A 229503-nucleotide genomic window follows, 5' to 3' on the forward strand; every position below is an offset into this window, starting at 1 on the left:
ATGCGATTTTCTTTTCCACAGCCAATATGGTGTCTTTTAACGTAAATTCAACCGATGAAACCTGTCGATTCGAACAGTTGCGACAAACATATGACAATCAAGCACATACCGTATCGCATTGCCGTCGATGGCGGCGGAACCGGATGCCGGGCGGTCCTGACGGACGAAGCCGGGACTATTCTCGGCCGCGCCACCGGCGGGCCGGCCAATATCGGCGCCGATACGCCGGGAGCACTTACGCATATAATAGAGGCAGCGGAACAGGCCGCTGTGAATGCGGGACTGGGCGTTGCGATATTAAGTGAGGCGCGCGCGGTGCTTGGGCTGGCCGGGGCCAATTCGCTCGCCAACCGCGAGGCGCATTATAATGCGCTGCCATTCGGGAAGGTCAGGATCGTGTCGGATGCGGTCACTGCGCTGCAAGGCGCGCTCGGCGATGGCGACGGGGCCATGGTCATTGTCGGGACTGGCTCTGCCTTTATCAGGCGAACCGGCGAGACCATTGAGATTGTCGGCGGGCGCGGCTTCATGCTGAGCGATCACGCGGGCGGTGCGCGACTGGGGCGCGAACTGCTGGAAGAAGCACTGCTCGCCGCCGATGGCATGGCTGCGCGTAGCGGACTGATCGATGCCGTATTGACGCAGTTTAACAATGACGCGCGTACGATCACCGCTTTTTCTCGTAAGGCGACTGCCGCTGACTATGCCGCCTTCGCGCCTTTGGTCTTAGAATGGGCCATGGAGGACGATCCTCTCGGCCTTTCAATCACCAAGCGGGCCTGCGATTTCATTCGTCGCGGACTGGATCGGTTGGGCGTAGGGATGCTTGGCCGCTTCAGCATGACGGGCGGACTGGCGAACGCCTATGCGGCGCTACCGTTTCTGCCGCACCGCGCACTTTATAAGCAGCCGGTCGGCGACGCCTTGCAAGGCGCACTGGCGCTGACCATGAGAGACGACTAATAAGATGAGCCGCCGGGGGCAAAAAGACTTGTCGCAACGCGGTTTAATCGCTACGTTTTTTATCTGAAAGTCTCGCAGGGGTGGCATGCTTACCAAGAAAGGCAAATACGGCCTGAAAGCCATGGTTCATCTGGCGGGAATAGCCGATGGACAACTGGCCTCAGCCAGTGAGATCGCCGAAAAGCATCATATTCCGCGGAAGTTCCTCGACAATATCTTTACCGAACTGCGCAATGCCGGTTTCGTCGTCAGCCGTAAGGGCAAGGGCGGCGGATTTTGTCTGGCGCGTCCGGCCAATGAAATTGCCATCGGCAATATCATTCGTGCGCTGGATGGCGCGCTGGCGCCCATCGCCTGCGCAAGCAAGACCGACTATCATCCTTGCGACGATTGCGATGAAGAAGAATGCGAAGTGCGCCTGATGATGCTGGACGTGCGTGAGGCCATTGCCAATGTGCTGGACCACCGCACGCTTGCCGACAGCAAGACGCTCGCCTCGCTGTCGGTTTAGCATCTCAATCAAGCCGCAACCGACCAGTTCGGAAACGGATCGGCCAGAGCCGACCAGCGTTCCGGCGTAAAGGTTTCGTCTTCCACCAGACATGTATCGAGTTCGGCGGTCAGCGCTTCCTCGCGCATCGGATCAACGCCGATAAAGACGATCTCCTGACGGCGATCCCCCCAGACCTTGTGGAAATACGGCGCCATCGCGCTCGTCCAGCCGGGTTCCGTTGGCCAATAGTTCTTCGGCACCGCCGACCACCAGCGCCCGCGCTTGGCCGTGCGCACCGATGCGCCTGCCTGGCTGATCTCGCCGACGAAATCCGGCTGGGTCGCCAGCCAGAAGAAACCCTTGGCGCGAACCACGCCCGGCCAGCTCTTATCTATAAAGGACTGAAACTTTGCCGGATCGAAAGGCCGCCGCGCGCGATAGACGAAAGAGCGAACGCCATATTCCTCGGTTTCCGGCACATGATTGTTGAAGCCGTAAAGCTCCTTATACCACAGCGGATGTTCATGCGCCTTATTGAAGTCGAACAGGCGTGTATCCAGAATGGCATCGAGCGGAACCTGTCCGAAATCAACCTCTTCGATACGCGCATCGGGATTAAGCGAGTGAATGACCTTGCGGGCCAGGTCGCGTTCTTCCGGCGAGGCCGTCGAAACCTTGTTCAGCACCACGACATCGGCAAACTCGATCTGCTCGACCAGCAGATCAACGAGAGTGCGTTCGTCCTCATCGCCCAGCGACTCACCCCGATCGCGCAGAAAATCATTCGACGCATAGTCCTTGAGCAGATTGGCCGCGTCCACCACTGTCACCATCGTATCGAGCCGCGCCACATCGGTGAGGCTCTTGTCGTTCTCGTCGCGAAACTCGAAGGTCGCGGCCACCGGCAGCGGCTCAGCGATACCCGTCGATTCGATCAGGAGATAATCGAAACGCCCCTGCTCGGCCAGTTGCGAGACTTCCTTCAGAAGATCGTCGCGCAACGTGCAGCAGATGCAGCCATTGGTCATTTCCACCAGTTGCTCTTCGGTGCGCGAGAGATTGGCCCCGCCTTCGCGCACCAGTGAAGCGTCGATATTGACCTCGCTCATATCGTTGACGATGACCGCCACGCGACGATTTTCGCGATTGTTGAGCACATGATTGAGAAGTGTCGTCTTTCCGGCACCGAGGAAACCGGAAAGAACCGTAACGGGAAGCCTTTTTCTCATGACACCGTTCCTTGAATTCAGAGGTTGGGTTGGGGTCAGTCGTGCTGATGCTGATCGAGATTGAAGGTCAGCGTGGTGAAATAGCTGAGCTTGTCGGCATCGCTGGAATCCGTCGTCGGGCTGGAGTGAGCGGCCCCGATGACATTGAGACCCGCATTGCGGATTTTGATCGTGGCGATGCCCTCGGCATTGGTTTTCACCGGCGCGGCGTGGCTGTCATTGACATAATCCGCTGTGACGGAAACGCCTTCCACCGGGTTGCCGTCGAAAAGAACCTGCACCGGCAATTCGCTGCCCGCCGTCAGGATTGTCGGGTCCATCAGGGGGACGATTTCGAATGGCAACCCCTGAGCCTGTGGCTTCTTGCGCAAATGATCGAGGATCGCGACCGCAAATTTCTGGCTCTTGCTGGATTGTTTTGCGCCCGGCACTTCGGCTTTCGACTTGTTGACCCATTTGCCATCCGGGCCTTCGGCCCAGAAACCGTTATCGAAGGTGCCACTGACCACCACCGCATTTTTCGGCACATCGAGAAGGGCATGGTCATCCTGCCGCCTGATCTCGACGGCGACTTTCTTGCCATCGACATCCTTTGCCGACACCGCCTTGAGCTTCTGCGGATCGTAAGCCTCGTCGGTTGCGCCGTGACCGTAGACCACGGCCTGCGTGCCGTGGCGCTCGGCGATCCAGATACCATGAGCGTTGGCGGCAACCGGCGCCACCAAGGCCACCGCCAGACCGACCGACCACAGTTTTGCGAAGTGACGCATCTCTTTTTCCTATATGTTATATCATTACATTATGGGTTCAAAAAACAGGCGGCAGCGCCGCCTTCGACGGATCATCCTGCGTCGGGCCATTCGAGGGATGGCCCGACGCCGTTACGGTTGCCGACAGGCTGACGGGCAACCGCAGCTGTCAGGAAGACAGGCAGGCTTTCAGCGAATCCGCCAGATTGCGGATCAGCTGCGGATAAAGATCGGGGCCGTCCTTCAATTCAGCACCAAGCGGGTCCAGAACGCCGGTTTTGGCATCGGTTCCATCGATGACCGTATTGACGAGCTTCGGTTCGAACTGCGGTTCGGAGAACACGCAGGCCACCTTGAGCGATTTGATCTTGTCGTGGATTTGCTGGATGCGAGCGGCACCGGGAGCCTTTTCCGGGCTGACCGTGATGGAACCGGCTGCTTTCACATCGAAGCGATTTTCAAAATATTGATAGGCATCGTGGAACACGACAAACGGCTTGTCCTTCACCGGCTGCAATTCCGTCGCGATATCCTTGGTCAGCGCATCCAGCTTTTCGGCATAGGCCTTGGCGTTCTGCTCATATTGCGCGGCATGGGCCGGATCGCTCTCGCTCAGAACCTTGGCAATATTGGTGACCAGCACCTTGCCATTCTGCGGATCGAGCCAGAAATGCAGATCATATTCGCCATGGCCATGACCATGATGCTCATGCGCCCCTTCGCCCGCTTCAGCAGCGTGATCGTGACCGGCTTCCGCTTCCTTCTTGTCGCCGTCATCGTGGTCATGCCCATGCGCATGGTCGTGACCCTCATGACCTTCGCCCTCATGGCCATGGTCATGCGCCTCGAACGGCCCGCCTTCGCGGAATTTCAGCCGGGTCAACCCTTCCGATTCACCGAGGGCCACAACCTTGGCGCCCTCGCCCAGCGTATCGATCGGCTTGTCCAGAAAGGTTTCCATCGACGGGCCTGCCCAGAAGATGACCTTGGCATGTTCGATAGACTCGGCATCCGAAGGCTTGAGGCTATAGACATGCTCCGAGCCTGCGCCCTGCACGATCAGTTTCGGCTCGCCGACGCCCTGCATGACTGCGGAAACAAGCGAGTGGAGCGGCTTGATCGAAACGACGACACCGTCTCGGTCTGCGGCAAAAGCAGTGCTGCCGAGACCGGCCAGAAATGCGGAAGCGAGCAGCAGGGAACGCAAATGTTTCATATTATCTCTCTTGAATGAGCGGAATGAGCGGCATATCTGGTGATATGTTATTTTATTACATCAGTTGCGTTATGCTATAACGTCTGCCATAAGGTCTAGCAACCCCTTTTTGGAGAAATTCACCCGGCATCTTTTTGGCGATATCGCATTCATCCTGAAATTGCTGTCCTGTGTGACAGCATGGGCAGGTGGATTTCACAAACGGGATATGGCGTTGCGCACCGCCCGAAAAAGACACTGGGAAAAACTCCGAATCGGCAGATGATCCGTTGGAATGCGCACTAAGCGAAATGAAGATGCAGGCAGCGAAAGCCCCGATTGCAATGGCCAGAAAGAATAGAATCCCCGCCGACAGGGCGCGGGAAACGCTGATTGAACTGAAAAACGCCGGTGTTTATCGCGACGGGCGCTGGCTTGTGCGCAATGTCGATCTGAAAGTCGAGCGCGGCGAGATCGTAACGCTGATCGGGCCGAATGGCGCTGGCAAAAGCACCGCGGCCAAGATGGCGCTGCGTATCCTCAAGCCCGACGAAGGCCAGGTGATCCATAAGCCCGGCCTGCGCATCGGCTATGTCCCGCAGAAGATCAACATCGACCGCACCCTGCCGCTTTCGGTGGAGCGTCTGCTGACGCTGACCGGCCCCTTGAGCAAGCAGGACATCATGGCGGCCCTTGAAGCAGTCGGCATCCCGCATCTTTTGAAAGCGGAGACAGCCCATCTTTCCGGCGGCGAATTCCAGCGCGCCTTGATGGCGCGGGCGCTGGCGCGAAAGCCGGATATCATGGTGCTGGACGAACCCGTGCAGGGCGTGGATTTTTCCGGCGAGGCCGCTCTTTATGAACTGATTGCGCGGTTGCGCGACGAAACCGGCTGCGGTGTGCTGCTAATCTCGCACGATCTGCATCTCGTCATGGCGGCAACCGACCGGGTCATCTGTCTCAACGGTCATGTCTGTTGCAGCGGAACCCCGCGCGACGTGACGGCAAGCCCGGAATATATGCGCCTGTTCGGCAGTCGCGCTGTCGGGCCGCTCGCGGTCTATGAGCATCATCATGATCACACGCATCTGCCTGACGGGCGCGTGCTACACAGCGATGGTTCGGTGACGGATCATTGCCATGCCGATGACGGCCATCATCATGAGCATGAGCATGCGCACGAACAGGGGCACGAGCATCACCACCATCATCACGGGAAAGGCGAACACCGTGCTTGACGATTTCTTCACCCGCGCCTTGATTGCCGGCATCGGGCTGGCGCTGACGACCGGCCCTCTCGGCTGCTTCATCGTCTGGCGGCGCATGGCCTATTTCGGCGACACCATGGCCCATTCCGCCTTGCTCGGCGTGGCGCTGGCGCTCATCTTCGACATTAATCTGATGATTGGCGTCTTCGCTGTGTCGGTCGCGATTTCCGCGATCCTGCTGCTCTTGCAGCGCCGCCACACATTGTCGGCGGATTCGCTGCTCGGCATCCTGTCCCATGCCACATTATCGCTCGGTCTCGTGATCGTCGCTTTCATGACGTGGGTGCGTGTCGATCTGCTTTCCTTCCTGTTTGGCGATCTTCTGGCCGTTTCACGGCTGGATATCGTCTATATCTATGCGGGCGGGGCATTCGTGCTTGCCGTGCTGGCCTGGTTGTGGCGACCCATGCTGGCCGCGACCGTCAGCGAGGACATTGCGCGCGCCGAAGACATGAACCCCGCCGTCTCGCGCGTCATCTTCATGCTGCTTCTGGCCATCGTCATCGCCATTGCGATGAAGATTGTCGGCATTTTGCTGATCACGTCGCTGCTGATCATTCCGGCTGCAACCTCCCGCCGTTTCGCGACCACGCCCGAGCAAATGGCGGTACTTTCATCGCTGATCGGCGCTGCTGGCGTGGTCGGCGGGCTCTACGGCTCCATTCATTTCGACACGCCGTCGGGCCCTTCCATCGTTGTCGCTGCGCTTGCTATTTTCATTTTCAGTCTTCTGCCCTTACATAAGAGAGCAGAGGCCCCATCGAAACGGATTGCTGAACAATGAGCTCGCATCACCACCATCACCACCCGCAACAGGATCTGACCCGCAACCAGACCCTCGTTTTCGATGCTCTGTCCAAGGCGGAGGGGCCGCTCAGCGCCTATACAATTCTAGACCAGTTGCGGGATGACGGCTTTCGCGCGCCGCTTCAGGTCTATCGTGCGCTGGAAAAGCTGCTTGATTACGGGCTCATCCATCGCCTCGAAAGCCTGAACGCTTTCGTCGCCTGCGCGCACCCGCAATGCCACCAGCAGGGCCTCGTCGCTTTTGCGATCTGCGAGAAATGCGGTCAGGTGACGGAATTTTCCGACGCGGCGATCGAAAATCTCGTCAGCGCCTGGAGCCTGCAAAGCGGCTTCAAGTCGCGCAAGACGACGCTTGAACTGCGTGGTCTGTGCCAGTCCTGCGGCGATCACTAACCCTTTGGAAGTAAGGTTCTCTGGCGGTCAGACTTTAAAAGTAACGCTTCGGAAATCGAAATCTGCTAAAAATACCTATTCAGGGGATTAGTGGGTAAGATTTTCATATGGCGCGCATGAAGTCGCCGCAGGAGCGGCGCAAGGAAGAAAGACAAAGGACAAGGTTACGTTCGGGAAAACTTATAGACCTGGACGGGCAGTTTATCGTTGAGTGCCAGTTCAGCGACTTGTCTCCCCATGGCGCCAAGCTCAGAACCGTTGAGACGCCTGCCCTGCCCGACCGGTTCTGGCTGTTCGACGATTATTACAAGCGCGCGCTGCTGGCCCGCATCGCCTGGCGCAATGGTCGCGAAATGGGCGTCGAGCTGATCACCGATCCAACGGTCACGCCACTGGATGCCGAACGTCTCGCCCAGCTTGGCGGAAAATATTATTCGCTGTGAGCCGCCTGCCCATCATTGATATTGGCATTGGCTTGCTTTCCGGGCGTCTGGTGGGCTGGCGCTGTCGATGTCGGCTCACCGCGCATGTTCATGGCGCGGATTTCTTCAGCCGAAATATAGTTGAACTGCTCGACCAGCAGGTCCTTGATCACCGGCTCTGGGAACCGCCCGTTCAAGTCTGAGATGATCGAGGCGCGCACGTCCTCGAACTGCACTTTCTCCACCTCTTTCGTATCCGAATAGCTGCCATAGAACTTGCGGAAAATCTCGTCGCTGATGAAAAGCTCCAGCGGCACGCTGAGCTTCTTGCGGATATTCGAATCGACCGTATAGACGAGCTGCGTCACGACATAGCCAGCAACCGCGCCGTTCGAAATGATCGGCACGCTCATCACGTCCGTCTTGACGTAATCCACGCCGCCGAAGCCGCCGACAGCGGCCTGCGCCTCACCGGACGATGACGCGTTCTGACGGGTCGCCAGGAACAACGACCCGAAGGCGACAGCGCAAATCCACAGGCCAATGACGAAAATGCGGATCATCGCGCGTGACCGAGCCTCGCGCTCTGCATGGAATAGGTGCCATCGGCTTCCTGCGTTTCCAATGCGCTGCGGATCACATCGGCGAGTTCGCCGACCGCGCGCAGATGCAGCTGCAACGCTTCGCAGTTCTTCTCAAGCTTTTGCTTCAGGCTGTCGAGCAGTGGCTGCAAGCCTTTCAGCGTCGCAGGCTCGGCCAGAGCGGCAGCCTTCTTGATCGCCTTGTTGAAATCATAGAGACCGCGGCTTTTGCGTGAATTGATTTCTGCGAGATCGGGATTGCCGCCTTCCATCAGAAGGCGCGTTTCAGTCTCGATGACGTCCTCAAGACGCTGGATGGCGCGAACCACCGGCTTCAAAGTCGGGTTTTCTACCGGTTCCATTGCCAGTTCCGGCTTCGCCAGATCATGCACCTGTTCGCTCGCCTTCGCGAGAACCAGCGATTCTTGCGGGGGCAGGCTGGTTTCAGAGCTTGTCTCGGTCATTTCAAGGGTTCCTCAATTTCGGTGGACGTCACGTCGCGCGCTGCGGTATTTATCGTTCAGCCGCGCGCGCTATCCGCGTCGTCATTTTTCTCAAGCTGCTTTTGGATGAGCGTGCGTTCGAACCCGTGTATCAGATCGTTCGAAACCGCATCGTTGCTCATAGTCTCTCCCAGATTGTTGATCACATCTCCTAGTGCTGCAGTGGTCGGCGCATCTGCCCGCCCTTTGCGCGCCGCCTGCTCCTCAAGCAGTCTGGCAATGCCGACACCGCCGCCATCCGCCATCTTGTTCGCCATGGCTTCCGCCATCATCGACTTCCAGTAGTCACCCGCGATGCCCTTGCCGAAAGTCGCTGTCGTGTCACTGGTGAACATCGACTGGACAAAGGATTGCAGCATGAAGGCCTCGAATTTCCGATAGGCCGGATTGATCGTATTCTGCGCGTCGGGCCGCATAGTCACGCCCGCCGAAAGACTGTCGGAAAAGCTTGCGAAATTATCCCGCGTCAGTCCCGTACCCGACGACGCCATTGCCGTTTGCATGGTGCCGGAGACCGACTTCAATCGCTCCGCCGCCATGCGATAGGCCTGCGGATCGGCCGCGCGGGCCACATCCATCACCAGATCCGACGGCGGGTTGATCGCCATGCAAGGTTTCCTTCTTCATCCTATGAGTGCACCATAATGGGTCAAACTTGACTGAAACTTGTGGACGAGTTCAGCGTGGCCCAGAAGGCGCTTTCGTGGTTTTCCGGCTAACGAATTCCTCGATCAGACTGGCCAGTTCGTGCCGGTCCAACTCGCTTTTGGCTTCTTCCAGCCGATCTTCCAGCAGTTCAACCCGCCGTTGTTCCTTCAAAAGCGCGCCGCGCTCTGATTCGAGCCGTGATTCGAGCGCCGCCGATTCAACTGCATTCGCACCAAGACGCTTGATGAGCAGCGACGGATCGATATCGAAGACAGCGCCGTCATATCGACGGTCCTGCATGGCGATGAGGGCCAGACGCTCCTCCTCCAGCGCAAGCTTGCGCGCATTGGAAACGGCCAATGCTGATTCGAGCCGGGCGCTGCCCAGTTTCTGCAAATCGATCAGCTTCTTGAGATTGCGTGTGTTGGTCTGGGCCATGGCCACCTCAAAACAAAGCGCGCATTTGCGTGGCGGTTTCGTTGGTGAAAAAGCGCAGCAATTCCGGCAGGATGAAATAGACCACCAGCAGCCCGCCCCCCAGCACGAAGGGCATCGACACGAAATAGATCGGGATCGACGGCGTCAGCTTGTTAACAAGACCGATCGCGAAATTGACCAGAATCGCAAAGACGATGAACGGCGCTGCTATGCGCAGTGTCGCCATGAAGGCCAATGACAGCGCATCGGTAAAATCGATCATCGCCGCGTCCGGGCGGAATCGCCCATCTACCGGGATTGCCGAATAGGAATTGAGCAGCGCGCGCAGAATTTCCAGATGCATGTCGGTGACGAAAAACAGCAACAGCGCGCTGAAGGTCACGATGGTCGCCAATGTTGCCTGCGGCTCTGATTCGGTGATCGCATCGGCGGGCGAGCCACTAAAGCCAATGGCCATCGCCATGGTGTTGGCCATGAATTGCAGCGCCCAGAAATAGATATGCGCCAGAATGCCAATCACCGCGCCGATGAACATCTCGCTCGCTATCAGGCGAAACAGGGTCCACGGCGCGCCGCTGTCGACAGCCGTGACAATGCGCGGCAAAACCAGCGGCAGCACCGCGAAGGAGCACGCCAGCGCGATGAAGAGCCGGACCTGCAACGGAATGCGCGCGCTCGAAAGCCCCGGCATCAGCATCAGGCATGCGCCGACCCGGCAAAAAGCCAGAATGGCTGCCAGAATGATGTCGTTGAGCGGCAGTTGCGCAATCGGCACTCAGGCCCCTTTCCGCGTTTCAATCATATAACCAGAGCGGTTCGTAGAACCGCTCTATCTATTTGTTTTTACGCATTATCCTACGCAAAACCGCTTCGCACTTTTGCTGGAAATGCTCTATCCCCTCGTCCTTCGATCCTTCGAGACGGTTCCCTTCGCTGCGCTCAGGGCACCTCCTCAGGATGAGGGGAAGTCTGGCGCCCCCGCCCCTCATTCTGAGGAGACCCTCCGAGCATAGCGAAGGAGGGGCGTCTCGAAGGACGAGGGATCGAGAGGTCGAGAGGTCGAGGAAATCAAAGAACCGAACCTACGAAACCGCGCCGAGCGATTTCACCTCCACGCCGCGCGCGATTTCGACATGCGACAGCACCGGCAGGGTTGCGAACAGGCGCTCGATGATCATCCGAATATAGGGCCGCGCTTCCGGCGACGACACGAGGACGAATCGCTCGCCATTGTCGAAATGCTTGCGAATGACGGTAGATGCTTCCGTACCGAACTGTTCCAGCAGGCGCGGGTCGATATCGAACTCGACGATTTCGCCCTTAGCGTCTCGCTTAAGGCTCTGGTGGAACACCAGATCCCAGCGATTGCCGAGACGCAGCACATTCAGCACGCCATTGTCGGAAAGGTCGCCGCAGATTTGCTGCGCCATGCGCATGCGCACATGTTCGACAATCATTTCCGGGCGGCGCACCATCGGCGCAATTTCCGCGATGGCTTCGAGAATGAGGTGCAGGTTGCGGATAGAAACCCGCTCGGCCAGCAGAAGCTTCAACACCGCCTGCAAACCGGAATAGGAAATATGCGCCGGGCTGATATCTTCCACCAGCTTGCGATATTCCGGCCCCAGACGATCCAGCAGAATGCGCATATCCTTGTAGGACAGGAGCTGCGCCAGATTGTTGCGCACGATTTCGCTGAGATGAGTGAGCAGGACGGAGAGATTATCAACCGTCATATAGCCATCACGGCGCAAATCGGAAGCGAAGGTTTCCGGCACCGAATAAGCGCGCATGCCGAAGGCGGGCTCGCGCATTTCCTCGCCGGGGATAGACGGGATCGGACGCTCGCCCAGCACCACCAGAATTTCACCGACGCGCAATTCATGGCTGGCCACCGCCGTGCCGTGTATCTTTATGCGATAGCTTTTCGGCGGCAGGGCAAGGTCGTCCGTCACCTTGATTTCAGGAATCACGAAGCCGTATTCCTGCGCGAATTTACGGCGCATCTTGTTGACGCGATGCGCCAGCTCCTGCTGCGACGCCATCAGGCGCGCGGAAAGCTGCTTGCCGAGGCACAGTTCAATCTGGTTGGTTTCGAGCGATGCCTTGACGGAATTGCGCTCCTGATCCGCGGCCTCGCGCTGCTTCTTGTCCGCCTCAGTGGCTTCTGCCTCGCGCTGGCGCGCCTGACGGCGGGGCACATCGATACCGATGAAGGCCATTGCGCCGCCCAGCATGAAGAACGGAAATGCCGGAAGACCCGGCATGATGCCAAGCACGAACAGCAGCATCGACGCGACCAGAAGCGCCTTTGGATAAGCGCCAAGCTGGCCGAAAATCGCCTGATCGGCTGAGCCCCGGGTTCCGCCCTTCGACACCAAAAGACCGGCGGCGAGCGAAACAATGAGGGCTGGAATCTGCGTGACGAGACCGTCACCAACCGACAGCTTGGTGAAGACGTCAGCCGCGTGGGAAATGTTCATGTCATGGCGGGTGACGCCGATGATGATACCGCCGAAAATATTGACGGCAGTGATGATCAGACCGGCAATGGCATCGCCGCGCACGAATTTCGACGCGCCGTCCATGGAACCGAAGAAGGAGCTTTCTTCTTCCAGTTCGCGGCGGCGGCGCTGCGCTTCCTTTTCATCGATCAGGCCCGACGAAAGGTCGGCATCGATGGCCATCTGCTTGCCGGGAATGGCGTCGAGCGTGAAGCGTGCGCCCACTTCCGCGATACGCGTCGCACCCTTGGTGATGACGAGGAAGTTGACGATGATCAGGATGCAGAAAACGACGAGACCGATGACGAAATCGCCGCCCATCACGAATTGCGAGAAACCGTGGATCACATGACCGGCGGCCAGATAGCCTTCATTGCCGTGGGTGAGAATCACGCGCGTCGTCGCAATATTGAGCGAGAGGCGCATCATGGTCGCGATCAGCAGGACGGTCGGAAAGGCGGAGAAATCCAGCGGCCGCTGAATCCACAGCGCCACCATCAGGATAAGCACCGAAAAGGCGATGGAAAAGGCAAGACCGATATCCAGCACCACGGCTGGCACGGGCAGGAACAGCACCGTCAGGATGATGATCATGCCTGCCGCCAGCCCCATATCGCTGCCGGTCAGAAATCCGCTTTTTATGAAGGGTTTAGCCGTTGCCTGCTGCACGTCCGTCTCCTGTTACGAAGCGGACCTTAACTTGCGAAGCTTGCGCGAAACCTGAAAGGAGGAGAGGTAGAGCATGTCCAGCAAAAGTGCGCAGCGGTTTTGCGTAGGATAATGCGTAAAAACAAATAGATAGAGCGGTTCCCCGATTCCGTTTTAACCGGAACCGCTCTAGAATCCCTTTTCGATGCGCGAATAGACGAGCAGCGTAAAGGAATTGATCTGCGCGCCGACAAAAGGCGCGGTGACAGCCAGCACGACGAAAATCACGACGATCTTCGGAACGAAGGTCAGGGTCATTTCCTGCACCTGCGTCAGCGCCTGAAACAGCGCGATGCCGATACCGATCAGCATCGCGGCCAGAACCGCCGGGCCGCTGGCCATCAGCACGGTCCAGACTGCGGAATTGACGATATCCAGCGCATCGGCTTCGTTCACCGGGATCGTCCTTAGCTGACCTTGACGCCCTGACCGATGGTGACGGTCTTCCCGTCTTCCAGCTCGGCGAGCATGCCAGACTGCTGGATCGTGACCGATTTCACCACGCCGGAAATCGTGCCGTCGGCACTGGTCACCGTGCGGCCAATCCAGCCCTCGGCCTGCGACAGCGATGAGTTGGCGATCAGCGTTTCCAGCTTGGAATTCATCTGCACGGACTGCTCGACACCCGAAAAGGTCGCAAGCTGCGAGACATATTGTGTCGCGTCCATCGGCTGCGTCGGGTCCTGATTCTTCATCTGGGCGACCAGCAGTTTCAAAAACGAGTTGTAATCGACATCCGCCTTCGCCGCCGAGCTGGCGCTCGACGAATTGTTGGCATTGGTCGTGGTGTTGCCGACCGGTGGTGTCGTAGTCATAGGCTTGTCTCCCTGGCCTCAGCGTCATTCCTGACCGGCGGCACGGCGCATTGTTCCGGCATCAATTCCGCCTCGCGCGGATATTGCGCGCGGATGGTTTTCAGCGCTTCGAAAATGCGCCCGTTATGCACCAGCTCGTCAACGATCTTCAGCGCGTTCAGGATTGCCGGATCGGAAAACGCCTTGAACATGCCTTTCAGCATTTGCGCAAAGGTTTGGCGCGCCTGATCGCGCAAGGAAGGCTCGATGAGCATCATCTGCGCGGCAAAATAAAGCTGGCGCAGCGGGGTCGTCGTCTGGTCCGGCTGGAGCACATGGTTTTCCAGAAGGAACGTCGCATCGTTGAGCAGTTCCAGCGATACCTTGCGGTCGGCTTTCAGCACGGCGCCGTTGATATAGATCTTCTCGCCAGCCCGAAGCGACAGGCGGATTGCCGATTTACCGTTGGCCGCCATCTTAAAGACCGTCCCGGATCGACCGCGTGATCTCGATCAGCGTATCGTAATCATTGCTCTCGCCCTGACGAATGCGCTCGATTTCCTTGAGCACGAAAATGCCCACGGAAATGATGGCGGCCTTCAATTCTTTCGGCAGTGCGTTTTCTTCCGATCCCAGATCGTCGATGATCGTGGTCCAGAGCCGCATTGTGAAATAACCGGCATCGATGGCTTCGCGCGAACCGGCGCCATTGGCCTTGGCTGCTGCGAGCATGTCAATCGAACGGTCGAAAAGCATCCGTTCGCGGTCCTTGGCGCTCGCCATATCGTCATTCATGACATCTTCGTAGCGCAACTGATACATGTCGTCTCCGCTAGAGCGCCTTTGAACTGACCAAATCAGATCGGCGCTCTAAATGGTTGGTCTTACGCACATCTTATCCGAAAACCGTTTCACACTTTTCGGGATGTGCTCTTATGGGCATCATCTGCGCGGATCGCCTCATGCCACCGCCGTTATGATGCCGCCCGCTTTATTTTAAATAGTTAAGCAGGCTCATGCTCTGAAGCTGAACCGTCAGCTGATACGAGGTCTCGATCTGCGTCTTCAGATTGTTGACGCGGGTCGCCGCCTCGTAAGGATCGACTTCTTCAAGATTGAGAACCGACTGGTTCAGGATCTTCTGCTGTGCGTTGATGCGCGTGACGGCCTGCGAGGTGCGCGACTGGGCGAGACCAAGCGCGGTCTGTTCGGACGTGGTCTCGGCGATGGCCTGCGTCGTCGTCTGCATCGCATGGGTGGTCAGCGCCTGAAAGGCCGAATTGTTGAGACCAATAGTAGAAAACTCGGCCATCATCGCAAGCGACATCACCGTCTTGCGAAAACCGTCGGCATTGGCGCTGATCGATGTATCGGCTGTTTCAGTCGGCGAAATACGGCTCTTGATGACAGTATCCGATGCATCCGACCAGTTGGTGTCCCAATTGGCATCGTTGAACTGGTCAGCATAATCGCCTTCCAGAAACGCCGTCATCTGGTCGGCGGTAATATTGGCGACCTGCGGATCATCCACGCCAAAGCCGAAATGCGCCGTGAAAGCGTCGCGGATAGCCGTCTGCGCCGCGCCGCCCTCGGTATAGTCTGCGAAGGGCTTCACATCGGTATTGACGCCGGAGAAGATATATTCGCCGTTATAGCTCGTATTGAGCAGACCTGTGACGCTGTTCAGGATCGACCGCGCCGAGGCGGCAATGGTCGAGCCGCTCTCGCTGGTGCTGGTGGCGCCGGTGAGATTGGCCAGAAAATCCTGCGTATTGTCGATGATCGCGCTCGTCGCCGTCTGCGTCGTGGTCATGCGCTGCTGCACGAGATTGTTCATGTCCAGCAGCACGGTCAGGCGGTCATATTCCTTGCGCAGGGAAACGCTCTGCCCCGATTTGGTGCCAAGCGCCAGCCCCACGTCGAAGACGGTTCCCGTCGTTGCTTCCTGCTGGGCCTTGACCAGATCGGCCTTGCTCTTGCTGACAAGCGCCCGAAGGGCGGCAGCTGCACCATAGTTGGAAACTGATTGCGCTTTCATGAGCCTCACACCGCCGCGAGCAAATCGTCGAGCATCGCGCTAACCGTCGTCAATACGCGGCTCGATGCCTGATAGGAATGTTCCAGATCGAGAAGCAGCGCCATTTCGGTATCGATATTGACACCGTTGGCGTTGGACATGGCCTGATCGGCCTGGGTCGCTACCGTCTGGTTGTAGTTATATTCGTTGTTGGCCGTCTGACGCTTGCCTTCAAGCCAGCTGACCGAGGACGAACCATAATCCGTCAGGCTCGCATTGGCCTTGAGCCCGGCTGCGGCGTCGAAGGAAAATGGCGTCGAAAATGCTTCGTTCAGCGCCAGCAGACGGTCGGTGAAACCGGCGGCGTTTTCCGCATTATAAACATAGTCGGCGCCATTGGCGCCACCGTCACGCAGATAGGTCGGGTTGCCGCCCTGCGCGGTGACGAATGCGGAGGAAACCTTGATCGAGCCTGCAATGCCAGAGGTCAGGCCAGCGCCCGGCACTGCTGGCGAACCAGACCAGCCGAACAGGCCGGTTTGATCCGCGCCGCCATTGCCGGACTGGTCCGATTCGGAAAACATGGTGACGAGGCCGCGTGCGATCTCGTCAAGCTGCATCTGGTATTGCGGCGCAATCTGATCGCGCAATTGGAGAAGCCCGCTGAGACGACCCGTGCCATAAGGCTGGTCGAAAGTATCGTGGCTGAGCGGCACGCCATCCACCAGCACGGCATTGCCGGCTGTGCCAGCCGTCAGGCTGCCCGATGGCGCAAAGGTCACGGTGCGTGCCGTGGTCTCAAACAGCGTCACGCCATTATCGGCGAAAATGACCATGTCATTGTCGCCGCGCGTCATGGTGGTGATGCCAAGCTCGCCGGAAATCTGCTTGAGGAGCGAATCGCGCTGATCCAGCGCATCGGACACGTCACGCCCGGCGCGCGTGCCGCTGACCACATCCTTATTGACCTGTTCGAACTTCGACAGAAGATCGTTGATACTGGCAACCGACAGCGCGATTTCGCTATCGGCATCCTCGCGCAGCGTCTGCACCTGCTTGGTGCCGTCATTCAGCGCATTGGCAAGCGCCTGCGCCGTCGACACGACGCTATCGCCGAGCGACGAATTGGACGGCGATGCCGCATAGGTCTGGAGCGCATCGCGCAAATCGCCCATCAGCGCCGATGGCGAACCGGAATAATTGTCGGCGGAATAAATCGACGAAAGGCGGTCAAGACCGCTTGCGAGAGCCGACGAAGAGGCCGCCGTGCTGTTGGACTGGATGTAGCGATTGAACAGCGCTTCATCCGCCGAACGGGTGACATTCACATAAAGCGAGCCATAAGGCCCGGAAACGAGGGAAGCAGTGCGGCGCGAATAGTCGGGATCGTTCACGCCAGCAATATTGCGCGAAACAACCGATGTCTGCTTGGACGTGGCCGCAAGCGAACTCTTGGCCGTCGATAGAGCAGAACTAAGTGACATCCTTTTCCCCTCATCCAAATCGCAAACCGCGACCCGTAATGTAAAATACGGCGTTTGCGGGAAAGTCGCCCTTCCCGCAAACGCTCAAACTATCTCTTCAGATTGACCAGAACGTCCATGAGTTCGGAGCCGGTCTGGAAGACTTTCGAATTGGCCGTATAGCTGCGCTGGGCTTCGATCATGTCGGTCAGCTCCTGCGCGATATCGGCGTTTGATTCCTCAAGCGAGCCCGACATGATCTTGCCCATGCCATCGCCCTGCGGATAGCCGACCCTCACCCCGCCTGATGCGGCGCTTGGCGAAAACACGTTGCCGCTCACCACCGTCATGCGGTCGGGGCTGGCCACGGTTGCCAGCGGCAAACGATAGAGCACCTGCTGCGAGCCGTTTTCATAAATCGCGACGACCGAACCGTCCGCGCCCACATCGACGCTTTGCAGCGACGATGGCGCCTGACCGTTGATGGTGGCCTGCGAGATCGTGTAGTTGCCTGTACGCGCCGTCGACGCGCCGAGATTGAGATCGAGCGTACCGCCATTATAGCCGGTCAGATCGACAGAAATATTGCCGCCGGAAACCACCGCGCCCGTCGCGGGATCGAAGGTCAGCGTGCCCGTGCCGATTTCAACATTATCGGCAGCGTTCTTGACCGAGACCGACCAGGTATCATCCGCGTTCTTGGTGAAATAGACGTCGAGCTTCACCGCCTCACCGGCATTGTTGTAGGAGATGAGCGACGTCTTGTGGTTATAATCGCCTGCCGTCGCAGGAGGCGTGTCGGTCGTCGGCAGGTTGACCGTGAAGGTGCCGTTCGTGCTGCCGATTGCCGTAAGGTCCGGCGCATTGACATTGACGATCGAGAGGCCGTTCAGGTCTGGCGCGACATTGCCGTCAGCCGATCCGAGCAGGTAATAGCCCGCCGTATTGACCAGATTGCCATCCTTGTCCGGCACGAACGAACCCGCGCGCGTCAGATAGGTTGCGCCATCCGCGCCCTGCACGAGAAAATAGCCGTTGCCGTCAATGGCAAGGTCGGTCGTGGACGACGTGGAGCGGATGCCGCCCTGATCCGAAATACCGTAACGCACCGAAGTCAGTACGCTGCCGGAATTGTACTGGCCGCCACTGCTCGGCAGAACAAGCGAGGAAAACTGCGTTTCGGCGCGCTTGTAGCCGATCGTGCTCGCATTCGCGATATTGTCCGCGACAGCCGAGAGACGGTTGGCCTGGGCATTCATGCCCGAAACACCCGTCCGCATCATACCGTAGAGACTCATTGCCAGCTCCTGAGAATTTTAGCCGAGAATTTTAGAACTTGTTACGATTCTAACGTGCCATGCTTGCGTGAAGCTGTAGCTTCGCGAGATTTTTGATTTTTTACCGGGAATGCAGTGCAGCTTTTGAGACGGAAATCCGTTTTAAAACTGCCCGAAGCCTTGAACGCGGAACACAAGCAAACCATTCACACAATGAACGGGGCACTACTCGATGCTGATGCAGTAGCCGAGGAAGCGCTTGGAATCGATGGGATCGAAACCAAGTTGCTCGCGCAACTTCTTGCGCAGCTTGCTGATGTGGCTTTCCACGACGTTTTCTTCGACTTCACTGTCGAAGATGCCGTAGATCGCACCAAAAATCTGCGCCTTGTTGATGCGGCGACCGCGATTGGCGATCAGATATTCCAGTATGCGGCGCTCGCGGCGCGGCAGCGGAAAATCGACGCCATTGATCTGTGGATCGCGCCCATCGGAAAAAACGCGGATCGGGCCAAGCTCGGTGCCGGTTTCCGCAACGCTCTGCGCGCCTGCGGCGCGGCGGCGGATCGCATTGATGCGGGCGAGGATTTCGCGCACGTGGATCGGCTTGCGAACGACATCGTCAACCCCGGATTGAAAAAGCTCCAGCGTATGCTCCAGCGAGGGACGGTCGTTAAGGGCGATGACGGGGGCCTTGCAGCGTTCACGAATTCGGGCAGGAAGACGATGCTGGGTTGCGCATTCGCCAATGAGGAACGCTTCGACGGCCATAATATCCTGCCGCGGAACAGTCTCTACCCATTCATCAAAATCTGCCGGTGTGAAGCCCGTCGTCGTGATGCCTTCACGGCCAAACCAAGAGGCATAGCCTTCAGTGACAATATCTCTGTCATCCACGACGACAATCATCGGCCCGCCTTCCGAATCAATATGTTAGCCCAAGCAAGACAGAGGTAACTGGCGGAGTGACTCGGCGACAATGGCAAGAAATTGCCCGCAATAAATTGGGAGGCATTTTAGCATTATCTAATTTTATGGGAATCGTGCAGATTGCATTGCACCTTGTAATGATAGCCAGGCGAACCTTAACGAGAGGTTAACGGCTCACGATGTTTTACGATTCATTACAAGGGGTTAATTATCGCTAACCTAAATTAGTCCCCAATCCTTATGACAATCACTGATTGCAGGGTTGCAAATGGCGTGTATGCGACACCGCTTTACAACCATTAAAAATTTAATGATTCACTGATGGTCCAGGGAGGCCGCCCGTTACGCTCCGCAAAATATTTTTGCGTCTGGCGTCCAGTTTCCGAAGCCCGTCGCGACCATATTTGCCATCACCCGGCAGACATATCGCTTCTGTGCGGGATTGTTGTTCGGGCCTGCATGATAGCGCGCGACAGCCATCGTCCAGTTGCCTTCACGGGTGTGAAGCTGCTTGAGAAAGCGCGCCGCGTAATCGACATTGAGGCTCGGCATCAGCATGGCTGCGACCGATGGAAATTCCTGCCCGTGATAGTAGTAGTTGATCTGCATGCAACCGAGATCGATGAGCTTGGCTCCCCCGGCGCGCACCTCGGTAAAACGCTTGAGGGCGGCCCCTTGCGACGGCAGAAATTCCGCCCGGCCCTCAATATTCATCGCATAGGGTTGCAGTGAATTCTTGCGCCCGGTTTCCGTCAGGCCGACAGCGTAGAGGATGCCGAGCGGCACGTCATAGCGCGCCGAAGCGCGATGCATTTCACGCTCGCAGACATTCTCCGCCAGAGCGGCACTGGCGTTACACAACCAGACCGCGACTGCGGCCAGCAGTGCCTGCAACAGTGTCGCGCGCCGCAGTTTCGGAACCTGTCTGCTTGCCGGACCGGTCTTGTCCCGTTTGGCTGGAATCACCATTCTGCCTGCCCTCGCCGCTTGCAAACTGAGCCTGTGCCTGAGATTGCGCGCCATTGCGGCCATCGAAGCCGCCTTGCATATTGAAGGCCTGTTGCTGGCCGGATGATTGCTGTTGCGCGCCGGCCTGCTGCTGGCCAGCGCCTTGCCCCGCCGCCGTGTGCTGGACCGCGCTTGCCGCAGTGCGGTCTGTAACCGTTACGGAGATGCGGGCATCGTCCGCGATACCGGCACTTTTCAGCGCCTTCTCGATGATCGAGCGGTCAGCGGAAAGCGCTTCAGCGGCCTGCGCCTTATCCGCGACCAGATGCACTTCTACACCGTCCGGCACAACGCGGATGCGCGCCGTCACCTGCCCCAGATCGACGGGATCAAGCCGTATTTGAAGCGTCTTCACCGAACCAAAGCTGCGCTCGGAAACCACCTGCACATCCGCCACGCGAACCGCCTGCGGCGTGGCAGTCGCCACCTTGCCATCCACCGGAGCAGCGGACTTGCCAGCGGCTTGCAGCGGCTGGAAGACACCGCGATCAGCATTGCTGGAATTAGCCGGCTGATTACCCGCTGGCTTTTCGGCTTTCATCAGATCGGTAAGGTCTGCATCGGCATTTTCAGTTGGCTTATCCGACTGCGCGTCGTTCGTGTCGCCCGACACAGCCTCGCCGGATTTGGAAGACGGCTTTGCACTGACACCAGGCTGGAGATTCTGAGCTGCCTCGGCCTTCCGCCTCATGTCGCTGACGGTATCCGCTCCGACCTCAGCACCCTCGCCTTCAACAGCGTTCGGATTCATGTCGTCCGATTGCGCCAAAGCAGCTTTTCCAGCCTTTTTCGCGAGATTTTCTGTGGCGGAATTGTGGCTTTCGCCGTTCAAATTGGGCATATTGGCGGCCAAAGAAAGGACATTCTGTGTCACGGCCCAGTTTGTCCCTTGCGTGGACGCATCCGCTTTCTGCTCATCGGGCTCATCGCTGAGCGCAGTATCGGCGTCATCGCCCTTCGCGACCGGCTTGCCATGCGGCTTTTCCAGAAGCGCGCCAAACAGCTGCGACGGCTCGGAATTTTCCTGCCCATCCACATTTGCCTTGCCTTGCCCATTGCTTTGCTGGGGCGCCAGACTGCGGGTCGGCGACGCCATCCGTCCGGCCTGACCGAGCAAAATATCCACGCTCATTGAATGGTCTCCCCTAGCAAAGCGTCGATCTCGGCAAGTTTGCGCCGGGCATCGTCCATGGTCTTCTGCAGATCGTCAGTTGGCTGCGCCGGTGTCGGTTTCCAGCCCGCAACCGGCGACGAAGCCGGTATTGCGGCGGGCGCGGTAACGGGTGCGTCCGCCACTGCCATAGCAGGCACCTTGCGGTCCTCCACAGCGGGTTCAGGCGCTGCTTTTGCTGGCGGCAGTGCGCTCGGCGCGCGGGTCACGACCGAGCCCACCGTCTCGGCTGCCTTCAACAGCTTTCGGTCAGGTTCCTGCAGGCGATCAGGCGAAATCTGCGACAGTTCACGCAAGGCGCTGCCCGCCGAATCGGAGGCGACATCGCTTGCCGCCGCATAGAGATTGGCGCGGGTCGGATCGGCTTTGAGTCGGTCGGCGAGCTTGCGCGCCTCCGCAGACATGAAACGCGCCCGCTCCGTCTGGCCGTCCACCAGAGCGCCGCGCGCAATCTGGAGATAGAGCGAATATTGCATCACCGGATCGGCGGCAGCGATCAGCTTCACCAGTTCGGCATTGCCGATGCGGTCATTGAGCTTGAGCGCCGCGCTGACGAATTGTCCCATGAAATCACGCATATAGGGCGAGCGGGGAAAGCGCTGCAGATAGTTGCGCGCCAGCATCCGGATCTTTTCCGCATCGCCAAGCTTGGCTGCAATCGGCATCGAACGGCGGATCGCCGCTTCCTCGAACAGCGTGCCCGGCGCTTCGAGCCGCACCTGATCAAGCCGCAGCAGCGCGGTCGCCGGATCGAAGGCTGTCATCTGGCTTGCGGTCACGAGCACGATGGAGGCTTTCAGCTCCGAAGGCACATCCGGCGACAGCGGAACGGAGAACAGCTTGACCACTTCGATCATCTGCCCGGAGGCATAGGCCAAAGCACCCTTGACCAGTTCCTGCGGCACGACATCCGACTTGAAATCGGCCAGAACCTTGCGCACCGCGTCGGGATTACCGCCATTAAAAAGATAGATGATCGCCGCATAAATGTTTTCGGGATTATCCCATGCTTCCTTCGGCGCGCGCGCCATGTCGGCGCTGATGAAAGCCAGAAGCTTGTTCAGCATGACCACGGCTTCCGGCTTTCCCGCCACCACCTGATCCTGCAACATGCGCAGCGAACGCACGAGCTTGTAAGGCTCAAGCACCGGCAAGGCTGCGCCCGCACTGCCGCCCTGTTGCGCCTGTGCAAAGACATGCACCGGCGCTCCGGCCAGCGGCAGGCTCATGGTCAAGGCAATCATCAGGGAGCGCTGAACAAGCCGCTTCATGGGGCAGACTTGAGGAAAATATCGATGCGGCGGTTTTCAGCCGCATTCGGGTCATTGGCGATTTTCGGCTGGCGGTCGGCATAGCCTTCAACGCGCAACACGCGCTTTTCATCCAGCCCGCCGCGCACCAGCATGTAATAGGCCATCTGCGCGCGCGCCGACGACAGACGCCAGTTGTCATAGCTTGCGCTTTTGAACGGGCGCGAATCGGTGTGACCGCTGATGATGACTTCGCCGGGCTGGCGGGAAATCACCTGCGCTATGCGTTCCAGCATCTGCACCACGCGCGCATCAGGCTTGGCAGAGCCGATTGTGAACATGCCGTAGTCGATCTTGTCGGTCAGCTGGATCATCACGCCGCCCTTGACCGGAACCACCGTTACATCCGGCATCGGCTCAGCCTTGCTGCCCGGCTTGGCCGCAGCGGGCTTTTCGCCTTCCGCAGCCTTTTTCAGTTCCGCAATGAGCTGTTCCTGATCTTTTGCCGGCGTTTCGGCGGGTTTTGCTTCCGGCGTTTCCGGCTTGGGCGGCGTGGAGGGCGCGGCATTCGGCGGCGTCAGCTCGTCCGCGGCCTTGCTCGACCAGTAATCCGGGCTGAAAGGATCGCGATAGGCATCGCCGCCGTCGGCACCGGTGGCGGGACCGGATTGCGACGTACCGCCGTCACCCTTGGCTGACTGATTCTGCAACACACCGGTTTCATGCGCCAGTTCCGACAAAACCGCATAGGGTTCGCGGAAAAGCTGGCGCTCCTCCTGCTCGCTCGGCGGCACGGTCGTGGCGTCGTTGATGACCTTGGTGCTGTTTTCGACCTGCTGGTCGCTTTCATAGCGAACCTTGCCATCCTTCTCATCGACATCCTGCACGCCCTTGGGGCTGGAATGCCGGTCCATCAACTTGACGGGATTAAAATAGCTGGCGACAGCCGCCTTGGTTTCCTCATTGGCGGCATTGATCAGCCACATGACGAGGAAGAACGCCATCATGGCGGTCATAAAGTCGGCATAGGCAATCTTCCACACGCCGCCATGGTGGCCGTCATGGTCGTCATGCCCGCCACGGCGAACAATGATGATTTCGCGCTTGGTTTCGGGATCGATGCTCATTGGACCGCAGCCTTCAATTCATCAAGAAGCGGCGCGATGCGCGTTTCCAGCACCCGTTCGCCAAAGGAAAAGGACAATTCGTCCGACGCGTTTTCGACAAACCGGCAGCCGGAGGGTAGCAAAGCCGCATGGTGGCGTAGCGGGGCCAGCAGTCCTGCCGGACCGGAGATTTCCGGCGCTTCGCCTTCCAGCGCCAGCGCCGCAATGCGGTGGGCAAATTCTGCAACCGCGTCCTGTTCAAGCTTTCCGACGAGAAGCGGCGCTAGAATCTCGGCAATCTGGCCGGAAAAACTCTGTTCCAGCGCAGTCAGTGCTTCGGTCAGGCTGCGCGCCAGCAACAGCGCCTGCTCCCGCGAAAAGGCGGCGCGAAGATTTTCGATTTCCGTCTCATGCTCGCGCAAAAGCCGGGCCTTCTCAGCTTCGTAAAGCGCTTCGGCTTCTTTATGGCCTTCCTCGCGGCCAAGCGTATGGCCTTCGGCATGACCGTTTTCAAAGGCGGAGCGCTTTTCTTCCTCGGCTGCGATGAGGGCCGCCATTTCCGCCTTTTCGGCAGCGGCAAGCTTATCCGCAAGGGCCGCCGCTTTCGGGTCAATCGCTTGGGTGCGACGAACCGGCTCCGGCTTCAACGGTTGCGACGGCGCAGGGGCGGCGATGATCTCCACAGCCTCATCCGCCACGCGATGGGTCGAAAAATCAGGAAGGTAACGGCTGAGGGAGAGCGCGCTCATTATCAGGCAGCCTCAAGCTCCGGTGCATCGGCCCGTTCGGCATGGACAGGCTGCTTCACGGCGTTTCCGTTGATCCACTGCTTGAGAACGGCGGCAACGCGCTCCTCATCCATCTCGATCATCTGTTCCAGACGAAGCTTGGCGGGCATGCGCATGCGCTGGCGCAAATCGCTGAGGCTGGTCTTCATCTGGTCGGCATAGGCTTCGGGCCCGCCGATCACAGCCTGCTGGCCCTCGCTGCCTGCCTGTGTGCCGACGAAATTCGGCGTGGCAACCTCACCCGCTTCGCGGATGGCGACTTCCGTGCCCACTGGTTTCGCGGTCTGGTCACGCAGCAGCGGACGCAGGCCAAACCAGATCAGAAGACCAACTGCGGCGAGGATGGCCAGCGCGTTGACATAGCTTCCGCTTTGGCGCAGCAGCGTATCGGTCCATGGCGCCGAAACCGGCTCCATATCCGCACCAGCCGGATCGAGGAAATTGACGGCGGTTACATTGATGACATCGCCGCGATCCGCATTGAGACCGGCAGCCGTGGCGACGAGATCGCGAATCTTGGTGATCTGCTGATCGACGAAATTGGCAGGCGGCGGCGTGGTGCCAGCCGTTTGCAGCAGGCGGGCCTGATCAATGACGACGGCAATCGACAGGCGCTTGACGGAATAACCGTCGCTCACCGTCGCAATCGTCTTGCTGTTCATTTCGTAATTGGTCAGTTCCTCACGCCGGTCGGTCTTTTCCGATGAGGTCTCGCCATTGCGGTTCTGGATTTCTTCCTGCGGGATGTTCTGTTCCACACCCGTCGCGTTGTTATCGCGGTTGTTGCGGGAATCGCCGCTTTCGCGCACCACGCGGACCGAACGTTCGACACGCGATTCGGGATCGAAGGTCGTCTCGTTGATCTGGCGGCGATCAGTGTCGAGCGTCGCCTGCACGCTGGTCTGGAAATGGCCAAGACCAAGATAGGGTGCCAGCGCCTTGCGGATGCTGTCGTCCACATTACCGGCAACCTGCTGTTCCAGCGAGGCGGTCATGAGAGCCGCGCCATTGGCGGCCTCGCCAGCGGAGGCGAGAAGCCGGCCATTGGTGTCGAGGACGGTGACCGACGATGCATCGAGCGACGGTACGGCGGCGGCAACGAGCTGGCGAATCGACTGCGCCGAATCGGCGGCAAAGCCGCCTTCCGCGCGAATGACCACCGAAGCGGACGGCTTCTGGTCGCCACGGCGGAACGAGCCTTTTTCAGCCAGAACGATATGCACGCGGGCGGCCTTCACGCCGCGAATCGCCTGAATGGTGCGGGCGATTTCGCCTTCAAGCGCGCGAACGCGGGTGATTTCCTGCATGAAGGAGGTGAGGCCCAGCGAGCCCATATTGTCGAACAGCTCGTAACCGGCATTGTTGGAGGTGGGCAGGCCCTTTTCGGCGAGATACATGCGGGCGGTTTCCGCCTTGCCGATCGGCACCAGAATGGAGGAACCATCCGACTTCACGTCGAAGGGAATGCCCGCTTCGCCGAGTGCCAGGCCCATGCGGTTCACGTCATCGCGCGACAGGCCGACATAAAGCGTCTCATAGGATGGACGGCTGAGATAGAAGCTCGTGTAGAGGATCGCTCCCATCAGGGCGGCCCCCACAAGCCCGAGCGCAACAAGCTTGCGCACGCCAAGCTTGCCAAGCGTTCCCTTGAGCTGTTCGATCAATTGCTGGATATTCTGCTGCATCGACACCACCGCCATCATGATGGATGCAAACTAGACCGCGAAGCTTGCGCGAAAGTGGCGGCTGATAAAGCACGTGCTTTCTGAACGCCGAAACGAAGCGGGGCGCGGAATTGATCCCGCGCCCCTTTTCCGCCCAAAGACATCCGGTCCGATCAGGTCGGTCCGGATGCGAACCCCTGATTTGCCTGAGAACTCGCGAGAGCCGGTGACCCGCCTCTCCGTTTTATCTACTCAGTTATCGATTAGCCGCGGAACAGCGACAGGATGTTCTGGTTCGACGAGTTGGCAATCGACAGAGCCTGAACGCCAAGCTGCTGCTGAACCTGGAGAGCCGACAGACGTGCCGATTCCTTGTTCATGTCAGCATCAACGAGCTGGCCAACGCCCTTTTCGATCGAGTCCGAAAGACTCGAAACGAAATCCTTCTGCATGTCGATGCGTGCCTTTGCGGCACCCAATTCGGCAGCAGAGGTTGCCATCGAGCCGAGAGCGGCTTCAACGTCGGTCAGAATCTTGTCAAACGCTGCGCCTTCGTCGGCTGCGTCATAGCCCGTAACGCCAGTCACGTCGCTGACGTCGATGGACAGGATCGACTGTCCCGACGCACCAGTGGTCTTGTCGAGAACGCCGGTGGTGCCACCGGTATCGATCAGACGGGTGCTGGAGTAGTTCACCGAAATCGTGCCGGTGGTCACATTACCCGAAGCGTCGCGGTTGTAAGAGGTGATGACGTTGAGCGCGTTGCTTTCAGCCACTGCCGGAGTTGCAGTAGGATCAGCAGTGTCCTTCGTCGAATCCGAGGTCAGCAGGTTCGAACCGGCGTAGTTGGCGCCAGCGACATTGTCCTTGAGCTGAGCAACATAGGTTGCAATTTCGCTCTGGATCTTGGCGCGATCTTCAGTGCCGGAGGTCTTCGCGAGAAGAACCTTCTGCTTGATCTGATCGACGACTTCAATCGCCTTGTTCATAGCCGTGTAGGCAGTGTCAACCTTGCCAGCGCCGAGGCCGAGGGAATCCTGAACGACGGAGTTGGCCTTGTTGTCCGAACGCATGGTCGTTGCGATGGACCAGTAAGCGGCGTTGTCGGATGCACCGGCGACCTTGAGGCCAGTCGAGATACGGTTCTGCGTTGCTTCCAGCGACTTGTTGGTCGTGGAAAGGGTCTGAAGTGCAGTCAGAGCTGCCGAGTTGGTCAGAATGCTAGCCATTATTTTGCCCCTTGGGAAAAATCATACAGAGGGACAGGCCGGACTTACCGGCATAGTGGAGCGGCATCATGCCTGTCTCCGCTGTCGCAGGGACCCACCATGTGCCGACGTTTAAAACCCAAATATTAAAGTAATGCTAATTTATTTTGCCGAATTTTACCGATCTCTCAGATTTTGACGCCGAATTTTGCCGGACGCTTTGGCAACTGTTCCAAATCGGGTCAGGAGAACGAGCGAATCAGGCTTCCGACCAGAATATTCCAGCCGTCGATCAGCACGAAGAACAGAATCTTGAACGGCAGCGAAATCACTGTCGGCGGCAGCATCATCATGCCCATGGACATGGTGAGCGTCGCCACGACCAGATCGATCACCAGAAACGGCAGCACGATCAGGAAGCCGATTTCAAAGCCGCGACGCAGTTCCGAAATCATGAAGGCCGGGACCAGCACGCGGAAATCGACGATGCCATCCTCCCCGGTGCGGAAGGACGGATCGGCAAGGTCTTCGAACAGGCGCAGATCCTTGTCGCGCACCTGACCCATCATGAATTCGCGAAAGGGCTGCGAAATCTCGGTCAAGGCTGCCTGTTGCGTTATCTCGTTACGCATCAGCGGCTGCAAGCCATTGTTCCAGGCGCGGTCGAAGGCGGGCGCCATGACATAGAAGGTCATGAACAGAGCGAGCGAGATCATCACCATGCTGGCAGGCGCGGTCTGGAGACCAAGACCCGAGCGAAGCAGGGAAAAGGCTATGGCGAAGCGCGTAAAGCTCGTCACCATGATCAAAAGGCCGGGCGCGATGGACAGTACGGTCAAAAGACCGAAGAGCTGGACAATCTGGCCGCTGGCCGCACCGCTGCCTGCGGGTAGCAGATTATCCAGCGTCAAGGCCTGTTGGGCCTGTGCCGAAACGGTGAGTGCGAGCGTCAGGAGAACGCTTGTACCAAGGAGTTTTTTCATTCTACGACCAGTGCCGAAATAAAGACCCGGTCCACCGCGCCTTCCGAGCGCAGGCGGGCGCGTTCTTCGAGATCGGCGCGCAGATAGGCAAGCCCTGCCGCGCCTTGCAATTGCATGAGATTGACACTGCGCAGGAAGCTCAGAAAATCATCGCCGACACTGGCCGCCATGGCCGCCGGTATTTCATGACCGGGCTTGGCGACCAGCGAAGCTTCCAGCCGTACCCAAGTGTTCTGCGGAATGCCGAGATTGGTGATGATCGGCTTTAGCGGCACAACCGCGCCGATGGAGCGCGATTCGAAATCGCCCGGCTTCGGCTTGTCTTCCTTGGCCGTGGTCTTGGCAAGCGCCTGCTGGTCGGCGGAAATCATACCGCCCAGATACCAGCCGCCACCGGCGGCGATAGCGGTAAGAGCAACGACCGCCGCCAAAAGCCCCATCATGGAGCCTTTGGCCTTGCCGTCTTTCTTGTCCAGTGCCGTGTCGCTCATCGATGCTCAGCTTTAAAAAGGAGAAACCTGATCGAGAATTTGCTGGCCGTATGGCGGCTGCTGCACCTCGCTCAACCGTCCACGACCACCATAGGAAATGCGGGCTTCGGCGATCTTGTCGTAGGAAATGGTGTTGGAACCGGAAATATCCCGCGGACGCACGACACCGGCGACATTCAGCACACGCAACTCATTGTTCACGCGCACCTCCTGCGAGCCGCGAATGATCATGTTGCCGTTCGGGAGCGTGTTGGTGACGATGGCCGCAACCTGTAGGCTGATATCCTCGCTGCGCTTGATTGTGCCCTTGCCCTTGGACGAGCTGTCCGAATGGGTGTTGATGGAACCGTCCATGTCGCCGCCAGCACCGGCGCCCGTGCTGCTGCTGGTCGCGAACGAGCCGCCCGCGCCATAAATGCCTTTCGACACCCGCTCGCGATCGGTCTTGTTGTCGAGATTGGCGCGGTCATTGATGGAAATGATGACGGTCAGCACATCACCCGGCTCGGCCGCGCGCGGGTCCTTGAAGAAATTGGTCGAGCGCTGGTTCCAGAGCGAATAATCCGGCTTGGCCGGACGCGACGGATAACCATTATATTGCGGATTGTTGTTCATGCCGAGATTGGCGGCAACCGGCGACAGGTCCGGCGCACGACCGATTTCTTCCGGCTTCATGGCGCAACCGGCCAGAAGCGCCAGAGCGGTGGCGGCGAAAATGGTCTTGTTCATGCGTCCTGTCATTGCACCGTATTCCCGGTTTGCGCCTGAGCGCGCTGGTCCTTCACCGCCGGTGGCGTTGCGCCCGTGCGCTGCGATCCGACGATGATGCGTGCGAGCTTTGCTGCCTTTTCCGGCGGCATTTCATTCAGAATGATGCTCGAAACACGCGGGTTGAGCTTGAGGATCAGGGCTGCCGCCGCCTCATCGCCGATCATGGCCATCTGGGCTGCCGCTGCATCCGGCTTCATCTTGGAAATGATGTCGACCAGCGAATCCTGCGCCTTGCTGACGAACTCGTCGCGGCGCTTCAGCCACATCTCGTATTCCTTGCGCTTTTCTTCCAGCGCCTGCATCCGCTCGTCCACCTCGGCCTTGAGGTCGGTGAGCTGCTTGGCCTGCAACGAATAGCGGGCGTCTGCGGCCTGATTGTCGATATTGCCGCAGAACTTGCGGATTTCATCCAGATTGCCGAGGTTCGCAGGTGGCGCGGAAACAGGAACCGCCGCCGTTGGGGCCACAGTTGGCGCTTGCGGTGCAGGCGATGCCACCTCCTGCGCCAATCCCGGCAAGGCGCTGGCAAAAAGCAGCGCCAAAGCCGAACCGGTGCGGATTGCCAGTTTCACGATCATGTCTGCTGTCATCCCCGGCCTCATCATTGCACCACCAGTTCCGCGTGAAGCGCGCCGGAAGATTTGATCGCCTGCAGGATAGCGATGATGCCGGTCGGCTTCACACCCATCTGGTTGAGGCCCTTGACCAGATTTTCCAGATTGGCGCCGGTCAGAATCCCGATCTTGGCATTGGGCTGGTTGACGGCGATATCGGTGTTCGGCTCCATCGCCGTCACACCGTCGCTGAATGGTTCAGGCTGCACGACCATCGGCGTTTCGGTCACGCGCACCGTCAGGCTACCATGGCTGATTGCCACTTTGGAAATGCGTACTTTCGAACCGATGACCACCGTGCCGGTACGCTCATCCACCACCACGCGCGCCACCTCATCCGTGATGATCGGAAGGCCCTCCAGCTCCGCAAGAAAGCGGGCGGCGGGCACATTTTTCGGACGGGACAGGCGGATGGTCTTGGCATCGCGGGCAATCGCCACACCGCGCCCATAGCGGCGCTTGGCGAAGATATTGATCGTATCGGCGGTGCGCACGGCAGTCGTGAAATCAGGATCGCGCAGCTCCACGATCATCTCGCTGTCCTTGCCGAAGTTTCCGGCAACCTCGCGCTCGACCAGCGCACCGTTTGGAATGCGGCCCGATGTCGGCACGCCCTGCGTCACGGTGGCTGCATCGCCTTCGGCGGTAAAGCCGGACACTATCATATTGCCCTGCGCAACTGCATAAATCTGGTTGTCGGCGCCCATCAGCTGCGTCATGACGAGCGTGCCACCCTGCAAGGAGGTGGCGTCGCCGATGGACGAAACCGTCACATCGATGCGCGAGCCGGAACCGGCAAAGGCGGGCAGATTGGCGGTCACGATGACCGCTGCCGTGTTCTTCGAACGCGTGGAATTGCGCGGCGCATTGATGCCGAGATTATCGAGCATGGCGCGCATGGACTGTTCGGTGAAAGGCGAGTTGCGCAGGCTGTCACCCGTGCCCTTAAGGCCGATCACCAGACCGTAACCAACGAGCTGGTTTTCACGCACGCCCTGAATGGTCGCGATATCCTTGAGGCGTGCCACAGCGCTGCCACGACCAAGTTCAGCATAGGCCATCTTGGACGGATCGCCGCCTGCACCCAGCCAGTCGGCGTCCGCTTCGACGGCGGTGCCGAAATCCTTCACATTCTTGGCCGACTCATCCGCCAGAACCGCAACAGGTTGAAGCGCGAGAGCCAGAACGGTGATCAGCGTTGCCCAGGTTTTTCTCACCGCATCCCCACTTGAACACGGCCATCGGCCAGTATCGTGCCGGGCACGATGACGCCGCTGTCGCTGTTGCGTACCTTTATGAAATCGCCTGCCGCCCCGGACTCGAGCGGTATGCCGACGGCTGTGATCGTCATGACACCGGTGGAGAACACCATCGTCACCGGCTCGCCACGCTTGACCAGCGACGGCTCCGAGAGGGCGGCGACGAGGATCGGCTTACCCGCGATCAGCGTCTTGCGCGCGACCTTGCCGTCAGCCTGATCCACCGACAGCACATATTGCTGCGCGGCGGGCGCACTGATGTAAAACTTCTTCTCGACCAGCGCGACATTGCTGACGACCTGTCCGGGATAAACGGTCGCCGAAGGCACAACGAAAGCGATGCGGTCGGTGGCCGAAGCCCCCGAGATCGCAGCAGCGGCAAAACCGGCCACTGCGGCAGCAGCCAGTGCGGCGCGTCTGAACCGTGAACGGGCTTTGATGTCGTTTCCTTGGGCGCGTTTCATGGCGATCACCGTCAGCGCATGTTCTTCGATACAGTCGCCGCCATTTCGTCGGCGGCCTGAATGACCTTGGAATTCATTTCATAGGCGCGCTGCGCCGTAATCAGATCGGTGATTTCCTTCACCGGATCGACATTCGATGCTTCGAGATAGCCCTGCTTGACCGAACCGAAACCTGGATCGCCCGGATCGCCGACCAGCGGCCCGCCGGAGGCTTCCGTCTCGCGATAGAGATTGTCGCCCAGAGGTTCGAGACCGGCTTCATTGGTGAAATTCGCAAGCTGAAGCTGGCCGAGCGGGGTGATCTGGATGCCGTTCTGTTCCTGAATCTTCGCAAAGACCTGCCCGGTATCGCTGACGGTTACTTCAAGCGCATTTTCAGGAACCACGATGCCCGGCTGGACAATATTTCCGTCGAGCGTCACCAGCTGGCCATCGGCATTCTTGTTGAATGCGCCAGCGCGGGTATAGAGCGTTTCGCCGGTCGGGCTCTGGATCTGGAACCAGCCCTGCCCGGTCAGCGCCAGATCGAATGGATTTCCGGTCTGGTTGAAGCTGCCCTGAATATGCAGGTTGCGCACCGCCGCCGTCTGGACACCAAGGCCGACCAGCGCGCCTTCGGGCACAATGCTCTCATTGGCCTGATTGGGAACGCCTGCCGTGCGCTCGGACTGGTAGAGTAGGTCCGAAAACTCGGCACGCGCGCGCTTGAAGCCCGTTGTATTGATATTGGCAATATTGTTGGCGATCACTTCCAGATTGAGCTGCTGGGCGTTCATGCCGGTTGCGGCAATCGTCAGGGCTTTCATGGCGCGTCCTCAGTGCGAGATTTCCAGCAGAGCTGAAAAAGGCAGAATGGAGTTGGTGTCTGAATCAAAAAGCGGCAGGCCGCGGCGAAAATGGTGATTTCGAGAACCGGAGCGGAGCGTACATTTGGGTACGTGAGCACCGGAAGTGTAGAAATCGCCATTTGCAGACCGGCATGGCGACTTTTGGAATAGACACCTAGATCGACATGCGGCTGATCTCGAGATATGCCTGCACGATCTTGTCGCGGATCGCGATTGCGGTCTGGAGCGACTGTTCAGCTTCCATGACGGAGCTGACCACCTCATTCACCGGCGCATCGCCCTTGATGCCCTGAATGGAGGTGGCTTCCGCCGCCTGCAATTTCTGGCCGACCGAATCCGTCATCTGCGACAGGACTTCACCAAAGGATGCGCCCGGCGTTGCGGGAACAGCCTGCGGAGCCACCGTGGAAGCGGCAGAACCGACGCCATTCCCGGCGACGGTTTCGGAAAGGCGCGACAGCGCATTGCGCGCCGAAATGCTCATGATCGAGTCGTACATTATGTGCTCCTCAGGAGATCGATGGTCATCGAGATCAGCTCACGCGCCTGCCTGACGACCTGCAAATTGGCTTCATAAGAACGGTTGGCTTCACGCATGTCCGCCATTTCGACGACCATGTTTACGTTGGGGTAACGGACATAGCCGCGCTCGTCGGCGGCGGGGTGGCTCGGATCATATTGCTCGACGAAGGGTGAGGTATCCTTGCCCACATCGGCCACGCGCACTTCTGCGGCGCCCGTGCCATGTTCCAGCTCGGTGCGGAAGGAAACGGTCTTGCGGCGATAGGGATCGTCGGTCGCCGTCTGGCCCGTCGACTGGGCATTGGCGATGTTTTCCGAAACGATACGCAGACGTGTCGATTGGGCCGAAAGGCCGGAGGCTGCGATCTTCAGGGAATTCTGCAAGGCGTCGGAAGACATGGATTATCCCTTCGCGACCGACAGCATCATGCGGTGGAACGCTTTGACGATGCTGGTGTTGAGCGAATATTCGCGGGAAATCTCGCCTGCCTTCATCATTTCCTGTTCGACATCGACGGTATTGCCGGAATGGGTTTGCTCGGTGATGTCGTCGGGACGCAGGCGTGCGCCTGCGATGCCGTTTGCCTCGAATTCCAGATGCTGCGGACTCGTCGCAGCCATGGTGAGCTGCGTCTTGTCCAGCACATCGGTGAAGGGTTGAACGTCGCGCGCCTTGAAATCCGGCGTGTTCGCATTGGCGACATTGCCAGCGACGGTGGCCTGTCGGACCGACAGCCACTGCACTTGCCTTGCGGCCAGATCGAAAAGATGAATGGAGCTCATGGAGTTTCCCGCCTTTACCGTTGGGTAACTTACGGGGCGGAACTTGCGTCAAGCTTGCGGAGGTTAAGGGAGTAGGGGAATAGGGGAGTAAGGGAATATGTTTTTGGGGAATGGTATATCGTTGTTTCTAAGAGAGCGCTGATCGCGCAAGGCCAACATACTCCCCTATTCCCTTACTGCCCTACTCCCCTACCTCCGCATTTCAATCACGTCGCCTGACGACGTGGTCAATTGCCAGGTTCCCGCCCCCCGACCGATGGAAACAAGGCGACTGCCATCGGGCAACAGAGATCCTTTTTCCACGAACCAGTAGCCGGACGTATCCTCGATCATTGCCATCCCGCCGACGACCTCGCGCAGCGCGAAGACCGGCTTCGGGAAAGCCTGTCCATCGCCGCCGCCTTCGCCGCCAGTGCCAGCGCCGGTTCCCGGCAGGCCCTTGCCGTTGGACATGACCGAACCGGTCATGGTGTTATCGATATCCGCACTGGGGGAAATGCGATCCGACGGGCGGAAGGACGGAAAGCGGCGCACCGTCTTCTGCTCCGAACGGTCCAGTGGATCGATGATCTTGCGTTCCGCCTTTTCGGCAGGCGCAAGCTCCATGCGCTGGAGATAGGTGATGAAGGGCAGCATCGCGCAGCCAGCCGCCAGCGTGACCGCCGCAATCTTCAGATAGCGGTCAACCTTGCTGTGGGGTTTCTTGCCACCTTCCTGTGCGGCGGCGGCGCTCACTTCCGCTTCCAGATCGGCCAATAGCTTTTCTTCGGCGTTTTTGCGTCGGTTCTTGTTGCCCGTCATCATGGATTGGATGCCTGTTTTTCCCCGCGCAAGGCGGCGGCGAGTTTCTGATAGGGATCGTCTGAACGCGGTGTCTCTGGGGACTGCTGCAAGGCATCATAGATGCGCGGAACGAGATCCACCGCCTGATCCAGAATCCCGTCATGCCCCTTTTGATACGCGCCGATAGCGCGCAGATCGCGCGTTTCCTCGAAGCGGGCCACCATGCTGCGAAGCTGGCTGACAAGCTTGCGCTGTTCGGCCGTCCAGTTGTGCTTGGCGAGGCGTGAAACCGAACCCGGCACATCGACCGCTGGAAAGCGCCCCAGCGCCGCAATCGTCCGGTCGAGCACGATATGCCCGTCCAGCGTGCCACGAATCGTATCGGATACCGGATCATTATGGTCGTCGCCATCGACGAGCACCGAATAGATGCCCGTAATACTGCCGCCTGTATCGGCGCTGCCCGGCCCCGCCCGCTCCAGAAGGCGTGGCAACTGGCTGAACACGCTCGGCGGATAACCGCGCGAAACCGGCGGCTCTTCCGCCGCAATCGCCACCTCGCGCGCCGCATGGGCAAAGCGCGTGACGGAATCGACAATCAGCAGCACATTCTGGCCGAGATCGCGGAAATATTCCGCAATGGCCGTCGCGGTATTGGGCGCAAGACGGCGCATCATCGGGCTTTCATCGCCGGTTGCAACAACCGTGATGGTCTTGTCCAGATGGCCCGCCATGGTTTCTTCCAGCATCTCGCGCACTTCGCGTCCACGCTCGCCGGTCAGCGCCAGCACCACCGTGTCGAAATCGGCGGCGCGCGTCATCATGGCGAGCAGCGTGGATTTGCCGACGCCGGAACCGGCAAAAATGCCGATGCGCTGGCCAAAGCAGAGCGGCGTGAAAATGTCGATCACGTCAACGCCGGTGCGAAGCCCGCGATCCACGCGCCCCCGGCGCAGCGCGGCTGGTGCCAGATTTTCGGATGCCATAGGGCGCGGACCGGGCAAAAGCGCGCCCCTGCCGTCAATCGGCTGCCCCAGCGCATTGATCACCCGCCCGCGCCATTCGAGCGCCGGACGGATGCTGAGCGGTCCTTCCTCGAAGACCGCTGCACCCAATGAGGGAATAATCCGGTCGTCGAAAGGTTTGACGAGAACCTGCCTGTCGGCAACGCGAATGATTTCCGCCAGACTGGTGCCGCCCGCAGCCCTTATCGCCACCGCATCGCCAAGCCGCGCATCGCGTGACAGCCCGCGCACGGCAATCGCCGAGCGCGACACGTCGCTGACCGTGCCGCCGATACCGGACACGGGCTTCGACTCTACGGCCTGTTGACGGGCAAAGGCGGCAAGCCGCGCGAGCGGTAGGTCTGGCGTCATCCGTTTTTGGAGCCCAGCGTCTTGATCGCTTCAGACACGGTCGCTTCCTGCTGGGTCAAAAGATTATTGACCTGCTCAAAGGCGCGGCTGACGCTGATGAGACGCGTCATCTCGGTCATGGCGTCGACATTCGAGCCTTCGATCATGCCCTGCACAACGCCGATGCTGTTATCGTCGAAGATCGGCGCCGCAGCCTTGTTTGGGATCACACCGGAATTGCCTGCATATTTCAGCTCGGCATCGGCGGGAATGGAGTAAAGCCCGAGAGCGCCGATCTGCGCGCCATTCTGATAGACCGCGCCATCGGCGGAAATCTTCGGCGCGCCACCATCCGGATTGAGCATGATCGGCGCGCCGCCGACATCGAGCACCGAATAGCCCATCATTGAAACCAGCTCGCCGGTCGCCAGCATCTTCATACGCCCGTCGCGGGTGAAAATTTGGCCCTGCGGTGTGTTGAGCGACAGCCACGCATCGCCCTTGACCGCAATATCAAGCGGGTTGTCCGTCTTGACCAGCGGGCCGGGTTCGGTGCGGATATAGCTCTTGCCGGCGCTGGCAAAGCTCACATCGTCGCTTGCCTTTTTAGAGACAATCGAATCGAACTTGGTGCCCTCGCCCCGGAAACCGACCGTCGAGACATTGGCGACATTCTGGGCAATCGAATCCATTCGCCGTTCAAGCGTAATGAGCGAGGAAAGCCCGACATAGATCGAATTATTCTGCATGGATCAGCGACCGCCCGGCTTGAAGCTTTGCAAGGTGGTAAGAATATCGGTCGAGATGCCAACCGAAGACGCGCTGCCGAGCAGCAGCGAGGCGATGGATGCCGGGCTGCTTGAGGTCGGGTTGTTCATTTCATACATGGCCGTGAAGCGCGAAATGAGTTTCGAAACATAATCGGGATCGGACATTTTGGAAAAGTCGATCTTGGCCTCAAGCATCTTGGCCTGCTTGTCCACATCGGCATTGGACATGGCCGCAGGCCAGCTGAATATCGTCTGCACCGTGGTCAGCAAGGCCTTGTCGCCGAGGATTTCATAGGCATTGGTGATCTTCGAAGCCTTGCGCTCGAAATAGAGCGCCAGACGCACGCCTTCGTTCTGGCCACCGGCTTCGGTTTCCAGCGTCTGGCGCAAATATTTGTCCACCACACCCTGCTGCGCCTCGGTGCTTTGGGTAGCCTCGGCGCCCTTGCCCGCAAAGTCGAAGACGGTCGCGAATTCCTTGTAGCGCTTGTCGGTCAGCTTGTTGGCCATGGCGTCGTCGCTCGTGACGCCTTCCGTCAGAATCTTGCGCACGAAAGCCTTTGCATAGGCCATGTCTTCCAGACCGAACGCCTTCATCGCATAATTGTAAAGGCGGCTGTCGGACATGAAATCGTCGATCGATTTCACATTGCCGATGTTTTCCTGGAAATAGGCCGTTTCGCGCGACACCAAAGGTTCTTTCGAAACGCGCTGCAAAGACCGCGTCATATCCGACGCGATCAGGCGATAGCTCGTCATCGTATCGACCATAGGCATGACCCCCTGCTGATAGTTGCGCCCTTTATGCGCGATCAAGCTTGTCCGAAGCTGATGGCGCCCAATAGTCCTCGGGCGACCTCGGCAAGCTTCGCGCAAGCCGCGCTGCCTATGTTCGGCTCAAAGAACTATTCTGCGGGAGTCTCGGGCTTTGGGCATTATCATCGGTCTCGCCATCACACTGGGCTGTATGCTGGGCGGTTTCATCGCCATGGGCGGACATGTGAGCGTGCTCATCCAGCCTTGGGAATTCGTCATCATTCTGGGCGCAGCGCTTGGCACGTTCTTCGTCGCCAATCCGTTTTCGCTGGTGAAGGATACCGGTCGCGCCTGCATGGAGGCGTTCAGCAACGCCGTGCCCAAGCAGCGCGATTATCTCGATCTTCTGGGCCTGCTCTACAGCCTGATGCGCGAATTGCGCGCCAAGTCGCGCAATGAAGTCGAAGTCCATATCGACAATCCCAAGGAATCGCCGATCTTTCAGGCCTATCCGAGCGTTCTGAAAAACGAAGACCTCACCCATTTCATCTGCGATTACTGCCGCCTCATCATCGTCGGCAATGTGCGCTCGCACGAAATCGAAGCGCTGATGGACGAGGAAATCCACACCATCGCCCGCGACAAGCTGAAGCCCTATCAGGCCATGGTCACCATTTCGGAAGCCCTGCCTGCGCTCGGGATCGTCGCCGCTGTTCTCGGCGTGATCAAGGCCATGGGCGCGCTGGACCAGTCGCCGGAAGTGCTCGGTCATCTGATCGGTGCAGCCCTTGTCGGCACCTTCGCCGGTATCTTCTTTTCCTATGGCGTCGTCGGTCCCATCGCGACCAAGATCAAATCGACCCGCGAAAAGAAGAACCGTCTCTATGTCGTCGTGAAGCAGACGCTGCTTGCCTATATGAACGGCTCGCTGCCGCAGATCGCCGTGGAATATGGGCGCAAGACCATCTCCGCTTATGACCGCCCGACCATCGATGTGGTGGAGCAGGAAACCATGGCCAGCGCGCCGACGCAGCAGGCCGCATAAGATGACGACGCCCGAAACCACCCCTAAAACGTCGGTTGAAACGACCATGGCGGAACAACACCGCAAAAATGACGTGCTGGCCGACAATCTGCTGCGCGCAGCCGGATTGTCCGGCGACGATCTGAAGTCGCTCGCCCATGTGTTCAAGGATGCGTCCACGCATTTCTGCGAGCGGCTGAAACATGGTTGCGCGGCGGCTTTCGAAGTGGAAGCCGGTGCGGTGGAAAGCACCGATGACGCGGGTTTCGCCGCCATTCTCGACAGCGCCGCCATCATCGCGCCGCTTAAAGTCGAACGCTGGGGCTCGACGCTTTATCTGACCGTCGATGCGCCGCTGGTCTTCTTGATTATCGAGGCCATGTATGGCGCGCAGGGTAATCTGGGCCAAGTCGATGTCGAGCGCCCGTTCGGCATGGTCGAACACAAGATTTCCGCCCTTCTTTCCGGCCATCTCGCCGGTGCGCTGGATCAGGTTTTCAACGCCGGTTCCCTATCGGGCTGGGTGGGGAATGCGCAGTCGATGTTCGTGGCCGGTGAATGCATCGACATCGCCGAATTCGACCGCACCGATTTCGAACGGTCGCGGCTTTTCGCCTGCCGGATCGATGTGACGGCGGCGGGCAAGACCGGACAGGTCCACCTTCTGCTGCCCCGCAGCACGCATAAGCCAATGCAGGATGCCGTCGCCGCTTTTCTGCGCCGCCCCATGAACCAGGCCGATCCGAGCTGGGCCAAGAAGCTGCGTCAGGAAGTCAGCCGCGCCCGTATCGAGCTTGAAGGCTTCATCCAGCAAGGTTCGATGACGCTGGATGCGCTGTCGAAACTGGAGATCGGACAGGTGTTGAGGCTGCCTGCCGACGCTATGGAGCAGGTGCGCCTGCGCGCGGGCAACCAGCAGCTTTTCAAATGCTCGCTCGGCAAGTCGGGCATTCATTTCACCGTCAAGGTCGGCGACCCGGTCAATCAGGAAGAGGATTTTATCGATGAGCTTGTTGCTGGCTAATATTCTGTCCACACTGATGGCCCTTGTTTCGCTGGGCGCGCTGATCGTGGTCGGACGCAAGGCCAACGAAACGATCAAGCTTGGCAAGGTGCTGGCGCTACGCATCGCGGCCGCCTCCAACGGTCTGGAACGCGCCGTGAAGGCGATCCAGAGCGAGCGCACCGATCTCGTCGATGAAAATGTAAAACTCGAAGCCCGCCTTGGCGAAACCCAGCGCGTGCGCCGCGAGATGGAAGAAGCCATCGAGGAACTGAACCGCCTGCGCAAGGCGCTGACCCGCGACATGCGCGAAGCGCGCACCGTTGCCGACAGTGCCGTTCGCACCCGCGAACCGATTGTCGAGCAGAAAGAGAAGAATGCGCTGCCGGTGTTCGTGCATCGCGCGGTCCGCAAGGCAACCGTTGATATTGCGGGGCAGGCATGAGCGCTGACAACAAGGACAAGAACATGCAGCAGGAACTGGACGAAGCCATCGAGGAACTGCGCGAGGAAAAGCCGCGCAGCGCGCAGAAAGGCGCTTCCAAGCCCAATCTCGAACTCATCATGGGCATTCCCGTCGATGTGCAGGTGGTTCTCGGCGGCACGACCATGCCGGTGGCCAATCTGATGAAGCTCGGTCGCGGCGCAGTTATCACCCTCGACAAGCAGATCGGCGATCCGGTCGATATCGTCGTCAACGGTCGCGTGATCGCTCGCGGCGAAGTCATCGTACTCGAAGATGATTCTTCGCGTTTCGGCGTCAGCCTCACCGAAATCATCGGCAAATAACGGATCGGCCCGGATATCTCCATGACCGAAAAAGAGCAGCAGGCCAACACTGAAGAAAGCGCGAGCGGTATCATCGATACGCTGAGCGGCGCACAAAAGGCGGCAGCCATTCTCGTGGCTATTGGCCGTCCGGCTGCGTCACGCCTTCTCAAGCATTTCAGCGCCGAGGACCTGCGCAAGCTTGCCGGTCATTCCCGCACGCTGGACCCGATCTCGCCGCTCGATTTCGAACAGCTGGTGAAGGAATTCGAGGATTCATTTGCCGAGGGCGCGCCCGTTTCGGAAGCCGCCCAGCGCTTCGAAGGTCTGCTGCGCGATACGCTGCCACAGGAAGAAGTGGATGCCGTGTTCGAAGAACGCGTGCAGCCGCAACTGGTACAGGAATCGGTCTGGGTGCAACTCGGTCGCCTGCCGGTTGACAGCCTGCAAGTCTATCTGGCCGACCAGCATCCGCAGATCATCGCCTATATCGTCTCCAAACTGCCGTCGGACCTTGCCGCGCGCCTGTTTGTCGCCCTGCCGCCGCAGCTGCGCAATGCCGTCGTCCAGCGCTCGCTGCATATCGGCAATGTCGCGCCGGCCGCAGCCGAACTGCTGGAAGATGTGCTGCGCCGCGATCTGCTGGGCCGCAGCGATTCCGGCCCGGTCAAAGCCCATCACGGCCAGATTGCCAATATCTTCAACCAGCTCGACAAGAACGAGATGGAAGAACTGATGGCGAGCCTTGAAGATCTCAATCGCGACGACCTCAACCGCATCAAGGCCAAGCTCTTCACCTTCGAAGACATCGAGCGCCTGTCGCAGCGCGCGCGTCTGCTGCTCTTCGATGAAGTGCAGACGGAACAGATCGCAACCGCGCTGCGTGGTGCAGACGCCAGGCTTCAGGAACTCATCCTGTCCTCGCTCTCCACCCGTGGCCGCCGCATGGTGGAAACGGAGCTTGGCGCTGAGCAGGGCAATATCACCGCCCAGAATATCGCAGACGCACGCCGCACGATTTCGCGCATCGCCATCGACCTTTCCGAGCGCGGCATCATCACCCTCGACGCCAACGAAGCCTCTGCGTGAGTGCGCGTGTGACGCATGGCGGACGATACCGATAAGGAAAGCAAAACAGAAGAAGCGACCGAGCAGAAGATCCGCGACGCCTTGGAAAAGGGCAATATGCCTTTCTCCCGCGAAACGCCGATACTCGCTGGCGTCGCCTCGTTTCTGGTCATCGCCGTGTTTGTCGCCGCACCCGCCACGACAAAGCTCGCAGTCTTCCTGCGCGAACTGATCGACCGTCCCGAGGACTGGGTTCTCAACAGCGCCGAGGATGCTAGCCGCCTGTTCAGCGTGCTGGCGCTGGCGGTTGGCGCAGCCCTTGTGCCGGTCTTCATCATCATTCCACTGGCAGGCATTGCCTCGTCCGCCTTTCAGAACGCGCCCCGCATCGTCGGCGAGCGCATTCGCCCGCAGGCTTCGCGCATTTCGCCGCTCAAGGGCTGGCAGCGCATTTTCGGCCGCTCGGGTCAGGTGGAATTCCTGAAATCGGTCGCGAAGTTTCTCGCCGCCAGTCTCATCGTCTTCATCGTGTTCTTTCAGGGCAACAGCCTGTTCACGGATGCGATTGCGACCGAGCCAAGCGCGCTGCCGGAATTTCTGCGCGAGAACATGGTGCGTCTTCTGGTCGCCAATGTGCTGGCGATCACCGCCATCGCGGCTTTCGACCTTGCCTGGTCGCGCATCCACTGGCGTCAGGAACTGCGCATGACGCGGCAGGAAGTCAAAGACGAGCTGAAGCAATCGGAAGGCGATCCGCTGGTCAAATCGCGCCTGCGCTCGCTCGGACGTGACCGCGCCCGCCGCCGCATGATCAGCGCCGTGCCGACCGCCACGCTGATTGTCGCAAATCCGACTCATTTCTCCGTAGCACTGCGTTACAAGCCGAATGAAGACGCCGCTCCGGTCGTCGTTGCGAAGGGACAGGATCTGATCGCGCTCAAGATAAGAGAAGTCGCCGCCCAGCACTCGATACCAGTCTTCGAGGACGTGCCCCTGGCACGTGCGCTTTATAAGCAGGTGAATGTCGACCAGATGATCGCACCGGAATTCTATAAAGCCGTTGCCGAACTCATCCGCATCATCAATACGCGGCATGCGGTACACTAATGGTACAACTATGACTTTGCCCTATTCCCAAATATTATTGGCCCGTTCTTATGGATCGATGGTGACACGATGAAGAGCCTGCAATTTTCGAACGAACGCGAAGCGATCATCGCCGAGAACCTGCATGAAGTGGTGGCGGAGCTGCGTCTCGTCGATCCGGCTGACTATATCGCCTTCATCCGCTGCGAGCTGTTTGCCAATATTGCCGATGTCGTGAGCTCCGCGACCGAGCTTTATTTCTTCCCCGGCACACTGGAGTTGGGCCATGGCGGCGACTATCGCTGCGACTGGCAATCGCCTCCATCGGTCGTGCTGGATATGGAATTCCGCAATCAGGGTGTTTACGCCTATTTCCGCTTGATCCTCAGCGACAAGACGGCGGGTGTGGAGTTGAACCACATCACCTTCGAAGACGCCGATCAGGACCCGGCGAAGAACACGGCGCGTTTGCGAGCCGCTTTCAGCGCCGCGAGAATGCCATTGAAAAAAAGAGCCTGAATACAAAACACCGGACGCGAGCGAACGCATCCGGTGTCATGCAAGCAGTTCAAGCGGCTAGTGTATTTTCCAGCAGGGCTGGAACGCCCTGCGTTCGAAAATGCAATCAATAAACACAATAAATAAAGTAGCCTGCGCTTCCTTTTTACCCGGAAGCGCCATGTCTGGCTCGCCAACGAGCCGCGTTTGCCTGAATTACATGAGATGCTCGGTGCCCGGCATTTCGATGATGCCGAGCGACAGAGCCGTCGCCACCGCCGAAGTGCGGTTGGAGCAATTCAGCTTGATTTTGGCGTTCTGCAGATAGGTCACCACTGTCCAGCGGGCGATGCTGAGAATATCGGCAATCTCGCCATCGGTCTTGCCATTGGCCGCCCAACGCAGGCAATCCACCTCGCGCGGAGTGAGCAGGCTTGCCACTGAGCTGGCGTCCTTATGGCCGCACAGCGCGTTGTGAATGACGCCCGAGACGCTCAACAGACGCGGACGCATCTTCGCCACGAACTGTTCGCGATCCTCGTCCTTGTCGATCTCGAACGAGAACAGCGTGCAGCCGGACGCGCCTTTCGGATTGCGCGCGGAAACGGCAATGAAAATATTGCCGAGCCCGTGCTTTTCAGCGTCCTGCAACAGTTCCGCAACCGCCGGGCAGATGGTGGCATCTTCCTGCAAATCGCGCACGATGCCGCTGCCGTCGTTTGAGAAATAGGGCGCATCCTCCTGGAAGATCGGATCGATGGCGAAGTAGTTCTTCGTCGAATAGCGCGCCGACCAGGCGGTCGGAACGGTCATCACCAACGTCAGATCGGAGGAATTCAGCTTGGCACACTCGTTCATGCGGCCACGATAGGCGTGCATGATGTGCCGGCAGCCGACTTCATCGCGGATGCGGGTCAGAAGTGTGAGCGTGTCGCTCTGAAATGCCGCTCCAAAAAACGTTTTCTTGAAATTAGGAAAATGAATCAGGTCAAGTGTCATGCGAAATATCCTTAAGAATCAAGCCGCTTAAGCTTTCGTTCTGTCGCCTTATGTCCTGCTGGCGACTATGTTTCGAATCGCGCCCGACAAACTGCTTAATTGTTTATAAGTGACAAAAAAAATACGCCTCATGGCAACTCGCAATTATTGTGCCGCAAGTTGTTACACACAAGAACAGAGTGAAAATAAGGCACAGTTTCGAAAAGCATGTTCCCTATTGGAACAAATACGTGATGTCAGCTTCTCTTGCCGTATGCTCTGAAGAAGAAATCGACCGCCGTTTCGACATTCTTGCGGATAGCTTCTTCTGTTGGCTCGTCAGCAATCACGCCGAACAGACGCGGACGATAAAGCCCGGCAAGGAAAAGATCGGAGAGCTGATAGGCAACCCGGTCAACCTCGAACGGCTCCAAAACGCCGTTCTCGATCATCTTTTCCAGATATTCGGCCATGGCGACCAGACTGCGCTTCGGACCCCGATCATAAAACCGCGCCGACAGTTCCGGCTTGCGCTCGCTCACGCCTAAAACGATGCGCTGGGCGCGAATGGCGGTCGATGAGGTTATTAACGTCACCAGCGCAATACCGAACTCCGTTAGTTCTTCACGATTGGAGAAACCATTGTCCAGCTTGCCGATCAGGGCGCTGAACATGGTATGGCGGTAATGCTCGCACAAGGCGACGAACAGGTCTTCCTTGCTGTTGAAATAGACGTAGATCGTGCCCTTCGACACGCCCGCCTCACGGGTGATGTCGTTCATGCTGGCGGCGTCGAAACCCATGCGCAGGAACACGCTTTGCGCGCCTTCCAGTATCTGGCTGCGCTTTGCCGGATCTTGGCCAGCGCCAAGCCTCGTGCGTCCGCATTCGGTTTCAGGCGCGCATGCAAACGAACCGGCTTTCAACTTTTCCGATTTTGGCAGCTTTTCCGATTTTTTGCCCGTTCCGGCGACATTGGCCGCAGCTCCGCCCGCATCATGCCGATCAAGATCAGGCGTGGTAAGCGTGTCGGGGCTTTCTTTGGTATGCCGTTCGGGCTTCATATCACAAAACTCTTACATATTTTTCGAACCGAGCGGTTCGATATCGCTTGATATGCGCATCTTATTGGATTATGTCAACATCGAACCGAGCGGTTCAATCCACTGGATGTGCAGAAAGTTTCACCTATGACTGCCAAGAAGTCTGTAGATCAGGCCGATATTCGCCAGTTTCCCACGGCCCAACTTCCCACGGCCAAGACCTTTGCGCCGGGTGATGCACCCGAGACCAACGAGGCGCCGCAGAATGAGAGAACGCAGCCTCATGCTGTTCCCAATGCGCGCCCGCAGGAAGCGCCGCATAAGGACACCGCAAAAGGTGGCGGGAAAAAGAGTTTCGGCAAGCGCGTGGTGCTGCCGGGCGTTTTGATCGTGGCTGTGGCCGCAGGCCTCTGGTATGGCTATGATTATTGGACCGTCGGCCGCTTCATGGTTTCGACCGACGACGCCTATGTGCAGGGCGACATTGCGTCCATCGCACCGAAGGTGACGGGCTATATCGACAATATTCCGGTTGCCGCAAACCAGCGCGTCAAGGCTGGCGATGTGATCTTCCAGCTTGATCCTGGCGATTACCAGATCGCGCTTGATGAAGCAGAAGCCAAGCTTTCGACGCAAAAGGAAACGCTGGCCCGCATCGTCGCGCAGACGACGGCAGCCCAGGCAACCCAACAGCAGGCGGAAGCCCAGAAGCAGGCGGCAAGCGCCGTTCTGACCAATGCGCAGTCCACCCTGACGCGCGTGCAGAAACTGCACGAAACGCGTTTTGTCGCTCAGGCCGATCTCGACACGGCGCAGTCGTCGCTCGACCAGGCACGCGCCAATGTCGCCAATGCCGATGCGCAGATCGCTTCCGCCAAGGCGAATATCGACGTTCTCAAAGCCCAATATAAAGAAACGGACAGCGGCACGAAATCGCTAGAACTTGCTCGTGATAAAGCTGCCCGTGATTTGGCTTTCACTACATTACGCGCGCCGTTCGATGGCGTGGTTGGCAATCTGTCCGGCAAGAAAGGCGACCTCGTGTCTCCCGGCCAGAAGATCGCGGCGCTGGTCCCGGTTGGTGAGCTTTATATCGATGCCAACTACAAGGAAACGCAGCTCGCCGAGATCAAGACCGGCGAGACGGCGCACATCTATGTCGATGCCATTGATGGCACCAAGTTCGACGGCAAGGTCGTTTCGGTGGCCCCGGCCTCGGGCGCGGTGTTCTCGCTTCTGCCGCCGGAAAACGCCACCGGCAACTTTACCAAGGTGGTGCAGCGCGTGCCTGTTCGTATCGCCATCCCGCAGGATGCGCTGGACTCCGGCAAGATTCGCGCCGGCCTGAGCGTCATCGTGGACATCGATACGCGCACCGCCCCTGAAGACAAGGCGAACTAACCGTTCGGCGATACGACTGTCGCAAGAATAAGCAGCGGCGCGGCTTTTAACTCTGCGCCGTCTTCTCTTTCATTCCGGAGTGCGCCGTCATGGCCGCAGACACCACGATGGGGCCTATGACCCCGGCAGACGACCGTATCGACCCCAAAAAGGCCGTCGCCTTTCTGGCCATGGTCTTCGGCATGTTCATGGCGATCCTCGACATCCAGATCGTCTCGGCATCGCTTTCCGAAATTCAGGCAGGCCTGAGCGCCAGTTCCGACGAAATCTCGTGGGTGCAGACATCCTACCTGATCGCGGAAGTCATCATGATCCCGCTGTCCGGTTTCCTCGGGCGGCTTTTGTCGACGCGCGTGCTGTTTACGCTGTCGGCAGCGGGTTTCACGCTGGCCAGCATGCTCTGCGCCACCGCGACGAATATCGATCAGATGATCGTCTATCGTGCCATCCAGGGCTTCATCGGCGGCGGCATGATCCCCAGCGTGTTCGCGGCAGCCTTCACCATCTTCCCGCCGTCCAAGCGCTCCATCGTCTCGCCGATGATCGGTCTTGTGGCGACGCTTGCGCCCACCATCGGCCCGACAGTCGGCGGTTATCTCAGCCACGCTTTTTCCTGGCACTGGCTGTTTCTGGTCAATGTCGGACCCGGCATTCTCGTCACCATCGCCGCCTGGAACCTGATCGACTTCGATGAAGGCGACAGCTCGCTTTTGAGCAAGTTCGACTGGTGGGGTCTTGTAGGCATGGCAGCCTTCCTCGGCTCGATGGAATATGTGCTGGAAGAAGGCCCGCGCAACGACTGGCTGCAGGATGAAGCCATCTTCATCCTGTCCATCGTCATGACCGTCGGCGGCATTCTCTTCTTCTATCGCGCCTTCACATCCGAAGAACCAATCGTGGATTTGCGCGCCTTCAAGAATGTCAATTTCGCGTTTGGATCGCTGTTTTCCTTCGTGATGGGCGTCGGGCTTTACGGCCTCACCTATCTCTATCCGCTCTATCTCGCCAGCGTGCGCGGCTATGATGCGTTGCAGATCGGCGAAGCGCTGTTCGTCAGCGGTCTGGCCATGTTCATGACGGCGCCGGTTGCGGGTTTCCTGTCCAATCGCATGGACCCGCGTTTGATGATGATGATCGGCTTCCTCGGCTTTGCTGCCGGAACGTGGATGGTCACCGGCCTGACCGCCGACTGGGATTTCCACGAGTTGCTGCTCCCGCAGATCCTGCGCGGCTGTTCGCTGATGCTCTGCATGGTGCCGATCAACAATCTGGCGCTGGGCACGCTGCCGCCTGCCTTGTTGAAAAACGCCTCGGGCCTTTTCAACCTGACGCGTAACCTCGGCGGTGCTGTCGGCCTTGCGGTCATCAACACCATCCTGACGCGCCGCGGCGATATGCATTACGACCGGCTTGCCGAACATGTGCGCTGGGGCAATGCGGAAGCCGAGCAGATGGTGGCCAATCTGACGGCGAAGTACAACGCCGCCGGTCTCGACGGCCCGACCATCGCCCTTTCCAAACTTTCCGGCATGGTCCGGCAGCAGGCAACGCTCCTGTCCTTCATCGACGTGTTTTTCATTCTGACGATGATGTTCTGCACGCTGGCCGTCTGCGCCATCCTGTTGCGCAAGCCAAAGCAGGTCGCCGGTGGTGGCGGCGGGCATTAACCCTCGAAAGCATCCTCCCAGGCTTTCATACGAAACCCGAAAGGTTCAAACACCTTTCGGGTTTTTTCGTTTTTCGCGGAGAAAAATACAACCGCGCCGCGAGCAGGCAAATCCTTGTCGTAGCGGGAACAGCTTCCGTTTAAAATGTGACAACCGCGAAAGCTCTGTCACATTTCTTGTCATAAAAATGTTCCTCCCCCACAGGGATGAATTGCTAAGTCACTGAAAACGTGTTTCACTTTCTGTTGTTGGCAATTTGTGACAAGCAGCAAACTGTCATCCAACCGTCATGTCGGGCGGGTAACGGGTAGGCGCGGGCTCCGGAATTGGCCGGGGGCTTTCGCCGACCTAATATTAGGGGAGTCAAACAATGCTTAGCTATACAGCGCGTCTGCTGTCGCTTTCGACCGCTATCGCCGTTGCCGGAGTTTCCATCGCCGCTGCCGAGCCGTCAGCCGAACTGATCGCTGCAGCCAAGGCAGAAGGCGAACTGACCACCATCGCCCTCCCGCATGACTGGTGCGGCTATGGCGAAGTCATCCAGAGCTTCAAGGACAAGTACGGAATCAAGGTCAACGAACTGAACCCGGATGCCGGTTCGGGCGATGAAATTGAAGCCATCAAGGCCAACAAGGACAATAAGGGCCCGCAGGCTCCGGACGTCATCGACGTCGGCTTTGCTTTCGGCACCTCGGCCAAGAAAGACGGCCTGATCCAGCCATACAAGGTTTCGACCTGGGACGAAATTCCAGATAGCGCCAAGGACCCTGAAGGATACTGGTACGGCGACTATTACGGCGTTCTGGCCTTCGAGGTGAACAAGGACATCATCAAGGATGTGCCGCAGGACTGGGCTGACCTCCTGAAGAGCGACTATGCCAATGCCGTTTCGCTCGCTGGCGATCCGCGTGTTTCGGCACAGGCTATTCTCGGCGTTCATGCTGCCGGTATCGCAGCCGGTGCAGAGCCGGGCGAAGCCGCGGGCAAGAAGGGTCTGGAATTCTTCAAGGACCTGAACGCGAAGGGCAACTTCGTGCCGGTCATCGGCAAGGCCGCGTCGCTGGCGCAGGGCTCGACCCCGATCATCATCCGCTGGGACTACAACGCGCTCGCGGACCGCGACACGCTGAAGGGCAACCCGGAAGTTGAAACCATCATCCCGAAGACGGGCGTGATTGCTGGCGTCTATGTGCAGGCCATCAGCGCCTACGCACCGCATCCGAACGCTGCGAAGCTGTGGATGGAGCACATCTATTCGGATGAAGGCCAGATCGGCTATCTGAAGGGCTATTGCCACCCGATTCGCTTCAACGCGATGAGCAAGGCTGGCAAGATCCCGCAGGATCTGCTGGACAAGCTGCCGGACGCGGCCGCCTATGAAAAGGCAATCTTCCCGACCCTGGAACAGATCGACGCCGCGCAGGCAACGATCACCAAGGAATGGGATAGCGTCGTCGGCGCCAACGTCAAGTAAGCGACTTCGTTCGTTTCTGACGATGGTTCTATGAAAAGGGCGTTGGGCTGAACGGGGATTTCCCCAATCGGTCCAACGCCGATTTTCCCTTTTTGTGGCCTCTACTCGACCGATCTGTCGTGTATCTTGCCTGTTTCCGCACGCTTCGCGCCACAAGCCGAAATGCAGTGCGAAACGAACAGCCGAAGAAAGAGCGCATGAGTTCAGTAGCCGATACAGCAGCCCCAGCCAGTCCGGTCGGTAGCGCGCGCAAACGCCGACTACCGCTGACATGGCTTGGCGTGGCGCCGTTTTTCCTTTTCGCCATTCTCTTCCTGATCTGGCCGACCATGTATCTCATCGTCGGCGCGTTTCAGGACCCGGCGGGCAATTTCACGCTCCAGAACATCTATGATCTGTTCCAGCCGCAGATCATGAGCGCCTACTGGATTTCGATCAAGGTCAGCCTTGCATCGGCCATTGGCGGCGCGATCATCGGTTTCTTTCTGGCCTGGGCGGTGGTGCTGGGCAATCTGCCGTCCTGGCTGCGCCCAACCGTTCTGACCTTCTCCGGCGTGGCGTCCAACTTCGCAGGCGTGCCGCTTGCCTTCGCCTTTCTGGCGACGCTGGGGCGCACCGGCTTCGTGACGATCCTGCTGCGCGAATGGTTCGGCTTCAATCTCTACGCGACCGGCTTCAACCTTTTGAGCTTCTTTGGCCTGACGCTGACCTATCTCTTCTTCCAGATTCCGCTGATGGTGCTCATCCTGACACCGGCGCTCGACGGCCTGAAGAAGGAATGGCGCGAAGCCTCCTCGATCCTCGGCGCGACCAATGCGCAATATTGGCGCATGGTGGCCTTCCCGATCCTGTGGCCAAGCCTGCTCGGCACGACGCTGCTGCTCTTCGCCAATGCCTTCGGCGCTATTGCAACCGCCTATGCGTTGACCGGCTCGTCGCTCAACATCGTGCCGATCCTGCTCTATGCGCAGATCCGCGGCGACGTTCTGCATAACCAGAACCTTGGTTATGCACTGGCGCTCGGCATGATCGTCATCACCGGCATTTCCAATCTGATCTATATCTGGCTGCGTATGCGTGCCGAAAGGTGGCAGCGATGAAAGGCTCGACAGCCCAGAAAATTGGAGCGTGGATCGCCTTTTTCATTGGCGCGGTCTACTTCCTCGTCCCGCTCATTGGCACGTTCGAATTCTCGCTGCGCATGCGGCGCGGCGAATATTCCTTCGACGCCTATCGTGTCGTGTTCACCGATCCGAATTTCCAGGCAACCTTCGGTTATTCGATCCTGCTCGGCATCCTGACCATCATCTTCGGTGTGCTGCTGGTGGTGCCGACCGCCTATTGGGTGCGTCTGCGCCTGCCGCAGTTGCGTCCGGTGATGGAATTCATCACGCTGATGCCGCTGGTCATCCCGGCCATCGTCATCGTGTTCGGCTATCTGCGCATTTATAACTCGTCGTCATGGCTGCCATTTACGGCGTCCACCCGCGCGACCGACCTTTTGTTGATGTTCGGCTATATGACCTTGTCGCTGCCTTACATGTATCGCGCCGTCGATACGGCGATGCGCACCATCGACGTCAACACGCTGACCGAAGCCGCCCAGAGCCTTGGCGCAAGCTGGCCCACCATCATGTTCAAGGTCATCTTCCCGAATGTGATTTCGGGTGTGATGAGCGGCGCTTTCATCACCTTTGCCATCGTCATCGGCGAATTCACGCTGGCTTCGCTTTTGAACCGTCCGGCTTTCGGGCCTTATCTCCAGCTGGTCGGCGCCAACCGCGCTTACGAACCGTCCGCGCTGGCGATCATCTCGTTTGGCATTACGTGGCTCGCTATCATCATGTTGCAGCTCGTTTCGCGCCTCAATAAATTCAAGACAACCGCCGGGTAACGTTCATGGCTTTTCTCAATATCAAGAACCTGAAAAAGAGCTTCGGCGCCAATACCGTCGTCCACGATTTCAACCTCGCCGTGGAAAAGGGCGAATTCGTCTCCTTCCTCGGACCATCGGGCTGCGGCAAGACCACCGTGCTGCGCATGATTGCCGGTTTCGAAGACCCGGATAGCGGCTCCATCGAGATCAACGGCACCGACGTGGTGGACCTTAAGCCCAACCAGCGCAATATCGGCATGGTGTTCCAAGCCTATGCACTGTTTCCAAACATGACGGTTGCGCAGAATGTCTCGTTCGGCCTGCGCGTCGCGGGCAAGCCGAAGGCGGAAATCGATGCCACGGTGAAGGAAATGCTCGGCCTCATCCGCCTCGACCATCTGGCGGACCGCTATCCCTACCAGATGTCCGGCGGCCAGCAGCAGCGTGTTGCATTGGCCCGCGCGCTCGCCACCAAGCCGCAGGTGCTGCTGCTTGATGAACCGCTCTCGGCGCTTGATGCCAAGATCCGCATCAGTCTGCGCGAGGAAATCCGCACCATCCAGCAAAAGCTCGGCATCACCACGGTTTTCGTGACGCATGATCAGGAAGAAGCGCTGTCGATTTCCGACCGCATCGTGGTCATGCATGAAGGCCGCGCCGACCAGATCGGATCGCCTTTCGACATTTACAACCGCCCGGCCTCGCGCTTCGTCGCCTCCTTCGTGGGCACGCTCAACATGCTGGAAGCTTCGGTCAGCGAACCGGACAAGAACGGCATCGACCTTGACGGGCGCATGATCACCGTGCGCGACACGCTCGGCCATCATCCGAAGGGCAAGCCGGTCACGCTGGCGCTGCGCCCGGAAGCTGTCAGCCTCGAAGCGCGCAAGAGCCACGACACGTCGCTGGATGCGACCATCGAGGATGTGCATTTCCTCGGTTCCGTCATCCGCACACGCGTGGCGCTCGGCAAGAACCGCCTGTCCTTCGATACGTTCAACGACCCGACACAACCACCGCCGCAGCGCGGGGATAAGGTGACGGTGCATTTCGCCTCGCACGATCTTCTGGTCCTGGCGGACTGAACCACGAAACCCCGCGCAAGCGGGGTATTTGCATTCTGACGGTGCAATCACAGCCTGTCATACACGCGTCATGCAATCCGAATAGAAGCGGCGAAACCGTTTTGATTGCAGGCAAATGTTACATAGCCGTCCAGTTTCCGCAGATATTGCCGTTGAGACGGCAGGTCTCAGCCTTGCCTATGGCCCGGCGACCATTCTGAACGACATCAGCCTGACGCTTCCCAAGGGAAAGACCCTTGCCCTGCTCGGGCCATCGGGTTGCGGAAAGACGACACTCCTGCGCCTTGTCGCGGGCCTGCTCGCACCGACCAAAGGTTCCGTCACGATCAATGGCGTCACGGTTGCAGATGCGGCCAGCCGCAGTTTCGTGCCCCCGGAAAAGCGCCATCTCGGCATGGTGTTTCAGGATTATGCGCTCTGGCCGCATATGACGGTTTTCGGCAATGTGTCTTTTCCACTCGAAATGCGCGGAATCAACCGCGCCGACCGTGAAAAGCGCGTCACCGCCGCGCTGGATCGCGTCGGGCTGACTGGCTTCGGCAATCGCTCCATCAGCGACATGTCCGGCGGGCAACAGCAGCGCGTGGCGATTGCCCGCGCCATCGTCGCCGAACCGGGACTGGTGCTGTTCGACGAACCGCTTTCCAATCTCGACCGTGAACTGCGCGAAAACATGGTCACGGAAATCGGCCAGCTCGTTTCCAATCTCGGCCTGACCGCCATCTATGTTACCCACGACCAGAGCGAGGCTTTCTCGCTGGCCGATCAGGTTGCCGTGATGCGAGGCGGCGTGATCGAGCAGCTTGCCGCACCCGAACTGCTGGTGGCCCAGCCGAAATCGCCGGAAGTCGCCGATTTTCTGCGTCTGGGCTGCGTCGTGCCGGTCGAACGGTATAACGATGCCTATCGCATCACCCAAACCGATATCCGCATCGCCCATACTGAAACCCCGGATGGGGTAACGCATGTGCTTTTGCCGTCGCGTTCCGTGCGCAGCGTACCACTCAATGACACGGCGATCCCGGCCACGGTTTTGCGCAGCCAGTTTCGCGGTGACGGCCATCTGACGACGGTTCGTATCGGCGACCAGAATGCCGGGCATGACCTGACCTATCTCGATGCCGTCCGCCTGTCGCCGGGTGTTCCTGTCGGCATCGCCATCGATCCGGGCCAGCTGCGCTGGTTCTCAAAATAAGACCATCACAGGCAATATCTCAGGAGGCACACATGACGAAATCCATTCTCGGCGCAGGCGTTGCGCTTATGACCGCATTGCTCGCCAGCACGGCGGCTTATGCCGACATCACCGTCTATTCGGCAGGCCCGGGCAGCCTCATCGAAAAGCTTGCCACCGGCTTTACCGCCAAGACCGGCGCCAAGGTCAATGTGTTTCAGGCGACGACCGGCAAGGTTATGGCCCGCATCGAAGCCGAGGCCGCCAATCCGGTGGTGGACGTGCTGATCTCGGCATCCTGGGATACGGCGACCGATTTCGCCAAGCGCGACTGGCTGGTGGCCTATACCAGCCCCAATGCCGAAAAGGTGCCTGATTTCCTGAAAAACGAAACCGCCGTGGCGCAGGGCGTTTCAGCGCTCGGCATCGCATGGAACCCGGCCAGCAAGACGCCGAAGCCTGCCGAATGGGCTGACCTTGCCAAGCCGGAATATAAGGACCTGGTGAACCTGCCCGATCCGGCCCAGTCGGGCGCAAGCTTCGAACTGGTCGCCGCCCTTCAGTCGCAGCAGGGCTGGGATCTGTTCAAGAACCTGCGCGCCAATGGCGCAACCGTCGCCGGTGCCAATGCCGAAGCCCTGAACCCGGTGCTTCAGGGTGCTAAGGCCGCCGTTTTCGGCGCGGTCGATTACATCTCGCTTGCGGGCAAGGCCAAGGGCGAATCCATCGACGTGATCTTCCCGACTTCCGGCACAGTTGTCGCACCGCGTCCGGCTATGATCCTGAAATGGTCGAAGAACCAGGACGAGGCCAAGCAGTTCATTGATTACATGCTGTCCGACGAAGGCCAGAAACTGGTTGCCGCAACCTATCTGATGCCATCGCGCACCGATATTCCGGCCAATCGTCCGCTGATCAACGACCTGAAGGTCCTGACCATCGACGCCAAGGAAGTCTACGGTAAGCGCAATGAAACGCTGAAGGAATTCGGCGCGATCTTCGCAGCCAGCAATTAAGAAGCATCGTCATGAAGACAAATAGCAGCGCTGGCGCCAACCCGCTCGGACTTGTCGCCACCGCCGGACTGGCGCTGGTTGTGGCCGTGCCTTTTGTCTTCATCGTGCTTCAGGCTGTCTTTCCAAAACTGGGACAGGGCTCGCTGGCCGAGCCCTTCCTGCATCTTCCCGCATTATTCGCCGATCCGAAGCTTTTGCGCATGAGCGCCAATACCGTGTTGCTCGGCCTTAGCGTGGTCGTGCTGTCGGCGCTGATCGCGTTGCCGCTCGCGGTGTTTCGCGCGCTTTACAAAGTGCCCTTTGCTGTTGTCTGGGACGTGCTGATGCTCGTTCCATTCATGATCCCCCCTTATATTGCGACGCTTGGCTGGATCATGACCTTGCAGCCGCGCGGCTATCTCGAACAGCTTGCCGGATTCCATCTGGCACCGTTCCTGTTTTCGCTGGCGGGCATGAGTTTCGTGATGGCGCTCAACACTTTTCCGCTGGTTTATTTCGCGGTATCGCGCACCATCGAAGCGATCGGTGCGCGATACTCCGATGTGGGGCGTGTCTTCGGCGCTTCGCCATGGCGGTCCTTCTTCCGCATCACCCTGCCGCTTGCCACCCCCGGACTGGCGGCAAGCCTGCTGCTCGTCTTCGCCGCGGCCATCGAGGAATATGGCACACCCGCAGCGCTCGGACGCCGTTCGGACTTTGAAGTGCTGGTGACGGAGATCGACCTGCGTATATCCGACTGGCCGATTGATCTGGCCGGAGCTTCGGTCTTTTCGCTGACGCTGGTTTGCCTGTCCCTTGCGGCTTTTCTGATCCAACGCTGGATTTTGACCCGCCGCTCCTATGTGACCACGGGCGGCAAGCCGCAATCGAAGGACAAGCGCCCGCTGGGCGCGATGGCCGCGCCGGTGGTGGCACTGTTTGCGCTGGTCGCTTTTGCAGCCACCGGCATTCCATTGCTGGCGATCCTCGCCACGGCTTTGTCCAAAACCGTCTCCGGCGGACTGACCCCCGCCAATCTCGGCTTCGACAATTTCGCAGCCATCGCCGAAAACAGTGCTGGCGGCATGCGCGCACTGTTCAACAGCCTGTCGCTCGGCCTCGGCAGCGCACTGTTGACCGGGTTCCTTGGTGCCGTCGCCGCCTATGCGGTGGTGAAAATGCGGTTTCGCGGGCGCTTCTGGCTTGATGTGCTGACTGTCCTGCCCAATGCCCTGCCCGGCGTCGTGGTGGCGGTTGGCCTCATTCTGGCGTGGAACCAGCCATCGCTGCCGATCTCGCCCTACAACACGCCGCTCATATTGCTACTCGCATATTGCTGCATCCTGCTGCCGCAGCCGATCCGCTATGCCACCGCCGCCTTTCACCAGATCGGCGACAATCTGGAAGCCGCCGCCCGCGTTTGCGGTGCCAACAGTTTTATGGCTTTCCGCCGCATCATGCTGCCGCTGATCGCACCAAGCCTGATTACCGCCATGCTGCTGGTGTTTGCGGTCGCAACGCGTGAACTGGTCGCCTCGGTTCTGGTCGCGCCTGTCGGCATGCAGACCATATCCATCTTCATCTGGCGTCAGTTCGAACAGGGTTCGGTCGGCCTTGGCATGGCGATGGCCTTCATCGCCATCGTGATTACGACATTCGTGCCGTTGTTGCTGCTGGGTGTGCTTAAGCGCTTCGAGCGATAGCAGCAACTTCGCCAAGTCCGCCGCGCACGCGCTTGATCACTGTCACGGCCAGCAGCAGGCACAGCAGCGGTTGAACCCAGAACGCCCAGCCCGGCAACCCGCCGTCAACGGCGATCCACGCGCCAAGAACCCCGAAGACCACCGCGCGGTCGCTCTTGCCCATCGGGCCGTCATAACGGCGGCTTGCGCCCAACGATGCGCCGGTAACGCCCACGAACTCCGTCAAAACCGCAAACAGGACGATGGCGAACATCCATGCTCCGGAAAAGGGTGCGACAATGGCGAATGGCGCATAGAGCGCGGCATCGGAAATGACGTCGCCAACCTCGTTCAGATAAGCGCCGAGTATACTCTTCTGGTTGTGCTCCCGCGCCAGCATGCCGTCCACCGCATTGAGCGCCATGCGCAGGAAAAGCCAGACCGGCACCAGCGCGAACCAGAGCGCACCGCCGCTGCAGAAAAGCAGCGCGCCAAGTATGACCGACCCGAGTGCTGCGCCTATTGTGACCTGATTGGCCGTTATGCCCGCACGGGCAAGTCGCACCACCAAAGGCCGCAGTAAATTCTGGAATTGTGACTTTAGCTGATAGACGGACATCGAGAATCTCTTGGGAAATGAACAATATCGGACAAACAGCTATTTGCGGTTCGCATTTGCTCGTTTATTCAAACATTCTACTGCACTCAATACTAATTGGGGTTAATTGATTGCGGGCAGCTTGAATTAAGCAATTGGGAGGGACCGGATGAGCCAGCATGCAGAAATGCCGACACACAAGACGGCGCATCGCGAAGCGACGGAAGCCCGGTTTACAACCCATGACGGTACATCGCTGTTCTACCGTGTCTGGCCCGCTGCCTCCGCCAAGCCAAAGGGTGTGATCGTCCTATTGCATCGCGGCCACGAACATAGCGGGCGCGTTGCGCATCTGGTCGATGAACTGGGCCTCGATGATTTCGCCTTCTATGCATGGGATGCACGCGGCCACGGAAAGTCGCCCGGCGAGCGCGGTTTCTCGCCGTCCTTCGGCGCATCGATCCGCGATCTCGACAGCATTGTCGCGCATATACGTGAAGAAACCGGCGTGGCCGTGGAAGACGTCGCCATCATCGCGCAGAGCGTGGGCGCGGTGCTTGCCGCCGCATGGGTGCACGACTATGCGCCGAATATCCGTGCGCTGGTGCTGGCCTCGCCCGCCTTCGACATCAAGCTCTACGTGCCTTTCGCCAAGGAAGGCATTGCACTGTGGCAGAAGCTGAAGGGCACGTTCTACGTCAATTCCTACGTCAAGCCGCAGTTTTTGACCCATGATCCCGAACGGATCGAATCCTATCGCACCGACCCGCTGATCACCCGCCCCATCGCCTCGCATATTCTGCTGCAACTTTATGAAGCGGCAAAGCGCGTGGTGGATGATGCACGCGCCATCACCGTGCCGACACAGCTTCTGATTTCCGGCAGCGATTTTGTGGTGCGCCCCACGCCCCAGCATCGCTTTTTCGAAAATCTCGGCAGCCGCATCAAGGAGCGGCATGTGTTGAAAGGTTTCTATCACGATACGCTGGGCGAGAAGGATCGCAAGCAGGCTATCGACAAGATCAAGACCTTCATCGACCAGCGCTTTGCCGAAACACCGCAACGCCCCGACCTGACCGAGGCGCATATTGCGGGCTATACACGCGACGAAGCCGACAGGCTTTCCAGTCCGTTGCCGCTGTTGTCGCCGCGCGGGCTTTACTGGGCCTCGACCCGCTCGTCCATCGCCTTTGGCGCGCTTTTTTCCGAAGGGCTGAAAGTGGGGCGGCGCACCGGTTTCGATTCCGGCTCGACACTCGATTATGTCTATGAAAACGAAACGCGGGGGTTTGGCCCTGGCGGCAAGCTGATCGACCGGCAGTTTCTCGACGCCATTGGCTGGCGCGGCATCCGCCAGCGCAAGGTGCATCTGGAAGAGCTGATCGGCAAGGCGCTGGCCCGCCTGAAAAGCGAAGGCCGCCCTACCAATATTCTCGATATTGCCTGCGGCCATGGCCGCTATGTGATCGATGCGGTGGCGCGCGCGGGCATCATGCCCGACAGCATATATTTGCGCGATTATTCGCCGATCAATGTGGTTGCCGGGCAAAAGCTGATCGCCGATCGCGGGCTGGAAACCATTGCCCGCATGGAAGAAGGCGACGCCTTCGATGCGGATAGCCTCGCCGCCATCGAGCCACGGCCAAATCTGGCAATCGTATCCGGCCTCTATGAGCTTTTTGCCGACAATGCGCTGATCGACCGTTCGCTTTCAGGACTGGCGCGGGCGCAAAAGCCTGGCTCGCTCCTGATTTATACCAACCAGCCATGGCATCCGCAGCTTGAAATGATCGCCCGCGCGCTGACGTCACATCGCGGCGGCGAAGCCTGGGTCATGCGCCGCCGCACGCAAGGGGAAATGGATCAGCTCGTGGAACGGGCCGGTTATCGCAAGCTGGAACAGCGCGTTGACCAATGGGGCATTTTCACCGTTTCCATCGCCGAGCGCATCGGAGAGCCGGAAGCGTGACAGCAGCATTGGGCGGGATCGACGGTTCACCACGGCGGCCGGTCATCCGGCGCGCCATTCTATGGCTGTTGTTTCTCGGTCCCTTTTTCTACCTGACCTATGGCACCGCCAATTGGCTCGCTTCGCTGCGCGTCGAAGTTCCCAATCTGGCGTTTGGCTGGGAAAGCCGCGTCCCGTTCATCGCGTGGAGCATCGTGCCCTACTGGTCGGTGAACCTGTTCTATGCCATTGCGCTTTTCGTCAATGAAAGCCCCGAACAGGTGGGCCGTCTGGCAAAGCGCTATCTGACGGCGCAGATCATCGCCGTCCTCTGTTTCGTCGCCTTTCCGCTGACCGCAACTTTTGTGAAGCCCGAGACCTCCGGCCTGCCGGGCTTCATGTTCGATGTGCTGGGCGGTTTCGACAAGCCGTTCAATCAGGCGCCTTCACTGCATATCGCGCTGTTGATCGTCATCTGGGACCAGATGCGCCGCATCATGCGCGGCGGCACCCGCATCGTCTGGCATATCTGGTGCCTGCTGATCGGACTGTCCGTGCTAACAACCTATCAGCACCATGCAGTCGATATTCCGGCAGGGGCACTGCTTGGCTTTTTCGTGCTCTGGCTGTTTCCGCGTACCGGCCCATCGCCACTTGCCGGGTTTCGTCTGACGGATAATGCAAAAGCGCGGCGTCTCGGCAGTTATTATCTGGCGGGTGCGCTATTGTTGCTGGCACTTGGCATTCATGGCCTGACGCTGACCGGCTATGCGATTTTCTGGTTCTGGCCAGCCCTTGCTCTCGCCATCGTGGCGGCGGGCTATTTCGGGGCCGGTCCCGACGTTTTCCAGAAACGGACAGACGGCACAGTCAGCCTTGCAAGCCGGTGGCTGCTCGCACCCTACCGGCTGTTTGCGCGCCTCAATATCCTTTTCTGGACACGGAAATTACCGCCTTACATTGCTCTGACCGACACTGTGTTTCTCGGTCGCTTCCCGTCGAAAAGCGAAGCCCGCACCTTCTCAACCGTCATCGACTTGTCTGCCGAACTGGTTGCGCCGCGCGGTGCGGAAGACTGGAAAAGCTTCTGCTGCATGGACCTGCTGCCGCCATCGCCGGAGAAGGTTCGGCTCGCCGCCGATACGGTGGAAGCGGCCTGCCATGCAGGCCCGGTCCTGATCTGCTGTGCGCTTGGCTTCCGGCGAAGCGCAACCGTCGCTATCGACTGGCTGGTGCAAGCTGGACAGGCGACCAGCGCCCGCGAAGCCGAAAACCTCATCCGCGCCAAAGGCTGGCCGCTCCGGCTGCACGCCCATGAGGTGCCCGAATGATCTCTCCAGCCGCACATAGTGCCAAAGCCTTGCGCCGCCGCGCCTTTATCGGGCTTGGTATTGCGATTGTGCTGGTCGGTGTCGCGCCGTTTGCGCGCGCGCAGCACGACCTCGCCTTCTGGCTGATATGGCCGGTGCTACTGGCAAGCACCCTGATTGGGCTGGGCATTGCCGCGCATCTCCTGTTCGACGCCGCCTTGTTTCGGATGATCGCCGCTGGCGACGACGAAAAAGCAACCCTTGCCGAAGTCGATTCCGTTCTGGAACGGATGGGCCTGCGGGCAAAACAACCGGCCGTGCGCCCGCTCTCCGACCGTATTGCGGGAACGCGCCGCATTGCCCGCCGTCTTAATCTTTCTCTCGGACTGGCTATCATCTTGTTCAGCCTGCTGGCGCTTCTGCCACCGGGCGCGGAGTTCTGACATGCGCACCATCATTCGTCATCAGGTGCAATCTTTGTTCGGCTCGTTGCTCGCCATCCTGTCACGCGGCATCACCGGCGTGCGACCGATCTGGAGCGGCACGGGGCCATCGCGCAACCAGCGCATCTATTATGCCAACCACACCAGTCATGGCGATTTCATCCTGCTCGCCTCCTGTCTCAACCAAGAAGAACGGGCGCGCACCCGCGCCGTGGCGGGCGCAGACTACTGGCGCGCCAATCGCGTGCGGCAATTCATGGCCGAAGTGCTGCTGCGCACCGTGCTGGTTGAACGCAACTGGGTGGAGCGAACGCAGGACCCGATGGAAGTGATGCTGACCGCGTTGGCCGATGGGCATTCGCTGATCATCTTCCCGGAAGGCACACGCAACATGACGGATGAGCCGCTGCTGCGTTTTCGCTCCGGTCTCTACAATCTCGCGCTGGCGCGGCCCGATGTCGAACTTGTCCCCTGCTGGATCGAGAACATGTCGCGCGTGCTGCCGAAAGGCGCTGCCCTGCCGGTGCCATTGCTGTGCCGCGTCGTGTTCGGTGCGCCGGTGCAACTTGGCGACGGCGAGGACCGCAAGGAATTTCTGACGCGAGCGCGCCAACAACTTCTCGATATTCAGCCCAGAAACGGGAACCGCCCATGAGCGAAACCACCCAATTATTCATCGGCCTCATGGGCGTTCTGGGGACAGCAAGCCTTGTCGCCGCCATACTGTCCTGGCGCGCGCCAAAACCGCTTTCATCCACACTGGTCAACCTCAATGCCCGCATCAAGGCATGGTGGATCATGGTCGCGGCCATGTGCATCGCCTTCCTGTTCGGCAAAGGCGGCGTGATCGTGCTGTTCGCGCTCGTATCCTTCGCATCGCTGCGCGAATATGTAACGCTGACCCAGACCCGCCGCAGCGATCACCGTATCCTGCTCGGCATGTTTCTGCTGGTCATTCCGGTGCAGTATTATCTGATCTGGATCGAATGGTATGGGCTCTATTCGATCTTCATTCCGGTCTATTGCTTCCTCGCAATGCCGGTGCTGACCGCCCTTTCCGGCGATACATCGCGCTTTCTAGAACGCATCAGCGAACAGCAATGGGGCATCATGCTGTCGGTCTATTGCATCAGCCATGTTCCGGCGCTGATGACGCTGGATATCCCCGGCTATGACAGTGAAAAACTGCTGCTGATCGCCTTTCTGGTCGCGACCGTTCAGGGCAGCGACGTGCTGCAATATGTGTTCGGCAAATTGTTCGGCAAGCATCGCATCGCGCCGAATATCTCGCCTTCCAAGACCTGGGAAGGCTTTGTCGGCGGCGTGGCCAGCGCATCCTTGCTGGGTGCGGGGCTTGCCTGGCTTACGCCTTTCTCACCGCTTCAGGCGGGCGCGCTGGCGGCGGTCTCTTGCGTCATGGGCTTTTTCGGCGGGCTGGTGGCTTCGGCCATCAAGCGCGACCGGGGCGTCAAGGATTGGGGCCACATGATCGAAGGCCATGGCGGCATGCTCGACCGCGCCGACAGCCTCGTCTTTTCAGCGCCGGTGTTCTTTCACTTCGTGCGTTATTTCTGGACGTAATCGGCGCTAAGCGGATTGCCGGCTCAACCATTCGTTGAGTTCGGCTTCTGCGCGCTCCAGTGCGCTGTAATTCAACAATTTGCGCAACAGCGCCACGGTCACGGCGCGGGCGCGAAAATTGAACCGTCCCTCGTCGCTATCGCTTTTTTCCTGATAGACGCCGAGCTTTTCATAAAGCTGCTGCAAGCGGTTTTGAACACTGCGCAGCGACAGATTGCGTCGGCGCGCAATCGTCTTGTCCGTCAGGCCGAGCGCGATATCAATCAGGATTTCATATTCGCTCTCGGTAAAGCCGCTGGCATGGCTGAGGCTCTTCTGCTGCAAGCCGCGCACTTCCCGGTCGACGACGCATTGCGCCTCGACGAAAATGCTGCGCAGCGCCAGCCGCAGTTTGTCGTCGGAGGCCGATTTCAGCACATAGCCATAGGCCGCACCTTCCGGCACAATGCGCGACACGCCGCGCACATAGGCCTCATCGGCATAGTTCGACCAGAACAGGATGCGGGTTTCGGGATTTTCCTTCCAGATGGTACGCGCCGCCTCGATGCCGTTGCGACCATTCATCTGCAAGTCCATCACGATATGCGCATCGCGATGCTGGCGCGCCAGTTTCTCGCCCGCCGACCCGTTTCCGGCCTCGAATATATCGCTGCATTCCGGCAGTGCTGCGCGCACCGCCTCGCTGAGATAAGTGCGATGCAGCGGGTCATCCTCAACGATCAGAACCTGCATCGCTCTCTCCATTCATCGGTTTGCACATTTCCGGCGGCAAAAGCACCGTTACGCTTGTCCCCGGGCCTGTCGCATTTTTGCGGATGGCGAAACCTGCCGAAATCAGCCGCGCGCGCGTGCGCATATTGTCGATGCCATGGCCCAATGTGAGTTCGGGCGTTAATTCGGCAGCCGAACCGGGGCGCTGGACCGGGCGGTCGGTCCCGATACCATTATCGATCACTTCCACCAGAAGCCGCCCGCCCCGGTCGCTCAGCTTCACCCGCAATTCGCTGGCATGGGCATGGCGGATGACATTGTTGATCGCTTCCTGAACGATGCGAAACAGCGAGGTCGCGACCGTTTCTTCCAGCCTGTCGGCCATGCCGTCGCTCTGGTCATCCAGCGTCCACTCAATCGCCGCATCACTATCGCGCACCGACCGGTCGAGATGGTTTTCCGTTGCCTGCACGAAACCGAACAGCTGTAGAATGGAGGGCTTGGCCTCCTCTATGATCTGCCGCAGATCGCGCATGCAATGCTGGAGACCGCGAAACAGCGGCTCCAGCTGTTCACCGGAAAGATCGGGCGCACGGGTGAGCCGCTCGACATGACGGGCAAGCCGGGTTAGATCAGCCAGCGTCTGGTCATGCAAATCCATGCCGATGCGGTGCCGCTCGGTTTCCAGCGCCTCGGTCAGTTTCAGCGCGCCGGACCGCAAGCCCTCCTCGCGGGCACGGGCTTCCGTTTCCACAATGGCCGAACGCTTGGCCTGCTCGGCGGCGCGAATGGCAAAAAAGTAAGGCGCGAGAAGATCGGCAATCGATTGCCCGTTCTCTACGTCGCGCATGGAATAGCAGGCAGGCGTCAGGCTGGAACAGCTCAGCGCGCCGATGATATCGCCCTGCGCCTTGAGTGGAACATGAACCCGGCCCTTGAGATCGTGCTCGATGATGGGGCTGGAAAAAGAGCCTTCGAAATGAAAGCGCGGATCGGTGCGGGCATCGTCGGTCAGGAGATAACCCGCCTCGCCGGACAACAGCGTGCGGATTGGACTGCCAGACAGAAGCGCTGGCGGATTGCGGCTCCAGGCGGTCGCGATACCGGCCTCATAGGCAATGTGGAACTTGCCATCGAGCATCTTGATGCAGACGTCGAGATGGTCATAGGGCAGAATGCAGGCGATCTCCGCCGCCACCGCCTGTATGATGGAATCAAAATCGAGCTGCCCCGCCAGAAGCCGGGAAATATTCAGGTAGTGATCAAGGAGGCGCTCAGCCTGCCCGTGATCGTGCTTGCTATCCTGCCGTCCGGGCGCGAGTTCGGCCAAGCGTTTCTCCTCCAAACGCAAGTTACGCTCATAACCATGAGACTTATAATAAGCTGCGCCCTCCTCGGCGCGTCCTGCGGGAAACCGCAATTTTGCTGCGGGAACCCGCAGCTCAGTTGCTGCATTCGGCCTTCACAGACCGCGCCGCTTCTTTCATCTTCGCTTCACCAGAAAATTGCCCGCAAGACAAGAGTGGAAATCACGTCAATTGCGGTTGGTGCCGTTGAGGAGCGGCGGTGCGGGAGGCTTCGCACCAATTTTGAGTTTAAACGAACCGAAGCGCCGGGGCGCTGCGGGGCGGAATATTTGCAACCGGGAGGAAAAAATGAAGCTTGGGAAAATCCTTTTTGCGTCTGCGGCACTGGCAGGCGTTCTTGCAGCGGGCAGCGCGCTTGCCGACACTTCATCGAAGAAGATTGCATTCTCGAACAATTATGCAGGCAATTCCTGGCGTCAGGCCATGCTGCAAAGCTGGGACAAGATCACCAAGGAAGCCGTGAAGGCGGGTGTGGTGGCTGCCGCCGACCCGTTCACGACCGCTGAAAATCAGGCGACGGAACAGGCAGCCCAGATCCAGAACATGATCCTGCAGGGTTATGACGCCATCGTCATTAACGCCGCTTCGCCGACCGCCCTGAACGGCGCTGTGAAGGAAGCCTGCGATGCGGGCATCACCGTCGTTTCCTTCGACGGCATTGTCACCGAGCCTTGCGCCTGGCGCATCGCGGTTGATTTCAAGGCCATGGGCGAAGGCCAGATCGACTATCTGGCAAAGCGTTTCCCCGATGGCGGCAACCTGCTTGAAATCCGCGGCCTCGCTGGTGTTTCGGTCGATGACAACATCCATGCCGGTATCGAAGAAGGCGTTAAGAAACATCCGAAGTTCAAGATCGTCGGTTCCGTCAACGGTGACTGGGCTGCCGACGTTGCGCAGCGCGCCGTGGCGGGTATCCTGCCGAGCCTGCCGAAAATCGACGCTGTCGTGACGCAAGGCGGCGACGGTTATGGCGCCGCACAGGCCTTTGCGGCTGCCAAGCGCGAAACGCCGACCATCATCATGGGCAACCGTGAAGACGAACTGCAGTGGTGGAAGCAGCAGAAAGACGCCAATGGCTATGAAACCATGTCGGTTTCGATTGCACCGGGCGTGTCCACGCTGGCTTTCTGGGTCGCCCAGCAGATTCTCGACGGCAAGGACGTGAAGAAGGACCTCGTGGTTCCGTTCCTCAGCGTCAGCCAGGAATCGCTCGACAAGGATCTGGCCAACACCCAGAAGGGTGGCGTCGCCAATGTCGAATATTCGCTGGAAGACGCGCAGAAGGTTATCGACGCCGCGAAATAAGCGGATCGACCTGCAACGTGAGGGGCGAGTTCATCCTCGCCCCTTCTTTGTCCCTTTACTTTGACGCCTTTCCGACAGCCCGCGCCCTTTGCTGGCTTCGCCGGAAAACGTCCAATCGTTAGTTGAGTGTATGACAGAAACAGCAGAGAAACAGGAGGTCGTCGCCGCGCGCAATATTCGCGTGCAGTTCGGTGCGGTAAAAGCACTGGATGGCGCCGAACTCGTGATCCGCGAAGGCGAATGTGTGGGGCTGGTCGGCCATAATGGCGCAGGCAAATCCACCATCGTCAATGTCATCAATGGCGGGCTTTCCCCGCATGAAGGCAGCATTTCCTATCACGGCGAACCGGGGCATGGCGTTGTGACCGCGCGTAAGCACGGCGTGCGCTGCGTGTTTCAGGAATTGTCGCTGTTTCCAAACCTCACCATTGCGGAAAATGTCCGCATCATGCAACGCGACCTGACCGGCGCGAACTGGCGCGGTAAGGCCGTTGAACTGATCGCCAAGAAGCTCGACGAGATTTTCCCCGGCCACAAGATCGACTGCACTTCCACCATCGATGAGCTTTCCATCGCCGAGCGGCAGATGGTCGAAATCGCCATCAACTTCACCGCGCCCGGCACCGCACCGAAGCTCGTCATTCTGGACGAACCGACCTCCTCGCTCGACGCAGGCATTGCTGCGCAGCTGATGGCCTATGTACGTCGTTTTGTCGGCACGGGCGGCTCCGTTATTCTCATTTCGCATATGCTGGGCGAAATTCTCTCCACCTCCGACCGCATCGTGGTGATGAAGGACGGCAAGGTCGTCGCCAACCGCGCGGCAAAAGATTTCACCAATCGCAGCCTCGTTGAAGCCATGGGCAGCGTCGAGCGCGAAAAGGCAGCGCGGCGCGTTGCGAAAGCGGATGCGAGCGGCACGCCCGTTCTGTCCTTTGCCAAGCGCGCCAGCGACATCAAGCCGTTTCAGGCGTTCAAGGGCGAAGTCATCGGCCTTGCCGGTCTCGCCGGACACGGGCAGACCAAGATGCTGCTCGACCTTTACTATGCGCGGCGGCCAAACTGGGTTCCGGCCCGCACATGCGAAATCGCATTCGTGGCGGGCGACCGCAGCCTGAACGGCACTTTCCCGCTGTGGAGCATTCTGCACAATCTCACCATCGGCTCGCTGGACCGGCTGTCGTCGGCAAAGCTCGTTGACCAGAAGCGCGAAGACACGCTGGGCGGCCAGTGGAAAGACCGCATTCAGATCCGCACACCGGATATGGGCAACCGCATCCTGTCGCTGTCGGGCGGCAACCAGCAGAAGGTGCTTTTTTCCCGCGCGCTGGCAACCAGCGCCAACGCCATTTTGATGGACGATCCGATGCGCGGCGTCGATGTCGGCACCAAGCAGGAAGTCTATGAAATCCTGCGCCATGAGGCCGAAAACGGACGCACCTTCGTCTGGTACTCCACCGAAATGGATGAAATCGAACTTTGTGACCGCGTCTATGTTTTCCGCGACGGCGCTATCGTTGCGGAACTGACCGGCGAAGACATTACGGAAAAGAACGTGCTAGCCGCATCCTTCGAGGGAGGGCACGAATAATGCGCCTCTCCTCCTCTTCCATCCGCCTGCTGACGCCGGTGTTCTCGCTGGTCCTGCTGCTGGCCGCCGTCTTCTACATGCAGCCACGCGCCATGAGCTATACGGGGCTGAACCTTCTGTTCAACCTTGCGGTTCCCATCGCATTGGCCACCATCGCACAGATGCTGATCATGGCGGTCAACGACCTCGATCTGTCGATGGGGACGTTTGTGAGCTTCGTCGTCTGCGTCGCTGCGACCTATCTCAACACCGCGCCCGTCATCGGCATATTGATCCTCGCCGCGGCCATTGCCGCCTATGCGGCGCTGGGCGCAATCATTCATTTGCGCAATTTGCCTTCCATCGTCGTAACGCTCGGCATGAGCTTCGTCTGGGGCGGCCTCGCCGTGCTTCTCTTGCCCTCGCCCGGCGGACAGGCACCGGACTGGGCGCGCTGGATCATGACAGCCAAGCCGCCATTCATCCCGATGGCCATCGTCGCCAGCACCGTGATTGCCGTCGTCACGCATTTCATCGTCATGCGCTCGACCTTCGGCGTGCTGATGCGTGGCGCGGGCGGCAATACCCGCTCCATCGAGCGCGCAGGCTGGTCGGTCACGGCCATCCGCGCTGCGACCTATGCGCTGGCCGCCTTTTTTGCCGTGCTGGCCGGGATCGCGCTGGTTGGCCTCACCACCTCGGCGGATGCCAATATCGCGTTACGTTATACGCTGCTTTCCATCGCGGGCGTCATTCTGGGCGGCGGTGAGTTCGTTGGCGGCCGCGTCTCGCCCATTGGCGCCGTGATCGGCGCGCTGACGCTGACACTCGCCGGCTCGTTCCTCTCCTTCATGCGCATCTCGCCGGACTGGCAGATCGGCGCGCAGGGCGGCATTCTCATCGTGGTGCTGGCCTTGCGCCTCTTCCTCAATCGCCTCGAAAAGAGGGAGAAAAAGCAATGAACGGCCTTGCCATTCTCACCAGTCGTCCGTGGATATGGTCGTTTATCGCGACCGCTGCGGTGTGGATTATCACCATTCTCTTCACCGGCGGCGCGGGCGCACAAGGCCTGTCGCATGCGGCCTTCACCTTTGCCTCCTTCTCGGTGATTGTTGGTCTCGGGCAGATGTTCGTCATCACGCTCGGCCCCGGCAATATCGACCTGTCGGTACCTGCCAACATGACGCTTGCCGCAACGCTGGCGCTGAAGCTGATGGACTCACAGGACGGCATGATTCTGGCAGGCCTTGCCGTGGCGCTGCTGATCGGACTTGCCATCGGCATCTGCAACTATGCGCTGATCAAGCTCCTGCGCATTCCGCCCATTATTGCCACCCTGTCGATGAGCTTCCTGATCCAGTCCACCGCCATCTGGAGCAATCGCGGACTGCGCGTGAAGCCGCCGGAAAGCCTTGCGCAGTTTACCACCGCCTCCACGCTCGGCATTCCCAATGTCGCCATCGTGGCGCTGATCCTGTCGCTGATCGGCTGGGTGCTTTTGAAGAAGAGCATCTATGGACGCTGGATTTCGGCAATCGGCCAGAACCCCTTCGCAGCCCGCATGGCAGGCGTTCCGGTCGATGGCACACGCTTCGTCACCTATCTGCTCTGCGCGGTGCTGGCCTCGCTCTGCGGCTTTCTGCTGGCCTGCTTTTCCGGCGGCGCGGCGCTAAACATGGGCGCGGAATATCTGCTGATGTCGATTGCCGTGGTCATCATCGGCGGTACGGCGGTTGCGGGCGGCGATTCCAACATCCCTGGTATTTGGGGTGCCGCGCTCTTCATGTTCCTCATAGTCTCGATGCTCAACACCTACGGCTTTGGCGCCGGTGTTCGCCTCGTGCTGACTGGCCTCACCATCATCGCGGTGATCTTCCTTGCCAGCAGTCGCCGGGCAGAGCGTTAAAATTTCTCGGAGTACCTCCCTTGTCTCAGACTGTTTCGATCTACGAAATCCACGACGAACGTTTCAAGCAGATGATCGTGCCGAGCGCCGATCTGGACGAACTTTATAGCGGCTGCCGCTGGGCGGAAGGCCCAGTCTGGTTCAACGACCTGAACTGCCTCTTGTGGAGCGATATCCCGAACCAGCGCATCCTGCGCTGGGTGTCGGGCAGCGAAGTTGGCGGTGGCGTTTCGGTGTTCCGCAATCCGTCCAATTTCTCCAACGGCAATACGCGCGACCGCGAGGGACGCCTCGTCACTTGCGAGCATGGCGGTCGTCGCGTCACGCGCACGGAGCCAGATGGCAGCATCACCGTGCTAGCCGACAGCTATCAGGGCAAAAAGCTGAATGCGCCAAACGATGTCATCGTGCGCTCGGACGGAACGGTGTGGTTCACCGATCCGACCTACGGCATTCTGGCGGATTATGAAGGCTACAAGTCCGACCCGGAACAGCCGACGCGCAATGTCTATCGCCTCGACCCGAAGACCGGCGAAATCGACTCCGTCGTCACCGATTTCCACCAGCCGAATGGCCTTGCTTTCTCGCCGGACGAGACGAAGCTTTATGTTGCCGACAGCGCCTACAGCCACGACGAGAATGCGCCGCGCCATATCCGCGTTTTCGACGTTGTGGATGGCGGCAAGCGCGTGACGGGCGGCGGCATATTCTGCACCATCGACAACGGCCTGCCGGACGGCTTCCGCTTCGATACGGATGGCAATCTGTGGACCAGCGCGGGCGATGGTGTGCATTGTTTCTCGCCGGAAGGCACGCTGCTCGGCAAGATCAAGACGCCGCAGACGGTCGCCAATGTGACCTTCGGCGGCCCCCGCCGCAACCGCCTGTTCATCACGGCCACGAAGTCGCTTTATGCGGTCTATCTCACCGTGACCGGCGCGCAATATCCCTGAACAGTTTTTGCTTGAGCAAATCTTATCCGAAAATCGCTGACACTTTTCGGGGTGTGCTCTATGCCCATCAAAACAAAACCGCCGGAATTTTGAACTCCGGCGGTTTTGTTTTTAAACTATTGCGGGATTATTCCACTCAATTATCAATTACCATTTTTAATCATTAAAATTCAATGAGATAAACACTCATCACTTCACAAAACCATGAAAAATACCATTCCTGAATCATATGGATGGCTGAGATTCTGCACAGGAACCGTGTCCAAACGCTCTGTTTATCTGCCTCAACAGGATAGCCAGCTCGGAGTGATCCCCGTCGCGAATAACCTCATCTAAGAGTTGAAGTGAATAGATTGGATCGGCTCGAAAATTCTGAGCCACAACCTCATCATGCTCACGGTCTTTCATTCCAAATAACCGTTATCTAATTAAACCGAGCAGCTAATTCATCAGAAGTTAGGTCAGCAGCTCTTTTAGATAAAGAGTGCTGGCATTGAATACTTCACGCTTGTAAGGCTTATCTGGCAGCGTTTTCCCAATCTTCTCAAGTTTAGGTACAGTTGGTTTTTTTTGCAAAAGGGCCGGTTTTCCACCATAAAGAATCACAAAACGCTCTTGCAACGAAAATTTATGACCATAAAAATCTTCCAACAAACCCAATGCATAACGAACAAACTGCCGCGTACTCTTGAATTGACCGCAGTACCCAACCGGATTACCCGACTTCAGATCTATGTAGAGCGCAGTTAACTCCCTTTCCTTTGCGATCAGTACAACACAATCACAAGCCCGGTGATGGTCATGCCCATTGCCAGCCGTCAAAAGTGGCGACATTAGTGCGTTCCTCCCGCGCCCTTTATCAGGATTAAAACTGAACCATTCCCCATTCGGAGCCAGTAGTTTCACTTGTTTTAACTTAGCGAGGGCGTCGTCCTCTTTAATCAATATGTTCGTGTGTTGATCACCACGGTATGTACAGCATGAAAGCGATAATCGTAACGCTTCAAGCTCCGCAACTAAAGGCATCAGAGGTCACCCCCATACAAAATTTCACCTTGTATGGCATTCATGACCTCAATAGTGTCATCAAAAGTTTCTACCTCAATTCCGCGATCAGGGTAGATATTAGCCAGCTTCAGCGTCCTTACTTTACCGCGCCGACCAGCACCAGTTGAGGGCTTTGCTATTGTTGCTGTCATGTAAAGTCGAACAACTGCCGGATCAAGAAGTTCTTCATCTGCATACTTGTATTGCTGTTGAACAGATCTCGTATGTTCTGTTCTTTGATGCAGCATGATCAGTGTATTTAACTCTTTTACCAAGTAGTCGCTGTGAGTCGTAATGAATACTTTGATACCTGCGTTGACCATACGCGCCACAAGCCGAGCAAAAGCTCGCTGATTCTTGGGATGAAGATTCAGTTCCGGCTCATCAATGATAAAAATATCACCGGAGCGCGCTCGGCATCGCAAGTAGAAACCAACATCCAGCAGGGCGCGAATACAACTCGACGCCTCATTCATCGTAAAGCGCTGTTTACCTGCACCTTTCGCCTGATAGACAAGCTCTTGTTTTACAACCTTATAACTGCCACCGATGATGGTGTCGAAAGCGACTAATAATTCAGGATTATGCGCTGCCAGCTCCCCGGTTCTCTTGTCAATATCCTCAAGCTGTCTGACAAAATCAACGTTATCTTCAACTGGCCACGCATAATCAGTCTCAATTTCTTGAAGTATCTTAAAAGGATTTCTTCTGAGTTCTTTTGAATCAATCTGATTTATGGCCTTAAGCATACGAGTGCGAGCCATATCTAGCTCTTTACGGAAAATTGCTGCTCCCGTTCTTTCGGCACTGGATATGTGAACTCTAGGCAAATGCTGCGCGAAGACAATCTCAGCAATAGCGTCTACGATGAAATCGGTTAGCCCTCCGAAAGGGCGCATGATAACTTCTTCATCCGCCACCAACACTTCAAGCATAACGCTATCGGATTCTTTGGTTAAGGTGGCAAGAACTTTCCCCCCCGTGCCAGCCTTCACGGTTCGTTGAAACGCCTTACTTGAAATATCAGTTTCAAGGCAAGCACTTGGTATGAATACTGTTTTTTCAAATATCTCAGCTTGGGTAGCGAACGCTCTCGGCAATCCGCCGACATAAATTTTACCCATTCTTTTCAAGTAGTCGTCGATCTTTCCATCGAACATCGCCCCAAGATCGATACGATATTGATCAGAATCTTTTAAAAGGGTGTCAATTTCGTCTTCTATAACTACACGAAGTATTTGCCTCCAACTGCGCAAAAAACCATACACTGCATAAGTTGCGTAAGTTTTACCCGTGTTATTTTCTCCGCATATAAGCGTGAGATTAGCTAGCTCCAGGTCAACCTGATCCAGTAAGCCGAGATTTTCAAATTGAAAGTGCATCAGCGCTACGCTCCGTTTTATCATTGATCCTTCGCAATCAGTGCGCGAGTTTTGCGTGTAGCGTTAACCGAACACACATGCATAATTATTTGCAGGATTAGCACTCATCTAAACGGGCCGACTGAAACAGGATCCCCAAGCCATAACATCGCCCCTCGTTCCACACCCGAAAAAGTAGTTTAATCAAACGCCATTTTAACCAGAAAATAGCAAAAAAAACACCGGAACAGAACCACTCGCGTGGCTATTTACGCGCGAAAACAACTTGGCTCATTTTGGCTCTGATTTTCTGGCTGCATAACGCTGAACTCAATCATCAGATTCTCCACGTCTATTGGATGTGCGCCTTCCCCTCAGCGCGGCAACAACCACAATTTTAGCAGTCCAGCTACCCGCCCGAGATTTCCATTCAGCTTCACAAGCTCGCATACCGCTTCAAGGTCAGCCCGAGACCATATCTGCCGATTCAGCCCTACCGCTCTCAGGGATGCAGAGCAGGACAACCCCTTGGACGATCCGCTTCTCCCTTTGGTGCTTTGTCCTCTTTTATCCAAAACTCTAAGCGCGATTGGTGAGACGCGGCAGCGACCGTCAGCCTCGCAGAGCAGGATGCCGTCGAGCCGCAGGCGAGTAAGGGACGGTGGTGGAGGCCCTAGCTGCGTAGCAGCGTAGGCCTACAACACACATCTTGCCGTACTGCTCAGTGCAATTTTAGGCAATTTAATACAAATTGCCAGATTCACTGATGACAGTCGCGTTGATTTTCCTTGAATTGCCTTCAGTTTACTAAAGTTGCCTAAAGTTGCCTTGTGACCGAAACGAATTTCCCAAAATTGCCCTATTTTTCTCTGGCAGATACACTATTCGGAACAGAAACGAGATAACGGAGAACGGAGATGAGAGACCATGAAAATCAAGATGCAAAACGTCACGCTTCGCGTCGTGGTCGTGCATCGTTCGTAGCAGTTCTTGAGGATGTACGAAGGGAGCACGAACGTGGCGTGCCATTGACGTGGATTTTTGAGACGTTCGAGGATCGGCTCGATATTGGATACACCCAGTTCACGAAATACGTCACACGGTACATCAAGCAGAGCCAGCCAGTTGTGGCGTCTTATAAGCCTCGCAAAAGCTGATGTTCCCGATATGGTCAAACCTGTGGTCGGTCGCTAGAATGCAATTACATTCAACGGCGTAAAGCCAAAATGGCACCAAAGAGGAGTGGATGAATTGGCCAGAAAGACACTTTCAGAGCGGCGAGCTGATGCGCTTTCGGAGCTTGAAACTGCAAAAGCAAGGCTGGCAAAACTTGACAATGAGGCAGCCGAACGAATCGGAAGAATTGCAATAAAGTCAGGATTGGTTAATCTTGAACTGACGGACGATCAAGTCCGGGAAGAATTCGACAGAATCGTGGAAAGGATCAGCAAGGGGAATTGATCATGAAGACAGCTCACCGCATCAGCGCATTGGCCAATCAACTCAACGAACTGCAAGCCTGCCTCGGTCGAGCCAGTGGGCGGCCTAGCAAGAGCGTTATGGAAGCCCAGCGCATTGCGGCCGAGCTGGCTTCTTTACTCGAAGAGTGGCACCTTGAAACGTTGCACATCCCTGAAACAGAGCGTGACCTCTATCGCGTACAGAATCCCTATTACGCGGCCCACTGACGCCACGCACCGGCTTATCAAAAGCTCACTTCGGTGGGCTTTTTTTGTTCGCAAAACGTATCAAAACGGACAGCCAAGCCCGTTCCGCTCGTCATGAAAAAACGCGATCAAAATCATAGTGTTGAGAAACAATCTCGTGAAGATTGACGGACAGTTTACGGACATAAATCATTGAATTCTATGCGGATACAAGATTATCTGCATATTTAAAACCGCTCCATATCGGTCAATAATCAAACCTCGGACGATGACAAAATGAGGTATTCGGTATGGAAATGGAATCGCAAAAAACGTCGACTTATGCCGCCCGAAAATTCGGTCGAGGCGCGGCGCTCGCTCTGGCAATGGCAAGCGCAGGCCTTGGTGTAAGTCTCTACATGGCACCGACTCCGGCCTATGCCATCTACTGCTCGAACTGCTCGACCTTCTATCAGCAGATGTACGAGTACGCCGAAGCGGTCAACACGCAACTAAACACCGCGCAGCAGTTGCAGACGCAGATCCAGCAGTACGACAACATGATTAAGCAGGGCATGTCACTGCCCAGCCGCATATTCAACACCATCACTGGCGACCTTCAGCGTGTAGTGAGCGTCTATAGCTCGGCGCAATCGCTCGGCCGTAACATCAGCAATCTGGATGAACAGTTCCGCCAACAGTTCAAGGGCTATGACAGCTATCTGAACTCGATTGGCCAAGGACAGAACAACATTCCGCAGCGCTATCGGGATTGGTCGAAATCCGGCTTCGATAACGCCCGCACGGCCTTGCAAGCCGCAGGCGTAAATACCAGCACTTTCGGCGATGAAAACGCAATGCTGGATCAGTTGGTAAGCCGTTCGCAGTCGGCCGTTGGTCGGCAGCAGGCCATTCAAGCAGGGAACGAGATTGCGGCGCAGAATGTGCAGCAGCTCCAGAAGCTGCGCGATCTGGTGGCCACACAAATCACCCTGCAAGGCAACTACATGGCGCAGCAAAACGAACGACAGTCCGTTAGCGATGCCTCCGAACAGCAATTCCGCAGCCGTGAAAATACACGCGGCCCGTCTGAGGGGTTCTAACCATGATGATTTCTAAGGCGCTGATTGCCGCCCTCTGCCTCGTCTCGGCCCTTGGTGGGTCGGCACTGACGGCCGTAGTCGTCACGAACACCGCCGCGCCGGAATGCGCAGCGGTCGGCAATGGCCATCAGGATGACCAATTCCGCAGCCGCCCAAACACTCGCGGCCCGTCTGAGGGGTTCTGACTATGCGACGCTCAACCGTTTTCGCACTTGTCGGCGCGGCGCTCTTGCTATCTGCAACTAGTGCGATGGCTGCCGGGGTCGATTTGGCGCAGAGCAACACGTCTATGAACAGCCTTCTGCGGCTGATTCAGAACGCTTCAAACCAATGGGCACCGCGCCTGCATAACTACGCCTTGTGGCTCTTGGGATGCCTTGCCGCCATCCAGTTAGTTTGGACTTTTGCTCCTTTGGTCATGCGCGGAGCTGAACTGGGCGACATCCTCCATGAGCTGGTGAAATTCATCCTCGTGATAGGGTTCTTCTATGCGATGCTCGAGCACGCGACCGAGTGGGGCGGGGCCATCGTCAACAGCTTCCGGCAGGCCGGGGCGCACGCGGCAGGGTTGGGTAGTGCGGAGCTGATGCCGGGGGATATGTTCTCAACTGCTGTGGACTTTTCACGGCAGGTGCTGACGGCCGGTGTTTCGATGTTCAGCCCAATCACATCGGTTGTAGTGGCCGTATCTGCATTGATCGTCCTGATGTGTTTCACGTTTATAGCGGCTCTGGTGTTCGTGACGCTCGTAGAGGCCTACGTCATCATCAATGCCGCCGTCCTGTTCATGGGTTTCGGTGGCTCTCAATGGACACGCGAATATGCACTGGCTCCCATTCGCTATGCCGTTGCGGTAGGTGCCAAGCTGTTTGTCCTGACTCTGATTGTGGGTCTGATCATGCAGGTTTCCGCAGAATGGTCGGCAGCCTACACCAACGACGAAGCGTCGTTGATGACCTTGGTCGGCCTGTCTTTGGTGTGCGCTTACCTGACCAAAACCATCCCTGAACTGATCGGCGGCATGATTAGCGGCACGTCGATGGGCGGCGGCTCTGCAATTGGGGGCATGGCCGCAGCCGGTGCAGCCGGTGCGGCGGCCGCAATCGCTACTGTTGCAACAGCTGGGGCAGCAGCCCCGGCTGCTGGAGCACTAGGGGCCGCGGGAACTGGCGGAGGCGCTGCCAGTGCAGCGGGTGGTGGACTGGCCTCCGCATTGAACGCCAGCATGGCAGGCGGCAGTACCGCAGGGGGCATCGGTGGTGCGACGGGCGTCGGCAGCGCTGGAATTGGCGCAAGCACAGGAGGGGGCAGCGGTGCGACCGCAAAGGCCGTAGGTTCTCGCGTCGGGGGTGGTGCCGCGTCAGGATCGGCGAATCCAGTGTCGGCGGCCGCTTCGCCTGCTAGCCAAGCATCAGGCAGCGGCTTGAAGCAAGCCGCCAAACAGGCCGGAAAAGCTGCGAAGGGTGGTGACGACGATATGGGTCAGCAAGCCGTCGCGCAGCAACGGCAGATGACACCAAAAGAAGGGACTGGCGGCAACGGCAAGGCTGTTGCGCAGGGCGCCGAGGTGGCCACACGGACGCTTGGCGTGCTGGGCGCTATCAGCGTACCCGGCATGGAAAGCTCCCACGGGCTTTCGCTCGGGGGCACCGGATCTCCCCCTCCAGTCCCCGGCGGTGACAGTCCAACGCCTGATGACGGCGCTGAGCCGACTGCACAAGCGGAATCCAACATTATTCGTCCGGCATCGGACACCACTAGCACCGGAGACGTCGGCGCGCTCAATGTGCCCGGCATGGCTTCTAGTGTTAACTCTCAATCGGAGACGTAATCATGATGAACGATATATTTTTTGGCCTGATGATGCTCGGCGGTTTTTTTGTTCTCGGTATTGGTATGTGGGCGCTTGGCCAATGGCTGCGACGCAAAGGCTTCGGCCCGCAGCTCGATGAACTGGATAAGCAGTACACGGCACTACAGCATCGTGTGAACCGATTGGCTCTGCCTGCCGCTGCGCATTTCTACGGCGGCATGGGTATGCTTAATCGCATGCCACTTTTCGGCAGCAAGAATCAGGTGGTACTGGTAGAGCGTGTGAGAATGGCCATCCTTCAGATGGAAGAGGAAGAACGGCAGCGAGGCAGGGTCATCAATCGCTGACGAGCACAGCCAGTTCCATAGCCCACAACCCCGCCTAAGTGCGGGGTTTTGTTTTCCTGCCGCAGCTTCTCCGTCTATTACACACCGCAAAAATGGCCTGTATCGCGCTGTGAGAAGTTTTCACACATGACAGCCACAAAACCATTCCGAGACTGAAAAGACGCTGCCACGACCCATGCAGGAGGGATTTTGGACGCTTTCGCAGGCCGTTAGAGGCCTTGTGCCGGTTTTGGCCCTGCCCTTCCCTTTTTGGTGCCTGATCGTCTTTTTGCCGGTTTCAACGGATCGACCAGGTGCTGCGACCGGTGGGTAATCCACGGAACTAGCCGCGTCGGCGACGGCAGGCCCGCCCTACCTTTTTTGGTGCCCAACGGCCGTAGGCCGACCAAGAGCAGCAAGCGATGAGCTGCGCCATCAAGGCGCGGCGCTTAGCGCGCATGGTAGAAGTTCCTTAGAACTTCTTAGACCGGAATTCCAGAGAACGGCCGCAGACGAGACGGCACAAGGGTTTGCGCCCATGTTTGAGGCTTCGCGGATTGCCACCTGCGCCGGGGGTGGTTTCCACCTGCGCCGGGGGTGGTTTCCACCTACGCCGGGGGTGGTTTCCACTTGCGCCGGGGGAGGGTAATTCAATTCGGCGTCCAATCTGACAAGGAGGGCGGTTCTCGGTCGGACTGACTTGTGAGTCCGTACATTCCGGCGGGAGGCGTTTCGTGCTCGCTTTCAAGAAGTGGCAGCACCTTGGGGCGGCCGACCAACACCAGCCCGCTGCTGGTCTGGTCGATGGCCCAGCCCCTTCCATCTTGCAGGCCGCATGTGCGCTCTGCGATTTCATCCAATGCCGCTCGCAGCTGGCCGCGCCTTTTACTGCGGTCCGACGCGGAGAAGCGCTCCCATGCCACTAAGCCCCAGACGTGAGGCGCAAGGGTGTCGAGGTGTGCTCCATTGCCGTTCCCCAGCGCTCGGCCAAGTCGGATATTCGAGCATAGCCAGCAGTGCAGCAGCTTGGCGACCTCCGTTTCCAGTGCGTTCCGCTCGAACAACGAGACTCGGACATGCTGTCCGTGAAAAACCGCACCCGTCAGGCGAGGATTGGCGGCGACATAAATTTCCCCGCTCTTATGGTTGAAGCTAAGCGAAATAAGGTTGCAGGCCCTATCCCACCCCGTTTCCCTATCGATTTCCCGAATTTGTGTTGCCCGCAGCCGGTTGAGACTCTTTTTCGCTCTTGCAAGCGCAGCTCCACTTTCGGGGTCTCGATATCCGGCGTCGATCAGGAGGCTTCGCAGACTGGTGCGCTTGGTCGCCAACGGTGCGCCTTCGTCTCGGTTAAAGTCCAGCGCGAGGCGCAACTGTTTGCTGACAGGCCCGACTGGGGTAGCTTCAATTACAAGGCGCTCTATGCCAAGCTGAGCAGTCAATGCCAGCAGGATCGATTGATCATCGGCTCCAAGCTGCTCGAAGCCTTGAAAGCCGATTTCGAGCCTACCGAAGCGGCGCGGCTCCACGAGCAAACGTCCGCGCGGCTTGCCCTTCGTGGGTACGAATAGTCCGTCGAACGCATGGGCAGGATCGAGCCGAGCGTAAGCCGGTCTAATATGCGGCTGCGGCATGGCCCTTGCCTCGGGTCCGATCCGCACCCTCTTGCTTGGCGTCCAACAACTCCACCGGCAGCAACACGCCGCCGTCATGACGTTGATACCAACGATCGTCGTCAATTTCGGCATAGTTCTGTTTGCTGACACCAAAACGGACAAAGAACTTCCGGCGGTCTTCCCCGATAGGCTGTCGGTCATAGGCGCGGTCCGTATGGTTCTGCGCTTCTTTGTCAGTCATTTTCGCGACGAACCCGCACCATCTGGGATTATCGACAAGAGCCGAGGCACCACGTACTGCCTGCTGCTGATCGGCCTGCCCGTCGCGGGCGCTGCCTTTGCTGACATGGTGCAGATAAAGCACTGACGCTTTAGTAATGGTCGCAATTTCCTCAAGCATGGCGACAAGCCGGGCCATATCGCCGTTGCTATTCTCATCAAGGGTATGAATACGGCTCAATGTGTCCAGAACGATTAGCCGAGCGCCTTCGCATTGCTTGATTATCTGGGACCGTTTATTTTTCTTCGTGACGTCCATTAGTTTTCCCATGATCGGCACGACCATGAGGTTTTCTATGATGGCTTCGCGAGCTTCTTGACCGAGGTGTTTGCCAACAGAGTGAATTCGCCCAATCAGTGCTGGCTTGGGGTCTTCTCCGGCGTAATAGACGACGCGGCCAGCTTTCGCAGGTGCAAGCCCTACCAAGTCACCACCGGCCGCTCTGCTTTCAACGGTTGAAGCACAGGCAACCGACATTGCCGCTTCCAGCGCCCAGAAGCTCTTACCCGTGGCTCCGGGAGCCACCAACGCGCCTACTGTCCCAGCAAGGAAGCCCGGCCAAATAAAGTCTAGTGCGGGCGGTTCGTTCTCGAACGCTGCCCGTAAGTCAATCAAGTCCATCGCCACAATTCAGGCCCCCATTCCGGGGCGAGGGGCCGGGCTGGAATGTTTGCACGCATCAATCCATGCCTCAACCTCAGCCAAATCCCACACGACCTTGCGGCTACTGAGTGCAATGCGCTGAGGGAATTTCCCCTGCTTTTCAAAGTTGTAGATCGTGCGCTCGCACAGCGGAATCATCTCCAGCAGCTGCTTTTTGCTAATGAGAACTTTACTTGCTCTCCTTAATTCTTTTTTCACACCTAATACCTCGTTTTGTCATCAACCGAGGTTTAATTATTGCTACACAATTCCGGCAAATTCCAGCACTTAGATGATATTTTTTCCTGCAAAATCAATGACTTAACCGTCCGACAAACGTATAGTTTCGGGACAGAGATATTCGCCCAATCTCTTGTTTTTCCGGAAGTTTTCTTAAGGAAATTTAGGAGAGAAAGATTGTCCAACAAACGTCTATTTCGGGACAAAAAAAATGCCCACCAAAGTGGGCATTTCGCGACAAAATGCAGGTCTCAAGGCTCCGAATCAGTCCTTGAGGCGGGGCTTCCTGATTGTCCACTCATCGATCATGTCCGCCCAATCCTGAAGCATTGCCCGGCGCTGATCGCGGTACTCGGCCTTGTTGTAGACGGCGCGAACCCCCTTCTGTTCGTGCGCAAGGCACTTCTCGATCCAGTCAGTGTTATAGCCCGCCTCATGTAGAAGCGTGCTGGCTGTGCGCCGCAGGTCATGCGGTCCGAACTTGCCAAGCGACTGCCCTTCCTTCTGGGCCAGACGATAGGTCAGCGTGAGCACCTGATTGAGCGTGGCGCTGCTCATCGGCAAGTCCGAGTCATAGCGCGATGGCAGCACGTACTCCGAGCCGCCCGCGAAGGTTTTCAGAGCGATGAAAATGTCGAGCGCCTGCCTAGACAGGAACACCAAATGGGGATTGCGGCGCTTCATCCGCTCCTTGGGGATTGTCCAGAGCGCGTCGGTGAAATTGATTTCGTTCCACGTTGCGTTGGTCAGTTCGCTTTTGCGAACCATCGTTAGCAACAGCAGCTTGGCAGCCGCGCGGATCGAAGGTGTGGTGCCAATGCGCTCCATGTACTGGTACATCAAGCCAATTTCATCTGGCGTCAGTGCTCGATCTCGTGGCTCAAACTTGGCGATAGTTGACGGGCGCACCAGATCGGCCGGGTTCTCAACCTTCTGCCCACGCTCGATAGCCCAGCGGAAGACCTGCATCATAATTTCGCGGCAAAGCACGGCCGTTGATGGCCTGCCTTGTTCTACGATGGCATCAGTAAGCGCCCGCAAGTCCTCGTGGGTAATTTCTATCAGTTTCCTGTTGCTGAATTTCGGCTTTAGCTCCCGCTCGTATGTTCCACGGCGCATGTCGCGGGTGGAATCTGCCATTTGATAGCCGCGCAACCACTTCTCGGCCCACGCGCCGAATGTCTCAGCATCCTTGACGCGGGCTTTGTCTCGGGCCTTCTCCTTGGCTGGAGATTTCCCTGAGGCGATCATCTTCTTGGCTTCGCCCAGCCGTTCACGGGCTTCCGCTAGCGTGATCCCTCCGACACCGTAGCGGCCGAAGGTGATGGTCTCTTGCCTGCCGTGGATCGAGTAGTTGTAGCGGAACGAAATCGAACCCGCAGGGGTGATGGCCACGTAGAGGCCGTCACGGTCATTCACTTTGTAGAGCTTGTCCTTTGGCTTGAGGTTGCGCAGCTTGGTATCAGTCAGCATGGTCGGGTTGGGTTTCCTCTCAAAAATACCATGCTCAAAAAGCCCCGCACATCCTATAAAAAAACATTACGGAACAATGCGTTATATAAATTCAATACCATGATTACCCCATCAGGAGCAACATGGTATCGATTGCTGAACATGGCATCAGGTTCAAATCGTACCATCTACCATGCCATAGAAACCGGGTGCTTGGCGATGCGAAAATTTGCCAGACTGTGCCAAGCCAATAATGAAAAAAGCCCGCAGTTACGCGGGCTTATAGGTGTTTTAGTGCTCTTTGATGCCGGTCGATGCCGGACGCAGGATCACTCCCACTCAATGGTGCCGGGCGGCTTCGAGGTCACGTCGTAGACGACGCGGTTGATGCCGCGGACTTCATTGATGATGCGGGTGGCCGCATTGCCAAGGAAGTTCATATCGTAGTGGTAGAAATCCGCCGTCATGCCGTCCACCGAAGTCACCGCGCGCAGTGCGCAGACGAATTCATAAGTGCGGCCATCGCCCATCACGCCGACGGTCTGCACCGGCAGCAGAACGGCAAAAGCCTGCCAGATGGCATCATAGAGGCCAGCCTTGCGGATTTCATCGAGATAGATTGCATCGGCTTCGCGCAAGATTTCCAGCTTGTCGCGGGTAATGCCGCCCGGGCAGCGGATGGCAAGGCCCGGACCCGGGAACGGGTGGCGACCGATGAAGCTGTCCGGCAGGCCGAGTTCCTTGCCGAGCAGGCGAACTTCATCCTTGAACAATTCGCGCAGCGGCTCAACGAGCTGCATCTTCATGCGCTCGGGCAGGCCACCCACATTGTGGTGCGACTTGATCGTGACCGAAGGGCCGCCTGTGAACGAAACGCTTTCGATGACGTCCGGATAAAGCGTGCCCTGCACGAGGAAATCCGCGCCGCCGAGCTTCTTGGCTTCTTCCTCGAACACTTCGATAAAGAGACGGCCAATCGTCTTGCGCTTCTTTTCCGGATCGCTTTCGCCTTCCAGCGCGCCGATGAAGCGGTCGGATGCGTCCACGAGGATCAGCGGAAGGTTATAATGTTCGCGGAACATTTCCACGACTTGGCTCGCCTCGTTTTTGCGCATCAGACCGTGATCAACGAGGATACAGGTGAGCTGATCGCCAATGGCTTCATGCGCCAGAAGGGCTGCGACAGACGAATCCACGCCGCCGGAGAGAGCGCAGATAACCTTGCCGCTGCCGACCTGCTTGCGGATCGCCTCGACGGCCTGCTCGCGATAGGCGCCCATCGTCCAGCCCGGCTTCACGCCGACAATACGATGAACGAAATTCTGCAACAGCTTGGCGCCGTCCGGCGTATGCACGACTTCCGGATGGAACTGCACGCCGTAATATTTGCGCTTTTCATCGGCAATGGCCGCGAAAGGTGCATTCGGCGAGGTGCCGATGATGGTGAAACCGTCCGGGAGTGCGGTAACGCGGTCGCCGTGGCTCATCCAGACCTGATGGCGGGTGCCCTTGGCCCAGATACCGGCGAAAAGCGGGCTGTCTTCCTGCACGTCGAGGAAGGCGCGACCGAATTCGCGGTCATGGCCGCTTTCGACATTGCCGCCCAGCTGGGCGCACATGGTCTGTTCGCCGTAGCAGATGCCAAGAACCGGAATGCCTTCGTCGAAGACCGCCTGCGGCGCGCGTGGCGAGCCGATGTCGGTCGTCGAATGCGGGCTGCCCGAGAGGATGACGCCTTTCGGCTTCAACCGCTGGAATGCCTCTTCCGCAGACTGGAACGGGACGATTTCGCAATAGACATTGGCTTCGCGTACACGTCGCGCAATCAGCTGCGTGACCTGGCTGCCAAAGTCGATGATCAGGATTGTGTCAGGATGTGCCGTGGTGCTCATGTGCAGCATCTATTTAAAAAGTGGTGAGGATGCAATGTTTATGTGGTGGGCATATACGGATTATATGCACTTCCCTCAACAGCGCAGTGACAGGAATGGGGCCTATCCTGACACACCATTGTCAGGAGGTGGCAAAAGTCCACCGGCAATAGCCGCTTCCAGTTCTTCCACTGCGACAGCCATTTTCTCGTCGATGATATGCAGATATTGCGTCCAGTCACCGACATGATGCAGCTCGTCCGCGCCGTCCGAAATGCCGCGCAGACCGTATAAGGGCACGCCATGAATCTGGCAGGCGCGCAGGCAGGCGAATGTTTCCATGTCCACCATATCCGCGTCGATGGTCTCATAGACCTTGCCGGAAACGATATTAGCGCCAGTCGATAGCGTGGCGCTGGCAACACCTTCCACCTGAAACGGCAGCTTGATCATCTTCGGCAGATCGAGAAATGGCGTCAGCCCCTTTTCGAAGCCGAGCGGCGAGGCGTCCATGTCGCGATAGGAGACGGCGGAGACCTGAAACACTTCCGCCTGCGGTAGTTTTGCCGACCCCGCCGAGCCGAGCGAAATCACCAGATCGGGCTGCTCACCGTCGATTTCCATGCGGAACAGCGCGCGGGACAGATTGATCGCCGCCTCGACCGGCCCGACGCCGATCATCAGCGGATCGAAGAGCTTGGCCAGATGACGCCCATATTCGGCGTCGGCAGCCATGACATAAAGCAGGCGTCGTCCGGCAACAGTCTTCAGCATGCGCGCCAACCCCTATCCTTGCAAACCTTTGCGATCCTGCACGACCATCATCGTACCGGTCATCGTGGCGATGAGGCGAACTTCCGTATCGGTCACGGCAAAAGCCTGCCCGTCGCTGACCATGATCGTGCGGCCCGGCTTTGTGACCTCGCCACGGAACAGGAAGCGTTCACCCTTGCCGGGCGCCAGCAGATTGACCTTGAATTCGATGGTCAGCACCGCCGCGTCGGCGGGCATCAGGGTCAGCGCCGCATAGCCGCAGGCAGAATCGAGCGTCGCGGAAATCATGCCCGCGTGGAGAATGCCGTGATGCTGGGTGAGTTCCTCACGGAACGGCATTTCCACTTCAACAATACCGGGTTCGCATCGCGTCAGTTCTGCGCCGATCAGTTTCATGGCGGCCTGCCGCCCGAAACTTTCCTCGACGCGTTCCTTGAAGTCCGGTTCGGCTATGCGATGCGCTGACATTTATTCCCCGTTGTCTTAATTCGCTTTCTTCATCACACTTACATAAAACCCGTCCGTGCCGGTGGACAATGGCGAAAACACACTGCCATGCGACGGAAACACCGGTTCCGCGCCATTCGCATCCGTCACGACCGACTGCCACAGCGCTTGCGCGGGCATTTCGGTGAAATCAGGATTGTCGGCCAGAAAGCGCGCGACCTGTCGCGTGTTTTCTTCTGCAAACAGCGAACAGGTGACATAGGCCAGACGACCGCCCGGTTTCACATAATGCCTGGCCGCTTCCAGCACTTCCTGTTGATCCTGAACCCGGCGCTCCAGCTGCTGGTCATTGAGACGCCACTTCGCGTCCGGCCTGCGCCGCCAGGTGCCGGAGCCGGTGCAAGGCGCATCGGTCAGTACAAGGTCCATATGGCCGGTGAGCGGATCGAGCGCATCCAGATTGCCAAGCACCTGCGTGTTGCGCACGCCAGCCCGCTGCAAGCGCTCATGCATAGGCGAAAGGCGCGCACGCTCCGCATCATAGGCGTGCACCTGCCCCTTGTTTTGCATGGCTGCTGCCAAGGCCAGCGTCTTGCCGCCTGCACCAGCGCAATAATCGAGAACCTGCTCGCCGGGCTTTGCGCCAGCAAAAAGTGCGGCGAGCTGTGAACCTAGATCCTGCACTTCGAACCAGCCATCGAGAAATGCCTGTTCGCCCTGCACATTCGGGTGACGGCCCAGCGCTTCGATCGGCGGAATGCGTAATGCCTGCGCCAGAAATGGCGCGGGAGCAGCACCTGCTTTTTCCAGCGCTGCGAGTGTCTGTTCAGGCTTTGCCTTCAGGCTGTTGACGCGCAGATCGACCGGCGGGCGGGTGGCAAGCGCCTTGCCTTCTTCCACCCAGCGCGACCCAAAAAGCTCCTGAAGCGAAGCGGCGCACCATTCCGGCACATCGGCCTGAACATAATCGGGTGCGGCAGCGCTATCGCGGCTTTCCCAGGCGATACGGCGTGCCTGTTCCAGCGTTTCAGGTGCGAACTTGTCGCCATCCAGCGCTGCGTCGATGGCAGCAATATCCATGCCGCCATCGGCCAGCAAAGCGCCAAAGGCCAGAGCGCGCGCATCGTCGGCATCCATGCGCCATGCGATGGAGAGTTTGCGGCGCAGTGCGTCATAGACGATGTTGCCGATCACCGCGCGGTCGCCCGCGCCTGCGAAACGATGAGCGGAACCCCAGTCCTTCAGCACATCGGAAGCTGGGCGTTTGCCCGCTTCGATATCGCCCAGAACCTCGATTGCCGCCTGCAGGCGTCCACCAAGCCGCATTGCTTCTCCTTACTAACTAACTGTCACGGCATAGCCTTCCTTGCAGGCAAAAGGCAATCGCCAAATCAAAACAAAAGCCGGAGCGCGAGGCTCCGGCTTTCATGCGCTTCAATACGAAGCGAGTTTGCCTTACATGCCGCCCGGATAGTTCGGGCTTTCACGGGTGATGGCGACGCCGTGCGAATGGCTTTCACGCAGGCCCGCATTGGAAATGCGGACGAAGGTTGCCTTTTCGCGGAATTCTTCCAGTGTCTTCGCGCCGACATAGCCCATCGAGGCGCGCAGGCCACCGGCAAGCTGGTGCAACACAGCCGAGATCGGCCCCTTGTAAGCGACCTGACCTTCGATGCCTTCCGGCACGAGCTTCAGCTCGTCGCGCACTTCCGCCTGGAAGTAACGGTCTGCCGAACCGCGGGCCATAGCGCCGACCGAGCCCATGCCGCGATAGGATTTGAACGAACGGCCCTGATGCAGATAGACCTCGCCCGGGCTTTCTTCCGTACCGGCCAGAAGCGAACCGGCCATGGCGGCGACAGCACCGGCAGCAAGTGCCTTGGCGAAATCGCCCGAGAACTTGATGCCGCCATCGGCGATGACCGGAATGTTCTGCTTATGCGCTGCTTCCACCGCCGACATGATGGCCGAAAGCTGCGGCACGCCGACACCGGCAACGATACGCGTCGTGCAGATCGAGCCCGGTCCGATACCGACCTTGACGGCATCCGCACCGGCATCGATCAATGCCTGCGTACCGCCCGCGGTGGCGACATTCCCAGCCAGAATGGCGACATTGGGATAGGCCTTCTTGATGCGTGCGACAGCATCGAGAACGCGCTGCGAATGACCATGCGCTGTATCGACCACCAGAAGATCGACGCCTGCTTCGATCAGGCGTTCGGCGCGTTCATAACCGTCTTCGCCAACGCTGGTTGCAGCGGCTGCACGCAGACGGCCCTGCGCATCCTTGGCGGCATTCGGGTTGAGCTGCGACTTTTCGATGTCCTTGACGGTGATCAAACCAACGCAACGGCCCTTGTCGTCAACGACGAGCAGCTTTTCGATACGGTGAGCATGCAGAAGACGCTTGGCTTCTTCCTGATTGACGTTTTCGCGCACCGTGATGAGGTTTTCGCGGGTCATCAATTCATAGATCTTCTGAGCCGGATCGGAGGCAAAACGCACGTCACGGTTGGTCAGAATGCCGACGAGACGGCCCGGACCCTTGGTGGCGTTTTCAACGACCGGAATGCCGGAAATGCCATGCGCCTTCATCAGCGCCTGCGCATCGGCCAGTGTCGCATCCGGGCCGATGGTGACCGGGTTGACGACCATGCCGGATTCGAATTTTTTCACCTGACGGACTTCTTCGGCCTGACGTTCCGGCGTGAGATTGCGGTGAATGACGCCGATGCCGCCTGCCTGCGCCATGGCGATGGCGAGACGCGATTCCGTCACCGTGTCCATGGCGGCGGAGAGAAGCGGCAGATTGAGTTCGATATCCTTGGCGATGCGGGTGCGCAGGTCCACCTGACCCGGCATGACTTCGGAATGGCCCGGCTGCAGGAGCACATCGTCGAATGTGAGAGCGAGAGCGCCGGTGGGCGATTCCACGATTTTTGCCATTGCCAATTCCTTTGAATAAGAAAAGCCGCCTCTCCGGGAAATGTCCGGGAGCAGCGACAATCAGGGTTTACTTGGTTGAATTGGCACCGGCTGGTAACACGGTTATGACCAAATGGAAAGCCTTTTGCTTACAAGTTTCAGTTACCGCTAAGAATTAGCGTGATAGACCGCATAGGACATGTACCCGTCCCGAGGGGAGATAATGCGAAAGTCGTATAAGCGCGTTCCGTTGATCCGCCGTTCCAGAGCGATGTGGATGTCGCCACGGCTTTGGAAACCAAGGCTCGTTTTCTGGTGCGGCGCGCTCGCCATCGGCATCATCAGCGTCGGTTTTGCAGAAGCCGCCGATATCGCGCAGGATTGGTTCAAGGCGTTGACGGACGGCACCGGCGGCAATGTCTGGCGCGCATGGCTGCCGCTTGTGATCACGCCGCTCGGCTTCATGGCTTGCTCATGGATCGCCATTGCCTGGTTTCCGAATTCCGGCGGCAGCGGTATTCCCCAAGCTATCGCGGCGCGGCATCTCGACGATCATCAGGACCGGTCCCTGCTTCTCTCCATTCGCGTTGCAGTCGGCAAAATACTGCTGACCGTCGCCGGTCTTTTCTGCGGCGCATCCATCGGGCGCGAAGGCCCGACGGTACAGATCGGCGCATCGATCATGCTGCAATCGGCGCGGATCGGCGGCATGGAACAGGCGCGCGGGCTTATCCTTGCCGGATCGGCCGCCGGTATCGCCGCCGCCTTCAACACGCCGCTGGCCGGGATTGTCTTCGCGATTGAGGAAATGGGCCGCGCCTATGCGGCGCGCACCAACGGGCTGGTGCTGTCCGCCGTCATTCTGGCTGGTCTCGCCTCGCTCGGTCTGGTCGGCAACTACAATTATTTCGGCATGACCACCGTTACGGCAACGACCGCCCGCGACTGGGTTCTGGTCGTCGCCTGCGGCGTGATAGGCGGCGCTTTCGGCGCGGTTTTCAGCGCGCTTGCGCTCAATCTGGGGCGGCGTGTGCGCCGCCATGTGCAGAAGGTGCCGCTGCGCAACGCTGTGTTGTTCGCCGGTATTTGCGGTCTTCTGGTCGCGATTATCGGCATCGCTTCAGGCGGCGCGACGTTCGGCACCGGCTATGATCAGGCGCGCGGCGCGGTCGAGGGCGCGGCCTTGCCGCCATTCTATTTCGTTGAAAAATTCGTCGCCGGTTTGCTTTCGATGATTTCGGGCATTCCGGGCGGCATTTTCGCCCCGTCGCTTTCGGTCGGCGCAGGTCTCGGCAGCACCATCGGCCTTGTGCTCGGCACCAGCGCGAGCCTTGCCGCCGTGCTGGGCATGGCGGGTTATTTTGCCGGCGTCGTGCAGGCCCCGATGACGGCTTTCGTCATCATTCTCGAAATGACCGGCAATCATAACAATGTCATTCCGCTGATGTGCGCCTCAATGCTCGGTTACGGTACGGCGCGGCTCATCTCCAACGAGCCGCTCTATCATGCCCTGTCGCGCACCTTCGTGGCGGATGTGCTGCGCCAGCGTCGCGCACGCGAAAAGAATGCGCTTTCGGAGTAAAGCGTTCAATGGAGGAGAAAACTGTTTATGGATCGCAGAACATTCGGCAAATCGCTTGCGGGGCTGGGAGCAATGCCCTTTGTCGTCAGCGCGGCATCGGCAGCGAGCACGGGAGGAAAGAGCATGCTTGAACTTATGGGCGGAAGCATTTCGGATGTACCAGGGATCAAGCTTGGCCATCACACGCTGACCAAGCGCCCGACCGGCTGCACCGTTCTCTTATGTGAAGAAGGCGCTTCGGCTGGCGTCGATGTGCGCGGCTCCGCGCCCGGCACACGCGAAACGGACCTTCTCGATCCGATCAATTATGTGCAGCAGGTGCAGGCCATTCTCCTGTCCGGCGGCAGCGCCTATGGTCTTAGCGCCGCAACCGGCGTCATGCGCTATCTTGAAGAAAACAAACTCGGATTCAAGATCGGCAATGGCGTGGTGCCTATCGTGCCTGCCGCCATCCTGATGGATCTCGGCGTCGGCGATTTTTCGATCCGCCCCGATGAGGAAGCCGGCTATCTCGCCTGCAAGGCGGCCAAGGCGGAAGCTTCCGGTGAAGGCAATATCGGCGCTGGAGCCGGTGCGACTGTCGGCAAGATGTTCGGCAAGGATTTCGCGATGAAGGGCGGCCTTGGCACGGCAAGCTACACGGTGCCGGGCACGGAAATCGTGGTTGGGGCAATCGTTGCCGTCAACGCGGTCGGCGATGTCTATGCGCCCAATTCGCGCCAGATTCTGGCCGGTGCGCGCACCGAGGACGGCAAGGGTTTCCGCGATACGATGCAGGCCATCATGCAAGGCCACGGCGTCGTCAAATCCGGCGGGGCCAACACGACCATCGGGGCGATTGCCACCAATGTGCCGTTCAACAAGGCGGAACTGAAGAAGATCGCAGGCATGGCCCATGACGGCTTTGCGCGCACCATCAATCCGATCCACACCATGTGGGACGGCGACACGATTTTCGCGCTCTCGACAGGCAAGGCCAAGGATGTGGAAGCGGACGTGACCGCCATTGGCGCCATCGCTGCAACGGTCATGGCGGATGCGGTGGCGCGGGCGATCGTTAACGCTGAAAGCCTTAACGATTTGAATTTACCCGCCTATAAGGATTATCACCCGCAATAGGGTAGATAACTTTGCACCATTGAGGGGATCGGTCCTGTATCGAAATAAGGTTATAAGATATCTGGCTATGCTCGATGGTGCAGTTTCGCAAGAAGGTAGAGTGAAGGCATGAGTGGCAGTTCCCTTAAATTCGGCACCAGCGGTCTCAGGGGATTGGCGGATGAGCTGAACGGCTTGCCCGCCTACGCTTATTCGCTCGCCTTTGTGCGAATGCTCGCCGAAAGCGGCAAGCTAAAAAAAGGTGCGGAGGTCTTCGTCGGACGTGACCTTCGCCCGTCCAGCCCCGACATTGCCGCGCTTTGCATGGCAGCCATTGAAGACGCTGGCTTTACGCCGGTGAATTGCGGTGTGCTGCCCACCCCGGCACTCAGCTTTTACGCCATGGCGAAACAGGCACCCTCCATCATGGTGACGGGAAGCCATATTCCCGACGACCGCAATGGCCTGAAATTCTATCGCGCCGATGGCGAAATCGACAAGACCGACGAACAGGGGATCAGCGCGGCCTATGCCGCCCTGCCCGCAGACCTGACCGCCCGTCATTTCAGCAATGATGCACAAAATGATGCCGCGACCAGCGCCTACGAGAAACGTTATATCGATTATCTGGGGCGCGGCGCTCTCAAGGGCCTGCGCGTCGGCGTCTACCAGCACTCGTCGGTCGCCCGCGATGTTATAACGGATATTCTAACCGCGCTTGGCGCGGAAACCATTGCCCTTGGGCGCTCCAACACTTTTGTGCCCGTCGATACCGAGGCATTGCGCCCGGAAGATATCCGGCTTCTCGACCAGTGGGCCAAGGAAAACCGCCTTGACGCCATCGTTTCCACGGATGGCGATGCGGACAGGCCGCTGATTGCCGATGCAAGCGGCCAGTTCGTGCGCGGCGATCTCGTCGGCGCGATCACCGCAAGCTGGATCGGTGCGGATATAATCGTCACGCCGGTCACGTCCAATGCGGCGCTGGAAGAATGCGGGCGTTTCGCCCGCGTTGTCAGAACCCGCGTCGGCTCGCCCTATGTCATCGAAGGCATGCAACGTGCCAAGTCCGAGGGTGCAAAGATCACCGTCGGTTTCGAAGCCAATGGCGGCGTGCTTTTGGGCAGCGACAGTACCCGCAAAAGCCACACGCTGTCAGCGCTGCCAACCCGCGACGCACTTTTGCCGATCCTCGCCTGCCTAAGCGCGATCAAGGAGCAGGGCAAGCCGCTTGCGGAAATCGGCGCGGCTTTCAACTTTCGCATTGCGCTTAGCGACCGCCTGCAAAATGTTCCGCAGGAAAAGAGCGGCGCGTTCCTCGCCATCCTCAAGGATGAAGCGGGGCGCAAGGCGCTGTTTCCGTCCAATGATGCGATCATCCGGTCTGAAGCCATTGATGGCGTCAAACTGTTCTTCCATTCCGGCAATGCCGTCCATTATCGCGCTTCCGGCAATGCGCCAGAATTACGCTGCTATGTGGAAGCGGCCAATGAAAATCAGGCCGCCGAACTTCTGGCCATGGGCCTCGATATCGCCCGCAACGCAACAAAGGATGCCTGAGCAATGAGCTTTATTCCTGTCATCATCAGCGGCGGTTCCGGTTCAAGGCTCTGGCCGCTTTCGCGCGATGCCCACCCCAAGCCCTTCATCGAATTGCCCGACGGCAGCACGCTGATCGGCAAGACCTATAACCGGGCGGCACGGCTTGAAGGCGTCGATCACATCCTGACCGTCACCAATCGCGATTTTCTGTTTTTGACGCTCGACGCCTATGCGGACGCCAAGGCACCCAAGACCGATAATGCCTTTCTGCTAGAGCCGCTGGGCCGCGATACCGCGCCTGCCGTGGCGCTCGCCGCAATGCACGCCGCCGCCACCTACGGCCCGGACGCCACGCTTCTGGTGATGCCTGCCGATCACCTGATCGAAAACGAACCCGCCTTTGCAGAAGCGGTTCAAAAGGCGCGGCAGCTTGCCGAAACCGGTCGCATCGTGACATTCGGCATTGTGCCCGATCACCCGGAAACCGGCTTTGGCTATATCGAGGCGGATGGCGTGGACGTGCTGCGCTTTGTCGAAAAGCCCGATGCGCAAACCGCGCAGGCCTATGTCGAGAGCGGACGCTATTTCTGGAATTCGGGCATGTTCTGCTTTACCGCGAGAACCATGCTGGAAGCGATGCGCGCCCACGCGCCGGAGATTTTCAACGGCGTGCAGGCCTCGCTCGAAAATGCGCGACGCGGCGTCAATGGCGACACCAAGACCATCGAAATTCCAAAGGACGAGTTTGCCGCGACACCGGCCATTTCCATCGATTATGCCATCATGGAGAAGGCCGACAATATCGCCTGCATTCCCGTTTCATGCGGCTGGTCGGATATCGGCTCCTGGGCGGCCATGGCCGACCTGATAAACCCGGACGCGGACGGAAACCGCCTGCGCGGCGAAACCGTTCTGGAAGACACGACCAACAGTTTTGTCCTGTCGGAGACCCGGCTGGTCAGCCTTGTCGGCGTGCACGACCTTCTGGTCGTCGATACGCCGGACGCGCTGCTCGTCGCCCATCGCGACAAGGCGCAGGATGTGCGCAAGGTTTTCAACCGTCTGCGCGCCGATGGCCACGAAGCCGCCAAGCTGCACCGCACCGCCCATCGCCCATGGGGCACCTACACCGTGCTGGAAGAGGGCGACGGCTTCAAGATCAAGCGCATCGAGGTGAAGCCCGGACGCCGCCTCAGCCTTCAGGCGCATCATCACCGTTCTGAACACTGGATCGTCGTGTCCGGCACCGCCAAGGTGACCAATGGCGACCGGGAAATTCTGCTGACCAACAACCAATCGACCTATATTCCCTGCGGCTTCAAGCACCGTCTGGAAAATCCTGGCATTCTGCCCCTGGTGTTGATCGAAGTGCAGAGCGGCGAATATCTCGGCGAAGACGATATCGTGCGGTTCGACGATATTTACGGTCGGGTATAAAAGACCAGCGCCGACGAAGTTTTCTCCGTCGGCGCTTGTTTGAATTCAATCAGTTGAAAGCGCCGCTGTCGCTTTTGCTTTCCGGGCGTTCCGCCGCGACCTTCTGGCGATAACCGCTGGCGCGATAGGCGGCAATCGGTTCGATCGCCCCGCCGGTGCGGCGGCGCGCTTCGGCCAAAATCGGCTCGACATCGGTGCGATAAGCGCGTTTCAGCGTATCCGACGCCATCAGCGCATCGTTTTCCTGCTGATAGGTTTCCAGCGCCTCGCGGTCTACCAGCAGCGCTTGCGCATAGGCGCGGCGGATTTCATTTGCCGACGAAATAAGGCTCTCCAGCGGATCGGTCACATTGTGCGACTGGTCGATCATATGGGCCGGATTGAAATCCTTCACGCCGCGATAATCGGCATCGACCAGCTCGTTGAACACGAGAAACAGCCGATAGGGATCGATGGAACCGGCGTCGAGATCGTCATCACCATATTTGCTGTCGTTGAAATGGAACCCGCCGAGTTTGCCGAACTGCATCAGCCGCGCCACGATCATTTCGATATTGGTGTTGGGCGCATGATGGCCAAGATCGACCAGACATTGCGCTTTGGGACCAAGCGTCGAGGCGATCAGATAGTTTGTGCCCCAGTCCTGAACCACCGTCGAATAGAAGGCCGGTTCATACATTTTATGCTCGGAGAACAGCCGCCAGTCGTCGGGCAAAGCTTTATAGATTTCGCCCATCGAAGCCAGATAGCGCTCGAAAGCACGGGTGAAATTCTGCTGGCCGGGGAAATTGGACCCGTCGCCGAGCCACACCGTCAGCGCCTTGGAGCCGATGGCATTGCCGATTTCGATACATTCGAGATTATGCTCGACGGCCTGTGCCCGCACCGCCGGATCAACATGGGTGAGCGATCCAAACTTGTAGGACAGTTTCTGATCGGCAGCGTCCGAAAACGTGTTGGAATTCATAGCATCGAAGCCGAGGCCCAGCGCTGCGGCATGGGTTTTCAGCTTCTTTGGGTCTGCCTTGTCCCACGGAATATGCAGCGAAACATTCGGCGTCGCGCGGGAAAGCTCGTTGATGACAGCGCAATCGTCCAGCTTGTCGAAAATACCGCGCGGCTCGCCGCCGCCCGGAAAGCGACCGAAGCGGGTGCCGCCCGTGCCGGTGCCCCAGGAAGGCACGGCGACGAAATAGCTTGCAACCTTGTCGGTGACGGTGTCGATCTCGATGCCGCGGCGCGAAAGCTGTTCGCCCAGCGCCTGATAATCGCTTTTCAGCGCGTTTTCGAAACCGGAATTATGCTCGGCGATAAAATCCGCCGAAATACGTTGATCGGACATGGTTCCTCCCAGAATGTCCCAGATTACACGATCAGCGCGGAAAACTCTGCTGGTTCCCGGCGTCCACATTGATGATGTTGCCGGTGGATTTGGCCGAAGCATCACTGGCGAGGAAGTAGATCGCCTCGGCGATATCTTCCGGCAGGACATTGAGCTTCAGCAGCGACCGCTTGCGGTAATGCTCTTCCAGCTCCGAGACATCGATCTTGGAGGACGCCGCGCGCTGTTCGCGCCATTCGCCGTCCCATATCTTGGAACCGCGCAGAACCGCATCGGGATTGACCACATTAACGCGGATACCAGCATCGGCTCCTTCCAGCGCCAGACAGCGGGCCAGATGGATTTCAGCAGCCTTGGCCGTGCAATAGGCGGACGCATTGGGCGATGCGGCCAGACCATTCTTGGAGGCGACGAACACCACATTGCCGCCGATCTTCTGACGGCGGAACAGACGGAACGCCTCCCGCGAAACGAGGAAATAGCCGGTCGCCAGAATGTCGATATTGCGGTTCCACATCGACAATTCGGTCGCTTCGACAGGAGCCGATGACGCAATGCCTGCATTGGAGACCAGAATGTCGATGCCGCCGAGTTCAACGCTGGCCTCGACAAAGGCGTTTGCGACGCCCTTTTCGTCGGTCACGTTCAGTTCGACGCTGCGCACCTGATCAGCGCCAAAACGCTTCGATAGATTGGCGTGAGCGGATTTGAGCGATTCTGCGTCAATATCCGCCAGAACCACGCAAGCGCCCTCACCCGCCAGCCGCTCGGCGGTGGCATAGCCGATGCCGCCAGCGCCACCCGTGATAAGCGCAATGCGCCCGGCAAGGCTTTTCGGCTTCGGCATGCGTTGCAGCTTGGCTTCCTCAAGCAGCCAATATTCGATGTCGAAGGCTTCCTGTTCCGGCAGTCCCTGATATTCGGACACGGCAGATGCGCCGCGCATGACATTGATCGCATTGACATAGAACTCGCCGGCGATACGCGCCGTCGCCTTGTCGCGGGCAAAGGACAGCATGCCGACGCCGGGGATCAGGAAAATCACCGGATTGGGGTCGCGCATTTTGGGCGAATTGGAGTGCTTGCAGGTCTCATAATAGCGCTTGTAATCGGCGCGATAGGTTTCGAGCGCATCCTCAAGCCCGGCAACGATGGCGTCCACATCCGGCTTGGCCGGATCGAAATTGACGACCAGCGGGCGGATTTTGGTGCGCAAAAAATGATCCGGGCAGGATGTGCCCAAAGCGGCCAGCGGGCGCAGTTCCTTCGCATTCACGAATTCCAGCACCGCATCCTGATCATCGAAGTGACCGAGCTTACGCTCTTCCTTGCCGATAAGTCCGCGAATTTCCGGCATCAGTCGCGCTGCAATGGCGCGGCGCTCGGAGGCCGCGAGACTTTGTGTGACAGCACCGCCGAAAGCGGGTTTGCCTGCCATCTTCTGGTCCAGCCATTCAATGGCTTTGTTGATGATGGCGAGCGTGGTTTCGTAACAGGTCTTCGCATCGTTGGCCCAGGTGAAAAGCCCATGACTTTCAAGGACAACGCCCTTGGCCTTTGGATGCGCCTTGACGAAAGCCTCAAGATCGAGACCGAGCTGGAAGCCCGGGCGACGCCACGGCAGCCAGCCAATATCGTCACCGAAAATCTCGGCCGTCAGCTCGCGGGAATTTTTCGACGCGGCAATCGCAATGATCGCGTCTGGATGCATGTGATCGACATGGCTGAAAGCGACAAAACCATGCAGCGGCGTATCAATGGATGCGGCGCGCGGATTAAGGTTGAAGGTGCAATGCGGCAGGAAGCCGACCATGCGGTCTTCATCCTCGACGCCCTTATAGATGCCTTTCAGCGCATCGAGCTTGTCCTGATAAAGCGTGGCGAAACCGTCGAGCTTGATGGTGCCCACATCGCCGCCCGAACCCTTGACCCAGAGAACTTGAACCTTTTCGCCGGTCAACGGATCGATTTCCTCGACCTTGGCAGAGGTGTTGCCGCCGCCATAATTGGTGATGCGCTTGTCTGACCCGAGCAGATTGGAGCGGTAAAGCAGCTTTCCCGGCTCATCCAGCGTTGCCGCCTTGGCGTCGTCCCAGCGATTATCGAGCAGCCGATTGCTGTCCACCATGTCATCCTCCCAAGTCTGTATGGCCAATCGCGTCGCGCACCTTCCCATGCGCGAGCGATCATGTTGGCGGCAGATATGACGCATGAAACGAAATACTGTCAATCACAAACAATCATAACCGATCAAAAATTTCACGCATGTGCGAATTAATGATTGTTTGTGATTGACATGCGCCACCAATTTGAGAATAGATGGAAGCAGGAGGAGCCATGCACGAAAGAGAGCGCCACCGCATCATCCTGAGCGCTGTTCAGGAAAAGCCGGTGATCACCATTCAGGATCTGGTGGAATTGACGGAGGCGTCGGAAGCGACCCTTCGGCGCGATATCGCATCGTTGCATATGCAGGGCCGCATCAAGCGTGTGCGCGGTGGAGCGGAAGCCATCCATCCGCCGCAGTTCGGCAGTCTGGCAGGGCGTCCGTTCAAGGTTTCGGAATCCGAAAATGGCGACCGCAAGCGCGCCATCGCCCGTGAAGCCGTGGCGCTTTGCGATGAAGGCGACAGCATCATTATCAATGGCGGCTCCACGACATTCCAGATGGTGCATTATCTGACGGCGCGCCGCCTTCAGGTGCTGACGAATTCCTTCGCCATTGCCGAACATCTGTTGCGGCAGTCGAAAAGCACGGTGATCGTGCCCGGTGGCGCGATCTATCGCGACCAGAGCCTGATCCTTTCGCCTTTCGACAATGACGTCATCCGTAATTTTTACGGTCGGCGCATGTTCATGGGCTGTCAGGGCGTCAGCCCGCTTGGCGTGATGGAATCCGACGCGCTGATCATCCAGAGCGAACAGAAACTGATGGGCCAGGCGGACGAGCTAGTCCTGATGGTCGATTCATCGAAATTCACCCGCCGTTCCAGCCTCATCCTTTGCCCACTCGACCGGGTCAGCACGCTGATCACCGATGACGGCATTTCCGATGAGGCGCGGCGGATGGTGGAAAATGCGGGTATCCGGCTGATTGTAGCGCAGGCTTCCGCAAATGCCGGCAAGGGTGGCGAACAGGGGGATTCCGCCGAGGTTGCCTGAGCCAACTCTATTATCATCCCGGCCAATGCCGGGATCGTTGTGAAAATATGTCTTTATACTGGGAGGAATGAGACATGAAACTTTTCAAGAAACTCGCACTCGGTACTGCGCTGGCCGTCGCCTTCATGGCCGCCCAAGCACAGGCCGCCGACATCAAGATCGCGCTCGTCGCGAAGTCGCTTGGCAACGGCTTCTTTGAAGCCGCCAACAAGGGTGCGCAGGAAGCCGCCAAGGAACTGGGCGGCGTTGAGGTCATCTATACCGGCCCGACCACCACGACCGCCGAAGGCCAGATTGAAGTCATCAATTCGCTGATCGCCCAGGGCGTCAACGCCATCGCCATTTCCGCCAACGACCCGGATGCGGTCGTACCGGCGCTGAAAAAGGCCGCCCAGCGCGGCATCAAGGTGATTTCGTGGGATTCCGGCGTCGCTCCGGCTGGCCGTATCGTGCACCTCAACCCATCGTCCAACGAGCTGATTGGCAAGATGTGCCTGAAGCTTGCTGCCGACCACCTGCCAGACGGCAAGGGTGATTTTGCGATCCTGTCGGCCACCACCACCTCGACCAACCAGAATATCTGGATCGGCGAGATGAAGAAGCAACTGAAGGACTTCCCCGGCCTCAATCTGGTCACGACCGTCTATGGCGACGATCTTGCCGACAAGAGCTATCGTGAAGCACAGGGCCTCCTGAAGTCGAACCCGAACGTCAAGGTCATCGTGGCGCCGACCACCGTGGGCGTTCTGGCTGCTTCGCAGGCCGTGAAGGATGCGGGCAAGATCGGTGATGTCTATGTGACGGGCCTTGGCCTGCCGTCTGAAATGGCTGGCGCCATCAAGTCGGGCGCGACCAAGGAATTCGCCATCTGGAATCCGATTGATCTCGGCTATTCCGCAACCCAGATCGCCTATCACCTCGTCAAGGGTGATGCCGATGGCAAGCCGGGTTCCGAAATCGATGCCGGACGCATGGGCAAGATCAAGATCGGCGAAAACGGCGAAGCCGCGATGAGCGATCCTTTCGTCTATGACGAAAAGAACATCGACCAGTTCTCCAAGGTCTTCTGATCGGAAAGCGCATCCCGAAAGGATGCGCATTCATGAAAAGAGGCGGCATTCGCTGAACGGATGCCGCCTCCCATTCCCCGGATTCGATTTCAGGTGTCTGCAATGAATGCAGCTTTTCTCTCAAGCGGTGATTCCAGCGGTGAGCAGACGGTGCTTGCCCCGACGGATCAGCCCATTCTGGAAATGCGCGGCATTGCCAAGACATTTCCCGGTGTGCGTGCGCTCGATGACGTCAATATCGCGCTCTATCCCGGTAAGGTGACGGCATTGATCGGCGAGAACGGCGCGGGCAAGTCCACGCTCGTGAAAATCCTCACCGGCATTTACCAGCCCGATGAAGGCGAAATCCTCATCGACGGCAATCCGGTGCATCTGGCGACCGCACAGGATGCGACCGATCACGGCGTAACGGCCATTCATCAGGAAACCGTGCTCTTTGACGAATTGTCGGTGGGCGAAAACATCTATCTCGGCCATGCGCCGCGCACGAAACTCGGCTTCGTCAACTGGAAGGCCGTCTATGCCCGTTCGCAGGCGCTGCTTTCCTCGCTGGAAACGACGGTCGATGCCCGGATAAAGCTCAAGGAACTTTCCATCGCCCAGCGCCATCTGGTCGCCATTGCTCGCGCGCTGTCGGTGGATTCGCGCATCGTCATCATGGACGAGCCGACCGCAGCCTTGTCGCGCAAGGAAGTGGACGACCTGTTTCGCATCGTGGCGCGGCTGAAAGCGCAGGGCAAAGCCATCCTGTTCATCAGCCACAAATTCGATGAAGTCTACGAAATCGCCGATAATTATGCGGTGTTCCGCGACGGGCACGCCGTCGGCCACGGTACGCTTGCCGATACGCGGCAGAACGATATCGTGCGTATGATGGTCGGGCGGTCTGTCGATCAGGCCTTCCCCAAGCAGAATGTCACCATCGGCAAGCCGGTGTTGAAGGTTGAAAACTATTCGCACCCGACCGAGTTTCGCGACATTTCCTTTGAGCTGCGCAAGGGGGAAATTCTCGGCGTTTACGGCCTTGTCGGCGCGGGACGCTCGGAATTCGCACAATCGCTGTTCGGTATCACCAAGCCATCGCGTGGCCGTGTGACGCTTGAAGATCGCGAGATCAGCATCCGCCGCCCCGGCGACGCGGTGGCGCATGGCATTGTCTATGTGCCGGAAGAGCGCGGACGCCACGGCGCGGTGCTGCAACTACCGATCTTTCAGAATGTTTCGCTGCCGTCGCTCGCCCGCACCTCGCGCAATGGTTTTTTGCGCATGGCGGAAGAACTGGCGCTGGCGCGTAAATATGCCGAGCGCTTCGACCTGCGCGCCGCCGCCCTTTCCGTCCCGGTCGGAACGCTGTCTGGCGGCAATCAGCAGAAGGTCGTCATCGGCAAGTGGCTCGCCACAAATCCGAAGGTCATCATTCTCGACGAACCGACCAAGGGCATCGATATCGGTTCCAAGGCCGCGGTTCACGCCTTCATCAGCGAACTGGCCGCCGAGGGTCTCAGCATCATCATGATCTCGTCGGAACTGCCGGAAATCATCGGCATGTCGGACCGTGTGATGGTGATGCGCGAGGGCCTGATGGAAGGCGTCTTCGAACGCGCCAGCCTCGACGCGGAAGTGCTGGTGCGCGCCGCCACGGGCAATGCCGAGGAGGCTGCGGAGTAAATCATGAAACAATTGCTGAAACAGCGGGAACTCCTGCTCCTCGTCATCATCGCGCTTCTGGTTGGCCTGTTCGCCAGCCGTGCGCCGGGCTTTGCCAGCGTCGGCAATCTGGCGGGCATCTTCAACGACACGTCGATCCTGATCATCATCGCGCTCGGACAGATGGCGGTGATCCTGACCAAGTCGATCGATTTGTCGGTTGCTGCCAATCTCGCCTTTACCGGCATGGCCGTGGCGATGCTGAACGCGACCTATCCCGGTCTGCCGCTGGTGCTGCTGATCGTGCTTGCCATCGGCATTGGCGCTGTTCTGGGCGCGATCAACGGCATTCTCGTCTGGAAGCTCAACATTCCGGCGATTGTCGTCACGCTTGGCACGCTCACCATCTATCGCGGCATGGCCTTCGTGCTCTCCGGCGGCGCCTGGGTGAACGCGCACCAGATGACGGCCCCCTTTCTCAACACGCCACGCACGCCTTTTCTCGGCCTGCCGCTCCTCGGCTGGACGGCAATCCTGATCGTCGCGCTCGTCTATGTGCTGCTGACACGGACATTTTTCGGGCGCGCTCTTTATGCCTCCGGCGGCAATCCGACCGCGGCCGTCTATACCGGCATCGATGTGGGTCGCACGCGCTTCTTCGCCTTCGTGCTTTCGGGCGCGCTCGCCGGGCTTTGCGGCTATCTCTGGGTGTCGCGCTATGCCGTCGCCTATGTGGATGTGGCCGCCGGTTTCGAACTCGACAGCGTTGCGGCCTGCGTCATCGGCGGCATCTCGACGCTTGGCGGCATCGGCACGGTAGCCGGTGCGGTTCTGGGCGCGCTTTTTCTCGGCGTCATCAAGAACGCGCTGCCGGTCATCGACATTTCGCCCTTCTGGCAGATGGCGATCTCCGGTTCCGTCATCATTCTGGCGGTGATTTTCAATGCGCGGCAGGAAAAGCGGCGCGGACGAATCATCCTGCGCGACAAGGCCGCGAAGACTTATGAGGAGGTAGCGGCATGAGCGAGACTGGTACGAACGACAAGCGCCGTCACATTCCAGACCGCCTAGGCACGCCCTTCTCGCGCATCTTCGCCAGCTGGGAAATGCTGCTGCTTGGCGTGGCGATTGCAATCTTCATCGCCAATTCCTTCGCCTCGCCCTATTTCCTCGATGCGTGGAACCTCTCCGACGCCACGTTCAACTTCACCGAAAAGGCGTTGATCGCCTTTGCGATGACGCTTCTGATCATTTCCGGTGAAATCGACCTCTCGGTCGCCGCAATCATTGCACTGTCCTCGACCGTAATGGGCGCGGCTGCGCAGGCTGGTGTCGGCACGCCGGGTCTGGTCGCCATCGGCATCGGCACCGGCCTTGTCTGCGGTGCCATCAATGGCGGGCTGGTGGCCGGATTGAAGCTGCCATCTATCGTCGTGACCATCGGCACGATGAGCCTTTTCCGCGGTATTTCCTATATCGTGCTCGGCGATCAGGCCTTTGGCGGTTATCCGGAAAGCTTTGCCTATTTCGGACAGGGCTATGTGTTCTGGGTAATCTCGTTCGAATTTGCGCTGTTCGTTCTGTTCGCTGTGCTGTTTGGCGTTCTGCTGCATGCCACCAGCTTCGGACGCCGTGTCTATGCCATCGGCAACAATGAATTCGCGGCGCGCTTTTCTGGTATTCCGGTTGAAAAAGCCAAATTCGTGCTTTTCCTGATGACCGGCGTGATGAGCGGCATCGCTGCCGTCTGCCTGACCTCGCGCCTCGGCTCCACGCGCCCCTCGATTGCACAAGGCTGGGAGCTCGAAATCGTCACCATGGTCGTACTGGGTGGCGTATCGATCCTCGGCGGATCAGGCACCATTGTCGGCGTGGTGATTGCCGCTTTCGTGATGGGCCTCGTGACCTTCGGGCTAGGCCTTCTCAATGTGCCGGGCATCGTCATGTCGATCTTCATCGGCCTTCTGCTGATTATCACCATTTCGCTGCCGATCCTGATCCGGCAGTTCAGAGCGAGGCGCAAAGCATGACGGCTGAACGCTATGCATTTCGCATGACGCTTAATCCCGGCATGGAGGCGGAATATCGCCGCCGCCATGACGAAATCTGGCCGGAACTGGTCGAACTTCTGCACACGGCAGGCGTGTCGGACTATGCCATCTATCTCGATGAAGAAACCAATAGCCTGTTTGGCGTGCTGACGCGCAGCGCCGGTCACGGCATGGCCGCCCTGCCCGACCATCCAGTGATGAAAAAATGGTGGGCGCGCATGGCCGATATCATGGCTACAAACCCCGATAATTCGCCGGTTTCTATCGATCTCAAGCCAGTGTTTCACATGTCATGAAGCGCATTGCCATTCTCGATATCGGCAAGACCAATGCCAAAGTCGTCATACTCGATGCGGCAGGCGGCGAGGAAATTGCCGCGCGCCGCATGCCGAACACTGTACTTCGCGACGGCCCCTATCCGCATTATGATATCGAGGCGCTATGGCGCTTCTTTCTGGCAAGTCTCTCGGAATTTGCGCTGGAGCCGGGTTTCGATGCCATTTCCATCACCACGCATGGCGCATCGGCGGCCCTCGTTGCTGAAGACGGCACGCTGGCAATGCCGGTACTCGACTATGAGCTTGAATATCCAGCCGAGATTCGTGCCGCCTATGCAGCCATAAAACCGGACTTTCGCGATACTTTTTCGCCGACCCTGTCGCTTGGCCTTAATCTCGGTGCGCAGCTTCACTATCTGAAAACGGCCTTCCCCGCCGATTTTGCGCGCACGCATTTCATATTCACCTATCCGCAATATTGGGCCTGGCGTCTGACCGGCATTGCCGCGTCAGAAGTCACGTCGCTTGGCTGTCACACGGATTTGTGGCTACCGAAGCAATCTGCTTTTTCGGCGCTTGTCGACCGTCTGGACATTCGCGAAAAATTCCCGCCGCTGCGCTCCGCCTTCGACGCGCTTGGGCCGCTGTTGCCGGCGATCGCGGCGGATATAGGACTGCCCTCCCCCGTTCCGGTGCATTGCGGCATTCACGATTCCAATGCTTCGCTGCTCGCCCATCTGATGGATCGCGAAGGCGCGTTTTCGGTGGTTTCGACAGGCACTTGGGTGGTGAGCTTTGCCGTGGGCGGCAAACTCGACCAGCTGGACCCGACGCGCGATACGCTCGCCAATGTCGATGCCTATGGGCGGGCCGTGCCTTCGGCGCGTTATATGGGCGGGCGCGAATTCGATCTGATGACCGAAGGGCTGCAAAGACCCTCCCCCACCGAATACGATGCCCTTGCCGCGCAGATTCTGCATCACGGGATCATGGCTTTGCCTTCCGCCGTTCCGAACTGTGGCCCTTTCCCCAACACGCATCTGCGCTGGCGCAATGCGGATCAGGCGAGCGATGGCGAACGTTATGCAGCCGCCTGCATCTATGCCGCGTTGATGACGGAAAGTTGCCTTGGCCTATTGGGCGCCAAGGGACCAATTGTGGTCGAAGGCCCTTTTTCCGATAATCCCATTTATCTGAAAGCATTGGCGAATTTCTCCGGACGCGAGGTTGAAGCCATTGCCGGATCAACCGGTACGGCCACCGGCGCCGGGCTTCTGGCGGGTGCGACGCCGAAGGAAAAGCACGGCAGAACCTATCAGCCGGATAATGACGCTTCCGGCAATGTCTATACCGCTTATCGCGCGCAATGGCTGGAAGCCGTCACGCCGCAAGCAGCGCACTGACTGGCAACGCCCCCTCCCAACAAGTTGTCACGTGATTGTGAAATCGCGGGCCGCTGCCTGCGATCCAATTCGCTTGCCATATTCAAGACACTTGTCATAAGCTACAAATAATAAGGTAGCTTATAAATAAGTGGTCATACAAGTGACGGACACCCGCGTTCTCGGTTTTCTGTTGCATGATGTGGCCCGCCTTCTTCGCAAACGTTTTGAGCAGCGCGCACGCGGAACTGGCCTGACACGGGCCCAGTGGCAAACGCTGGCTTTCCTCTCGAAGAATGACGGGATCATGCAACGCAGTCTGGCTGATCTGCTGGACGTGGAGGCTATAACTCTCACGCGCATTCTCGACCGGCTCGTTGAACAGGGATTTGTCGAAAGACGACCCCACCCGACCGATCGGCGTGCGCATCTGATTTTCATATGCGAGGCGGCTATGCCGCTTCTGGAAGTTATGCGCGAACTCGGCGGCCAGACGCGGGCCGAGGCGCTTGAAGGTGTTTCGCAGGCGGAACAGGAGCAGTTGATCCAGACCCTCCTGTCGATGAAAGACAATCTCTCTCGGGCTTGCCGGACTCCCGTAAGTCCTGAAATCGTCAACGAAGATACAGATCATGACTGACACGTCCAATATCGTAAAACATCCCGCCACTATCGAACGGGATGAGCCTGAAGCACGTCGGGAAACCCGCGCTGAAAGCACGGGTCCGTCCGCACAGCCGCAAGCGGCCACCGACGCGGCCCAAAAGCCCGGCGCAAGCGATATTGCCGCTCGCCGCAGGTTAAGGCGCCGCCGCATGATGTTTTCTCTTCTGCCGCTGGCGCTTGTTGTCGGCGGCTATTTCTACGTTACTGGCGGGCGCTATGTTTCGACGGATAATGCCTATGTGCAGGCCGATATGGTGGGCATTTCGACCGATGTTTCGGGCCTTGTCGCTGGTATTGACGTACATGAAAACGAGCTGGTCAAAGCCGGACAGGTGTTGTTTCGCCTGAAGCCGGATTCCTTTGCCATTGCGCTTGAAGGCGCTCAGGCCGAACTCGGCCATGTGCGCAATCAGATTCTTGCGCTTCAGGCCAGCTATCAGCAATCGCTTGCTGAAATCACGCAGGCCGAGGCCGATCTGCCCTTCTATCAGGCGACCTTCAAGCGGCAGCAGGATCTCGTGGCGACCAGCGCGTCATCGCGCGCGACTTTCGATCAGGCGAAACACGACCTCGATGCCGCCAAGCAGAAGGTTGCCGTGGCGAAGGCGCAAGCCCAGTCGGCATTGGCCGAGCTCGGCGGCAATGCGGACCAACCGGTGGAGCAAAACCCGCTTTTTCTACAGGCCAAGGCCAAGCTCGATGAAGCCCAGCGCCAGCTTGATGACGCGACAGTTCGTGCACCCTTCGACGGCATCGTCACCAATGTGAACAGCTTGCAGGTCGGCTCCTATCTGCAAGCCGCGCAACAGGCTTTTTCGCTCGTTTCGTCCGATCATCTCTGGATCACCGCCAATCCGAAGGAAACCGAATTGACCGGGATCGAACCCGGCCAGCCGGTGACGATCTCGGTCGATACCTATCCCGATGCCCGCTGGGAGGGCAAAGTCGCCAGTATCAGCCCGGCTTCGGGTTCCAGCTTCTCGCTGCTGCCGGCGCAAAACACGTCCGGCAACTGGGTCAAGGTCGTGCAGCGCATCCCCATGCGCGTCAGCATCGACAACAAGAACGGCCAACCGCCGCTGCGGTTCGGCATGAGCGTGAATGTGGAGGTCGATACCGGCCATCCGCGCGGTCTGCCGCGCTTCATTACCAATCTCTTCGGTGGCGGAAACCATGTCTAACGTCGCCATTTCCGGCGCGTCCATCGTCGCGCATCGCGGCGCGATCACCGCTTGCGTCATTCTCGCGGTCATCATGCAGGCGCTGGATACGACGATTGCCAATGTCGCACTGCCTTATATTCAGGGCAGCGTTTCGGCAAGCGCCGACCAGATCAACTGGGTGCTGACCTCCTATATTGTGGCGGCTGCGATCATGACGCCGCCGTCCGGCTTTCTGGCCGCCAAATTCGGTCGCAAGCGCGTGTTGCTGGCGGCTATTGCGGGCTTCGTGCTGGCCTCCGTCCTGTGCGGGCTTGCACAATCCCTGCCGCAGATTGTCGGTTTCCGGCTGTTGCAGGGCCTGTTCGGCGCTTCGCTGGTGCCACTGTCGCAAGGCATTCTGCTCGATATCTACACGCTGGAAGAACGTGGCTCCGCCATGGCGCTTTTCGGCGTTTCGGTGATGGTCGGCCCGGTTTTGGGGCCTGTCATTGGCGGCTGGCTGACTGACAATATGAGCTGGCGCTGGGTTTTCTACATCAATGTGCCGATTGGTGCGCTGGCTTTCGTTGGCATCATGGTCTTTGTGTCTGAAACCAGGATAGACCGGACGGCGCGTCTCGACTGGACCGGCTTCGGCCTGCTCAGTCTCGCCATTGCCTCACTGCAATTGTTTCTTGACCGCGGCGAGCAGATGGACTGGTTTTCATCGAGCGAAATCGTCATCGAGTCGCTGGTTTGCGCAGCAGCCCTTTACCTGCTTGTGGTGCATACATTCACGGCAGAAAATTCTTTCGTCAAACCGCAGCTGTTTCTCGACCGCAATTTTGCGGTGAGTATGCTCTTCATCTTCATCATCGGCGTGACCTATCTGGCATCGCTGGCGCTGATGACGCCATATCTCCAGACCTTGATGGGCTATCCGGTGACGACAGCCGGCATCGTGATGGGACCGCGCGGCATGGGCACCATGGCTTGCATGTTTCTGGTCGGCAAGCTGATTGGCCGTGTGGATTCACGTTATCTGCTTTTGACCGGTCTCGGACTGACGGCATGGGCCATGTATGAAATGACGGGCTGGACGCCCGATGTTTCGCAGTGGACCATTGTGCGGGTTGGTTTCATTCAGGGCGCAGGTCTGGGCTTCCTGTTCGTGCCCTTGACCACGATTGCCTTTTCCACCCTCCCCGCGCATCTGCGCGGCGACGGGACCGGCCTGTATAATCTGTCCCGCAACATCGGATCAAGCGTTGGCATATCGATTGTTGCAGCGCTGCTGACGGAAAATGTGCAGGCCAACCATGCCGCTATCAGCGCCTATGTCACGCCGTTCAATCATAATTTCGATGGCGCTGTCGTTTCGCAATATCTCAATCCGACAACAGCTGCCGGACGGGCGCTTCTGGACAATATCATCTCCGAACAGGCGACAATCATTTCCTATATCGATGATTTCAAGCTGTTGATGCTGATGTCGCTTCTGGCGATGCCGCTCGTTCTTTTGCTCCGCAAGCCAAAGGTTGCGCAGGAAGTCGATCACAGCATCGCCATGGAATGAGATGAACGCTTACAGCTTGGCGAACTCGATATAGAAATCGTGAACGCCGGAGGCCAGAAACTGCACGGCAATGCAGGTCAGGAGAAATCCCATGATCTTGGTGATCGCCTGCATGCCGTGATCGCCGAGCATTCTTTCGAGGAACGTTGCCGATGACAGCGCCGCATAAGCGATGCTGACCGTCAGCAGAATGGCCACGATCACGATAATATGGCCGATGATGGTGTGTTCGGCAGGAATTTGCGAACCAAAACTCATCACCACGGCAATCGACCCCGGCCCCGCAAGGCTGGGCATGGCAAGTGGCGAAAACGAATAATCGATTTCCGCCTTCTTGATCTCGGAAGGCTCGACATTGACCTCCGACGAAGTGTCTTCACCAGAGAAGATCATCCGCAGCGCCAGGATCATGATGATGATGCCGCCTGCGACCCGGATGCCCGGAAGCGAGATATTGAACAGCGCGATGATCCCCTGCCCAGCAGCAAAAATGCCGTCAGGATCGAAAACGCGTAGATACAGGCTTTGACGGCCTGTTTGCGCTTGTTCTCCACGCTCATCCGCTTGGTCAAAGCCATATAGAGCGGAAATGTCGTGAGGGGGTTCATGATCGGCAGAAGACCGATGAAAACGATGGAAACATATTTGATGAAATCGATAGTCAAATTCACCGCACGGATACTCCGTTCTCAAATATTACGGTTGTCGGATGAGACGCCCTTACTTGGCTATTTGACCTACTCGTCAGTGGCCAGTCTTGGAATAAAGCGCGGCGTCTTCTGGTTTTGTAACGCGAAAGTCAGGACCTGAAACAGAACCGCTGTAGACCAGCCAAAGAGCAAAACGCCATTCATTGCGGTCATCGGGCCCATGAGATGCCAGCGTGCGAGCGGAACTATATCTCCATACCCGAGCGAGGTAAAATTCACGAAAGCAAAATAGAGCGCGTCTGCCCCGGCGGGTATGGCGAGAACCATAGTATAGGACGCCGACCATATAATGATTTCGATGACCTGTGTTGCCAGCAAAACCGACGCGGCAACCGACATTGTCGATATCAGCGCCAACATAGCGTATTTCCGCAGGGATTTATGGAGAAGTCGCGTCGTCCTGATAACCAGGATTGTTGCTAAAGCATGCAGAACAACATTGATCAGACCTATGGTGCTTCCAAATGCAAGTTGTTGAAATATTAGGAACATATAATATCTTCCTTAGTTTCCTTGTCTTGCGTAGCACTAAGCACTTTCGGTATCGATTACTCTCCTTTTTCGCCTCTTAGAAACGCTATATTTGATAAATTTGCTGTTACTGCCTATTGGGCGCGGCGTTGTGCATTCAGCGCGGCCAGCATCATCGGCTTGATCGAAAAACCACTATCCGCAGCCTTTTCCGTCAATATCCGCAGATAACCGCCTGCCGATCGAATCTGATCATAACGCTGGAGAATATAGGCAATTGCGATGGCCGTATTATAGTTTCCAAGCGTCTTTTTAGCCAAATCATAAAGTTTGGCGTCAATCCCGATGAAACTGCGGACGGTTTCTGCGGCATTCATCAGTCCATGCCATTGGCGGATCGGGCTCGATGAATAGGCTTCAATCTCTGGATAGGCGCGCAGAACCATATCGAGAGAGACCGTCGGTTCTGGTTGCGCCTTGTCGGTTATCATCCGGCGCTGGTCGATTTGTGAAACGCTGTCCTTTTCAAAATAGGAATCTGGATTCGATTCAATTTGCTGCCGCTCATTTTGAGACTCATTGCCGCTCAAATTTTCGATATTTTGCTGAATATTCAACAGCTTATTGATTTCGACCGAAAGTGTCTCCATTGCGGCGACCAACAGAGCCAGCTCATCGCGTTCCGCACGGCGTGGAATCGTATCGACAATGGCTCGGAAGCGCTGGTTGATTGCTGACCAGTCACCGGAAAGGTTTTCCGTCATGGCAAATTCAATCAGCTTGGCGATATCGCGACGCAGCAAGGTCAAGCGTTCACGTTGCTCGCGCAAAGCAGCCTTTTCGGCCCTCACCTGCTCGGCGGACGTTTCGAGTTCTTCGGCGCGCAACAGCAAAGGAGCGAGCGAAAAGCCGAATGCAATTTGCAACTCGCCGCCTTTGGCCCGACGCGCATAACGCTTGCCGTTCGGACTGTCCTGACGCGTGATGAAACCGGCATCGACCAGCGCGCCGAGATGACGCCGCAATGTAGCGTCCGCCATGCCATGGGCACGCAACGCCAATTGCTTGTTGGATGGAAAGACGATCAGGCCTTCATTGGCTTTGAGATGATTGTCCGGATGAAAGGACAGCAATGCTGACAGAACCGCCAGTGAGCGATCATTCAACCCATAAATCGTCTTTGCTTCGCACAGCCAGCGATGCATCTGCCACTTATCGACGGCAAGGTCTTGCGGCATTTGTCGGGCATTGCGTTGCGCTGCCAACAAGGCAGCCGTCATCGGTCGACTGCCAAACGGCGTCGAAGCCAAATGCATCTCCATTTTCTTTCACCTTCCACAAGGCAAAAGAAATCCACCCGCCGAAAAGACGCTTAAGACACTTGACAGTGATTCGTGGATTTGCGATTCTCTAGCTGCTAAACCAATGAGAAGGGCTTCCACGCGGCGACGTTTGGGGGCCTTTTTCTTTTGCTATCTCGTTCCTTTTCGCTTGAGCGATTTTCCAACCGGATTATTGGCTACCACTCATCTCTTCAATTTTACGCCTGCATGACCCGCAAAACCGTTTCGGAGTTTCGCTGGGAATGCTCTTGATCGTCTCGATACAGATACGCAGATAATCGTACTCAGACACTGGACCGGGCTGCGGAAACCGCTTTCCAATCCGAAAGCTTGTTACTTCTCGTCGTTCTGGAAGGACGCATAAAGCGTATCCAGATTACGCGAGAGCCATTCGGCAAAGCGAGGCCCATTGGCTGCACCAAGAGCCAGCGTTGCCGATTTGCCGTTCTGTTTGATTGTGGCGCTGACGGACTTGTCCGAAGCGGTCCATGTCGCACCGGGGCGCAAAGCGGCCTTGGTGACGGACTTCTTCTGACGGGCGCCCTTCAGATAACCGTAAAGCTGTTCGAAGCGATCAGCCGACGTTGCTGCCTTGAATGCAGCGGTCGCCATCAGTTCTTCTGCAGCGTCTTGTTTGCCGGGAATTTCGATCAGCTTACGCAGTTCAAGCCAGCGATCACGACCAATGCCCTTGGCAGGACCGATGGCCAGAAGAATGGCTTCTGGTATGGCCTTCGGAATGGTCAGCATCTTCGACAGGGTTTGATAGTCGATGGTCAAAGCGGCCTGAATAGCCTCACGCTCAAAGCCAAGCGCTTCTAGACGTGCCGCAAACAAAACCCGTTCGATGAAGCTGAGATTGGCGCGCGCCGAGTTTTCTTGGCCCTGGCTCAGAATATGTTCCAGATCGGCAAGCGGCTTGATAACGGCTTTGACCTTGAGGCCCAGCTCGCGCGCAACACGGGCACGGCGATGGCCAAAGACGATCATATAACGGTCGCTGGTCTCAGGATGCGGACGCACCAGAATAGGGCTGTCCTGGCCACGCTCGCGAATGGCTTCGAGAAGCTCCTGATATTCCTGATCGTCGGCTTCAGGCAGACGGTCGGCAACAAAGGACGCATCAAGATTGTTGGGATCAAGCTCAACGACAGTTTCGCCATCCAGCCTTTGTGAAGCCTGCTTGGCGAGTTCATCAATCGAAGCGGAAAGCGATTTGGCAGCGCCGAACCGGCGCGATATGGCATCGACCGGCTGGGAAGGCTGTTCCGCCGCCGGTTCGTTCCGCATCACGCTGTCAAATATGTTCTTCCGTGCCATTCTCTATTCCTTAAACCGGTCAGAGACCTGATTTTATTGCGTATTTGCCGTTTTAGACGGCAGTCTAACGCCCCCATGCTTCGTGGATAAGCCCGCGAATCTCCGAATTGACCGCTTCCATGGCTTCCATCGCGCGGTCATAAGTGCCGCGGTTCATGGATGAACGTTCGACTTCGTAAAGCGTTTGCTTGGTCAGGCCGGCATCCGAAATCGCCGTCGATTTCAGCATCTGATGCTTGAGCATATGCGACGCCAACATGCTCTGCATGAAACCGACCATCTGGGCCTGCGGTACGTCGGTCGGTTCATAACGAGTAATCAGATAGCGGAACCAGTCGAGTTGCACCGCCCCGCCCGCCTGCCGCACAGTCTTGAGAATATCGCCGAGCATCAGCAGGAACTGCGACATCGACATAAGGTCGAGCATTTGCGGATGAACCGTGATCAATACCGATGTTGCAGCGGACAATGCCGTCAGCGTCAGATAGCCAAGCTGGGGAGGGCAGTCGATAACGACCACATCGTAGGAATCATCGACTTCGGCCAGAGCCGTCGCGATGCGGTTCCAGAACATCTTGCCCTCGCCGCCATTCTGCATGGCCAAAGGCGTGTCATATTCATATTCCTGCAGCTCCAGCATGGCCGGAATAATATCGAGACCGGGAAAGTTCGTCCGGCGAATGACATCGCGGATGGGCTTCTTTTCGGAATCGTAACGAATGGCTTCGTAAAGCGACGGGAATTCATCCAGCTCTGGCTGGATACCGTGCAGTGCCGATAAAGAGGCCTGCGGATCGAGATCGATGGCAAGCACACGATGACCGGTCAAGGCGAGATGCTGCGCCAGATGCGCCGCGGTCGTGGTCTTGCCGGAGCCGCCCTTGAAATTCACAACGCCGATGACCTGAAGCTTTTCATGGGCACGGCGATGCGGAACATAACGCTTCACTTCGGCGCGACCATTCTGGTCAAGCCACAAACGCAGTTCATGCAGTTGGTCCACGCTATAGGCGCGGCGTCCACCTGTCAGTATAGTCGGCTCGACGCCCTTGCCCTCGAGGTGTAGCTTCTTCAGATTGCTGGGGGAGACGCCAAGGAAATACGCAGCTTCGGCCATAGAAAACTGACGCAGATTCTTCCGCGCATCCGGTGGGAAGTTTTCATGGCGCAGCAGATTGAGCTTGCGAGAGATTTCTCTCCCCTGCGTCAATATCATGTCGTCAAACGACACTGCTGCTGTTGAATTTGCGATATTCATTGACTTGGGATCCCTAGTGACGGCATCGGAACTAATACCGCCTAAATACCGTCATTATGTCCGATTCTTCTTGTATCGCAAGGGCTGCCCGAATTAACAAAGGGTTAGCAGGCAATTAAAAATTACGAAGAATTTTATCCTTCCGAATCAAATTGCTTTATCGAATTGTTTTTAAAGACTTTTATTGGAATTAGACGGCAGTCTATCATTGCAAGCGGCATGCTGGCGACCGCAGGTGGAGTCATTTATTGTCATCGTCCACGCTTTTAGGCGGGGATGGATGCCCGAATCGTCAAGTGCGCCTTGGCGTCCGATTGTCCGGTTCATATCCGGCAGGATGCGCCCCGCACAGTGGTACTGAAATGAAGTGACCAGCGCTAAAAGGGCAGGGGCGCGTCAGCCAAATTGCTCCTGCAACGGGAACTGGATTTTTCTCGGAAAAGCTGTTCAACAGTTCCGATGCACGATTCGAGTTTCCAGTCGAGTTTCACTGGCCCTTTCGCAAGGAACGATGATTTTTGTGCTTTTTGGTTAAGCGCTGTAGATTTTTTAACTTCTTCGCGCTACCATCCAAAGCATCGCCAGAGAGATTCCTTTTTAGAGCGCCTAGCTCGTCTCAGCGGTAAATTCCCCCCTTTAGATCGGGTTTTGAACTAGTCGCGCTAGGAAAACCTAACGCGGAATTAGCTTTCATATGCGATAAAATCTTGTTTATTCTCATTGCATTGAAATTTTCCATTCCGCGGACGAAACGACCGGTTTTTTACCGCTTTTGCCACGCCGTTGAAGCGGGCCTTTGTGGGCCTCCGATCACAAATGCAAAACCGTTATATGCGCGTCATCTAGCTTGCTTATGGAGACCTGACACTTTGTAGGAAGGGATTTCCAACATGCGTAAGCTTTTGCTCGCTCTCGCGTCCGCAACAATTTTGAGCGGCGCTGCCGATGCCGCCGATATTTATCCGCTCGACAGGGCCACGATTCTGGTCGGCTCGCCATTCGATTTCAAAGTGGAACTCGACAAGGTGGTGAAGCCGGAAGAGGTCAAGGTAACCGTCAACGGCAAGGATTACGAAACGGTATTTGGCGCCAAGGCCGAATTCGTTGCGGAAGAAAAGGGGAGCGAGGACAAGGTTCTCGGCTCAGCCCTCATTCTGCGCGATCTGAAAATCGCGGAGCCGGGCGCTTATAAGGTTGAAATCACGGCTGGCGCCGAGACAAAGACCGTCACCTGGGATGTGTACCCGACCGCGACGGAAGCGAAAGCCAAGAACATCATCTTCCTGGTGGCCGATGGTCTTTCGGTCGCGCATCGCACCGGCGCGCGCATCATGTCCAAGGGCATGGCGGGTGGCAAGGCCAATGGCCGTCTCAATATGGATGATGTTCCGCCGGTTGCCTTTATCGGCACGTCATCGACCCATTCGATTGCGACCGACAGCGCCAACACCATGTCGGCTTACATGACCGGCCACAAAGCGCGGGTGAACGCACTTGGCGTTTATGCTGACCGCACTCCGGCGAGTCAGGATGACCCGAAGGTCGAAACAATCGGCGAAGCGCTACGCCGCCAGACGAAAAAATCCATCGGCATCGTTTCCACGTCAGAAGTCGAAGATGCAACGCCTGCCGCGCTGGTTTCCCACACGCGCAAGCGTTCCGACAAGGCAGACATTGTCGGCATGTTCTACGATGTGAAGCCCGATGTGCTTCTGGGCGGCGGTTCGGCCTATTTCCTGAGTAAGGATGTTCCGGGCTCCAAGCGCAAGGACGACAAGGATTATATCCAGCTGTTCCGTGACGCAGGTTATGCCATCGTTACCGACAAGAACGAGCTGGCCGCTTCCGGGCAGTCCAACCAGCAGAACCTGCTTGGCCTGTTTCACACCGGCAATATGGATGTGACGCTGGATCGCGACTTTCTGAAGAAGGGCACTGTCGACAAGTTCCCGAACCAGCCGGGCCTGGTCGACATGACCAAGGCGGCACTCGACAAGCTCTCCAAGAACCCGGAAGGCTTCTTCCTGATGGTGGAAGGCGCTTCGATCGATAAGATGAGCCACCCGCTCGACTGGGAGCGGGCGCTGGTCGACACGATCGAGTTCGACAAGGCTGTCGGTGTGGCGCAGGAATTCGCCAAGAACAACCCGGATACGCTGATCGTCGTGACTGGCGACCACACCCATGGCGTAGCGATTATCGGTACGGTCGATGATGACAAGCCGGGCGATGAAATGCGCGCCAAGGTTGGCACCTATGATGCGGCTGGTTTCCCGAACTATGAAGACAAGGACGGAGACGGCTATCCGGATCGCGTGGACGTTTCGCGCCGCCTGTTCATGGCTGCGAATAACGGCCCGGATCATTATGAAACCTTCCGGCCGAAGCTGGATGATCCGTTCGTTCCGGCCATCAAGAACGAAAAGGGCGAGTATGTCGCCAATGAAGCCTATAAGGATGTGCCGGGCGCGGTATTCGTGCAGGGCAACATCCCGAAAGACGAGGATACCGGCGTTCACGCGGTAGACGATATCGTGCTTCAGGCGACGGGCCCCGGCTCCGAAGGGCTGCGCGGCTATATGGAACAGAGCGATGTGTATCGCGTCCTTGCCGATGCTTTTGCTCTTGGCAAGCCGAAGTCCGAATAGGAAGGCTTATCCTGAAACAGGGCAGGCGGCTCGCGCCGCTTGTCCGCAATTGATGGAGCGTCCGATGTTCAACCGGAACCATCTTAGCCGCCGACAAGTGATGCTTGGCGCACTGGCCATGCCGCTGGCGACAGCTATCCCGCAGGCGCGGGCTGCCGAGCAACTCGGCTTCAACAATCTCTATAAGAGCTTCGGCGTGCTGGGCCTTGAGTTTTCTGATCAGGTCAAACAGTCCGCTGGAAAGCAGGTTGCCATCAGCGGCTTCATGGCACCGCCCTTGAAGGCGGAAGCCAATTTCTTCGTGCTGACCGAGATACCAATGTCGATCTGCCCGTTCTGCTCGTCGGATTCCGACTGGCCGGACAATATCGTCGTGGTCTATCTCGCGGCGAAGCAGACTTTCGTGCAGTTTAACGCGCCGATCCTCACGCGCGGCACGCTGGAATACGGGTCGTGGACCGATCCTGAAACAGGATTTGTTAGCCAGCTACGCATGCGCGATGCTTCCTTCACAACGGTCTGATATGCCGACTGACCATGGCTCCGGTCTTTCGCTGGATATTTCCGCGTTGGAAGTGCGGTTTCCCGGCCTCCGGGAACCTGCACTTGCCATTGAGAATTTCCATTTGCCGCAAGGCGAGCATCTTTCAATCGCAGGCGCGTCGGGGTCTGGCAAAAGCACGCTGATCAACGCGATCACCGGGCTTGAGGCCGTCAAAACGGGGAAGGTGATGTGGGACGGCGCGGCATTCAGCAGCCTGTCGGCTTTTCAACGTGATGCTTTCCGGGCTCGCAATATCGGGCTCGTCATGCAGGATTTTCATCTCTTTCCGGGCTTGTCGGCCATTGCCAATGTCCTGCTGCCCGCGAAACTGAGCCGAGCAGTCAAGCCGGTGCGGCGCGAACGGGCGCTGGAGCTTCTGGAAACGGTCGGCATTAAACGGCCCGACCAGCATATCGAAACGCTTTCCCGTGGCGAGATGCAGCGTGTCGCCATTGCACGTGCGCTGTTTCCCGCGCCGCGGGTCATCATTGCCGACGAGCCGACCGCCAGTCTCGATCAGAAGACCGGCGCGGAAATCGCAGAACTTCTGGTGCAGCTTGCGAGCGCCCAGGGGGCCACGCTGATTGCCGTCACGCATGATCCGCAATTGATGAAGCGCCTGCGGCGGCAGATTTTTCTGGAGGGTGGCCGCATAACGAAAGACGCTGCGGGGCAGGGCACGACATGATCGCTTTCATCCTTGCCGATCTGCGCCGGTTCTGGAGCGGAGCCATTGCGGTGATTATCCTGCTGGCGCTGTCCGTTGCCCTGAGCACGGTGGTCACATTGCAGGAGCGCGCTGTGCGTCTCGGCACGGCGCGCGCGTCGGAGAAATTCGATCTGGTCGTGGGGGCGGCTGGAAGCGACACCCAGCTGACCTTGTCATCGGTGTTCCTGCAACCATCGCCCTTGCCGCTGATGTCGGGCGCGATGCTTGGCAAGCTTACTGCTGATCCGCGTGTCGCTTTCGCTGCGCCGATTGGCTTTGGCGATAGCGCGATGGGCTTTCCCATTGTCGGGACAACGACGCAACTGATTGCAGCCCTGTCGCCCGTACTGGCGGAAGGCGCTATTTTTGCCCGGCTGGGTGAGGCGGTTATCGGGTCTGCGGTGGATTTGCCGATCGGCGGTCGGGTTAATCCGATGCACGGCACGGTGGAAACGGGCGGTCACGCCCATGCGGAATTGAGCTATCACGTCAGCGGAAAGATGGCTCCGACGGGAACCGCGTGGGATCGCGCGATCCTCGTTCCCATTCGTGCGGTGTGGCAATTGCACGGCATGGGCGGTCATGATGACGACCACGAAGATGCGGCTGTGAAGAACGCGCAAGGCTCGCTCGCGGTGATCGGGCCGAACGATACCCATATTCACGATGCCCGGATCGATGTCGATGCGCCGCTCGATGAACAGTTCGATGCCAGCAGTCCGGGCATTCCAGCGGTTCTGGTCAAGCCGAAGACGATTGCCGATGCCTATCGCCTTCGGCAGGAATATAGGTCCGATACGACATTGTCGATCTTCCCGGCGGAAGTGCTGACGCGGCTCTATTCCACGCTGGGCGATGCGCGCAAACTTTTGCTCGGAATTGCCATCGGCACGCAGGTGATTGTCGTTTTCGCGCTGCTGCTGGTTGCGGTCATGCATATCGGTGCGCGCAAGCGCCAGATCGGTGCCTTGCGGGCATTTGGTGCACCGGTCAGTGCGGTGATGGCGATTGTCTGGGGTGAGCTGTTCTTCCTGCTGGTGCTCGGCATCCTGCTGGGCCTCTCTATCGGCTACGCTGCCGCGCATGTCATCACAGCATGGCTGACGGCGGCAACGGCTGTGAGAATGCCTGTCGAATTTTCAGTGGATGACCTTTACGGCGCTGGTGGCTTTATTCTCGTTGCAGCCATCGTGTCTCTGGTTCCGGCATTTCTCACACTGCGCATGAGCCCGGCCTCGGCGCTGCGTTCGTGATTATCAAATAGAAAAGCCCCCACCCGGATGACCCGGATGAGGGCTTTTTCAGTCAGCGCTCGCTGATGATCTTACGAGCGGGGAGGAAGGATCGGCAGAGGCTCTGCACGACCGACGATGAATGCATAGGAGCATGCACCGACAACGGCCATGATGGCGGCCATCAGGAAGGACGGCGTATAGCTGCCGTTGAACTGATCCAGCAGGAAGCCGAACAGGAACGGGCTGATGATGCCCGCGATGTTCGAAGCAAAGTTCTGGATGCCGCCGATGGAAGCCACATGGCGCGAGCTTGGTGCAACGTCTGCTGGCAGGGACCAGATCGCGGTCGCTGCAATGGCGAGGCTACTATAGGAAATCGCCAGGAAGAACAAAGCTGCATAGAGCGATTCAACCAGCGCTGCCGGAAGAATGGCGGCACCGCCCAGCATGCCGCCGACCATGACGATCTTGCGAACCGTGGTGACATTGGCGCCGTTGCGGATGGCGCGGTCGGCCAGAAGGCCTGCGATCCAGGCAGTGACGACGGCGGCAAGGCCGGGGATCATGCCATAGAGGCCAAGTTCAGCAAGGTTCAGGCCGCGTGCGGTCTTCAGATAGGTCGGGAACCAGGTCAGGAAGAAGTAGATGACGAAGTTCAGGCAGAAGAAGCCGAGCATCATGCCCCAGACGGTGCGATAGCGGAACAGATCGGCCCAACGGATCTTCTGTGCTTCTGCGCTGTCATTATCATCGGTGCGGGCACCGTTCTGGATGATGTACTGGCGCTCCAGATCATTGGCGCGCGGATGTTCAGAAGGATCGCGATAGGTGACGTACCAGAAGAACGCCCACACGATACCGACAGCACCCAGAATGACGAAGGAATAATGCCAGGTCGCAAAAGCGATGATCGAGGTCACGATCGGCAGGGCGAGAACCGTGCCGACGCGCGAACCGGAATCGATCACAGCGGTTGCGAAAGCGCGTTCGCTTCTCGGGAACCAGCGCGAAGCCGCCTTGGTCGCTGCCGGATAGGCAGGGGCTTCACCCGCGCCGAGGAAGAAACGGACGGTGAAGAAGGTCCAGAAGCTGTTGGCAAGCGGCGTGACGGCGGTGAAGACCGACCACCAGACGGCGGCGAGCGAAAAGCTCTTGCGCGCGCCCAGCTTGTCGGTGATCCAGCCTGCAAACAGCATCATGCCGTCATAGGCCCAGAAGAAGGCACCAAGGATGAGGCCCTTCTGCGTGTTGGTCAGGTTGAGGCCCAATTCGGAATCGATGAAGGGCAGCGCCACGCTCATATTGGCGCGATCGAGATAGTTGATCGCGATGCCGATAAAGCACATGAAAAGTATGAAATACCGGAAGCGGCTGGCGCCGAATGGCGCCTTGTTTGATGTGTTCATTCCCAATATCCTCCCGGGATACGTCTTCGCAGTTCGAATGATGGTCAGAGCGTTTGCAGTGCTGTAACCGCCCTGACGGTTTGGTTTTGCGCTTATGACCGGCTGGGTCAGGCGGGCAAGGTCACGCCGTATTTTTCAGCCATTTCACCGAATGACTGCCATGTCACCGGATCGATGGTTACACCGCTTTTTTCGCGCTCTTCGGCAACGCGCCATTCGCGGTCGCCGGGAGCCATGACGGTGCAGCCTTCGCGGGCTGGTGAATTGCGCAATGTTTCGAGATAACGGGTCATGCCCGCATCGAAGACATCGCGTTCGATAAAGGCTTCCGGCTTGATCGCCAGAACGAAAGCCCCCATGCCGCGCGGCGTGGAGAAATCGGGGCCGCCCATAGGGGCAATATCGAAGCTGAGTTTCATGCCGGTCAGAACGGCACTGAGAATTTCCGCAAAACCGGCCAATGCTGCGCCCTTGAAGCCGAATTCGCCGCCAAGGGGCGCCAGCATTTCAACCGCTTCCGCATCGCGCGTATCCACACCGTTGAGATCGGAGGCGGTGCCCTGCGGCAGCTCAACACCGAGGCTGCGATAGAGCAGCACGCGGTTATAGGGGATCGAGCTTGTGGCCATATCCAGAAGCCACGGATTTTCGTCGGTGGTGGGTACGCCGACCGAAATCGGGTTGGTGCCGTGGAACCGCATTGCACCATCATGAAGGCGCACGAAACTGTCGGAATTGCAGACGGCGATACCAATGCGGCCCTGTCGCGCCGCTTCCAGCGCATAGGCTCCGGCGGCAGCGAAATGCGAGCTGTTGCGAATGGCAACAGCGCCGATGCCGAACTGATCGGAGAGTGCGATGGCGCGATCCATGGCGGTATAAGCTGCCAGCGCGCCATGGGCATCGTCGGCGTCGAGCGTTTCAATGGCGCCGAAACTGCGCACGGCCTTGAGATTGGGCGTCTTGTTGACGCGACCGCCCACGAGAGCGGTCACATAATGCGCGAGCAGGCGGACGCCGTGGCTATCCACGCCGTAGCGCGTGCCGTGCATCATCGCGCGCGTCGCCGCGTCAGCGGTTGCATCATTGGCACCGCATGCGGAAAAAACCTCGCGGCAGAACCGTTCAAGTGAGGCGAGCGAGAACGCCGCCTGGTCAACTGCCTGTTGCACTATGAAACTCCTCCGGCCATAATGTATTGTGCATGCACTATACGAATTTTTTGGGAGACGCAATCCGAGATATATTAGGGAGGAAAACCGGCATTTATGGGCGCGTCCACGGGACGTTCAGGGGGATAAACATCAGTCCGCAAATCATATTGGACTCAATGGGTTGCATGTGGGCTTATCGATCCCGACATAGGAGGCACCATGCCTGTGGGTATCGGGATAAACCGGACAAAATAACAAGAAGCCGGACGCATTCAGGGGAGGAAAAATGACATGATGCGTAACATCGCACCTAAACTTTACCAGCGCGCGCGTGACAGTCTCGCGGCGGACATCGCCAATGGCGCCATTCCAACGACCAAGCGACTGACGGAAAGCTGGGTCGCGGAATTGTTCGGCATCAGCCGGGTTCCAGCGCGTCAGGCGCTGGCGGAACTGGAACAGCGCGGCCTCATTCGCAAGGCGGAGGGGCGCGGTTATGCCATTGCCGAAGAAGCGGCAAACAGATCGCGCCTGTCTGGCAGTTCGAACGGCGATCCGCATGTCAGGAAAAGCGCCGACAGCCGCATGCAGTTCATGCCCAGCTGGCAGCTCATCTATACCGAAATCGAAAGCGAGATTTTCGCCCGCACATCGCTGGCCGACTGGCGCGTCAACGCGCTGGCCTTGGCCAAGCATTATGGCGTCAGCCGTACTGTGGCGCAGGACGTCATGGCCCGGTTACAGCAGCGCGGCGTCATCCAGAAGGACGAGCGCGGGCGCTGGTTCGCACCGGCGCTCACCGACAAGCACATCCACGATCTGTTCGAACTGCGATGGGTGCTGGAGCCGCTGGCGCTTGAAAAAGCGCTGCCGCGTCTGCCCGAGGGATTTCTGGCGCGGGTTCGCCGCAATCTGGACGAAGCGGTCACCGCTCCGCTGGTCGCGGGCGAAACGCTGGACCGGCTGGAACAGGAACTGCATGTCGAGCTTCTCGGCCATTGCGACAGCGCGTCCTTGCTCGAGGCGGTCCGGCTGCCACAGACGCTGCTCGTCGCGCATCATTTCCTGTATCAATGGACATCGGGGCTTTTTGCGTCCGAGCCGTTTCTGCCAGAACATCTTGAAATCGTGACGTGTCTACAGTCCGACAATCTGGCGGGGGCACAGCGCGCGCTGGTGAATCATCTGCAAATCTCGCACGAACGCGCCATGCTGCGCATCAATACGCTGGCCAGCACGATCCGGCCGCGTGAGCTGCCCTATCTGGAACGGCAGTCTTAGAGCCTGTTCCAAAAGTCGCCCTGTGTGGCTGCAAATGGCGCTTTTCTACATTCCGGTGCTCACGTACCTTTAAGTACGCTCCGCTCCGGTACTCGAAAATCACCATTTTCGCACACACATGCCGCTTTTTGATTCAGGCTCTTGAGCTTGGAGCGGTTCCTGTTTCGATGAAAACATCGGAACCGCTCTCTTATTCATTGCTTGCTGGAAGCTTTAGCCCTGAACAAGCGCCAATGCGCGCACGGGCGATCCCGTACCAGCGACGAATTTCAAAGGCGCGGCGATCAGGATCGCACCCTTTGCCGGCAGCTGGTCGAGATTGCTGAGGCTTGCAAGGCCGTAGCGATTGGCTTCATGCAGCAGATGATGCGCCGGGAAGGGCGGGGTCATGCCGCCTGCCGAACCGGCATCGGTGCCGATGGTTTCCTGACCCCAGCCGATGATCCCCTTGGAGAGCAGATAGCGGATCGCTTCCGCAGTCGGGCCGGGCGAATGCGGGCCATTCTCGTCGGCATTCAGGAATGTCTCGCTGGAGCCGTTGCGCTTGTACCAGTCGGTGCGCAGGATTACCCACGATCCGGCTTCAATCTCGCCATGCTCGGCTTCCCACTCCTGGATGCTTTCCACCGTCAGGAGATAATCCGGGTTGGCCGTTGCTTCCGCAGAGCGGTCGATCACATTGACCGGTGCAACGAAGTTCTGCGGCGGGATGGTGTCGGTCGTGTTGTTCGCGTGATCCTTGCCGGTGACCCAATGGCAGGGAGCATCAAAATGCGTTCCCGTATGTTCGCCAAGTTCGATCCAGTTCCACGCCCAGAACGGACCGTCCTGATTGTATTTGCTGATCTCGTGGATCTTCACATTCGGAGTGTTTTTGCCGAATTGCGGCGGGAGATAAAGCACTGGCGTATCGGGCCCGAGCGGCGCGGTAATATCCACGACCTTGATCGATTGCGATACCAATGCGGATGCAAGTCCGGTGAGAACGGATGTCTCTTTCATAGTTTCCCTCGTCTTTGCCGCTCTCGACCCAGTGTGGGTGGAGCTACGGATTTGTGCAATGGCTTCTTTGAGCCTTGAGGAGAAAGCTATGCAATATCATATGACTTTGCAAGTATTTAAGCGGTTCTCATGCGCCGATAAACATCACAAATTGCCGTGAAATCTTTTTTTATCGGGCTTTCCTTGCGGCGCCGGAATGGGGCGCCACAACAAGAAATATATGCATTTAGAAATAATGTGGCGGTGAGGTTGTTTTCTGCGCGGAAAAAAGGGTGTTTCGCGGTCTTTCGCAGGGCTTTTGGACAATTTATTTAAGGCTTGAAATATTTTCCGGCAAACGCGATTCTTAAAGCACGGATTATGGCTCGATTCCTGAGCCTGACCAACGTGCTTTGAATAAAGGAAATGGGCGTGTCGGTGGATTTCGAGATCATAGTCAGCGACGATCATGAAAGCGAAAAGCCGGAATTGCGTCTCTGGCTGCGCATGCTGTCCACCACCAAGCTGGTCTCGCAGGAAATCCGGCGGCGTCTGCGCAATGAATTCGGCGCGACACTGCCGCAATTCGATTTGCTGGCGCAGCTCTATCGCGAGCCGGAAGGCTTGCGGCTGGGAGAACTGTCACGCCGCACGATGGTAACCAATGGCAATGTCACCGGTCTGGTGGAACGGCTGGAAACCGAAGGTCTGGTGAAACGTGAGACGCCGGGCGCCGATCGTCGCGTCACGGTGGCCCGTCTGACGGATCAGGGCATTTCGGTGTTCAGCCAGATGGCCAAAGCCCATGAAGGCTGGCTGCGGGAAATGATGGCCGATGTCGATCACGATATCATCCAGACCCTGCTGGCCGATCTCGATCCGCTGAAGAAGTCGGTGCGAAACCATCTTTCCGGCGCCGAAGACGAATAAGCCGTCTCCCGCCTGCCGTTTTTTATTTCGCCTGATCACTTGTTGCAAACATGGGGCCGCCCTTGATCGACGGGAAGCCGTAGCCGTTGACCAGAACCAGATCGATATCGTCGGAATGGCGCGCAATGCCTTCTTCAAGCAGGGCTTGCCCTTCATGCGCCATGGCGGCGAGCAGACGCTGCATGATCGCCTCATCGCTGAAATTGCGAGGAATAATGGCGTTGCGCGCACGGTAATCATCGATCAATGCATGGACGTCCGGATCGTTTGTGCGAACACCATCCGCATAGCGATACCAGCCGAGGCCAGCCTTGCGGCCAAAACGCCCAACTTCGCATAATTTGTCGGCAACATCGAAATAGGTAAGGTTGGGATCGCGGCTTGCCGCCGCTCTCTTGCGCCGCGCCCAGGCAATTTCCAGCCCGGCCATGTCGTAAACCGCGAAAAGCCCCATCGGAAAGCCATAGGCTTCCATGGCGCGATCGATATCTTCGGGATAGGCGCCTTCGGCCAGCATTTTCTCGGCTTCCGTGCGATAGGCTGAAAACATCCGGTTGCCGATGAAGCCTTCGCAGACACCAGTGACGATGGGCAGCTTCTTGATCTTGCGGGCAAAAGCGATGCCGGTTGCAAGCGTCTCGTCGGACGTTTCCGCGCAGCGCACCACTTCCAGAAGCCGCATGATATTGGCTGGCGAGAAGAAATGCAGCCCCAGCACCCGGTCGGTGCGATTGGTGATGGCGGCCAGCTCATCCGGATTGAGATAGCTCGTATTGGTCGCCAGAATGGTTGCCGCAGGCAGCAACGCGTCAAGCTCGCGGAACAGCGAGGCCTTGACGGTGAAATCATCGAAGACGGCTTCGATGACGAGATCGGCATCGGCCAGTGCGGACATGTCGGCGCTGACGGAGAGCTTCGCGCGTTGGGCGTCTCCGGCCTCAGCGGAAAGCCTGCCGGTATCGACGGCCTTCTGGATCATATCGCTGATCCGCGCATGGCCCTTGGCGGCTGCCTCCGCAGTCGTTTCATAGCCGATGACCTTGTAGCCAGCGGTAAGACAGGCAACGGCGATCCCCGATCCCATCAGGCCGGTCCCGGCAATGCCGATGGTGGAAAGCGCCAGAGGTTTCGCCTCCATGCCTTCCACTTTTCCAGCCGAGCGTTCGGCAAAAAACAGATGCCGCAAGGCGGCGGCCTCTTCGCTGTCGCGCAGCCGAATGAAGGTGGTCCGTTCCTCAGCCAGACCTTCGGAAATCGCGGTCGTTGTCGACAGCTGAACCAGCCGCGCGGCTTCACCGGGGGCGGTCGCGCCACGCGCTTTCTTCTGTATCTTGGCTTTGGCCTGTTCAAAGGCGGCAGCATCGGGCGCGGTGACAGGTAGATCGACGGTGCGGCGCAACGGTTTGCCGACCAGCGCATTGGCGAGCGCGATGGCGTCGGCCACAAGGTCGCCGACCGATATCTGGTCAATGAGGCCCAATTGCTGGGCTTCGTCCGGGGCGATCTGGCGTCCGGTGGCGATCATGTCGAGCGCTGCCAGCGGTCCGATCAATCGGGGCAGGCGCTGCGTGCCGCCAGCGCCGGGCACGATCCCGAGCTTGACCTCCGGCAGGGCAAAGGATGCGCTGGTCGATGCGATCCGCGCGTGAGCGGCAAGTGCAATCTCCAGTCCGCCGCCCAAAGCAGGACCGTTGATTGCAGCCACCACGGGCTTGTCCGCGCTTTCGATGAGCGTGATGACATCCGGCAATGTCGGTTCGACCGGCGGCTTGCCGAATTCGCGAATATCCGCCCCGCCGATGAAGATTTTGCCAGCGCCGCTCAGCACGGTCGCGCGGATCGCCGCGTCTTCTGACGCATGGCGAATGGCTGCGGCAAAACCTTTGCGCACCTCGGCGGAGGTGGCATTGACCGGCGGGTTATCGACCGTGACGACAAGAATGCCATCGACAACCGTGCCTGTCACAGCGGCGGAGAATTCGCTTCTATCGGCCATGGCGGTCTCAGTCCGGTATAACGGCAAAAGCCTGTATTTCGATCTTGGCCCGGTCTTCGACCAGCGCGACAACCTGCACCGCCGCCATGGCGGGGAAGTGCTTGCCGATCACATCACGATAGGCGCGACCGATGCCTTTCAGATTGGCGGTATATTCAGCCTTGTCGGTGAAATACCAGGTCATGGAGGCGATATGCTCCGGCCTGCCGCCAGCTTCCGCCAGAATGGCGACAATGTTTTTCAATGTCTGCTCGGTCTGCTCGACGAAATCGTCGGTCTCGAACTGTTGCTGTTCGTTCCAGCCGATCTGGCCGCCGATATAGACGGTGCGCCCACGCGCTTCAACGCCATTGGCATATCCGATGGGGCGGGCCCAGCCTTGCGGCTGCAGTGTCTTATGCATGTTGTGTCTCCAGAAAATACGTGCGGGGCAGGCGTTAATTCGCCTTCAGCAGTTCGCGCGCGATAATGAGTTTCTGCACTTCCGTTGCGCCCTCATAGATGCGAAGTGCGCGTATCTCGCGATAAAGCCGCTCGACGATTTCGCCGCTTTTCACACCGCGACCGCCAAACATCTGCACGGCCTTGTCGATGGTTTGCTGGGCGTTTTCCGTCGCAACCATCTTGGCCATGGCGGCTTCCTTGGTGGTGTTCAGCTTCTGAACGTCGCGCCGCCATGCTGCGCGATAGGTCAAAAGTGCTGCGGCGTCGATATCGGTCGCCATGTCGCCAAGCGTGGCCTGCGTCAGCTGCAAGTCGGCCAAAGCGCCGCCGAACATCGGACGCGACCGCGCATGGGACAGCGCCTCGCTGGCTGCACGGCGCGCAAAGCCAAGTGCTGCTGCCGCAACCGATGCGCGGAAAATATCAAGCGTGCGCATGGCGATCTTGAAGCCTTCGCCCGGCGCGCCGAGGCGGCGCGAGGCCGGGATGCGGCAATTGTCGAAGCGAATCGTCGCCAGCGGATGCGGCGCGATCACATCGATGCGTTCCGCGATGGAAAAGCCGGGATCGGTGGCGAACACGACAAAGGCCGAAATGCCCCGCGTGCCGGGCGCTTCGCCGGTGCGGGCAAAGACGGTGTAGACATCGGCGATGCCGCCATTGGAAATCCAGGTCTTTTCACCGTCGAGCACATAATGGTCGCCATCAGCTTTGGCGGCGCAGCTCATCGCCGCCACATCGGACCCTGCCAGTTTTTCCGACAGGGCAAAGGCCGAAATCCATTCACCGCTTGCCACTTTCGGCAGCACGGCCTGCTTGAGCTCGTCCGATGCGGTGAGGCTGATTGCGCCGGTGCCAAGGCCCTGCATGGCAAAGGCGAAATCGGCGAGACCATCGTGATAGGCCAGTGTCTCGCGGGCAATACAAAGTTTGCGGGAATCGATCCCTTCGCCGCCCGTCAGGCTGACGGCTGCTTCCAGCAGCCCGGCTTTGCCCAGCGCTTTCACCAAAGCGCGGCAGGCATTGTCCGTGTCGCTGTGATCGACATCGGCCAACGCGGGGCTTTGAGCAAAGGCATCCAGTTTTGCGGCCCAATCGGCATGAGCTTTGTCAAAAAACGGCCAGTCGAGATGCTCCCGCGTCAGCGGCAGTGCTGCGGAACTATCCATCGTCAGTTCCCCTCGAAAACGGGCTTCTGCTTGGCAGCGAAAGCCTCGAAGGCACGGCGGAAATCCTGCGTCGCCATGCAGATCGCCTGCGCCTGCGCTTCCGATTCCACCAGTTCTTCAATGCCCATGGCCCATTCCTGATTGAGCATGGTCTTGGTCATGCCATGCGCGAACCATGGACCGTCGGCAATATTGCGCGCCAGCGCTTCGGCCTTGCCCAGAAGATCGCCCTGCGGATGAAGCGCGTTGAAAAAGCCCCAGCGTTCGCCTTCGTCAGCGCTCATAAAGCGTCCGGTATAAAGCAGTTCCGATGCGCGGCCCTGCCCGATCAGTCGCGGGAGAATGCCGCATGCGCCCATATCGGCGCCTGCGAGCCCGACGCGGGTAAAAAGGAAGGCGGTCTTCGCTTCCGGCGTTGCGATGCGCAAATCCGATGCCATGGCCAGAATGGCGCCAGCGCCGGCGCAAATGCCGTCAACGGCGGCAATGATCTGCTGCGGACATTTGCGCATGGCCTTGACGACATCGCCAGTCATGCGCGTGAAAGCCAGAAGATCGGGCATCGTCATATGGGTCAGCGGTTCGATAATTTCGAACACATCGCCGCCCGACGAGAAGTTTCCGCCAGCGCCGGTCAGAACGATGGTGCGCACGTCGGAGGCATAGACGAGATCGCGAAACAGATCGCGAAGCTCGGCATAGCTTTCAAATGTCAGCGGATTTTTCCGGTCCGGGCGGTTCAGGGTCAGCGTGGCAACGCGACCGTCTTCGCTTGTTTGCCATAGAAAATGCGTGGCCTGATAGTCCTTGAAAGGCTTCAGATTGCTCGCCATCGAAATCGTGCCGTCGGTCATCCTGCCATTACCTCCCCACCGGCGATTGCAATCGCCTGTCCAGTTATCGATTGCGCGCCGGGCGATGTGAGCCACAGCACGGTTTCAGCCACCTCTTCTGGCTGTATCAGGCGTCCCTGCGGGTTCGCCTTGACGAATTCTGCCAGAACATCTTCCTCCGACCGTCCGGTCTTGGCGACAATGGCCGCAATCGAGCGTGAGATGATCGGCGTATCGGTAAAACCGGGGCAAACGGCGTTGACCGTCACGCCCTTGCGGGCGAGTTCCAGCGCCAGCGCGCGGGTCAGACCCACGACCCCGTGCTTTGCGGCGCAATAGGCCGAGACATAAGCATAGCCGCTCAGGCCCGCCGTGGAGGCGATATTGATGATGCGCCCGCCTTTGCCGCCCGCCTTGATGTCATCGAGGGTCGCCTGCGTCACATTGAAAACGCCGGTCAGATCGACATCGAGAACGCGGCTCCACATGTCGAGACTGGTTTTCTCAAACGGCGCGCTCGGTGCTTCTCCGGCATTGTTGATAAGAATGCTGACAGGCCCGAATGCGGCGCGCGCGCTGTCCAGCCCAGTTGCGATGGCTTCGCGGTTGGTCACATCGAACCCATCGGCAATAAAGCACCGTTGCCAGTCCAGAAGGGCGGCGGTTGCTTCCAGCGGTTCGCGGCGGCGACCCGCTAGGGTCACATTTGCCCCGGCGCTCGCAAGACCGACCGCGATAGCGGCGCCGATGCCGCTACCGGCGCCGGTGACCAGCGCATGCTTGCCGGAAAGGGCAAGGCCAACAGCGGCATCGTTCATCGCAATCTCCCGTTACTTCGCACCTTGCGGCGCAGCTGCGGCGCGGGCGAGATTGGCTTCATACTGATACTTGGCGGAGCGATATTGCTTCGGCCATGCGATCGAGTTGATTCCGATTTTTGCCGCTTCATGCAATGCCCAGGACGGGTCGGCAAGATGCGGTCGGGCCACGGCGCAGAGATCGGCGCGGCCAGCCGCGATGATCGAATTGGCATGATCGGCTTCCGAAATCGCGCCGACGGCAATCGTCGGAATGTGGATTTCGTTGCGGATCTTGTCGGAGAACGGGGTCTGGAACAGACGGCCATAAACCGGCTTTTCTTCCTTCCAGACCTGTCCTGACGAACAGTCGATCAGATCGGCGCCAGCGGCCTTGAATATGTCGGCAAAGATCGCCGCATCTTCCGGCGTGTTGCCGCCTTCAAACCAGTCGTGACAGGAAAGACGAACCGAGATCGGTTTGTCCTGCGGCCAGACTTCGCGGATTGCGTGGAAGACTTCCAGCGGATAGCGCGCGCGGTTTTCGTAAGTGCCGCCATATTCATCCTCGCGCCGGTTGGTGAGCGGCGAGAGGAAGCTCGACAGAAGATAGCCGTGTGCACAGTGCAGCTCCAGCCAATCGACGCCCGCTTCGGCGGCGCGTTTGGTGGCAGCGACAAAATCCGCTTTCACCCGGTCCATGTCGGCGCGGTCCATCGCCTTCGGTGTCTGGCTGTGCTTCAGATAGGGGAGGGCGGAAGCCGACAGCAGTGGCCATGAACCCTCTTCCAGCGGCTGATCGATCCCTTCCCATGCAAGCTTGGTTGCGCCTTTACGTCCGGCATGGCCGATCTGCATGCCAACCTTCGCATTGCTGTTGCCATGGATGAAATCGACAACGCGCTTCCAGCCTTCGGCCTGCGCATCGTTCCAGATGCCGAGACAGCCCGGCGTAATCCGCGCATCGGGCGACACGCAGGTCATTTCGGCAAAGACCAGTCCCGCGCCGCCCATGGCGCGGCTGCCGAGATGCACCATATGGAAGTCGTCGATCAGGCCATCGGTCGCGGAATACATGGCCATCGGCGACACGACGATGCGGTTTGGCAATGTCACGCCGCGCAGCTTGTAGGGCGTGAACATCGGCGGCAGGCAACGCTCGTCTTCCGTCACGTTCAGCCCCTGCTTGCGGGCGAACCAGCGCTCATAGCCTTCCAGCCAGCTCTTGTCGCGCAGGCGCAGATTTTCATGGCTGATGCGTTGCGAGCGCGTCAGCATGGAATACATGAACTGTTCCGGCTCCAGCGTGTCGGCATAACGTTGGCCGACGACCTCGAACCATTCCATGGCGTTGCGCGCGGCGTTTTGAATGCGCGCGACATCGACGCGGCGGATTTCCTCATAGGCATGCAGGACTTCAGGAATGCCTTCCTTGCCGTGACCGAGCTTCTGGAACTGGTTGGCCAGTTCAATCGCGTCGTCGATGGCAAGTTTGGTGCCCGAGCCGATGGCGAAATGCGCGGTATGGGCCGCGTCACCCATCAGCACCACATGGGAATTGCCGTTGAAGTGGCTCCACTTTCCGCAAATCAGGCGGTTGAAGTTGAGCCAGGCCGAGCCGCGCATATGGCGCGCATTGGTCATCAGCGGCGCGCCTTCCAGCGTTTCCGCAAAAAGCTTTTCGCAGAAATCGATGGATGCGGTCTGATCCATCTGGTCCAGTCCATGCGCCAGATAGGCTTTCTCGGTAGTTTCGATGATGAAGGTCGAGGTCTTGTCGTCGAACTTGTAGATATGCGCCTGGAACCAGCCGTGATCGGTCTTGCGGAAATCGAAGGTAAAGGCGTCGAACAGCTTTTCCGTACCGAGCCAGATATAGCGATTGGGCCGCACGATCAGATCGGGTTCGAACACGTCCTCATAGCGATTGCGAATGCGGGAGTTCAGGCCGTCCGAAGCGATGATGAGATCGGCGTCCGGGAAATCGAGATCGCTTTCCACGTCGGTTTCAAACTGAAGCTTCACGCCCAGCGCTTCGCAGCGCAGCTGAAGAATGTTGAGCAGGCGCTTGCGCCCGATGCCGACGAAGCCGTGGCCGCTGGTGCGCTGGCGCGTGCCCTTGAACAGAACCTCGATATCGTCCCAGTGATTGAAGGCGTCCTGTATTTCAGCCGCACTTTCCGGGTCCCAGACCTTCATGGATTCCATGGTCGCGTCGGAAAACACCACGCCCCAGCCGAACGTGTCGTAAGGGCGGTTCCGCTCCACGACCGTAATGTCATGTTCCGGATGAAGTTTTTTCATCAGAAGGCCGAAATAAAGGCCGGCCGGACCTCCTCCAATACACACGATACGCATGTTGAGTTCCCTTTCCGATATGCTGCCGACCGATATTTGCCGAACGGAGCCGGTTAATTATTTTAAGCTTAAAATATAATTAGGGGTTCTGGCGCGTCAAGCGAAAAAATCATAGTCTTTCCCACATCGCGTTTGGGAGGCGAGAAAATGCGCCCAAACAGAAATATGCAAATGCAATAATTATAATCGTTCTGAAAAGCGCTATTGACACAGTTTAGAATTGGAAAATATGCTGATGCAAATGAATTGATATTCCGGCGAACGGAAAAGGGGAATTGTCATGGCGGAGCGCTCATTCGCCCGTGAGGTCGAGGATCTGAAGCTCGGCGAAGGCGATATTTTCAGTGGCGAGGGCATTCTCGCCATCACCAAGGCGCTGTTGCAGTCAGGCGTGTCCTATGTCGGCGGCTATCAGGGCTCGCCGATTTCGCATCTTATGGACGTTCTCGCGGATGCGAAGGACGTGATGGAAGATCTCGGCGTCCATTTCGAATCGTCTGCATCGGAAGCTGCGGCTGCGGCCATGCTTTCCGCTTCCGTGATGTATCCGGTGCGCGGCGCAGTGACGTGGAAATCGACGGCTGGCACCAATGTCGCCTCCGACGCGCTGTCCAACCTTGCCTCCGGCGGGGTGACTGGTGGCGCGCTGGTCATCATCGGCGAGGATTACGGCGAAGGCTCCTCCATCATGCAGGAGCGCAGCCACGCCTATGCGATGAAATCGCAAATGTGGCTTTTGACGCCGCGGCCCAATCTGCCTTCGATCGTGGAAGCCGTTGAAAAAGGCTTCGAACTGTCGGAAGCCTCCAACACGCCGGTCATGTTGCAGGTGGGCATTCGCAGCTGCCATGTGCATGGTCAGTTTGTGGCGAAGGATAACAAGCGGCCCGCCCACACGCTAGCCGAAGCGCTGGAAAATCCAAGGCGCGATGTGAACCGTATCGTCCTGCCGCCTGCATCTTTCCTGCACGAGAAGGAAAAGCTCGAAAAGCGCTGGCCCGCAGCCGTCGAGTTTGTCAAAGCCAATCGTCTCAATGAATATTTCGGCCCGAAAGAGGGCGATGTCGGCATCATCCTGCAGGGCGGGCTTTACAACAGCGCTATGCGCGCCTTGCAGCAAATGGGGCTGGCCGATGTTTACGGCGAAAGCCGCGTTCCGCTCTATGTGATGAATGTCGCCTATCCGATGATAGACGATGAAGTCATCGACTTCGTCGCCGGCAAAAAAGCCGTGGTGATGCTGGAGGAGGGCGCGCCTGAATATATAGAGCAGGCGCTGCATACGCTGCTGCGCCGCCGTGACATCCAGACGAAACTGTCCGGCAAGGATGTGCTGCCGCTGGGCGGCGAATACACAACGCCCGTGCTTTTGAAGGGTCTGACGGCATTCTTCGATGCGCATGCGCCCCAATTGCTCGGCAACCGTCCGCCGCTGCCCGATCCATCGCCGGTTCTGGCCGATGAGCGCGTCAAGGCGCTGGCAGAAGTGGTGCCGCCGCGCCCCGCCGGTTTCTGCACCGGTTGCCCGGAGCGCCCGATCTTCGCCGCCATGAAGCTGGTGGAAAAGGAGCTGGGCGAGCATCACGTTTCTGCCGATATCGGCTGCCACCTCTTTTCCATTCTGCCGCCGTTCAATCTCGGTGGCACGACCATGGGCTATGGCCTCGGCCCGGCCTCGGCTTCCGCTTTCAACGTGCCTGCGGGCAAACGCTCCATTTCGGTGATGGGCGATGGCGGTTTCTGGCACAATGGTCTTGCCACTTCAGTCGGCAATGCCGTTTTCAACAAGCAGGATGGCGTCATCCTGGTGGTCGACAATTACTATTCGTCGGCGACGGGCGGTCAGGATGTGATGTCCTCCAGAGCGATCAATCCGCGCCGCAAGACCAACAATTCCATCGTCGATGCAGTCAAGGGAATTGGTGCGGGCTGGGTTCGCCAGATCGACCACACCTATGACGTTGCCAAGATGCGCGACACGCTGAAGGAAGCGCTGACGACGGAAGAAAAAGGCCCGAAGATCATCGTGGCGTCGTCGGAATGCATGCTCAACAAGCAGCGCCGCGTGAAGCCGCAATTCGCCAAGGCCGTCAAGGACGGCAAGCGGATGGTCAAGCAGCGTTTCGGCGTCGATGAGGATGTGTGCACCGGCGATCACGCCTGCATACGCCTGTCGGGTTGCCCGTCGCTTTCGGTGAAGCATACCGACGATCCGCTGAAGGACGATCCGGTCGCGGCCATCGACAATTCCTGCGTCGGTTGCGGCAATTGCGGTGAAGTTTCGGAAGCGGCGGTTCTGTGCCCGTCCTTCTATCGCGCCGATGTCATTCACAATCCGACGGGTTGGGACAAGTTCATGCATCGCCTGCGCTCCCGTGTCATTGGTTGGCTGCAAAAGCGCCGCCGCGCGTCGCGCATCGTCTTTGCGGATTGAGGAACAGGCCATGGCCACACTGAATGCATCGCCGTCCGCTCTTCTGTCGCAGGACAAACCACTGTCAATTGCCATCCTCGCCATGGGTGGTCAGGGCGGCGGCGTTCTGGCCGACTGGGTCGTGGCGCTGGCGGAAACCAATGGCTGGGTCGCGCAGACAACTTCCGTGCCCGGCGTGGCACAGAGAACCGGTGCGACGATCTATTATCTCGAACTGTTGCGGGCCCGCGAAGGGGCGCATCCGATCCTGTCGCTGATGCCGACGCCGGGCGACGTCGATATCGTCATTGCGGCTGAACTGATGGAAGCGGGGCGCTCGGTTTTGCGCGGTCTCGTGACGCCAGACAAGACCTTGCTCATCACCTCCACCCATCGCTCCTTCGCGGTGGGCGAAAAGGAAAAGCCGGGCGATGGCATCGGCAATCCGGTGGTCGTCGAGGACGCAACAGCCTTTGCCGCGCGCAAGACCATCGCCTTTGACATGGAAGCGCTGGCAACGAAAAGCGGCAGCGTGGTGTCTTCAGCTCTGTTCGGCGCGCTTGCCGCTTCCGGCGCTTTGCCCTTCGACAAAGCCGCCTTTGAAACGACGATCAAGTCTGGCGGCAAAGGCATAGAGGCCAGTCTCAGAGCTTTTGAAGCTGCCTATCAGCGCGCGCTTGGCGGCGCGAATGACAAGCTAGCGGCAACGCCCGCAAAGCGGCTCGACCCTCTGCCCGAACGGTCCGATCATCCAGCGCTGGATAGGCTTATCCAGCGCATTCGCAGCGAGTTTCCGGGTGATTGCCATCCGATGTTTTTCGCAGGCATCAAGAAACTGACCGAGTTTCAGGACCCGGCCTATGCGGATGAATATTTGACCCGCTGCGCTGCCTTGCTCAAGGCCGATCGCGATAATGGCGGTGCGGCGCATGGTTTTGCCTTCACCGAACAGGCGGCAAAATATGTCGCTGTCGCCATGGCTTATGACGATGTGGTCCGGGTGGCGGATATCAAGGTGCGCGGCTCGCGGTTCGAGCGGGTGCGCAAGGAAATCGGCCTCAAGAAGGACCAGATCGCCTATACGACCGAATATATGCACCCGCGCATGGAAGAAGTGTGCGGCACCTTGCCGAAAGGCATCGGCGCATGGATTGAAAATCGCCCCAAACTCTTCGCATGGCTCGACAAGCGTGTCAGCAAGGGTCGCCGGGTAAACACGGGAACGCTGTTCTGGTTCACCGGGCTTTATGTCGTTTCGGGCCTGCGTCGTTTCCGGCGCGGCAGCCTGCGCCATCAGCGTGAGGTCGAACATCGTGAAGCCTGGCTGGCACAGGCGCTGGCTGTCTTGCCCAAGAACTATGATCTCGCGGTCGAGGTTCTTGGTTGCCGTCGTCTGGTTAAGGGCTACTCCGATACGCATTCGCGTGGCCTGTCGAAATTTGACCGTGTCCTATCCGCCTTGCCTGTTCTGACTGAGCGGGACGACGGCGCGGCCTGGCTCCGGCGTCTGCGGCAAGCCGCCCTGCTGGACGAACAGGGCATCGCGCTCGATGGCGCGCTGAAGACAATCGCGACGCTCTGACAAAGAGCGCGCCTCGCCAATTCAAAAGTAAAGGGGAAAGCTATGTCTCAAGCCCAGAGCATAGACGCGCCGGCTGTTGCCGGAAAGGAAATATCGGCAGGCAAAAGCCTGCTCGTCGTCGGCCTGTGCTGGCTCGCGATTTTCGCGGAAGGCTATGATGTCGGTGTCATCGGGGCTATTCTGCCCGCTTTGTCGGTCGATCCGGTCTGGCAACTGACGCCGATAGAGCTTGGTGCCATCGGCAGTTACACGGTGATCGGCATGCTGATCGGCGGCATTCTTGCTGGCACGTTGAGCGAGCTTCATGGACGCAAACCGCTGTTCATCGCCTGCATCACCCTGTTTTCGCTGTGCATGATCGTCAGCGCCATGGCGCCGTCCCCGTTCATCTTCGGATTGAGCCGGTTCATTTCGGGCATCGGTCTTGGCGGGATTATTCCGGTCGCAGCCGCGCTGACAGTGGAATATTCCCCGATCAAGAAGAAGAGCTTCAACTACGGTCTCATGTATTCGGGCTATTCAATGGGATTGCTTGCCGCAGCCTTGTGCGGTCGCGGTTTTCTTGAAGCGCATGGCTGGCGCACCATCGTGCTGATCGGCGCCATCCCGCTGCTGTTTGTCCCGATCTTCCTCGCATTCCTGCCTGAAAGCGTGGAATCGCTGGTCCAGCGCGGCAAGCATGATGCGGCGCGCAAGACGGCGGCACGCATGGGCGTCGGCGTTCCGGGGGCGATTGTCCGCAAGCATGGCAAGGTTGGCTGGCGCACGGTGTTCAGTGAAATCTTCTCCCCGAAAAAGGCGTTCGAAACCGCCTGCTTCTGGATCGCGCTCTTCATGGGTCTGCTGCTGGTTTATGGCCTCGCACAATGGCTGCCGCAGATCATGCGCAAGAACGGTTACGACCTCGGCAACAGCCTGCTGTTCCTCGCAGTCTTCAGTCTCAGCTCGGCAATCGGCGGTATTGTGCTTGGCACTTGGGCGGATCGCTTCGGTGTGCGCCGCACGGTCGCCTGTTCCTATGCGCTGGGTGCGCTCGGCATTGTGGCGCTTGCCTTCAAGGGTTCGCTCCTGATGAATTATGTGTTTGTGGCCATTGCCGGTTTCGGCACCGTGTCGGCATCGCTGGTTCTGACAGGCTTTCTGGCCCAGCGGCTCGATTCCTCGATTCGCTCCGCCGGAACTGGCTGGGCGCTGAGCTTCTCGCGCATTGGTGCGCTGTCGGGCCCGCTTCTGGGCGGCTTGATCGCAAGCCTCAATGTCGGCCCGCAGTGGAACTTCTATATCTTTGCTATCGTTGCCGCTTTGGCAGCTGTGGCAACCGCGCTGATCCCGTCACGCTCGACGGATTGATGGTCTGACAATTCCGGCTCGCTTTCTTGAAGCGGGCCGGTTTAAAGTTCGTTTTTACGGATATTGCGCAGCATTTTCTGCAAGGTGCCGACAAAGGCGCGATGCTCGTCTTCATCGATGCCTTCAAACAATTGCAACAGCAGATCATACATGACCGGCCATGCTTCGTTGAAGATGTTGCGGCCTTCTTCGGTCATCGAAATATCGCGGATGCGCATGTCTTCTGCGCGTGCCTGACGGCGGATGTAACCCTGCTCTTCAAGCGAATCGAGCGTGCGGCTCATCGTTGATTGTTCGGTCACGGTAAAGACCGCAAGCTCGTTGATCGTCGCCGAAGGGGTGACACTCAAGACGGCAAGCGTGCGCAATTTGACCGTCGTGATCTGGCGGCCTTTCAGCGCTTCCGCAAGGTTTGCATTATAGCGCGCCATCAGGCGGTTCATCAGGTAGGGCGCAAAACTGTTCAGGCCGATCTCGCCCAGCGAACGCGCGGGGTTCTCCTCCTGATGCTCGGAAGCCAGAACCGTACCTGAGAAGCGTTCCTCCATGAATTCCCTCGTCATCGATCATGGTTGCAACAGTCATGCGCCGGATGCATTTTGGCATCAGGCGCAACAAGGCGCTCTCATCGGTGTTAATATCGGTTGCGGAAAGATGCCAGTGAAAAGCGAGCCTGAAACGACAATCGCATCGACCTTCCCGCCCAGATTTCTGAAAACACCGCCGGTTTGACCGTCGGATCGCAGGTTGGTGTTAGGGGCAGAGAAATTGGACGGCGCGGCTTTCGGGATCGCAAAGCGTATCGATCACATTGCAATGATGCGTGCCGTCGATTTCCCAGGCGCTGGTCTCGATCCCCAATCCGTACCAGATGTTTGCCAGCAGCGTATTTTGCCGCCTGAATTCCATCAGCTCGTCGCCGCCGACACAGCAATGCACGGCGATGTCCGTGCGCGGGCGCTGGAGAGCTGCGCTTTCCGCGACAGCTTCTGCGGCATCCATATGGAAAATATCGTTCATTGCGGTCTTGAGCAGCGGGCGCAGATCATGCAGCCCGCTGATTGAAAGAACACGACTGATCCGTTCTGCCGTTGCGGCGGCAATGGGCGCGTTTTCGCAGGCCATGCGGCTGACCAGATGCCCCCCGGCTGAATGGCCGGTCAAGGCAATGTCGCCGTCCACTTCCTGCGCCAGATGGTCGAGGAAGCGACCGATTTCCAGCGTGATGCCGGAAATCCGTGTTTCGGGGCAGAGCGTATAGCTTGGCATGGCCACGCGATAACCGCGCGCAAGCGCGCCTTGCGCCAGATGCGACCAGAAACTTTTATCCAACCCCTTCCAATAGCCGCCATGGACATACACAACGGTGCCCTTGGCCGAGCCGTCCGGCAGGAAAAGATCGTAGTGGTTGCGTGCGCCGTCGCCATAGGCAATGTCGGGTATCAAACGGCCCTGATCGCGCATTTTTTCGCGAAAGCTGGAGGCCAGTTCCGTCCAGCGCGGCGGATAGCTGGCGGAATCGCTGATAGCTTTCATATTGTCATAGGCGGTATCGAAGTCGTGAAGCACTGAATTCTCCTGCATATCCATGCGCAAGCCGCGTCAGGCGCGGGCTTCGCTAGCCGCCTGCGCACGCAGGGCGGATCGCTGCAATTTTCCGGATTCCGTCTTGGGCAGGCTGGAAACCCAGCATATCACGCGCGGATATTTATAAGGCGCGAGTTCGCTTTTGACATGGCTTTGCAGAGTTTCCTGCAAGTTCTGGTCGCCATTATAGCCCTCGTTCAGCACCACATAGGCTTTTACGATGCAGCCCCGTTCGTCATCGGGCGCTGCCACCACGCCGCATTCCGCCACGGCCGGATGCGCGAGCAGGCTGGCCTCGACCTCCGGTCCGGCAATGTTGTATCCGGCGGAAACGATCATGTCGTCATTGCGGGCCTGATACCAGAAATAACCGTCCTCATCCATGACATAGGTATCGCCGGTAATGTTCCAGCCGTTCTCGACATATTTGGTCTGGCGCGGGTCGGCCAGATATTTGCAGCCGAGCGGCCCGCGAACGGCAAGGCGTCCGGGCGTGCCGGGCGCGCATTCCTGCCCGTTGTCATCGATCACGCGCGCTTCATAGCCGGGGATTGGCTTGCCAGTCGCGCCGGGGCGAATATCCTTTTCCGGCGCGGAGATGAAGATATGCAGCATTTCCGTGGCACCGATGCCGTCCGCCAGCGAAAGCCCGGTGGCGCGTTTCCACGCTTCGAAAGTGGGGAGCGGGAGGGCCTCACCGGCTGAAACACATTTGCGCAGCGAGGAAAGATCATATTGATCGATCTTTGAAAGCATGGCGCGGTAAGCGGTCGGCGCGGTGAAACAGACAGTCGGCTTATATTCGCCGATGGCGAGCGCCAGATCATGCGGCGCGGTCTTTGCCGGAAGCACTGTGGAAGCGCCAATTCGGAACGGAAACAGGACCAGCCCGCCAAGACCGAAAGTGAAAGCCAGTGGCGGCGAGCCAATGAAGATGTCGTCTTCAGTCGCGTCCAGAATGTGATGCGCATAGCAGTCACAAACGATCAGCAGGTCGCGGTGGAAATGGATGGTCGCCTTCGGCAGGCCAGTGGTGCCGGATGTAAAACCGAGCAGGCAAGGATCATCGCCGCGTGTCGCGACCGCCTCGAAATCGCTGGATGCATCGGCCAGCAATGCGCCAAGCTCTCCGTCTGCATTGCCTTCCCATGTCACCAATGTTTTGACGAAACCTGTCTGCGCCACAGCATTTTGCATTTCGCCGATCAGAGCATGATCGCAAAAGGCAATGCTGATTTCGGCCTTGTCGATGATCTGGACCAGCTCGCGGGCGCGCAAAAGCGGCATGGTCGCGACCACGACACCGCCTGCCTTGATGATCGCCATATAGAGCGCAATCTTGGTCGGGTTATTGCCCGAGCGAATCATCACGCGATTGCCGGGTTTCATGCCAAGCTTGTCGGTCAGCACATTGGCGATCTTGTTGATCATCGCGGCAAGATCGCGATAGGTCCAGTGCACGCCCGGTGCCTGCAAGGCGATGCGGTCGCCTCTCCCGTTTGCCAGATGGGCGTCCACCAGCTCGGTGGTCGCGTTCAGCTGTTCCGGATAACCGAGTTCTTCAAGGTTGATGATATCCGGTAGAAGTTCCGCAGCCGGGAGATTATCCAGAACGAATGTGTCCACATGAGCGCTGGGGTGCATGCTCGTCTCCTGTCAATGCCAGTAATTTGCGTTCGACTGCATGGTCAAACGTGCAAGTAACGTTCCTTGATGTCCGGGGTGTTCAAAAGGGCGGCGTTGTCGCCGCTCCACACCACACGGCCTTTTTCGATGACCACGTGACGGTCGGCAAAGCGCGCCAGCGCATCGACATTCTTGTCGATGACGAGGATCGCTTCGCCCTCATCCTTGATGTTGCGCAGGCAGGACCAGATTTCTTCGCGCATCAGCGGCGACAGGCCTTCCGTCGCTTCGTCCAGCACAACCATTTTCGGATTGGTCATCAGGGCGCGACCGACCGCCAGCATCTGCTGCTCGCCGCCGGAAAGCTGGTTGCCCATATTGCGCCGTCGTTCTTTCAGGCGTGGAAACATCCGGTAGATGCTCTCCAGCGACCATTTGCAGGAGCGCGCATCCGCGCGCCGGGTGGCCAGTAGGTTTTCCTCGACACTGAGCGTCGGGAATATCTGCCGTCCCTCCGGGACCAGCCCTAGCCCCTCGCGGGCTATCGCATGGGGCGGCTTGCCGGTCACGTCATGACCATTGACGATGACCTTGCCGCCCTTGGGCGGCAGCAAGCCGAAGATCGACTTGATGGTTGTCGTCTTGCCCATGCCGTTTCTGCCGAGAATGGTAACGACCTCTCCCGCGCCGACTTCAAAATCGATGCCAAAGAGAATGCGGGACTGGCCATAGGCGTTCTGAAGCCCTTCAACTTTCAGCATCAGGCGGCCTCCTCTTCACCGAGATAGGCGGCGCGTACGTCCGGGTCGGAGCGTACGGCGGCGGGTGTTCCCGATGCGATGACGCGCCCGTAGACAAGCACGCTCACCTGATCAGCCAGCGAGAAAACGGCATCCATGTCATGCTCGATCAAAACCAGCGTGTGGGTCTGGCGCAGGGAGCGCATCAATTCGACCAGCACCACGGATTCCTCGTGGCTGGTGCCAGCCAGTGGCTCGTCGAGTAGCAACATCTGCGCTTTGGTGGCAAGCGCGATGGCAATCTCAAGCTGGCGCTTTTCGCCATGCGACAGCGCTCCGGCCCGGCGATGGGCGCGGTCGTCCAGCCGCACGCGGGCAAGTGCCGCCATGGCTTGCTCGTTGATTTCGGCCTCCTTGCTCGCCGCCCGAAAGAAGCGGAAGCTTGAGCCTGATCGCGCCTGAACGGCCAGCGCAACATTGTCCAGCACGCTGAAACCTTCCAGAACCGAGGTGATCTGAAAGGAGCGCGCAAGGCCCAAGTGAACACGCGCGGGCATGGCCAGACCGGAAATGTCGCGACCATCAAAGACGACCGAGCCACGGTCACTTTTCAGATTGCCCGAAAGCTGATGGATCAGCGTCGTCTTGCCAGCACCGTTCGGGCCGATCAGCGCGTGAATTTCGCCGCGTTTGACGGTGAGATTGACGCCGTCCGTCACCTTGAGCGCGCCGAAGCTCTTGTGCAGGTCATGGACCTGAAGCAGTTCATCCGACATCGGAACCTCCACGCAGCTTGCGGATCAAGCCGCCAATACCGTCGCGGCTGAAAAGCACGACGAGGACGAGGAAAAGGCCGAGACCGAGTTTCCAATGCTCGGAGAAATGCGCCAGCACTTCTTCCAGTACGATGAAGGCGGTTGCGCCGAGGACTGGGCCAATCAGCGTGCCCATGCCGCCCAGCACGACCATGACGATCAGTTCGCCGGAGCGCTGCCAGCTCATGAAAGCAGGTGAAACGAACTGGATCTGGTTGGCGAGCAGCACACCGGCAATCGCCGCCGCCACACCGGCAATCACATAGGCGGTGAGCTGAAACGAGAAGGGCGAGAAGCCGATGGCGCGCATGCGCACCGGATTGTCCCGCGTGCCACGCAGCACACGACCGAACCGGGAATGCACCAGCATACGGAAGGTGAGAAACGCACCGACCAGCAGCACCAGCACGAAATAGAACAGCACCAGATTGCTGGAAAGCAGCGTATTGCCGAACAGCGTGGAGCGCGACGACAGCGTCATGCCGTCGTCGCCGCCAAAGGCCGACAGGGAGACCATGAAGAAGAAGGCCATCTGACCAAAAGCCAGCGTGATCATGATAAAATAAACGCCGTTGGTTCGAAGCGAAATATAGCCGGTGACGAGCGCGAAGAGCGCTGCGACAATGATGGCAGCGACCAGCTGCAAGATCAGATCGTCAATGCCATAGCTGGACAGGATGCCGACTGCATAAGCGCCGATCCCGATATAGGCCGCATGACCAAAGGAAACGAGCGCGCCGTAACCCATGATGAAGTTGAGCGAAAGTGCGGCCAGCGCAAAGATCATGATGCGGGTGACGATCACGAGGAGGAAGCTGTCGCCGAGAACGGAGGCGAGAAGCGGAACCACGGCGAAGGCGGCAAAGACCAGCCACGGGCCTGCATCCAGCAAGGGCGAGGTCGGGCGCTTTGCCTTTTCCGGCATGGCGGTATCGCGGGTGCTGTTATGGGTAATCTCGCTCATCGCGTCCCTCCCTGTGCCGGGAAGAGCCCAGTCGGGCGAAAATAGAGCACGGCCGCCATGAGAATATAGGTGAGCATCGGCACCAGCGTGCGGCCCATTTGCGAGGCTGCGGCGGGGTCGAGCAGATTGCGCAGCAGCATCGGTCCGAAGGTGCGGCCAAGCGTATCGACGAGGCCGACAGTGATGGCCGCAACAAAAGCGCCACGCACGGAGCCGACGCCGCCAATCACGATGACGACGAAGGTGAGGATCAGAATGGAATCGCCCATGCCGGGATCAACCGAGAGGATGGGCGAGACCATGCCGCCAGCAAAGCCTGCAAGCATTGCGCCCAATCCGAACACCACCATGAACAGGCGGCGGATATTGATGCCAAGAGCCGAAACCATGTCGCCATTGGTGGCACCGGCGCGCAGCAGCATGCCGATGCGCGTGTGATTGACGAGGACATAGAGACCAGCCGCTGTGAGAAGGCCAGCCGCGATGATCAGCAGGCGATAGACGGGATAGCGCAGGTTTCCAAAAAGCTGGATGGAACCGGAGAGCGATTCCGGCATCGGCACGCTGAGCGGCGCTGCACCCCAGATGATCTTCACCAGTTCATTCACGATCAGGATCAGCCCGAAGGTCGCCAGAACCTGATCGAGATGGCTTCGTTCATATAATCGTCGAAAGACCAGCACTTCTAGCACGATGCCGATGACAAGCGTGACGGGAAGCGCGATCAAAATACCGTAGAAGAAGCTGCCGGTCATGGCAGTGAAACTCGCGGTCAGATAAGCGCCGACCATATAAAGCACGCCATGCGCCAGATTGATCAGGTCCATGACGCCGAAGATCAGCGTCAGCCCGGCGGCGACGAGAAAGAGCAAAATGCCGAACTGAATCCCGTTAAGGGATTGCAGTAGAAAAAGATTGAGCATGGGGGATGTCCGGAACTCGTTGTACTGAAGCCCGGTTCACGCCAGACGGGCTGGCGTGACCTGTTTCAGACTTGGAAATTGAGAAGACTGGGCTCATCGGAGCGCCCTTCTTCCACCGGGTTACATCTTGCATTCAGCTGCGTAATTGTCCTTGTAGTCGTTGAAGACCGTTTCAACGTAGGACGTGGCGAACTGGCCGTCATCGCGCTTGACGACTTTGGTCAGGTAGAAATTCTGGATCGGAAAGTGGTTGTCGCCAAAGCTGAATTCACCGCGCGGCGAGGTGAATTTCGCGTCCTTCATGGCGGCTCGCAAGGCGTCCTTGTCGGCCAGGTTGCCGTTGACCTGCTTGACGGCCGCATCAATCAGCATGGCGGCGTCATAGGCCTGCACGGCATAGGTTGCCGGAACGCGCTTGAACTTGGCCTCATAGGCAGTGGCGAATTCCTTGGCGGGTGCGGAATCGAGATCCGGCGCCCAGTTCGAACCGGCGAAGAAACCGACGGCTGCGTCCTGCTGTGCGGGCAGGGTCGTTTCATCCACGGTGAAAGCGGAGAGGAACGGCGTGCCTTCAAGACCAGCCTGACGATATTGCTTGACGAAATTCACGCCCATGCCGCCGGGCAGGAAAGCATAGACCGCATCCGGCTGTTCAGCGGCGATCTGCGCCAGTTCTGCCGAATAGTCGAGCTGGCCGAGCGGCACATAGATTTCCTGCGCGACTTCGTTCTTGTAGGAATGCTTGAAACCGGCCAGCGCGTCCTTGCCCGCCTGATAGTTCGGGGCGATCAGGAAAACGCGCTTGTAGTTCTGCTTTTCGGCATATTTGCCGGAAACTTCATGCATCTGGTCGTTCTGATAGGAGGTGACGAACAGATTGGCGTTGCAATCCTTGCCAGCCAGATTGGATGTGCCTGCATTGGTCGAGATCAGGAACGCGCCGGAATCGGTCGCAGGCTTGACGATGGCGTTCAGCACGTTGGAGAAAATCGGCCCGACCACAAAATCCACCTTGTCGCGCTGGATCATCTGCTGGACCTTGTTGACGCCGATATCCGGCTTCTGTTCATCGTCCTGAATGATGATTTCCGCATCGAGGCCGCCGAGCTTGTTGCCGAGCTTCTCCATGGCAAGCAGGAAGCCGTCGCGGGATTGTTCGCCCAAAAGGGCGGACGGTCCGCTGAGCGTATAGATCAAACCGATCTTGATCTTGCCGTCTTCGGCCTGCGCGGTTCCGGTTAGCATGGTTGCGGCGAGCAGCGCGAAAGCCGCTTTCGTCGAAATTTTCATAGTTCCACCTCGATTGCAGATTTTTGCTTTGTTTTCTTATTCTTTCGCATTGTCCGATGCTGGAAATGCTTATTACCCGGCAGATGTACTCCCATACCTCTGCCGGGCGGATGCATTATTCTGCTGGCGCAGGCAAAAATTCAACCTCATGTGCCGGTGCAACGCGAACTATTTCGGCAGGATCACCGACATTGTTGATGCGAACGAACAAATCCCAGAGCTTCGCAGTGGGCGAAACCCAGAAAACGCACTTCACCGGCTGTTCGGTCTTGTTGAAAATGCCATGCGACACGTTGCGCGGCAGGCAGACGAGATCGCCAGCCTCTGCAACGGCTTCCTTGCCGTCGAGAAGCAGGTCGAATCGTCCCTCCAGCACATAGATGAATTCTTCCTGCGTGGTGTGGATATGCGGCGGAACGAAGGTGCCCGGAGGAAAGGTTGCGTGCCACGACATGGAGCTTTCGCAGACATGCTTGGGTACATAGGTCTGGCCCAGGATGTGCCAGACAACACCGTCCACGGAGGAGCCGGATTTGGTCACGCCAGCTGGAAGATCAGTCACTCTCATTCCCTTTCACAATAATTACAGATGTGAGTTTTCAGGCGGTCGCCCGGGTCATTTCCCGGTTGACCTGCTGCGTTGAAAAGCCAGCCTTTGCGGCATAGCCGCGAACGATCGCCTCGCGCTCGGCAAAGCTGATGACGCCATCCAGATCGGCAACGCCAGACGGTGCGCGGCGTTCGACCTCATCGATGACGCCTTCAGGGCCGCCCAGCCTGTTAAGCCGGACGATTTCCGCCGTCGCAGGCAGGCGGATGGCCTGATAGGCGGCAAGTGCTGCGCGGCCATGTTCGGCGGAGGCCAGATGATCAGCCAGCGTACGGGCGTCGATGATCGCCTGACTGGCACCATTCGACCCCACCGGATACATCGGATGGGCGGCGTCGCCGATCAGCGCCACGCGGCCATCGGTCCACCAGCGGGCGGGGTCGCGGTCGCACATCGGATATTCGAAGAATGTATCGGTGGCGCGCACCAAAGCGGCGAGGTCCACGACATTGATGCCGAACTTTTCGACATGGGGCATCAGCTCTTCATGCGTGCCGCGACGGCTCCAGTCCTCGCGTTTCGGCGCGGGCGATCCATCGGCGCCGGGACGATAGGTGACGACCCAGTTGTTGAGAATCTTGCCGGGCGTGGTGCCTCTGGCTATCGGATAAAGCACCAGCTTATAGGTAAAACCGCCGGCAACGATCATGGTGCGACCGTCAAGGAACGGATCGCTTTCCACCGCGCCGCGCCACATCATGACGCCGTTCCATTTGAGACCGGCTTCGTTCGGGAACATCTGCTGCCGGATGACGGAGTGGATACCGTCCGCGCCGATGATGACATCGGCAGTTGCGGATGCGATTTTCGATCCTTCGGCAAAGTGAATGGTCGCCGAACCTTCATTCTGGGCATAGCCGACGCAGCGCTGGTTGGCGACGATGGCTTCTGGTCCAAGCCGCTCGATCACCGCGTCATAAAGCAGTTTCTGCAAATAGCCGCGATGGATGGAAAACTGCGGCACATCATAGCCTGCATCCATGCCGCGGGGTTCGCGCCAGATTTCCTGGCCCTGCCGTGTGGCGTAAATCAGCTCACGGGTGCGGATGCCCGTAGCGTCGAGCGCGGGCAGGAGGCCGATTTCGGCCAGTTCACGGATCGCGTGCGGAAGAACATTGATGCCAACGCCCAACTCGCGGACTTCTGGCGCTGCTTCGAAAATCTGGCAGTCAATGCCCCGTGCATGCAGCATCAGTGCCATTGTGAGGCCGCCAATGCCTCCTCCGACGATAATCGCTTTCATTCGCGGTTCCCTTTTTCGTGGCTGCTCTCTGGCGCCTGGGTCCAACGATAAAAGCGGGAACAATGCTGTCTATCACCAAAACGCCACGCCTAACAGGAAACCGCCAGAAACACGCTTTCGGGCAAAATTTTCGCGATGCTTGCGCTCTCGGCGCAGCGTGATAGTTTAATCTTAAAATAAAACGCTCTCTAAATGAGATACGGGGAATATCGTGATGCCGACTACGAGCTATATGCACCGGCTTTCGCCGTCCATCGATTCGTTCCAGGACACCATGTCCGGGCTGCTCCGGCCTTGCCGCATCTCGAAGAAATCCAGCCGGACCTACCGCACCGAAGTCGCCCACGGGCGGATGCGGCCCTTCGGGCTGACGGCAATCCGCGTCGGCGGCCATGCCCGCATCGAGGTGGACGCGCATAATGATATGACCTTGTTGCAGGTTCCGTTGCAGGGCATCTTCGTTTCGCGCGACCGGCGCGGCGACGAGCTTTTGTATCAGTCGGGCATGAATGCGCAGCTGGTCGATGCGCATTCGGCCATCGACCTTGAGTTTCACCCGTCCACGCGCATGCTGATCTTCAGCCTCAACGATACCCAGATCGATATACTGGGCGGCAAGGAATTCATCGAGCAGTTTACCCATAACAAGCGGGTTGTGTCATTCGATACGCCGGTCGGCCATGCCTTCTATCATCTAGCGCATTTCGTCATGAACGAGATCGAGAAGGACAAGGAAGCTTTCTTCCATGGCGGTCTGTCGGAGCGGCTGGAAGACAGCCTGATGGCGTCACTTGCGGCGGCGCTCGATACGCAGCCGCGTGCACGACCGCTGATGAGCGCGGTGCCAAGCTATGTCCAGCGCGCCGAAAAATTTATGCTCGACAATCTCGACAAGCAGCTGACCTTGCAGGAGCTTGTCGATGCAACAGGCACCAGCGCCCGCACCTTGCACCGCACCTTCCGCAGTGTCCGGGGCAACACGCCGCTCGGTGTGTTCAAGAACATGCGGCTGGACAAGGTGCATGCGGAACTTGCCCGCGGATATGCCGGGCCCGGTGATATTACGCGCATCGCCATGGCTTGGGCTTTCAATCATATGGGCCTGTTCTCCGCCGATTACCGCCAGCGCTTTGGCTATCTTCCGTCGGAAACGGTGCGCCGCTCGCAATAGGGTTGCGGTTGCTACACGTGATCCTCCCGATAACAAAATGTTGCGCAATTGCGCCGGTCCGTAGCAACGGACCGTGCTTCCGTTGTGGGATCAAGCCCCTTAAAATTGGAGGTTCGAAACTGCTTCGGGAATGAACGAATGACACGACAGTTGCATCTCACCGCCTTCATGCGCCCCGTCAGCCTGCACACTGGCGCTTGGCGATATCCGGGAGCCTATCCCGACGCCAATTTCAATTTCCGCCATCTGAAGTCTTTTGCGCAGAAGCTGGAAGCCGCCAAATTCGACGCCTTCTTCATGGCCGATCATCTGGCCGTGCTGAACATGCCGGAAGAGGCGTTGAAGCGCAGCCACACCGTGACATCTTTTGAGCCGTTCACCTTACTGTCGGCGCTGGCGGCGGTGACGGATAGGATCGGTCTGGCGGCAACGGCCTCGACAACCTTCGATGAGCCTTACCATATCGCCCGGCGTTTTGCCTCGCTCGACCATATCAGTCAGGGGCGGGCGGCATGGAACATCGTCACGACCTCCAATCCCGATGCGGCGCTCAATTTCGGCAAGGAAGAGCATCTCGTTCATGGCGAGCGCTACAAGCGCGCGCGTGAATTTTTTGATGTCGTGACGGGATTGTGGGACAGTTTTGCCGATGACGCATTTTTGCGCGATCAGCAATCCGGCATCTTTTTCGACCCATCGCGTATGCATGTTCTCGAGCATAAGGGTGACGACTTCAATGTGCGCGGCCCGCTCAATATTGCGCGCCCGGTGCAGGGCTGGCCGGTGATCGTGCAGGCAGGCCAATCGGAGCCGGGACGCCAGCTGGCCGCAGAGACCGCCGAGGTTGTCTTCTGCGCGCCGCGCGGATTGTCGGATGCAAAGAAACTTTATGCTGATCTGAAGAGCCGCGTTGCAGCCGCCGGGCGAAATCCGGACCACCTCAAAATATTGCCCGCCGCCTTCATCGTGATCGGTGACACGATTGAAGATGCAAAGGAAAAGCGCGCAAAGCTTGATAGTCTGGTGCATTACGACAGCGCCATCGCATCGCTGTCGATTGCCATCGGGCACGATGTATCCGGCCTCGATCCGGATTCATATCTGCCTGAACTGCCCGATACCAATGCCAGCAAGTCGAGCCAGGAACAGGTGTTGAAGCTGGCGCGCGAAGAAAAACTGACGGTTCGCCAGCTTGCCCAGCGCTATGGCGGCTATTCGGGTCTGGCTTTTGTGGGCACCCCCGAAAGTGTCGCCGACGAGATGCAGCAATGGCTGGACGAGGCCGGTTGCGACGGCTTTACGGTGGTGTTTCCGTTCGTGCCGCAAGGGCTGGACGACGTGGTGGAAAGACTGGTGCCGGAATTGCAGCGGCGCAATATTTTCCGCAGCGATTATGAGGGTTCTACCCTGCGCGAACATCTCGGACTACCGCGCCCAAGAAACCAGTTTTTCGGATAGAAAAACCATAACGAAAACACCGCAACCGATCAGGCGTGATCGGCTACGGTGTTGTCAGTTTCGCTCGGCTCGGATCAGTTTGCTGCACCAAAGACGCTGTAGCAATTGCGTCCCTTGCCCTTGGCCTGATAGAGCGCGATGTCGGCATTGCGCGCCAGATCCTGTGGGGTGACGCCGTCACGCGGCGCAACCACCGCGCCGATGCTGGCAGAAACATCCAGAACGATGCCGTGAATGATAAACGGTTCGCGGAATGCGTCGACAATCTTTGCTGCAACGGTTTCAATCTCGTCTGGGCCGCTTAACGTTGGCAGAACGACAGCAAATTCATCGCCACCAACCCGGACCGGTAGATCGCTGGCGCCAAGAGTGGAGCGCAGACGCCGCGCGGCCTCTATCAGCAGTGCATCGCCCATAATATGTCCATGCGTGTCGTTCACGGCCTTGAAGCGGTCGAGATCGATCAGCAGCGCGCCGACGGATTTTCCCTGCTTCAGCGCATCTTCGATCATCGGGATCGCCAGCTCATAGAGCGCGCCGCGATTATAGAGTTTCGTCAGCCGGTCAGTCAGTGCCAGACGCTTCAGGGCGATGGAATCGTCATTGAGAAACTTGTTGGTCTTTTGCAGGCGCAACAGCCCGCTGGCGATGCTGGCAAAGTCTTCCAGCCTGGCCAGTTCGCTTTTGGAAATCTGCCGGGGCTTGTTGTCGAGAATGCAAAGCGAACCAACGGTCAGGCCCGCATCCACCGAAACCGGCGCCCCTGCATAGAACCGGAAGAGCGGTTCGCCGGTGACATAGGGCATGGTGCAGAAGAAACGGTCTTCAACCATATCCTCGACCACGAAGCTCTTGCCGCTTTCCACCACGAATGTGCAGGCGGTCATCTCGCGCGGGCAGCTATCCACATGCTGTCCGGCATTGGCCGCGACGCGCTGCCAGTCCTGATCGATGATGTTGAGCGCGGACGTGCTCGCGCCAAAAGCCTCCTTGACGAGACCGACAAGCGTGTCGAGTTCTGGCGGGCCGATGCTGGACAGGGAGACGAGGCTGCGAACGCTTTCGAGCCGTTCGACTTCATTGGCCGGAATGGAAAAGCTTCGTTCCGGCTGTGTGAAGCCCTGCGCACCTGTATTCATCATCGTCACCATCATGCATTTCTCATCCCGCCCAGATCATAGATAGGCAATACGACAGCAACAGCAAGCAAAGCCTGCCCATGGTGAAGAAGTTTGAACAAAATTTGTAGTGTGCTTATGCCGCCTCGATATCGCGAACCGGCGGATTGCCGTAGAGGCGGCTATATTCGCGGCTGAATTGCGAAGGGCTTTGATAACCCACCCGATGTCCTGCCGTGCCTGCATCCAGTCTTTCAACCAGCATCAGCCGCCGCGCTTCGCTCAGCCGCAGCTGCTTCTGATACTGAATCGGCGTCATGGCTGTGATCGACTTGAAATGGTGGTGGAAAGACGACGGGCTCATATTCACATATTCGGCCAGTTGTTCGATGCGCAGGGGTAGCGCAAAATGCTGGCGCAACCATCCGATAGCGCGCGCAATCCGGTTGGCCTGGCTGTCCACGGTGGCGATATTGATCAGACGGTCGCCGCTGGGGCCGGTCAGCAGGCGATAGAGGATTTCCTGTTCGATCAGCGGCGCCATGACCGGAATATCCTCCGGGCTGTCGAGAAGGCGCAAGAGCCTGATCACCGCATCGACCAGCCCGGCAGGTGCAGCGTTGACGCTGATGCCCCACTGGTTTTCCGATTGGGAGATGCTTCTGCGAATATCACTGCGGCCAAGCAGATCGACCAGTTTTTCACTGTCGATGGCGAGTGAAAGGCAAAGATGCGGCGCCTCCGCGCTGGCTTCGACCACCCGCCACGTGACCGGCAGATCGAGCGAGGTGACCAGATATTCTCCCGTAGCATAATTGATCGTAGCCGACCCAAGGCGCAGCGACTTCGAACCTTGAAGAACCATGGCGAGACACGGGCGATAGCTGCCGTGGCAGGGAACGCTCGGCGTCGAACGCCTGCTCAAGGAAAGGCCGTCGATCGCGGTTCTGCACTCGCCATCGGTTTCGATGAAGCGCTTGGCGAGCGAAGCCAGCTCCCTATATGCATCGACGGGTAAGTTCATGGGCACCTCGGTTTGTCAACGATCCGACATGGTCTTCATTTATCCAGTTCGGAAAACGAAACCAAGAGACAGGGTAGGTCATGCGGGCCAGATTTGCAGGATTATGCAAGAAGCTTGCAGGATCGGTCTACCCTCTTTCCTCAGGTTCACGGCATAGTCAATCATCTCATCCTTCCCCAATTTTCCCTGAAAAACGGAGTTTATTATGGCTATTGCAAGAGGTTATGCCGCAACCGATGCGGATCAGCCGCTGGTGCCGTTCACATTTGAACGTCGTGAACCCAATGCCGACGATGTGGTCATCTCGATCCAGTATTGCGGTGTGTGCCATTCCGACATTCATACGGTTCGCAACGAATGGAAAAACGCCGTTTATCCAATCGTTCCCGGCCATGAAATTGCGGGCGTCGTCACGGCTGTCGGCGACAAGGTGACCAAGTTCAAGGTTGGCGACAAGGTCGGCGTCGGCTGCTTCGTGGATTCCTGCGTTGGTTGCGCAACACGCGACGTTGATAACGAACAATATCTGCCGGGCCTCATTCAGACCTATAACTGCGATGACGCAGAAGGAAAGACGCGCACGCAGGGCGGCTATTCCGACCAGATCGTCGTCAAGGAAGGCTATGTGCTGTCCATTCCGGACAATCTGCCGCTCAATGCCTCGGCCCCGCTGCTTTGCGCCGGCATCACGCTTTATTCGCCGCTCCGCCACTGGAATGCCGGCCCGGGAAAGCGCGTGGCCATCGTCGGCATGGGCGGGCTTGGCCACATGGGCGTCAAGCTGGCCAGTGCGATGGGCGCACATGTCACGGTGCTGAGCCAATCGCTTTCGAAAAAGGATGACGGCCTCAAGCTCGGCGCAAAGGAATATTACGCCACCAGCGATGCTTCGACCTTCGATAAGCTCGCAGGCAGTTTCGATCTGATCATCTGTACGGTTGGCGTCGCCATCGACTGGAATGCATATCTCGGCCTGCTCAAGGTCAATGGAACCATGGTGAATGTCGGCGCGCCGGAACATATGGTGCCGGTCCATGCCTTCTCGCTCATTCCGGGCCGCAAGAGCCTTGCCGGTTCGATGATCGGTTCGATCAAGGAAACCCAGGAAATGCTGGATTTCTGCGGCGAACACAACATCGTCTCGGAAATCGAGATGATCAATATTCAGGATATCAACGAGGCTTACGAGCGCGTTCTGAAAAGCGACGTGCGCTATCGCTTCGTAATCGATATGGCTTCTCTGGCAGCCTGATAAAATAAGCGGCGGGATCTATTGGTCCCGCCTTTTTCATAGCGCCGCAGGAACAGGCTCTCAGAACTGGAGTACCTGGCTTAGCACCAGCACCGTGCCGACGGCACACGAACAGGCGAAAAGCGTCAGCTCCGAAGCGGTCAGCCGGTCGATCCAGATCGGTCGCTTAAATGGTCGGTTTGTTCGCGATGGTGTGTGGGCGTGCAATTCCGCTTTTGCCCCATTATCCTCTTTCATTGAACTGCTGTGCATTTTTCATTTTCTCCCCCATCCAACGCCAACTGCGTTGGGTCGCCGCAAGATCGGCGCATATTTACTAAACATTAACCAATTTTCCGGCGGCGGGAAACAGCGAAATTGGATGAACCAACACGCCCGTTTGGCGAATGACCATGCAAGTTCCGCTACGCTTCAAGCGCGGTAGCTTGTCTGCATGGTTGCAATCGGGCCCGGCTTCTGGTCAAAGCCTGCAACGGTTTGCAGAAATGTCAGAACAAGACCCGAAGCAGGATTTGTTGAACCATGCCCGATAATGGCGCATCCGCACCATTCATTGCTGTCAATGGCGTCGGTTATGCGATAGCCGGGCGGCCAATTCTGCACGGTGTTTCGCTTCACTCCAATGCGCGCAGAATGGGCATTGTCGGCAGAAACGGCTCCGGCAAGAGCACGCTTGCGCGGCTTCTGGCGGGGCTGCTGAAACCAACGGAAGGCGCGATCCGTATCGCTGGCCACGATATTTATGAAGACCGCAAGGCCGCGCTTTCAACCGTCGGCATTCTGTTTCAAAACCCCGAACACCAGATCATCTTTCCAACGGTCATCGAGGAAATTGCGTTCGGCCTGCGCCAGCAGGGCGCGACCAAAGCCGATGCGCGCACGATGGCGACCAAGGTACTGGCCGATTTCGGCAAGGACCATTGGGCCGATGCTGCCATCCAGTCGCTGTCGCAAGGGCAGAAGCATCTGGTCTGCATGATGGCGGTGGTCGCCATGCGCCCGGCGCTGATCATTCTCGATGAACCTTTTGCCGGTCTCGATATTCCGACACGGCATCAGCTGGCGCGCTATCTGAATGGCGGCGAGGCGCGCCTTCTGCACATTTCCCATCACCCGGAAGACCTGCACGGTTATGAGGAAGTGTTCTGGATCGATCAGGGCCAGATCCGGGAAACCGGGGATGCGCAAACGGTTCTGACCCGTTATGTTGAAGAAATGATCCTTCAGGGCAAGAGCGATGATCTCTCTCACCTCTCCCGTTAAAACACGCGCGCATCAATGGCCGGTGGCGGCCAAGGTGGCCACACTTTGCATCGTCACAACGACGCTTTTCATGGTCAAGTCGGTCTGGTTCCAGCTTGGTGCGTTGGTGTTTTGTCTCGCGCTCTACGCCCTCCCGGGGCGCGTATTCTTTCGCGTCGGCTTGCAGGCCATGCGGCCGGTTCTACCCTTTATTGCGGTGATTTTTCTCTGGCATCTGGCTTTCTACACCGCGCTTGAAGGGGTGGAGATCACGGTGCGCGTGGCCACGATGATTGCGCTCGCCAATCTGGTGACGATGACCACGCCGCTTGAAGATTTCGTGCATCTGCTGCGGTTCTTAAACACGCCTATGCGCCGCCTCGGCCTGCCGACGAAAATTCTCGAAACGGCCATCCCGCTGGTGATACGCTTTACGCCGGTGCTGATTGTCCGGGCCAGACAACTTGTTGAAGCCTGGCGCGCCCGGTCGCGCAGGCGTCCGGGCTGGCAACTGGTGCTGCCGCTGTCGCTGGCGGCGCTCGACGATGCCGATCATGTTGCCGAAGCATTGCGTGCTCGCGGCGGAACTCTCAAGTAAAGGCTCCCCTATGGAAAGAAATGTCGCCCACGTGGCTCTGTTTGCAGCGCTGATCTGCGCACTCGGATTTCTGCCAGCCGTTACGCTCGGCTTCGGTGTTCCGATTACCGCGCAAAATCTTGGCGTCATGCTGGCCGGTGCTGTGCTGGGGCCAAAACGCGGTGTTGCCGCTGTGGCGCTGGTCATCCTTCTGGTGGCAATCGGACTGCCGGTTCTGGCGGTCGGACGCGGCGGTCTCGGCGTTTTTGCCGGCCCGACGGTCGGCTTTCTGCTCGGCTGGATACCGGCGGTTTATGTGACCGGCCTTTTCATCGAGCGTGCACCCATCGCCAATCTCGGCGTGTCCACCTTTCTCGGCGCGGTGCTGGGCTGTATCGGGGTGCTCTATCTGTTCGGCGCTATCGGCATGTCGCTGATCCTTGCAAAGCCTTTTCTTGAAGCGGTCAAGCTCCTTGCCATCTTCATTCCGGGCGATCTGGTCAAGGCTGTCATCACCGGTGTTCTGGTGTCGGCACTTGCCAAAATACGACCGCAGGATATTCATCGCGGTCAAACTATACGCTGAAAAGCTGTGCGTTCACGGTAACTTGTATCGCGCCGCAAAGCAGATCGGTATTCCTGATGCTTTCTCCAATTGGAGAGATTACGATAATTCTTCGTAGCGAATCGATGTCGAGCTTGGGAGACATTGCATGGCAGCAGAGACCGGTGCGGCGCGTACCATTCGGACCATTGTTGAAACCATTCAACCGCAGTTGAATGTCAAACTGTGGGACGGCACCCAGATCGGCGCTTTCGACGGGCCAACGCTGGCGATCAAGGACCCCTCGGTCGTGCGTCAGGTGGTGTTGAAGCCGAATTACGATACGCTTATCAGTCTCTGGACCTCCGGCGCGGTGGATATCGAAAACGGAACTATCTTCGATGTCGCAGAAACAAAGATCGACGGTCATCTCAAGGAGCGCATCAAGGCGCTGCCGAAATGGCAGTTGCTGAAAGGCATTCCATCACTGCTCTTTGCCGGAAAGGCGAAGGACCAGGCGAATATCGACGGAAAGTCGCCCTTCGTCAGCGGCTCCAACAAGGAAGCGATCACCCATCACTACGATGTGTCGAACGAGTTCTATCAGCTGTTTCTTGATGAACGCATGGTCTATACCTGCGCCTATTTCACCGACTGGCAAAACAGTCTGGATCAGGCGCAGTTTGACAAGCTGGACCTGATCTGCCGCAAGCTGCGCCTGAAACCGGGCGACCGCTTTCTCGATATCGGCTGCGGCTGGGGCGCGCTTTTGATCCATGCCGTGCAGAATTACGGCGTGATCGGAACCGGCGTTTCTCTGTCGGAAGCGCAAACGGCACTCGCCCGACAAAGGATCAAGGCTGCCGGGCTGGAAGACAAGATCACCATCCACATCAAGTCTTATACCGAGCTTGATCAGGAGTTCGACAAGATTTCTTCCATCGGCATGTTCGAACATGTCGGCATTGCCAATTACGATACCTATTTCAAGTCTGTGCGTCGTTTGCTGCGGCCGGGCGGCCTCTATATGCATCACGCCATCACCCGCCGGATGAAGAAGAACAAGAAGAGCTTCAACCGCAAAAGTGCGGAACATCTGGCGCTGGTGAAATATATCTTCCCCGGCGGCGAGCTGGACCATCTGGGCATGACCGTCGAGAATCTCGAAGGCCATGGCTTCGAGGTGCATGACGTGGAAAATCTCCGTGAGCACTATGGGCGCACCTGCCGCCTGTGGGCGGAACGGCTTCATGCCAATTTCGACAAGGCTGTCGCCGAGGTCGGCTATCCGAAGGCGCGGCTCTGGATACTTTATCTCGCAGGCTGTGCCTTGGCGTTTGAACGCGGAACAGTCCAGATCAACCAGACACTTGCCTCGAAGCGCAAACGCGGCATTTCGGCTGTGCCGCAAACCCGCGCGGATATTTATCAGAGTTAAACAGGTGGAGCAGAAAGCCCCGCCTGCCGCCTGAAGGATTATCGGACTTCGCGGTCGATATCGCGCCGCAGCACGAAGGCCGTGGTGATATCGTCCACGATATCATGGGCGGCAACGAGATCGCGCACGCGGTTGAGGTCGTCGATTGTCGCCGCTTCCAGCTCGACAACCAGATCAAGCTGCCCGCTGACCGATGAGACGCGGCGGACTTCCGCGTGCTGCGCCAATATGTCGAGAAGCGCCAGCGCAGGCGTGCGTTTCAGGCTTACGAGCAAAATAGCGCGGATGAAATTGGTATCGATCTCGCCAATATCCGCGCGATAGCCGCGAATGACGCCGCTGCGTTCCAGATTTGTGACGCGCTCGCTGGTCGCGCTGCGGGACAAGCCGATACGACCGGCCAGCGTCTTCAGCGCGATGCGCGCTTCCTTGGACAGAATTGCCAGTATTTCGCGATCTTTCGCGTCAAGTTCCCGCATCGTTACCCTATACGCATGACCGGACATATGCCGGTCCATTCCGACAAAGTGCCGGTTCTTCCGACAGGATACTTGATGCCCGAAAACGCATTGCGTGCCAAGGTTCTGATAAGAAATCTAAACTGGAAACGCACTATCCATGACCGATCTGTCCCATCCGAACCCGCAGTTTTCCGCAGCCGATGCCGAGAAGCTGGCCATTGAAGTCTTTGGTGTCACTGCCACGGCATCGCCGCTCGACAGCGAACGCGATCGCAATTTTCGTCTGGAGACCGGAACGGATGCCGACTGGATTTTAAAAATCGTCAATGCCAGCGAGCCGCAGGTCGAAAGCGAATTCCAGACCGCGCTTCTGCAGCATCTGGCCAGTGCCGATGCGAAGCTCGCGGTTCCGCATCTGAAGCCAAGCCTTTCGGGCGATGTGCTTGCATCGGCTGTGGCGAGCGGTGGCGAGCGCCATGCCATGCGGCTGGTCGGCTGGCTGCCGGGTGTTCCCCTCGCGGAAGTCAAACGCACGTTTGGGCTGATGCGCAATCTCGGTCGCGCGCTTGGCGAACTGGACCATGCCTTGCAGGGCTTCATCCATCCGGGCGCCGTGCGCGATCTCGATTGGGATTTGCGCCATGCGGCCCGTGCGCGCACGCGCCTGCATTTCGTCGGCGATGCCGACAGGCGTTCGCTGCTTGAGCGCTTCATCGTGCGTTTTGAAAACCGCGTCGCGCCGAAACTGTCGCGCCTGCGTGCACAGGTCATCCACAATGATGCGAATGACTGGAATGTACTGGTCAGCAAGAGCGACCATGAACAGATTGCCGGATTGATCGATTTCGGCGATGCCGTTCACACGGTTCTGATTGCCGAAGTCGCCATTGCCTGCGCCTATTCCATTCTCGACATGGAAGATCCAATTGGCGCGGCAGCGGCACTGGCCGCCGGGTTCCATGAAAAATATCCGCTCAAGGCGGAAGAAATCGATGTTCTGTTCGATCTCATCGCCATGCGTCTTGTCACCAGCGTGACCTTCTCGGCTTCGCGCCACGACAAGACGGACGACAATCCATATCTGGCGATCAGCGAGGCTCCGGCCTGGCGTCTTCTGGAAAAGATGGACGCGATGAACACGCGTTTTGCCACCGCTATTCTGCGCAAGGCCTGCGGCTTCGACGCTATCGAGGGTGCAGGCGCGGTTCGCAAATGGATCGCCGATAACAGCAAGACATTCGCGCCGATTGTGCATCCGGCACCGGCAACTATGACCAAGGCGCTGGTGCCTTATGGCGATGAAACGCATGTCATGACGGTTGCCTCCGCCGAACAGCGCGCCAGGGAAGCGACGGAATGGTGGGATAATTTCTGCACTGAGAACAACGTTCAGCTCGGTATCGGCCCCTGGGGCGAAAAGCGCACTGTCTATACCGACACCGCGTTTGAATCGCGCTTCATCGAAGGACAGCGCCGCATCCACCATTTGGGCGTCGATCTGTTCATGCCTGCCGGAACGCCGCTTTACACGCCGCTGGCCGCAACGGTCGTCAGCGTTGAAATCGAACGCGAACCGCTCGGCTATGGCGGTCTCGTCAAGCTTGAGCATCGCCCGGAAGGCTGCCCGCCTTTTGTAACCCTGTGGGGGCATATGGCACATGAGGCGCTCGGTCGTCTCAAGCCGGGCGAGAGGCTGGAAGCTGGCGATCTCGTCGGCCATATGGGCGATATTCACGAAAATGGCGGGTGGACCCCGCATCTGCATTTCGAAATGACGACGGATATCAATCTGTCGGCAACCGAAATTCTGGGCGTCGGCGAAGCGGCCTATCTCGACGTCTGGGCCGATGTTTTCCCGGATGTGGCGGGGCTGGCGGGCATTCCGCCGGAGACCTTCCATCAGGATGGACGCACCCGCGCAGAAATCATCGCGAAGCGCAAGGAAATACTGCTGCCGAACCTGTCGATTTCCTATTCCGAGCCGATCAAGTTCGTGCGCGGCGAGGGGACGTGGCTGATCGACAATTACGGTCGCGCCTATCTCGATTGCTTCAACAATGTTTGCCATCTGGGGCACGCCCATCCGGAAGTGGTGGAAGCCATCGCCCGTCAGGCGGCGCTGCTCAATACCAACACCCGCTATCTGCACGACAACATCGTGGCCTACGCCGAACGGCTGACGGCAACCTTGCCGGAAGGACTGACGGTCGCGTCCTTCGCCTGCTCGGGTAGCGAAGCAAACAGCCTGATGCTGCGCATGGCACGCAATCATACGGGCCGCAAGGAAGCCATCGTTCTCGACTGGGCCTATCACGGCACCACGCAGGAGCTGATCGATCTCAGCCCCTACAAATACAAGCGGAAGGGCGGTAAAGGGCGACCGGATCACGTCTATGAGGCGGTCATTCCCGACAGCTACCACGCCCCGGAAGACTGGCCGCTGGAGGAACATGGCAAGCGCTTTGCCGAGAGCATTGCCGAACAGATCGACACCATGCGCAAGCAGGGTCGTGCGCCGGCTATGTTCTTTGCGGAATCGATTCCAAGTGTCGCCGGTCAGGTATTCCTGCCAGAAGGCTACCTCAGGGAAGTCTACGCTATGGTTCGTGCCGAAGGCGGACTTTGCGTTGCCGACGAAGTGCAGGTCGGTTTCGGTCGCGTCGGCAGCCATTGGTGGGCGTTTGAAATGCAGGATGTGGTGCCGGATATCGTCACCATGGGCAAGCCGATTGGCAATGGCCATCCCATGTCGGCTGTCGTGACCATGCGCGAAGTCGCAGACAGCTTCAATAACGGCATGGAATATTTCAACACCTTCGGCGGCAATCCGGTGTCCTGTGCCGCTGGTCTTGCAGTCATCGACGTGATCGAACGCGACAAGCTGCGCGAGAATGCGCTGACTGTCGGAAACTATCTCATCAACGGTTTCCGTAAGATGCAGCAGCGCTTCGATATTATCGGCGATGTTCGCGGTCAGGGACTGTTCCTCGGTATCGAGCTTGTCACGGATCGCAAGACCAAGGCGCCAGCAACGGCGCTGGCCCGCAAGATCAATGACGGCGCGCGCGAACGCGGCATCCTGATGGGGACTGAGGGTCCGCATGACAACGTGTTGAAGATGCGCCCGTCCATGGTGTTCAGCCGCGCCAATGCAGATCATTTGCTCAGCGTTCTGGCCGACAGTTTCGAGGCTGCGTTGAAGTAAAGCCTCCAACATCAGGGCCGATTTTCAAGGCCGCATTCCGATCCGGTTCGCCGGGTGGGAGTGCGGCCTTTTCTTTTAAAATCGCGCCCTCGTCCGCCGACAATATGCCGGTCATTTCCGGCAATGTGTCGGGCTGGCAGTCATATTGCAGGATGCTTGGAAACAAGGCCTGTGCCAAGCTCTGTCGATGAAGGTTGATGGCAAACCATAAGCCTAACAATAAGACCAATCCAGAGGAAACACCAAAGCCATGAATAGCAAGCTCAAGACCATGTTTGCGGCTGCAGCCGTAGCACTCGCCGCCGCCTTTTCCGCCATGCCAGCGCATGCGGATGAGCTGGAAAAGCTCAAGGAAACCGGTGAGTTACGCGTCGCCATGAGTGGCGCCTATCCTCCGTTCAGCTTCACCAATGCCGATAATCAGGTGGTAGGCTTCGATGCTTCGATCGGAACGGAAATCGCCAATCGTCTGGGCGTGAAGGTCAAGCTCGTGACCACGCCATTTGACGGTATCATTGCAGGTCTTCTGGCCAAGAAATACGATGCTGTTGTCGCCTCCATGACCATCACCCCAGAGCGTGAAAAGGCCGTCGATTTTGTGGGACCCTACTACCATGCGGGCCGCACGGTTGTGGTCAAGGAAGACGCCCCCATCCAGAAACTGGAAGACCTCAATGGCAAGACCGTGGGTGTGACCATGGGTGATGCCCATGAGAAGTGGGCCAAGGCACAGGGCGACCTCAATGTTCGCACCTATAAGGGCCTGCCGGAAATGTTGATTGATCTTGATGCAGGCCGCATCGATGCTCTTGTCATGGACAGTATTCCGGTGAAGATCGCGGTGAAGGAAACCGGCCAGAAGGTTCGCATTCTCGATACGCCGAATATCGAAGGCGGTCGTGAGGCGCTCGGCATTGCCATTCGCAAGAACAATCCGGAACTCAAGGCTGCCATGCAGAAGGCACTCGACGACATGCTCGCCGATGGCGGCTACGAGAAGATCTCGATGCAGTGGATCGGTAGCGATATTCGCTAAGCTGGCTTTTAATCCGGCCCGGTTTATCCGGGCCGGTACATGCGATCTTCCGGAGTAGTTCTATGGATCTTGCGTTAATGCGGCACGTCCTCCCGTTTTTTCTGGAGGCGGCATGGGTAACTGTGCAGATTTCCGTGCTTGCTCTTGTGTTGGGATTCGTCATTGCGGGCATTCTGGTCGTCGGACGCCTTTCTAACAGCTTTGTTCTGCGTTTTTTGTCCGGCGCCTATGTCAGCATTTTTCGTGGAACGCCCTGCCTCGTGCAGCTGTTCGTGCTTTATTTCGGTGGCCCGCAGATCGGGCTCGAACTGGAGCCCTATGCGGCGGGTGTGATCGGTCTGGGGCTCAATATCGGCGCTTACATGGCCGAGTCTATTCGCGGCGCAATTGCAAGCGTGGATCGGGGCCAGGACGAGGCAGCCCGCTCGATCGGGTTTGGCCGCGGCCAGACGCTGCGCCTCATCATTCTGCCACAGGCCGCACGCCTGATGATCCGCCCGCTCGGTGTGAATGCGGTTGCTCTGGTCAAGGGTTCGGCGCTGGTATCGACCATTTCCGTGGTTGAACTCACCTATACGGCGCAACGCTTCATCAGCTCGACCTACAAGCCATTCGAGATTTTCGCAGTTGCTGCGGTCATTTACATGCTCATCGTCTATGTGGTGGCGTCGCTTGTCGATCTGCTCGACAAGCGCTTCGCTGCACGCTGAGGGAGGACGCAATGCCAGTTCTCGATTTTAGTATCGTCGCTCCCTATACCGATCTGCTCTTGACCGGATTGTGGTGGACCATCGTTCTTGCGGTCGCATCCAGCGCGCTGAGCTTTATCCTCGGCATCGTCTTTGCGCTGGTTGTGCTTTATGCACCGGCTTTGTTCGCCTATCCGGTCCGCTTCTTCATGTGGCTCTTCATGGGAACGCCGCTGCTTTTGCAGCTCTATCTCATCTATTACGGTCTGGTGCAGATCGGGATCGACATTCCGGCCCTGTTTGCGGGCATTCTCGGATTGAGCCTGCATTTCGCGGTCTATAATGCGGATGTGTTCCGGGCGGGCATCGTCTCGGTCGATCCGGGGCAGACGGAAGGTGCGCGATCCATCGGGCTAAGCCAGGGGCAGACGCTGCGCTATATCATCATCCCGCAGGCCATCCGCAACACCATTCCGCCCATCGGAAACAATATGATCGTGCTGTTGAAAGATACGTCGCTGGTGTCGATCATCGGCATCGCCGAACTGGTTCACAGCGCGCAAATCGCCATCAGTGAAACCTATAGTCCTTTTGAGTTCTATCTGACTGCCGCCGCACTTTATTACGTGGTCAACCTCATCATGGAAGCGGGCCTGCGGCATATCGAAAGAAAAGTGGAGGTTACGCGATGAGCGCCTTGAAGCCTATGGTTGAAGTGAAAGGCGCCCGCAAAGCCTATGGTGCGCTGGAGGTTCTGAAAGGGATCGATCTTTCGGTATCGCGTGGCCAGATCATCGCGATCATCGGCCCGAGTGGTTCGGGCAAGAGCACATTGCTGCGCTCTATCAATCATCTGGAGACGCTGAATGGCGGCGAAGTCTGGCTCGACGGGCTGCAGGTCAACCAGCCGCTGAGTGGGCAGGCTTTTGAAAAGCACATCAACGCGGTGCGCCAGCAGATGGGCATGGTGTTTCAGCACTTTAATCTGTTTCCGCATCTCACCGTGCTGGAAAACATCACGCTGGGACCGACAAAGCTGAAGGGCATGTCCAAATCGGCGGCCCGCGAACTGGCGCTGGAACTGCTCAACAAGGTAGGGCTCGCCAGCAAGGTGGACGTCTACCCGTCACGCCTGTCCGGCGGCCAGAAACAGCGCGTTGCCATTGCCCGCGCGCTTGCCATGCAGCCGAAGGTGATGCTGTTCGACGAGGCGACCTCGGCGCTCGATCCGGAACTGGTCGATGAAGTGAATGCGGTCATGAAGCAGCTTGCAGCCGAGCATATGACAATGCTGATCGTGACGCATGAAATGCGCTTTGCCGGCGAGGTTGCCGACAGGATCATCTTCATGGACGGCGGCTTTGTGGTTGAAGAAGGCGCGCCCGCAGACGTGTTGCGCAACCCGCAGCAGGACCGGACGCGGGCCTTCCTGAAAAACTATATCGCTTCTTAAGCGTCACCTCGAAATGAAAGCCCCCGGACCAACCAAGTCCGGGGGCTTTGTCTTGAGGAAAGCAGGGCTTGCGATCAGCCTTCCTTATGCTGTTGCGCGGCCAGTTCCTCGACGCTCATATCCGGCTCGTTGCGGGTCTTGTAGAGCGAGTAGAGCACACCGCTTGCGAGAATGCCGAGCGTTACCACCAGCGACAGCAGTGTGTTGATATGAACACCCAGCGGCACGAGGAAAATCTTGATACCGATCAGCACCAGAATGATCGCCAGCGATACCTGAAGATAGCGGAAGCGGTTCATGGCGGCGGCGAGTGCGAAATAGAGCGCACGCAGGCCGAGGACGGCGAAGATGTTCGAGGTGTAGACGATAAATGTATCCTGCGTGACGGCAAACACGGCAGGGACGGAGTCGACGGCAAAGATCAGATCGACGGTTTCAACCATGATCAGCGCGACCGCAAGCGGCGTTAGCCAGGTGACGAGCTTGCCGGTTTTCGGGTGTGGCTTCTTGACGGTGAAATGACGTCCATGCACTTCGCTGGTGATATTGAAGCGCTTGCGCAGGAACTGGAAAACCGCATTCTGCTCGATATCGGGCGTTTCATCCTGATGGCGGAACATCTTGAAGCCGGTGAAGACGAGGAAGGCGCCGAACAGGAACAGGATCCAGTTGAACTCATGCACCAATGCCGCGCCCAGCCCGATCAGAACCGCGCGGAAGGCGATGACGCCCAGAATACCCCAGAACAGCACGCGGTGCTGATAAAGGCGCGGGATGGCAAGAAAGCCGAAAATCGTTGCGATGACGAACATATTGTCCATCGCAAGGCTCTGCTCAATCAGATAGCCGGTGTAGAATTCGAGGCCCGCCTGCGCGCCGCGTTCCCACCAGACCCAGCCGCCGAACGCCAATGCGATGAGGACATAGAAGCCGTAAAGGAGCAGGCTCTCCTTGGCTCCGATTTCATGTTCGTCGCGATGGAGAATACCAAGATCAAATACCAGCAAACCCACGACGATCGTGATGAATGCCGCCCAGAAGTATACAGGTGTGCCGAGAAAATCGCCCGAAAGGGCTAAAATAAGCGAATCCATCGCCGGACCATCTCCATTTGAACAAGTGGAGCAGCCCCGACATCGCCATAGCGGAAAACCATGACCAGAGGGGCCCGGCGCTGCCTTCTTCAAATGTGTATGTTTTTGCCCGGTTCAAGGGTGGAGTGTAAAATTTTTGTGAGGGGGTGTGGCAGTCTGGAGCGGATTCCCGCTCCAGACTGATTTCGTTGCAATATCAATGTTGTGGCGCGGGCGTTTCTTCTGCGTCCGGTTCCTTGATGCGGAACCATGCCACATAGAGTGCTGGCAGGAACAGGAGGGTGATCGCCGTGCCAGCGATGATGCCGCCCATCATGGCATAGGCCATCGGCCCCCAGAACACTTCGCGGGCAATGGGGATCAGCGCAAGGCTTGCCGCCGCCGCCGTCAGTGCAATCGGGCGCATACGGTGCTGGCTGGCGATCATCACAGCATCCCAGGGCTTCATGCCTTCGGTGATATGTTCCTCGATCTGCACAATCAGGATGACGGAGTTTCGGATCAGAATGCCGATCAGCGCCAGCACGCCTAGAATGGCGACGAAACCAAGCGGTTTGCCGCTTGGCAGGAGTGCTGCAACCACGCCGATCAATCCAAGCGGCGCAACCGCCACCACGAGGAACAGGCGCTGGAAACTCTGCAACTGCAGCATCAGCACAGTCGCCATCACAAACAGCATCAGCGGAACGACGGCTGCAATCGGGCCCTGGCTCTTGCCGCTTTCCTCAACCGTGCCTGCGGTCTGAATATAGTAGCCAGCCGGTAGCTTGTCGGCGAAAGCCTTGATCGCGGGGCCGAGGTCTTTCACGATCGTATCCGGCATGGTCTTGTCGATGATGCCCGCCGCGACAGTGATCGTCGGGATGCGCGAGCGGCGATAGATGACGGGCTGCTCAAGCTCGTAGCGGAAATTGGCGATGGAAGCGAGCGGCACCGAGGTGCCGTTGCCGGTCGCAATTTGCAGGCTCTGCAAGGTGTCGATGGAATCGCGTTCGTGCTTTTGCGCGCGCACGACGACATCGATCAGATAAATCGAATCCCTAACCTGCGTGATGGTGATGCCGCCGACGACACCGTTCAGCGTCGTAGCAATATCCTTGGATGAAATGCCAAGCTTGCGCGCCTTGTCCTGCATGACATCGACACGGATCACGCGGCCGGGCTCATTCCAGTTATAATTGACCACACCCAGTCTTTCATCGGCAGTCAGGATGCCAGCGAAATCCTGCGCCAGACCACGCAGTTTCTGAATGTCCGGGCCGGAAATGCGGTATTGCACGGGGCGTCCGACCGGCGGTCCAAGCTCCAGGAATTTCACATAGACGTCGGTGCCGACATAATCCTTGCGGAAGACCTCATCGAACTTGGCCTTCAGGCGGTCTCGCGCTTCGACATCCTTGGCGACGACGACCATCTGGCCGAAATAGGGATTGTTCGGCTGCACGTCGAAGGAGAGGATGAACCGGATCGCGCTTTGCCCGACATAGGTGCTCCAATGCTCGATATCGGGATTGCCTTTTAGCATGGTTTCTTCGAAACGCTCCATCTGCGCCCGGGTTTCGGCGATAGAGCTGTTTTGCGGCAAGGTCCAGTCGAGAACCAGTTCCGGACGATCCGACTGCGGGAAGAACTGCTGTTCGATGAAGCGCATCCCGAAAACTGAAACCGCAAACAGAAGGACGGTTGTCACGATGGTCACCCAGCGATAGCGCATCGCCAGCAACAGCGCCCTGGAAAAGGCTTCAAAGAAGCGGCTGCGCTTTTCCGCATGGGGCTTCATTTTCTTGGGCAGGAATGTGACGCCCAGCAGCGGCGCAAACAGCACCGCGACAATCCACGACACCACCAGCGAAACGGCGATCACCACAAAGAGCGTATAGGTATATTCACCCGCCTGACTGGAATTGAGGCCGATCGGGATGAAGCCCGCAATGGTCACAAGTGTGCCTGTCAGCATCGGAAAGGCCGTATGCGAATAGACGTAAGTGGCGGCCTTGTTGATCGGGTCGCCGAATTCCAGTCGCGCCACCATCATTTCGACGGCGATCATGGCATCATCGACCAAAAGGCCGAGCGCGATGATAAGCGCGCCGAGCGACACGCGTTGCAGTGAAATATCCAGAAGCGACATCGACAGGAAGGTGATCGCAAGCACGAGCGGGATCGATAGCGACACCACGAATCCGGCGCGCAAGCCAAGGCTGACAAAGCTGACGGCAAGCACGATGACCACGGCTTCGAACAGCGCGCTGGTAAAGCCGGACACGGCTTCCTTCACGACATGCGGCTGGTCGGCCACCTTGAACACCTTGACGCCGACAGGGAGTTCCGCCGTCACCTGCTGCATCATCTTGTCGAGCGCCGCGCCAAATTCCAGCAGATTTCCGTTCGGCTTCATACCGATGCCAAGCCCGATGGAATCCGCGCCATTGACGCGGAAGATGGATGTTGGCGGGTCGACATAGCCGCGCGTGATGGTGGCCACATCGGACAAGCGGAAGAACCGGTCATTGACGCGCAGATTGACCGCGCGCAGATCGGCTTCGGAATTGAACTGGCCGCTGACGCGGACACTGATCCGTTCCGGCCCGGCCTGAACGACGCCCGATGGCGTGATCGCGTTCTGGTCCTGCAAGGCCTGAAGCACGGCCTGCTGGTCGAGACCAAGTGCTGCGACCTGCCGCGTCGAAAATTCGAGATAGATCGCCTCGTCCTGCGCGCCGATCAGCTCGACCTCACCGGCATTGGGCAGCGTCAAAATCTTGGCGCGCACATCTTCCGCATAATCACGCAGCTGTCGCATGGACAGACCATCAGCGGTGAAGGCGAAGATATTCCCGAAAACATCGCCGAACTTGTCGTTATAATAAGGCCCATAAACGCCATCAGGCAGTTCCGGCTTGATATCGTCCAGCATATGCCGGACTTCATTCCAGGCGTCGGTGACCTGACGTTTACGCACCGTGTCCTTCAGGAAAACGAAGACGACAGACTGGCCCGCGGTCGTTACGCTGCGCGTATAATCGAGCGTATCGAGTTCCTCGAGCTTCTTCTCGATGCGATCCGTGACCTGATTGAGCGTTTCTTCCACCGAAGCGCCGGGCCAGTTGGCCTGCACCACCATCGTCTTGACGGTAAATTCCGGGTCTTCTTCGCGACCGAGATCGAGATAGGACACGAAGCCTGCGACCAGAAACACGAGCATGAAATACCAGACCAGCGATCTGTGGTTCAAAGCCCAGTCGGACAGATTGAATCCCTTTTTCACAGGCCAGTTCCTTTCTGGTCCAGACGGACTTTCTGTCCTTCTTTCAATTCATAGACGCCAGCAATCGCCACATAGCTGCCGACCTCGACACCACCGGCAACGAAATTGCCGCCCTGCCGCGCGATAACCTGAACATCGTGTAGCGAGACGGTCTGTTTGTCGGGATCGATAATCCAGATGCTTGTCTTGCCGTTGTCCTCGCGCAGGGCCTGGATCGGCAGGCGCACCACATCCTTCTCCGGCGTCGCCAAAGCGGCGCGGATGGTCGCCCCGAGACGGAAACCGTCGGGAGGATTGTCGAGGGCAATTCTGACCCGGCGACTGCGGGTCTGCGCATCCGCCTGCGGCGCGACTTCCCGCACAGTGCCGGTTCCCGTCACCGACGGATCAGCCTGAAGCTGCACATTGAAGGCAGCACCCGGCGCGAAATACTGTGTCATGCTGTCGGGAATATCGACCACGGCTTCACGAATGTCCGGGCGCGCCACCGTCATCACTGCCTGACCGGCGGCGACCACCTGTCCAACTTCGGCATTGGTTGCCGAAATTACTCCGTCATAGTCGGGGCGCAATACGGCATAGCTGCGCTGGTCCTGCGCCTTTTTCAGCCCGGCCCGGGCCTTTTCCAGTCCTGCACTGGCGCTGTCGCGCGCCTGTCTGGCGGCATCATAATCGGCCTGCGAAACATTGTTGCCCTGCAGCAAAATGCGCTGCCGTTCCTCACTGGCCGAGGCATTGGCATATTGCGCCTCGGCGCTCGCCAGATCGGCCTTCGCCGACTGGATCGCCAGATCAAGCGTCGACGGATCAAGCGTTGCGACGCTCTCACCCTTCTGCACCAGATCGCCCACCTGCACCGGACGGCTGATGATGCGCCCAAGCACGCGGAAGGCGAGATCGGTCGAATAGCGCGGCTCGATCGTACCGGCAAACCCCGCCTGCGTGGCCGGTCGCGGTTCAACAACCATGTAGAGAACCGGGCGGACGGGTTCGGCCTCCGCTTCGCTTTCATCGCTCTTGCCGCAGGCTGCGAGCACAAGCGTGGTCATCAGCACAGCGGCGCGCATCAGGGGGATGGCAATGGGCTTTCGGAATTCTCGCATCATTGCGCAACCGCCCCTTCTTGCGTCTGCATGATTTCGGTCGGCTCGCCCGACCGCAGCATCTGCGCGCCTTTCGTGACGATCAGTTCGCCGTCGTTCAAGCCGCCATCCACGATCACCCGTTCCTTTTCATAGGAAAGCACGGTGATTGGAACCAGCGTTGTAACATGGGTATCGTCAGCCACCCGCCAAACAGCGGGGCGTCCGGCGTCGGATGTCATGGCGCTCCATGGCAGGACGATGACTTGACGGCTATCCATATGCACCGTTCCGGTGACGGTCGCACCAAGCGCCATCTGTGGCGGGGTTTTGGCAATGCCAACCTTGACCCGGACCGTGCCGGTCTGCGCATCGACGACCGGAGAGATTTCGCGGATTTGCCCTTCTGCAACAATGGAAGCGTCCGACAGCAGCGCAATTGTCACGCCCATGCCGTCCTTGGCGTGGTTGACCAGCGTTTCCTGCACGTCGAATACGGCATCGCGTGGTCCATCCTCGGCAATCGAAAACGCCGTCTGCGCGGCCTGTATCACCTGACCCGCTTCGATGTTGCGCGCCGTGACGACACCGGAAACCGGGGCGCGCAGTTCGGTGTAGGACAGCTGGTCGCGCGCGTCGCTAAGCTGGCTTTCGGCGCTCGAAAGCGCGCTTTGCGCGGTTTGCAGGGTCTGGTTTGCCTGATCATAGGTGCTGCGGGTCGTGAAACCCTGCGCGAGAAGCGCCTTCTGGCGTTTGAAATTGGCGTCCGCCTGAACGAGCTGCGCCTGCGCAGCATCCTTCGAGGCCTGAGCAACACGCAGATTCGCCTGCTGTTCGGCATCGTCGATGCGGGCGATCAGCTCGCCTTTCTCGACATGCTGGCCGATCTCGGTCTTGCGCTCCACGACCTGCCCGCCAAGGCGAAACGAGGTGTTGACCAGCGAGCGGGCGGCAATCGCGCCGGAAAGCGTCAATCGGGGCTGATAATCGCTTGCCGCCACCTTCATCACCGCAACCGGAACCACGTTGCGGGAATCGGCACGGGCCGGAGCGCCAAATGTTATTGCCGAAATGCAGAATGCAAAGGCAGCCGTGGTTCCGAATATGACGCTTCGTCCGGAGCGGAGGAAACGGTAGGAAGGTTTTGCAATCATTGAACGATCCCGGTGGTTCGCATCTGCGGGAGAATGCAATCAAACGGCTTTCAACGAAAGCTTATTTTTTACGTAGGCGTCAATTCAACCGGGTCCATAGCGCACTTTAAAATTGCGAATCTGTAATAGGGCTTGATATCGCCTTTGTTGACACCCGCGCGACCGGATTGCGTCACGAAACCGTCATGAGCCACTTCTAGTATTCCGTGCAATTGCGCGGAGTCGTCGCGGCTTCGGGTGTCATCTTCAGCTTATGGTGTGAACATGTTCGAGAGCAGCCATCTGGACCGTATCAAGGCGGAAATCGCCGACAGTTTCGATGAAGAGCTGGAAATGCAGATCGAGGAGGAGCGGCTCGATGCGCTGGTCGCCGAGGGCATGTCCGGCCCCGCCGAACAAACACTTGAACGCCGCCTTTATTTCCGCGAGCTGTTTCGTCTCCAGCATGAGCTGGTGAAGCTCCAGGACTGGGTGCAGCACAAGAAGCTCAAAGTCGTCGTGCTGTTCGAGGGCCGCGATTCCGCTGGCAAGGGTGGCGCGATCAAGCGCGTGACGCAGCGTCTCAATCCGCGTGTCTGCCGCGTCGTCGCGCTGCCTGCTCCCACCGAACGCGAGCGCAATCAGTGGTATTTCCAGCGTTATGTGCCGCATCTGCCGACCGCTGGCGAAATGGTCCTGTTCGACCGCTCCTGGTATAATCGGGCCGGTGTCGAGCGGGTCATGGGCTTTTGCACGAAGGAGGAACTGGAAGAGTTTTTCCGCTCCGTTCCCGAATTTGAACGCATGCTGGTGCGTTCCGGGATCATTCTCATCAAATACTGGTTCTCGATCACCGACGAAGAGCAGGAATTCCGCTTCAACATGCGTATCCACGATCCGCTGAAGCAGTGGAAGCTTTCGCCGATGGACCTCGAAAGCCGCGTTCATTGGGAAGACTACACCAAGGCCAAGGAAGAGATGCTGCACCGCACCCATATTGCCGAAGCGCCATGGTGGGTTGTCGAGGCCGTCGACAAGAAAAAGGCGCGCCTCAATTGCATCGCCCATCTTCTGTCGCAGATCCCTTATGAGGATGTGCCGAAGTCGGCCATCCATCTGCCGGAACGCGTGCGCCATGACGATTATGTACGTCACCAGACCCCGTCCGAAATGTATGTGCCGGAAGTGTATTAGAGGCTCGATGCGGGGCCGCTTTGTTCCGGGCATTGGTACACGACATTGAACATTATTCACGGTTCGCTGAAGGAACATAGTCCCGGTCTGGTGGGGGCCTATCACAAGCGCCCCGATCATGCGGTTGTGGAACTCAAGGCAGACGAAGTGGATGCTGCGCTGGCCGCTAATGACGGCTGGGTGTGGCTGCATGTCGATCTGGTCGATCAGCGGTCACAGGGCTGGCTCACGGAGCGCTGTGCCTTGCCCGCGTCGGCGCGGGCAATATTGGAAGGGCATGACGATAGCCTGGTGCTCAACCATGAGGCCGGAACGATCCATGGCGTCATCGCCGACATGCATCAGGACATGGAGCGCATGTCCACCACAATCGGCCGTCTGCATTTTGCGGTGACGGGCGGGCTTCTGGTAACCGGCAGGCGGCATCCTCTGGAAGCCGTAGACAGGGTGCGCCATTCCTTTGCCAGCGGTTTTTGCCCGGCAACGGCCTATGAATTATTTGAGGCGGTGGTTACGGCCTTCTGCAAGAACACCGCAATCAGGCTCAATGGGGCGAGCAAGATGCTCGATACTGTTGAGGATCGGTTGGTGACCGAGCGGTTGAATGATGAACGCAGGGATCTTAAGGAAGTGCGCAGACTGGCGGTCTCGCTGCATCGTCCGGTGGCCGGTATGGTGGCTTTGTTTGAAGAGGAAGACCGTCTGGACTGGACCTTGCCTGAGATGGGGCATGCCGCGTTGAAGCGGCTTTCCATGCGGCTTGAGCGCCTCGACCGTGAAATCGTCATGGTCAATGATCGTGCGCGGTTGTTGCAGGAAGAGATTGCAGCGGAACTGGCGGATGATTCAAACCGCAGCCTCAAAGTGATGGCGGTGATGAGCGCATTGCTGCTGCCCGGCACGCTGATTGCCGGTATTTTCGGGATGAACACTGCCGGATTGCCCTTCACAGGCGACGGGTCCGGTTTCGGCTGGGCGATTGTTCTGGGTGTCGGCGCGACGGCGCTGTTTTACTGGCTTCTACGCAAGGCTGGTATCAGCTTGCGGCTTTGAACAGCGCTATCCCGAACAGGAGGCACCGTTTCGAAGGGCCTCCTGTTGGAAATATAGTTTACTTCTGGGTGGGCGCCGTAGTTTCTGCGCTTGCCGTTGTTTGCGGCTTTTCCATTTTTGTTGACGATTGCGCATTGTGGTAAGTGCAGTCTGCCATCGCAACCGTAACCGACAGAGCGAGGACAGCGGTCGTTACAAATACGACTTTCATATCTGTCTCCATTCAGTGTTAGTTTCGTGGGGCATTACACCGACAACTCTAGCAAATGCTGCCAGTCTTGTCTCATCACTTCATATTCTAGTCTCTGGGCAGTTGCCGTGCGCCCCATTCGCTTTCGGGGATGGCGTGGCCGATGGCGTAGCTGAAGGACTGGATCGACATGGCCTCCGCATTGACCTGACATTTGAAATCCACGCCATACCATTGGGCGCGGCTGCGAAAGGCGCTGTTGCTGACCGTCAGGCCGCTGTTGGAAACCGAACCGCCCGCGCGCGCCAGCATGTCGGGAAAAGCGCCCGGCTGCTGGCGGCGGATCTGTTCAAGCGCCTCGATGCTGCAAATCTGGATGACGCGATCCGTCGGTGAGAGTTTGCCGAGCGCCTGTTTCACACGCGGGTCAGACAAGGCATCCTTGGAATAAAGCCTGCGCGCCTGTTTGAAGTTTTCAGCCTTTTGCTCCGAAACGGCCTTGGTGGCCGGCGTTGCCTGTTCCGGTTTGGGCTGGGGAACAGGCGGGTTCTGAACAGCAGGGGCTGCCGCCTCGTTCGCGTTCTCCGCAGTTGCGGATTGAGCCTGCAGCTCCACCGCTTCCTGTTCTTTGTCCTGCGGCTGCTCGTTCTTGGTCTCGGTTGTCGCGGGTGGAGCTTCGTCGGGTTTTTCGCCGGTTTCCGGTGCTGCCGGTGAAACGTCCGGTCGCTCCGGCGTCTCATCTTTCGGATCGTTGGAAGCGGACTCAAAGGCAAGCTTCTGGGCCTGCGCCTGCCGTTGCGCAGGAGCGGGCTTGTCCTGGTCCTGTTTGGGCTTGTCCTCGGCGGGCGGCGGCGGGGGAACAAGCTCTACATTGACGCTCTGTTCCTGCGCGGTTGGCAATTCCGGCAGGCGGACGAGCAGAACAATGGCCAGCAACAGATGCAGGACGATCGAGCTTGGAATACCCCAGCCGATTTCTGCAAACATTTTTCTGGCCAATTGCTGCATCGCTCAAACGATCATGGATATCCAACTACACCGGCACTCTCACGTGCCGATGGTGATACCACATTGGAGCGCCAACAACAGGTGTCGGGCGGAACTATTCGTTCAGGACTGGATGGAGCGCATCATCGCCGAAGCTTATGCGGCCTCCAGTGCCTGCTCGCATCTAAGCAACATGCCGTAGAGATCGCGCGGTTCATCCGGGTCTGCCAGCATGTCGAGTTCGGCGTAGAGACCGGTCTCTTCCAGCTTGCTGAAGACATAGCGCAGGGCGGAAAAATCTTCGGTTGCAAAACCGACGCTGTCGAACAGCGTGATGGCGCGATCCGATGTTCTTCCCGGCAGTTTACCGGTGATCACTTCCCACAATTCCTTGACCGGATAATCTTCCGGCAATTGCTGGATTTCGCCCTCGATGCGGGTCTGTGGCGGATATTCGACAAAAATATCCGAGCGCAGGAGAATTTCCTTGTTCAGTTCGGTCTTGCCGGGGCAATCGCCGCCAACCGCATTGATATGCACGCCGGGGCCAACCATGTTGTCGCTCAAAATGGTAGCATATTGCTTGTCGGCGGTGACGGTGGTGATGATATCCGCGCCCTCGACAGCCTCCTGCGACGATGCGCAGATGGTGACCGAAAAGCCCTTGTCGGCCAAATTGGCCGCACAGCGTTCGCTCGCCGAACGGTCGATATCGAACAGACGCAGCGTGTCGATGCCGAGCAGAGCCTTGAAGGCCAGCGCCTGAAATTCGCTCTGCGCTCCGTTGCCTATGATTGTCAGCGTTTTGGAATCCGGTCGCGCCAGATGTTTGGCGGCCACTGCCGACGTGGCGGCGGTGCGCAGCGCGGTCAGAATGGTCATCTCTGTCAGGAGCAGCGGATAGCCGCTGTCCACATCGGAGAGTACGCCGAAGGCCGCAACCGTCTGACGGCCCGTCCGGTTGTTTTTTGGGTGGCCATTGACATATTTAAAGCCATAAAGCGTGCCGTCGCTGGTTGGCATCAGTTCAATGACACCTTCCTGCGAATGGGAGGCGACGCGCGCCGTCTTGTCGAACTGTTCCCAGCGACGAAAATCTTCTTCGACAATTGCCGCCAGTTCCTTGAGGAAGGTTTCGACACCAACGGTCAGAACCAGCTTCATCATGTGATCGACGCTGACAAAGGGAACGATATTCAGCTTTTCATTGGTCATGGGAGTGAACCTTTATTCAATGGGTGGACGCGCCCGATCAGCGGGCGTTGTTTCCAGCCTTCGCCGCGAGGAATTTTTCAGCGATCATCGAAACGATCTGCGGCAGAACCTCGAAGGCGTAGGGCGCGTGGACGCGCTCCAGCTTCTGGTGGAATTCGCGACCCCATGGGCCGATGTTGACCACCGGGAAACGTAGCGCGTTGGCGGCTGGATGATCGACGAGGCGCGACACCGGCGTGTTCTGCGACACGATATCCTGCCCAAGCGTTGCCTGACCGAGAAAGCTCATATCGGAAATGCCCTGGAAATGGGGCTTCCAGACCAGGCTCTGGTCGGGGAAGTCCGCAAAGACCTTGATCGTCTCGTCGATGGCCTCTCTGAAAAGGCGGTCATTGGTTTTGGTGTCGTCAAGATGGCTTGCCGGATAGTGCAGCCCGGCAAAGCCGACGACAATCGCCGGTCCGGCAAGGTGCGCAACACCCACCAGCCATTCGGTCAGCTGGCGGCTGACGGAAAGCGGATTGTCGATGCCGGAAAGGCGCTGTTCCTGTTCGTCATAGAGACGTTCGAAGTCGTTGCCTGCGATCTGTGCTGCCATGGCGCGCAGCTCTGTGAATGTCAAAAGCTTCGGCGCTGGGGGGGTTGCTCCGGCGCGCTTGCCGACCAGCTTGCCATAGGCTTCGGCCTGCGCGGTGAAGCGTGCGACCGCATCAACGGCGCCGGTGCGCACTTCATCCTGAAAGCGCTTGAAGAGCTCTTCCGCAGTCATGCCATGATAGAGCCAGTTGAGCGCGATCCAGAAACGTTCAGGCGTCGTGACTTCATAGCCGTCGCGCAAATCCTTTGCCTCAAGGCAGATGGGCGGCGGGGAAATATCGTTGTCGTCGCGGTCGGCCAGATCGGCATTTCCTTCGAAGCGCGTGAGAATACCAGCCGCCATGGCCTGTGCGCTGACGCCTTCATAAGGGTAGCTGGCGTGGGAGCTGCAGCCGATGACGAGCGCGAAAGGCAGGAGCTTGCCGATGGTTCCGGCATAGACGGCGCGGCCTTCGCTGCCATCGCCCTGATCGGACGTTACATCAAGATTGATAGCCGACGAAATATCGAGATCGAAGTCGCGCGCAATATCAGGTAGCGCATTGCGCATCGACCGCATGCCCCGGCTTTCGCGCTCTTCGTCCGGTGTTACGATCAGGACCAGATTGCCACTGCGGTCGGGATCGGCCGCAAAACGCTCAAGGCAGGCAATACCGGCGGCGATGCCGCTTTTCATGTCCAGAAGGCCACGGCCCGGCAGGAAGTCTCCGCTCAGAAGATCTTCCAAAGCGCGCTCTTCCTGGGCTGAGCGCGCGCGCTTGCCAAGGTCCTTGATCAGCGCGTCTTTCAGGTTGAGGCTGTCGCAGGAAAGCGATTTCAACTCGTGATAATTGTCGGTCGCAACCGTGTCGAAGTGGCCAGCGAGAACCACCGTGTCACGGCCCTTGCCGCGCACCAGCGCCACCACATTATGGGTCAGCGGATCGCCATGGCTGGCAACCGTGCGGATATTGGCCGGGTTCTCCTGGAAATAAGGAATTTCCTTGAGCAATTCGACAAAGCGACTAGAGAATTCCGCCTCACCGGGCGTACCCGTTTCGCTACGCCAGCTGACCATGCGAAGAGCCAGCTCTTCGACATGCTGCGCATCGATATGGTTGTGCGCCATCGTTACGGCGTTTTGCGCGCCGTTTGAAACATTCGCAGTCATTGAGTAGTCTCCGTAATTTAGTGCGAAAGATGCTTTCGCAGGAAAGCGCGGGTCCGTTCCTCTTTCGGATTGGACAACATCTGGTCCGGCGGACCCTGCTCGACCACCACGCCGCCATCCATGAACATCACATGGTCGGATACTTCAGCGGCGAAGCGCATTTCGTGGGTCACGATCAGCATGGTCATGTGCTCTCTGGCGAGCTGCTTCATCACCTGATTAACCTCTTCCACCAGCTCGGGATCGAGCGCCGATGTGGCCTCGTCGAACAGCATCACCTTGGGCTGCATGGCGAGCGCGCGCGCAATCGCCACGCGCTGCTTCTGGCCGCCGGAAAGGCGCGCCGGATAGGCATTGCCCTTGTCCACCAGCCCGACCTTCGCCAACAGCGTGTTGGCGCGGTCCAGCGCTTCGGCGCGGGGCAGATGCTTGAGCCGCATCGGACCGATCATGATGTTCTGCAGCACGGTCAGGTGCGGAAACAGGTTAAACTGCTGGAACACCATGCCCATTTCCTGACGGATATGGTTGATGTGCTTTTCGAAGGCATGGCCCTTGAGCGGTTTGTTGACCTGATTGCCATCAAGCCAGATTTCTCCGCCCGAGGTTTCTTCCAGCATGTTGATGGAGCGCAGAAGCGTGCTTTTTCCCGACCCGCTGGGGCCGATGATGGATACGATCTTGCCGCGCGCAACCGTCAGGTCGATGCCCTTGAGAACCTCGTGGTCGCCATAGGATTTCCTGATCTGGCGCAATTCGATCATGGGTGTCTGTGTGTTCATCGGATAGCTTCCGCTTTCTTGGCCGCTTTGCTCAATGCCCATTCCATCAGAAGATTGACGGCATAATAGAGCACGGCGGCGACGAAATAGAATTCGAAGGGTCGATAGGTTTCGCTGATGGCGCGCTGTGCGTTCAGAACCAGTTCCGTGATGCCGAGGACGGACAGCACCGCTGTATCCTTGAGCAGGATGATGCTGTTATTGCCCACCTGCGGCAGCGCGGTCAGGATCGCCTGCGGAATGATGAAATAGCGCAGCGACATGCCCCGGCTGAAGCCCAGCGAACGGGCGGCTTCCATCTGCCCGGCATCCACGGCTTGCAGCGAAGCGCGGAAAATATCGGCGTTATAGGCGGCATAATGCATGCCAAGGCCGAACACGCCCGTCCAGAAGGCCGGAACCATGATGCCGATCTGCGACAGGCCATAATAGAGAAGATAGAGCTGGAGCAGCAGTGGCGTGCCCATGAAGAGGAACACGATGCCGCGCACCGGCAGGCTGACGATCTTGGGCGCGTGCAGCGTCACCAGAGCGATGACGACGCCCAGCACCACGCTGATGACACCGGCCAGAACGGTGATCAGCACCGTCCAGAGCAGGCCGATGAAGAGCAGTTCCAGATAGGAGGGAACGACCGTGAAATCGAGGCTCATGCTTCGGCCCTCCGATCTCGGTTGAAGAAGGTTTCCATGCCGCGAATGATCATCGAAATGACGGCAATGATGACGATGTAGGCGATGCCCGCGATCGTGAAGACTTCGAAGGGCTTATAGGTCGAGGTCACGAAACGCTGCGCGGAATAGGTCAGTTCCACCACGCCGATTGTCGAAACAAGTGCTGTACTCTTGGTCAGGATGATCGTGTTGACGCCGAGCGAACGGATCATCAGGGGTGCTGCCTGCGGCAGAATGAAAAGCCGCATGGTGTTGAAGCGTCCAAAGCCGATGCTGCGGGCCGCTTCGTTCTGCCCCTTATCGACTGCCAAAATGGCGCCGCGTATGCCTTCCGACATATAGGCTCCGATGTTGAAGCCCATGGTGATCACGCCAGCCATAAACGGGCTGAATTCCAGACCGAACTGAGGGCCGCCGAAGAAGACCAGAAAAAGCTGCACCAGCAGCGGCGTGCCGCGCATGATGCTGACATAGCCCGTGGCGAACCAGCGGAACGGCTTGAAGCGCGAAAAGCGGGCAATAACCAGAACGGTTGCAACGACCAGACCGATCAGAAGCGATACGACTGTCAGCTGGACGGTGACCCAGCCAGACTGAACAATGAAGGGAAAAATCCGCTCGATAAGTGCGATATCCATCCTTCAACCTTTCTTCCCCATCGGTGGCTCGTGGAGATGGGCCACCGAATGGCCGGAGGAACAGCGCCGCTGTTCGCCCAAAGGGTGGTGGGCAGAAAGCGAACAGTACCAGATTTGGGGGATCAATTTCGAAGATGGGTTGCTTGTCACAACCCCTCTTCCGGAGAGGGAAGATTAGCGGATATCCGCGCCAATCCACTTTTCGGAAATGGCCTTGTAGGTGCCGTCGGCCATCATGTCGTCCAGAGCCTTCTGCATGGCGGCAGCCAGTTCCGGATTGTTCTTGCGTACGGCGATGCCGATGTCGTAGCGGGGTAGCTGGTCATCCTTGACCTGCTTGATCGGCGCATTGCTCTTGGTGATGGCAACCAGAACCGGTACGTCGTCGGCGACAACGGCATCGATACGGCCAGAGCCCAGATCAAGCAGCATTTCCGGCAGGCCCTTATAGGTGCGAACGTCGTATTTGCCCTGTTCGCGGACCCATTTTTCGGAGGTTTCGCCGAGCGTCACGCCGATGGTCTTGCCTTCAAATTCCTTGAGCGAGGTGGCAGCGTCGTCCTTGCGGACGAACAGCGCCAGACCCGAGCGATAGTAAGGGCCGACAAAGGCAATTGCCTTCTTGCGTTCTTCGGTGATGCCCATCGAACCGACAATGGTGTCATAGCGACCGGTCACCAGACCAGCGATGATGCCGTCCCATGCGGTCGTCACGATTTCTGGCTCGGCCTTCAGGCGGCGCGCGATTTCAGAGCCGATATCGACGTCGAAACCGACGACCTTGTTGGATTCATCCACAAAGCTGAAAGGAGGAAAAACGCCGGACAGGGCAATCGACATTTTGCCTGCCTTCTGGATCTTTTCCAGATCGTCAGCCTTGGCCGCGTTCATGGAAAAGGTGAGACCGAGCGCGAGAAGCGCCGTGGAGAAAAATTTCGCGGTATTCATGTAGGTCAGTTCCCCATTTGAAGCCCCGGACGCCGGGACCGTGAAATCGCCGTTTGCATGCGCTTGTTTTCGTGACCTTGTGACCGGTCCAAGCCGGGATTGGTCATGGGTTTCCATCGCGATCAACGTCTGGAAACCACCTGGGCAATCCCCTTGCAGAAAATGAATATCTGCAATCAGATTGACAAAAAAGAACATAAAGTGATTATTTTTATAAATTACTGCCGATATAGGTAGTAGCACTTACTAAAAAGAAAGAGGGGATCATGGACGAGCTTGACAAGAGACTGATCACGGAATTGCGCATCAATGGCCGCGCATCGGTGCCGCAACTGGCCGAGCTTCTTGGCGTGGCGCGCGCAACAGCCCAGAAGCGGCTCGACCGCATGGTGGCCAATGGCGACATCAAGGGCTTTACGGTCCGTGTGCGCGACGATATCGGCAAGGACCAGATCAGGGCTTTCATGCTGATCGAAATGTCTGGCTCTTCGCTCAAAGCGACGATCAGCGCCATCAAGCGCGTGCCGGGGCTGACGGGTCTGTTCAACACCAATGGCATGTGGGACGTGATTGCCGAGCTGGAAGTGGCGACGATTTCGGAACTCAACGAGGTGATCTCGACGATCCGCTCGCTTCAGGGCGTCAGCAAAAGCGAGACCAATATCATGCTTGGCCCCGCCTGACGCTGCGTGCTCATTCGCCGTCGACCCGATCGGCGACCAGATCGGCATAGACCAGATAGCGAAGCGGTCCGGGCGTGATTGCATCGAAGGGATAGCATGTCGCAAGAACGAGGTGTTTTCCCGTGGCCTGCGGGTCGATGGGCGCTTCGTCCCAACGGGCCACAGCCATATGGGTCGTGCGATAGGTCACGATCTTTCCGTCACGGCGCGTGATGCGGATCAGATCGTTCGGCTCGACATTTTTTAGGAAGGCGAAATGGGTATCGCGATGCGCGGCATAGACCGCCGTGCCCTGATCTCCCGCTTCCGGCGTATTATCGAGATGTCCGGGCCCGAAGGCGAGCGCCTGACCGCTCGCGCCTTTCAGCGCAATCGCTGCGGTTTCCAGTCGCGGCACTTCGATGCGTGCCACCGGCCATGTGTCGGCCCAGCTCCACGGCTTGACCGGCGCCCCCCTCTCCACACTCTGCGTGAAAGCGCGCTCCAGCAGGATTTGTGCGGCAAAGGCCTTGGCGTGAATCCAGAAGCCCTGTCCGGCGAGGACCAGACCGCCTGTGATCAGAACGCAGGCGAGAAGTGTCGAGAGGGAGCGCGCAAGCGCGCGCCCCTTCAGGATGGTCTGACGATTACTCATGGCTGCCTGCCTTTTCACGACGCGTGAACCAGAAGAGAAGGGCACCGATCAGCACGGCCAGCAAACCCTGCAGCATGAGAAGCGTTGCAGGTGTCGCCGTTTGCGGCAGTGGAAGACTCGGAACGGGTAGGGTCGGAGCGATCTCCTCAGCTTTACTGTCGACGCCACTCCAGTCGGCGTTTTCGCTGTCGGTTGGCTGTCCGGCATTCGCGTCGCGCGTGGCGCTGATGCCGAGCAATGTGCGATAGTCCCAGCCAGCGGGCAGATGCAGCGGAATATCGGCCTTGGTCAGCGGTATATTGGCGGCGCGTGATGGCGTGACATCCACGGCGATGAGACTGGTCAGGCGCGTCACCAGATGGTGATCGAGCGCAAGCCGCAGGATACGGGCGTCGGCGGCATCCTGATTGATCTCGCCAAGCGTGGCAGCGACTTCGGCATCGTCAATCTTGCGGCGCGCCCAGATTTTGGAAATGCCATTCGCGTGACTTGCCTGATCAAGCGGCAGTGTCACGGTCCAGGGGTGGTCACCGACCATGCCGCTGACGGTCAGTTCGCCGGTCGCCTTGCCCATGCGGGCGGCAATGACAAGCGGCTCGCCGCGATAAAGATCAGGCAGCAATGTCGGCGTGAGGCTGACATTCTTTTCGGTAAACGCGGCGCGGATGTCGGTTACGGCTGGGTTTTCCAGCTTGTCGAACAGGGCACGCATGCGCTCGTCGACTTCCGCGGCCGAACCGATATGGGTGAAGCTCCCGCGACCAAGCTCGGCGGCGCGGTTCGTCAGATAGCTGTTCGGGGCTGAACCAATGCCGACCATGAAGATGCGCGAGCGTCCGCGCCGGGCGGCGATTGTATCGAGTAGCTCCAATTCGTTGCTCACTTCGCCATCGGTCAGGAAAACGATCTGGCGCAAGCCCTTGCTCTGATGGCTGTCATCGAGGGCGGCGTGCAGCGGTGGCAGCATTTCCGTGCCGCCAGCGGCTTCAAGCTGGCCGACAAAGCTGCGCGCAGCGGCGACATTTTCGCCGGTTGCGGCAACGCTGTCCGGGAAAAATTTGGTCATTGTGTCATCGAAGCGGATGACGTTGAAATGGTCGTTCGGTTCCAGTCGCGACAGGGCATAATCGAGGCTGGCTTTTGCTTGCGCCATGGAGGTGCCGCCCATTGAACCGGAATTGTCGATCACGAAGACAATCTCGCGACCCGTCTTCCTGGCCGGCGCCAGAACCGGCGGCGTGACATAGGCAAGCACAAAGTCTTCCTTGCCGACCCGTTCGCGAAACAGACCGACAGTTGGCGTGTTGCTCGCCGCAGCGCTCCATTCAAGCACGAAGTCGCGGTCGGCAATTGCGTCGCCTTGCAGTGTGATCTGGCGCGCGTCGCCATTCAGCCGGTCGATCTTGACGGGATGGTAGAGGCTTTTCAGTCCATCGACCGGGAACCCCGCATCCAGCTTGATTGCAAGCGTGACCGGGTTGGCCCGTGCACTGTCCGGTCCGATCAGTGCCATATCGATCGGTGCAGCCTGAGTGTTCTGTGTCGCGCTGGCGGCGGATTGTCCCCAGCCACCATTCAGCTTGGCGCGCTGGTCGATTGCGGTCTTGTCCTGCGGATTATAGCGCGGGGCAACGACCAGCGGCACGCGCAGCGAAAAGCGATTATCGGCCAGACGCACTGCCTGCTGATATTCGATCTGTACAACGACCTTCTCATGCGGACCGATATTGGCGACGGCATTGGTGAAGACATTGAACCGCTGCTGTTCCACGAGTGCGGTTTTTTTGCCTTCGCTGCGGGCCTTCTCATAAATGGCGCGTGCGGCCTGCTTTCCCTTGATATCGGCCACGACGACGCGATTGCCGATGATCAGCTTCAGCGAATGAACGGCGCTGTCTTCAGGCAACGGAAACACATAGAGCGCCTCGACCCAGCCATCGGTGGGGTTTTCGAAAGCCTGTGTGAGACGCGCCCGCGCCGTCGGTCCGCTGACAGTGATATCCACATCGGTGGCGAGCCGCGGGGCCTCGACATATTGCCCGGCCTGTTCGGTCTGCATCAGCAGGCTGCCCGATTCCATCTCATTGGGCGATACGAAAGCGGAGGTTTCCGCGCGCGCCTGCAAGGGGTGAAGCAGGGCAAGGATCACGCCGAGCGCGGGAAGCAAAATTGCATTCCCGAACCAGAGAAACTGGCAGAACCGAACGAGAAAATTTCTCCGGTTCCTTTGATGTGAAACAGTGATTGCGGTGTGCATGACAGGCTCCCTTTCCGTAATGGATGAACTGGAGCGATTGTCTGAAACGCGCTGTTGCCTCGCCAGCGTCAGCTTTGACCTCTTTCGTCCGCATCTTGCCGCAAAGCGTCTTGCCGCTGGCGGATATGTGTGGAATTGTGAAAGAAAGTACGCAATCAGGACATTGGCGCATGGTCCACGGGGACCCTTATCTGTCGGAAAATCAAAGCAGTAGCGTTGCGGCCCGGGTTCGCGAGGAAATCGCGCGGCGGCGTATTTCGCGCCAGCGACTCGCGGACGACGCGCGGATCAGCCTTTCAACGCTGGAAAAGGCGCTATCGGGGCATCGTCCTTTCACGCTCGCCACCATCATCCGGCTGGAACAGGCAATGGGTGTGGCCCTGCGCGAACCGGGCGCGGCGCAGGCGCCCAAGGCAGGCGACACCATCGAGCGCCCTGTTGCGAACGGCACAGGCAGCGGCCATGCGCCGGAGGAGCTGGGCGCCTATTCGCGGCCCGCCGTTGCGTGGCTGGAGGGAACCTATCTGACCCTGCGTCCGTCCTTTGGCGATGCGGATGCGATCTTCGCCTATTGCACGGAAATCGTCTGGGATGACGAGGGAACGCGGCTACGGTTCCGGGAACGGGAGCGCACCGATGCGTCTTTCTCCCAGCATGGCTCGGTATCCGTGCCGCATCGGTCGGGGCATATCTATCTTGTCACCAACACATCCGGGCAATATCGGATGGTGGTTCTGTCGCGACCCAGCATTACGGGCGAGATGTTCGGCCTGCTGACGACCTTGCGGGCGGGGCAGGGCGCGCAGCTGACGCCGGTTTCGACGCCCCTGGTGCTTTTGCCGCTATCTGCCTTTGAGGAACCGTCTTTTGGGCGTATCGCCAGGGGCGGCGATCACTACGGCGCTTATTCGGCCCTGTTGGGCAAGGTGCTGGATGAGAATTATGCAGCCTTCATCGGCTGACACTCTATTCGCTTGAACGCCCTTCCGTCTTGTGCCAGCATTCAGGCGGAGGAGGATGGTCATGGTGTCGACACTGTCGCACATCAAGGAGATTGAGCGCGTCGCCATGGGCGGGGCCTCGGATCGTGATCGCCCTGTCATTCAATCCTGGTTGCGCTGCCTCAATGATTATCGGCTTAATCCCGCCCAGACGCAGGAAGCCTATATCGTGCCCGACACATTGCTGCGGGAACATCGCGAGCAGTCGGAAGAACTCATCCGCATCGGGCGTACCGGCCTCGAAGCGCTTTTCAGACAAGTCGCCGATCAAAGCTACGTCCTGCTGCTGTCGGATGCGCGCGGCGTTACAGTCGAGTTCATGGGCGACCCCACTTTCGACAATCAGCTGCGCAAGGCGGGGCTTTATCTGGGATCGGAATGGTCGGAAGACAGGGCGGGAACCTGCGCCGTCGGGGCCTGCATGGTTTCAGGCAAGCCCGTCATCATCCATCAGGACGATCATTTCGACGCCTGCCATATCGGCCTGACCTGCACGGCGGCGCCCATTTTCGATACGTTCGGCGATCTGTCGGCGGTGCTCGATATTTCGCAATTGCGCTCGCCGACCGCGAAGGCCAGCCAGCAGCTGGCGCTGCATCTGGTGGCTTCGACCGCGCGGCGGATCGAGCTTGCCAATCTGATGACCAGGGCCCACGAGGATTGGGTTTTGCGTCTGGCGCGACTGCCAGATTTTCTGGACGTTGATCCCGATGCCGCGATGACGATTGATGGCAACGGCGTAATCACGGGCATGACGCATGGCGGTTTCGGCGCTGTTGCGCGCGGCATGAATCTGAACACGGTCTCGACGAAGGACTTCATCGGGAAACCGATCTCCAGCGTCTTCGATATCGATATCGATCAGCTTCCGGCCCTGATGCGCGGACGCCCCAATGGCGAGCGTCTGCTCCGGGCGCGCAACGGTCTGGCGCTGTTTGCAAGCGCCATTGCGCCGGTCAGCAGTTTCCGTGCGCCTGCGACCAGCAGCATATCGGTGCGGCTGCCTGCGGCGCTACGCCAGTTGAGTTTCGGCGACCCGGCCATGGAGGCGCTGCAGGCCCGCGCCGCCAAACTGGCGGATCGCCGTCTGCCGATCCTCATCAAAGGCGAAACCGGCAGCGGCAAGGAATATCTGGCGCGCGCCATCCATGATAGCACCGCCAAGCCCGGTCCGTTTATCGCGGTCAATTGCGCGGCAATACCCGAACAGCTGATCGAATCCGAATTGTTCGGCTATGTCCCCGGCGCTTTCACCGGCGCAATGCAGAAGGGGAAGACCGGGCTTATCGAAGCGGCCAATGGTGGCACGCTGTTTCTGGACGAGATTGGCGACATGCCACTCGCTCTTCAAAGCCGGTTGCTGCGGGTTCTTTCGGAAAACGAAATTCAGCCAGTCGGCGCGCTGAAACCGAAGCCGGTCAGGTTCCGGCTTTTGTCGGCATCGCATCGCGATCTGGCTGCGCTTGCTGCCGAAGGCCGTTTTCGCGAAGATTTGCTCTATCGGCTCAATGCCGCGACGCTGACCCTGCCATCGCTGCGACAGAGACAGGATTTCGACAGCCTCGTTGATCACCTTCTGCGCCGTATCGGCGAAGAAGAGGGCGAGTCGATCATGCTTGACCGCGCTGCGCGAAAGGCGCTTTCCGCCTATGGTTGGCCGGGCAATCTGCGCGAGCTGGACAATACGTTGCGTGTTGCAGCGGCGGTTGCAACAGACGCCACAATCACCACCGATTGCCTGCCCGAACATTTCCAGACTGTGACCGCGGCGGACAATGACCGTTCCGATCAGCAGGTTTTGCGCCGTCAGCTTGACGAGTGCGGCAACAATATTTCTGCGCTGGCCCGAAAACTGGGCGTCAATCGTTCCACGATCCACCGCCGCCTGAAGCCCACACATTAATGCTGCAACAGGTGCAACACCTGTTGCACGATAGCTGTTGCATCATTTGCGGCTGCGATTTCTCTTCTCAATAAAATAATGCAAAAACAATAGCTTGACGATTGCAAGCCATTTGGCACGCCGTTTGCTCATCCTTCTCCGACGGGCCTTGGGAGAAGTCCGCTATCCACATCCACGGGAGGAAATTGCAATGCTTGAGAAAACACCGACAGTCCGCGTACAGGCCTTTCTCGACAAGTTCGGCGCAGCACTGGAAGGCGGGCGGATCGATGAAGCGGTTTCGATGTTTGCCGACGATTGCTACTGGCGCGATCTGGTTGCCTTCACTTGGAACATCAAGACCGTGGAAGGGCATGATCAGGTGCGCGACATGCTGCAATCCCAATTGCAGCTGGTGAAGCCAACCAAATGGCTCGTGGCCTCTGGTGAAACAGCGACGGAAGCCGATGGCGTCACCGAAAGCTGGATATCCTTCGAGACGGAAGTTGCGCGCGGCTACGGTCTCATTCGCCTGAAGGGTGGCAAGATATGGACCCTTCTCACCGTCATGTCTGAATTGAAGGGGCATGAGGAAAAATCAGGCTTCACCCGTCCGCTGGGCGCGAAGCATGGTCACGACCTTGGCGCCAAGACATGGAAGGAAGAACGTGAGGAGGAAGCCCGCACGCTCGGCTATGAAAAACAGCCCTATGTGCTGGTGATCGGCGGCGGACAGGGCGGTATTGCGCTCGGCGCGCGCCTGCGGCAGCTCGGCGTGCCGACGATCATCGTCGAACGCAACGAACGACCGGGCGATTCATGGCGCAAGCGCTACAAGTCGCTCTGCCTGCATGACCCCGTCTGGTACGACCATCTGCCCTATATCGACTTTCCGAAAAACTGGCCGGTTTTTGCGCCCAAGGACAAGATTGGCGACTGGCTGGAATTCTATACCAAGGTGATGGAGCTGAATTACTGGACATGCTCCACCGTCAAGTCGGCGAAATGGAACGAAGACGAGAAAGAATGGTCGGTCGTCGTAGACCGCGACGGCGAGGAAGTCATCCTGCGTCCAAAGCAACTGGTCTTCGCAACCGGCATGTCGGGCAAGGCGAATATTCCAAACGTCAAGGGACAGGATCGCTTCAAGGGCGAACAGCAGCATTCATCCCGCCATCCCGGGCCGGATGGTTACAAGGGCAAAAAGGTCGTCGTCATCGGGTCGAACAATTCGGCGCATGATATTTGCGCAGCCCTTTGCGAGGCGGGTGTCGATGTCACCATGGTGCAGCGGTCATCGACGCATATTGTGCGCTCGGAGCCGCTGATGAAACACGGGCTCGGCGCGCTTTATTCGGAAGAGGCGGTGCAAAATGGCGTCACGACGGCCAAGGCCGATCTGATCTTCGCCTCGCTGCCTTATCGTATCATGCATGAGTTTCAAAAGCCCATCTATGACAAGATCCGCGAGATCGATGCTGATTTCTATGCCGCGCTTGAAAAAGTCGGCTTCCAGCTTGATTTCGGCTCGGACGGTTCGGGCTTGTTCCTCAAATATCTGCGGCGCGGCTCCGGCTATTATATCGATATCGGCGCTTCACAGCTCATCATCGACGGCAAGATCAAGCTCGCTTCAGGGCAGATAGAGGAGATTACCGAAAACTCCGTGCGGCTTGCCAATGGAACCGAACTGCCTGCCGATCTGATCGTCTATGCGACGGGCTACGGTTCGATGAACGGCTGGGTCGCGGATATCATCGATCAGGAAACGGCGGACAAGGTCGGCAAGGTCTGGGGTCTCGGGTCGGAAACGCCGAAGGACCCCGGCCCGTGGGAAGGCGAACAGCGCAATATGTGGAAGCCGACGCAGCAGGAGGCGCTGTGGTTCCACGGCGGCAACCTGCATCAGTCGCGGCATTATTCGCAATATTTGTCGCTGCAGCTGAAAGCCCGCATGGAGGGCATCGATACGCCGGTCTATGAACTGCAGACCGTGCATCATTTGCGATAAAGCGATTGCGGTTTTCACGGATTAAAAAATTGGCCGGGGTTTGTGCCCCGGCCAATCCGTTTGTGTGATGCCTGCCTAAAAATTAAGCGGCAAGCGCTTCGTCTTCCGAAGTCGGAACTTCAGAAATGGTCTTCAGCACCTGGGAGGCAATCTGGTATGGGCAGCCCTGCGAGTTCGGGCGGCGATCTTCGAGGTAGCCTTTATAGCCGTTCTTGACGAAGGAATGCGGCACGCGGATCGAAGCGCCACGGTCGGCAACGCCGTAGGAGAACTTGTCCAGCGGAGCCGTTTCATGCTTGCCGGTCAGGCGCAGATGGTTGTCGGGTCCGTAGACGTCGATATGTTCCTGCAGGTTTTTGTCGAACTGGGCCATCAGGGCTTCGAAATAATCCTTGCCGCCAACTTCGCGCATGAACTTGGTCGAGAAGTTGCAATGCATGCCCGAGCCGTTCCAGTCGGTGTCGCCCAACGGCTTGCAATGGAATTCGATGTCGATTTCATACTGTTCGCAAAGGCGAAGCAGGAGATAGCGTGCCATCCAGATCTGGTCTGCTGCGGTCTTGGAACCCTTGCCGAAAATCTGGAATTCCCACTGGCCCTTGGCCACTTCGGCATTGATGCCTTCGTGGTTGATGCCGGCGGCCAGGCAGAGGTCAAGATGTTCCTCGACGATCTTGCGGGCGACCGGGCCGACATTGCTGGAACCAACGCCGCAGTAATATGGGCCCTGCGGTGCGGGGAAACCATGCTCAGGGAAGCCGAGCGGACGACCGTTCTGATAGAAGAAATATTCCTGTTCGAAGCCAAACCATGCGTCGTCGTCGTCAAGAACGGTTGCGCGGTTGTTCGATGGGTGCGGCGTGACGCCATCCGGCATCATGACTTCGCACATGACAAGAGCGCCGTTCGTGCGGGCCGGATCGGGATAGACCGCGACCGGCTTCAAAACGCAATCGGAGCTGCGGCCTTCGGCCTGCATCGTCGACGAACCGTCGAAACCCCAGAGCGGCAGTTGCTCGAGCGTCGGGAACGCATCGAATTCCTTCACCTGTGTCTTGCCACGCAGGTTGGGTGTCGGAGTGTAACCGTCAAGCCAAATGTACTCGAGCTTATACTTTGTCATCGCCTAGTCTCTTTTATGACGGGTATTGAACCAACGTAGTAGGGCAGCCAACCGTCAATATGCTCTTCCCTGCTTATGTAAAATAAGAAAGCAAGTGTCATGCCAGTTTCGTAAAATGTATGTTTTCTGGCCGCGCCTTTGGCCTAAGGCCTTGAAAAGATAAAATTTATTAAATGGTCAAAATTTGAGGCAGGATTCCGCGAAGCGAAGCAAGGTCGTCAGGCGGGCAGCACTTAACCGGCGCTGAAAACGATTTTGATTATAAAATAGGCATTCGTCTAAATAATCGCCATTTGGCGTTGCACGCACAGCGCATAAAAAAGGCGAAGCCGAAACTTCGCCCTTTGTTTCACGCATCATACGGAGACGGTCGCGACCGATCACAGCGTGTTCTTCTGCATGCGGCCATCCTTCATGATGACCGCCAGACTTTCGGCAGGCTTTTCCAGCGCGTGGATATCTTCAAGCGGGTTGGTGTTCACAACAAGCAGATCCGCTAGCGCGTCCTTTTCAATCACGCCCAGCTTGCCCGGATAAGGATTACGCAGGTTGGAAAGGGTCAGAAGTTCCGCATTGCCGGACGTCGCCATGCGCAGCGCCTCGGCGTTCGAATACCACTGGCTGAGATGGGTGAGCATGAAGCTCTGCCGCGGAGCCAGTTGGGGTGAAAACAGAATATCTGAACCCCATGCGGTCTTGACCCCGTGCTTGCGGATCAGTTCATACATACGGGGCGTTGCGGCGAACAATTGCTGGGCTCTTTCAGCAGAAGGGCCGGTCAGTGTGCCGGTATCGTCCATGCTGAGAAAGGGCTGCGTGCTGAGCCAGACATTCTTGTCGACAAACATTCGCGCGGTTTCATCGTCCATCAGATGCGCATGTTCAATACAGCCTACACCGACATTCAGCGAGCGCTGCACGGTGTGCGGTGCATAGGCATGCACCGTCATATAGGTGTTCCAGTCGCGCGCCACGTCATTGGCGGCGCGTATCTCGTTTTCGTCGAAAGTGGACATATCGAGTGGGCTGCGCGGGGTTGAAACACCGCCGCCGCCGACCAGCTTCACCTGCGACGCGCCTTGCATCAACTGCTCACGGACCCGCATCTTGAGGCTGCCCGCATCGTCCACGATGGCCGCGCCGCCGATCTTTTCACCGAGGCTAAGTTCGTTGCCGCCACGCGGAACCTCGAAAGGCATTCTAAGGTCGCCGTGTCCGCCCGTCGTGGTGATCATCGCGCCGGATGGGTAAATACGAGGCCCCGGAATAATGCCGTTATCAATCGCCTGTTTGAAAGTGAACACCGGCCCGCCCATGTCGCGAACCGTCGTAAAGCCACGCTCCAGCGTGCGCTCAGCCTCCGCCGTCGATGAGGCGAATATGCCCGCAGGATCGCCGGTCAACAGCACATTCAAAGGCACGGCAGCATATAAAGTGTGCCAGTGCGCGTCGATCAGACCGGGCATCAGAACACGACCGCCGCAATTCACCACCGTGGCGCCTTCGGGCGGCGCGCTGTTTGTCGTGTCCACGGCGACGATCTTGTTGCCTTCGACGAGAATCTGGACATCGGCGCGCAGGCTGTCCGACTTGCCGTCAAACAGGCTGACCTGCCGGAACAAGGTCTTGGCTGATGGACCGGTCGTCTGGGCGTGGAGTTTCTTCGGGGTGGCCGCCGCGATGGCGGTTGCTCCCAGCCCGGCAAGGAAGGAGCGGCGTGAAAAACTGTCCAACCGGCGGGAGACCTGTTGCAAGGCCGGGCTGAAACAGGAGCAGCCGGAGCCATGGACGAAGGATTGATATTTTTGTCCCAGCCGAAACATAACGGTTCCTCCTCTGTTACCGGAATGGTAATTTACAATAGAATTGAACGCTATGCGGATGCTGGAAATTCTATGAAAATAAGTATTGTAGAGTCAATACTTATGAATATTCCTGCATTTTATTCTTGTAATCGCGTCAATGCAAATTTGCGTCTGTTTCCGTTAGAAGTGGCTCGTCATTCGACATCAGCGCGGCGATCCACGCAGCGGAAGGGGCCGCTGCGCAATAGACGATGACGGCGATCAGGATCGGAACGCCGATGAACGCGCCAGCAATGCCCCACATGAAACTCCAAAAGAACACCGCGAATATGACCGCGAAGGGCGAGATCGACAGCGATGCACCGGCCAGCCGGGGTTCAAGATAACTGCCGATCACGAACTGGATGACATTGAGGCTGAGAAACACCACCAGGGCAAATTGCCAGGAGTCGAACTGGACGATGGCGAACAGTGTTGGCAAGGTCGTCGCAAAGAGCGGCCCCAGCACCGGAATATAGTTGAAGGAAAAGGCGATTGCGCCCCAGGCGGTCGCCAGTTCCAGACCTGCACCCAGCGCAAACAACCAGACAATCAGGCCAGTGAGAACGCTGGCAAATGTGCGCACCAGCATATAGCGCCGCAGCTTGGCGCCGATGATGCGGTTGCAGAGCAGGATGGTCTTGCCATAGGGCTGGGCGCGGGGGGAGGTGAGGCGCTTGTTGAAGTCGTCCACTTCCAAAAGGCCCAGCATGAGGAAGATGAAGACGAGAAGCAGGAAGCCGGCAAAGCTGTTCAGCCGTCCCGCCATGCCCTGCATGAAACGAACCGCCCACAGAACATCGAAACGGTCAGCCAATGGCCCGACGAGCGCAATGCCATGCTCCTCAAGCCAGCCGGTCCAGCTGAGATAAATGGCCTGCAAGCGATCAGCGTTGATGAAGAACCATTGTCCGAGTTTGCTGACGCCCCAGACCAGCGATGATCCGACGACGATCATCACGGCCATGGAGACCACCAGCGTTATCAGCAGGGCAAGGCCGCGCGGCATATAGCGCTGCAGAACAGACTGGCACGGCCAGACCATGGCGATGATGAACAGCGAAAAGACGAGCGGCGCGAAAACCGACTGCGCCACATACATCAGGGCAAGGACCAGTATGGCTGGTACGATGGCACCGAACGTCCACGTGCCTCCCGTCATTCGCACGAAACCTCGCCTAGTAGTCCACGGCGTCGCGAATGATGGGGCAGGTCATGCAATGGCCGCCGCCACGACCGCGCCCAAGTTCCGCGCCGGTGATGGTGATGACCTCAATGCCCTGTTTGCGTAGCAGCGTATTGGCATAGGTGTTGCGGTCATAGGCAAAGACGACGCCGGGCGAGGCGCAGACGAGATTTGCGCCGCTATCCCATTGGGTGCGCTCGCGCATGTAATCATTGCCGCCGGTTTCGACGACGCGCATCTTCTTCAGGCCCAGCGCATCGCGCACCGTATCGACGAAGCTGCCCTTGTCCTTGTGCAGTTCCACGCCACCCTTTCCATCCGGCCGATAGGAAAAGGCATCGATCCCGTCGACAATGTCTGGATAAATCAGCACGCAATCGCGGTCGGCGAAGGTGAAAACCGTATCGAGATGCATGGCAGCGCGCAGTTTTGGCATAGCGGCGACGATGACACGTTCGGCTCCACCCTTGGCGAACAGGGCTTGCGCGACCTGACTGATCGCCTGCCTGGAGGTGCGCTCGCTCATGCCGATCAGCACATTGCCCTTGCCGATGGGCATCACATCGCCCCCTTCCAGGGTGGCGAGGCCCCAATCCTTTGTCGGGTCGCCCCACCAGACATTTACCTTGCCCGCAAAGTCGGGATGGAACTTGTAGATCGAAGACGTCAGGATCGTTTCTTCATGGCGCGCTGGCCAATAGAGCGAGTTCAGCGTCACGCCGCCATAAATCCAGCAGGTGGTGTCGCGGGTATAGAGAGTATTGGGCAGCGGCGGCAGCAGATATTCATTGGCCCCGGCGGCATCGCGGATCAGCGCCAGTTGTTCGCCGCCGATATCCTCCGGAAATTCCGTCGTGGACAGGCCGCCGATCAGCGTTTCAGCAAGCTCGCGGTTTGACAGGCCTTCGAGATAGGAACGCACTTCATCGATCAGCCCAAGCCCGATCTGGTTGGGCACGATCTGATGATCGAGAATCCAAGCCTTGGCTTCCGGCACAGCCAGCGTCTCGGCGAGGAGATTATGCATTTCCAGAACTTCGATGCCGCGGTCGCGCATCTTGGTCATGAAGTCGAAATGGTCGCGCTTGGCGTTATCGACCCACATGACATCATCGAACAACAGGTCGTCGCAATTGCTGGGCGTCAGGCGCTGGTGCGCGCGTCCCGGTGCGCAGACAAGCACCTTGCGCAATTGACCGACTTCAGAATGTACACCAAGCGGAGTGTCGTTTGTCATGGTGCTTGAATCTCCCTACGCGTGATTATTCGCCGAACATTCAATGGGTGATGAGGCCGGTCAGCAGACCGTAGAAACCGATCAAACCGGCAATCACGGTGATGGCAAAGATGACCAGTTCCACCGTGGTGAAAAGTTGCACCTTCTGTTCACGCCTTGCCCAGAAATAAAGGATCGTGCCGGGCACGAAGAGCACGGCCACCAGCAGCACATATTTCAGCCCGGCGGCGATGAACATGAAGATGGTGTAGATGGCGGCAATCCAGGCAAAAACCTGATCTCGCCCGCGTCCGCGCGCATCGGCCTCATAACCTTCGCCGCGACGGGTCACCAAAATGCCGTAGCCCGCCACAAGCAGATAAGGCAAAAGCGACGTCACGCTCGTCATGTCGAGCATGAAGTTGAAGGCGTCCCGTGACCAGTAGGTCGAGATGACGAACAGCGAGACGACGATATTGGTCAGCCACAATGCATTGGCCGGAACCCGGTTGTTGTTTTGCGCCGCGAACAGTTTCGGCATGTCGTCCGATTTTGCGGCGGCAAACAAAACTTCGGCGCAGATCAGCGACCATGCAAGATAGGCGCCGAGAACGGAAACCAGCACGCCGATGGAAATGAACACCGCGCCCCAATGGCCAGCCACCACTTCGAGAACGCTGGCGAGCGAAGGTTGCTGAACGGCAGCGATTGCCGATTGCGGCATCACAGCATAGGGCAGCAGCGTGACTGCAACCATCAGGCCCAGCACGCCGACAAAGCCGAGAATGGTTGCCGTGCCCACATCGGAGCGCTTCTTGGCGAAGCGGGAATAAACGCTGGCGCCTTCGATGCCGATAAACACGAAGACCGTGATCAGCATCGTGTCTCGCACCTGCGCGATCAGCGGCTTGGCAGGCATGTCCGGGCCGCCGAAGAAGTTTTCGGCAAACTGATCGTAATTGAATGCGAAGATCAAAATGAGAATGAAGACGATGATCGGCACGATCTTGGCCACGGTGACGACCGTGTTGATGAAAGTCGCCTGTTCCACACCACGCAGGATCATCATGTGAAACGACCAGATACCGATCAGCGAGACGACGATGGCGGGCACGCTGCTGCCATCGCCGAAGATATCGGGAAAGAAGCGTCCGAGCGTGGAGCCGATCAGCACCCAGTAAAACACGTTGCCGAGGCAACTGCCGAGCCAATAGCCGAAAGCCGAAAGGAACCCCATATAGTTTCCGAAACCGGCTTTGGCATAGGCAAAGACGCCGGAGTCGATATCGGGTTTCTTCTCGGCCAGCACCTGAAAGACGCGCGCCAGCATATACATGCCGGTGCCAGCGATCAGCCAGGCGATGATTGCCCCAAAGGGACCTGTGGCCGCGCCAAAACGACCGGGCAGGTTGAAGATACCTGCGCCGACCATCGATCCCACAACCATGGCGGTGAGCGCGAGAAGCGGAAGTTTCTGATTGTCGCCTGACGCCATAGTCCCCTCTCATTACAAAACGAATAAGAATAGATACGAAAGCAGTTCTGGGCAGAATATCGGGTCGTCTGATCTAGATCGGTTTCACTGAGGTTTGAAACCTTGCAAACACTCTAGTTTTTGGTGTTCAACTACATCTTATCCGATAGCCGCCAGTCACTTTTCACGATGCGCTCTGTACGACAGTTGGCTAAGATGCTCCCTCTGTATAGGTGGCTCCGAAGCTAATGCATGTCAAATGATAAGTAAACGGGCAAGATGACTGTAGCAGTTGCCAATAAGGCATATGTTTCAATTCGATACAGTCAGATTTATATATGCATAGGCGCGAAAAAGGGTTCGTCAAGACCAGTATCCAGAAATAAGTTTTCCAGAACGGATCTCCGAATCTGCGGGATGGGAACCGGTTAGCGGCGCTCAACCATTTGCGATTTGGCGATGACCTTCACGACCCAGTCGGCAAAAACGCGCAGCCGGTTGCTGAGATGCCGGTTGGGCGGGTAAACCAGATAGATCGGCATCGGGTCGATCTCCCAGTCTTCGAGAACGGGCCGCAAGGTGCCTTTTTCCAGATCGTCCCGGACCATGAACAAAGGCGCCTGCGCGACCCCCAGACCGGCGCGTACCGCCGCTAGATAGGTGGTCGCTTCATTGGCGGCCACGACATAGCGCCCGTTGACTTCGATTTCCTCGGTGCCACGCCTGAACTGAAATGGCATTTGCTGCCCTGTGGACGGACGGAAATAGCCGACCGCATAGGTGCCGTTGGCAAGATCCGACGGGTGCCGCGGCGTGGAACAGCGATCCAGATATTCGGCGGAAGCGCAGGCGATGGAATGCATGTCGCCGATCCGTCGGGCGATCAGCGACTGGTCGGTCAATTCGCCAATCCGAATGGCGCAATCCACATTTTCCGCCACGTAATCGACCGGGCGATCCGATACGCCGAGATCGATCTGGATATCGGGATAGCGCTGGTGAAACTCGATCAGGGCTGGAATGACGATCAGATTGGCGACGGCGCTTGCCATTTCCACACGCAGGCGGCCTTTGGGCAAGGTCTGTGCGCTGGACAGGCTGCCGTCGAGTTCCTGCAGATCGGCCAGCAATCGCGCCGCGCGCTCATAGTAAAGTGCGCCGTCCGGTGTTACGAGAACACGACGGGTGGTGCGATTGAGGAGTTTTGCGCCCAGATGGGCTTCCAATCCCTGAATGAGATTGCTGATGGTTGCCTTGGGCATGCCGAGTGACGCGGAGGCGCGCGTAAAGTTTCCGGTTTCGACAACCCGGAGAAAGGCGCGCATGGCCGAAAGTTGGTCCATTGATCAATAACCGTCATTGTTCGAGATTTTGGATAGTGTAACCAATCTAGGGGGACTATTCCAGATAATAGACAATGCTAATATCTGACCATGGCGGTTTGCCGCTAGACATGAAAGCTAAGAAAGATGTGCGAGAAGTTTACGGTTGAAACAATGCAGGCTGGCAATTGCACCTGCACGGCACGCATTTATCGCGGCGCCAAATTGCTTTCACCGCCGCCTGTGGTGCTGCATCTCCATGGTGGGGCTTTCTCGACAGATTGTCCAGATACCTGCGAGGGTGTTGCCGAAGCTCTTGCCGATGCGGGAGCAGTGGTGGTCTCGCCGGAATATTCGTCGGCCTGTCTCAACCCGTTCCCGGCGGCGCTTGAGGTGGCCTATGCCATTCTGACTTCGATGCGTGCGCGTTGCCCGGAATTTGCACACAAGAAGTCGATGCTGTTCGTCGCCGGTGAAGAGGCGGGCGGTAATATCGCAGCCGGTTTGGCGCTTATGGCGCGAGATCAGAATCTGACGGATCTCAAAGGTCAGATATTGCTTTCGCCGATGCTCGACCCGTGCCTTGCGACGGCGTCTTTCCGCAAATACTGCCCGGAAAGTGCGGTGCAGGCCATGTCGGATGGCTGGCAGCATTATCTGGGTCAATGCGGAGGGTTTACCCACCCCTACGCTGCGCCTGCGCTGTGTACGCGTCTTGCCGGTCTGGTGCCGACACTGCTCGTTACCAGTGCCGAATGTCCGATGCGCGACGAGACCCAGGCCTATGCAGAGCGGCTGCGTCAGGCAGGCGTCAAGGTTCAGTCCCATGTCCTGCCGGGTCAGGCTGGCTGGATACCGGAAAGTAACGTGGCGGACCGTGAGTGGTCGCCACAGAAAGAAGCTCTTGTCGGCCTGTTTTCGGATTTCTTCCAGCGGGCCGGTGCGAAAGCAATAGCAGCATAACGTCAGTTCGAAAGTCCTCCCAAGCTTTCATTTGACGATCAGAATGTAGCCGGCTCTGACCGGCAAGGAGATACAACATGACGTCGATCATTGGACGCCGGGCCCTGTGGGGCGCCGGCCTGAGTATCCTATTGTCTGCAGCTGGCGGTGGCGCCATTCTTTTTGGCGTTCCGCATCTGAAGGCGGATGCGGCGACGGATATTTCCGCGCCGCCGCCTGCCGTGCCGGTTTCGGTTGCCAAGGCGGAATCGCGCCGCATCTCGACCTGGGAAGAGTTTTCGGGTCGCCTTGAGGCAATCGAGCGCGTCGAAATTCGCCCTCGTGTCGGCGGAGCCATCCTGAAAGCGCATTTCCGTGAGGGCGCGCTGGTCAAACAGGGCGACTTGCTGGTCACCATTGATCCGGAGCCCTATGCGGCAGAGGTTGAAAAAGCCAGGGCGCAGGTTTCCGCCGAGGAAGCGCGTGTCGCGCTGGCCAAGACGGAACTGGATCGCGGTCGCCAGCTTGTAACCTCACGTACGCTCGCCCAGAGCGGTCTGGACCAGCGGTCAAGCGCCTTTGACGAAGCGCAGGCAAGCTTGCGGTCGGCCAAGGCGGCGTTGCGTTCGGCTGAACTCGATCTTCAATATACGGAAGTACGCGCACCAATTTCCGGTCGCGTCGGGCGGCTGGAGGTGACAGCCGGTAATCTGGTTGCCGCAAGTTCCGCTTCGCCGGTGCTGACCACGCTCGTTTCGGTCGATCCGATCTATGCAAGCTTCAGCGCCAATGAAGAGGTTGTCACCAAGGCGCTCGCCAAGCTTGCCGCATCGCCGGGCGGCAACGCCATCGAACGTATTCCCGTTCAGATCGGGACAGCTGCCGATGATGGCACGCCGATTTCCGGCCATATCCAGCTGATCAACAATGAAGTGGATGCCACCACGGGCACGATCCGCGTGCGCGCATCCATCGACAATCCGGATGGCAAGCTCATTCCCGGCCAGTTTGTGCGCATTCGCTTTGGCGAACCGGAACCGGGTGAAAAGCTGGTGGTGAGCGACCGCGCCATTGCCTCCGATCAGGACAAGAAATTCGTCTTCGTCGTGGGTGCGGACAACAAGGTTGAATACCGGCAGGTGGTGCTCGGTCGCAATTATGACGGCTTGCGCATTGTCGAAAGCGGCCTGAAGGCTGGCGAGAACATCGTCGTCAACGGCCTGCAGCGTATTCGTCCGGGCGTGGTCGTCGCACCACAACCCGTAACCGAAACCCTTGCCAAGAATTAACTGAAACGGCGCGTCTGACGACGCGCGCTAAACGCAAAAGCTCAGCCTATTCAATCCGCGAGAACGCATGTTTTCGCGGAACGGGAGAGTTTTCGCTCATCCGCCTAAAGGGGGATAAACAGATGAACTTCTCACGCTTCTTCGTAGACCGACCAGTCTTCGCTGGCGTTCTGTCGGTTCTGATCTTCGTGGCCGGTCTGATCGGCATGACAGGTCTGCCGATTTCGGAATATCCGGAAGTGGTGCCGCCGCAAATCGTGGTCCGCGCGCAATATCCGGGTGCCAATCCCGCCGTGATTTCCGAAACTGTCGCGACACCGCTGGAAGAACAGATCAACGGTGTTGAAGGCATGCTCTATATGCAGAGCCAGGCGACAGCCGACGGTGTCATGACATTGACCGTCACCTTCGCGCTTGGCACCGATCCCGATCAGGCGCAGCAGCTGGTGCAGAACCGCATCTCGCAGGCTGAGCCGCGCCTGCCGGAAGAGGTGCGGACCCTTGGCGTCACCACCGCCAAAAGCTCGCCCGACCTGACGCTGGTGGTTCACCTCATCTCGCCCGATGGCCGGTATGACGTGAATTATCTGCGCAACTATGCCGTTTTGAACGTCAAGGATCGTATCGCCCGTATTCCGGGTGTCGGTCAGGTGCAGATATTCGGCGGCGGCGACTATTCCATGCGCGTGTGGATTGATCCGCAAAAGGCGGCCGAGCGCGGACTGTCGGCCAGCGATATCGCAAACGCAATCCGGCAGCAAAACGTGCAGGCCGCCGCTGGCGTGATCGGTGCTTCGCCGTCTGTTTCCGGCCTTGATCTCCAGCTTTCCGTCAACGCGCAAGGCCGCCTTCAGACACCCGAAGATTTCGCCAATATCGTCGTGAAATCGGGCAATGAAGGCGAAATCACCCGCCTCGGCGACGTTGCGCGTGTCGAGATGGGCGCCGCCGATTATTCGTTGCGCTCGCTGCTCGACAACAAGCAGGCGGTTGGTATGGGCGTGTTTCAGGCGCCGGGTTCCAACGCGCTGCAAATTTCGGAAAATGTTCACGCGGCCATGGCCGATCTGAAGAAGACCATGCCGGAAGGCGTGGATTTCGACATCGTCTATGATACGACCCAGTTCGTGAAGGCCTCGATTGAATCCGTCATTCACACCCTGCTGGAAGCCATCGTTCTGGTGGTGATCGTGGTCATCCTGTTTTTGCAGACATGGCGCGCGTCGATCATTCCACTGGTTGCGGTCCCCGTTTCCATCGTGGGTACGTTTGCGGTCATGTATGTGTTCGGCTTCTCCATCAACGCGCTCAGCCTGTTCGGTCTGGTGCTGGCCATCGGTATCGTCGTCGATGACGCCATCGTGGTGGTTGAAAATGTCGAACGCAACATTGAACAGGGACTGTCGCCCGTCGAAGCGACCTATCGCGCCATGCAGGAAGTGTCCGGCCCGATCATCGCGATTGCGCTGGTGCTGGTTGCGGTGTTTGTGCCACTGGCTTTCATTGCCGGCCTTACCGGCCAGTTCTATCGCCAGTTTGCGCTGACCATCGCCATCTCGACGGTGATCTCGGCCTTCAACTCGCTGACCTTGTCGCCTGCTTTGGCGGCGCTGCTGCTGCGTGGCCATGATGCGCCGAAGGATCGTCTGACCCGCATCATGGACAAGGCGTTCGGCTGGTTCTTCCGTGGTTTCAACCGCTTCTTCGGTGCAAGCTCGAATGCCTATGGTCGCGGCGTGGGCGCAATTCTCTCGCGCAAGTCGCTGGTGATGGGCCTTTATGTCGTGTTGCTCGGCGTCACCTTCGTTCTGTTCCGCGCGGTGCCCGGCGGCTTCGTTCCGGCACAGGACAAGCAATATCTGATCGGCTTCGCGCAATTGCCGGACGCGGCCACGCTCGACCGTTCGGAAGATGTCATCCGCCGCATGACGGATATCGCGCTTAACCAGCCGGGCGTTGCCAATGCCATTGCCTTCCCGGGCCTTTCGATCAATGGTTTCACCAACTCGTCGAATTCCGGCATTGTCTTCGTCACGCTGAAGCCGTTCGAGGAACGCAAGACGCCCGACCTGTCGGCGGGCGCTATCACCATGCAGCTGAACCAGAAGTTCGGCTCCATTCAAGATGCGTTCATTGCCATGTTCCCGCCGCCGCCCGTGCAGGGTCTGGGAACCACCGGGGGCTTCAAGCTGCAGCTTGAAGATCGCAACGGTCTTGGCTTCCGCGCGCTGGACGATGCCACCAAGGCGTTTCTCGCCAAGGCCTATCAGACACCTGAACTGGCCGGTCTCTATTCGAGCTACCAGATCAACGTGCCGCAGCTTTATGCCGATCTGGATCGTGTGAAGGCGCGCCAGCTGGGTGTGGCGGTGACTGATGTGTTTGAAACCCTGCAGATCTATCTGGGTTCGCTCTATGTCAACGACTTCAACGCGTTCGGACGCACCTACAGCGTGCGCATTCAGGCCGATGCGAATTATCGCAGCCATGCCGAAGATATCGGCAAGCTGAAGGTTCGTTCGCAGTCGGGCGAAATGATCCCGCTGTCGGCGCTGATGAAAGTGGAGCAGACCGTGGGTGCGGAACGCGCCATCCGGTATAACGGCTTCCTGTCTGCCGATATCAACGGCAATCCGGCCCCCGGCTTCTCGTCCGGTCAGGCGCAGGCGGCCATCGAGCGGATTGCGCAGGAAACCTTGCCTGCGGGCATCGCCTTCGAGTGGACCGATCTGACCTACCAGCAGATTCTGGCTGGCAATTCAGGCTTCCTCGTCTTCCCGCTGGCGCTGCTGCTCGTCTATCTGGTGCTGGCCGCGCAATATGAAAGCCTTGCTCTGCCCCTGTCTATTATCATGATTGTTCCAATGGGTATCATGGCTGCGCTCACCGGCGTCTGGCTGACGGGAGGCGACAACAATGTCTTCACCCAGATTGGCTTGATAGTCCTTGTGGGGCTATCGGCGAAGAACGCGATCCTGATCGTGGAATTTGCCCGCGAGCTGGAGCTTTCCGGTCGAAGTGTGGTGCAGGCCGCCGTCGAGGCCAGCCGGTTGCGTCTGCGCCCGATCCTGATGACCTCCATGGCCTTCATCATGGGTGTGGTGCCGCTGGTCACATCCACGGGTGCCGGTGCGGAAATGCGCTCCGCAATGGGTATCGCGGTCTTCGCGGGCATGATCGGCGTAACGGCCTTCGGCATCTTCATGACGCCGGTATTTTATGTGCTGATCCGAAAGCTGAGCGGCGAACGCCCGCTCAAGCATTCGGGGGCAAAGATCGAAGCACCGCATCTGGTGCCGGGCGAGTGATCACAGCCGACAGAAAGATAAAAGGGCCGGAGCAATCCGGCCCTTTTCATATGGGTTATTGATTATCGCTGAAGGCGTGGATGATCGCGTCTTTCGAGCTGCCATTGGCGATAAGCGCCGCCAGCAGAATGCGCGCCTGACCGGGACGAAGTGTGCGGGCAGGGATCGCCCCTGCCGCCGCAAGATCGTATCCGCCGCCACCACCGCCATAGCTTGGCGTCAACAAACCTTCCGGGACGCGGCTCGATACCACGACTGGGATGCCTCTTTCGGTGCAAAGCTTGACGGCTTCGACAATTGCCGGCGTCGCATTGCCGGAGCCAAGTGCCGCCAGAACGATGCCACGCGCGCCTGCTGCAACACTGGCCGCGACATGGGTGGCATCGCAGCCGGGATAAATGGCAACCGTATCGACGCGGCTATCATCAAGCGGTGACGGCAGCTTCACATCCGGCAGCGCAGCTAGCATGCGTGTTGGATGAAACGCATCAGCACTGTCGCTGCTGGCCTTATAAACACCCCATGCAGGCAGAACCCGCCCGCCAAAAGCGATCAGCACGCCGCGCGCGGCATTGGCCGGATCAGTGGCCTGCCTGACCGCATCAGCCAGATTGGCAGGGCCATCGGCATGGGGACTATCCGCTGTAAACTGCGCACCGGTAAAGATAACCGGCTTTGCAAGCCGGTGCTGAAGCTGCACCAAAAGCGCGGTTTCCTCCATGGAGTCGGTGCCATGCAGGACGACAACGCCGTTGATGTCGGGGTTCTCCAGCGCTTCGCCGACTGCATTGCTGATATGCTGCATGTCGGCCAGCGTGAGCAGCGAGGAATCCTTCTCCATCAGGTTGATGGGGCGCAGATCGGCCTTGAGATCCGGCAATAGCGCAAGTAGGTCTCCGCCGGATAAGGTCGGCGTGCTCGCGCCATTTTCACCGCGTTTGCTTGCAATGGTGCCCCCGGTGGCGATGACCGCCACCACAGGCTTGATCGGCGATGTGTTCACGTTTCTCTCGCTTGCTGCAGGCTCGAAACCTAGCAATAAAATGGCGCCTGAAATGACCAGAGCTGTCAGAAAAGACGCGAAGAACGGGGTGGTCGCCCCGTTCCCTCTTTTTTGATGAGTGGCTCGACGCAGCGGGTCGCCAATTACGCGTCCCGGCATTTCAGCGCTTGATGAATTTGGTCCATCCACCATGCTCCTGCGTCGAAAAGTTTCGAAAATGAACCACATTTCCTTCGCCTCTATCCTCGTAAAGCGGATAGCCTCTCACCACTCCCATCCAATTAACAGTCCCTGAAACTAGGTACCAGCGTCTATAGCACGCTCGGCGGCAAGTCTATGGATACGGTCGCGCATCAGATACCATCCGATGATGAGGACGGGGATGATGATCAGCAGCGAGGCGATGGTCATGGTTCCAACCGGATAATCGAACGCCATCAGCACCAGCACGCCAAGCAGGAAAGCAAGCGTCAGGATACCCGTATAGGGCGCGCCGAACATCTTGAAATCAGGCCGTTCGATTTCGCCGCGCCGCGCCAGATACCAGAGCTTCAGCTGGCAGAGAACGATGACGCCCCATGCGGTGATGATGCCGAGTGCGGAGAGATTGAGCGCAATCTCGAAGGCGTCCGAAGGCACGATGGCATTGAGAACGACGCCTATCACTGTCACGACGGCGGTGACCGCGATGCCGATAAAGGGAACGCCGTTCTTGTTCATCTTGGCGAGTGCGGCAGGCGCGGAGCCCGAAACAGCCATGGAGTGCAGAATGCGGCCTGTCGAATAGAGACCAGCATTGAGCGATGAGAGAACCGCCGTCAGTACCACGAGGTTCATGATGATATCCGCACCTTCGAAGCCGATCTTGCTGAAGAAGGTGACGAACGGGCTTTCACCGGCGGAATAGGCCGTATAGGGCAGCAGCAGCGAAAGCAGCAGAACCGAACCGACATAGAAGACGAGCAGGCGGAAGACCACGGTGCGGATTGCGCCGGGCATCACCTTGCGCGGGTCTTCGGTTTCGCCAGCCGTTGTGCCGATCAGTTCGATGGAGGCATAAGCGAAGACGACGCCCTGTATGATCACGAAGGCCGGTAATATGCCGTTCGGAAAGAAGCCGCCGCTATCGGAAATGATGCTGAAACCAGCGGCATGGCCGTCAATCGGCGTGCCAGAAACCACGAAATAAATGCCGACCGCCAGGAATATGACCAGCGACAGCACCTTGACGACACTGAACCAGAATTCCATCTCGCCGAAGACTTTCACCGACATCATGTTCATCGCAAGCACGATGAACAGGGCAGCCAGCGCAAACATCCACTGGTCGACCCCTTGCAGCCAGGGAACATAGTGCTTGAAGAAATTCATATAGAGCGCAACTGCAGTGACATCGGCCACCGAGGTCATCGCCCAGTTCATCCAGTACATCCAGCCAGCCGCAAAGGCCAGTTTCTCGCCGTAGAACTCGCGGGCATAGGAGACGAACGACCCCGAACTTGGCCGATGCATGATCAACTCGCCCAACGCGCGTAAAACCAGAAAGGCAAAGAAGCCGCAGAGCGCATAGATGAAAATAAGCGAAGGCCCAGCCTCTGCGAGCCGACCACCAGCACCAAGGAATAGCCCGGTTCCGATCGCTCCCCCAATCGCGATCATCTGAATCTGCCGAGGCTTCAGCGCCTTGTGGTAGCCGGTGTCTTCCTCAATGAATAATTCACGTTCTGCCGGACTGGCATTAACGGCTTCAATCGACATTGCATCTCCCTGTGCGTGCGTTTCGACAGGACCATTCGCGGCATGAAACGCCACCTATAGGGCATGCTGCGGGTCATCAAATGCGAGAAGGGTGATATTCCACCCAATTTGAAGGGTAATCTGTAAAGCTGTATGACAGGTAATAGGCGCTATTACGCACACTGAAACTGACGCGTCAACCCTCTCAGGAGCACCCTTGCCGACCCGGCTAGGGGTGCGGTGTTTGTTGGAACAATGAATATCTTTTTGAAAAGAATACGTTAGCTTTCAGCTTTGTCGAAAATTGTTCCGGTGACAATTATCCACAGGCTCGCATAAAAATGAACCCGGTGTCTGATTGCAACCGACGCTGGCGTTTAAGCGGCGCTGTTTCCCGTGATGGCATTCACCGCAGTTTTGACCTTGCTCAGATGCGCTTCCATGGCAGCGCGGGCGTCGGCTTCCGAACCGGCTGCGATGGCGTCGACGATCCGGCGGTGTTCGATATTGGAGGCTTCGCGGCGACCTGCCATGAGATTGATGAGCTCGGATTGCTGGATGAGCGCATTGCGCGCATCGGCGACGATCTTGGCGAAAAGCGTATTGCCGGAGGCAACGGCTATGGCGCTGTGAAACTCGGAATCGAGCAGCTCCCACTTATGTGGATCGGTCTGCCGGTCAAGCCTGTCGCAAAGACCCAGCAGATGGGCGAGCTGCTCTTCGCTACGACGAAGAGCAGCCCAGCCCGCCGCCGGAATTTCGATAAACGGGCGCGCTTCAATCAGGTCGCGCGCGGAATAGCCATCATAGCTCAGTTCCGCTGCGGGCGTTGCGTTCAATACATAGGTGCCGCTGCCAGTGCGGGTTTGGGTGAGGCCGAGCGTTTGTAGCGAGCGGAGAGCCTCGCGCACGATGGGACGGCTGACACCGAACCTGTCCGCCAGTCGCGCTTCCGAGGGGAGGCGCGTGCCGACCTGAAGGCGACCGGATATGATCGCCGACCGTATGTCGTCGAACACGACTTCGGCGGCGTTCTTCCGGTTGACCGGATGTGTTTCCGATAGCCAGTCGGCCAATTCGCTCATACCCAGCCTCCATTCATTGTCATGCAACTGTCAAGCCGCTGTCAGTTGCATGACAATTCACCTGCTAGGCAATTTGCGAGGCATTTTCAATCCCGACGGGCGAAACGCGCGGCTGCGAGCGATGCGGCAAAGGCGATGGCCAGCATGGCGAAGGTGAATTCTGTCACCGCGCTCCAGCCACCGGCGATCCAGAAGATACCGCCTGCGGAACCTGCAATGCTGGAGCCGAGATAATAGGCCAAGAGGTAAAGCGAAGACGCGTGACCCTTGGTATGAAGCGCCAGCCTTCCGACCAGAGCGCTGGCGACCGAGTGGCTGACGAAGAAGCCGACGGTCAGGAACACGATGCCGGTGATGATGGCAGGCAAAGGTGCAAACAGGGTCAGCAACACGCCAGTCGCTTCAAGACCGAGGCCGATGGGGAGAACGATGAAGTGCCCAAGCCTGTCGCCCATGCGACCCGCGATCCAGGATGCGGCAATGCCGAAAAGATAGACCGAGAAAATGGCGCCGAGTGCCGTCTGGCTCAGACTGTAAGGTGCGGCGACTAGACGGAAACCGATATAGTTATAGATCGTCACGAATGATCCCATGACGAGGAAGCCGATGGCGAACAGCAGCGGCAGGGCCGGATTGCGAATATGGCCAACCCAGGCGCTAAGGTGAAACCGCGCATTCAGTCCCGGACGCGGGGTGAAATTCTGCGAAGCGGGCAGAAGCATCAGAAAGCCGATGGCTGCGGCAAGGCCGAGCAGCCCCATGCCCGCAAGGCCAACGCGCCAGGAGAAGAATTCAGCCAGCGTTCCCGTGATGACACGGCCCGCCATGCCGCCAAAGGCGTTGCCGGCGATATAGAGGCCCATGGATGCACCAAGGCCGCGCGGGTCGATTTCTTCGGCAAGATAGGTCATGGCGACCGCCGGGACGCCGCCCAGCAGCAGGCCCTGCAAGGCGCGCAGTGCCAAAAGCATGTGCCAGTCCGGAACCAGTGCAGCGGCGATGGTGCAAAGCGCGGAGCCGAGCAGGGAGGCGAACATCAGCGAGCGGCGGCCAAAACGTTCGGAAACGATGGCCGCAAAGAAAATCGCAAAGGCGAGAAAACCGGTTGAAACGGAAAGCGACAGCGAGCTTGCCGCAGGCGTGATGTTGAAATCATGCGCGAAGAGCGGCATCAAAGGCTGCACGCAATAGAGAAGCGAGAAGGTTGCAAAGCCTGACAGGAAGAGCGCGACACTGGCATTGCGAAACGCGGGCGTACCCTTGACCAGATAATGCTTTTCTTCCGGTGCCGCTCCGGATGGTGTCGGCGCGGTGACCAGCTTGAGTGTGCTGTCTGCTGTTCTGACGCTATCGAGACTGCGTTCTTGGACGCGGGACATGACTTTGCCTTTTCAAAACCTCCCGAGCCTTGATCTAGTCAAAAGCACATCATTTGTCTAATATATGGAACAGACGATTGTGATATGTTTTGGATATACCGATGGAACTGCGTCACCTCAGATATTTTATGGCCGTCGCCGGTGAGGGCAATTTCACACGGGCAGCGGCCAATCTCGGTATCGGTCAGCCGCCTTTGAGCCAGCAGATCCGCGATCTGGAAAACGAAATCGGTGTGGCGCTTTTTCACCGCGTTCCCCACGGGGCTGAGCTGACGGCGGCGGGCACGGCCTTTCTTGAGGAAGCGAAGGCTGCTGTCGCTGCCGCGGAAAAAGCCAAGCTTGCCGCGCAAAGTGCGGCGCGCGGCGAGACCGGGCGTCTGGCTTTGGGCTTCACCGCGTCGTCCGCCTTTAATCCGGTAGTCAGTGGCACGATCCGGCAGTTTCGCGCCCGCTGGCCGGAGGTGCGGCTGACGCTCACCGAGATGAATACCAGCCTCCTGATGGAAAGGCTTGTGCGCGGCGAGGTCGATGCGGCATTCATTCGACCCGGTCTGGAAAACCCGAAGGATGTACGGATGAAGCGCCTGGCCGATGAGCCGATGCTGATCGCCTTGCCGAGCCATCATCCGCTGGCGACCCATGAGATATTGCCGGTTTCGGCGCTGGCGAACGAAGCTTTTGTGATGTTTCCGCGCATTGTCGGCCTTAGTCTTTATGACGATGTGGTTGCGGCCTGCCGCGACGCTGGTTTTGAAATGATCGTCGCGCAGGAGGCACCGCAAATGCCATCGGTCGTCAATCTGGTGGCCGCCGATCTGGGCGTTTCCATCGTGCCGACCGCTATAGCGCAGATCAGGCTTGCGGGAGTGACCTACCGACCGATTGAAGGCGAACCACTTTCCGCGCGTCTGGCGCTCGCCTCGATGAAGAGCAATCACTCCCCGTTGATCGACAATCTGATGAGCCTTTTGCCCAATCTGTGACGACCTTGGGCTATTAAGTTGACAAAAACGATCACAAATCGGTTGATCGCGCCGGATAAAGAGAAAATAAACGCCGCACTATTCAAAAACTTGCTAACAGGCGTTAGGGAGGGCGCGTGTCCAAGCCTCTTTGAACGCCGCCCCAAAAGTGTAAGCCGAGAATTTCGATGAACAGTTTGCTGAAGCGCTTTGCTGCTTATTATGAACCGCACAAGGGCTTGTTTGCGCTTGATTTCTCAAGCGCCGTTCTTGCAGGACTGCTTGAGCTGGCCTTTCCGGTTGCGGTGACGCTGTTCATCGATCGCCTGCTACCGACCAATCAGCTGGGGCTGATCGCGCTCGCCGTTGCCGGGCTGTTGCTGATCTATATTCTCAATGCCGGTTTGCAGGTCGTCGTGACCTATTGGGGTCATATGCTGGGCATCAAGATCGAAACCGAGATGCGGCGCAAGGCCTTCGATCATCTGCAAAAGCTGTCGTTTCGTTTCTTCGACAATCAGAAGACCGGGCATCTGGTTGCCAAGCTGACCAAGGATCTGGAAGAGATCGGCGAAGTGGCGCATCACGGCCCCGAAGACCTGTTCATCGCCATCATGACGCTGATCGGCGCCTTTGTTCTGATGCTCTGGATTCATGTGCCGCTGGCGCTGATTACGGCGCTGGTTGTGCCGCTAACGGCGTTTGTGAATATCCGCTATGGCAGCCGGATGACCTCGAACTGGCACGCGCTTTATGGCCGCGTTGGCGAGTTCAATGCGCGGATTGAGGAAAATGTCGGCGGCATTCGCGTCGTGCAGGCCTTCACCAATGAGGACCACGAACGCAAGCTGTTTGCCGAGAGCAACCGCAACTATCTGACGACCAAATTGCGGGCCTACAAGATCATGGCGGCTTCCATGTCGCTGTCCTATCTTTCGATGCGCTTTGTGCAGATCATCGTCATGCTCGCGGGCGCATGGTTTGTCGTGCGCGGCCAGTTGACGGAAGGCGGTTTCGTCGGCTTCCTGCTGCTCATCGGTGTGTTCTTCCGACCCATTGAAAAGATCAATTCGATCATCGAAAGCTATCCGAAGGGCATTGCCGGGTTCCAGCGCTATTCGGCCTTTCTCGATACGGAGCCGGATATTGCCGACAGGCCGGACGCCATGTCCGTGCAGCGGTTGCATGGCGGCATTGAGTATAAAGACGTCAGCTTCGGTTACCGGTCGGAAAAGCCGCTGCTGGCCCATCTGACCCTGTCGATCCGGGCGGGCGAAACGGTGGCCTTCGTCGGTTCATCCGGCGCAGGCAAGACGACGATCTGCTCGCTTCTGCCGCGCTTTTATGAAGTGACCGACGGCGCGATCAGCATCGATGGCACCGATATTCGCGACATGACGCTGAAATCGCTGCGGTCCAATATCGGCATTGTCAGCCAGGATGTGTTCCTGTTTGCCGGAACGATCCGCGACAATATCGCTTATGGCAGGCTGGAGGCTTCGGAGGAAGAAATCCTCGAAGCGGCGCGGCGCGCCCGTCTCGACGGCGTGATTGCCGCCTTGCCCGCCGGGCTGGACACGGTTGTGGGCGAACGCGGCGTCAAGCTTTCGGGCGGCCAGAAACAGCGTTTGGCGATTGCGCGCATCTTCCTGAAAAACCCGCCGATCCTGATCCTCGATGAAGCGACTTCGGCATTGGATACCGAAACCGAACGGGCGATCCAGCAGTCGCTTGCCGATCTTTCGGAAGGCCGCACCACGCTGGTCATCGCGCACCGGCTTGCAACCATCGTCAATGCGGATCGCATTGTCGTGGTGGAGGAAGGCCGCATCATCGAGCAGGGTATTCATGACGAGCTGGTGACCCGCTCGGGCGGGCGCTATCAGCAGCTTCATGCGGCGCAGGCCAATTGATCATTAGGCGGCGAATTATTCCGCTGCCTGTTTAACGCAACTGCGATTTTATCAAAATATCCTGTTCCAGCAGGCCCATTTCGGCGGCATAATCGTTCATCGTATCGGCAGGGAGACCGACATGGATGTAACGATTATAACGGGCGCGTCGGACGGTATCGGTGCCGAAACCGCGCGCCAGATAGCGCAACGTGATCGCGCCGGGGCCGCTCTTGTGCTGGCGGCGCGCAATGTCGAAAAGCTCGAAAAACTTGCAACCGAATTGCGGCAGCAGGGCAGCACCGTGCTTGTGGTGCCGACCGATGTTACCGACCGCGATGCCTGCATTGTGCTGATCGAAAAGACGGCATCGGCTTTTGGCCGGATCGACACGCTGATCGTCAATGCGGGTATGTCGGCCCATGCCAATTTCGCGGAAATCAAATCGGAAGATCTGCAATGGATGCATGATCTGATGGAGTTGAACTATTTTGGCAGCGTCTGGCCGATCCATGCGGCGCTGCCTCATCTGGCAAAAACCAGAGGGCGCATTGCGGTGGTCTCTTCCGTCGCGGGATTGATCGGTGTGCCGGGACGCTCGGCCTATAGCGGCACGAAATTCGCGCTCTCCGGTTTTTGTGAAGCGCTCCGCTCGGAATTGGAGCCAAGCGGCATTTCCGTGACGATTGTTTATCCAGGCGTTGTGAAAACCGATATTCGCAAGGTCGGCTATGACGCCAGCGGCGAGGCGCTTGGAACCAGTGGCGTGCGCGAAGACGACATGATGTCGGTGGAAGAAGCGGTGCGTCTGATGCTGAATGGTTTGCAGATGCGCAAACGCGAGGTGTTGATGACCCGGCAGATGCGTCTGGGGCGCTGGCTGAAGCTGATCGCGCCGCGCGTGGTGGACCGCATGGCGCTCAAAGCGCTGAAGCCCGAATTCCGCCCGAAGCCGATCAAACCCGCGCAATAAAAGCTGGCCATTCCGGTTGCGGATTGACCATTTCATCTGTCTGTACTGAATATACCGGCTTCGAATCTGGCCGGAAGGAAGCAACTTGCGATGTTTTCCTGCGGCAGCAGATGCATGCTGACAGGTGAACTATGCCAACCGACGACCGTAAGAAAAGCCGGGTTACGCTTCTTGACGTGGCGCGCCATGCGAATGTTTCGCGGGCCACGGCATCGCTTGTCATCCGCAAGAGCCCGCTTGTCGGCGCGGCAACGCGGGAGAAGGTCGAGAGGGCGCTGCAAGAACTCGGCTACGTCTATAATATGGGCGCGGCGAGCTTGCGCGCCGACCGGTCCAACACGGTTGGCGTGATCGTTCCGACACTGGGCAATCCGTTTTATGGCGAGCTTCTGGCGGGCATCGACCGCGTGGTGGGCGAGGCCGGCATGGTCGTTCTTTTGGCCAACAGTCATGAAAATTTCGCCAATCAGAACACGCTGATGCAGCGCATGCGCGAGCATGGCGTCGATGGCGTGATCGTGTCGCTGACGGCTGGAACCGAACCCGGCTTCATCGAGCAGATTGTCGATTGGGGCCTGCCAGCCGTTCAGGTGCTGCGCCACGTAACCGACCGGATTGACTATGCCGGGGTCGATTATGCAGGCGGCATGCGACAGGCGGTCAATCACCTGTCCGGGTTGGGGCACAAGACCATCGCCTTTGCGGTGCACGGGCCGGTGCATTCCGCCTATCGCGAACGCGTCGAGGGTTTTCGCGAGGCCATGCTGGAAAAGGGGCTGGACCCGGAACTGATCGTGCATCTGCCCAGCACCATGCCGGAAATTGCCCGGGCCGCGCCGCTGCTGTTTCAGCAGGAACCGGAACCAACGGCGGCGATCTGCTTTAACGATGTGATAGCGCTCGGTCTCTCCGCCGGGCTTTATGATTGCGGGCGGAAAATCGGCGAAGATTTTTCGTTGATCGGCTTTGACGATGTCAGCAATGCCGAGGCGACACGCCCGCGCCTGAGTTCAGTCGCGACGCGTCCGGTTACGGTTGGCGAAAACGCGGCCAGAATGCTGCTTTCACGGCTTGCCGAACCGGAAAAACCGGCAGAGCGGATCGTCAGCGAGACCTATTTGCAGGTTCGCCAGTCCTGTGGACGCCCCGTGGGCTGACGGTAAATTTGATCGTCTCATCCGAATTAATGATTGACGAGACGGGTTAAACCAATTTAGATCGATCTAAATTTGGTTGGTCTGGAGGAAGACCAGTCAATTCGCCGACCGGGAGGTTCCAGCATTGTACAATTTCAATTTCGCGCCCGTGTTCGCGTCGATGGACAAGCTGCTTCTCGGCGCCTGGCAAACGATTGAGCTTTCCGTCGCCGCGATGGTGCTCGGGCTGGTCGTTTCCATTGTGTGCGCCTGGGGCAAGACATCCGGCTCGAAGCCGGTGCGCTTCGTCATCGACGCCTATATCGAGATCATTCGCAACACGCCGTTTCTGGTGCAGATTTTCTTCATCTTCTTCGGTCTGCCTTCGGCGGGCTTGCGCCTGTCGCCCAACAGTGCGGCGCTTTTGGCGCTGGTGGTGAATTTCGGCGCCTATGGCACGGAAATCATCCGCGCAGGCATCGAGTCCATCCATAAGGGGCAGGTGGAGGCGGGCACCGCGCTCGGGCTCTCGCGCCTGCAAGTCTTCCGTTACATCATCATGAAACCGGCGCTGCGTACGGTCTATCCATCGCTGACCAGCCAGTTCATCTATCTGATGCTGACGTCGAGCGTCGTGTCGGTGATTTCGGCCAATGAACTCGCCGCCGCCGGTAACGATCTCCAGTCTGCGACCTTCGCCAGCTTCGAGGTCTATATCGTCATCACGCTCATGTATCTCGTCATGTCCATCGGTTTTTCGGCGGTGTTTTCGCTGATCGAGAAACTGGCGTTCAAATATCCCCTGAGCCGATAGGAGCAAGGCCATGATCAGACCTTTCGGCTGGAACGAATTTCTCATTATCGTCTATGCGGCACAGTGGACCATCGCGCTTTCGGCCATCGCCTTTGTGGGCGGCGGCATTGGCGGCATGATCGTGGCGCTGATGCGTGTGTCGGATAATCGTGTCCTGCGCTATATCGCGCTTGGCTTCATCCGGCTGTTTCAGGGCACGCCGCTTCTGATGCAGCTTTTTCTGGTGTTCTTCGGGCTCAATATTTTCGGCCTTGGCATCAATCCGTGGATTGCCGCGGCCATCGCCTTGACCCTGCATGCCAGCGCTTTCCTCGGTGAAATCTGGCGCGGTTGTATCGACGCGGTGCCGCCCGGCCAGCGGGAAGCGGCAACGGCGCTCGGCCTGCGCTACTACAACCGCATGCGCTATATCATTTTGCCGCAGGCTGCACGCATTTCGGTTGCGCCAACGGTGGGCTTCCTTGTGCAGCTGATCAAGGGCACCTCGCTTGCCGCCATTATCGGCTTTACCGAACTGACGCGTCAGGGCCAGATCATCAACAATGCAACCTTCAGCCCTTTCATGGTCTTCGGCACGGTGGCGGTTGTCTATTTCATTCTGTGCTGGCCGCTTTCGATACTGGCCCGCAACATGGAAACCAAATTTTCTCGCGCAACCGCTCGGTAATCGGGGGCTTTTGTCGAGATAAGAGCACATCCCGAAAAGTGTGAAACGGTTTTCGGATAAGATGTGCGTCAAAAAGGGATTAGAGCGCGCTCTAATCTGCCGGCGAGGAGTCCGGTCTAACAATAGGGAAGGGAAAAACATGAATATCACCAGACGTATAGCGATGACACTGATCGGCGCGGGCGCGCTTGCCACTGCCTTTGCGCCAGCCGCATTCGCGCAGACCGTCGAAGGCATCAAGTCGGCGGGTACGATCAAGATCGGCATGCTGGTCGATTTTCCGCCATTCGGCATCATGAACACCAGCAACGAGCCGGACGGCTACGATGCCGATGTGGCCAAGTTGCTCGCTGCCGAGCTGGGTGTAAAGGCGCAGATCGTGCCGGTCACCGGCCCGAACCGCATTCCATATTTGCAGAGCGGACAGGTTGACGTGCTGGTGGCTTCGCTGGGCATCACCGAAGAACGCGCCAAGAGCGTCGATTTCTCCCAGCCTTATGCCGGTATTTCCATCGGCGTTTTCGGGCCGAAGGATGCCGCAGTCGCCAAGCCGGAGGACCTGTCAGGCAAGACCATCGGCGTGGCGCGTGCCTCGACGCAGGATACCGCAGTAACCAAGGTTGCGCCGAAAGATGCCAATATCCGCCGCTTCGATGACGATGCCAGCGCCGTGCAGGCTCTCCTGTCGGGTCAGGTCGATTTGATCGGTCTTTCCAATGTCGTTGCCGCCGAAATCGAAAAGGCAGCACCGGGCCGTTACGAGCAAAAAATCCAGCTCAGCCAGCAGGTGCAGGGCATCGCGGTGCGTAAGGGTTCGACTGAAATGCTCGAATTCGTCAACAAGTTTATCGAGAAGGTGAAGGGCGACGGCGAGTTGAATAAGATCCATGAAAAATGGCTCGGTTCTCCACTGCCGGATTTCGTTTCCAAGGCGAAGTAATTTTTGATCGGCGCCATGCCCCGCATTGGCCGGGCATGGCCGCAAACGCCGCATCAGGCGATCACGTTCAGCAAAGCGAGTTCTCGACATGACTAAGACGGCTCAGAACACGGCTCACGGGGCATCGCAGGACTCCGGTACTGCGGTGCTGATGGAAGGCGTCAACAAATGGTATGGCACCTATCACGCGCTGCGAAATATCAATCTGACTGTGGCGCGCGGTGAACGCATCGTCATTTGCGGTCCGTCCGGCTCGGGCAAGTCGACGCTGATCCGCTGCATCAACCAGCTTGAAACCATTCAGGAAGGGCGCATCGTTGTCGACGGCTTCGACCTCACGGCGGGCGGCAAGAATGTCGATATCATCCGGCAGGAAACCGGCATGGTGTTCCAGCAGTTCAACCTTTTCCCGCATATGACCGTTCTGGAAAACTGCACGCTGGCACCGATGAAGGTGCGCGGCGTCGCCAAAGCGGAAGCCGAAAAGACGGCGCGCAAGTTTCTGGAGCGCGTGCGCATTCCCGAACAGGCGGACAAATATCCTGCCCAACTTTCCGGCGGTCAGCAGCAGCGCGTGGCGATTGCACGCGCATTGTGCATGAATCCGAAGATCATGCTTTTCGATGAGCCGACTTCGGCGCTCGATCCGGAAATGGTCAAGGAAGTTCTGGACACCATGATCGATCTCGCCAGAGAGGGCATGACCATGCTCTGCGTCACCCACGAAATGGGCTTTGCGCGACAGGTCGCCGACCGGGTGATCTTCATGGATCAGGGTCAGATTCTCGAAATGGCGGAGCCGGAAGAATTCTTCGGCAATCCGAAGCATGAGCGGACAAGAGCTTTTATCGGCCAGATTTCCTGACCGCCCGAAATGATATGTTCTGACGCATGGCGCGAAAGCTATTTCCCACCTTTCGCGCTGTGTTCCCCCCAATCTGGAACTGGAGTTTGACGTGACGAACGAAATTCTGCTCGTGGAGCCGATGATGCCTGCAATAGAGGAGCGGCTCGATGCGGCTTACAAGGTTCACCGGCTTTACCAGGCGGACGAAAAAGCGGCGATCGATGCGGCTTTGGGTTCGATCCGCGCGGTAGTGACCGGCGGTGGCTCGGGACTGTCGAATGAATGGATCGAGCGTCTGCCATCGCTTGGCCTGATTGCCATCAACGGTGTCGGGACGGATAAGGTCGATCTGCCCTTTGCGCGTGGCCGCAATGTGCATGTGAGCACGACCCCGGGCGTATTGACCGACGACGTTGCCGATACCGGTATTGCTCTGATGCTGGCGGTTCTGCGCCATGTAGCGCTTGGCGATAGATTTGTTCGCGAAGGCAAATGGGCTGAACGTCAGGCCTTCCCGCTGGGCACCAGCCCCAAGGGCAAGCGCATCGGCGTTCTCGGCCTTGGCCAGATCGGCAAGTCGCTGGCAAAGCGCGCCGAGGCTTTCGGCATGGAGGTGCATTACTGGAACCGCTCGCCGGTGACGGGTGCGAACTGGATCGCCCATGCATCGCCGGTGGAACTGGCTGAACACAGCGATGTTCTGGCGGTTTGCGTGGCGGCCAATGCCTCCACGGCCAATATCGTCAATAAGGATGTGCTGGCGGCGCTTGGCAACAAGGGCTACCTGATCAATGTCGCGCGCGGCACGGTCATCGATGAGGACGCGCTTCTGGCCGCACTCAAGGATGGCGTCATTGCCGGTGCCGGTCTTGATGTCTTCGTCAACGAGCCGACAATCCGCGAAGAGTTCTTCACTGCTCCCAACACCGTTTTGATGCCGCATCAGGGCAGTGCAACTGTCGAAACGCGCATCGGCATGGGTGAGCTGGTGCTTGCCAATTTGCAGGCCTATTTCGCAGGCGATGTTCCGCCCACCAAGGTAAATTGAGTTTTCCGATGATTGTCAGACAGGCTTTCTTCGAAGGCGCTATTCATGCCGGGCGCGAGGATGCGTTCAAGGCTTATGTCGCGAAAACCCTGATGCCGATGTGGCTTCAGTTTCCTGGCATCCGCGATGTGCGCGTGCTTTACGCCGTGGAACGGGACGAAGGCGCGCCATCCTACCCGATGGTGCTATGGACGGTGTATGACAGCCGGGAAGCATTGGCGGAAGCGCTTGCTTCACCCATCCGCTATGAAAGCCGGGAGGCCACCAAGGGCCTTTTGGCCATGTTCGACGGCCATATCCACCACCATGTTTTCGACCTCGCTCTGGTGGGCGAGGTGACGGGTTAAACGCACTTCGGCCAGCGCTGGATGCGCTGGCCGAGTGAGTCTCTCTTAGCTTTTTGTTATTTGTCCAAGCGGTAAAATTTGCAGTTTCGCCCCGATATTCGAGTATATGAGGATGTGATCACATAGATGTGATCACATAGACGATAGCGGGCTGGATTTGGCCATTTTCCGGCATTTGGCGGGCAGTTTCTTTACCGGAGGCGCGGCTTTGCGGCCCTGAATTCCCTCATGTTTTGCACAGCTAGGGTACAAGTTATTTGAACTGTTCTAGTCTGGTGTGTATCGAGCGCTATGTTTTTCTTAATCGCGCCATGCGGTTTCATTTCAGAAAAGCATCCCTCCGTCTTACCCACCTAACTGGCAGGAAACGACAATGACTGACCTCCCCGGATATCCGAGTCGTCGCAGTTTTCTGAAAGCCTCCGCAGCAAGCGTCATGCTTTCAGGACTGGCTGTCTCAGCCCAGGCTGAACCGAAGACGCCCCCGGTTCCGCTCGAAGACTATGAACGCCAATATTTTAACGATCTCGAATGGGCATTTATCCTTGCCGCGACGGCGAGGCTGATCCCGTCGGATGGCGATGGCCCCGGTGCCCTTGAAACCCGCGTCCCTGTCTTCATCGATCTCCAGCTTGCCGGAGATTATGGCCGTGCCGATGACTGGTACATGGTTGGTCCGCACGATCCGTCGGCTGATCCGACCCGCGGCTGGCAGACCCCGCTCAACCCGGCGCAGATTTACCGTCAGGGCATCCCGGCCTTCAATGGCTGGTGCGAGCAGAAATATAGCGCCGCTTTTACCGCTTTGACCCCTGAACAGCAGGATGAAGCGCTGACCGCTCTTCAAAAGGGCGAGGTTGGTTTGCAGCCGGAACTGCGCGAGTTCTTCGCGCTGCTGCTCCAGAACACCAAGGAAGGCTATTTCGCCGACCCGATGTATGGCGGCAATCACGGCATGCAGGCCTGGACCTATATCGGCTTCCCCGGTGCGCGCGGCAGCTACAAGGAATGGGTTGAGCGCTACAATGTGGCCTACCCGCTGGGTCCGGTTTCGATCAAGGGCGAAAGGGCTTAACCATGGCACGTCAGGAAAAGAAGAAAGACGTGGTCATTGTCGGCCTCGGCTGGACCGGCTCCATTCTGGCAATGGAACTGGCGCAGGAAGGCCTTGACATCGTCGCGCTGGAACGTGGCCACGATCAGAATACCGTGCCAGATTTCAAATATCCGAACATGATCGACGAACTGAAATACGGCGTGCGTCTGAAGATGATGCAGCGCGCCAGCCAGCAGACCGTCACCGTGCGCCGCCATGCGGATGAAAACGCGCTGCCTTACCGCAGCTTCGGTTCGTTTCTGCCGGGCAACGGCGTGGGTGGTGCGGGCACGCACTGGAACGGCCTTAACTGGCGTCCGCAGGCCGAAGAACTTAGACTGCGTTCTCACGTGCGCGAGCATTGGGGCGAGCAGATCATCCCGGAAGACATGCTTCTGGGCGATTATCCTGTCACTTATGACGAGATGGAACCCTTCTTCGACCGCTTCGAGCGCGTCGCCGGTATTTCCGGCAAGGCCGGTAACATCAAGGGCAAGATCGTTGAGGGCGGCAACCCGTTTGAGGGCTGGCGTTCGAACGAATACCCAATGCCCCCGATGAAGACGACCTGGGACGGTCGCAAATTTGCCGATGCGGCAAAAGCCGCCGGTTACCACCCGTTCCCATCGCCGGGGGGCATTGCTTCGACGGCCTATGTCAATGAATATGGCATGCAGATGGGACCGTGCAATCATTGCGGTTTCTGCGAGCGCTATGGCTGCTATCAATATTCGAAGTCGTCGCCGCAAACGACGATTCTCGATGCGCTGAAGCGGATGCCAAACTTCTCCTATCGCACGGAATCGGAAGTGTTGCGCGTTGAAATGGCCCCGGATGGCAAGACCGCAACCGGCGTAACCTATTTCGACGACAAGACGCAGGAAGAAGTCTTCCAGCCTGCCGATCTCGTCATTTTGTCGTCGTTCCAGCTGAACAATGTGCATCTGGCGCTGCTGTCGGGCATCGGACAGCCTTACGATCCGGCAACGGGCGAAGGCGTGACGGGCCGTAACTACGCCTATCAGCTGACCGGCGGCGTGACGCTGTTCTTCAAGGATGAGGAATTCAATCCGTTCATCGGCACGGGCGCCAACGGCATGTGCATCGATGATTTCGGCATCAACCAGATCGATTTCGGTCGTGAGGGCTTCATCGGCGGCGCCTATTGGCGCACGGGCCAGACCAACGGCCAGCCGATCCGTAGCATGACGTTGCCTTCCGGCACGCCCGGCTGGGGCGCTGGCTGGAAGAAGGCGATTGCCGAATGGTATGGCCATTCGATGAACATCGGCACCCATGGTTCCGTCATGTCCTACAAGACCAACCATCTCGATCTTGACCCGACCTACAAGGATCCGCACGGTCGTCCGCTGATGCGCATGACCTTCAACTGGAATCCGAATGATATCCGGATGACCCAGTTCATGAAGACCAAGGCGGAAGCGCTGGCCAAGACCATGAACCCGGACCTGATACAGTCCTCCTTCAAGAAGGAAGGTGCGCAGTTCGATGTTCGTCCCTATCAGACGACGCATACGACCGGTGGGCACATCATGTCGGAAAATGCACGTGAGGGCGTCGTCAATCGCTTCTCGCAGGCATGGGACAAGCACAATGTGTTCATGCTTGGCGCGGGTAACTTCGTGCAGAACACCCAGTACAACCCGACCGGCTTGCTCGGCGGCCTTGCTTACTGGACCGCACATGCGATCCGCACGCAGTATCTTTCCAATCCGCGTCCGCTGGTTTGAGGAGAACGGTGATGAAAACTTTTCTTCGCATAATCGGTGTTCTCCTCGTTCTCGGTATCGTCGCGCTGCTGGCATTCCTGTTCGTTCCCGTTCAGCTTACCAAGCCGACGAAGGAACTAGCCGCTGACTGGAAACCAGCCAAGGGTCAGGGCGAATATGTCATGTATGCGTCCGACTGCATGGCCTGCCATACGGCCGATGGCGGCAAGCCGTTTGCCGGTGGTCGCGCCATTGCAAGCCCGATGGGCACTATCTGGACGACCAATATTACGCCGGACAAGGAAAGCGGCATCGGAAACTGGACGCTCGATCAGTTCCGCGCCGCGCTCTATGACGGTATTCGCGCCGATGGCGCGCATCTTTACCCGGCCATGCCTTACGAAAACTATCGCAAGCTGACCGAAGAAGATGTTCGTGCTCTCTACGATTACTTCATGCACGATGTGCAGCCGGTGAAGAACGAGGTCCAGCAGACCGAACTGGGCTTCCCGTTCAATATGCGCTTCGGCATCCGCGCCTGGAACTGGCTCGCGCTGACGCATAAGGCTGGCTTTACGCCCGCGGGCAAGAACGAGGTGCAGGAGCGCGGCCAGTATCTGGTCGAAGGTCCGGCGCATTGTGCGGCCTGCCACAGCCCACGCAACAGCTTCATGGCGCAGGATGGTGTCAGTGCGGGCGACAAGAATTTCCTGTCGGGCGGTGTCATCGACGGTTGGAACGCGCCTGCGCTGCGCGGCCCGCAATCGGCTCCACAGAAATGGTCGGTCGAGGAAATGGCCACCTATCTCGCAACGGGTCGCAATTCCTATTCGACCGCAAACGGCGAAATGGGTCTGGTGGTCGAGCATTCACTCCAGCACCTGACGGATGCCGACAATCTCGCGATTGCTGCTTTCCTCAAGGGTGTCGATGGGGCGACTGTCGAGGTTCCGCAGAGCTTCGCTGCCAAGGTTTCCACGGCGCTTCCGGCAGCACCTGCCGATGCCGCTGGCGAAGCAACCGCGAAGATGCTGACGGAAGCCTCTCCGGACATGCCGGTGGGTGCGCGTCTTTATCTCGACAATTGCGCTGCATGCCACTTCGTGACCGGCAAGGGTGCACCGGGAATTTTCCCGGAACTGGCTGACAATGATCTGGTGACAGGTTCGGAAGTGAAGCCGCTGATCTCGGTCATCCTGCACGGTGCCGAAGTGCCTTCGACGGCAAAGCGTCCGATGCGTCTTGTGATGCAGGGCTATGCCGATCGCCTGACGGATCAGGAAGTGGCGGACCTCGCCTCCTTCGTTCGCTCCGCATGGGGCAACAAGGCGAGCGCGGTTTCGGCTGGTGATGTGGCTGCGGTTCGCAAGAGCGAAGCAGCAGCGCACTGATCTGTCGCAGAATTTGCAGAAGAAGAGGCGGCGGCGCGAAAGCTCCGCCGCCCTATTTCTTTCGGGCTGGCTTTGCGCTGTTGAGCGTGATGGCGGCGCGAACGAGCGCGGTGAGCGCATCGGCGTCGATCTCTTCGCCTTCACGAATATCGATGGCCCGGCGCACATTGCCTTCGAGACTGGAATTGAACAGACCGCTTGGGTCGTCCAGCGATGCACCTTTGGCGAAAGTCAGTTTGACGACCTGCTTATAGGTCTCGCCTGTACAGATGATGCCGTCGCGCTCCCATACGGGTACGCCGCGCCATTTCCATGTTTCAATGATTGCCGGGTCGGCTTTGGTGATGATGGCGCGAACTTTGGCCAGCGTTTCGCCTCTCCAGTCGGCAAGCTCCGCGACGCGCTTATCGATCAGGCGCGAAGCGGAGATGTTTTCATCAGCTGTCGGCATTTTGTTCATTTTCGGTCCTCCTCCATTCCACCCGCGAGGATGTTAGAACACGGGAAGCCGAAAAATGAAACGGCTTTGCATTAGGCGCCCTTATGCTTCAGCGCCAGAATTTCTTGGCGTCGAGAACATCGTCGAGCGCCGTCTGCGCCTTTTCGATCAGCTGTTTTTTATCGGCATGGAAGATCAGCTTCTGAGCCTCCGGCGTTTCTTCAATGCCGTATTGTTTCAGCACATCGTGGCCGATGGCCAGATCGTTGAGCGCACCCAGCCGGTCTTGCAGCGCTTCCATTGCCTTGTTGAAATTCTTGTACCGGCGCAGCCCCCGCTTGTCGGCAAAGAGTGGTGCGAAGAATTCTGCCGCATAACGCAATTTCTTCGCGTCTTTTCGAGCCTCATGCCGGTGTTCATCGTCGATTTCAGCAAGGTCGCGACCGTGCTTCTTGAGCTTCTTGCGCATCCGGTCGAGCGCTTTTGCGGCAAAATCTTCGACGGGCTTTCCACCGTCGGGATGTTTGGCATAGTCACCGCAGAGCAACCATTCGTTGAAGTCGAGCATCAGCGCTCGGCTGCGATCCGACGCAAGTGCTTCGACGATTTTGGCATAGCTGCCCTTGCGGGCGGTCTCCAGTTTTTCCCACAGTTCTCCATCGGCGGCCTTCAGCAGAAGCACATCCAGATTGCGGGCATCGCCGAGTGTGTTGGCCAGCCAGCGGAATTCGTCCGAAAATCGCTTTGCATTTTCATCCAGCAGGGGTTTGAAAAGTGACAGCGCCGAGCGCAGCCGCCGGATGGCAACGCGCGCCTGATGCAGGCTGCCCGCATGTCCCTTTTGCAGCAGCAAGGTCTCGTTCAGCCGAAACTGCCGAAAGCAGGAAAGCGCAATCATGCGGAAACCTTCATCCGCAGTCAGGCGCGGCTCCAGACCGATTGCTTCGGCCTTGGCGGCATTGCGCATGGCCGACAATAAACGGTAGCCGCGTTCCGATTTGGATTGAACGCCAATCTTCACCGGAACGATTGCGTTGACCTTGCGGGCGAGGGCGAAAAGCTGGCGTGGATCGCCGCCTTTCAATTCCAGTTCGATCTCGTGAAAGGGCGCCTGCCTGTCACCCGCCATGACGATTCCGGCATCGGCAGCCACTTCGATCCTGGAGGTGCCTTCAGTCAGGTTCCAGATGCGGCGGTTGGTGACAACTTCAAACTGCACGACAAGATCGCGTTCGATCGGGCCGAAGCGGTTGAGAAGTGGGCTGTTATAGTCGAACACGGGCGTGGTTGTTCGCGCCGGGGTTTCCCATTCGGAACGGGCGAAAAGCGAGGCGTTGGAGCCGGTCGCCTTTACGGTCTGGATGGTTTTCTCGCCGGAGCGGCGGATGCGCAAGGTGAAACCATGATCGAAAAGCCGGCAATCGCCAGTGTCGAAATAAACCGAGTGCAATTCCCGCGTGGCGGCAGGCTGCCCCAAAAAGCTGGAGAGAGCGATCTTTTCGAGATCGGCAGGGGAAATTTCGAGTTTCAGTTCGATTTCGGTCAATGGCGAACTCCTTATAGCCAGCCCCGACGACGCCTGTTCCGACTAGCTAATAGAAACTTCTGTCAGTCTCATGACGAAGATTATGCCAGATTCACTTGAACCTCGCCTATGATGTTCTGTGTATTGGCTCTATCAGCTGTTTTCAGGAACCCGCGTGGCGGAATCTCTTAAGATCAGTTCAACCGGCCAGAGTTCGTGGATCTCGGTCGCGGCGCGACCGTCGAGAATGTCCATCAGAAGATCGGCGCAGCGTTTGCCCGCCGCCCGCATGGATGAGCGCGTGGCCGCCAGCGACGGCACCATATTTTCGGCACTGAGGAAGGAGATAACATCGTCATGGGCGATGACTGAGATATCCTTGCCGATGGTCAGCCCGAACGAGCGCGCCGCGCGATAGATGCCAAGCGCCGTCATCATCGATCCGGCAACAAAGGCGGTCGGGCGCGGGTTGCGCTCCAAGAGCTTGAGTGCAAGGCGATAGCCGATTTCGTCGGTAAAATCGCCATGCTCCACCAGATCGGGATCGAAGGGAACGCCTCTGCTTTCCAGCGCCTTGCGATAGCCTTCGTCGCGGTGGAGCGAAAATGTGAAGCCATAGCGCCCGTTGATCATCGCGACACGGCGATGCCCAAGATCCAGCAAATGCGCCGTCGAGCGACAGACCGCGCCTTCATTGTCGATATCCAGCCAGGCATGCGGAATGTCGGTTTCCGAACGTCCATGCACCAGAAACGGCATGCCGAGTTCATGCAGCAGCCGAATCCGCTCATCATCCGGCTTCGGTGAGGTCACGATGATTGCATCGACCCGGCGACTTGTGGCGAGGCGGCGGCAAATCTGAACTTCATCATCCGTACCATTGTGGGAAATTGGGCTGACGAGAATATCCACCTCATCCTGACTGAGCCGCTCGGCCATGCCGCGCATGAATTCTGCAAAATGAAATTCGCTGTTGCGCCCCATCACGACGCCGATGGCTCCGGCACGTCCGGTTGCAAGCCTGACCGCATTTTCATTGGGGCGATAACCGAGACGAACGGCTTCATCCATCACCCGCTTGCGCGTGCTCTCGGCGACTTCAGGATAGCCGCTTAATGCACGACTGACGGTCGTGGCTGAAAGCCCCAGTTGTTTGGCAAATTCACGAAGTTTCATTTGGCATGTCGAGTTGAGAGGCGGGCAAGGCGGCGGGATTATAGCCGCTTCCTTGCGATTAACAATCGGCGTGCCCGTCGCAAAGCGACGTGGCTGATTATCATTGTGCTATAAATCCAAACCGCTTTCAAGTTTGTTGCAAAAAGAAGCATCAAACCGCGTTCGCGTCAGGCGCGCGAGGCCATCGTCCGACGAACGTGTCTTTCTCAAGATATTGAAAGATATAGAAATATATGAAGAGGTCCAAACACTGTTCATTTTGCGAGAATCTGTTGCTTGACAGAAATGCGGTCCTCTGCAACTTTTTGCTATCCAAACCGTTTTCGATTTTGAACAACCGCTTACAGAATGGATGGGAGGAGGGAACAATGAAATCAATAAAGGGAATGCTCGCGGCCTGCGTGGCTTTGGGCCTTGCGACAGTCAGCGCACAGGCGGTGGAAATTTCGCTCGCTGCCAATTCGACGGGCAACAACATCAAGTTCTTGCAGGACCAGATCGTCAAATTCGAGAAGGATACGGGCAACAAGGTCAATATCGTTTCGATGCCGCCGTCATCGAGCGAGCAGTTCAGCCAGTATCGCCTGTGGCTGGCGGCAGGCAATGCAGATATCGACGTCTATCAGACCGATGTGGTCTGGGCACCGCAATTGTCCGACCAGTTTGTTGACCTCACCGAGGCAACGAAGGATGTTACTGCTGCGCATTTCCCATCGATCATTGCATCGCAGACCGTCAATGGGAAGCTGGTCGCGCTGCCGTTTTATACGGATGCGCCCGCCTTGTTCTACCGCAAGGATCTTCTCGAAAAATACGGCAAGACGGTTCCCAAAACCTGGGATGAAATGACGGCGACCGCCAAGGAAATCATGGATAAGGAGCGGGCCGACGGCAAGTCCGATCTCTGGGGGTTTGTCTTTCAGGGCAATGCCTATGAAGGGCTGACCTGCAACGCGCTTGAATGGATCAAGTCGTCGGGCGGTGGCCAGATCGTCGAGGCCGACGGCACGATTTCGATTAATAACGAGAAGGCCGCCGCAGCCATCGACCGCGCCAAGGGCTGGATCGGATCGATCTCGCCGCAAGGCGCGCTGGCCTATCAGGAAGAGGAATCGCGCGGTGTCTGGCAGACCGGCAATGCGGTCTTCATGCGCAACTGGCCCTATGCCTATGCGCTGGGCAACAGCGCCGATAGCGGCGTGAAGGGCAAGTTCGACGTTGCTCCACTGCCTGCTGGCGCCGATGGAGATGCACCATCCTCCACACTTGGCGGCTGGAATCTTGCAGTGTCCAAATATTCGACCAAGCAGGAAGCAGCCATCGCTCTGGTGAAATATCTGGCCTCGCCGGAAGTGCAGAAGGTGCAGGCGGTCGAGATTTCGCGCCTGCCGACCATCGAAGCGCTTTACGACGACAAGGATGTCATTGCGGCGCAGCCTTTCATGGCCAATTGGAAGCCGATTTTCCAGAATGCCGTTCCGCGGCCATCGGCTGCGACGAAGGTGAAGTATAATGAAGTGTCGTCAAAATTCTGGACGGCGGTTCACAAGACACTCTCCGGCAACGGAACGGCTGCGGAGAATCTCGAAATGCTTGAGGTCGAGCTGACCGAGCTGGAAGGTTCCGGCTGGTAAGGACCGATCAAGCCGCGTTCGGGTTGTCCTCCCAAGCCCCGCCCATCCCCTAGGTGGGCGACCCGAACGCTCATATTCCTCTGGGCAGGACCAAGAGCTGGATCATGACAGAGACTTCTTCCGATCGTGCGGAGGCCGCGCCGTCAAAGCTGCGCGTGCATTCCGATCTGCGCAGCCAGCGCATCCGGTCTGCATGGGTGTTTCTCGCCCCGACATTGTTCGTGCTGGCGCTGGTGGCCGGTTGGCCACTGCTTAGAACCATTTATTTCAGCTTCACCAATGCCTCGCTGACCAGCCTTGGCACAGCAGAGTTTGTCGGCTTCAATAATTATCTGTCCTGGGTGACGCTCAAGAGCGGCCGTACCGTCTATCGTGGACTTTTGGCCGACCCGGCATGGTGGGGCGCGGTCTGGAACACGGTAAAATTCACGCTGCTTTCGGTCAGTCTGGAAACGGTGTTCGGACTGATTGTAGCGCTGGTGCTCAACGCCAATTTTCCGGGGCGCGGTCTGGTGCGCGCGGCGATCCTGATCCCGTGGGCGATCCCCACAATCGTCTCGGCCAAGATCTGGCACTGGATGCTCAACGACCAGTTCGGCATCCTCAATCATATCCTGCTTAACCTCGGCCTTATCAGCCAGAAAATCGCCTGGACCGCCAATCCGGACACAGCAATGATCGCGGTTTTGATTGTCGATGTCTGGAAAACCACGCCCTTCATGGCGCTGCTTATTCTGGCGGGTTTGCAGATGGTGCCAACGGATATTTACGAGGCGGCCAGGATCGACGGCGTGCATCCGCTGAAAGTGTTCTGGCGCGTGACGCTGCCGCTGATCCGTCCGGCGCTGATGGTGGCGATCATCTTCCGCATGCTGGATGCGCTGCGCATTTTCGATCTTATCTATGTGCTGACGCCCAACAATGCACAGACAAAAACCATGTCGGTCTTTGCGCGTGAAAATCTGTTCGATTTCGACAAATTTGCCTATGGTGCGGCGGCATCGACAATGCTGTTCCTCATCATCGCTGGCATCACCTTGCTCTACATGTTCTTCGGACGTGTGAACATCACCAGCAAGGGAGACTAGAAGATGCGATACATAAAGTTAGCTGGCTTCTATCTTCTGGTGGCGATCATCATTCTGGTTGCGGTGTTCCCTTTCTATTATGCGATCATCACCAGTGTGAAATCGGGAACGGCGCTATTTCAGGTCGATTATTGGCCAACCAATTTCTCGATTGAAAACTATACCAGTGTGCTGACCCAGGGCAGCTTCCTGCGCAGTCTCGGCAATTCGCTGCTGGTGGCAACAGTTGTGGTGGCGATCTCGCTTCTGTTGGCGATAACGGCGGCCTATGCGCTGGCGCGGGTTCGTTTCAGGGGCAGGGGGCTTTTGCTGCTCACCATTCTTTCGGTGTCGATGTTCCCCCAGATTGCCGTGCTGGCCGGTCTGTTCGAGCTGATCCGTTTCTTGGGCATTTTCAACACGCCGCTGGCGCTGATCTTCTCCTACATGATCTTCACTTTGCCTTTCACGGTGTGGGTGCTCACCACCTTCATGCGCGATCTGCCGGTGGAGATCGAGGAAGCCGCCATCGTCGACGGCGCGTCGCCTTGGGTCATCATAACGCGGGTGTTCATGCCGTTGATGTGGCCCGCCTTGGTGACGACAGGTCTGCTTGCCTTCATCTCTGCATGGAACGAGTTCCTGTTCGCGCTCACCTTCACCTCGTCCGGCGGCCAGCGCACTGTGCCGGTGGCTATCGCGCTTCTGTCCGGCAGCAGTCAGTTCGAAATTCCCTGGGGCAACATCATGGCGGCTTCGGTCATCGTCACGGTCCCCCTCGTCATCCTCGTGCTCATCTTCCAGCGGCGGATTGTCTCCGGTCTGACGGCGGGTGGCGTAAAGGGCTAGGAGTATAGTCATGGCAGAACTTCAACTGCGCGATGTGCGCAAGTCTTTCGGCAACTTCGATGTCATCAAGGGCGTGGATATGGATATCCGCCCCGGCGAATTCATGGTGTTTGTCGGTCCATCGGGTTGCGGAAAATCCACCTTGCTGCGTTTGATTGCCGGGCTGGAGGAGATCACGTCCGGCAGTCTTGCCATTGACGGAACCGTGGTCAACAGCTTCACCCCGTCGAAGCGCGGTATTGCCATGGTGTTCCAGTCCTATGCGCTTTATCCGCATATGACGGTCTATGAAAACATGGCCTTCGGCATGCAGCTTGCAGGTAAAAGCAAGGACGAATGCAAGAGCCGCATTCACAAGGCTGCGGAGATGCTGCAACTGACGCCCTATCTGGAGCGGTTGCCGCGCCAGCTTTCCGGCGGCCAGCGCCAGCGCGTGGCCATCGGCCGGGCCATTGTGCGCGATCCCAAGGTTTTCCTGTTCGACGAACCCTTGTCCAACCTCGATGCGGCGCTACGTGTGGCTACAAGGCTTGAGATCGCCAAGCTCCACCAGAGCATGGAAGACACCACCATGATCTATGTGACGCATGATCAGGTGGAGGCGATGACGCTGGCCGACCGCATCTGCGTGCTGCGCGATGGACGTGTGGAGCAGGTGGGGACGCCGCTTGAGCTTTACGAAAAGCCGAACTCGCTTTTCGTCGCCGGGTTCATCGGATCGCCGAAGATGAATTTCCTGACCGGCCAACATGCCGAGCCTTTCGGTGCTCATACGGTGGGTTTGCGTTCGGAGCATCTCGCCGTTGTGCCGGAAGGCGGCCACTGGACCGGTCAGGTGATCCACACCGAAATCCTCGGTTCCGACACCTATGTCTATATCGATCTTGGCCTGGAGGAACCGCTGGTGGTCCGCGAAAGCGGTGTCGCGGTGCGCAAATCCGGCGAGACGCTCTCGGTTTCCCCCGCAGGGGACAATATTCATCGCTTCGATGAAAAGGGCCGCGCCGTTTGACGCCGACCTCCCAAGCTCAATGAGATGAAACAACCGGGCCGTGATGCCCGCAGCAAGGAGAATATCCGTGCCTATTCGCACAATCGTCTGGGGTGAGAACATCCACGAGCAGATCAACGAAACGGTGCGTTCGGTCTATCCGAACGGCATGCACAACACGATTGCCGATGCGTTGAATACCGATAGCAGCATTCAGGCAACCACCGCTACCTTGCAGGAGCCGGACCATGGCTTGCCGGAAGCGCGTCTGGCCGAGACCGATGTACTGGTCTGGTGGGGGCACAAGGATCACGGTGCCGTCAGCGATGAGGTGGTGGAGCGCGTGGCCAGGCGCGTCTTCGAAGGTATGGGGCTGATCGTGCTCCATTCCGGCCATTTCTCCAAAATCTTCAAGCGGGTCATGGGCACGCCCTGCGCGCTGAAATGGCGTGAGGCGGGCGAGCGCGAGCGCGTCTGGGTTGTCAATCGCGGCCATCCAATCGCGCAGGGACTGGATGAGAATTTCGTGCTCGAGAACGAAGAAATGTATGGCGAACAGTTCTCCGTGCCGGAGCCGCTGGAAACGGTGTTCATTTCGTGGTTCGCCGGCGGCGAAGTGTTTCGCTCCGGCATGACATGGCGGCGCGGCGCAGGCAATGTGTTCTATTTCCGCCCCGGACATGAAACCTATCCGACCTATCACGATGCCAATGTGCAAACCGTTCTGCGCAATTCGGTCAAATGGGCGTACAATCCGCAACCGGCATGGACGGGCATCCACACCGCGCCGAATGTTCCGGTCGAAAAAGCGCTGGAGCCGATTGTCGAGCGTGGACCCAAGCTGCACAAGGCCGGTGAAGCCGGTTATCGCTGAGGTGCATGATGCGTCTTCTTATTCTGGGTACTGGCGGCATGGCGAAAAACCATGCCGAAGCCTTCGGGGCGATCCATGGCGTAGAGGTTGTCGCGGCCTGTGATGTGTCGGCAGAGCGCGTCGATGCCTTTTCGGAAAACCACGACATTCACAACCGCTTCACGCGGCTTGAGGATGCGCTGGAATGGGGCCGTTTCGATGCGGTCGCCAATGTGACGCCGGACGCCATTCATCACCCGACCACGCTGGCGCTGGTCGGCGCGGGCAAGCATGTCTTTTGCGAAAAGCCGCTGGCGGAAAGCTATGAAAAGGCCG

At 58.3% G+C, this 229503-nt stretch carries 214 protein-coding genes (1 of these 214 cut by a window edge); 101 read left to right on the forward strand and 113 right to left on the reverse strand.

All coding sequences use genetic code 11. The features are described 5' to 3' along the window. The first annotated feature begins 90 nt into the window (after positions 1–90). Together WIX40_RS04795 and WIX40_RS04800 are read left to right on the forward strand one after the other, a co-directional pair. Positions 91–963 (forward strand): glucosamine kinase nucleotide-binding domain-containing protein, encoded by an 873-nt coding sequence (locus WIX40_RS04795; RefSeq protein WP_339438834.1) that lies wholly within the window; start codon positions 91–93, stop codon positions 961–963. Between the two features lie 85 nt (positions 964–1048). Next, on the forward strand, positions 1049–1474 hold the full coding sequence (locus WIX40_RS04800) for an RrF2 family transcriptional regulator (protein WP_339438836.1): 426 nt from the start codon (positions 1049–1051) through the stop codon (positions 1472–1474). An 8-nt stretch (positions 1475–1482) separates the two neighbouring features. Here the strand turns inward: WIX40_RS04800 and zigA are convergent, their stop codons facing one another. The 3 genes from zigA to znuA all read right to left on the reverse strand — a co-directional run bounded on the left by zigA (position 1483) and on the right by znuA (position 4650). After that, positions 1483–2685: a zinc metallochaperone GTPase ZigA gene (gene zigA / locus WIX40_RS04805; RefSeq protein ID WP_339438837.1), complete on the reverse strand. Its 1203-nt coding sequence runs from the start codon at positions 2683–2685 to the stop codon at positions 1483–1485. Between the two features lie 35 nt (positions 2686–2720). Continuing rightward, positions 2721–3455: a DUF4198 domain-containing protein gene (locus tag WIX40_RS04810; RefSeq protein ID WP_140024564.1), complete on the reverse strand. Its 735-nt coding sequence runs from the start codon at positions 3453–3455 to the stop codon at positions 2721–2723. Between the two features lie 148 nt (positions 3456–3603). Next, positions 3604–4650, reverse strand: a complete 1047-nt coding sequence (gene znuA / locus WIX40_RS04815) for a zinc ABC transporter substrate-binding protein ZnuA (RefSeq protein ID WP_339438842.1) — start codon at positions 4648–4650, stop codon at positions 3604–3606. Positions 4651–4973: 323 nt separating this feature from the next. On the opposite strand from znuA, the gene WIX40_RS04820 reads away from it, so the two are divergent. The 4 genes from WIX40_RS04820 to WIX40_RS04835 all read left to right on the forward strand — a co-directional run bounded on the left by WIX40_RS04820 (position 4974) and on the right by WIX40_RS04835 (position 7540). Further along, complete coding sequence (locus WIX40_RS04820; RefSeq protein ID WP_109368044.1) at positions 4974–5867, forward strand: ATP-binding cassette domain-containing protein; 894 nt, start codon at positions 4974–4976, stop codon at positions 5865–5867. Beyond that, positions 5803–6681 (forward strand): metal ABC transporter permease, encoded by an 879-nt coding sequence (locus tag WIX40_RS04825; protein ID WP_339438844.1) that lies wholly within the window; start codon positions 5803–5805, stop codon positions 6679–6681. Before WIX40_RS04820 ends, WIX40_RS04825 begins: the two co-directional genes overlap by 65 nt. Next, complete coding sequence (locus WIX40_RS04830) at positions 6678–7097, forward strand: Fur family transcriptional regulator (RefSeq protein ID WP_140024566.1); 420 nt, start codon at positions 6678–6680, stop codon at positions 7095–7097. The genes WIX40_RS04825 and WIX40_RS04830 overlap by 4 nt, the downstream gene beginning before the upstream one ends. Before the next feature lie 107 nt (positions 7098–7204). Then, a complete protein-coding gene (locus WIX40_RS04835; protein WP_339438846.1) occupies positions 7205–7540 on the forward strand; it encodes a PilZ domain-containing protein in 336 nt (111 codons plus the stop codon). Here the strand turns inward: WIX40_RS04835 and WIX40_RS04840 are convergent. From WIX40_RS04840 to WIX40_RS05010, 35 genes are all read right to left on the reverse strand, one after another. Beyond that, a complete protein-coding gene (locus WIX40_RS04840; protein WP_109367869.1) occupies positions 7528–8082 on the reverse strand; it encodes a hypothetical protein in 555 nt (184 codons plus the stop codon). The two genes, WIX40_RS04835 and WIX40_RS04840, sit on opposite strands and share 13 nt — an antisense overlap. Then, entirely contained in the window at positions 8079–8462 is a 384-nt protein-coding gene (locus WIX40_RS04845; RefSeq protein ID WP_371830822.1) for a flagellar protein FlgN, read from the reverse strand. The genes WIX40_RS04840 and WIX40_RS04845 overlap by 4 nt, the downstream gene beginning before the upstream one ends. Positions 8463–8620: 158 nt before the next feature. Beyond that, positions 8621–9211 carry a rod-binding protein gene (locus tag WIX40_RS04850; RefSeq protein ID WP_339438851.1) on the reverse strand — a complete coding sequence of 197 codons (591 nt, stop codon included), beginning with the start codon at positions 9209–9211 and terminating at the stop codon, positions 8621–8623. 70 nt (positions 9212–9281) lie between these two features. Continuing rightward, positions 9282–9689, reverse strand: a complete 408-nt coding sequence (locus tag WIX40_RS04855) for a hypothetical protein (protein ID WP_339438853.1) — start codon at positions 9687–9689, stop codon at positions 9282–9284. A 7-nt stretch (positions 9690–9696) separates the two neighbouring features. Further along, a complete protein-coding gene (gene fliR, locus WIX40_RS04860; protein WP_140024570.1) occupies positions 9697–10464 on the reverse strand; it encodes a flagellar biosynthetic protein FliR in 768 nt (255 codons plus the stop codon). Positions 10465–10771: 307 nt separating this feature from the next. Beyond that, entirely contained in the window at positions 10772–12862 is a 2091-nt protein-coding gene (flhA, locus tag WIX40_RS04865; RefSeq protein ID WP_339438860.1) for a flagellar biosynthesis protein FlhA, read from the reverse strand. Between the two features lie 168 nt (positions 12863–13030). Continuing rightward, positions 13031–13297, reverse strand: a complete 267-nt coding sequence (gene fliQ / locus WIX40_RS04870; RefSeq protein WP_109367875.1) for a flagellar biosynthesis protein FliQ — start codon at positions 13295–13297, stop codon at positions 13031–13033. A gap of 11 nt (positions 13298–13308) precedes the next feature. Then, on the reverse strand, positions 13309–13716 hold the full coding sequence (gene flgD / locus WIX40_RS04875) for a flagellar hook assembly protein FlgD (RefSeq protein WP_339438863.1): 408 nt from the start codon (positions 13714–13716) through the stop codon (positions 13309–13311). Further along, on the reverse strand, positions 13713–14171 hold the full coding sequence (gene flbT / locus WIX40_RS04880) for a flagellar biosynthesis repressor FlbT (protein ID WP_339438865.1): 459 nt from the start codon (positions 14169–14171) through the stop codon (positions 13713–13715). Before flbT ends, flgD begins: the two co-directional genes overlap by 4 nt. Position 14172: 1 nt before the next feature. Further along, positions 14173–14517, reverse strand: a complete 345-nt coding sequence (gene flaF / locus WIX40_RS04885; protein WP_109367878.1) for a flagellar biosynthesis regulator FlaF — start codon at positions 14515–14517, stop codon at positions 14173–14175. 169 nt (positions 14518–14686) lie between these two features. Further along, positions 14687–15733, reverse strand: a complete 1047-nt coding sequence (locus WIX40_RS04890) for a flagellar hook-associated family protein (RefSeq protein ID WP_339438869.1) — start codon at positions 15731–15733, stop codon at positions 14687–14689. 5 nt (positions 15734–15738) lie between these two features. Continuing rightward, positions 15739–17196: a flagellar hook-associated protein FlgK gene (gene flgK, locus WIX40_RS04895; protein ID WP_339438871.1), complete on the reverse strand. Its 1458-nt coding sequence runs from the start codon at positions 17194–17196 to the stop codon at positions 15739–15741. An 89-nt stretch (positions 17197–17285) separates the two neighbouring features. Further along, positions 17286–18473 carry a flagellar hook protein FlgE gene (locus WIX40_RS04900; protein ID WP_109367881.1) on the reverse strand — a complete coding sequence of 396 codons (1188 nt, stop codon included), beginning with the start codon at positions 18471–18473 and terminating at the stop codon, positions 17286–17288. Between the two features lie 204 nt (positions 18474–18677). Continuing rightward, positions 18678–19361 (reverse strand): flagellar transcriptional regulator FtcR, encoded by a 684-nt coding sequence (gene ftcR, locus WIX40_RS04905; protein WP_109367882.1) that lies wholly within the window; start codon positions 19359–19361, stop codon positions 18678–18680. A 363-nt stretch (positions 19362–19724) separates the two neighbouring features. Beyond that, positions 19725–20195, reverse strand: coding sequence for a transglycosylase SLT domain-containing protein (locus WIX40_RS04910; RefSeq protein WP_319080433.1), 471 nt, complete (start codon positions 20193–20195; stop codon positions 19725–19727). A 40-nt stretch (positions 20196–20235) separates the two neighbouring features. After that, complete coding sequence (fliK, locus tag WIX40_RS04915) at positions 20236–21522, reverse strand: flagellar hook-length control protein FliK (RefSeq protein ID WP_140024574.1); 1287 nt, start codon at positions 21520–21522, stop codon at positions 20236–20238. Further along, a complete protein-coding gene (locus WIX40_RS04920) occupies positions 21519–22832 on the reverse strand; it encodes a chemotaxis protein (protein ID WP_339438874.1) in 1314 nt (437 codons plus the stop codon). The genes fliK and WIX40_RS04920 overlap by 4 nt, the downstream gene beginning before the upstream one ends. Beyond that, positions 22829–23938, reverse strand: a complete 1110-nt coding sequence (locus WIX40_RS04925) for a flagellar motor protein MotB (RefSeq protein ID WP_339438876.1) — start codon at positions 23936–23938, stop codon at positions 22829–22831. Before WIX40_RS04925 ends, WIX40_RS04920 begins: the two co-directional genes overlap by 4 nt. After that, positions 23935–24666: a hypothetical protein gene (locus WIX40_RS04930; RefSeq protein WP_339438878.1), complete on the reverse strand. Its 732-nt coding sequence runs from the start codon at positions 24664–24666 to the stop codon at positions 23935–23937. The genes WIX40_RS04925 and WIX40_RS04930 overlap by 4 nt, the downstream gene beginning before the upstream one ends. Before the next feature lie 2 nt (positions 24667–24668). Further along, positions 24669–26405, reverse strand: a complete 1737-nt coding sequence (gene fliF, locus WIX40_RS04935; protein ID WP_140024751.1) for a flagellar basal-body MS-ring/collar protein FliF — start codon at positions 26403–26405, stop codon at positions 24669–24671. 227 nt (positions 26406–26632) lie between these two features. After that, positions 26633–27598: a flagellin N-terminal helical domain-containing protein gene (locus WIX40_RS04940; protein ID WP_140024578.1), complete on the reverse strand. Its 966-nt coding sequence runs from the start codon at positions 27596–27598 to the stop codon at positions 26633–26635. A 221-nt stretch (positions 27599–27819) separates the two neighbouring features. Then, complete coding sequence (gene fliP / locus WIX40_RS04945) at positions 27820–28560, reverse strand: flagellar type III secretion system pore protein FliP (protein WP_339438881.1); 741 nt, start codon at positions 28558–28560, stop codon at positions 27820–27822. After that, a complete protein-coding gene (locus WIX40_RS04950; protein ID WP_124915240.1) occupies positions 28557–29051 on the reverse strand; it encodes a flagellar basal body-associated FliL family protein in 495 nt (164 codons plus the stop codon). The genes fliP and WIX40_RS04950 overlap by 4 nt, the downstream gene beginning before the upstream one ends. Positions 29052–29063: 12 nt before the next feature. Beyond that, a complete protein-coding gene (flgH, locus tag WIX40_RS04955; protein WP_371831102.1) occupies positions 29064–29792 on the reverse strand; it encodes a flagellar basal body L-ring protein FlgH in 729 nt (242 codons plus the stop codon). Next, entirely contained in the window at positions 29789–30412 is a 624-nt protein-coding gene (locus WIX40_RS04960) for a MotE family protein (protein ID WP_235858966.1), read from the reverse strand. Before WIX40_RS04960 ends, flgH begins: the two co-directional genes overlap by 4 nt. A gap of 11 nt (positions 30413–30423) precedes the next feature. After that, positions 30424–31653, reverse strand: a complete 1230-nt coding sequence (locus WIX40_RS04965; protein WP_109367890.1) for a flagellar basal body P-ring protein FlgI — start codon at positions 31651–31653, stop codon at positions 30424–30426. After that, entirely contained in the window at positions 31650–32174 is a 525-nt protein-coding gene (flgA, locus tag WIX40_RS04970) for a flagellar basal body P-ring formation chaperone FlgA (RefSeq protein WP_371830900.1), read from the reverse strand. Before flgA ends, WIX40_RS04965 begins: the two co-directional genes overlap by 4 nt. Next, positions 32171–32965, reverse strand: coding sequence for a flagellar basal-body rod protein FlgG (gene flgG, locus WIX40_RS04975; protein ID WP_109367891.1), 795 nt, complete (start codon positions 32963–32965; stop codon positions 32171–32173). Before flgG ends, flgA begins: the two co-directional genes overlap by 4 nt. Positions 32966–33161: 196 nt before the next feature. After that, a complete protein-coding gene (gene fliE / locus WIX40_RS04980) occupies positions 33162–33506 on the reverse strand; it encodes a flagellar hook-basal body complex protein FliE (RefSeq protein WP_339438889.1) in 345 nt (114 codons plus the stop codon). After that, the gene (flgC, locus tag WIX40_RS04985) at positions 33506–33928 is read right to left on the reverse strand and encodes a flagellar basal body rod protein FlgC (RefSeq protein ID WP_339438891.1); all 423 of its coding nucleotides are present in this window, start codon (positions 33926–33928) and stop codon (positions 33506–33508) included. Before flgC ends, fliE begins: the two co-directional genes overlap by 1 nt. Positions 33929–33931: 3 nt before the next feature. After that, positions 33932–34312, reverse strand: a complete 381-nt coding sequence (gene flgB / locus WIX40_RS04990) for a flagellar basal body rod protein FlgB (RefSeq protein ID WP_109367894.1) — start codon at positions 34310–34312, stop codon at positions 33932–33934. Positions 34313–34501: 189 nt separating this feature from the next. Next, positions 34502–35116 carry a hypothetical protein gene (locus WIX40_RS04995; protein WP_339438895.1) on the reverse strand — a complete coding sequence of 205 codons (615 nt, stop codon included), beginning with the start codon at positions 35114–35116 and terminating at the stop codon, positions 34502–34504. Continuing rightward, the gene (gene fliI, locus WIX40_RS05000; protein ID WP_339438897.1) at positions 35113–36471 is read right to left on the reverse strand and encodes a flagellar protein export ATPase FliI; all 1359 of its coding nucleotides are present in this window, start codon (positions 36469–36471) and stop codon (positions 35113–35115) included. The genes WIX40_RS04995 and fliI overlap by 4 nt, the downstream gene beginning before the upstream one ends. Beyond that, positions 36468–37199 (reverse strand): flagellar basal-body rod protein FlgF, encoded by a 732-nt coding sequence (flgF, locus tag WIX40_RS05005; protein ID WP_121538384.1) that lies wholly within the window; start codon positions 37197–37199, stop codon positions 36468–36470. Before flgF ends, fliI begins: the two co-directional genes overlap by 4 nt. A 3-nt stretch (positions 37200–37202) precedes the next feature. Continuing rightward, positions 37203–37991: a DUF1217 domain-containing protein gene (locus WIX40_RS05010; protein ID WP_109367898.1), complete on the reverse strand. Its 789-nt coding sequence runs from the start codon at positions 37989–37991 to the stop codon at positions 37203–37205. 157 nt (positions 37992–38148) lie between these two features. Between WIX40_RS05010 and motA the strand changes: the two genes are divergently transcribed. The 7 genes from motA to WIX40_RS05045 all read left to right on the forward strand — a co-directional run bounded on the left by motA (position 38149) and on the right by WIX40_RS05045 (position 43444). Continuing rightward, complete coding sequence (gene motA / locus WIX40_RS05015) at positions 38149–39021, forward strand: flagellar motor stator protein MotA (RefSeq protein ID WP_109367899.1); 873 nt, start codon at positions 38149–38151, stop codon at positions 39019–39021. Between the two features lie 46 nt (positions 39022–39067). After that, positions 39068–40024, forward strand: coding sequence for a FliM/FliN family flagellar motor switch protein (locus WIX40_RS05020; protein ID WP_339440944.1), 957 nt, complete (start codon positions 39068–39070; stop codon positions 40022–40024). Then, positions 40005–40448 carry a BAB2_0123 family type IV secretion system effector gene (locus tag WIX40_RS05025; RefSeq protein ID WP_339438900.1) on the forward strand — a complete coding sequence of 148 codons (444 nt, stop codon included), beginning with the start codon at positions 40005–40007 and terminating at the stop codon, positions 40446–40448. Before WIX40_RS05020 ends, WIX40_RS05025 begins: the two co-directional genes overlap by 20 nt. Beyond that, positions 40445–40792: a flagellar motor switch protein FliN gene (fliN, locus tag WIX40_RS05030; RefSeq protein ID WP_109367901.1), complete on the forward strand. Its 348-nt coding sequence runs from the start codon at positions 40445–40447 to the stop codon at positions 40790–40792. The genes WIX40_RS05025 and fliN overlap by 4 nt, the downstream gene beginning before the upstream one ends. Positions 40793–40813: 21 nt before the next feature. Next, positions 40814–41860, forward strand: coding sequence for a flagellar motor switch protein FliG (locus tag WIX40_RS05035; protein ID WP_339438903.1), 1047 nt, complete (start codon positions 40814–40816; stop codon positions 41858–41860). Positions 41861–41875: 15 nt separating this feature from the next. Beyond that, positions 41876–42946: a flagellar biosynthesis protein FlhB gene (flhB, locus tag WIX40_RS05040; protein ID WP_109367903.1), complete on the forward strand. Its 1071-nt coding sequence runs from the start codon at positions 41876–41878 to the stop codon at positions 42944–42946. A gap of 69 nt (positions 42947–43015) precedes the next feature. After that, positions 43016–43444, forward strand: coding sequence for a BspJ family T4SS effector nucleomodulin (locus WIX40_RS05045; protein ID WP_109367904.1), 429 nt, complete (start codon positions 43016–43018; stop codon positions 43442–43444). A gap of 195 nt (positions 43445–43639) precedes the next feature. Here WIX40_RS05045 and WIX40_RS05050 read toward each other — a convergent pair whose 3' ends face one another. Continuing rightward, on the reverse strand, positions 43640–44422 hold the full coding sequence (locus tag WIX40_RS05050; protein WP_171317910.1) for a helix-turn-helix transcriptional regulator: 783 nt from the start codon (positions 44420–44422) through the stop codon (positions 43640–43642). Between the two features lie 236 nt (positions 44423–44658). Then, complete coding sequence (locus tag WIX40_RS05055; RefSeq protein ID WP_339438908.1) at positions 44659–45465, reverse strand: TetR/AcrR family transcriptional regulator; 807 nt, start codon at positions 45463–45465, stop codon at positions 44659–44661. Positions 45466–45591: 126 nt separating this feature from the next. On the opposite strand from WIX40_RS05055, the gene WIX40_RS05060 reads away from it, so the two are divergent. The 9 genes from WIX40_RS05060 (at position 45592) to WIX40_RS05100 (ending at position 56819) form a co-directional block, all read left to right on the forward strand. After that, positions 45592–46845, forward strand: a complete 1254-nt coding sequence (locus WIX40_RS05060; protein WP_124915241.1) for an HlyD family secretion protein — start codon at positions 45592–45594, stop codon at positions 46843–46845. Positions 46846–46934: 89 nt separating this feature from the next. Next, positions 46935–48512: a DHA2 family efflux MFS transporter permease subunit gene (locus WIX40_RS05065; RefSeq protein WP_109367908.1), complete on the forward strand. Its 1578-nt coding sequence runs from the start codon at positions 46935–46937 to the stop codon at positions 48510–48512. Positions 48513–48882: 370 nt separating this feature from the next. Then, a complete protein-coding gene (locus tag WIX40_RS05070) occupies positions 48883–49986 on the forward strand; it encodes an ABC transporter substrate-binding protein (RefSeq protein WP_171317912.1) in 1104 nt (367 codons plus the stop codon). 197 nt (positions 49987–50183) lie between these two features. Beyond that, positions 50184–51086, forward strand: a complete 903-nt coding sequence (locus tag WIX40_RS05075) for an ABC transporter permease (RefSeq protein WP_171317913.1) — start codon at positions 50184–50186, stop codon at positions 51084–51086. Next, on the forward strand, positions 51083–51880 hold the full coding sequence (locus WIX40_RS05080; RefSeq protein WP_109367911.1) for an ABC transporter permease: 798 nt from the start codon (positions 51083–51085) through the stop codon (positions 51878–51880). Before WIX40_RS05075 ends, WIX40_RS05080 begins: the two co-directional genes overlap by 4 nt. Before the next feature lie 5 nt (positions 51881–51885). Further along, positions 51886–52947 carry an ABC transporter ATP-binding protein gene (locus WIX40_RS05085; protein WP_109367912.1) on the forward strand — a complete coding sequence of 354 codons (1062 nt, stop codon included), beginning with the start codon at positions 51886–51888 and terminating at the stop codon, positions 52945–52947. Between the two features lie 115 nt (positions 52948–53062). Then, entirely contained in the window at positions 53063–54142 is a 1080-nt protein-coding gene (locus tag WIX40_RS05090) for an ABC transporter ATP-binding protein (RefSeq protein WP_339438914.1), read from the forward strand. A 32-nt stretch (positions 54143–54174) separates the two neighbouring features. Further along, the gene (locus tag WIX40_RS05095) at positions 54175–55137 is read left to right on the forward strand and encodes an ABC transporter substrate-binding protein (RefSeq protein ID WP_339438916.1); all 963 of its coding nucleotides are present in this window, start codon (positions 54175–54177) and stop codon (positions 55135–55137) included. Between the two features lie 11 nt (positions 55138–55148). Further along, positions 55149–56819, forward strand: coding sequence for an ABC transporter permease (locus tag WIX40_RS05100; protein ID WP_339438918.1), 1671 nt, complete (start codon positions 55149–55151; stop codon positions 56817–56819). Here WIX40_RS05100 and WIX40_RS05105 read toward each other — a convergent pair. Beyond that, positions 56800–57417, reverse strand: coding sequence for a CDP-alcohol phosphatidyltransferase family protein (locus WIX40_RS05105; RefSeq protein WP_339438920.1), 618 nt, complete (start codon positions 57415–57417; stop codon positions 56800–56802). The two genes, WIX40_RS05100 and WIX40_RS05105, sit on opposite strands and share 20 nt — an antisense overlap. A 166-nt stretch (positions 57418–57583) precedes the next feature. Here WIX40_RS05105 and WIX40_RS05110 point away from each other — a divergent pair, with 166 nt between their 5' ends. The 5 genes from WIX40_RS05110 to WIX40_RS05130 are packed head-to-tail and all read left to right on the forward strand — an operon-like array spanning position 57584 to position 62678. Next, positions 57584–59365, forward strand: a complete 1782-nt coding sequence (locus WIX40_RS05110) for a bifunctional alpha/beta hydrolase/class I SAM-dependent methyltransferase (protein ID WP_371834144.1) — start codon at positions 57584–57586, stop codon at positions 59363–59365. Then, a complete protein-coding gene (locus tag WIX40_RS05115) occupies positions 59362–60675 on the forward strand; it encodes a phosphatase PAP2/dual specificity phosphatase family protein (protein ID WP_339438924.1) in 1314 nt (437 codons plus the stop codon). The genes WIX40_RS05110 and WIX40_RS05115 overlap by 4 nt, the downstream gene beginning before the upstream one ends. Then, positions 60672–61097 (forward strand): hypothetical protein, encoded by a 426-nt coding sequence (locus WIX40_RS05120; protein ID WP_140024598.1) that lies wholly within the window; start codon positions 60672–60674, stop codon positions 61095–61097. Before WIX40_RS05115 ends, WIX40_RS05120 begins: the two co-directional genes overlap by 4 nt. 1 nt (position 61098) lies before the next feature. Beyond that, the gene (locus tag WIX40_RS05125; RefSeq protein ID WP_109367920.1) at positions 61099–61752 is read left to right on the forward strand and encodes a lysophospholipid acyltransferase family protein; all 654 of its coding nucleotides are present in this window, start codon (positions 61099–61101) and stop codon (positions 61750–61752) included. Then, complete coding sequence (locus WIX40_RS05130) at positions 61749–62678, forward strand: phosphatidate cytidylyltransferase (protein WP_109367921.1); 930 nt, start codon at positions 61749–61751, stop codon at positions 62676–62678. The genes WIX40_RS05125 and WIX40_RS05130 overlap by 4 nt, the downstream gene beginning before the upstream one ends. Positions 62679–62684: 6 nt before the next feature. Here the strand turns inward: WIX40_RS05130 and WIX40_RS05135 are convergent, their stop codons facing one another. Together WIX40_RS05135 and WIX40_RS05140 are read right to left on the reverse strand one after the other, a co-directional pair. Then, a complete protein-coding gene (locus WIX40_RS05135; protein WP_109367922.1) occupies positions 62685–63410 on the reverse strand; it encodes a response regulator transcription factor in 726 nt (241 codons plus the stop codon). Continuing rightward, positions 63391–64719, reverse strand: a complete 1329-nt coding sequence (locus WIX40_RS05140) for a GAF domain-containing sensor histidine kinase (RefSeq protein WP_109367923.1) — start codon at positions 64717–64719, stop codon at positions 63391–63393. Before WIX40_RS05140 ends, WIX40_RS05135 begins: the two co-directional genes overlap by 20 nt. A gap of 325 nt (positions 64720–65044) precedes the next feature. Between WIX40_RS05140 and WIX40_RS05145 the strand changes: the two genes are divergently transcribed. The 5 genes from WIX40_RS05145 to WIX40_RS05165 all read left to right on the forward strand — a co-directional run bounded on the left by WIX40_RS05145 (position 65045) and on the right by WIX40_RS05165 (position 70490). Continuing rightward, positions 65045–66061, forward strand: coding sequence for an ABC transporter substrate-binding protein (locus WIX40_RS05145; RefSeq protein ID WP_109367924.1), 1017 nt, complete (start codon positions 65045–65047; stop codon positions 66059–66061). Between the two features lie 130 nt (positions 66062–66191). Further along, positions 66192–67652, forward strand: a complete 1461-nt coding sequence (locus tag WIX40_RS05150) for a sugar ABC transporter ATP-binding protein (protein ID WP_339438930.1) — start codon at positions 66192–66194, stop codon at positions 67650–67652. Next, positions 67652–68593: an ABC transporter permease gene (locus WIX40_RS05155; RefSeq protein ID WP_339438932.1), complete on the forward strand. Its 942-nt coding sequence runs from the start codon at positions 67652–67654 to the stop codon at positions 68591–68593. The genes WIX40_RS05150 and WIX40_RS05155 overlap by 1 nt, the downstream gene beginning before the upstream one ends. Then, complete coding sequence (locus WIX40_RS05160) at positions 68590–69537, forward strand: ABC transporter permease (protein WP_171317923.1); 948 nt, start codon at positions 68590–68592, stop codon at positions 69535–69537. The genes WIX40_RS05155 and WIX40_RS05160 overlap by 4 nt, the downstream gene beginning before the upstream one ends. 71 nt (positions 69538–69608) lie before the next feature. Continuing rightward, positions 69609–70490: an SMP-30/gluconolactonase/LRE family protein gene (locus tag WIX40_RS05165; protein WP_339440946.1), complete on the forward strand. Its 882-nt coding sequence runs from the start codon at positions 69609–69611 to the stop codon at positions 70488–70490. Positions 70491–70946: 456 nt separating this feature from the next. Here the strand turns inward: WIX40_RS05165 and WIX40_RS05170 are convergent, their stop codons facing one another. From WIX40_RS05170 to WIX40_RS23665, 3 genes are all read right to left on the reverse strand, one after another. Then, positions 70947–71516, reverse strand: coding sequence for a hypothetical protein (locus tag WIX40_RS05170; protein ID WP_171886650.1), 570 nt, complete (start codon positions 71514–71516; stop codon positions 70947–70949). After that, a complete protein-coding gene (locus WIX40_RS05175) occupies positions 71516–72943 on the reverse strand; it encodes an AAA family ATPase (RefSeq protein WP_339438936.1) in 1428 nt (475 codons plus the stop codon). Before WIX40_RS05175 ends, WIX40_RS05170 begins: the two co-directional genes overlap by 1 nt. A gap of 329 nt (positions 72944–73272) precedes the next feature. Further along, positions 73273–73473 (reverse strand): plasmid mobilization protein, encoded by a 201-nt coding sequence (locus WIX40_RS23665; RefSeq protein ID WP_371834121.1) that lies wholly within the window; start codon positions 73471–73473, stop codon positions 73273–73275. Positions 73474–74140: 667 nt separating this feature from the next. Here WIX40_RS23665 and WIX40_RS05180 point away from each other — a divergent pair. The 6 genes from WIX40_RS05180 (at position 74141) to WIX40_RS05205 (ending at position 77807) form a co-directional block, all read left to right on the forward strand. Next, positions 74141–74359, forward strand: a complete 219-nt coding sequence (locus tag WIX40_RS05180) for a TraC family protein (protein ID WP_339438938.1) — start codon at positions 74141–74143, stop codon at positions 74357–74359. 2 nt (positions 74360–74361) lie between these two features. Further along, positions 74362–74586, forward strand: coding sequence for a hypothetical protein (locus tag WIX40_RS05185; RefSeq protein ID WP_000844753.1), 225 nt, complete (start codon positions 74362–74364; stop codon positions 74584–74586). A 269-nt stretch (positions 74587–74855) separates the two neighbouring features. Continuing rightward, positions 74856–75647, forward strand: a complete 792-nt coding sequence (trbJ, locus tag WIX40_RS05190; RefSeq protein WP_339438941.1) for a P-type conjugative transfer protein TrbJ — start codon at positions 74856–74858, stop codon at positions 75645–75647. A gap of 2 nt (positions 75648–75649) precedes the next feature. Continuing rightward, complete coding sequence (locus tag WIX40_RS05195; protein ID WP_000973507.1) at positions 75650–75832, forward strand: hypothetical protein; 183 nt, start codon at positions 75650–75652, stop codon at positions 75830–75832. Between the two features lie 2 nt (positions 75833–75834). Continuing rightward, positions 75835–77478, forward strand: a complete 1644-nt coding sequence (trbL, locus tag WIX40_RS05200) for a P-type conjugative transfer protein TrbL (protein WP_339438943.1) — start codon at positions 75835–75837, stop codon at positions 77476–77478. A 2-nt stretch (positions 77479–77480) separates the two neighbouring features. After that, positions 77481–77807, forward strand: a complete 327-nt coding sequence (locus WIX40_RS05205) for a hypothetical protein (protein WP_000980636.1) — start codon at positions 77481–77483, stop codon at positions 77805–77807. A gap of 629 nt (positions 77808–78436) precedes the next feature. Here the strand turns inward: WIX40_RS05205 and repC (WIX40_RS05210) are convergent. From repC (WIX40_RS05210) to guaB, 9 genes are all read right to left on the reverse strand, one after another. Then, positions 78437–79420 (reverse strand): replication protein C, IncQ-type, encoded by a 984-nt coding sequence (gene repC, locus WIX40_RS05210; RefSeq protein WP_339438945.1) that lies wholly within the window; start codon positions 79418–79420, stop codon positions 78437–78439. Next, positions 79401–80303 (reverse strand): helicase RepA family protein, encoded by a 903-nt coding sequence (locus WIX40_RS05215; protein WP_036943915.1) that lies wholly within the window; start codon positions 80301–80303, stop codon positions 79401–79403. The genes repC (WIX40_RS05210) and WIX40_RS05215 overlap by 20 nt, the downstream gene beginning before the upstream one ends. Before the next feature lie 9 nt (positions 80304–80312). Then, positions 80313–80543 (reverse strand): helix-turn-helix transcriptional regulator, encoded by a 231-nt coding sequence (locus WIX40_RS05220; RefSeq protein ID WP_032422607.1) that lies wholly within the window; start codon positions 80541–80543, stop codon positions 80313–80315. 285 nt (positions 80544–80828) lie between these two features. Further along, entirely contained in the window at positions 80829–82037 is a 1209-nt protein-coding gene (locus WIX40_RS05225; RefSeq protein ID WP_339438947.1) for a tyrosine-type recombinase/integrase, read from the reverse strand. Between the two features lie 308 nt (positions 82038–82345). Further along, positions 82346–83908 (reverse strand): glutamine-hydrolyzing GMP synthase, encoded by a 1563-nt coding sequence (gene guaA, locus WIX40_RS05230; protein ID WP_109368051.1) that lies wholly within the window; start codon positions 83906–83908, stop codon positions 82346–82348. A 102-nt stretch (positions 83909–84010) separates the two neighbouring features. After that, positions 84011–84661, reverse strand: coding sequence for a 5'-methylthioadenosine/S-adenosylhomocysteine nucleosidase (locus WIX40_RS05235; protein ID WP_339438950.1), 651 nt, complete (start codon positions 84659–84661; stop codon positions 84011–84013). Positions 84662–84673: 12 nt separating this feature from the next. Continuing rightward, a complete protein-coding gene (locus WIX40_RS05240) occupies positions 84674–85129 on the reverse strand; it encodes a PaaI family thioesterase (RefSeq protein ID WP_339438952.1) in 456 nt (151 codons plus the stop codon). A gap of 15 nt (positions 85130–85144) precedes the next feature. Continuing rightward, positions 85145–86434 (reverse strand): RsmB/NOP family class I SAM-dependent RNA methyltransferase, encoded by a 1290-nt coding sequence (locus WIX40_RS05245; RefSeq protein ID WP_339438954.1) that lies wholly within the window; start codon positions 86432–86434, stop codon positions 85145–85147. A 129-nt stretch (positions 86435–86563) separates the two neighbouring features. Beyond that, positions 86564–88057, reverse strand: a complete 1494-nt coding sequence (gene guaB, locus WIX40_RS05250; RefSeq protein ID WP_109367930.1) for an IMP dehydrogenase — start codon at positions 88055–88057, stop codon at positions 86564–86566. A 202-nt stretch (positions 88058–88259) separates the two neighbouring features. On the opposite strand from guaB, the gene WIX40_RS05255 reads away from it, so the two are divergent. The 4 genes from WIX40_RS05255 (at position 88260) to WIX40_RS05270 (ending at position 93695) form a co-directional block, all read left to right on the forward strand. Next, positions 88260–89618: a chloride channel protein gene (locus WIX40_RS05255; protein WP_109367931.1), complete on the forward strand. Its 1359-nt coding sequence runs from the start codon at positions 88260–88262 to the stop codon at positions 89616–89618. Between the two features lie 27 nt (positions 89619–89645). Further along, entirely contained in the window at positions 89646–90737 is a 1092-nt protein-coding gene (locus WIX40_RS05260; RefSeq protein WP_339438956.1) for a P1 family peptidase, read from the forward strand. A 108-nt stretch (positions 90738–90845) separates the two neighbouring features. Beyond that, positions 90846–92276 (forward strand): phosphomannomutase, encoded by a 1431-nt coding sequence (locus WIX40_RS05265; RefSeq protein WP_339438958.1) that lies wholly within the window; start codon positions 90846–90848, stop codon positions 92274–92276. Between the two features lie 3 nt (positions 92277–92279). Next, positions 92280–93695 carry a mannose-1-phosphate guanylyltransferase/mannose-6-phosphate isomerase gene (locus WIX40_RS05270; RefSeq protein WP_339438960.1) on the forward strand — a complete coding sequence of 472 codons (1416 nt, stop codon included), beginning with the start codon at positions 92280–92282 and terminating at the stop codon, positions 93693–93695. A 49-nt stretch (positions 93696–93744) separates the two neighbouring features. Here the strand turns inward: WIX40_RS05270 and rhaI are convergent, their stop codons facing one another. Beyond that, positions 93745–95037, reverse strand: a complete 1293-nt coding sequence (gene rhaI / locus WIX40_RS05275) for an L-rhamnose catabolism isomerase (RefSeq protein ID WP_171317929.1) — start codon at positions 95035–95037, stop codon at positions 93745–93747. Positions 95038–95068: 31 nt separating this feature from the next. Next, positions 95069–97165 (reverse strand): bifunctional rhamnulose-1-phosphate aldolase/short-chain dehydrogenase, encoded by a 2097-nt coding sequence (locus WIX40_RS05280; protein ID WP_339438963.1) that lies wholly within the window; start codon positions 97163–97165, stop codon positions 95069–95071. 209 nt (positions 97166–97374) lie between these two features. On the opposite strand from WIX40_RS05280, the gene WIX40_RS05285 reads away from it, so the two are divergent. The 10 genes from WIX40_RS05285 to WIX40_RS05330 all read left to right on the forward strand — a co-directional run bounded on the left by WIX40_RS05285 (position 97375) and on the right by WIX40_RS05330 (position 108011). Then, a complete protein-coding gene (locus WIX40_RS05285) occupies positions 97375–98199 on the forward strand; it encodes a DeoR/GlpR family DNA-binding transcription regulator (RefSeq protein WP_140024611.1) in 825 nt (274 codons plus the stop codon). 74 nt (positions 98200–98273) lie between these two features. Next, a complete protein-coding gene (gene rhaS / locus WIX40_RS05290; protein ID WP_140024612.1) occupies positions 98274–99269 on the forward strand; it encodes a rhamnose ABC transporter substrate-binding protein in 996 nt (331 codons plus the stop codon). Between the two features lie 102 nt (positions 99270–99371). After that, positions 99372–100937 carry a sugar ABC transporter ATP-binding protein gene (locus WIX40_RS05295; protein WP_167836088.1) on the forward strand — a complete coding sequence of 522 codons (1566 nt, stop codon included), beginning with the start codon at positions 99372–99374 and terminating at the stop codon, positions 100935–100937. A 3-nt stretch (positions 100938–100940) separates the two neighbouring features. After that, positions 100941–101939 carry an ABC transporter permease gene (locus tag WIX40_RS05300; RefSeq protein WP_078338170.1) on the forward strand — a complete coding sequence of 333 codons (999 nt, stop codon included), beginning with the start codon at positions 100941–100943 and terminating at the stop codon, positions 101937–101939. Further along, positions 101936–102946: an ABC transporter permease gene (locus WIX40_RS05305; protein ID WP_339438970.1), complete on the forward strand. Its 1011-nt coding sequence runs from the start codon at positions 101936–101938 to the stop codon at positions 102944–102946. The genes WIX40_RS05300 and WIX40_RS05305 overlap by 4 nt, the downstream gene beginning before the upstream one ends. Beyond that, complete coding sequence (rhaM, locus tag WIX40_RS05310) at positions 102943–103263, forward strand: L-rhamnose mutarotase (RefSeq protein ID WP_339438972.1); 321 nt, start codon at positions 102943–102945, stop codon at positions 103261–103263. Before WIX40_RS05305 ends, rhaM begins: the two co-directional genes overlap by 4 nt. Next, complete coding sequence (locus WIX40_RS05315; RefSeq protein ID WP_339438974.1) at positions 103260–104648, forward strand: FGGY-family carbohydrate kinase; 1389 nt, start codon at positions 103260–103262, stop codon at positions 104646–104648. The genes rhaM and WIX40_RS05315 overlap by 4 nt, the downstream gene beginning before the upstream one ends. A 142-nt stretch (positions 104649–104790) precedes the next feature. Next, positions 104791–105267 (forward strand): MarR family winged helix-turn-helix transcriptional regulator, encoded by a 477-nt coding sequence (locus WIX40_RS05320; protein WP_339438976.1) that lies wholly within the window; start codon positions 104791–104793, stop codon positions 105265–105267. Further along, entirely contained in the window at positions 105260–106474 is a 1215-nt protein-coding gene (locus WIX40_RS05325; RefSeq protein WP_339438978.1) for an HlyD family secretion protein, read from the forward strand. The genes WIX40_RS05320 and WIX40_RS05325 overlap by 8 nt, the downstream gene beginning before the upstream one ends. Continuing rightward, complete coding sequence (locus tag WIX40_RS05330) at positions 106467–108011, forward strand: DHA2 family efflux MFS transporter permease subunit (protein ID WP_339438980.1); 1545 nt, start codon at positions 106467–106469, stop codon at positions 108009–108011. Before WIX40_RS05325 ends, WIX40_RS05330 begins: the two co-directional genes overlap by 8 nt. A 9-nt stretch (positions 108012–108020) precedes the next feature. Here WIX40_RS05330 and WIX40_RS05335 read toward each other — a convergent pair whose 3' ends face one another. From WIX40_RS05335 to repA, 6 genes are all read right to left on the reverse strand, one after another. Then, the gene (locus WIX40_RS05335; protein ID WP_339440948.1) at positions 108021–108533 is read right to left on the reverse strand and encodes a MarC family NAAT transporter; all 513 of its coding nucleotides are present in this window, start codon (positions 108531–108533) and stop codon (positions 108021–108023) included. Next, a complete protein-coding gene (locus WIX40_RS05340) occupies positions 108419–108682 on the reverse strand; it encodes a MarC family protein (protein WP_339440950.1) in 264 nt (87 codons plus the stop codon). The genes WIX40_RS05335 and WIX40_RS05340 overlap by 115 nt, the downstream gene beginning before the upstream one ends. Positions 108683–108748: 66 nt before the next feature. After that, positions 108749–109081: a potassium channel family protein gene (locus WIX40_RS05345; RefSeq protein ID WP_235858967.1), complete on the reverse strand. Its 333-nt coding sequence runs from the start codon at positions 109079–109081 to the stop codon at positions 108749–108751. A 245-nt stretch (positions 109082–109326) separates the two neighbouring features. Next, on the reverse strand, positions 109327–110514 hold the full coding sequence (gene repC / locus WIX40_RS05350; protein WP_339438983.1) for a plasmid replication protein RepC: 1188 nt from the start codon (positions 110512–110514) through the stop codon (positions 109327–109329). 354 nt (positions 110515–110868) lie between these two features. Continuing rightward, positions 110869–111855, reverse strand: a complete 987-nt coding sequence (gene repB, locus WIX40_RS05355) for a plasmid partitioning protein RepB (protein ID WP_121538408.1) — start codon at positions 111853–111855, stop codon at positions 110869–110871. A gap of 64 nt (positions 111856–111919) precedes the next feature. After that, positions 111920–113113: a plasmid partitioning protein RepA gene (gene repA / locus WIX40_RS05360; RefSeq protein ID WP_171317939.1), complete on the reverse strand. Its 1194-nt coding sequence runs from the start codon at positions 113111–113113 to the stop codon at positions 111920–111922. A gap of 890 nt (positions 113114–114003) precedes the next feature. On the opposite strand from repA, the gene WIX40_RS05365 reads away from it, so the two are divergent. From WIX40_RS05365 to WIX40_RS05380, 4 genes are all read left to right on the forward strand, one after another. Next, entirely contained in the window at positions 114004–115761 is a 1758-nt protein-coding gene (locus WIX40_RS05365) for an alkaline phosphatase (RefSeq protein ID WP_339438986.1), read from the forward strand. Between the two features lie 64 nt (positions 115762–115825). Then, on the forward strand, positions 115826–116284 hold the full coding sequence (locus WIX40_RS05370) for a hypothetical protein (protein ID WP_121538412.1): 459 nt from the start codon (positions 115826–115828) through the stop codon (positions 116282–116284). A 1-nt stretch (position 116285) separates the two neighbouring features. Beyond that, complete coding sequence (locus WIX40_RS05375; RefSeq protein WP_339438988.1) at positions 116286–116993, forward strand: ABC transporter ATP-binding protein; 708 nt, start codon at positions 116286–116288, stop codon at positions 116991–116993. After that, positions 116990–118267: an FtsX-like permease family protein gene (locus tag WIX40_RS05380; protein WP_339438990.1), complete on the forward strand. Its 1278-nt coding sequence runs from the start codon at positions 116990–116992 to the stop codon at positions 118265–118267. The genes WIX40_RS05375 and WIX40_RS05380 overlap by 4 nt, the downstream gene beginning before the upstream one ends. Positions 118268–118338: 71 nt before the next feature. Here WIX40_RS05380 and WIX40_RS05385 read toward each other — a convergent pair whose 3' ends face one another. Both WIX40_RS05385 and WIX40_RS05390 read right to left on the reverse strand, forming a co-directional pair. Further along, complete coding sequence (locus tag WIX40_RS05385) at positions 118339–119655, reverse strand: MFS transporter (protein WP_109366829.1); 1317 nt, start codon at positions 119653–119655, stop codon at positions 118339–118341. A 107-nt stretch (positions 119656–119762) separates the two neighbouring features. After that, entirely contained in the window at positions 119763–120827 is a 1065-nt protein-coding gene (locus tag WIX40_RS05390) for an Ldh family oxidoreductase (protein WP_109366830.1), read from the reverse strand. Between the two features lie 273 nt (positions 120828–121100). Here WIX40_RS05390 and WIX40_RS05395 point away from each other — a divergent pair, with 273 nt between their 5' ends. Next, entirely contained in the window at positions 121101–122090 is a 990-nt protein-coding gene (locus WIX40_RS05395; RefSeq protein WP_339438997.1) for a GntR family transcriptional regulator, read from the forward strand. A gap of 213 nt (positions 122091–122303) precedes the next feature. On the opposite strand, the gene WIX40_RS05400 is transcribed toward WIX40_RS05395, so the two are convergent. Next, positions 122304–123092 (reverse strand): cyclase family protein, encoded by a 789-nt coding sequence (locus WIX40_RS05400; RefSeq protein ID WP_140024627.1) that lies wholly within the window; start codon positions 123090–123092, stop codon positions 122304–122306. 405 nt (positions 123093–123497) lie between these two features. Here WIX40_RS05400 and WIX40_RS05405 point away from each other — a divergent pair, with 405 nt between their 5' ends. Further along, positions 123498–124001, forward strand: coding sequence for a MarR family winged helix-turn-helix transcriptional regulator (locus WIX40_RS05405; protein WP_371830821.1), 504 nt, complete (start codon positions 123498–123500; stop codon positions 123999–124001). Between the two features lie 22 nt (positions 124002–124023). On the opposite strand, the gene WIX40_RS05410 is transcribed toward WIX40_RS05405, so the two are convergent. The 6 genes from WIX40_RS05410 to WIX40_RS05435 are packed head-to-tail and all read right to left on the reverse strand — an operon-like array spanning position 124024 to position 131598. Further along, positions 124024–125997, reverse strand: a complete 1974-nt coding sequence (locus tag WIX40_RS05410) for a 3-hydroxyacyl-CoA dehydrogenase NAD-binding domain-containing protein (RefSeq protein ID WP_339438999.1) — start codon at positions 125995–125997, stop codon at positions 124024–124026. A gap of 7 nt (positions 125998–126004) precedes the next feature. Next, positions 126005–126400: a RidA family protein gene (locus tag WIX40_RS05415; protein WP_010659199.1), complete on the reverse strand. Its 396-nt coding sequence runs from the start codon at positions 126398–126400 to the stop codon at positions 126005–126007. 34 nt (positions 126401–126434) lie between these two features. After that, on the reverse strand, positions 126435–127610 hold the full coding sequence (locus tag WIX40_RS05420) for an acyl-CoA dehydrogenase family protein (protein WP_339439020.1): 1176 nt from the start codon (positions 127608–127610) through the stop codon (positions 126435–126437). A 2-nt stretch (positions 127611–127612) separates the two neighbouring features. Further along, positions 127613–128464 carry an enoyl-CoA hydratase family protein gene (locus WIX40_RS05425; protein WP_339439022.1) on the reverse strand — a complete coding sequence of 284 codons (852 nt, stop codon included), beginning with the start codon at positions 128462–128464 and terminating at the stop codon, positions 127613–127615. Then, positions 128461–129261 (reverse strand): SDR family NAD(P)-dependent oxidoreductase, encoded by an 801-nt coding sequence (locus tag WIX40_RS05430; protein ID WP_339439024.1) that lies wholly within the window; start codon positions 129259–129261, stop codon positions 128461–128463. The genes WIX40_RS05425 and WIX40_RS05430 overlap by 4 nt, the downstream gene beginning before the upstream one ends. Positions 129262–129273: 12 nt before the next feature. After that, positions 129274–131598: a bifunctional salicylyl-CoA 5-hydroxylase/oxidoreductase gene (locus WIX40_RS05435; RefSeq protein WP_339439026.1), complete on the reverse strand. Its 2325-nt coding sequence runs from the start codon at positions 131596–131598 to the stop codon at positions 129274–129276. Positions 131599–131878: 280 nt separating this feature from the next. On the opposite strand from WIX40_RS05435, the gene WIX40_RS05440 reads away from it, so the two are divergent. Genes WIX40_RS05440 through WIX40_RS05450 form a run of 3 tightly spaced genes read left to right on the forward strand, consistent with a single transcriptional unit; the run spans position 131879 to position 136943 of the window. After that, the gene (locus WIX40_RS05440; RefSeq protein WP_339439028.1) at positions 131879–134032 is read left to right on the forward strand and encodes a thiamine pyrophosphate-dependent enzyme; all 2154 of its coding nucleotides are present in this window, start codon (positions 131879–131881) and stop codon (positions 134030–134032) included. A gap of 10 nt (positions 134033–134042) precedes the next feature. After that, positions 134043–135593 carry an indolepyruvate oxidoreductase subunit beta family protein gene (locus WIX40_RS05445; RefSeq protein ID WP_339439030.1) on the forward strand — a complete coding sequence of 517 codons (1551 nt, stop codon included), beginning with the start codon at positions 134043–134045 and terminating at the stop codon, positions 135591–135593. A gap of 42 nt (positions 135594–135635) precedes the next feature. Next, positions 135636–136943, forward strand: coding sequence for an MFS transporter (locus tag WIX40_RS05450; protein ID WP_339439032.1), 1308 nt, complete (start codon positions 135636–135638; stop codon positions 136941–136943). A gap of 41 nt (positions 136944–136984) precedes the next feature. On the opposite strand, the gene WIX40_RS05455 is transcribed toward WIX40_RS05450, so the two are convergent. The 10 genes from WIX40_RS05455 to WIX40_RS05500 form a co-directional block, all read right to left on the reverse strand. Beyond that, a complete protein-coding gene (locus WIX40_RS05455) occupies positions 136985–137491 on the reverse strand; it encodes a MarR family winged helix-turn-helix transcriptional regulator (protein WP_010659191.1) in 507 nt (168 codons plus the stop codon). A gap of 205 nt (positions 137492–137696) precedes the next feature. Next, entirely contained in the window at positions 137697–138512 is an 816-nt protein-coding gene (locus WIX40_RS05460) for a hormone-sensitive lipase (RefSeq protein ID WP_339439043.1), read from the reverse strand. A gap of 33 nt (positions 138513–138545) precedes the next feature. After that, the gene (locus tag WIX40_RS05465) at positions 138546–140174 is read right to left on the reverse strand and encodes a benzoate-CoA ligase family protein (RefSeq protein ID WP_339439045.1); all 1629 of its coding nucleotides are present in this window, start codon (positions 140172–140174) and stop codon (positions 138546–138548) included. 44 nt (positions 140175–140218) lie between these two features. Further along, positions 140219–140917, reverse strand: coding sequence for an ABC transporter ATP-binding protein (locus tag WIX40_RS05470; RefSeq protein WP_109366844.1), 699 nt, complete (start codon positions 140915–140917; stop codon positions 140219–140221). Then, positions 140917–141672 carry an ABC transporter ATP-binding protein gene (locus WIX40_RS05475; RefSeq protein ID WP_109366845.1) on the reverse strand — a complete coding sequence of 252 codons (756 nt, stop codon included), beginning with the start codon at positions 141670–141672 and terminating at the stop codon, positions 140917–140919. The genes WIX40_RS05470 and WIX40_RS05475 overlap by 1 nt, the downstream gene beginning before the upstream one ends. Then, positions 141662–142675, reverse strand: coding sequence for a branched-chain amino acid ABC transporter permease (locus WIX40_RS05480; RefSeq protein ID WP_339439049.1), 1014 nt, complete (start codon positions 142673–142675; stop codon positions 141662–141664). Before WIX40_RS05480 ends, WIX40_RS05475 begins: the two co-directional genes overlap by 11 nt. Beyond that, a complete protein-coding gene (locus tag WIX40_RS05485) occupies positions 142672–143598 on the reverse strand; it encodes a branched-chain amino acid ABC transporter permease (protein ID WP_140024640.1) in 927 nt (308 codons plus the stop codon). The genes WIX40_RS05480 and WIX40_RS05485 overlap by 4 nt, the downstream gene beginning before the upstream one ends. Before the next feature lie 120 nt (positions 143599–143718). Beyond that, the gene (locus tag WIX40_RS05490; RefSeq protein ID WP_339439052.1) at positions 143719–144888 is read right to left on the reverse strand and encodes an ABC transporter substrate-binding protein; all 1170 of its coding nucleotides are present in this window, start codon (positions 144886–144888) and stop codon (positions 143719–143721) included. A gap of 115 nt (positions 144889–145003) precedes the next feature. Further along, complete coding sequence (locus tag WIX40_RS05495) at positions 145004–145450, reverse strand: cupin domain-containing protein (RefSeq protein ID WP_109367937.1); 447 nt, start codon at positions 145448–145450, stop codon at positions 145004–145006. A gap of 37 nt (positions 145451–145487) precedes the next feature. Continuing rightward, positions 145488–146741, reverse strand: a complete 1254-nt coding sequence (locus WIX40_RS05500) for a flavin-dependent oxidoreductase (RefSeq protein ID WP_109366849.1) — start codon at positions 146739–146741, stop codon at positions 145488–145490. Between the two features lie 214 nt (positions 146742–146955). Between WIX40_RS05500 and WIX40_RS05505 the strand changes: the two genes are divergently transcribed. Both WIX40_RS05505 and WIX40_RS05510 read left to right on the forward strand, forming a co-directional pair. Next, positions 146956–147912 carry an AraC family transcriptional regulator gene (locus WIX40_RS05505; RefSeq protein ID WP_171317957.1) on the forward strand — a complete coding sequence of 319 codons (957 nt, stop codon included), beginning with the start codon at positions 146956–146958 and terminating at the stop codon, positions 147910–147912. Positions 147913–148050: 138 nt separating this feature from the next. Continuing rightward, positions 148051–149370 carry an LLM class flavin-dependent oxidoreductase gene (locus WIX40_RS05510; RefSeq protein ID WP_121538422.1) on the forward strand — a complete coding sequence of 440 codons (1320 nt, stop codon included), beginning with the start codon at positions 148051–148053 and terminating at the stop codon, positions 149368–149370. A gap of 74 nt (positions 149371–149444) precedes the next feature. Here the strand turns inward: WIX40_RS05510 and WIX40_RS05515 are convergent, their stop codons facing one another. Both WIX40_RS05515 and WIX40_RS05520 read right to left on the reverse strand, forming a co-directional pair. Beyond that, a complete protein-coding gene (locus tag WIX40_RS05515) occupies positions 149445–150524 on the reverse strand; it encodes a sensor domain-containing diguanylate cyclase (RefSeq protein WP_339439058.1) in 1080 nt (359 codons plus the stop codon). A 100-nt stretch (positions 150525–150624) separates the two neighbouring features. Next, positions 150625–151512, reverse strand: a complete 888-nt coding sequence (locus tag WIX40_RS05520) for an AraC family transcriptional regulator (RefSeq protein WP_109366853.1) — start codon at positions 151510–151512, stop codon at positions 150625–150627. Positions 151513–151717: 205 nt separating this feature from the next. Here WIX40_RS05520 and WIX40_RS05525 point away from each other — a divergent pair, with 205 nt between their 5' ends. After that, the gene (locus WIX40_RS05525; RefSeq protein WP_140024645.1) at positions 151718–152764 is read left to right on the forward strand and encodes an NAD(P)-dependent alcohol dehydrogenase; all 1047 of its coding nucleotides are present in this window, start codon (positions 151718–151720) and stop codon (positions 152762–152764) included. Positions 152765–152824: 60 nt separating this feature from the next. Here WIX40_RS05525 and WIX40_RS05530 read toward each other — a convergent pair whose 3' ends face one another. Beyond that, positions 152825–153016 carry a hypothetical protein gene (locus WIX40_RS05530; RefSeq protein ID WP_339439062.1) on the reverse strand — a complete coding sequence of 64 codons (192 nt, stop codon included), beginning with the start codon at positions 153014–153016 and terminating at the stop codon, positions 152825–152827. A 270-nt stretch (positions 153017–153286) separates the two neighbouring features. On the opposite strand from WIX40_RS05530, the gene WIX40_RS05535 reads away from it, so the two are divergent. The 4 genes from WIX40_RS05535 (at position 153287) to WIX40_RS05550 (ending at position 156565) form a co-directional block, all read left to right on the forward strand. Further along, entirely contained in the window at positions 153287–154027 is a 741-nt protein-coding gene (locus tag WIX40_RS05535) for an energy-coupling factor ABC transporter ATP-binding protein (RefSeq protein ID WP_109366855.1), read from the forward strand. After that, on the forward strand, positions 154002–154604 hold the full coding sequence (locus tag WIX40_RS05540; protein WP_339439065.1) for an energy-coupling factor transporter transmembrane component T family protein: 603 nt from the start codon (positions 154002–154004) through the stop codon (positions 154602–154604). Before WIX40_RS05535 ends, WIX40_RS05540 begins: the two co-directional genes overlap by 26 nt. Before the next feature lie 10 nt (positions 154605–154614). After that, entirely contained in the window at positions 154615–155169 is a 555-nt protein-coding gene (locus tag WIX40_RS05545; protein ID WP_339439067.1) for a biotin transporter BioY, read from the forward strand. A 127-nt stretch (positions 155170–155296) separates the two neighbouring features. Beyond that, positions 155297–156565, forward strand: a complete 1269-nt coding sequence (locus tag WIX40_RS05550; protein ID WP_339439069.1) for a class I SAM-dependent methyltransferase — start codon at positions 155297–155299, stop codon at positions 156563–156565. 38 nt (positions 156566–156603) lie between these two features. On the opposite strand, the gene WIX40_RS05555 is transcribed toward WIX40_RS05550, so the two are convergent. Continuing rightward, positions 156604–157044 carry an Lrp/AsnC family transcriptional regulator gene (locus tag WIX40_RS05555; RefSeq protein ID WP_078338226.1) on the reverse strand — a complete coding sequence of 147 codons (441 nt, stop codon included), beginning with the start codon at positions 157042–157044 and terminating at the stop codon, positions 156604–156606. Positions 157045–157183: 139 nt separating this feature from the next. On the opposite strand from WIX40_RS05555, the gene WIX40_RS05560 reads away from it, so the two are divergent. The 5 genes from WIX40_RS05560 to WIX40_RS05580 all read left to right on the forward strand — a co-directional run bounded on the left by WIX40_RS05560 (position 157184) and on the right by WIX40_RS05580 (position 163409). Then, complete coding sequence (locus WIX40_RS05560; RefSeq protein WP_339439075.1) at positions 157184–160231, forward strand: aminotransferase class III-fold pyridoxal phosphate-dependent enzyme; 3048 nt, start codon at positions 157184–157186, stop codon at positions 160229–160231. A gap of 250 nt (positions 160232–160481) precedes the next feature. Further along, complete coding sequence (locus tag WIX40_RS05565) at positions 160482–161267, forward strand: ABC transporter substrate-binding protein (RefSeq protein WP_109366860.1); 786 nt, start codon at positions 160482–160484, stop codon at positions 161265–161267. A 62-nt stretch (positions 161268–161329) separates the two neighbouring features. Beyond that, positions 161330–161977 (forward strand): amino acid ABC transporter permease, encoded by a 648-nt coding sequence (locus tag WIX40_RS05570; RefSeq protein ID WP_109366861.1) that lies wholly within the window; start codon positions 161330–161332, stop codon positions 161975–161977. A gap of 11 nt (positions 161978–161988) precedes the next feature. Then, positions 161989–162648 carry an amino acid ABC transporter permease gene (locus tag WIX40_RS05575; RefSeq protein ID WP_339439079.1) on the forward strand — a complete coding sequence of 220 codons (660 nt, stop codon included), beginning with the start codon at positions 161989–161991 and terminating at the stop codon, positions 162646–162648. Then, entirely contained in the window at positions 162645–163409 is a 765-nt protein-coding gene (locus tag WIX40_RS05580) for an amino acid ABC transporter ATP-binding protein (RefSeq protein ID WP_280176229.1), read from the forward strand. Before WIX40_RS05575 ends, WIX40_RS05580 begins: the two co-directional genes overlap by 4 nt. Before the next feature lie 74 nt (positions 163410–163483). On the opposite strand, the gene WIX40_RS05585 is transcribed toward WIX40_RS05580, so the two are convergent. The 4 genes from WIX40_RS05585 to WIX40_RS05600 all read right to left on the reverse strand — a co-directional run bounded on the left by WIX40_RS05585 (position 163484) and on the right by WIX40_RS05600 (position 170007). Then, positions 163484–164503 carry a TerC family protein gene (locus WIX40_RS05585; protein ID WP_339439082.1) on the reverse strand — a complete coding sequence of 340 codons (1020 nt, stop codon included), beginning with the start codon at positions 164501–164503 and terminating at the stop codon, positions 163484–163486. 196 nt (positions 164504–164699) lie between these two features. Next, the gene (locus tag WIX40_RS05590; RefSeq protein WP_339439084.1) at positions 164700–167771 is read right to left on the reverse strand and encodes an efflux RND transporter permease subunit; all 3072 of its coding nucleotides are present in this window, start codon (positions 167769–167771) and stop codon (positions 164700–164702) included. Beyond that, entirely contained in the window at positions 167768–168838 is a 1071-nt protein-coding gene (locus WIX40_RS05595) for an efflux RND transporter periplasmic adaptor subunit (RefSeq protein ID WP_371831512.1), read from the reverse strand. Before WIX40_RS05595 ends, WIX40_RS05590 begins: the two co-directional genes overlap by 4 nt. Positions 168839–168873: 35 nt before the next feature. Then, positions 168874–170007, reverse strand: a complete 1134-nt coding sequence (locus WIX40_RS05600) for an efflux RND transporter periplasmic adaptor subunit (protein WP_140024653.1) — start codon at positions 170005–170007, stop codon at positions 168874–168876. Positions 170008–170271: 264 nt separating this feature from the next. On the opposite strand from WIX40_RS05600, the gene ppk2 reads away from it, so the two are divergent. Continuing rightward, entirely contained in the window at positions 170272–171180 is a 909-nt protein-coding gene (gene ppk2 / locus WIX40_RS05605) for a polyphosphate kinase 2 (RefSeq protein ID WP_109367940.1), read from the forward strand. 45 nt (positions 171181–171225) lie between these two features. After that, positions 171226–172233, forward strand: coding sequence for a CorA family divalent cation transporter (locus WIX40_RS05610; protein WP_339439088.1), 1008 nt, complete (start codon positions 171226–171228; stop codon positions 172231–172233). 58 nt (positions 172234–172291) lie between these two features. Here WIX40_RS05610 and WIX40_RS05615 read toward each other — a convergent pair whose 3' ends face one another. From WIX40_RS05615 to WIX40_RS05650, 8 genes are all read right to left on the reverse strand, one after another. Then, positions 172292–172444, reverse strand: coding sequence for a hypothetical protein (locus WIX40_RS05615; protein WP_339439090.1), 153 nt, complete (start codon positions 172442–172444; stop codon positions 172292–172294). An 87-nt stretch (positions 172445–172531) separates the two neighbouring features. Next, positions 172532–173410: a DUF930 domain-containing protein gene (locus WIX40_RS05620; protein ID WP_339439092.1), complete on the reverse strand. Its 879-nt coding sequence runs from the start codon at positions 173408–173410 to the stop codon at positions 172532–172534. 156 nt (positions 173411–173566) lie between these two features. Continuing rightward, positions 173567–174625 (reverse strand): ornithine cyclodeaminase, encoded by a 1059-nt coding sequence (gene ocd, locus WIX40_RS05625; protein ID WP_140024657.1) that lies wholly within the window; start codon positions 174623–174625, stop codon positions 173567–173569. A gap of 37 nt (positions 174626–174662) precedes the next feature. Further along, the gene (locus WIX40_RS05630) at positions 174663–176372 is read right to left on the reverse strand and encodes a M20/M25/M40 family metallo-hydrolase (RefSeq protein ID WP_339439095.1); all 1710 of its coding nucleotides are present in this window, start codon (positions 176370–176372) and stop codon (positions 174663–174665) included. A gap of 17 nt (positions 176373–176389) precedes the next feature. Then, on the reverse strand, positions 176390–177154 hold the full coding sequence (locus WIX40_RS05635) for an amino acid ABC transporter ATP-binding protein (protein WP_140024659.1): 765 nt from the start codon (positions 177152–177154) through the stop codon (positions 176390–176392). Next, complete coding sequence (locus WIX40_RS05640; protein ID WP_140024660.1) at positions 177151–177807, reverse strand: amino acid ABC transporter permease; 657 nt, start codon at positions 177805–177807, stop codon at positions 177151–177153. The genes WIX40_RS05635 and WIX40_RS05640 overlap by 4 nt, the downstream gene beginning before the upstream one ends. Further along, positions 177804–178466 carry an amino acid ABC transporter permease gene (locus tag WIX40_RS05645; RefSeq protein ID WP_339439099.1) on the reverse strand — a complete coding sequence of 221 codons (663 nt, stop codon included), beginning with the start codon at positions 178464–178466 and terminating at the stop codon, positions 177804–177806. Before WIX40_RS05645 ends, WIX40_RS05640 begins: the two co-directional genes overlap by 4 nt. 174 nt (positions 178467–178640) lie before the next feature. Beyond that, on the reverse strand, positions 178641–179414 hold the full coding sequence (locus tag WIX40_RS05650; protein ID WP_109366873.1) for a transporter substrate-binding domain-containing protein: 774 nt from the start codon (positions 179412–179414) through the stop codon (positions 178641–178643). A gap of 266 nt (positions 179415–179680) precedes the next feature. Here WIX40_RS05650 and WIX40_RS05655 point away from each other — a divergent pair, with 266 nt between their 5' ends. Beyond that, the gene (locus WIX40_RS05655; RefSeq protein WP_109366874.1) at positions 179681–180097 is read left to right on the forward strand and encodes an Lrp/AsnC family transcriptional regulator; all 417 of its coding nucleotides are present in this window, start codon (positions 179681–179683) and stop codon (positions 180095–180097) included. A 10-nt stretch (positions 180098–180107) separates the two neighbouring features. Here the strand turns inward: WIX40_RS05655 and WIX40_RS05660 are convergent, their stop codons facing one another. Continuing rightward, on the reverse strand, positions 180108–180731 hold the full coding sequence (locus WIX40_RS05660) for a class GN sortase (protein WP_339439102.1): 624 nt from the start codon (positions 180729–180731) through the stop codon (positions 180108–180110). Continuing rightward, positions 180724–182898, reverse strand: a complete 2175-nt coding sequence (locus tag WIX40_RS05665; protein WP_339439104.1) for a marine proteobacterial sortase target protein — start codon at positions 182896–182898, stop codon at positions 180724–180726. The genes WIX40_RS05660 and WIX40_RS05665 overlap by 8 nt, the downstream gene beginning before the upstream one ends. A gap of 260 nt (positions 182899–183158) precedes the next feature. Between WIX40_RS05665 and WIX40_RS05670 the strand changes: the two genes are divergently transcribed. The 3 genes from WIX40_RS05670 to WIX40_RS05680 all read left to right on the forward strand — a co-directional run bounded on the left by WIX40_RS05670 (position 183159) and on the right by WIX40_RS05680 (position 187882). After that, a complete protein-coding gene (locus WIX40_RS05670) occupies positions 183159–183950 on the forward strand; it encodes a helix-turn-helix domain-containing protein (RefSeq protein WP_140024663.1) in 792 nt (263 codons plus the stop codon). A gap of 61 nt (positions 183951–184011) precedes the next feature. Beyond that, positions 184012–185892 (forward strand): sigma-54-dependent Fis family transcriptional regulator, encoded by a 1881-nt coding sequence (locus WIX40_RS05675; protein ID WP_339439110.1) that lies wholly within the window; start codon positions 184012–184014, stop codon positions 185890–185892. A 190-nt stretch (positions 185893–186082) separates the two neighbouring features. Then, the gene (locus tag WIX40_RS05680) at positions 186083–187882 is read left to right on the forward strand and encodes an NAD(P)/FAD-dependent oxidoreductase (RefSeq protein ID WP_339439112.1); all 1800 of its coding nucleotides are present in this window, start codon (positions 186083–186085) and stop codon (positions 187880–187882) included. 82 nt (positions 187883–187964) lie between these two features. Here the strand turns inward: WIX40_RS05680 and WIX40_RS05685 are convergent, their stop codons facing one another. The 6 genes from WIX40_RS05685 to WIX40_RS05710 all read right to left on the reverse strand — a co-directional run bounded on the left by WIX40_RS05685 (position 187965) and on the right by WIX40_RS05710 (position 196068). Beyond that, positions 187965–189005, reverse strand: coding sequence for a glutamine synthetase beta-grasp domain-containing protein (locus WIX40_RS05685; protein WP_140024666.1), 1041 nt, complete (start codon positions 189003–189005; stop codon positions 187965–187967). A gap of 380 nt (positions 189006–189385) precedes the next feature. Further along, on the reverse strand, positions 189386–190828 hold the full coding sequence (locus tag WIX40_RS05690; RefSeq protein WP_339439114.1) for a metal-dependent hydrolase family protein: 1443 nt from the start codon (positions 190826–190828) through the stop codon (positions 189386–189388). Positions 190829–190964: 136 nt separating this feature from the next. Next, entirely contained in the window at positions 190965–192011 is a 1047-nt protein-coding gene (locus WIX40_RS05695; protein ID WP_339439116.1) for an AI-2E family transporter, read from the reverse strand. Between the two features lie 16 nt (positions 192012–192027). Further along, positions 192028–193272, reverse strand: coding sequence for an arginine deiminase (arcA, locus tag WIX40_RS05700; protein ID WP_109366884.1), 1245 nt, complete (start codon positions 193270–193272; stop codon positions 192028–192030). A gap of 40 nt (positions 193273–193312) precedes the next feature. Next, a complete protein-coding gene (locus WIX40_RS05705) occupies positions 193313–194746 on the reverse strand; it encodes a basic amino acid/polyamine antiporter (RefSeq protein ID WP_339439118.1) in 1434 nt (477 codons plus the stop codon). Positions 194747–195153: 407 nt separating this feature from the next. Beyond that, a complete protein-coding gene (locus WIX40_RS05710) occupies positions 195154–196068 on the reverse strand; it encodes a LysR family transcriptional regulator (RefSeq protein WP_109366886.1) in 915 nt (304 codons plus the stop codon). 126 nt (positions 196069–196194) lie between these two features. On the opposite strand from WIX40_RS05710, the gene WIX40_RS05715 reads away from it, so the two are divergent. From WIX40_RS05715 to WIX40_RS05725, 3 genes are all read left to right on the forward strand, one after another. Then, positions 196195–197010 (forward strand): alpha/beta hydrolase, encoded by an 816-nt coding sequence (locus WIX40_RS05715; protein WP_339439121.1) that lies wholly within the window; start codon positions 196195–196197, stop codon positions 197008–197010. Between the two features lie 77 nt (positions 197011–197087). Continuing rightward, positions 197088–198278: an efflux RND transporter periplasmic adaptor subunit gene (locus tag WIX40_RS05720; RefSeq protein WP_339439123.1), complete on the forward strand. Its 1191-nt coding sequence runs from the start codon at positions 197088–197090 to the stop codon at positions 198276–198278. 122 nt (positions 198279–198400) lie between these two features. Further along, positions 198401–201586: an efflux RND transporter permease subunit gene (locus tag WIX40_RS05725; protein ID WP_339439125.1), complete on the forward strand. Its 3186-nt coding sequence runs from the start codon at positions 198401–198403 to the stop codon at positions 201584–201586. 55 nt (positions 201587–201641) lie between these two features. Here WIX40_RS05725 and WIX40_RS05730 read toward each other — a convergent pair whose 3' ends face one another. From WIX40_RS05730 to WIX40_RS05745, 4 genes are all read right to left on the reverse strand, one after another. After that, entirely contained in the window at positions 201642–202589 is a 948-nt protein-coding gene (locus WIX40_RS05730; protein ID WP_140024671.1) for an asparaginase, read from the reverse strand. Positions 202590–202886: 297 nt separating this feature from the next. Further along, positions 202887–204347, reverse strand: a complete 1461-nt coding sequence (locus WIX40_RS05735) for an amino acid permease (protein ID WP_339439128.1) — start codon at positions 204345–204347, stop codon at positions 202887–202889. 356 nt (positions 204348–204703) lie between these two features. Beyond that, positions 204704–205411, reverse strand: a complete 708-nt coding sequence (locus WIX40_RS05740; RefSeq protein WP_109366892.1) for a FadR/GntR family transcriptional regulator — start codon at positions 205409–205411, stop codon at positions 204704–204706. Positions 205412–205497: 86 nt separating this feature from the next. Further along, entirely contained in the window at positions 205498–206790 is a 1293-nt protein-coding gene (locus tag WIX40_RS05745; protein WP_339439130.1) for an MFS transporter, read from the reverse strand. A gap of 101 nt (positions 206791–206891) precedes the next feature. Here WIX40_RS05745 and WIX40_RS05750 point away from each other — a divergent pair, with 101 nt between their 5' ends. The 13 genes from WIX40_RS05750 (at position 206892) to WIX40_RS05810 (ending at position 220633) form a co-directional block, all read left to right on the forward strand. Continuing rightward, positions 206892–207773, forward strand: coding sequence for a LysR family transcriptional regulator (locus tag WIX40_RS05750; RefSeq protein WP_339439132.1), 882 nt, complete (start codon positions 206892–206894; stop codon positions 207771–207773). 167 nt (positions 207774–207940) lie between these two features. After that, entirely contained in the window at positions 207941–209665 is a 1725-nt protein-coding gene (locus WIX40_RS05755) for an ABC transporter ATP-binding protein (protein ID WP_140024676.1), read from the forward strand. Between the two features lie 121 nt (positions 209666–209786). Next, the gene (locus tag WIX40_RS05760) at positions 209787–210617 is read left to right on the forward strand and encodes an SDR family oxidoreductase (RefSeq protein WP_339439136.1); all 831 of its coding nucleotides are present in this window, start codon (positions 209787–209789) and stop codon (positions 210615–210617) included. A gap of 131 nt (positions 210618–210748) precedes the next feature. Next, positions 210749–211774: a LacI family DNA-binding transcriptional regulator gene (locus WIX40_RS05765; RefSeq protein ID WP_121538452.1), complete on the forward strand. Its 1026-nt coding sequence runs from the start codon at positions 210749–210751 to the stop codon at positions 211772–211774. A 124-nt stretch (positions 211775–211898) separates the two neighbouring features. Continuing rightward, positions 211899–212567, forward strand: a complete 669-nt coding sequence (locus WIX40_RS05770) for an amino acid ABC transporter permease (protein WP_109366898.1) — start codon at positions 211899–211901, stop codon at positions 212565–212567. 10 nt (positions 212568–212577) lie between these two features. Continuing rightward, positions 212578–213234, forward strand: coding sequence for an amino acid ABC transporter permease (locus WIX40_RS05775; protein ID WP_109366899.1), 657 nt, complete (start codon positions 212578–212580; stop codon positions 213232–213234). A gap of 139 nt (positions 213235–213373) precedes the next feature. Then, complete coding sequence (locus WIX40_RS05780; RefSeq protein ID WP_109366900.1) at positions 213374–214174, forward strand: transporter substrate-binding domain-containing protein; 801 nt, start codon at positions 213374–213376, stop codon at positions 214172–214174. An 88-nt stretch (positions 214175–214262) separates the two neighbouring features. Then, on the forward strand, positions 214263–215039 hold the full coding sequence (locus tag WIX40_RS05785; protein ID WP_109366901.1) for an amino acid ABC transporter ATP-binding protein: 777 nt from the start codon (positions 214263–214265) through the stop codon (positions 215037–215039). Positions 215040–215118: 79 nt separating this feature from the next. Next, entirely contained in the window at positions 215119–216069 is a 951-nt protein-coding gene (locus WIX40_RS05790; protein WP_339440952.1) for a 2-hydroxyacid dehydrogenase, read from the forward strand. Between the two features lie 8 nt (positions 216070–216077). Further along, on the forward strand, positions 216078–216416 hold the full coding sequence (locus tag WIX40_RS05795; RefSeq protein ID WP_109366903.1) for an EthD domain-containing protein: 339 nt from the start codon (positions 216078–216080) through the stop codon (positions 216414–216416). 373 nt (positions 216417–216789) lie between these two features. Beyond that, positions 216790–217491 (forward strand): gluconate 2-dehydrogenase subunit 3 family protein, encoded by a 702-nt coding sequence (locus WIX40_RS05800; protein WP_140024681.1) that lies wholly within the window; start codon positions 216790–216792, stop codon positions 217489–217491. Positions 217492–217493: 2 nt separating this feature from the next. Next, complete coding sequence (locus tag WIX40_RS05805) at positions 217494–219263, forward strand: GMC family oxidoreductase (protein WP_109366905.1); 1770 nt, start codon at positions 217494–217496, stop codon at positions 219261–219263. 11 nt (positions 219264–219274) lie between these two features. Further along, the gene (locus WIX40_RS05810) at positions 219275–220633 is read left to right on the forward strand and encodes a c-type cytochrome (protein ID WP_339439141.1); all 1359 of its coding nucleotides are present in this window, start codon (positions 219275–219277) and stop codon (positions 220631–220633) included. A 52-nt stretch (positions 220634–220685) separates the two neighbouring features. On the opposite strand, the gene WIX40_RS05815 is transcribed toward WIX40_RS05810, so the two are convergent. The 3 genes from WIX40_RS05815 to WIX40_RS05825 all read right to left on the reverse strand — a co-directional run bounded on the left by WIX40_RS05815 (position 220686) and on the right by WIX40_RS05825 (position 223773). Further along, complete coding sequence (locus WIX40_RS05815; protein WP_140024683.1) at positions 220686–221093, reverse strand: DUF1801 domain-containing protein; 408 nt, start codon at positions 221091–221093, stop codon at positions 220686–220688. An 88-nt stretch (positions 221094–221181) separates the two neighbouring features. Continuing rightward, positions 221182–222618 carry a CYTH and CHAD domain-containing protein gene (locus tag WIX40_RS05820; protein ID WP_339439143.1) on the reverse strand — a complete coding sequence of 479 codons (1437 nt, stop codon included), beginning with the start codon at positions 222616–222618 and terminating at the stop codon, positions 221182–221184. 132 nt (positions 222619–222750) lie between these two features. Beyond that, positions 222751–223773, reverse strand: coding sequence for a substrate-binding domain-containing protein (locus tag WIX40_RS05825; RefSeq protein WP_339439144.1), 1023 nt, complete (start codon positions 223771–223773; stop codon positions 222751–222753). Positions 223774–224141: 368 nt separating this feature from the next. On the opposite strand from WIX40_RS05825, the gene WIX40_RS05830 reads away from it, so the two are divergent. From WIX40_RS05830 to WIX40_RS05855, 6 genes are all read left to right on the forward strand, one after another. Continuing rightward, entirely contained in the window at positions 224142–225407 is a 1266-nt protein-coding gene (locus WIX40_RS05830) for an ABC transporter substrate-binding protein (RefSeq protein WP_339439145.1), read from the forward strand. Between the two features lie 104 nt (positions 225408–225511). After that, the gene (locus tag WIX40_RS05835) at positions 225512–226495 is read left to right on the forward strand and encodes a carbohydrate ABC transporter permease (protein ID WP_339439146.1); all 984 of its coding nucleotides are present in this window, start codon (positions 225512–225514) and stop codon (positions 226493–226495) included. Between the two features lie 3 nt (positions 226496–226498). Beyond that, positions 226499–227323, forward strand: a complete 825-nt coding sequence (locus WIX40_RS05840) for a carbohydrate ABC transporter permease (RefSeq protein WP_171317995.1) — start codon at positions 226499–226501, stop codon at positions 227321–227323. A 10-nt stretch (positions 227324–227333) separates the two neighbouring features. Next, positions 227334–228335 carry an ABC transporter ATP-binding protein gene (locus WIX40_RS05845; RefSeq protein WP_171317996.1) on the forward strand — a complete coding sequence of 334 codons (1002 nt, stop codon included), beginning with the start codon at positions 227334–227336 and terminating at the stop codon, positions 228333–228335. 67 nt (positions 228336–228402) lie between these two features. Continuing rightward, positions 228403–229188, forward strand: a complete 786-nt coding sequence (locus tag WIX40_RS05850; RefSeq protein ID WP_339439150.1) for a ThuA domain-containing protein — start codon at positions 228403–228405, stop codon at positions 229186–229188. A gap of 8 nt (positions 229189–229196) precedes the next feature. Then, positions 229197–229503, forward strand: the 5' end (the start) of a protein-coding gene (locus WIX40_RS05855; RefSeq protein ID WP_339440954.1) for a Gfo/Idh/MocA family protein. Its footprint extends 740 nt past the window's final position; only the first 307 of its 1047 coding nucleotides appear in the window; it begins with the start codon at positions 229197–229199; its stop codon lies beyond the right edge, outside the window.

Source organism: Ochrobactrum teleogrylli, from assembly GCF_037482325.1.
Lineage (GTDB): Bacteria > Pseudomonadota > Alphaproteobacteria > Rhizobiales > Rhizobiaceae > Brucella > Brucella teleogrylli.

What these genes read in the sequence shown, in the direction of transcription:
- WIX40_RS04830 (WP_140024566.1), top strand. Translation starts at nt 6,678, where the DNA reads ATGAGCTCGCATCACCACCATCACCACCCGCAACAGGATCTGACCCGC.
- WIX40_RS05395 (WP_339438997.1), top strand. Translation starts at nt 121,101, where the DNA reads ATGATGCGTAACATCGCACCTAAACTTTACCAGCGCGCGCGTGACAGT.
- WIX40_RS05450 (WP_339439032.1), top strand. Translation starts at nt 135,636, where the DNA reads ATGTCTCAAGCCCAGAGCATAGACGCGCCGGCTGTTGCCGGAAAGGAA.
- WIX40_RS05080 (WP_109367911.1), top strand. Translation starts at nt 51,083, where the DNA reads ATGAAAGGCTCGACAGCCCAGAAAATTGGAGCGTGGATCGCCTTTTTC.
- WIX40_RS05280 (WP_339438963.1), bottom strand. Translation starts at nt 97,165, where the DNA reads ATGGTGGACAGCAATCGGCTGCTCGATAATCGCTGGGACGACGCCAAG.
- WIX40_RS04835 (WP_339438846.1), top strand. Translation starts at nt 7,205, where the DNA reads ATGGCGCGCATGAAGTCGCCGCAGGAGCGGCGCAAGGAAGAAAGACAA.
- WIX40_RS05640 (WP_140024660.1), bottom strand. Translation starts at nt 177,807, where the DNA reads ATGAGCCTCGATTTCACGGTCGTTCCCTCCTATCTGGAACTGCTCTTC.
- flgF (WP_121538384.1), bottom strand. Translation starts at nt 37,199, where the DNA reads ATGCAGAATAATTCGATCTATGTCGGGCTTTCCTCGCTCATTACGCTT.
- WIX40_RS05475 (WP_109366845.1), bottom strand. Translation starts at nt 141,672, where the DNA reads ATGTCGGATGAACTGCTTCAGGTCCATGACCTGCACAAGAGCTTCGGC.
- WIX40_RS05370 (WP_121538412.1), top strand. Translation starts at nt 115,826, where the DNA reads ATGTTCAACCGGAACCATCTTAGCCGCCGACAAGTGATGCTTGGCGCA.
- WIX40_RS05455 (WP_010659191.1), bottom strand. Translation starts at nt 137,491, where the DNA reads ATGGAGGAACGCTTCTCAGGTACGGTTCTGGCTTCCGAGCATCAGGAG.
- WIX40_RS05470 (WP_109366844.1), bottom strand. Translation starts at nt 140,917, where the DNA reads ATGCTGAAAGTTGAAGGGCTTCAGAACGCCTATGGCCAGTCCCGCATT.
- WIX40_RS05670 (WP_140024663.1), top strand. Translation starts at nt 183,159, where the DNA reads ATGGTCCACGGGGACCCTTATCTGTCGGAAAATCAAAGCAGTAGCGTT.
- WIX40_RS04995 (WP_339438895.1), bottom strand. Translation starts at nt 35,116, where the DNA reads ATGATGACGGGCAACAAGAACCGACGCAAAAACGCCGAAGAAAAGCTA.
- guaA (WP_109368051.1), bottom strand. Translation starts at nt 83,908, where the DNA reads ATGAGCACCACGGCACATCCTGACACAATCCTGATCATCGACTTTGGC.
- WIX40_RS05330 (WP_339438980.1), top strand. Translation starts at nt 106,467, where the DNA reads ATGTCTAACGTCGCCATTTCCGGCGCGTCCATCGTCGCGCATCGCGGC.
- WIX40_RS05215 (WP_036943915.1), bottom strand. Translation starts at nt 80,303, where the DNA reads ATGGACTTGATTGACTTACGGGCAGCGTTCGAGAACGAACCGCCCGCA.
- WIX40_RS05165 (WP_339440946.1), top strand. Translation starts at nt 69,609, where the DNA reads ATGATCGTGCCGAGCGCCGATCTGGACGAACTTTATAGCGGCTGCCGC.
- WIX40_RS05090 (WP_339438914.1), top strand. Translation starts at nt 53,063, where the DNA reads ATGTTACATAGCCGTCCAGTTTCCGCAGATATTGCCGTTGAGACGGCA.
- WIX40_RS05535 (WP_109366855.1), top strand. Translation starts at nt 153,287, where the DNA reads ATGCCCGATAATGGCGCATCCGCACCATTCATTGCTGTCAATGGCGTC.
- WIX40_RS05325 (WP_339438978.1), top strand. Translation starts at nt 105,260, where the DNA reads ATGACTGACACGTCCAATATCGTAAAACATCCCGCCACTATCGAACGG.
- WIX40_RS05010 (WP_109367898.1), bottom strand. Translation starts at nt 37,991, where the DNA reads ATGGTCGATACGATGACGAGCTATCGCCTGATCGCGTCGGATATGACG.
- WIX40_RS04900 (WP_109367881.1), bottom strand. Translation starts at nt 18,473, where the DNA reads ATGAGTCTCTACGGTATGATGCGGACGGGTGTTTCGGGCATGAATGCC.
- WIX40_RS05600 (WP_140024653.1), bottom strand. Translation starts at nt 170,007, where the DNA reads ATGATTGCAAAACCTTCCTACCGTTTCCTCCGCTCCGGACGAAGCGTC.
- WIX40_RS05075 (WP_171317913.1), top strand. Translation starts at nt 50,184, where the DNA reads ATGAGTTCAGTAGCCGATACAGCAGCCCCAGCCAGTCCGGTCGGTAGC.
- WIX40_RS05020 (WP_339440944.1), top strand. Translation starts at nt 39,068, where the DNA reads ATGGCGGAACAACACCGCAAAAATGACGTGCTGGCCGACAATCTGCTG.
- WIX40_RS05260 (WP_339438956.1), top strand. Translation starts at nt 89,646, where the DNA reads ATGGATCGCAGAACATTCGGCAAATCGCTTGCGGGGCTGGGAGCAATG.
- WIX40_RS04820 (WP_109368044.1), top strand. Translation starts at nt 4,974, where the DNA reads ATGGCCAGAAAGAATAGAATCCCCGCCGACAGGGCGCGGGAAACGCTG.
- WIX40_RS05240 (WP_339438952.1), bottom strand. Translation starts at nt 85,129, where the DNA reads ATGTCAGCGCATCGCATAGCCGAACCGGACTTCAAGGAACGCGTCGAG.
- WIX40_RS05120 (WP_140024598.1), top strand. Translation starts at nt 60,672, where the DNA reads ATGATCTCTCCAGCCGCACATAGTGCCAAAGCCTTGCGCCGCCGCGCC.
- WIX40_RS05800 (WP_140024681.1), top strand. Translation starts at nt 216,790, where the DNA reads ATGACTGACCTCCCCGGATATCCGAGTCGTCGCAGTTTTCTGAAAGCC.
- WIX40_RS05245 (WP_339438954.1), bottom strand. Translation starts at nt 86,434, where the DNA reads ATGCGGCTTGGTGGACGCCTGCAGGCGGCAATCGAGGTTCTGGGCGAT.
- WIX40_RS05170 (WP_171886650.1), bottom strand. Translation starts at nt 71,516, where the DNA reads ATGCCTTTAGTTGCGGAGCTTGAAGCGTTACGATTATCGCTTTCATGC.
- trbL (WP_339438943.1), top strand. Translation starts at nt 75,835, where the DNA reads ATGCGACGCTCAACCGTTTTCGCACTTGTCGGCGCGGCGCTCTTGCTA.
- WIX40_RS05305 (WP_339438970.1), top strand. Translation starts at nt 101,936, where the DNA reads ATGAGCGAGACTGGTACGAACGACAAGCGCCGTCACATTCCAGACCGC.
- WIX40_RS04850 (WP_339438851.1), bottom strand. Translation starts at nt 9,211, where the DNA reads ATGGCGATCAACCCGCCGTCGGATCTGGTGATGGATGTGGCCCGCGCG.
- WIX40_RS05100 (WP_339438918.1), top strand. Translation starts at nt 55,149, where the DNA reads ATGAAGACAAATAGCAGCGCTGGCGCCAACCCGCTCGGACTTGTCGCC.
- WIX40_RS05410 (WP_339438999.1), bottom strand. Translation starts at nt 125,997, where the DNA reads ATGGCCGATAGAAGCGAATTCTCCGCCGCTGTGACAGGCACGGTTGTC.
- WIX40_RS05500 (WP_109366849.1), bottom strand. Translation starts at nt 146,741, where the DNA reads ATGAAAGCGATTATCGTCGGAGGAGGCATTGGCGGCCTCACAATGGCA.
- WIX40_RS05485 (WP_140024640.1), bottom strand. Translation starts at nt 143,598, where the DNA reads ATGCTCAATCTTTTTCTACTGCAATCCCTTAACGGGATTCAGTTCGGC.
- rhaI (WP_171317929.1), bottom strand. Translation starts at nt 95,037, where the DNA reads ATGTCCGATCAACGTATTTCGGCGGATTTTATCGCCGAGCATAATTCC.
- WIX40_RS05560 (WP_339439075.1), top strand. Translation starts at nt 157,184, where the DNA reads ATGACCGATCTGTCCCATCCGAACCCGCAGTTTTCCGCAGCCGATGCC.
- WIX40_RS05810 (WP_339439141.1), top strand. Translation starts at nt 219,275, where the DNA reads ATGAAAACTTTTCTTCGCATAATCGGTGTTCTCCTCGTTCTCGGTATC.
- flgK (WP_339438871.1), bottom strand. Translation starts at nt 17,196, where the DNA reads ATGTCACTTAGTTCTGCTCTATCGACGGCCAAGAGTTCGCTTGCGGCC.
- WIX40_RS05630 (WP_339439095.1), bottom strand. Translation starts at nt 176,372, where the DNA reads ATGACTGCGAATGTTTCAAACGGCGCGCAAAACGCCGTAACGATGGCG.
- WIX40_RS05160 (WP_171317923.1), top strand. Translation starts at nt 68,590, where the DNA reads ATGAACGGCCTTGCCATTCTCACCAGTCGTCCGTGGATATGGTCGTTT.
- WIX40_RS05235 (WP_339438950.1), bottom strand. Translation starts at nt 84,661, where the DNA reads ATGCTGAAGACTGTTGCCGGACGACGCCTGCTTTATGTCATGGCTGCC.
- WIX40_RS05710 (WP_109366886.1), bottom strand. Translation starts at nt 196,068, where the DNA reads ATGGACCAACTTTCGGCCATGCGCGCCTTTCTCCGGGTTGTCGAAACC.
- WIX40_RS05715 (WP_339439121.1), top strand. Translation starts at nt 196,195, where the DNA reads ATGTGCGAGAAGTTTACGGTTGAAACAATGCAGGCTGGCAATTGCACC.
- WIX40_RS05285 (WP_140024611.1), top strand. Translation starts at nt 97,375, where the DNA reads ATGCACGAAAGAGAGCGCCACCGCATCATCCTGAGCGCTGTTCAGGAA.
- WIX40_RS05785 (WP_109366901.1), top strand. Translation starts at nt 214,263, where the DNA reads ATGACTAAGACGGCTCAGAACACGGCTCACGGGGCATCGCAGGACTCC.
- WIX40_RS05575 (WP_339439079.1), top strand. Translation starts at nt 161,989, where the DNA reads ATGCCAGTTCTCGATTTTAGTATCGTCGCTCCCTATACCGATCTGCTC.
- repA (WP_171317939.1), bottom strand. Translation starts at nt 113,113, where the DNA reads ATGAATATCGCAAATTCAACAGCAGCAGTGTCGTTTGACGACATGATA.
- WIX40_RS05425 (WP_339439022.1), bottom strand. Translation starts at nt 128,464, where the DNA reads ATGACCGACGGCACGATTTCGATGGCGAGCAATCTGAAGCCTTTCAAG.
- repC (WP_339438945.1), bottom strand. Translation starts at nt 79,420, where the DNA reads ATGCCGCAGCCGCATATTAGACCGGCTTACGCTCGGCTCGATCCTGCC.
- repB (WP_121538408.1), bottom strand. Translation starts at nt 111,855, where the DNA reads ATGGCACGGAAGAACATATTTGACAGCGTGATGCGGAACGAACCGGCG.
- WIX40_RS05225 (WP_339438947.1), bottom strand. Translation starts at nt 82,037, where the DNA reads ATGCTGACTGATACCAAGCTGCGCAACCTCAAGCCAAAGGACAAGCTC.
- fliE (WP_339438889.1), bottom strand. Translation starts at nt 33,506, where the DNA reads ATGTACGACTCGATCATGAGCATTTCGGCGCGCAATGCGCTGTCGCGC.
- WIX40_RS05480 (WP_339439049.1), bottom strand. Translation starts at nt 142,675, where the DNA reads ATGAGCGAGATTACCCATAACAGCACCCGCGATACCGCCATGCCGGAA.
- WIX40_RS05795 (WP_109366903.1), top strand. Translation starts at nt 216,078, where the DNA reads ATGATTGTCAGACAGGCTTTCTTCGAAGGCGCTATTCATGCCGGGCGC.
- WIX40_RS05110 (WP_371834144.1), top strand. Translation starts at nt 57,584, where the DNA reads ATGCCGACACACAAGACGGCGCATCGCGAAGCGACGGAAGCCCGGTTT.
- WIX40_RS04920 (WP_339438874.1), bottom strand. Translation starts at nt 22,832, where the DNA reads ATGAAGCGGCTTGTTCAGCGCTCCCTGATGATTGCCTTGACCATGAGC.
- WIX40_RS05440 (WP_339439028.1), top strand. Translation starts at nt 131,879, where the DNA reads ATGGCGGAGCGCTCATTCGCCCGTGAGGTCGAGGATCTGAAGCTCGGC.
- WIX40_RS05570 (WP_109366861.1), top strand. Translation starts at nt 161,330, where the DNA reads ATGGATCTTGCGTTAATGCGGCACGTCCTCCCGTTTTTTCTGGAGGCG.
- WIX40_RS05725 (WP_339439125.1), top strand. Translation starts at nt 198,401, where the DNA reads ATGAACTTCTCACGCTTCTTCGTAGACCGACCAGTCTTCGCTGGCGTT.
- WIX40_RS05845 (WP_171317996.1), top strand. Translation starts at nt 227,334, where the DNA reads ATGGCAGAACTTCAACTGCGCGATGTGCGCAAGTCTTTCGGCAACTTC.
- WIX40_RS05155 (WP_339438932.1), top strand. Translation starts at nt 67,652, where the DNA reads ATGCGCCTCTCCTCCTCTTCCATCCGCCTGCTGACGCCGGTGTTCTCG.
- WIX40_RS05525 (WP_140024645.1), top strand. Translation starts at nt 151,718, where the DNA reads ATGGCTATTGCAAGAGGTTATGCCGCAACCGATGCGGATCAGCCGCTG.
- WIX40_RS05400 (WP_140024627.1), bottom strand. Translation starts at nt 123,092, where the DNA reads ATGAAAGAGACATCCGTTCTCACCGGACTTGCATCCGCATTGGTATCG.
- WIX40_RS05345 (WP_235858967.1), bottom strand. Translation starts at nt 109,081, where the DNA reads ATGTTGGCGCTGATATCGACAATGTCGGTTGCCGCGTCGGTTTTGCTG.
- flgH (WP_371831102.1), bottom strand. Translation starts at nt 29,792, where the DNA reads ATGACAGGACGCATGAACAAGACCATTTTCGCCGCCACCGCTCTGGCG.
- WIX40_RS05095 (WP_339438916.1), top strand. Translation starts at nt 54,175, where the DNA reads ATGACGAAATCCATTCTCGGCGCAGGCGTTGCGCTTATGACCGCATTG.
- WIX40_RS05150 (WP_339438930.1), top strand. Translation starts at nt 66,192, where the DNA reads ATGACAGAAACAGCAGAGAAACAGGAGGTCGTCGCCGCGCGCAATATT.
- WIX40_RS05745 (WP_339439130.1), bottom strand. Translation starts at nt 206,790, where the DNA reads ATGTCCCGCGTCCAAGAACGCAGTCTCGATAGCGTCAGAACAGCAGAC.
- ppk2 (WP_109367940.1), top strand. Translation starts at nt 170,272, where the DNA reads ATGTTCGAGAGCAGCCATCTGGACCGTATCAAGGCGGAAATCGCCGAC.
- WIX40_RS05585 (WP_339439082.1), bottom strand. Translation starts at nt 164,503, where the DNA reads ATGGATTCGCTTATTTTAGCCCTTTCGGGCGATTTTCTCGGCACACCT.
- WIX40_RS05695 (WP_339439116.1), bottom strand. Translation starts at nt 192,011, where the DNA reads ATGACGGGAGGCACGTGGACGTTCGGTGCCATCGTACCAGCCATACTG.
- WIX40_RS05070 (WP_171317912.1), top strand. Translation starts at nt 48,883, where the DNA reads ATGCTTAGCTATACAGCGCGTCTGCTGTCGCTTTCGACCGCTATCGCC.
- WIX40_RS05045 (WP_109367904.1), top strand. Translation starts at nt 43,016, where the DNA reads ATGAAGAGCCTGCAATTTTCGAACGAACGCGAAGCGATCATCGCCGAG.
- WIX40_RS05720 (WP_339439123.1), top strand. Translation starts at nt 197,088, where the DNA reads ATGACGTCGATCATTGGACGCCGGGCCCTGTGGGGCGCCGGCCTGAGT.
- WIX40_RS05520 (WP_109366853.1), bottom strand. Translation starts at nt 151,512, where the DNA reads ATGAACTTACCCGTCGATGCATATAGGGAGCTGGCTTCGCTCGCCAAG.
- flgB (WP_109367894.1), bottom strand. Translation starts at nt 34,312, where the DNA reads ATGAGCTCCATTCATCTTTTCGATCTGGCCGCAAGGCAAGTGCAGTGG.
- WIX40_RS05805 (WP_109366905.1), top strand. Translation starts at nt 217,494, where the DNA reads ATGGCACGTCAGGAAAAGAAGAAAGACGTGGTCATTGTCGGCCTCGGC.
- ftcR (WP_109367882.1), bottom strand. Translation starts at nt 19,361, where the DNA reads ATGATTGTCGTCGTGGATGACAGAGATATTGTCACTGAAGGCTATGCC.
- WIX40_RS05835 (WP_339439146.1), top strand. Translation starts at nt 225,512, where the DNA reads ATGACAGAGACTTCTTCCGATCGTGCGGAGGCCGCGCCGTCAAAGCTG.
- WIX40_RS05035 (WP_339438903.1), top strand. Translation starts at nt 40,814, where the DNA reads ATGACCGAAAAAGAGCAGCAGGCCAACACTGAAGAAAGCGCGAGCGGT.
- WIX40_RS05595 (WP_371831512.1), bottom strand. Translation starts at nt 168,838, where the DNA reads ATGCGCGCCGCTGTGCTGATGACCACGCTTGTGCTCGCAGCCTGCGGC.
- WIX40_RS05690 (WP_339439114.1), bottom strand. Translation starts at nt 190,828, where the DNA reads ATGTTTCGGCTGGGACAAAAATATCAATCCTTCGTCCATGGCTCCGGC.
- fliP (WP_339438881.1), bottom strand. Translation starts at nt 28,560, where the DNA reads ATGAAAAAACTCCTTGGTACAAGCGTTCTCCTGACGCTCGCACTCACC.
- WIX40_RS05815 (WP_140024683.1), bottom strand. Translation starts at nt 221,093, where the DNA reads ATGAACAAAATGCCGACAGCTGATGAAAACATCTCCGCTTCGCGCCTG.
- WIX40_RS05065 (WP_109367908.1), top strand. Translation starts at nt 46,935, where the DNA reads ATGGCCGCAGACACCACGATGGGGCCTATGACCCCGGCAGACGACCGT.
- WIX40_RS05675 (WP_339439110.1), top strand. Translation starts at nt 184,012, where the DNA reads ATGGTGTCGACACTGTCGCACATCAAGGAGATTGAGCGCGTCGCCATG.
- WIX40_RS05615 (WP_339439090.1), bottom strand. Translation starts at nt 172,444, where the DNA reads ATGAAAGTCGTATTTGTAACGACCGCTGTCCTCGCTCTGTCGGTTACG.
- WIX40_RS05105 (WP_339438920.1), bottom strand. Translation starts at nt 57,417, where the DNA reads ATGTCCGTCTATCAGCTAAAGTCACAATTCCAGAATTTACTGCGGCCT.
- WIX40_RS05185 (WP_000844753.1), top strand. Translation starts at nt 74,362, where the DNA reads ATGAAGACAGCTCACCGCATCAGCGCATTGGCCAATCAACTCAACGAA.
- WIX40_RS04795 (WP_339438834.1), top strand. Translation starts at nt 91, where the DNA reads ATGACAATCAAGCACATACCGTATCGCATTGCCGTCGATGGCGGCGGA.
- WIX40_RS05490 (WP_339439052.1), bottom strand. Translation starts at nt 144,888, where the DNA reads ATGAAAATTTCGACGAAAGCGGCTTTCGCGCTGCTCGCCGCAACCATG.
- WIX40_RS05295 (WP_167836088.1), top strand. Translation starts at nt 99,372, where the DNA reads ATGAATGCAGCTTTTCTCTCAAGCGGTGATTCCAGCGGTGAGCAGACG.
- WIX40_RS05405 (WP_371830821.1), top strand. Translation starts at nt 123,498, where the DNA reads ATGGGCGTGTCGGTGGATTTCGAGATCATAGTCAGCGACGATCATGAA.
- WIX40_RS05145 (WP_109367924.1), top strand. Translation starts at nt 65,045, where the DNA reads ATGAAGCTTGGGAAAATCCTTTTTGCGTCTGCGGCACTGGCAGGCGTT.
- WIX40_RS04950 (WP_124915240.1), bottom strand. Translation starts at nt 29,051, where the DNA reads ATGAGCGACACGGCACTGGACAAGAAAGACGGCAAGGCCAAAGGCTCC.
- WIX40_RS05565 (WP_109366860.1), top strand. Translation starts at nt 160,482, where the DNA reads ATGAATAGCAAGCTCAAGACCATGTTTGCGGCTGCAGCCGTAGCACTC.
- flgD (WP_339438863.1), bottom strand. Translation starts at nt 13,716, where the DNA reads ATGACTACGACACCACCGGTCGGCAACACCACGACCAATGCCAACAAT.
- fliF (WP_140024751.1), bottom strand. Translation starts at nt 26,405, where the DNA reads ATGGCGGTGGTGTCGATGCAGCAGAATATCCAGCAATTGATCGAACAG.
- WIX40_RS05660 (WP_339439102.1), bottom strand. Translation starts at nt 180,731, where the DNA reads ATGAGTAATCGTCAGACCATCCTGAAGGGGCGCGCGCTTGCGCGCTCC.
- WIX40_RS04845 (WP_371830822.1), bottom strand. Translation starts at nt 8,462, where the DNA reads ATGGAACCGGTAGAAAACCCGACTTTGAAGCCGGTGGTTCGCGCCATC.
- WIX40_RS05740 (WP_109366892.1), bottom strand. Translation starts at nt 205,411, where the DNA reads ATGAGCGAATTGGCCGACTGGCTATCGGAAACACATCCGGTCAACCGG.
- rhaM (WP_339438972.1), top strand. Translation starts at nt 102,943, where the DNA reads ATGACGGCTGAACGCTATGCATTTCGCATGACGCTTAATCCCGGCATG.
- WIX40_RS05735 (WP_339439128.1), bottom strand. Translation starts at nt 204,347, where the DNA reads ATGTCGATTGAAGCCGTTAATGCCAGTCCGGCAGAACGTGAATTATTC.
- WIX40_RS05505 (WP_171317957.1), top strand. Translation starts at nt 146,956, where the DNA reads ATGCCGACTACGAGCTATATGCACCGGCTTTCGCCGTCCATCGATTCG.
- WIX40_RS05635 (WP_140024659.1), bottom strand. Translation starts at nt 177,154, where the DNA reads ATGAACACACAGACACCCATGATCGAATTGCGCCAGATCAGGAAATCC.
- WIX40_RS05415 (WP_010659199.1), bottom strand. Translation starts at nt 126,400, where the DNA reads ATGCATAAGACACTGCAGCCGCAAGGCTGGGCCCGCCCCATCGGATAT.
- WIX40_RS05465 (WP_339439045.1), bottom strand. Translation starts at nt 140,174, where the DNA reads ATGCACCCCAGCGCTCATGTGGACACATTCGTTCTGGATAATCTCCCG.
- WIX40_RS05645 (WP_339439099.1), bottom strand. Translation starts at nt 178,466, where the DNA reads ATGGATATCGCACTTATCGAGCGGATTTTTCCCTTCATTGTTCAGTCT.
- WIX40_RS05620 (WP_339439092.1), bottom strand. Translation starts at nt 173,410, where the DNA reads ATGTTTGCAGAAATCGGCTGGGGTATTCCAAGCTCGATCGTCCTGCAT.
- WIX40_RS05205 (WP_000980636.1), top strand. Translation starts at nt 77,481, where the DNA reads ATGATGAACGATATATTTTTTGGCCTGATGATGCTCGGCGGTTTTTTT.
- guaB (WP_109367930.1), bottom strand. Translation starts at nt 88,057, where the DNA reads ATGGCAAAAATCGTGGAATCGCCCACCGGCGCTCTCGCTCTCACATTC.
- WIX40_RS05435 (WP_339439026.1), bottom strand. Translation starts at nt 131,598, where the DNA reads ATGCGTATCGTGTGTATTGGAGGAGGTCCGGCCGGCCTTTATTTCGGC.
- fliI (WP_339438897.1), bottom strand. Translation starts at nt 36,471, where the DNA reads ATGACGCCAGACCTACCGCTCGCGCGGCTTGCCGCCTTTGCCCGTCAA.
- WIX40_RS05385 (WP_109366829.1), bottom strand. Translation starts at nt 119,655, where the DNA reads ATGAACACATCAAACAAGGCGCCATTCGGCGCCAGCCGCTTCCGGTAT.
- WIX40_RS05445 (WP_339439030.1), top strand. Translation starts at nt 134,043, where the DNA reads ATGGCCACACTGAATGCATCGCCGTCCGCTCTTCTGTCGCAGGACAAA.
- WIX40_RS05555 (WP_078338226.1), bottom strand. Translation starts at nt 157,044, where the DNA reads ATGCGGGAACTTGACGCGAAAGATCGCGAAATACTGGCAATTCTGTCC.
- WIX40_RS05055 (WP_339438908.1), bottom strand. Translation starts at nt 45,465, where the DNA reads ATGAAGCCCGAACGGCATACCAAAGAAAGCCCCGACACGCTTACCACG.
- WIX40_RS05255 (WP_109367931.1), top strand. Translation starts at nt 88,260, where the DNA reads ATGCGAAAGTCGTATAAGCGCGTTCCGTTGATCCGCCGTTCCAGAGCG.
- WIX40_RS05125 (WP_109367920.1), top strand. Translation starts at nt 61,099, where the DNA reads ATGCGCACCATCATTCGTCATCAGGTGCAATCTTTGTTCGGCTCGTTG.
- WIX40_RS05655 (WP_109366874.1), top strand. Translation starts at nt 179,681, where the DNA reads ATGGACGAGCTTGACAAGAGACTGATCACGGAATTGCGCATCAATGGC.
- WIX40_RS05530 (WP_339439062.1), bottom strand. Translation starts at nt 153,016, where the DNA reads ATGCACAGCAGTTCAATGAAAGAGGATAATGGGGCAAAAGCGGAATTG.
- WIX40_RS04810 (WP_140024564.1), bottom strand. Translation starts at nt 3,455, where the DNA reads ATGCGTCACTTCGCAAAACTGTGGTCGGTCGGTCTGGCGGTGGCCTTG.
- WIX40_RS04825 (WP_339438844.1), top strand. Translation starts at nt 5,803, where the DNA reads ATGCGCACGAACAGGGGCACGAGCATCACCACCATCATCACGGGAAAG.
- WIX40_RS05365 (WP_339438986.1), top strand. Translation starts at nt 114,004, where the DNA reads ATGCGTAAGCTTTTGCTCGCTCTCGCGTCCGCAACAATTTTGAGCGGC.
- ocd (WP_140024657.1), bottom strand. Translation starts at nt 174,625, where the DNA reads ATGACCAATGAAAAGCTGAATATCGTTCCCTTTGTCAGCGTCGATCAC.
- WIX40_RS05510 (WP_121538422.1), top strand. Translation starts at nt 148,051, where the DNA reads ATGACACGACAGTTGCATCTCACCGCCTTCATGCGCCCCGTCAGCCTG.
- WIX40_RS05515 (WP_339439058.1), bottom strand. Translation starts at nt 150,524, where the DNA reads ATGATGGTGACGATGATGAATACAGGTGCGCAGGGCTTCACACAGCCG.
- WIX40_RS04855 (WP_339438853.1), bottom strand. Translation starts at nt 9,689, where the DNA reads ATGGCCCAGACCAACACACGCAATCTCAAGAAGCTGATCGATTTGCAG.
- WIX40_RS05755 (WP_140024676.1), top strand. Translation starts at nt 207,941, where the DNA reads ATGAACAGTTTGCTGAAGCGCTTTGCTGCTTATTATGAACCGCACAAG.
- WIX40_RS05685 (WP_140024666.1), bottom strand. Translation starts at nt 189,005, where the DNA reads ATGACAAAGTATAAGCTCGAGTACATTTGGCTTGACGGTTACACTCCG.
- WIX40_RS05550 (WP_339439069.1), top strand. Translation starts at nt 155,297, where the DNA reads ATGGCAGCAGAGACCGGTGCGGCGCGTACCATTCGGACCATTGTTGAA.
- flgC (WP_339438891.1), bottom strand. Translation starts at nt 33,928, where the DNA reads ATGTCTTCCGACGCCTTGCAGAATTCCCTGAAGATCGCAGCCTCCGGC.
- WIX40_RS05315 (WP_339438974.1), top strand. Translation starts at nt 103,260, where the DNA reads ATGAAGCGCATTGCCATTCTCGATATCGGCAAGACCAATGCCAAAGTC.
- fliN (WP_109367901.1), top strand. Translation starts at nt 40,445, where the DNA reads ATGAGCGCTGACAACAAGGACAAGAACATGCAGCAGGAACTGGACGAA.
- zigA (WP_339438837.1), bottom strand. Translation starts at nt 2,685, where the DNA reads ATGAGAAAAAGGCTTCCCGTTACGGTTCTTTCCGGTTTCCTCGGTGCC.
- rhaS (WP_140024612.1), top strand. Translation starts at nt 98,274, where the DNA reads ATGAAACTTTTCAAGAAACTCGCACTCGGTACTGCGCTGGCCGTCGCC.
- arcA (WP_109366884.1), bottom strand. Translation starts at nt 193,272, where the DNA reads ATGACAAACGACACTCCGCTTGGTGTACATTCTGAAGTCGGTCAATTG.
- WIX40_RS05380 (WP_339438990.1), top strand. Translation starts at nt 116,990, where the DNA reads ATGATCGCTTTCATCCTTGCCGATCTGCGCCGGTTCTGGAGCGGAGCC.
- WIX40_RS05650 (WP_109366873.1), bottom strand. Translation starts at nt 179,414, where the DNA reads ATGAATACCGCGAAATTTTTCTCCACGGCGCTTCTCGCGCTCGGTCTC.
- WIX40_RS05705 (WP_339439118.1), bottom strand. Translation starts at nt 194,746, where the DNA reads ATGGCGTCAGGCGACAATCAGAAACTTCCGCTTCTCGCGCTCACCGCC.
- WIX40_RS05540 (WP_339439065.1), top strand. Translation starts at nt 154,002, where the DNA reads ATGATCTCTCTCACCTCTCCCGTTAAAACACGCGCGCATCAATGGCCG.
- fliK (WP_140024574.1), bottom strand. Translation starts at nt 21,522, where the DNA reads ATGAGCGTGGATATTTTGCTCGGTCAGGCCGGACGGATGGCGTCGCCG.
- WIX40_RS04890 (WP_339438869.1), bottom strand. Translation starts at nt 15,733, where the DNA reads ATGAAAGCGCAATCAGTTTCCAACTATGGTGCAGCTGCCGCCCTTCGG.
- WIX40_RS04925 (WP_339438876.1), bottom strand. Translation starts at nt 23,938, where the DNA reads ATGAGCATCGATCCCGAAACCAAGCGCGAAATCATCATTGTTCGCCGT.
- trbJ (WP_339438941.1), top strand. Translation starts at nt 74,856, where the DNA reads ATGGAAATGGAATCGCAAAAAACGTCGACTTATGCCGCCCGAAAATTC.
- WIX40_RS05580 (WP_280176229.1), top strand. Translation starts at nt 162,645, where the DNA reads ATGAGCGCCTTGAAGCCTATGGTTGAAGTGAAAGGCGCCCGCAAAGCC.
- WIX40_RS05430 (WP_339439024.1), bottom strand. Translation starts at nt 129,261, where the DNA reads ATGAACGATGCCGCTGTTGGCCTTGCCCTTTCCGGCAAGCATGCGCTG.
- WIX40_RS05050 (WP_171317910.1), bottom strand. Translation starts at nt 44,422, where the DNA reads ATGACACTTGACCTGATTCATTTTCCTAATTTCAAGAAAACGTTTTTT.
- WIX40_RS05420 (WP_339439020.1), bottom strand. Translation starts at nt 127,610, where the DNA reads ATGGATAGTTCCGCAGCACTGCCGCTGACGCGGGAGCATCTCGACTGG.
- WIX40_RS05195 (WP_000973507.1), top strand. Translation starts at nt 75,650, where the DNA reads ATGATGATTTCTAAGGCGCTGATTGCCGCCCTCTGCCTCGTCTCGGCC.
- WIX40_RS04940 (WP_140024578.1), bottom strand. Translation starts at nt 27,598, where the DNA reads ATGGCTAGCATTCTGACCAACTCGGCAGCTCTGACTGCACTTCAGACC.
- flgG (WP_109367891.1), bottom strand. Translation starts at nt 32,965, where the DNA reads ATGAAAGCCCTGACGATTGCCGCAACCGGCATGAACGCCCAGCAGCTC.
- WIX40_RS05840 (WP_171317995.1), top strand. Translation starts at nt 226,499, where the DNA reads ATGCGATACATAAAGTTAGCTGGCTTCTATCTTCTGGTGGCGATCATC.
- WIX40_RS05265 (WP_339438958.1), top strand. Translation starts at nt 90,846, where the DNA reads ATGAGTGGCAGTTCCCTTAAATTCGGCACCAGCGGTCTCAGGGGATTG.
- WIX40_RS05375 (WP_339438988.1), top strand. Translation starts at nt 116,286, where the DNA reads ATGCCGACTGACCATGGCTCCGGTCTTTCGCTGGATATTTCCGCGTTG.
- znuA (WP_339438842.1), bottom strand. Translation starts at nt 4,650, where the DNA reads ATGAAACATTTGCGTTCCCTGCTGCTCGCTTCCGCATTTCTGGCCGGT.
- WIX40_RS05750 (WP_339439132.1), top strand. Translation starts at nt 206,892, where the DNA reads ATGGAACTGCGTCACCTCAGATATTTTATGGCCGTCGCCGGTGAGGGC.
- WIX40_RS05825 (WP_339439144.1), bottom strand. Translation starts at nt 223,773, where the DNA reads ATGAAACTTCGTGAATTTGCCAAACAACTGGGGCTTTCAGCCACGACC.
- WIX40_RS05680 (WP_339439112.1), top strand. Translation starts at nt 186,083, where the DNA reads ATGCTTGAGAAAACACCGACAGTCCGCGTACAGGCCTTTCTCGACAAG.
- WIX40_RS05300 (WP_078338170.1), top strand. Translation starts at nt 100,941, where the DNA reads ATGAAACAATTGCTGAAACAGCGGGAACTCCTGCTCCTCGTCATCATC.
- WIX40_RS05130 (WP_109367921.1), top strand. Translation starts at nt 61,749, where the DNA reads ATGAGCGAAACCACCCAATTATTCATCGGCCTCATGGGCGTTCTGGGG.
- WIX40_RS05270 (WP_339438960.1), top strand. Translation starts at nt 92,280, where the DNA reads ATGAGCTTTATTCCTGTCATCATCAGCGGCGGTTCCGGTTCAAGGCTC.
- flhB (WP_109367903.1), top strand. Translation starts at nt 41,876, where the DNA reads ATGGCGGACGATACCGATAAGGAAAGCAAAACAGAAGAAGCGACCGAG.
- WIX40_RS04840 (WP_109367869.1), bottom strand. Translation starts at nt 8,082, where the DNA reads ATGATCCGCATTTTCGTCATTGGCCTGTGGATTTGCGCTGTCGCCTTC.
- WIX40_RS05060 (WP_124915241.1), top strand. Translation starts at nt 45,592, where the DNA reads ATGACTGCCAAGAAGTCTGTAGATCAGGCCGATATTCGCCAGTTTCCC.
- flaF (WP_109367878.1), bottom strand. Translation starts at nt 14,517, where the DNA reads ATGTATCAGTTGCGCTACGAAGATGTCATGAATGACGATATGGCGAGC.
- WIX40_RS05175 (WP_339438936.1), bottom strand. Translation starts at nt 72,943, where the DNA reads ATGATAAAACGGAGCGTAGCGCTGATGCACTTTCAATTTGAAAATCTC.
- WIX40_RS05025 (WP_339438900.1), top strand. Translation starts at nt 40,005, where the DNA reads ATGAGCTTGTTGCTGGCTAATATTCTGTCCACACTGATGGCCCTTGTT.
- WIX40_RS05780 (WP_109366900.1), top strand. Translation starts at nt 213,374, where the DNA reads ATGAATATCACCAGACGTATAGCGATGACACTGATCGGCGCGGGCGCG.
- repC (WP_339438983.1), bottom strand. Translation starts at nt 110,514, where the DNA reads ATGGAGATGCATTTGGCTTCGACGCCGTTTGGCAGTCGACCGATGACG.
- WIX40_RS05545 (WP_339439067.1), top strand. Translation starts at nt 154,615, where the DNA reads ATGGAAAGAAATGTCGCCCACGTGGCTCTGTTTGCAGCGCTGATCTGC.
- WIX40_RS05135 (WP_109367922.1), bottom strand. Translation starts at nt 63,410, where the DNA reads ATGCAGGTTCTGATCGTTGAGGATGACCCGCTGCATCGCACTTATCTC.
- WIX40_RS05775 (WP_109366899.1), top strand. Translation starts at nt 212,578, where the DNA reads ATGATCAGACCTTTCGGCTGGAACGAATTTCTCATTATCGTCTATGCG.
- WIX40_RS05760 (WP_339439136.1), top strand. Translation starts at nt 209,787, where the DNA reads ATGGATGTAACGATTATAACGGGCGCGTCGGACGGTATCGGTGCCGAA.
- flbT (WP_339438865.1), bottom strand. Translation starts at nt 14,171, where the DNA reads ATGGCGGCCAACGGTAAATCGGCAATCCGCCTGTCGCTTCGGGCTGGC.
- WIX40_RS04800 (WP_339438836.1), top strand. Translation starts at nt 1,049, where the DNA reads ATGCTTACCAAGAAAGGCAAATACGGCCTGAAAGCCATGGTTCATCTG.
- WIX40_RS05765 (WP_121538452.1), top strand. Translation starts at nt 210,749, where the DNA reads ATGCCAACCGACGACCGTAAGAAAAGCCGGGTTACGCTTCTTGACGTG.
- WIX40_RS04910 (WP_319080433.1), bottom strand. Translation starts at nt 20,195, where the DNA reads ATGCATCGCGCTTCGGCGCGCTATGACGTGCCGCTCGGCATCCTCTAC.
- WIX40_RS04960 (WP_235858966.1), bottom strand. Translation starts at nt 30,412, where the DNA reads ATGACAGCAGACATGATCGTGAAACTGGCAATCCGCACCGGTTCGGCT.
- WIX40_RS05085 (WP_109367912.1), top strand. Translation starts at nt 51,886, where the DNA reads ATGGCTTTTCTCAATATCAAGAACCTGAAAAAGAGCTTCGGCGCCAAT.
- WIX40_RS04930 (WP_339438878.1), bottom strand. Translation starts at nt 24,666, where the DNA reads ATGAGCGCGCTCTCCCTCAGCCGTTACCTTCCTGATTTTTCGACCCAT.
- WIX40_RS05830 (WP_339439145.1), top strand. Translation starts at nt 224,142, where the DNA reads ATGAAATCAATAAAGGGAATGCTCGCGGCCTGCGTGGCTTTGGGCCTT.